General features: G+C 63.0%; 163 protein-coding genes and 3 pseudogenes (1 of these 166 running past the window's edge). 94 read left to right on the top strand and 72 right to left on the bottom strand.

Going from position 1 to position 182,811, the window contains the following annotated elements:
* A partial coding sequence (locus tag HG262_RS01360; RefSeq protein ID WP_169269313.1) for an FGGY family carbohydrate kinase occupies positions 1-1,202 on the bottom strand: 1,202 nt, incomplete at its 3' end.
* Positions 1,203-1,380: 178 nt separating this feature from the next.
* Here HG262_RS01360 and HG262_RS01355 point away from each other — a divergent pair.
* The 6 genes from HG262_RS01355 to HG262_RS01330 all read left to right on the top strand — a co-directional run bounded on the left by HG262_RS01355 (position 1,381) and on the right by HG262_RS01330 (position 7,701).
* Positions 1,381-2,421: a substrate-binding domain-containing protein gene (locus HG262_RS01355; RefSeq protein WP_169269312.1), complete on the top strand. Its 1,041-nt coding sequence runs from the start codon at positions 1,381-1,383 to the stop codon at positions 2,419-2,421.
* A complete protein-coding gene (locus HG262_RS01350; protein WP_169269311.1) occupies positions 2,418-3,938 on the top strand; it encodes a sugar ABC transporter ATP-binding protein in 1,521 nt (506 codons plus the stop codon). Before HG262_RS01355 ends, HG262_RS01350 begins: the two co-directional genes overlap by 4 nt.
* Positions 3,938-4,975 carry an ABC transporter permease gene (locus HG262_RS01345; protein ID WP_169269310.1) on the top strand — a complete coding sequence of 346 codons (1,038 nt, stop codon included), beginning with the start codon at positions 3,938-3,940 and terminating at the stop codon, positions 4,973-4,975. The genes HG262_RS01350 and HG262_RS01345 overlap by 1 nt, the downstream gene beginning before the upstream one ends.
* On the top strand, positions 4,975-5,955 hold the full coding sequence (locus HG262_RS01340) for an aldo/keto reductase (RefSeq protein WP_169269309.1): 981 nt from the start codon (positions 4,975-4,977) through the stop codon (positions 5,953-5,955). Before HG262_RS01345 ends, HG262_RS01340 begins: the two co-directional genes overlap by 1 nt.
* Before the next feature lie 19 nt (positions 5,956-5,974).
* Positions 5,975-6,829, top strand: a complete 855-nt coding sequence (locus HG262_RS01335; RefSeq protein WP_169269308.1) for an aldolase — start codon at positions 5,975-5,977, stop codon at positions 6,827-6,829.
* Between the two features lie 71 nt (positions 6,830-6,900).
* On the top strand, positions 6,901-7,701 hold the full coding sequence (locus HG262_RS01330; RefSeq protein WP_169269307.1) for an APH(3')-II family aminoglycoside O-phosphotransferase: 801 nt from the start codon (positions 6,901-6,903) through the stop codon (positions 7,699-7,701).
* Here the strand turns inward: HG262_RS01330 and HG262_RS01325 are convergent.
* Entirely contained in the window at positions 7,698-8,384 is a 687-nt protein-coding gene (locus HG262_RS01325; protein WP_169269306.1) for a response regulator, read from the bottom strand. The two genes, HG262_RS01330 and HG262_RS01325, sit on opposite strands and share 4 nt — an antisense overlap.
* A gap of 606 nt (positions 8,385-8,990) precedes the next feature.
* On the opposite strand from HG262_RS01325, the gene HG262_RS01320 reads away from it, so the two are divergent.
* Together HG262_RS01320 and HG262_RS01315 are read left to right on the top strand one after the other, a co-directional pair.
* On the top strand, positions 8,991-10,625 hold the full coding sequence (locus tag HG262_RS01320) for a ShlB/FhaC/HecB family hemolysin secretion/activation protein (RefSeq protein WP_348984353.1): 1,635 nt from the start codon (positions 8,991-8,993) through the stop codon (positions 10,623-10,625).
* Positions 10,626-10,697: 72 nt separating this feature from the next.
* Complete coding sequence (locus tag HG262_RS01315) at positions 10,698-13,928, top strand: GLUG motif-containing protein (protein ID WP_169269305.1); 3,231 nt, start codon at positions 10,698-10,700, stop codon at positions 13,926-13,928.
* 111 nt (positions 13,929-14,039) lie between these two features.
* Here the strand turns inward: HG262_RS01315 and HG262_RS31165 are convergent, their stop codons facing one another.
* The 5 genes from HG262_RS31165 to HG262_RS01290 form a co-directional block, all read right to left on the bottom strand.
* Positions 14,040-15,035, bottom strand: a complete 996-nt coding sequence (locus tag HG262_RS31165; protein ID WP_169269304.1) for a fimbrial protein — start codon at positions 15,033-15,035, stop codon at positions 14,040-14,042.
* Positions 15,036-15,357: 322 nt separating this feature from the next.
* Positions 15,358-16,125, bottom strand: coding sequence for a molecular chaperone (locus HG262_RS01305; protein WP_169269303.1), 768 nt, complete (start codon positions 16,123-16,125; stop codon positions 15,358-15,360).
* Positions 16,122-18,650, bottom strand: a complete 2,529-nt coding sequence (locus HG262_RS01300; RefSeq protein WP_248293185.1) for a fimbria/pilus outer membrane usher protein — start codon at positions 18,648-18,650, stop codon at positions 16,122-16,124. The genes HG262_RS01305 and HG262_RS01300 overlap by 4 nt, the downstream gene beginning before the upstream one ends.
* Before the next feature lie 207 nt (positions 18,651-18,857).
* A complete protein-coding gene (locus tag HG262_RS01295) occupies positions 18,858-19,598 on the bottom strand; it encodes a fimbria/pilus periplasmic chaperone (protein ID WP_169269302.1) in 741 nt (246 codons plus the stop codon).
* 30 nt (positions 19,599-19,628) lie between these two features.
* Entirely contained in the window at positions 19,629-20,207 is a 579-nt protein-coding gene (locus HG262_RS01290) for a fimbrial protein (RefSeq protein WP_169269301.1), read from the bottom strand.
* Positions 20,208-20,565: 358 nt separating this feature from the next.
* On the opposite strand from HG262_RS01290, the gene HG262_RS01285 reads away from it, so the two are divergent.
* Positions 20,566-22,179 (top strand): NAD(P)/FAD-dependent oxidoreductase, encoded by a 1,614-nt coding sequence (locus HG262_RS01285; RefSeq protein ID WP_169269300.1) that lies wholly within the window; start codon positions 20,566-20,568, stop codon positions 22,177-22,179.
* A gap of 47 nt (positions 22,180-22,226) precedes the next feature.
* Here HG262_RS01285 and HG262_RS01280 read toward each other — a convergent pair whose 3' ends face one another.
* Positions 22,227-22,844 (bottom strand): TetR/AcrR family transcriptional regulator, encoded by a 618-nt coding sequence (locus tag HG262_RS01280; RefSeq protein ID WP_169269299.1) that lies wholly within the window; start codon positions 22,842-22,844, stop codon positions 22,227-22,229.
* Between the two features lie 153 nt (positions 22,845-22,997).
* On the opposite strand from HG262_RS01280, the gene HG262_RS01275 reads away from it, so the two are divergent.
* Positions 22,998-24,077 (top strand): MBL fold metallo-hydrolase, encoded by a 1,080-nt coding sequence (locus tag HG262_RS01275; protein WP_348984352.1) that lies wholly within the window; start codon positions 22,998-23,000, stop codon positions 24,075-24,077.
* Between the two features lie 7 nt (positions 24,078-24,084).
* Here HG262_RS01275 and HG262_RS01270 read toward each other — a convergent pair whose 3' ends face one another.
* Positions 24,085-24,318, bottom strand: a complete 234-nt coding sequence (locus tag HG262_RS01270; protein ID WP_169269297.1) for a 4-oxalocrotonate tautomerase family protein — start codon at positions 24,316-24,318, stop codon at positions 24,085-24,087.
* A gap of 49 nt (positions 24,319-24,367) precedes the next feature.
* On the bottom strand, positions 24,368-25,078 hold the full coding sequence (locus tag HG262_RS01265; protein WP_169269296.1) for an SDR family NAD(P)-dependent oxidoreductase: 711 nt from the start codon (positions 25,076-25,078) through the stop codon (positions 24,368-24,370).
* Positions 25,079-25,160: 82 nt separating this feature from the next.
* On the opposite strand from HG262_RS01265, the gene HG262_RS01260 reads away from it, so the two are divergent.
* Both HG262_RS01260 and HG262_RS01255 read left to right on the top strand, forming a co-directional pair.
* A complete protein-coding gene (locus tag HG262_RS01260; RefSeq protein WP_169269295.1) occupies positions 25,161-26,048 on the top strand; it encodes a LysR family transcriptional regulator in 888 nt (295 codons plus the stop codon).
* 40 nt (positions 26,049-26,088) lie between these two features.
* On the top strand, positions 26,089-27,186 hold the full coding sequence (locus HG262_RS01255; protein ID WP_169269294.1) for a crosslink repair DNA glycosylase YcaQ family protein: 1,098 nt from the start codon (positions 26,089-26,091) through the stop codon (positions 27,184-27,186).
* Between the two features lie 12 nt (positions 27,187-27,198).
* On the opposite strand, the gene HG262_RS01250 is transcribed toward HG262_RS01255, so the two are convergent.
* The 3 genes from HG262_RS01250 to HG262_RS01240 are packed head-to-tail and all read right to left on the bottom strand — an operon-like array spanning position 27,199 to position 30,301.
* Complete coding sequence (locus HG262_RS01250) at positions 27,199-28,392, bottom strand: hypothetical protein (protein ID WP_248293184.1); 1,194 nt, start codon at positions 28,390-28,392, stop codon at positions 27,199-27,201.
* Positions 28,393-28,426: 34 nt separating this feature from the next.
* Positions 28,427-29,323 carry a methylenetetrahydrofolate reductase gene (locus tag HG262_RS01245; RefSeq protein ID WP_169269293.1) on the bottom strand — a complete coding sequence of 299 codons (897 nt, stop codon included), beginning with the start codon at positions 29,321-29,323 and terminating at the stop codon, positions 28,427-28,429.
* Between the two features lie 54 nt (positions 29,324-29,377).
* The gene (locus HG262_RS01240; protein ID WP_169269292.1) at positions 29,378-30,301 is read right to left on the bottom strand and encodes a LysR family transcriptional regulator; all 924 of its coding nucleotides are present in this window, start codon (positions 30,299-30,301) and stop codon (positions 29,378-29,380) included.
* A gap of 145 nt (positions 30,302-30,446) precedes the next feature.
* Between HG262_RS01240 and msuE the strand changes: the two genes are divergently transcribed.
* The 3 genes from msuE (at position 30,447) to HG262_RS01225 (ending at position 33,167) form a co-directional block, all read left to right on the top strand.
* Positions 30,447-31,028: an FMN reductase gene (gene msuE, locus HG262_RS01235; RefSeq protein WP_169269291.1), complete on the top strand. Its 582-nt coding sequence runs from the start codon at positions 30,447-30,449 to the stop codon at positions 31,026-31,028.
* Positions 31,029-31,126: 98 nt separating this feature from the next.
* Positions 31,127-32,110, top strand: coding sequence for a DUF1852 domain-containing protein (locus HG262_RS01230; protein ID WP_169269290.1), 984 nt, complete (start codon positions 31,127-31,129; stop codon positions 32,108-32,110).
* A 28-nt stretch (positions 32,111-32,138) separates the two neighbouring features.
* A complete protein-coding gene (locus HG262_RS01225) occupies positions 32,139-33,167 on the top strand; it encodes a methionine synthase (RefSeq protein WP_169269289.1) in 1,029 nt (342 codons plus the stop codon).
* 45 nt (positions 33,168-33,212) lie between these two features.
* On the opposite strand, the gene HG262_RS01220 is transcribed toward HG262_RS01225, so the two are convergent.
* From HG262_RS01220 to HG262_RS01205, 4 genes and pseudogenes are all read right to left on the bottom strand, one after another.
* Complete coding sequence (locus tag HG262_RS01220; RefSeq protein ID WP_169269288.1) at positions 33,213-34,196, bottom strand: tripartite tricarboxylate transporter substrate-binding protein; 984 nt, start codon at positions 34,194-34,196, stop codon at positions 33,213-33,215.
* Between the two features lie 375 nt (positions 34,197-34,571).
* Positions 34,572-34,724 (bottom strand): annotated as a pseudogene (locus HG262_RS01215) (LysR family transcriptional regulator); the annotation flags it as partial.
* Positions 34,725-34,731: 7 nt separating this feature from the next.
* Positions 34,732-35,913 carry an MFS transporter gene (locus tag HG262_RS01210; protein WP_248293183.1) on the bottom strand — a complete coding sequence of 394 codons (1,182 nt, stop codon included), beginning with the start codon at positions 35,911-35,913 and terminating at the stop codon, positions 34,732-34,734.
* A 15-nt stretch (positions 35,914-35,928) separates the two neighbouring features.
* Complete coding sequence (locus tag HG262_RS01205) at positions 35,929-36,633, bottom strand: type 1 glutamine amidotransferase domain-containing protein (RefSeq protein WP_169269286.1); 705 nt, start codon at positions 36,631-36,633, stop codon at positions 35,929-35,931.
* Positions 36,634-36,787: 154 nt separating this feature from the next.
* Between HG262_RS01205 and HG262_RS01200 the strand changes: the two genes are divergently transcribed.
* Complete coding sequence (locus HG262_RS01200) at positions 36,788-37,696, top strand: LysR family transcriptional regulator (RefSeq protein WP_169269285.1); 909 nt, start codon at positions 36,788-36,790, stop codon at positions 37,694-37,696.
* Positions 37,697-37,741: 45 nt separating this feature from the next.
* Here HG262_RS01200 and HG262_RS01195 read toward each other — a convergent pair whose 3' ends face one another.
* From HG262_RS01195 to HG262_RS01185, 3 genes are read right to left on the bottom strand one after another with little or no spacing between them, the layout of a single operon-like run.
* Positions 37,742-38,581 carry an MBL fold metallo-hydrolase gene (locus HG262_RS01195; protein WP_169269284.1) on the bottom strand — a complete coding sequence of 280 codons (840 nt, stop codon included), beginning with the start codon at positions 38,579-38,581 and terminating at the stop codon, positions 37,742-37,744.
* 21 nt (positions 38,582-38,602) lie between these two features.
* Complete coding sequence (locus tag HG262_RS01190; protein ID WP_169269283.1) at positions 38,603-38,929, bottom strand: hypothetical protein; 327 nt, start codon at positions 38,927-38,929, stop codon at positions 38,603-38,605.
* Complete coding sequence (locus HG262_RS01185) at positions 38,922-39,482, bottom strand: sugar ABC transporter (protein WP_169269282.1); 561 nt, start codon at positions 39,480-39,482, stop codon at positions 38,922-38,924. Before HG262_RS01185 ends, HG262_RS01190 begins: the two co-directional genes overlap by 8 nt.
* Before the next feature lie 158 nt (positions 39,483-39,640).
* Here HG262_RS01185 and HG262_RS01180 point away from each other — a divergent pair, with 158 nt between their 5' ends.
* A complete protein-coding gene (locus tag HG262_RS01180; RefSeq protein WP_169269281.1) occupies positions 39,641-40,525 on the top strand; it encodes a LysR substrate-binding domain-containing protein in 885 nt (294 codons plus the stop codon).
* 162 nt (positions 40,526-40,687) lie between these two features.
* Here HG262_RS01180 and guaA read toward each other — a convergent pair whose 3' ends face one another.
* A complete protein-coding gene (guaA, locus tag HG262_RS01175; protein WP_169269280.1) occupies positions 40,688-42,280 on the bottom strand; it encodes a glutamine-hydrolyzing GMP synthase in 1,593 nt (530 codons plus the stop codon).
* Between the two features lie 105 nt (positions 42,281-42,385).
* Positions 42,386-43,846 carry an IMP dehydrogenase gene (guaB, locus tag HG262_RS01170; protein WP_006224233.1) on the bottom strand — a complete coding sequence of 487 codons (1,461 nt, stop codon included), beginning with the start codon at positions 43,844-43,846 and terminating at the stop codon, positions 42,386-42,388.
* A gap of 249 nt (positions 43,847-44,095) precedes the next feature.
* Here guaB and HG262_RS01165 point away from each other — a divergent pair, with 249 nt between their 5' ends.
* The 3 genes from HG262_RS01165 to HG262_RS01155 all read left to right on the top strand — a co-directional run bounded on the left by HG262_RS01165 (position 44,096) and on the right by HG262_RS01155 (position 46,756).
* Positions 44,096-44,710 (top strand): DUF2239 family protein, encoded by a 615-nt coding sequence (locus HG262_RS01165; protein ID WP_169269279.1) that lies wholly within the window; start codon positions 44,096-44,098, stop codon positions 44,708-44,710.
* A gap of 163 nt (positions 44,711-44,873) precedes the next feature.
* Positions 44,874-46,277 (top strand): DUF308 domain-containing protein, encoded by a 1,404-nt coding sequence (locus tag HG262_RS01160; protein ID WP_169269278.1) that lies wholly within the window; start codon positions 44,874-44,876, stop codon positions 46,275-46,277.
* 98 nt (positions 46,278-46,375) lie between these two features.
* Positions 46,376-46,756 (top strand): DCC1-like thiol-disulfide oxidoreductase family protein, encoded by a 381-nt coding sequence (locus tag HG262_RS01155; protein ID WP_169269277.1) that lies wholly within the window; start codon positions 46,376-46,378, stop codon positions 46,754-46,756.
* 28 nt (positions 46,757-46,784) lie between these two features.
* On the opposite strand, the gene HG262_RS01150 is transcribed toward HG262_RS01155, so the two are convergent.
* Entirely contained in the window at positions 46,785-47,669 is an 885-nt protein-coding gene (locus tag HG262_RS01150; RefSeq protein WP_169269276.1) for a LysR family transcriptional regulator, read from the bottom strand.
* 177 nt (positions 47,670-47,846) lie between these two features.
* On the opposite strand from HG262_RS01150, the gene HG262_RS01145 reads away from it, so the two are divergent.
* Positions 47,847-48,842: a tripartite tricarboxylate transporter substrate binding protein gene (locus HG262_RS01145; protein ID WP_169269275.1), complete on the top strand. Its 996-nt coding sequence runs from the start codon at positions 47,847-47,849 to the stop codon at positions 48,840-48,842.
* Between the two features lie 44 nt (positions 48,843-48,886).
* Complete coding sequence (locus HG262_RS01140; RefSeq protein WP_169269274.1) at positions 48,887-49,852, top strand: 2-hydroxyacid dehydrogenase; 966 nt, start codon at positions 48,887-48,889, stop codon at positions 49,850-49,852.
* A gap of 18 nt (positions 49,853-49,870) precedes the next feature.
* On the opposite strand, the gene HG262_RS01135 is transcribed toward HG262_RS01140, so the two are convergent.
* Complete coding sequence (locus HG262_RS01135) at positions 49,871-50,275, bottom strand: Imm1 family immunity protein (protein WP_169269273.1); 405 nt, start codon at positions 50,273-50,275, stop codon at positions 49,871-49,873.
* Between the two features lie 705 nt (positions 50,276-50,980).
* Here HG262_RS01135 and HG262_RS01130 point away from each other — a divergent pair.
* Both HG262_RS01130 and HG262_RS01125 read left to right on the top strand, forming a co-directional pair.
* A complete protein-coding gene (locus HG262_RS01130) occupies positions 50,981-51,478 on the top strand; it encodes a hypothetical protein (protein WP_348984351.1) in 498 nt (165 codons plus the stop codon).
* A 3-nt stretch (positions 51,479-51,481) separates the two neighbouring features.
* The gene (locus HG262_RS01125; RefSeq protein ID WP_169269272.1) at positions 51,482-52,084 is read left to right on the top strand and encodes an OmpA family protein; all 603 of its coding nucleotides are present in this window, start codon (positions 51,482-51,484) and stop codon (positions 52,082-52,084) included.
* A 67-nt stretch (positions 52,085-52,151) separates the two neighbouring features.
* Here HG262_RS01125 and HG262_RS01120 read toward each other — a convergent pair whose 3' ends face one another.
* Positions 52,152-52,361, bottom strand: a complete 210-nt coding sequence (locus HG262_RS01120) for a hypothetical protein (RefSeq protein ID WP_169269271.1) — start codon at positions 52,359-52,361, stop codon at positions 52,152-52,154.
* Between the two features lie 287 nt (positions 52,362-52,648).
* Between HG262_RS01120 and HG262_RS01115 the strand changes: the two genes are divergently transcribed.
* From HG262_RS01115 to HG262_RS01070, 10 genes are all read left to right on the top strand, one after another.
* A complete protein-coding gene (locus HG262_RS01115; protein ID WP_169269270.1) occupies positions 52,649-53,626 on the top strand; it encodes a LysR family transcriptional regulator in 978 nt (325 codons plus the stop codon).
* Complete coding sequence (locus HG262_RS01110; protein WP_169269269.1) at positions 53,623-55,098, top strand: NAD(P)/FAD-dependent oxidoreductase; 1,476 nt, start codon at positions 53,623-53,625, stop codon at positions 55,096-55,098. The genes HG262_RS01115 and HG262_RS01110 overlap by 4 nt, the downstream gene beginning before the upstream one ends.
* Positions 55,095-56,069, top strand: a complete 975-nt coding sequence (locus HG262_RS01105) for an ABC transporter permease (protein WP_169269268.1) — start codon at positions 55,095-55,097, stop codon at positions 56,067-56,069. Before HG262_RS01110 ends, HG262_RS01105 begins: the two co-directional genes overlap by 4 nt.
* On the top strand, positions 56,066-56,980 hold the full coding sequence (locus HG262_RS01100) for an ABC transporter permease (RefSeq protein ID WP_169269267.1): 915 nt from the start codon (positions 56,066-56,068) through the stop codon (positions 56,978-56,980). The genes HG262_RS01105 and HG262_RS01100 overlap by 4 nt, the downstream gene beginning before the upstream one ends.
* A complete protein-coding gene (locus tag HG262_RS01095; protein WP_169269266.1) occupies positions 56,977-57,987 on the top strand; it encodes an ABC transporter ATP-binding protein in 1,011 nt (336 codons plus the stop codon). Before HG262_RS01100 ends, HG262_RS01095 begins: the two co-directional genes overlap by 4 nt.
* Positions 57,984-59,000: an oligopeptide/dipeptide ABC transporter ATP-binding protein gene (locus HG262_RS01090; RefSeq protein ID WP_169269265.1), complete on the top strand. Its 1,017-nt coding sequence runs from the start codon at positions 57,984-57,986 to the stop codon at positions 58,998-59,000. The genes HG262_RS01095 and HG262_RS01090 overlap by 4 nt, the downstream gene beginning before the upstream one ends.
* A gap of 84 nt (positions 59,001-59,084) precedes the next feature.
* Positions 59,085-60,656 carry an ABC transporter substrate-binding protein gene (locus HG262_RS01085; RefSeq protein ID WP_169269264.1) on the top strand — a complete coding sequence of 524 codons (1,572 nt, stop codon included), beginning with the start codon at positions 59,085-59,087 and terminating at the stop codon, positions 60,654-60,656.
* Between the two features lie 4 nt (positions 60,657-60,660).
* Positions 60,661-62,016: an acyl-CoA thioesterase/bile acid-CoA:amino acid N-acyltransferase family protein gene (locus HG262_RS01080; RefSeq protein WP_169269263.1), complete on the top strand. Its 1,356-nt coding sequence runs from the start codon at positions 60,661-60,663 to the stop codon at positions 62,014-62,016.
* Positions 62,017-62,040: 24 nt separating this feature from the next.
* On the top strand, positions 62,041-63,216 hold the full coding sequence (locus tag HG262_RS01075) for a CMD domain protein (RefSeq protein WP_169269262.1): 1,176 nt from the start codon (positions 62,041-62,043) through the stop codon (positions 63,214-63,216).
* A 105-nt stretch (positions 63,217-63,321) separates the two neighbouring features.
* The gene (locus HG262_RS01070) at positions 63,322-64,185 is read left to right on the top strand and encodes an SAM-dependent methyltransferase (RefSeq protein ID WP_169269261.1); all 864 of its coding nucleotides are present in this window, start codon (positions 63,322-63,324) and stop codon (positions 64,183-64,185) included.
* Between the two features lie 641 nt (positions 64,186-64,826).
* On the opposite strand, the gene HG262_RS01065 is transcribed toward HG262_RS01070, so the two are convergent.
* From HG262_RS01065 to HG262_RS01050, 4 genes are all read right to left on the bottom strand, one after another.
* The gene (locus HG262_RS01065) at positions 64,827-65,651 is read right to left on the bottom strand and encodes a hypothetical protein (protein WP_169269260.1); all 825 of its coding nucleotides are present in this window, start codon (positions 65,649-65,651) and stop codon (positions 64,827-64,829) included.
* 209 nt (positions 65,652-65,860) lie between these two features.
* Entirely contained in the window at positions 65,861-66,703 is an 843-nt protein-coding gene (locus HG262_RS01060) for a DUF4062 domain-containing protein (RefSeq protein ID WP_169269259.1), read from the bottom strand.
* 98 nt (positions 66,704-66,801) lie between these two features.
* Positions 66,802-69,240, bottom strand: a complete 2,439-nt coding sequence (locus tag HG262_RS01055; RefSeq protein ID WP_169269258.1) for an AAA family ATPase — start codon at positions 69,238-69,240, stop codon at positions 66,802-66,804.
* A 299-nt stretch (positions 69,241-69,539) separates the two neighbouring features.
* Positions 69,540-69,968 (bottom strand): VOC family protein, encoded by a 429-nt coding sequence (locus tag HG262_RS01050; protein ID WP_169269257.1) that lies wholly within the window; start codon positions 69,966-69,968, stop codon positions 69,540-69,542.
* Positions 69,969-70,104: 136 nt separating this feature from the next.
* Here HG262_RS01050 and HG262_RS01045 point away from each other — a divergent pair, with 136 nt between their 5' ends.
* Entirely contained in the window at positions 70,105-71,031 is a 927-nt protein-coding gene (locus HG262_RS01045) for an alpha/beta hydrolase (protein ID WP_169269325.1), read from the top strand.
* Here the strand turns inward: HG262_RS01045 and HG262_RS01040 are convergent.
* The 6 genes and pseudogenes from HG262_RS01040 to HG262_RS01015 form a co-directional block, all read right to left on the bottom strand.
* Positions 70,988-71,947 carry a DMT family transporter gene (locus HG262_RS01040; protein ID WP_169269256.1) on the bottom strand — a complete coding sequence of 320 codons (960 nt, stop codon included), beginning with the start codon at positions 71,945-71,947 and terminating at the stop codon, positions 70,988-70,990. The genes HG262_RS01045 and HG262_RS01040 overlap by 44 nt on opposite strands.
* Before the next feature lie 368 nt (positions 71,948-72,315).
* The gene (locus HG262_RS01035) at positions 72,316-73,017 is read right to left on the bottom strand and encodes a DUF1643 domain-containing protein (protein ID WP_169269255.1); all 702 of its coding nucleotides are present in this window, start codon (positions 73,015-73,017) and stop codon (positions 72,316-72,318) included.
* A 485-nt stretch (positions 73,018-73,502) separates the two neighbouring features.
* Positions 73,503-74,657 carry a hypothetical protein gene (locus HG262_RS01030; RefSeq protein WP_169269254.1) on the bottom strand — a complete coding sequence of 385 codons (1,155 nt, stop codon included), beginning with the start codon at positions 74,655-74,657 and terminating at the stop codon, positions 73,503-73,505.
* A 268-nt stretch (positions 74,658-74,925) separates the two neighbouring features.
* A complete protein-coding gene (locus HG262_RS01025; protein WP_169269253.1) occupies positions 74,926-76,827 on the bottom strand; it encodes a retron Ec67 family RNA-directed DNA polymerase/endonuclease in 1,902 nt (633 codons plus the stop codon).
* A gap of 233 nt (positions 76,828-77,060) precedes the next feature.
* Positions 77,061-77,867 carry an IclR family transcriptional regulator gene (locus HG262_RS01020; RefSeq protein WP_169269252.1) on the bottom strand — a complete coding sequence of 269 codons (807 nt, stop codon included), beginning with the start codon at positions 77,865-77,867 and terminating at the stop codon, positions 77,061-77,063.
* A pseudogene (locus tag HG262_RS01015) lies at positions 77,864-78,226 on the bottom strand (flavin reductase family protein); the annotation flags it as partial. The pseudogene HG262_RS01015 and the gene HG262_RS01020, both read right to left, overlap by 4 nt.
* A gap of 130 nt (positions 78,227-78,356) precedes the next feature.
* Here HG262_RS01015 and HG262_RS01010 point away from each other — a divergent pair.
* Positions 78,357-78,524 carry a hypothetical protein gene (locus HG262_RS01010; protein WP_248293182.1) on the top strand — a complete coding sequence of 56 codons (168 nt, stop codon included), beginning with the start codon at positions 78,357-78,359 and terminating at the stop codon, positions 78,522-78,524.
* Between the two features lie 81 nt (positions 78,525-78,605).
* Here the strand turns inward: HG262_RS01010 and HG262_RS01005 are convergent.
* Positions 78,606-79,354: pseudogene (locus HG262_RS01005) on the bottom strand (SDR family oxidoreductase).
* A gap of 179 nt (positions 79,355-79,533) precedes the next feature.
* On the opposite strand from HG262_RS01005, the gene HG262_RS01000 reads away from it, so the two are divergent.
* Complete coding sequence (locus HG262_RS01000; protein WP_169269251.1) at positions 79,534-79,860, top strand: YciI family protein; 327 nt, start codon at positions 79,534-79,536, stop codon at positions 79,858-79,860.
* Positions 79,861-79,943: 83 nt separating this feature from the next.
* Here HG262_RS01000 and HG262_RS00995 read toward each other — a convergent pair whose 3' ends face one another.
* Both HG262_RS00995 and HG262_RS00990 read right to left on the bottom strand, forming a co-directional pair.
* Positions 79,944-80,744: a hypothetical protein gene (locus HG262_RS00995; protein ID WP_169269250.1), complete on the bottom strand. Its 801-nt coding sequence runs from the start codon at positions 80,742-80,744 to the stop codon at positions 79,944-79,946.
* Between the two features lie 163 nt (positions 80,745-80,907).
* Positions 80,908-81,879: a LysR family transcriptional regulator gene (locus HG262_RS00990; protein WP_169269249.1), complete on the bottom strand. Its 972-nt coding sequence runs from the start codon at positions 81,877-81,879 to the stop codon at positions 80,908-80,910.
* 285 nt (positions 81,880-82,164) lie between these two features.
* Here HG262_RS00990 and HG262_RS00985 point away from each other — a divergent pair, with 285 nt between their 5' ends.
* The 5 genes from HG262_RS00985 (at position 82,165) to HG262_RS00965 (ending at position 88,338) form a co-directional block, all read left to right on the top strand.
* Positions 82,165-83,493: an MFS transporter gene (locus tag HG262_RS00985; protein ID WP_169269248.1), complete on the top strand. Its 1,329-nt coding sequence runs from the start codon at positions 82,165-82,167 to the stop codon at positions 83,491-83,493.
* Positions 83,490-84,269 (top strand): SDR family oxidoreductase, encoded by a 780-nt coding sequence (locus HG262_RS00980; protein ID WP_169269247.1) that lies wholly within the window; start codon positions 83,490-83,492, stop codon positions 84,267-84,269. The genes HG262_RS00985 and HG262_RS00980 overlap by 4 nt, the downstream gene beginning before the upstream one ends.
* A gap of 27 nt (positions 84,270-84,296) precedes the next feature.
* Positions 84,297-86,039, top strand: a complete 1,743-nt coding sequence (gene ilvD / locus HG262_RS00975) for a dihydroxy-acid dehydratase (RefSeq protein ID WP_169269246.1) — start codon at positions 84,297-84,299, stop codon at positions 86,037-86,039.
* Entirely contained in the window at positions 86,036-86,929 is an 894-nt protein-coding gene (locus HG262_RS00970; RefSeq protein WP_169269245.1) for an NAD(P)-dependent oxidoreductase, read from the top strand. The genes ilvD and HG262_RS00970 overlap by 4 nt, the downstream gene beginning before the upstream one ends.
* A 158-nt stretch (positions 86,930-87,087) precedes the next feature.
* Positions 87,088-88,338, top strand: coding sequence for an IS256 family transposase (locus HG262_RS00965; protein WP_169269244.1), 1,251 nt, complete (start codon positions 87,088-87,090; stop codon positions 88,336-88,338).
* Positions 88,339-88,604: 266 nt separating this feature from the next.
* Here the strand turns inward: HG262_RS00965 and HG262_RS00960 are convergent, their stop codons facing one another.
* Complete coding sequence (locus tag HG262_RS00960) at positions 88,605-89,396, bottom strand: IclR family transcriptional regulator (protein WP_169269243.1); 792 nt, start codon at positions 89,394-89,396, stop codon at positions 88,605-88,607.
* Positions 89,393-90,025, bottom strand: a complete 633-nt coding sequence (locus HG262_RS00955; protein ID WP_169269242.1) for a flavin reductase family protein — start codon at positions 90,023-90,025, stop codon at positions 89,393-89,395. Before HG262_RS00955 ends, HG262_RS00960 begins: the two co-directional genes overlap by 4 nt.
* Before the next feature lie 248 nt (positions 90,026-90,273).
* On the opposite strand from HG262_RS00955, the gene HG262_RS00950 reads away from it, so the two are divergent.
* The 8 genes from HG262_RS00950 to HG262_RS00915 all read left to right on the top strand — a co-directional run bounded on the left by HG262_RS00950 (position 90,274) and on the right by HG262_RS00915 (position 97,107).
* Entirely contained in the window at positions 90,274-91,242 is a 969-nt protein-coding gene (locus HG262_RS00950) for a tripartite tricarboxylate transporter substrate binding protein (protein ID WP_169269241.1), read from the top strand.
* Positions 91,243-91,362: 120 nt separating this feature from the next.
* Positions 91,363-91,743 (top strand): RidA family protein, encoded by a 381-nt coding sequence (locus HG262_RS00945; RefSeq protein ID WP_169269240.1) that lies wholly within the window; start codon positions 91,363-91,365, stop codon positions 91,741-91,743.
* A gap of 12 nt (positions 91,744-91,755) precedes the next feature.
* Entirely contained in the window at positions 91,756-92,658 is a 903-nt protein-coding gene (locus HG262_RS00940; protein WP_169269239.1) for an amidohydrolase family protein, read from the top strand.
* Positions 92,655-93,530, top strand: coding sequence for a fumarylacetoacetate hydrolase family protein (locus HG262_RS00935; RefSeq protein ID WP_169269238.1), 876 nt, complete (start codon positions 92,655-92,657; stop codon positions 93,528-93,530). The genes HG262_RS00940 and HG262_RS00935 overlap by 4 nt, the downstream gene beginning before the upstream one ends.
* A gap of 13 nt (positions 93,531-93,543) precedes the next feature.
* Positions 93,544-94,326 carry a 2-oxo-hept-4-ene-1,7-dioate hydratase gene (gene hpaH, locus HG262_RS00930; RefSeq protein WP_169269237.1) on the top strand — a complete coding sequence of 261 codons (783 nt, stop codon included), beginning with the start codon at positions 93,544-93,546 and terminating at the stop codon, positions 94,324-94,326.
* Positions 94,327-94,337: 11 nt separating this feature from the next.
* A complete protein-coding gene (locus tag HG262_RS00925) occupies positions 94,338-95,105 on the top strand; it encodes an aldolase/citrate lyase family protein (RefSeq protein WP_169269236.1) in 768 nt (255 codons plus the stop codon).
* A 327-nt stretch (positions 95,106-95,432) separates the two neighbouring features.
* The gene (locus HG262_RS00920; protein ID WP_169269235.1) at positions 95,433-96,182 is read left to right on the top strand and encodes a hypothetical protein; all 750 of its coding nucleotides are present in this window, start codon (positions 95,433-95,435) and stop codon (positions 96,180-96,182) included.
* Positions 96,183-96,231: 49 nt separating this feature from the next.
* Positions 96,232-97,107 carry a M15 family metallopeptidase gene (locus tag HG262_RS00915; RefSeq protein ID WP_169269234.1) on the top strand — a complete coding sequence of 292 codons (876 nt, stop codon included), beginning with the start codon at positions 96,232-96,234 and terminating at the stop codon, positions 97,105-97,107.
* A 142-nt stretch (positions 97,108-97,249) separates the two neighbouring features.
* Here the strand turns inward: HG262_RS00915 and HG262_RS00910 are convergent, their stop codons facing one another.
* Positions 97,250-97,459, bottom strand: coding sequence for a hypothetical protein (locus HG262_RS00910; protein ID WP_169269233.1), 210 nt, complete (start codon positions 97,457-97,459; stop codon positions 97,250-97,252).
* 145 nt (positions 97,460-97,604) lie between these two features.
* Between HG262_RS00910 and HG262_RS00905 the strand changes: the two genes are divergently transcribed.
* The 3 genes from HG262_RS00905 to HG262_RS00895 all read left to right on the top strand — a co-directional run bounded on the left by HG262_RS00905 (position 97,605) and on the right by HG262_RS00895 (position 100,262).
* Positions 97,605-98,261 carry a hypothetical protein gene (locus HG262_RS00905; RefSeq protein ID WP_169269232.1) on the top strand — a complete coding sequence of 219 codons (657 nt, stop codon included), beginning with the start codon at positions 97,605-97,607 and terminating at the stop codon, positions 98,259-98,261.
* A 270-nt stretch (positions 98,262-98,531) separates the two neighbouring features.
* Complete coding sequence (locus HG262_RS00900; RefSeq protein WP_169269231.1) at positions 98,532-99,368, top strand: hypothetical protein; 837 nt, start codon at positions 98,532-98,534, stop codon at positions 99,366-99,368.
* Between the two features lie 93 nt (positions 99,369-99,461).
* The gene (locus tag HG262_RS00895) at positions 99,462-100,262 is read left to right on the top strand and encodes a DUF899 domain-containing protein (RefSeq protein WP_169269230.1); all 801 of its coding nucleotides are present in this window, start codon (positions 99,462-99,464) and stop codon (positions 100,260-100,262) included.
* Between the two features lie 33 nt (positions 100,263-100,295).
* On the opposite strand, the gene HG262_RS00890 is transcribed toward HG262_RS00895, so the two are convergent.
* Positions 100,296-100,679, bottom strand: coding sequence for a hypothetical protein (locus tag HG262_RS00890; RefSeq protein WP_169269229.1), 384 nt, complete (start codon positions 100,677-100,679; stop codon positions 100,296-100,298).
* A gap of 231 nt (positions 100,680-100,910) precedes the next feature.
* Here HG262_RS00890 and HG262_RS00885 point away from each other — a divergent pair, with 231 nt between their 5' ends.
* Entirely contained in the window at positions 100,911-101,777 is an 867-nt protein-coding gene (locus HG262_RS00885) for a hypothetical protein (protein WP_169269228.1), read from the top strand.
* Between the two features lie 75 nt (positions 101,778-101,852).
* On the opposite strand, the gene HG262_RS00880 is transcribed toward HG262_RS00885, so the two are convergent.
* A complete protein-coding gene (locus HG262_RS00880; protein ID WP_211186905.1) occupies positions 101,853-103,766 on the bottom strand; it encodes a radical SAM protein in 1,914 nt (637 codons plus the stop codon).
* 225 nt (positions 103,767-103,991) lie between these two features.
* Between HG262_RS00880 and HG262_RS00875 the strand changes: the two genes are divergently transcribed.
* Together HG262_RS00875 and HG262_RS00870 are read left to right on the top strand one after the other, a co-directional pair.
* The gene (locus HG262_RS00875) at positions 103,992-104,852 is read left to right on the top strand and encodes a hypothetical protein (protein ID WP_169269227.1); all 861 of its coding nucleotides are present in this window, start codon (positions 103,992-103,994) and stop codon (positions 104,850-104,852) included.
* 62 nt (positions 104,853-104,914) lie between these two features.
* Positions 104,915-105,337, top strand: coding sequence for a hypothetical protein (locus HG262_RS00870; RefSeq protein WP_169269226.1), 423 nt, complete (start codon positions 104,915-104,917; stop codon positions 105,335-105,337).
* A 14-nt stretch (positions 105,338-105,351) separates the two neighbouring features.
* Here HG262_RS00870 and HG262_RS00865 read toward each other — a convergent pair whose 3' ends face one another.
* On the bottom strand, positions 105,352-106,380 hold the full coding sequence (locus HG262_RS00865; protein ID WP_169269225.1) for an NADP-dependent oxidoreductase: 1,029 nt from the start codon (positions 106,378-106,380) through the stop codon (positions 105,352-105,354).
* A 111-nt stretch (positions 106,381-106,491) separates the two neighbouring features.
* On the opposite strand from HG262_RS00865, the gene HG262_RS00860 reads away from it, so the two are divergent.
* Together HG262_RS00860 and HG262_RS00855 are read left to right on the top strand one after the other, a co-directional pair.
* Positions 106,492-107,391, top strand: coding sequence for a LysR family transcriptional regulator (locus HG262_RS00860; protein WP_169269224.1), 900 nt, complete (start codon positions 106,492-106,494; stop codon positions 107,389-107,391).
* Between the two features lie 109 nt (positions 107,392-107,500).
* Positions 107,501-108,433, top strand: a complete 933-nt coding sequence (locus tag HG262_RS00855) for a 2-hydroxyacid dehydrogenase (RefSeq protein WP_169269223.1) — start codon at positions 107,501-107,503, stop codon at positions 108,431-108,433.
* Between the two features lie 66 nt (positions 108,434-108,499).
* On the opposite strand, the gene HG262_RS00850 is transcribed toward HG262_RS00855, so the two are convergent.
* From HG262_RS00850 to HG262_RS00840, 3 genes are all read right to left on the bottom strand, one after another.
* On the bottom strand, positions 108,500-109,645 hold the full coding sequence (locus HG262_RS00850) for an alpha-hydroxy acid oxidase (RefSeq protein ID WP_169269222.1): 1,146 nt from the start codon (positions 109,643-109,645) through the stop codon (positions 108,500-108,502).
* A 95-nt stretch (positions 109,646-109,740) separates the two neighbouring features.
* Positions 109,741-110,496, bottom strand: a complete 756-nt coding sequence (locus HG262_RS00845; protein WP_169269221.1) for an SDR family NAD(P)-dependent oxidoreductase — start codon at positions 110,494-110,496, stop codon at positions 109,741-109,743.
* A 196-nt stretch (positions 110,497-110,692) separates the two neighbouring features.
* The gene (locus HG262_RS00840; RefSeq protein WP_169269220.1) at positions 110,693-111,496 is read right to left on the bottom strand and encodes a hypothetical protein; all 804 of its coding nucleotides are present in this window, start codon (positions 111,494-111,496) and stop codon (positions 110,693-110,695) included.
* 143 nt (positions 111,497-111,639) lie between these two features.
* Here HG262_RS00840 and HG262_RS00835 point away from each other — a divergent pair, with 143 nt between their 5' ends.
* Positions 111,640-112,233 carry a YSC84-related protein gene (locus HG262_RS00835; protein ID WP_169269219.1) on the top strand — a complete coding sequence of 198 codons (594 nt, stop codon included), beginning with the start codon at positions 111,640-111,642 and terminating at the stop codon, positions 112,231-112,233.
* Between the two features lie 63 nt (positions 112,234-112,296).
* Here HG262_RS00835 and HG262_RS00830 read toward each other — a convergent pair whose 3' ends face one another.
* Positions 112,297-112,938, bottom strand: a complete 642-nt coding sequence (locus tag HG262_RS00830) for a glutathione S-transferase (RefSeq protein WP_169269218.1) — start codon at positions 112,936-112,938, stop codon at positions 112,297-112,299.
* Positions 112,939-113,060: 122 nt separating this feature from the next.
* Between HG262_RS00830 and HG262_RS00825 the strand changes: the two genes are divergently transcribed.
* From HG262_RS00825 to HG262_RS00815, 3 genes are all read left to right on the top strand, one after another.
* Positions 113,061-113,549, top strand: a complete 489-nt coding sequence (locus HG262_RS00825) for a nucleoside deaminase (protein ID WP_169269217.1) — start codon at positions 113,061-113,063, stop codon at positions 113,547-113,549.
* A gap of 191 nt (positions 113,550-113,740) precedes the next feature.
* Positions 113,741-114,319, top strand: coding sequence for a hypothetical protein (locus HG262_RS00820; protein ID WP_169269216.1), 579 nt, complete (start codon positions 113,741-113,743; stop codon positions 114,317-114,319).
* 29 nt (positions 114,320-114,348) lie between these two features.
* Positions 114,349-114,855, top strand: a complete 507-nt coding sequence (locus tag HG262_RS00815; protein WP_169269215.1) for a hypothetical protein — start codon at positions 114,349-114,351, stop codon at positions 114,853-114,855.
* 6 nt (positions 114,856-114,861) lie between these two features.
* Here the strand turns inward: HG262_RS00815 and HG262_RS00810 are convergent, their stop codons facing one another.
* Positions 114,862-115,473, bottom strand: coding sequence for a cysteine hydrolase family protein (locus HG262_RS00810; RefSeq protein WP_169269214.1), 612 nt, complete (start codon positions 115,471-115,473; stop codon positions 114,862-114,864).
* 153 nt (positions 115,474-115,626) lie between these two features.
* On the opposite strand from HG262_RS00810, the gene HG262_RS00805 reads away from it, so the two are divergent.
* A complete protein-coding gene (locus HG262_RS00805; RefSeq protein WP_211186904.1) occupies positions 115,627-116,583 on the top strand; it encodes a helix-turn-helix domain-containing protein in 957 nt (318 codons plus the stop codon).
* Between the two features lie 40 nt (positions 116,584-116,623).
* Here the strand turns inward: HG262_RS00805 and HG262_RS00800 are convergent, their stop codons facing one another.
* On the bottom strand, positions 116,624-117,490 hold the full coding sequence (locus HG262_RS00800; protein WP_169269212.1) for an AraC family transcriptional regulator: 867 nt from the start codon (positions 117,488-117,490) through the stop codon (positions 116,624-116,626).
* 122 nt (positions 117,491-117,612) lie between these two features.
* On the opposite strand from HG262_RS00800, the gene HG262_RS00795 reads away from it, so the two are divergent.
* Entirely contained in the window at positions 117,613-118,158 is a 546-nt protein-coding gene (locus HG262_RS00795; RefSeq protein WP_169269211.1) for a carboxymuconolactone decarboxylase family protein, read from the top strand.
* Between the two features lie 65 nt (positions 118,159-118,223).
* Here HG262_RS00795 and HG262_RS00790 read toward each other — a convergent pair whose 3' ends face one another.
* Positions 118,224-118,841, bottom strand: a complete 618-nt coding sequence (locus HG262_RS00790; RefSeq protein ID WP_169269210.1) for a TetR/AcrR family transcriptional regulator — start codon at positions 118,839-118,841, stop codon at positions 118,224-118,226.
* A 250-nt stretch (positions 118,842-119,091) separates the two neighbouring features.
* Between HG262_RS00790 and HG262_RS00785 the strand changes: the two genes are divergently transcribed.
* The 5 genes from HG262_RS00785 (at position 119,092) to HG262_RS00765 (ending at position 125,671) form a co-directional block, all read left to right on the top strand.
* Positions 119,092-120,237, top strand: coding sequence for an MFS transporter (locus HG262_RS00785; RefSeq protein ID WP_211186912.1), 1,146 nt, complete (start codon positions 119,092-119,094; stop codon positions 120,235-120,237).
* A 135-nt stretch (positions 120,238-120,372) separates the two neighbouring features.
* Positions 120,373-121,674, top strand: coding sequence for a UDP-N-acetylglucosamine 1-carboxyvinyltransferase (locus tag HG262_RS00780; protein WP_169269208.1), 1,302 nt, complete (start codon positions 120,373-120,375; stop codon positions 121,672-121,674).
* A 154-nt stretch (positions 121,675-121,828) separates the two neighbouring features.
* A complete protein-coding gene (locus HG262_RS00775) occupies positions 121,829-122,773 on the top strand; it encodes a hypothetical protein (protein WP_169269207.1) in 945 nt (314 codons plus the stop codon).
* Between the two features lie 110 nt (positions 122,774-122,883).
* Positions 122,884-124,623: a hypothetical protein gene (locus tag HG262_RS00770; protein ID WP_169269206.1), complete on the top strand. Its 1,740-nt coding sequence runs from the start codon at positions 122,884-122,886 to the stop codon at positions 124,621-124,623.
* A gap of 55 nt (positions 124,624-124,678) precedes the next feature.
* Positions 124,679-125,671 (top strand): hypothetical protein, encoded by a 993-nt coding sequence (locus tag HG262_RS00765; protein WP_169269205.1) that lies wholly within the window; start codon positions 124,679-124,681, stop codon positions 125,669-125,671.
* 43 nt (positions 125,672-125,714) lie between these two features.
* On the opposite strand, the gene HG262_RS00760 is transcribed toward HG262_RS00765, so the two are convergent.
* From HG262_RS00760 to HG262_RS00725, 8 genes are all read right to left on the bottom strand, one after another.
* The gene (locus HG262_RS00760) at positions 125,715-127,004 is read right to left on the bottom strand and encodes an acyl-CoA thioester hydrolase/BAAT C-terminal domain-containing protein (protein WP_169269204.1); all 1,290 of its coding nucleotides are present in this window, start codon (positions 127,002-127,004) and stop codon (positions 125,715-125,717) included.
* 9 nt (positions 127,005-127,013) lie between these two features.
* Complete coding sequence (locus HG262_RS00755; protein ID WP_169269203.1) at positions 127,014-128,000, bottom strand: tripartite tricarboxylate transporter substrate binding protein; 987 nt, start codon at positions 127,998-128,000, stop codon at positions 127,014-127,016.
* A 127-nt stretch (positions 128,001-128,127) separates the two neighbouring features.
* The gene (locus HG262_RS00750; protein ID WP_169269202.1) at positions 128,128-129,789 is read right to left on the bottom strand and encodes a TRAP transporter large permease subunit; all 1,662 of its coding nucleotides are present in this window, start codon (positions 129,787-129,789) and stop codon (positions 128,128-128,130) included.
* 2 nt (positions 129,790-129,791) lie between these two features.
* Positions 129,792-130,454, bottom strand: coding sequence for a TRAP transporter small permease subunit (locus HG262_RS00745; RefSeq protein WP_169269201.1), 663 nt, complete (start codon positions 130,452-130,454; stop codon positions 129,792-129,794).
* Between the two features lie 124 nt (positions 130,455-130,578).
* Positions 130,579-131,670 carry a TRAP transporter substrate-binding protein gene (locus tag HG262_RS00740; RefSeq protein WP_169269200.1) on the bottom strand — a complete coding sequence of 364 codons (1,092 nt, stop codon included), beginning with the start codon at positions 131,668-131,670 and terminating at the stop codon, positions 130,579-130,581.
* A gap of 356 nt (positions 131,671-132,026) precedes the next feature.
* Positions 132,027-132,584, bottom strand: coding sequence for a DUF1415 domain-containing protein (locus HG262_RS00735; RefSeq protein WP_169269199.1), 558 nt, complete (start codon positions 132,582-132,584; stop codon positions 132,027-132,029).
* Positions 132,581-134,050: a M20 family metallopeptidase gene (locus tag HG262_RS00730; RefSeq protein WP_169269198.1), complete on the bottom strand. Its 1,470-nt coding sequence runs from the start codon at positions 134,048-134,050 to the stop codon at positions 132,581-132,583. Before HG262_RS00730 ends, HG262_RS00735 begins: the two co-directional genes overlap by 4 nt.
* A 122-nt stretch (positions 134,051-134,172) precedes the next feature.
* Positions 134,173-135,090: a LysR substrate-binding domain-containing protein gene (locus tag HG262_RS00725; protein WP_169269197.1), complete on the bottom strand. Its 918-nt coding sequence runs from the start codon at positions 135,088-135,090 to the stop codon at positions 134,173-134,175.
* A gap of 138 nt (positions 135,091-135,228) precedes the next feature.
* Here HG262_RS00725 and HG262_RS00720 point away from each other — a divergent pair, with 138 nt between their 5' ends.
* Positions 135,229-136,185: an alpha/beta fold hydrolase gene (locus HG262_RS00720; protein ID WP_169269196.1), complete on the top strand. Its 957-nt coding sequence runs from the start codon at positions 135,229-135,231 to the stop codon at positions 136,183-136,185.
* Positions 136,186-136,204: 19 nt separating this feature from the next.
* Positions 136,205-137,194, top strand: coding sequence for a tripartite tricarboxylate transporter substrate binding protein BugE (locus tag HG262_RS00715; protein ID WP_169269195.1), 990 nt, complete (start codon positions 136,205-136,207; stop codon positions 137,192-137,194).
* A 124-nt stretch (positions 137,195-137,318) separates the two neighbouring features.
* Here the strand turns inward: HG262_RS00715 and HG262_RS00710 are convergent, their stop codons facing one another.
* Positions 137,319-138,947, bottom strand: coding sequence for a methyl-accepting chemotaxis protein (locus HG262_RS00710; RefSeq protein WP_169269194.1), 1,629 nt, complete (start codon positions 138,945-138,947; stop codon positions 137,319-137,321).
* Positions 138,948-139,168: 221 nt separating this feature from the next.
* Here HG262_RS00710 and HG262_RS00705 point away from each other — a divergent pair, with 221 nt between their 5' ends.
* Complete coding sequence (locus tag HG262_RS00705) at positions 139,169-140,077, top strand: LysR substrate-binding domain-containing protein (protein WP_169269193.1); 909 nt, start codon at positions 139,169-139,171, stop codon at positions 140,075-140,077.
* 97 nt (positions 140,078-140,174) lie between these two features.
* Here the strand turns inward: HG262_RS00705 and purL are convergent, their stop codons facing one another.
* A complete protein-coding gene (purL, locus tag HG262_RS00700; RefSeq protein WP_169269192.1) occupies positions 140,175-144,224 on the bottom strand; it encodes a phosphoribosylformylglycinamidine synthase in 4,050 nt (1,349 codons plus the stop codon).
* Positions 144,225-144,577: 353 nt separating this feature from the next.
* On the opposite strand from purL, the gene HG262_RS00695 reads away from it, so the two are divergent.
* The 3 genes from HG262_RS00695 to HG262_RS00685 all read left to right on the top strand — a co-directional run bounded on the left by HG262_RS00695 (position 144,578) and on the right by HG262_RS00685 (position 147,509).
* Complete coding sequence (locus HG262_RS00695) at positions 144,578-145,117, top strand: TRAP transporter small permease (protein WP_169269191.1); 540 nt, start codon at positions 144,578-144,580, stop codon at positions 145,115-145,117.
* Complete coding sequence (locus tag HG262_RS00690) at positions 145,114-146,412, top strand: TRAP transporter large permease (protein ID WP_169269190.1); 1,299 nt, start codon at positions 145,114-145,116, stop codon at positions 146,410-146,412. The genes HG262_RS00695 and HG262_RS00690 overlap by 4 nt, the downstream gene beginning before the upstream one ends.
* Before the next feature lie 68 nt (positions 146,413-146,480).
* Positions 146,481-147,509: a DctP family TRAP transporter solute-binding subunit gene (locus HG262_RS00685; RefSeq protein ID WP_169269189.1), complete on the top strand. Its 1,029-nt coding sequence runs from the start codon at positions 146,481-146,483 to the stop codon at positions 147,507-147,509.
* 142 nt (positions 147,510-147,651) lie between these two features.
* Here the strand turns inward: HG262_RS00685 and greB are convergent, their stop codons facing one another.
* From greB to HG262_RS00670, 3 genes are all read right to left on the bottom strand, one after another.
* Positions 147,652-148,200: a transcription elongation factor GreB gene (greB, locus tag HG262_RS00680; RefSeq protein ID WP_169269188.1), complete on the bottom strand. Its 549-nt coding sequence runs from the start codon at positions 148,198-148,200 to the stop codon at positions 147,652-147,654.
* Positions 148,201-148,269: 69 nt separating this feature from the next.
* Positions 148,270-149,115, bottom strand: coding sequence for a 3',5'-nucleoside bisphosphate phosphatase (locus tag HG262_RS00675; RefSeq protein ID WP_169269187.1), 846 nt, complete (start codon positions 149,113-149,115; stop codon positions 148,270-148,272).
* A 70-nt stretch (positions 149,116-149,185) separates the two neighbouring features.
* Positions 149,186-150,121, bottom strand: coding sequence for an alpha/beta hydrolase (locus HG262_RS00670; RefSeq protein ID WP_169269186.1), 936 nt, complete (start codon positions 150,119-150,121; stop codon positions 149,186-149,188).
* Between the two features lie 320 nt (positions 150,122-150,441).
* Between HG262_RS00670 and cfa the strand changes: the two genes are divergently transcribed.
* A complete protein-coding gene (gene cfa, locus HG262_RS00665; protein WP_169269185.1) occupies positions 150,442-151,632 on the top strand; it encodes a cyclopropane fatty acyl phospholipid synthase in 1,191 nt (396 codons plus the stop codon).
* An 84-nt stretch (positions 151,633-151,716) separates the two neighbouring features.
* On the opposite strand, the gene HG262_RS00660 is transcribed toward cfa, so the two are convergent.
* Entirely contained in the window at positions 151,717-153,336 is a 1,620-nt protein-coding gene (locus tag HG262_RS00660) for a GMC family oxidoreductase N-terminal domain-containing protein (protein ID WP_169269184.1), read from the bottom strand.
* Positions 153,337-153,527: 191 nt separating this feature from the next.
* On the opposite strand from HG262_RS00660, the gene HG262_RS00655 reads away from it, so the two are divergent.
* The 9 genes from HG262_RS00655 to HG262_RS00615 all read left to right on the top strand — a co-directional run bounded on the left by HG262_RS00655 (position 153,528) and on the right by HG262_RS00615 (position 163,647).
* Positions 153,528-154,415 carry a LysR family transcriptional regulator gene (locus HG262_RS00655; protein WP_169269183.1) on the top strand — a complete coding sequence of 296 codons (888 nt, stop codon included), beginning with the start codon at positions 153,528-153,530 and terminating at the stop codon, positions 154,413-154,415.
* 113 nt (positions 154,416-154,528) lie between these two features.
* Positions 154,529-155,128, top strand: coding sequence for a DUF4304 domain-containing protein (locus HG262_RS00650; RefSeq protein ID WP_169269182.1), 600 nt, complete (start codon positions 154,529-154,531; stop codon positions 155,126-155,128).
* A gap of 74 nt (positions 155,129-155,202) precedes the next feature.
* Positions 155,203-155,682, top strand: a complete 480-nt coding sequence (locus HG262_RS00645; RefSeq protein ID WP_169269181.1) for a VOC family protein — start codon at positions 155,203-155,205, stop codon at positions 155,680-155,682.
* A 327-nt stretch (positions 155,683-156,009) separates the two neighbouring features.
* Positions 156,010-158,571 (top strand): nitrite reductase large subunit NirB, encoded by a 2,562-nt coding sequence (gene nirB, locus HG262_RS00640; RefSeq protein WP_169269180.1) that lies wholly within the window; start codon positions 156,010-156,012, stop codon positions 158,569-158,571.
* The gene (gene nirD, locus HG262_RS00635; RefSeq protein WP_169269179.1) at positions 158,571-158,918 is read left to right on the top strand and encodes a nitrite reductase small subunit NirD; all 348 of its coding nucleotides are present in this window, start codon (positions 158,571-158,573) and stop codon (positions 158,916-158,918) included. The genes nirB and nirD overlap by 1 nt, the downstream gene beginning before the upstream one ends.
* A 50-nt stretch (positions 158,919-158,968) precedes the next feature.
* A complete protein-coding gene (locus HG262_RS00630) occupies positions 158,969-159,781 on the top strand; it encodes a formate/nitrite transporter family protein (RefSeq protein WP_169269178.1) in 813 nt (270 codons plus the stop codon).
* A gap of 12 nt (positions 159,782-159,793) precedes the next feature.
* The gene (locus HG262_RS00625) at positions 159,794-161,557 is read left to right on the top strand and encodes a bifunctional protein-serine/threonine kinase/phosphatase (RefSeq protein WP_169269177.1); all 1,764 of its coding nucleotides are present in this window, start codon (positions 159,794-159,796) and stop codon (positions 161,555-161,557) included.
* Positions 161,558-161,573: 16 nt separating this feature from the next.
* Complete coding sequence (gene cobA / locus HG262_RS00620; protein WP_211186902.1) at positions 161,574-162,359, top strand: uroporphyrinogen-III C-methyltransferase; 786 nt, start codon at positions 161,574-161,576, stop codon at positions 162,357-162,359.
* A 13-nt stretch (positions 162,360-162,372) separates the two neighbouring features.
* A complete protein-coding gene (locus HG262_RS00615; RefSeq protein WP_169269176.1) occupies positions 162,373-163,647 on the top strand; it encodes a nitrate regulatory protein in 1,275 nt (424 codons plus the stop codon).
* 9 nt (positions 163,648-163,656) lie between these two features.
* Here HG262_RS00615 and HG262_RS00610 read toward each other — a convergent pair whose 3' ends face one another.
* The 3 genes from HG262_RS00610 to HG262_RS00600 all read right to left on the bottom strand — a co-directional run bounded on the left by HG262_RS00610 (position 163,657) and on the right by HG262_RS00600 (position 166,955).
* Positions 163,657-165,210: an MFS transporter gene (locus HG262_RS00610; RefSeq protein WP_169269175.1), complete on the bottom strand. Its 1,554-nt coding sequence runs from the start codon at positions 165,208-165,210 to the stop codon at positions 163,657-163,659.
* 89 nt (positions 165,211-165,299) lie between these two features.
* Complete coding sequence (locus tag HG262_RS00605) at positions 165,300-165,755, bottom strand: MarR family transcriptional regulator (protein ID WP_169269174.1); 456 nt, start codon at positions 165,753-165,755, stop codon at positions 165,300-165,302.
* A 144-nt stretch (positions 165,756-165,899) separates the two neighbouring features.
* Positions 165,900-166,955: a LacI family DNA-binding transcriptional regulator gene (locus HG262_RS00600; RefSeq protein ID WP_169269173.1), complete on the bottom strand. Its 1,056-nt coding sequence runs from the start codon at positions 166,953-166,955 to the stop codon at positions 165,900-165,902.
* Between the two features lie 112 nt (positions 166,956-167,067).
* Here HG262_RS00600 and HG262_RS00595 point away from each other — a divergent pair, with 112 nt between their 5' ends.
* From HG262_RS00595 to HG262_RS00570, 6 genes are all read left to right on the top strand, one after another.
* Complete coding sequence (locus HG262_RS00595) at positions 167,068-168,087, top strand: TRAP transporter substrate-binding protein (RefSeq protein ID WP_169269172.1); 1,020 nt, start codon at positions 167,068-167,070, stop codon at positions 168,085-168,087.
* Positions 168,088-168,096: 9 nt separating this feature from the next.
* On the top strand, positions 168,097-169,977 hold the full coding sequence (locus HG262_RS00590) for a TRAP transporter large permease subunit (RefSeq protein ID WP_169269171.1): 1,881 nt from the start codon (positions 168,097-168,099) through the stop codon (positions 169,975-169,977).
* 71 nt (positions 169,978-170,048) lie between these two features.
* The gene (locus HG262_RS00585) at positions 170,049-170,588 is read left to right on the top strand and encodes a VOC family protein (RefSeq protein ID WP_088591170.1); all 540 of its coding nucleotides are present in this window, start codon (positions 170,049-170,051) and stop codon (positions 170,586-170,588) included.
* 37 nt (positions 170,589-170,625) lie between these two features.
* The gene (locus HG262_RS00580; RefSeq protein WP_169269170.1) at positions 170,626-171,903 is read left to right on the top strand and encodes a ribulose-bisphosphate carboxylase large subunit family protein; all 1,278 of its coding nucleotides are present in this window, start codon (positions 170,626-170,628) and stop codon (positions 171,901-171,903) included.
* Complete coding sequence (locus HG262_RS00575; protein WP_169269169.1) at positions 171,900-173,249, top strand: four-carbon acid sugar kinase family protein; 1,350 nt, start codon at positions 171,900-171,902, stop codon at positions 173,247-173,249. The genes HG262_RS00580 and HG262_RS00575 overlap by 4 nt, the downstream gene beginning before the upstream one ends.
* A 78-nt stretch (positions 173,250-173,327) precedes the next feature.
* The gene (locus HG262_RS00570) at positions 173,328-173,765 is read left to right on the top strand and encodes a TonB family protein (RefSeq protein WP_169269168.1); all 438 of its coding nucleotides are present in this window, start codon (positions 173,328-173,330) and stop codon (positions 173,763-173,765) included.
* 54 nt (positions 173,766-173,819) lie between these two features.
* Here the strand turns inward: HG262_RS00570 and HG262_RS00565 are convergent, their stop codons facing one another.
* The 4 genes from HG262_RS00565 to HG262_RS00550 all read right to left on the bottom strand — a co-directional run bounded on the left by HG262_RS00565 (position 173,820) and on the right by HG262_RS00550 (position 179,424).
* The gene (locus tag HG262_RS00565) at positions 173,820-176,234 is read right to left on the bottom strand and encodes a DNA internalization-related competence protein ComEC/Rec2 (RefSeq protein WP_348984350.1); all 2,415 of its coding nucleotides are present in this window, start codon (positions 176,232-176,234) and stop codon (positions 173,820-173,822) included.
* Between the two features lie 241 nt (positions 176,235-176,475).
* Positions 176,476-177,177 (bottom strand): RraA family protein, encoded by a 702-nt coding sequence (locus HG262_RS00560; RefSeq protein ID WP_169269166.1) that lies wholly within the window; start codon positions 177,175-177,177, stop codon positions 176,476-176,478.
* Positions 177,178-177,208: 31 nt separating this feature from the next.
* Positions 177,209-178,189: a tripartite tricarboxylate transporter substrate binding protein gene (locus HG262_RS00555; RefSeq protein WP_169269165.1), complete on the bottom strand. Its 981-nt coding sequence runs from the start codon at positions 178,187-178,189 to the stop codon at positions 177,209-177,211.
* Positions 178,190-178,224: 35 nt separating this feature from the next.
* Positions 178,225-179,424: a pyridoxal phosphate-dependent aminotransferase gene (locus HG262_RS00550; RefSeq protein WP_169269164.1), complete on the bottom strand. Its 1,200-nt coding sequence runs from the start codon at positions 179,422-179,424 to the stop codon at positions 178,225-178,227.
* A 138-nt stretch (positions 179,425-179,562) separates the two neighbouring features.
* Between HG262_RS00550 and HG262_RS00545 the strand changes: the two genes are divergently transcribed.
* The 3 genes from HG262_RS00545 to HG262_RS00535 all read left to right on the top strand — a co-directional run.
* Entirely contained in the window at positions 179,563-180,492 is a 930-nt protein-coding gene (locus tag HG262_RS00545; RefSeq protein WP_169269163.1) for a LysR family transcriptional regulator, read from the top strand.
* A gap of 307 nt (positions 180,493-180,799) precedes the next feature.
* Entirely contained in the window at positions 180,800-181,666 is an 867-nt protein-coding gene (locus tag HG262_RS00540; protein WP_169269162.1) for an RNA ligase family protein, read from the top strand.
* A 10-nt stretch (positions 181,667-181,676) separates the two neighbouring features.
* Positions 181,677-182,811, top strand: partial view of an AAA family ATPase gene (locus HG262_RS00535; RefSeq protein WP_169269161.1) — the 5' portion only. 2 nt of this gene lie beyond the right edge of the window; only the first 1,135 of its 1,137 coding nucleotides appear in the window; its start codon is at positions 181,677-181,679; the stop codon is cut by the window's right edge — 1 of its three bases falls inside, at position 182,811.

The following is a 182,811-nucleotide window of genomic DNA, read 5'->3' as shown; positions in this document are numbered from 1 at the left end:
GCCACCCGGCCCGGCACGCCCAGGCCGCGCGCGGCCAGACGCCTCAGGTGCCAGGCATGCAATGCGGCCACCCCGTCGATCACTGCCCGCGCCATGTGCGCGCGGCCGTGATGCCCCTTCAACCCCACGAATCCCGCCGCAGCGCCGGCCGCCACGCCGCCCCCGTTGATGAACGGCAGAAAGCGCAGGCCCTCGGCCCCCAGCGGCACCGACATCGCGCACTCCACCGCAGCCGTCGCATCTTCGAACTGCAACGTGCGCGCCAGCCAGGCCACATTCGCCATGGACGACGGGCTGTTCTCAAGATAGAGCCGCGACGCCTGCGGGCCGTGGCGCACGATCGCGCCGACCTCGGGTTTGGGCTCGCGCGCGGCCGCCACCACCGCATTCACGCACCAGGTCCCGAACACGGCGACCGCATGGCCGCTTTTCACGGCCCCCACTGCGGACAGCGACGCCAGCAGGTCAATCGCGCCCATGGCGATCGGCAGGCCCGCAGGCAATCCGCAGGCCGCCGCGCGCGCCGCCAGCAGGTGCCCGATCACCGTGCCCGTGGGCACGATCGGCGGCAAGGCGCGCGGCATCAATGCCGCCAGGCCCGCCGCCTCGAACGCTAGCGCCGACCACGTCCCGGTTTCCAGGTTCAACAGGCCTGCGGTGCTGACGTCGCTGGCATCAGTCGCGATGGCTCCGCTGAGCAAGAACCCCAAATAGTCCTTGGCGAACAACAAGTGCCGTATCGCCTGGTGCCCGCCGCTCTCCGCATCAAACAGTTCCGCCGCCACCAGGCTGGGCTGCCCCGCCCAGGGGCGGCAGCCCACTTCCTGATACAGGGCGTCCCCGTGCCGCGTTCCCAGCCGGCGCGCGCGCCCCGCGGCCCGCTGGTCAGTCGACGCCACGGCGCGTTCGCCCAGCAAACGGCCTTGCTCGTCCAGCGCATACAACCCCGCGCCATGTCCCGTGCAGCAGAGTGCGCGCACCTCGGCCGCACGCGGCCCCAACTGCTCGGCCACGCCGCGCAATGCCTGCATCAACGCAGCCTCGATGGCGTCCGACCACAACTCGCAGCCGCCGCCCGGCAGATGCCGATAGGGCATCGCACCGCCCGAAGTGGCCAGCGTGGCCCCCGTCCCGGCCTCGAAGGCGACGGCCTTCAGGCCCGTGGACCCCATGTCAATACCCAGGAATATGTCTGCTTTCATGTTATGACATTGTCTACAGATATTTTCCGCAGAATAGCAGTGTTTCCCCTAGTAAAAGAAATAATTCGACTGCCATATAGTTCAGTTGATGTCATAACAACTAGTTGAGCCAATCAGGCCCACCACCGGGTATCCAAGCCAACAGGCAATGGATCAATGCGAGGAAAAGGAGCGCAACATGAGAAGAGAATTCTTGAAGACCGTAGCCGCTGCGGGCGCCAGCCTGGCAGGGGCCAATGCCTTTGCGCAACACGCGCCGGCCTCGCCGGGCACGGGCCTGAAAGGCGCCGCCAGCGACGTCTATGTCATGAACGTGATGGTGTCCGGGGTGGAGTACTGGTTCCCGGTGTATGAAATGATGAAACAGCTGGGCCACACGCTGGGCGTCAAGACGCGCTATTCGGGCACGCCCGAGTACGACGTAAACAAGCAGTTGGCCTCGTTCGAACAAGAGCTCGCCCGCAAGCCCGCCGGCATTCTGCTGCACCCCATGAACCCCGATCCGTTCATCGAACCCATCAACCGCGCCGCGGCGATGGGTATTCCCGTGGTCACCTTCGCGGCCGACTCGCCCAACTCCAAGCGGGTATCGTTCGTCACCTCTGACAACGACCGCGAAGGCGCCCAGGCCGCCGACGCGATCGCCGCGGCGCTGAACGGCAAAGGCGATTACGCCGTGCTGGAGAACCCCGGCCAGGACAACCACGACCGTCGCATCGCCGCCTTCATCAACCGCATGAAGACCCAGCACCCCGGCATGAAACTCGTGGGCCGCGCCGCCAGCAACCAGGACCCCAACAAGGCCTACCAGGCCACCTTGAGCCTGGCGCAGGCCAATCCCGGCCTGGCCGCGCTGTTCATGCCCGAAGCCAATTCCGCGCTGGGCGCGGCGCAAGCCAGCATCGAAACCAAGAAGAACATCAAGGTGCTGTGCTGCGACGTGAACGCCAAGATCCTGGACATGATCAAGTCGGGCGAAGTCTACGGGTCCGTCAATCCGAACCAGGGCGTGCAGGGCTATATGGGCATGATGCTGCTGTTCCTGGCGCGCAACCAGCAACTGATCGACCCGATGAACGACGCCAAGCGCAACGGCACCAACCCGATGGCCGTGCCCTTCCTGGACAACGGCCTGTCCATCGTCAGCAAAGCCAACGCCGACGACTTCTACTGGGACAAGTACCTGGCGCGCCGCGGCACCAAGGGCATCAACGAATGACCGCGCAACCGCCCCTGCTGGAACTGCACGGCATCGCCAAGCGTTTCGGGGCGTCGCGGGCGCTGGCTGGCGTGCATTTCTCGCTGCTGCGGGGCGAAATCCACGCCCTGTGCGGCGAGAACGGCGCTGGCAAGTCAACGCTGATGAAAATCATCGACGGCATCCACGCGCCCGACGAAGGCGAAATCCGCTTGAACGGCGAACGCGTCGTCATCGACGGGCCGGCCCACGCCATGCGGCTGGGCATCGGGCTCGTGCACCAGGAAATCGCGCTATGCGGCGACGCCACGGTGGCCGAGAACATCTTCATGCCCGAGATCACCACCCGGCCGCGCGCCTGGATGGACTTCGCCAGCCTGAACACACGCGCAGCCCGGGTGTTGGCGCAGTTGGGGCAACAGATCGACCCTGGCCTGCGCGTTGACGCCCTTGGCATTTCCAGCCAGCAACTGGTCGAAATCGCCAAGGCGCTCACGCTGGACTGCAAAGTCCTGATCCTGGACGAACCCACCGCAGCGCTGACCGAAGTCGAATCGGCCGCCCTCTTTCGCGTGCTGCACGACCTGAAAGCGCAAGGCATCGGCATCATCTACATCAGCCACCGCATGGCCGAAATCTTCCAGCATTGCGACCGCGTCACCGTCCTGCGCGACGGTCGCGACGTGCTCTGCGCCCCATTGTCCGACCTGACACCGGACGCGCTGGTGCGCAGCATGGTCGGACGCGACCTGGGCTGCTACTACCCGCCCAAGCAGACGGCGGGCGAAGATGCCATGCCCTTGCTGGAAGTCGAGGGCATCGCCGACGGCCTGTGCGTGCACGACATCTCGTTCACGCTCAAGCGCGGCGAGATCCTGGGCATTTCGGGCCTGATGGGCGCGGGCCGCAGCGAACTGGCCGAGACCTTGTGCGGCTTGCGGCGCGCCCGCCGAGGCGTGGTGCGGCTGCGCGGAAAGCCCTTGCGCATACGGCGCTACGGCGACGCTCTGCACCATGGCATCGCCTACCTCAGCGAAGACCGCAAGGCCACCGGCCTGTTCCTGGACCTGCCCATCGAACAGAACATATCGTCAATGGCGCTGGCCCGCATCAGTTCGCGCTTCGGCCTGCTGCGCCGGCGCGCGGAACGGCGCCTGGCCACGGAACTGGGCGCGCAGCTCAGGCTCAAGTCCAACGGCGTGGCCATCGACGCCGCCAGCCTGTCCGGGGGCAACCAGCAGAAGGTGGCGATCGCCAAGCTGCTGGCGACCCATCCCGCCGTACTGCTGATGGACGAACCCACGCGCGGCGTGGACGTCGGCGCCAAATCCGAGATCCACCACATCCTGCGCGACCTGGCCAGCCAGGGCGTTGGCGTGGTCGTGATCTCGTCCGAATTGCCGGAAATCATCGGCTTGTGCGACCGCGCGCTGGTGATCCGCGATGGCCGTCTGGCCGGAGAACTGGCCGCCAGCGAAATGACCGAAGAACGGCTGCTGAGGCTGGCCTCGGGCCTCAGCGCCCAGGAGACGATCTGATGTCAGAACTCAAACCTTCCCCCGCGGCCGACGCCGTTCTGCTGCATGACGCCGGACTGACGCCCGTGCGCCCCGCGACCGGGGTCCCGCTGCGGCACCGGCTGGCAAGCATGCGCGAAGCCGGCCTGTTATTGATCATTGCGCTCCTTGCCATCGGCATGAGCTTCGCGTCGCCGCACTTCCTGACCTGGGAGAACATACGCGCGATGCTGTTGTCGTTCTCCATCGAAGGCATCGTCGTGGTCGGCATGACCCTGCTGGTGATCGTGGGCGGCATCGACCTGTCGGTGGGCTCCGTCGTCTGCATGGCCATGGTGATCACCGGCAAGCTGTTCCTGATGGGTGTCGACCCCTGGACCGCCAGCCTGGCGGCCATCGCGGCAAGCGGCGTCGTAGGCGCGCTGATCGGCCTGTGCGTAACGCGCATCGGACTCAGCCATTTCATTGCGTCGCTGGCCTTCATGGTGATCGTGCGCGGCTTGTCGCTGGCCATCACCCAGGGCACGCCACAGTCGCTGTTCTCGCTGCCCGCGCAGTTCAAGTTCATCGGCCAGGGCGTCATCGGGGGAATCCCCGCCGTCATCCTGATCTTCGCCGCCATCGTCATCGTCAGCGACTTCGCTTTGCGCCGGGCCGCGCTGCTGCGCAAGGTGTTCTACACGGGCAGCAATGAGAAAGCCGCGCTGTATTCCGGCATCCGCACGGGCCGCGTGAAGTTCTGGGTCACCGTACTGTGCTCAACGCTGGCGGGGCTGGCGGGCGTGGTCTACACCGCCCGCTTCGGTGCCGCCACACCCACTTTCGGCATGGGCATGGAACTGAACGTGATCGCCGCCGTGGTGATCGGCGGCGCCAGCCTGAAAGGCGGCTCCGGCACGGTCCTGGGCGCGGTGCTGGGCCTGGCCCTGCTGTCGGTCGTCACCAGTTCCCTGATCCTGCTGGATGTCTCGCCGTACTGGCAAGACGTCGTCAAGGGCCTGATCCTGCTGGCCGCCGTCACCGTCGACCACCTTATGAACGTCAAGAAAGGACACTGATGAACATCACCACACTGGGCGCGTCCGGCATCGAATGCGAAACCGTCGGACTGGGCACCTGGGCGATGGGCGGATGGATGTGGGGCGGCGGCGATGACGCCGCGGCCGTCGACGCCATCCGCGCGTCCGTGGACGCGGGCGTCCGTCTGATCGATACCGCGCCCGCCTACGGCCTCGGACATGCTGAACAATTGGTCGGCACCGCCCTGAAAGGACGCCGGCACGATGCCGTCATCGCTACCAAATGCGGATTGGTCTGGCACACTCGACAGGGCGCGCACTTCTTCGACGAAGACGGCAAACCCGTGCATCGCCACTTGGGCCGCGCGTCCATCTTCCATGAAGTGGAACAAAGCCTGGCCCGCCTGCAAACGGATTACATAGACCTCTACATCACCCATTGGCAGGACAGCGGCACACCCGTCGCGGAAACCATGGGCGCCCTGCTGGACCTGAAGCGCCAGGGCAAGATCCGCGCCATCGGCATCAGCAACGCCACGCCCGAGACATTGGCCGAATACCTGAAGCATGGTCCCGTGGACGCCATCCAGGAACGCTACAGCCTGATCGACCGCGACATCGAATCCACGCTGCTGCCGCCATGCCGGGACCACGGCGTCGCCTCGCTGGGCTATTCGTCGCTGGCGCTGGGCCTCTTGGCGGGCCCGATCGACCCCGGTCGGCAATTCACGGGCGACGACCAGCGCGCCGGCAATCCCCGCTTCTCGGCCGCCAACCGCGTGCGGCTGCATGCCTTCTTCGAAGCGTTGGCGCCGGTGCGGCAGCAACTTGATTGCTCATACGCGCAACTGATGATCGCCTGGACCACCCGCAACGGCGGCGTCAGCACCGCCCTGTGCGGCGCCCGCACGCCCGCGCAGGCGATCCAGAACGCGGGCGCCGCCCGCATCACGCTGGACCCGGCCGCCCTCGCCGCCATCGACACGGCGGCCGCCCGCCATCTTGCAACACTGGACTGACGGACAAGGAAACCTCCTCATGACGCACAACAAAGAAGCGCGCCTGAACCGCCTGCTGACCGCCGGGCGCTGCCTGGACATCGCCGTCGACCACGGCGTCTGCAACGAACCCGGTTTCCTGGACGGCCTGGAGGACATGCCCGCCGTCGTGGATCAATTGGCTGCGGCGCGCCCCGACGCCATCCAGCTCAACTACGGCCAGGCCGGACTGCTGCAGCAGCGCCCGGGGCGCGACAAGCCCGCGCTGGTTATGCGTCTGGACATGGGCAACCCCTACAACGCCACCACGCACCGCGTGATGTGGGCCGTCCTGCAAAACACGCAAGACCCCGTGCTACCCGCCGTGCAGATGGACGCGGCCTGCGTCGTCGTCAACCTTTTCATGCTGCCCGACGAGCCGGACCTGTTCCGCCAATGCGTCTCCAACATCGCGCGCGTACGCGCCGACTGCGACCGTTACGGCATGCCGCTGATGATCGAACCGCTAGTCATGGCGCCCCACTCCGGGCGCGGCGGTTACATGGTGGATGGCGACACCGAGAAAATCGTGACGCTCGTGCGCCTGGCCCGCGAAATGGGCGCCGACATCGTCAAGGCGGACCCCACCGCCGAAACCCGCGACTTCCATCGCGTGGTCCAGGCGGCGCGCTGCCCCGTGCTGGTGCGGGGCGGCGGCCGCGAAGACCTGCAACGCGTATTCGGCCGGTCCTGGGAACTGCTGGACCAGGGCGCAATGGGCCTGGTGTACGGACGCAACGTCTACCAACACGCCGATCCGTCGGCGGTGGTGCGCGCCTTGATGGCGATGATCCACCAGGGAGCCAGCGCGCGCGAGGCATGGCAACAATATGAAGGCGAATCCCGCCAGGGATAGGGCACGCGTTGGCAGAATCTGATTATCATGTCGAAGCTCTCGTCCGAGCGACCTGGTGAATCGGTATGCCAATGGAATCTTTCAACGCAACGGAAAGCAACAGCATCGCCCTCCCCGCCAAATGGCGCGAAGGCTTCACCCATGCCTCGATAGAACAGCAATCCATCGGCGAGTCGCGCGCGGACGTGTTCCGCGTGCGGCGCCCCAATCAGCCAGACCTGTTTCTGAAGTCGGAACGTGCCGGCGCCGTGGACGAACTGCCGGACGAGATCGACCGGCTGCGCTGGCTGCGACAGGTCGGCCAGCCAGCCCCGCACGTTCTGGACACGGCGATGGAAGGCGGCCGCCACTGGCTGCTGATGACTGCACTTCTCGGCCGCGACCTGGCCACCGCCGCGCTGCCTCCCGCGCAAGTCATTGGCGCCTTGGCCATGGCGTTGCGCAACTTGCACCGCCTGCCGATTGCAAGCTGCCCGTTCGACCACCGGCTGGAAGCACGCATCCCACAGGCCAAGCGCCACGTCGACGCCGGCCTTGTCGACGAAACGGATTTCGACGATGAACGGCTAGGGCAATCGGCCAGGCAGGTGCTGGCTGAACTGCTGTCAAGCCGCCCCACGGCGCACGATCTGGTCGTGACGCACGGCGACGCCTGTCTTCCCAACTTCATGGTCGACGGCCACCAATTCACGGGTTTCATCGACTGCGGCCGCCTGGGCATCGCCGACCGTTTTCAAGACTTGGCGCTGGCTGCGCGAAGCATCGCCCGCAATATGGGCAAGGAATGGGTTACGCCCTTCTTCCACGAATATGGCATCGCCCCCGACGCGCAACGAATCAGGTTCTACTGCCTGCTGGACGAATTCTTCTAACCCGGCGGCCGCACGCCCCTGGCGCTTGCCATGTCTATCGGCGTGTTCATTCCATTGCCCAGCACATGGCGGATCAAATCGGCATCCGTCGTCACGCCCAGCTTCCTCATCGCGCTTCGCTTCTGGGTGCTGATCGTCTGCACGCTCCGGTGGACCATTCCAGCAATATTGGTGATGGTTCCACCCGCGCAAAATAGTCGAACGACCTCCGCCTCGCGCGGGGTCAGTCTGCCCTCGCCCCCCATCTGCATGTTACTCAGCAGCAGTTCTTTTATCACCGGCGAGTAATACTGCCGTCCGGCATGGACCGACCGCACGGCATTAATCAAATGGCCCGGGGAATCGCATTTACTGACGATCCCCATGACATTCTGCCGCACCATCGCCCAGACCAATATCGGGCTATCGAACATGGTGTAGATGACGGTGCGCAACTTCGGATAGCACCGTTCCAGGTAGGCCACAAGCGCCAGCCCATCACCGTACTTTCCTCCCGGCATCGAGAAGTCGGAAATCAGCACATCGCAGGGATTTTCATTCAGCAAGTCCACCAAGCCCGTCGAATCCGCCGCTTGCCCCACCACCACGAACTCGGCTTTCTCGCTCAGCACCGACACCACACCCAGCGACACCGCAGGATGATCATCAGCAAGCACGACATATATATCGGTTTCAGACGCCAATGCACTCTTCCATATCAAGGGAGGAACCAATTGCTTTGAATTTATTGTAGACGAGCACCGTGCTCTCAGAATATTGGAATCTACCGCAAAAGCCGCCCATTACGCATAAAAAATAGGACAAATCCTGCACGCAAAATTTCCCTGAAATTTAACCCCCATTGAACACCACATAACGAGAAAACGGCTGCCGCGGTTTATTTTAAAAATACTTCCAACCGACCCAACAATTAAACGATATTAATTTCAAATAAATATCCCATCAATTTCGTATATATCCTATCTCTCTTGGTCCTACAAAAACCTATAGTCATCCCACGTGACAACCGAATCAATATAAACACGACGCCCGATCAATAACTCGCGCGGCGTGTTTTTTCTTATGCATTCAACCGGTATCGCAGGCGCTGAACAAACCCTTTCCCTATCGGGCTCACGGCAATGACAAGAAATCAATAAAAGGCCGCTGCAAACAGCGGGTAGAACCAAGTGATATTCCACAATGCATTGGCGGCCGTGCGCCGGCAGGTCTTTTTTTGCCGTCCGGCGTCCCACCTTCCTTCGTCCTCGACGGCGCGATGGCACTGGCGACTGGCGGTTGGCCTGCTGGTGACGCTGGCTCCGCAAGCGGCCCACGCCCAAATTCCCGATGCCGGCCGGGCGCTCAGAGAGCTTGAATCGACACTGCCCGCGTTCACACCTCCGGCTTCACAGCCCAGCCTGGACATCACCGCCCCCTCCTCCCAGCCCGCTGCCACTGGCCAATCGGAAGGCCCCAAGGTATCCATCAGCGGCTTTCACCTGCAAGGCAATCAAGTATTTGCGGATGCAGATCTGCTGGCCCTTCTATCGGATCTGATCGGTACGCAGCAAGACCTTGATGGCCTGCGCGCCGCCGCCGACCGCATCACCGCGTTCTATCAAAACGACGGCTATCTACTAGCCCGGGCCTATCTCCCACCGCAAGAAATCATCGACGGCCTCGTCCAGATCGCCATTCAGGAAGGCGTCTATGGCGGCGTCACGCTCAACAATCAAACTCGCGTTCGCGACTCGGTCTTGCGTCGGGCGCTTTCCCCGCTGCGCCAAGGCGACGTCGTGCACCTCGAAGCGCTGGACAATCGCCTGGTGCTCGTCAATGACATTCCCGGCGTCCGGGTCCAAGGCACCCTGCGCCCGGGGCAAGCCCCCGGTTCGACAGAACTGTTCATTGATGCCGAACCCGGCCCCCTGATCGCGGGCGGCCTCGACGCCGACAACTTCGGGGGCTATTACACCGGCGAGTTTCGCCTGGCCGGCAACCTGGACGTGAACAGTCCCCTGCGCCTGGGCGACCAGCTTAACCTGCGCATGCTGACCAGCGACAAGAAGCAGCGCTATTACCGCATGGCCTATCAAGTGCCGGCCGGACCCGGCCTGACCCGTCTGGGTGCCAGCGTCTCGAACATGAGCTATCGCCTAGGCAGGGATTTCGACCTGCTGCAAGCGCACGGCACCGCCTCCATCGCCAGCGTCTTCGTCCAGCAACCAGTCTTGCGCGGCCGCAGCATCAATCTGCAGGCGCAACTGCAGTACGACGACAAGCGCATGCGCGACGCCATGGATCTGTTCGACGTCGTCAGCCGCAAGCATATCGGGCTGTGGACGGCATCTGTCAGCGGTAACCGCGAAGATGCCTTACTGGGCGGTGGCCGCACTGCGATGTACCTGTCTTACGGCATCGGCTCGCTGCAACTGCGCGACGCCACCAGCCGCCAGGGAGACCGCCTTTACAACCGCGCGGCCGGCCGGTTCGGCAAGGCCAACCTCACCTTGCTGCGGCTGCAGAACCTGCCCGGCCCTTTCATGCTGTCCACGCAGTTCAGCGCGCAACTGGCGTCGAAGAACCTGGACAGCTCAGAAAAGTTCAGCCTGGGCGGCCCGTTCGGCGTACGCGCCTTTGCCAACGGCACCGGCAGCGGAGACGAAGGCTGGCAAGGCAGCCTGGACCTGCGCTACCTGCCATTGCCCGGCCTGCAACTGGCCGCCTTTGTGGACAAGGGCGCCGTGCGCCTCAACAAGCGCCCATGGGTGGGCGGCCGCAACGACCAGCATCTGTCCGCCACGGGCGTGAGCCTGATCCAGACCGGCCGCCAGCACCAGATCACGCTGACCGCCGCATGGCCGCTTGAACAGAACAACGCCCGGCAAGACGGCCCCAAGCGCGAGCCGCGCTTGTGGTTCCAGGCGACCCGTCTTTTCTGACCTCGACGCGTTTACGCGTTGTTCAACCCTGCACGGAAATTCTCCCGTGCATCACTTGCAAGAAAGGAAGACATGAACAAGTCCTATACCGTGGTATGGAACGAATCCAAGGGATGCTGGAGCGTCGCTGGCGAATCCGCCAAACAACGCGGCAAGTCCAGCTGCTCCGGCGTACGCGCCGGCGCCATGGCGGCAGTGGTACTTGGCCTGGCCCCACTGATGCCGGCAGCGCACGCGCTGCCCACCGGCGGCGTCGTGACCCATGGCACGGCCAACATCCAGACCATCGGCCAGGATATGGTCGTCGGCCAGACCACGCCCAAGGCCGTCATCAAATGGGACAGCTTTGGTGTCGGCCACGGCGAACGGCTCACCTTCAGCCAGCGCGCTAGCGACATGGCCCTGAACTATGTATCCGGCAGCAACCGCTCCATCATCAATGGCAGCATCAATGCGGGCGGAAAAGTATTCATCGTCAATCCCCAAGGCATCGTCTTCAACGGCGGCGCTCAGGTGAACGTGGGCGGGTTGGTGGCCTCCACACGACCGCTCGATCCCGATCTTTTCTACAACAACACCAACGGCGAATTCATTTTCGAAGGCGGTGGGACGAACTTCGTTGAGAACAACGGCGCGCGGATCACCGCCCAGGGCGGTGACGTGGTATTTCTGGGCGCGCGCGCGATCAACAGCGGCATGATCCGCGCCAATGGCGGCACGGTCGCCCTGGGCGCGGGAGACCGCTTCACCGTCAGCATGGGAAGCGGCCTGCTCAAGCTGGAAGTCAATGCCGGGTCCACCCAGGCCCTGGCGCAAAATGCGGGGATGATCCAGGCCAGCGACGGGCAAGTGCTGCTGAAAGCCGTGCACACAAATGCCTCGCCCTTGACGACGGTCGTAAACAACAGCGGCATCATCGAAGCCAACATGCTGAACAACGCATCGGGCAAGATCGTGTTGGACGGGGGCTCTCGGGGCGTCGTGGACGTGGCCGGCCGGCTTACCGCGAATGCGTTCACCGGCCCCGGCGATGGCGGCGCCATCGAAGCCGCCGGTCAGCGCGTACGTGTCCGCCTGGGCACCACCTTCGATACCCGCGCCATCAATGGCTACACCGGCAACGTCAAGATCGCCGCTAGCGAAGTCAAGGTGGAGAAAGACACCCCCGCCATCGTCGACGCGACGATTCACGCCAACACACTGAACCGCAACCTGGCCGATACCAACATCGAACTGGCCAGCACTGCCGGCGACGTGGTGGTCAACGCGCCCGTCGACTGGAGCAGCGGCAACAGCCTGACGCTGAACGCGCAACACGGCGCCTCGGGCAAGACGGTTCTGAACAGCACCCTGGCAACGAACGGCACGGGAAGCGCGCTGCACCTCAAGGCGGACGATCGCATCCAGATCAACGGCCAGATCCAGCTAAGCGGCACTGGCAACCGCCTTGCGCTGAACACCACGACCCCCGCTAACGGCACCGGTCCAAGCGCCGCAAACCCGGCATCCGCCAATTATTTCTTGGGCGGATCCCAGGCCAACATCACCTTGAACGGGGACGGCACCGCTTTCCTGTCGAACGACATCCCTCACAACATCATCCAGAATCAGCAAGATCTACAAGCCGTCAACCGCAACCTTAACGGTCGCTACGTGTTGGGCGTGGATCTGCATGGCACGGAAATATTCCAATCGATCGGTGGCGCCTACGCCACCTTCAACGGTTCCTTCGACGGCCTGGGCCACACGCTGACCGGCTTCAATGTGGTCAATGGTGGCGGCAACGTCGGATTATTTTCGTCCTCGGCCGGCATTATCCGCAATCTGACCCTGACCTCCATGGCCGTCAGTTCCTCCAACGCCGGCGCCATGCCCCTGTCCGTGGGTACCCTGGCCGGCCGCAACGCCGGCCTGATCGACAACGTGCGCGTCTCCGCCACCACCGTCTATGGCGACAATTATCGCTTCAACGTCACGGGCGGCCTGGTCGGCACCAACGACGGCGGCACCATCAGTCATTCCACGTTCGCGGGGGATGTCTACAGTGGTTCGGCAACCCACACCCTGGGCGGATTGGTCGGCATCAACCAGGCAAGCTTGTCCTCCCTGGCCACCATCCTCGACAGCCATACGTCCGGCACGGTCAGCGGAAACCTGCTGACTAACGACCGGGGCGGAATGGGGGGACTGGTTGGCGTCAACAACGGCGGCGTCATCCGAAATTCGGGCAGTACGTCGTTGGTCGCTTCTTACAGCGCCAAGCGCAATATCGGCGGGCTGGTGGGGCTGAACCACAACAGCGGTCTTCTCGACAACGTCAGCAGTTCGGGAATGGTGTCCGCGTCGCACGCCAACAACGCCGGTGGCCTGGTCGGCATCAACAGCGGCGTTATCACCCAAAGCCATAGCAGCGGCCAAGTCGCGGGCACGACAGACAGCACCATCGGCGGATTGATTGGCCTGAATACCGGTGGCACCGTTTCAGACTCCACCGCCTCCGGCAAGGTCGACAACTACGAGGGCGCAAACACAGGCGGGCTGGTCGGTGCCAACCACAACGGCACGTTGCGCAATGTTCAGGCCAGTGGCGACGGCGTCGAAGATAACCGGAATGCCGGCAACATCGGCGGCCTGGTGGGCTACAACGGCGAGGGTGGCCTCATCCAGAACGGCGTGGCCAGCAGCGCCACGGTCAACGCCTATTACCCCAACTCGGGCACCCGCATCGGGGGCCTTGTAGGGGCCAACGCCGGCACTATTGAGTACGGCATGTCTAGCATCGCCGACGTCCGCGCTGGCGAGTACGCCACGATAGGCGGTCTGGTAGGAGAGAACCGCGGACGCATTTCGGACTCAAGCTCGGCCAGCGCGGTGCAAGCCGGCAGTTACAGCGTGGCAGGTGGATTGGCGGGGCAAAACTCGGGAACGATAACGGCCGGATACGCCAGCGGCATCGTGGCAGGCGACTATTACGCCACGGTCGGGGGCCTGGTGGGCCACAATCTGCTGCAAGGCACGATTGATTACTCCTCCGCCACCGGCCGCGTCACAGGCGTGCAATCGGGCTGGTCTTCTTACTGGGGGTATGGCATGACGTTGGGCGGGCTGGTCGGCTTGAACGAAGGCAAAGTCACCTATTCCCAAACATCCACCCAGGTAGACTTCGCCCCCGGCCAAAGCCAAACCTTCGGGGCGTTGGTGGGGGTCAACGCTGGCGCAATGCTGGGCAACACCGTGTCTGCATCCGCTGGCCAGGTACCGCTGGCGGGTGCCAACTACGGCGTGATCGATATGTCTTGGTGATAAAGGGGAGTTGACAGGCCGGCGCGGTTGCGCCGGCATGAACGCTTTGGCCGCCGCGACAACGCGGCGGCCAAGATGCCCCTTACCGCTCAGCCGGTATGCGTTCAGTCTTCAATCATAGAAAATCTTGAAATTGACTTGGCTATTGGCGGCGCCAGCCTCGACACCGCGCGCGCCGGACTGATCCACCCGCTTGTACCGGGCTTCCAACGCAATTTCGGCCATGGCATTGGCGGCAACACCCGAGCCGGGGATATTGTCAAAGCCGTACTCAGTGCCGACGGTGCCCGGGCCATCACCAATGCTTAACGCCGAACTTTGACCGGCCCGGGTCAGAATAATGCCAAGATTCTTCGCGGTGCCCGACTGGCCCGCGTCCTTAAGTTGAAGGACGTTGCCGGGCGTACCCGGCACCAGGCCGTACTGCGCATTGAAGGCAATCCGGGGTTTGGCCCCGGCCACGCAACGGTTTACCGACACACTGAAAGGCACCGCCCGGCCCACATCGCCATCACTGGGGAATTCCCTGACGTGGTGGGTACTCATCGGCAGCGTAAAACCTGTGCCTGTAAATTTGGCGTCCACTGTGCACGTGGCCTCGACAACCGGTCCCCCACCGTCCAGCGTCAACATATCCGAGACGTCGAATTCCAGGCGCTGGTAGCACTGGACGGTCCCTCCCGGCGGCACGGGCCCATCGTCAAGGGGAGCAACCAGATGTGAACCCACGCCCGGCGCCGATGCCTCGGGCCGCTGCAGCGTCACCGCTTCAAACACAGTACTGCTCCACCCGGGATCCAGACCCGTCACGGTGTGTTTGCCTGGCGCCACATCCCCTATCACCACCAGCTCTATCTCGATCGACGTGCCAAATTGCTCTTTGCGGCCCACTATTTCCAACGGCGGGCGTGTGGACATAATCCTGGCGGTATACAGCGTCAAGAAATCATCCATTCGCTCCGCCTTGACCACGGCGGTGCCTTTCTTGACGCGAATGCCCAACCCTTTCACGTTGGTCGGAATAAGGGAACCCGCATACGGAGGCCCTCCCGCCCACCTTCCACCGATGAGCATTACGGGCTTGGCCCCCGTGTCGTCTTGACGCACGAAAGCCCCCTCGGAGCTCAGGCTCAACGTGCGCGTGGCGATCACATTGTCAACGGTAGACGTATCCAGGCCGGTCTTGACCCAAGGGGTCGCCCCCCCGACCGGGCTGGAGGAAAACTGGAATAGCGAGCAAGAGCGTAGGTAGTAATCGCGGGTTTGAGCCTGCGCCGCCCCTATCGAAGCCGCAATAAGCACGGCCCCCAAGCCCAGTTGTCGGCCGTGCCGTCCAAGGCGAGGAAGCATTGAGACAGATTTCATCGCTGATGTACTCCAAGAGGTGGCGTCCGCCCCCATCCTGGTGGGCCGGCACGCATAGAAATCGTTAGGGGCGGGATGCCGCGCGCAGCGTTGCCGTGCCGGGCACGACGAGGCCCAGGTCATCGACTGCCTCAAAATCCAGCTTGTCGCCCGCCGGGGACGGCGCGGTCGTGTCCATGGGAAGCAAAAACTGTTCAACGGATTTCGGCATGAGGGTCAGGCCCTTCAATTCACTGGCCCCCTGTCTGCCGCCAACGCGGACGGTCGCCAGGGATACGCTGTACGGGGTGGGGTTCTCGGCCCGCCAGTAGGGCGCGTCCTGCGCCGTCCCTGGGTGGAAGGTCCATCTCACTTGCGCAGGCGCATCCTGGGGAGTGCCCGGAAGGCCTTTGGGGCGGTACAAGACCTTCATCACATAGCTCAACACCACCTGCAGCCGGTTCTCCGACTGGCGGGTGGATGGCGTATGCCGCAGGTTGATCCGCAAGACCGTCTCCCGATCTTTGGGTAGCGGCTCACCCGTGTAACGCAATTGCATCGCTTTCCGTTCGCCGGGGTCTATTCTGAACAGCGTGGGCATCAGCACGAATGGCACCTGCAAACGGCTCAGGTCCGCTTCCGCCCCACCGTGGTCCAGCCAGGCCTGCACCAGGATGGGGGCCTTACCCGTGTTGCTCAGAGGAATGACGACGTGTTTTGCGCCCTCGGTGTAGACGAAGCGTGTGCCGGTGACGGCCAAGTCAGCCCATGCCGTCGCCATCGGCAGACACAGAAACAACAGCGACCATCCTATCCGCCACCCCGTAGGCAAGCTGCGATTGCCCGTGTTCATCGGCGCGCCAGCGGAGTCATCGGCCGCGCTTGCACAGGCACCGGGTGGCAGGTCTGCTGCAGCGTGTCGAAGCCGTCTTGTTTGACGCCTTTGGCACGTTGCGGCAATTCATAGTCGATCTGGCATTGCTGCTCAGGTTTGCTGCCCCACTCCACGCGAATGGAACCTTGATCTTGCGCCGCCCGCATGACGATGCGGCTGCCTTGGCCCACCCCTCCGATGGGCTCGCCACTGGCAATATCAAACACTTCCGCTCCAAACGGGAGCGTGGTGCCATCGGGCCGCGTACTGTCGATCAGTACGGGCCGCGCACGCCGGGTAGGATACGAAAGCAGTACCACCGCCCCCGCTCGCGGCGCCACGGTGCGGGAGCTGTTCATCAGTTCCACGTCATCGGACATGTCCCCCGGATTCAGTTCCACGGTGTTGATCTGGTAGGGGGACAGGCTTGAAATCAGGCCATAGCCACGGCTGTCGATCCTGCTTTGCCCGTATCCGACTCGGGCGTCCTCGGCATCCGGCGCATACAGCAGCCCCACGGTTTCGCCCATCATGGGCGCAAAGGTCAGCCCACCTTGGTGCGCCAGGACGCTTCCGTTGGCCCTTAAGGTGCCCTGCCGGTAGCCGGTTCCGCGGGAAACGCTAACACCCAGGTTCGCCACCGACGCCCGGTAGTCCAGGTTGCCGTTGGCCGAGTTGTTGCCGCCACGCGTGTCTCGGGAAGCGGACAAGGAATACGAAAGATCACCGGCCTGATCCAGGGTTCCTCCGACGCCCGTGGTCACGTCGGTGCCCGCGCGGCTATCACGGCTGACGAACGTATTCATGACAGGCGCACGCGCAGAGCGGCCCAATGGAATAGAAATGTTGAATGCCAGCAAGGTGCTCTTTTCGCGCCCCGCGGCGTACACCGAGCTGCCTGGCAATAAGCTCTGCGTTCGCTGCACGCTAAGCGAATAGGACACATCGCGCCACCGGTTCGAATACCCCATGCTGTAGCTCGCCGCGTTACCAGAGCGCTTCCAGTACTGCGTCGCGCTTCCGTTGGCGTACACCGTTCCACCGGACGGTCCCAGGTTTTGGCTGATATTGAGGTCGAAGCGATTGCGTGGCCGGCCCAGGTCGCCATAGTGTCTGCCTCGACCCGCATCGCGCAAGGCGATTGCCTCGTTGAAACCCACGTAGCCGCTGGTGGAATACCGGTAGGCCGCCAACGAAAAGTTGGTTCCGCTGTTGGGCAGGTTCTTGCTATAGGCAATGCGATAGCTGGAACCCGAAATGGTGCCGCTATCTGGCAGATTGGCGCTGGCCACCGTCACATCGCCGCCAAATGCACCAAGCGAAGTATTGAGCGCTAAACCGCCCATGGCCGAGCCGTAATAGTCGCTGGCCGCCAGGCCAGCGTAGCCGGTCACCATATTGCTGAGACCTCGCCGGATCACCCCTTCGAATATGTTTTGACCGCTACTGCGGTTCACTGACGACATCGCGCGCCCGGCGGAAATCGAATAGCGCGTCGTACCCGGACGCAAGAGCTCCACGCCCGTTGCGAATGGCACGATGAAACGGCGCTCCTCGCCATTGGCTTCGACGACCTTGACCTCGAGATCCCCGCCATAGCCCGCCGCCTGCAGAGAGTCGATGGCAAACGGCCCTGGCGGTACCGTGACCTCGTAGATGAGGAACCCGCGCTGATAAACCGATACCGACGCGTTGGTGGTCGCGGTGCCGCGGATCACCGGCGCGTAATTGCGAAGGCTACGTGGCAGCATGCGCTCATCACTGCTCACATTCACGCCCCGAAACGATACGGCATCGAAATAATCGCCGTTCGTGGAGGTCTCGCCGATGCGCAGTTGCGAACGCCACGCCGGAATGTCGGTACTAAGATAGGTCTGCCCACGCTGATAGTCCGCGCCAGCCCCCCCCGACCCCCACGTCAACGACCCAACGTGACGCAAGCGCCAAGCGCCCACGTTCAGCCCGGCATTCAAGCCTGCATAGGCCCGTGTGTAACGATTCCCGCGACTTTCCACGGTATTGGCATTGGCGTTGTAGTTCAACCTGCCCGACGTGATACCGCTGTCCCAATAACTTGGGTCCACGTAGTTGTCAGCCAATTCCGAGCGCAGATAATAGGTCGGCACAGTCAAATACAGCCGCTGCTCACCTAAGTCGGTCTTGACCAGAACGCCGGGCACGAATTGGGCTAGTTCCTCGCAAACCGGGTTGTCACCTAGCGGCACCCGGCCCTGCTCGGCGGCATAGCGGGCGCTGCGCTGAACATCCAGGCCCGCGCGCTGCAAAAAGCCCACGTCGTAACAGGGCTGCGCGCCAAGCGCCTGCGAACCACGGTATTCGATATCCTGCGTGCCTCGCCACTTGCCGTTGACAAAGAGTTCCAGCCGGTATTGCCCCGGCGCAATAAAGCCACTGCGCTCAAAGCGGGACAGGTCTATGGTGTCGCCACCGACGCCAGGCATAAGAACCTGGACGTCGAACTGGACGTGCCGCGTGGGTTCCATGGCTTGCGCTCCAGAACTGAAAGCCAGGGCCAACGCTACGATCAACCGCCTGGGCTTGAGTCGCGATGCCGCATTACCGCAACAATGTTCGTCCCCGCACCGGGCAATCGCCAGACGTGTTTTTCCCCGCAGTGAAGCGTGCATTCCAACCATCCTGATACAAGTGCTTTAGTGATCTGGCCGCTGAAGCGTCGCGGCCAGCTGCGTCTAGCGCGACAACTCGCGCGTCAACGTGTGACGGCCGCCGAAATCATTGATCGCCTCGTAGTCGACGCGAATCTTGGCGGAGCTGGTGGCGGTGCCCTGAGGCAGCTTGAAGCGCTGAACGCCATAAGGTTCCACCATGCCGTTACCGATGCTGGTGCGCTTTGCGCCGATCACCGATTCGATGGAAGACATTGAAACGTGAAATGGCGTCGGATTTTTGACCTCTAGCGCCGCGCCTGCGCCCGACCTAACCAGCTTCCATTCGAGCTTGGCTGGCGCGTCCTCCACGCCATCACGCAGGGCCGCCGGTCGGAAAAAAAGCTTGATACGGGTTCTGAAGGTAAAAATCGCGGACGACGTGGAGTCGCCGCGTGGCGGCGCTTCAAGCACGTTCAGATAGAACAAGGACTCCCGGTCATCCGGAAGTTGGCCGTTGGTGTAGGTCAACCGGATAAGAGCACTGGAGTTCGGGTCAATTCGGGTCAGGACCGGTGACACCGTGAAGGGGACCGCCATATTTGCCGGCGCGATGCCCGCGCGGCCATCGTCCACCCAAACCTGCGCAAGCATCGGTTCAGAACCTTCGTTGCGCGCCCGGATTGACACATCCTTGGCATCCGACGGGTACACGACCCGGGTTCCCATCAGCACCAAGGCTGCTTGCGCCGAACCTGCACAAGCAGCCCAGGCCATGACGCCAGCCACCACAGCAGAAAACACCTTACGTACCACTAGCGCCATGATTACCACTCCTACTGACTTAGCTGCCGATTATTCGTACGCGACCATGAACGGAATAATCGAATTTGCCGAGCCACCCGTTACGCTCGCTGCGGTAGAGACGTAATTGGCCGTATAGGACAGGATGCCACCCGAAGCGCCGAGCGTGACTTGCTGAGGGGTCGGCTGCGCCACGCCAAGAGAGATCTTGCCTGTACTGCTGTTACCGTTATCATTGATCTCGATCTGCACGCCCTGGGCGGGCGCCGTGCTGGTGATCTTCAAGTTACCAGATGCCTTATCAACGTGGAGAGAATCGTTATCAAAGGCGACACGGGCGATAGTGCCGGCGGCGCATGCCTCGCCGCTGCCCTCAGTCAAGCTGATATCGAACGGGACGGGCGTGGTTCTCACGCCAATGCCGGTAAAGTAGGTGGGCAGGTGATCGCCCATGGGCACTTCCAGAATATTGTTCATGCCAGGCGCCTGGCCGTTAATCAAGCAAGTCGTGGCGCTGATCTTGCCCACGAATTTGACCTGACCATCCCATTGGGCGTGCGATACGCCCGGTGCCAACGCCACCACCAATGCGCCGGCTGCCGACAAGGATGCGAAAGTGCTGCGTTTCATTTTTTGATTCCTGATACTGAGGGATTGACTGCCGCCACCGTGAAGGCATGCAGTGAACAAGCATCCACCATGCGTGCACTGTTTATTCGGTGCACGCATCGTTTTGCCATCGGTTTTTTTGCCGCCACAACATATGCGATCGACAGGCATTACTTTAGTGATATGGCAGCGCTAGATCTCTAGGAATGACAGCAAAATCGACTCGAATTACTTCGAATGCTCTCGAGTCCTCAGCACGGGCAGACCGACCGGCCGTGCCCGGCAGGAAGCGCCCGGTGAATCCCCAGCGTTCCGCTTGCCGTCCAGTACAATTCCCGGTTTGGCGACGTTGTGATCGCCCATTCATCTGGACCAAAGCATGTTGCGACTGTCTGAAATCAAGCTGCCGTTGAACCACACCCCCGAGGAATTGCCCGCGGCGATTCTGAAAAAACTGGGCGTTCCGGCCAGCGACCTGCATGGCTTCACGATCTTCCTGCGCAGCTACGACGCGCGCAAAAAACACAATATCCTGCTGACGTACACGCTGGATATCGACATCGAAAATGAAGCGGCGCTGCTCAAGCGGTTTCACGATGATCGTCATGTGAAACCCACGCCCGACACCGAATACAAGTTCGTTGCCCAAGCGCCCGCTGGCCTGAACAAGCGCCCCATCGTCATCGGCACCGGCCCCTGTGGCCTGTTTGCCGGACTGGTGCTGGCGCAGATGGGCTTCAAACCCATCATCCTGGAGCGCGGCAAGGCGGTGCGCGAGCGCACCAAAGATACGTGGGGCCTGTGGCGCAAGCGCGTGCTGAATCCAGAGTCGAACGTGCAATTCGGCGAAGGCGGCGCGGGCACGTTTTCGGACGGCAAGCTGTACAGCCAGATCAAGGACCCCAAGCATTACGGCGAAAAGGTGCTGAAGGAATTCGTGCTGGCCGGCGCGCCGGAAGAAATCCTGTACGTGAGCAAACCGCACATCGGCACGTTCCGTCTGGTGGGCATGGTGGAAGTCATGCGCGACACCATCACTAAACTGGGCGGCGAAGTCCGGTTCTCCAGCAAAGTGGAAACGCTGCAGCGAGAGAACGGCCAGGTCACCGGGGTAACGCTGGCCAGTGGCGAACATATCGAGGCCGACCACGTCGTGCTGGCCATCGGCCACAGCGCGCGCGATACCTTCCAGATGCTGCACGACCAGGGCGTGTTCATGGAAGCCAAGCCGTTCTCGGTCGGCTTCCGGATAGAGCACCCGCAGTCGCTGATCGACAAGGCGCGGTTCGGGCCGAACGCCGGCCATCCGATCCTGGGCGCAGCGGACTACAAGCTGGTGCACCACGCCAGCAATGGGCGTTCGGTATATAGCTTCTGCATGTGCCCCGGCGGCACGGTGGTGGCGGCCACCTCCGAACCCAATCGCGTTGTCACCAACGGCATGAGCCAGTACTCGCGCAACGAACGCAACGCCAACGCGGGCATCGTGGTGGGAATTTCGCCCGAGGTGGATTACCCGGAGCACGTGCTGGCCGGCGTGGATTTCCAACGCGCCCTGGAATCGCGGGCGTTTGAGCTGGGCGGCGGTGATTACAGCGCACCGGGCCAGTTGGTGGGAGATTTCCTCGCGGGCAAGGCGTCCACGGAGTTCGGCTCGGTACAACCGTCCTACACGCCGGGCGTGCACCTGACCGACTTGGCAACCGCCCTGCCTGACTTTGCCATTTCCGCCATCCGCGAGGCGCTGCCCGCATTCGACAAGACCATCAAAGGTTATGGCATGCACGACGCCGTGCTGACCGGCGTCGAGACACGGACTTCATCGCCGATCCGCATCAAGCGCGACAACGAGACGCTGCAAAGCATCAACACCACCGGTTTGTTCCCGGCAGGCGAAGGCGCCGGTTATGCGGGGGGGATTCTGTCGGCAGGCGTGGACGGCATCAAGATTGCTGAGGCCGTGGCGTTAAGCATCATGGGCCGGCAGGCCTGACCTGATTTGGTTCACGGTGCGCGGGCGGTGCAACGCCGCCCGCGCCTTCAGCTGCGGCGCTGGTAGCAACCCAGGAACATCGCCACCGCGGAATCCGCCACCCGCTGACGCTCGGCCGGGTTCAACGGCGCTTGCCCCAAGGTCACCTGGGGCCAGAACGCAAAACTCTTCACCAGCCCCTGCAACTGATGGCCCGCAAAGTCCGGGTCGACCTCAGCCAAGCGGCCATCCGCGATCGCGGCCTGGATCCAGGCGGTGACGCCGCTTTCCTTTTCTCCCATCCGGCACACGATGCCCTGCGCCCGCTCGGGGGAATGGATGATCTCGGCCAGCGCCACGCGCGCCAGATCGATGAAACTGGGATCGCCCAGCAATTCAAGCTTTTGCATCAACAGCTGCTTAAGCTGCTGATCCAGCGGCAGATCGGAGCGGTAGGCCAGATCCACGCTGGAGGCGCTGCTGTCCCACAGTTGCTCAAGCATCTGTCCGAACAGTTCCTCCTTGCTGGGGAAATGGTTGTAGACCGTACGCTTGGAAACGCCGGCGGCGGCGGCAATGCGATCCATGCTGGTGGCCTCGTATCCCGCCGTGCGGAACTCGTCCACCGCCGCACGCATGATGGCTTCACGTTTGCGGTCGGTCAGACGTTTGGGCGAATTGGGCATGGAACGGCCTGAGGCGGGAGACACCTTATTTTACACCGGGCAGTGTACTTTTATAAAAAACAAAACTACACTGTGCAGTCTACATTTAAGATGCCTTCCATGAAGCGTCTCTCCGTCTTCGCCCTTGCCCTCTTTTTGCTTGGAACTCTTGCCGTGACCGCCAATACTGCCTATGTCCATTGCACTCAGCCAAGCTATCCCGACTCGCCCCAACACCGCGATGGCCGCTTCGGGAACGTGTCGCCCCGCCCGCCCATGGGCTTCTGGAATGGCCTGAAACTGACCTGGGCGTTTCTGTTCGACAAGCCCACCGGCACGGTTCCCGACCAACCGATTCCGGTGCACACCCTGGACCGCGCTCAGCTAGAAGCCGCCCCCGACCGCAGCCTGTACCGTCTTGGCCATTCCACCGTGCTCTTGAAGCTGCGCGGCAAATACTGGCTGACCGACCCGGTGTTCTCCGAACGCGCCTCACCGGTTCAATGGTTCGGCCCGGCTCGCTTTCATGCGCCCCCCATCGCCATCAAAGACTTGCCTCCCATCGCCGGGATCATCCTGTCCCACAACCACTACGACCATCTTGACCACGCGGCGGTCATGCAATTGGCCGGCAAGACGGGCCGCTTCATCACCCCGCTTGGCGTGGGCGACCAACTGATCGCGTGGGGCATCGATCCGACGCAAGTCGAACAACTGGACTGGTGGCAGTCGACGGAAGTCGATGGCCTGCGCTTGACGGCCACGCCGGCCCAGCACTTTTCGGGCCGTGGCTTGACCGACAGCGACCGCAGCCTGTGGGCCTCATGGGTGATACAAGATGCGGACCTGCGCGTTTTCTTCAGCGGCGATACCGGTTATTTCGACGGATTCAAGGCCATCGGCGACGCCTTCGGCCCGTTTGACCTGACGCTGATGGAAACCGGCGCTTACGACAAGCGCTGGGCCTACGTGCATATGCAGCCGGAACAGACGTTACAGGCGCATTTGGACCTGCGCGGCCGGTGGTTGCTGCCGATCCATAACGGCACGTTCGACTTGGCGATGCATGCCTGGCAGGAACCGTTTGAACGCGTCGCGGAGCTGGCATCGTCGAAAAGCGTGGCGTTGGCGACGCCCCAAATGGGCGAACGCGTGGACTTGAACGCCCCCCACGCGGGTGAAGCATGGTGGCGGAAATCGCAGCCTGAAACGACTTCCGCGATTTCCGCAATTGCCGCGACGGCGGCCCGGTGAACGGCGCCTAGTCGGTCTTGGCGTGCTTCGCCCGATACTCGGGCACGGTCACGCCGCCGACGCCCCAGTTCTCCATGTCGACCTCGTCAATGACGACGAAGGTCGACGCATGCGGCTTTCCCAGGATGTCAAACAACAGGTCGCTGACGCCTTTGATAAGCGCCCGCTTCTGTTCGGGCGTGGTCGCCGTCGCGCCGGGTTCGGTTCCTTCGCGGGTAACTTTGATGTTCACGTAAGGCATATCAATGCTCCATGTTGGACTGCGGCATAGGGACTGACTGACGGGACAGTCAGGCGCCTGCCACTTGCCCGCCGTCCACATGCAGGATCTCGCCAGTCACGAAACCGGCATCCTCCAGATAGAGTACCGCCTGCGTTACATCGGTGACCTCGCCCATGCGCTTCATGGGATGCAATGCGGCCAGCGCGCCGTGCGTTTCCGGGGCGTGCATGGGCGTCTTGATGATGCCCGGCGACACCGCATTCACGCGTATATTGCGCGAGGCGTATTCGATTGCAAGGCTACGCGTTGCCGCGGCCAAGCCGCCCTTGGTCAACGACGCCAGCACCGACGGGACCTTGGAATTTGCCTGGTCGACCAGCGTTGTGGTGATTTGCACGATGTGGCCGCTGCCCTGCTTGAGCATCGCCTCCACGGCATGCTGCGTGGTATAGAAAAAGCCATTCAAGTTGGTCGACAGCATGTCCCGGTACTGCGGTTCGGTATATGCCGTGAATTCGCTGGCGACGAAGATGCCGGCGTTGTTGATCAGCGTATCAACCCGCCCAAAACGAGCCAGCGCCTGCGCGACAACCTGCTTGCCCGTCGCCGGATCGCCGATGTCGCCGGCGATGGTCAGGTAGTTCGGATTGTCTGACGGCTTAATGGACCGGGACGTGCCGACGACGCGGTAGCCACGGCTGAGAAATGCGCGGGCGATAGCCTCGCCCAGACCCTGCGATGCACCGGTAACGATGGCGACTTTGTGTTCGTTGCTCATGCTGATTCCTTCTGTATTGGGGTTGGCATGACCCGTACATTAGGCGCCTCGCACCTGTTCGAAAATCCGCTATTCTTGCTCAATGGCTGATAAAAAACGCACAGAGCCCGACTGGCAAGACATCCGCGTATTCCTCGCGCTAGGGCGGTACGGCAGCCTGTCCGCGGCCGCGCGGGCACTGTCGACCAACCATTCGACGATCTCGCGCCGCCTTCAGTCCCTGGAGGCGACGCTAGGGGAAAAGCTGGTCGAACGCCGGCCCGAGGGCTATGTACTGACTCCTGCAGGAACGCACGCGCTGGCGGCCGCCAGCGACATGGAGGCTGCCGTCCACACGCTGGGCAGAGGCAGCGCGGATGGCGCGCCGCGCGGCCTCGTCCGAGTCAACGCCCCCCCTGCCCTGTCCCAGGGGTTTCTGGTGGGCAGACTGGCCAGACTGCCGCTGCAGCACCCCGGCATCGATATCGACCTTGCCACGGATCTGCGCTCGGTCAGCCTGGAGCGGCATGTCACCGATATCGCCGTCCGCCTGGGCCGCCCCCAAGACGGCGACTTCATCGCAAGGCCGCTGGGCCTGATGGCATTCGGTTTCTACGGGGCGCCGCCGCTTTGTGAACGGATCGAACGCGGCGCGGAACCTGTCTTTGTCGGGTTCGATGAGGCGAATGCCTATCTGCCCGAGGCGATTTGGCTCGCCCGCCATTTTCCACAGGCGCGCATGGTCTTCAGGGCGAACAATCAGGTGGCGCAGGCGGCGGCCGCCAGATCAGGCGTGGGAATTGCGCTGTTGCCGCACTACATCGGACGGACGACGCCAGGTCTTGTCCCTTGCCAGCTGGACGAGATGCCGCCGCCGCGCGAGATCATGCTGCTGACTCGAAGGCAGGACCGCAAAGATCTGCCGATTCGGACGGTTGTCGACTATCTGGTCTTGGTGTTTGACGATGAGCGAGCGTTGTTCGCAGCGTGAACTTCGACCGATTCCGCTGGCTCTGTGATTCAATTCCCAAATGCCTACTGAACCCCGCATTGAAGACCTGCGACGTTACGCGGTCGTGCGCAGCCTGTTCACGCCCGTCACCCTGCCCGCGGCAATCCGTCGCCTGGGCTTCGTGCAAGCCGACCCCATCCGCGCCCCCGCCCGAGCACAGGACCTGACGCTGCGCCATCGCGTCAAGGACTACCGCGCCGGCGACCTGGAGCGCCGCTACACACGGCTGGCGATCGACGAGGATTGCCTGGTCAACTACGGTTTCCTGCCAAGCGAGCACCTGACGCTGATGCATCCCCGCCAGGCCAGGAAAGCCTGGGATGCCGAGACCCAGCGCAAAGCCGCGGACGTGCTGGCTTTCGTGCGTGAACACGGCGCGGTCCATCCGCGCCAAGTCGATCAGCACTTCCAACACGGCCGCGTGAAAAACTATTGGGGCGGGTCAAGCAACGCCAGCACGCAACTGCTGGACGGCATGCACTATCGCGGTCTGCTGCGCGTGAAACGGCGCGACAGTGGCACGCGTATCTACGAGGCGGCCACGCACCCGCCGGCGGACGACAGCCCCGCCGGCGGTATTCGGCGCGCCGCCACCTTGATCGACCTGGTGGTCCGCAAATACGCGCCGCTGCCCGCCGCCAGCCTGACCTATCTGCTGCGGTTGCTCGGCTATGGCGCTCCGCATCTGACCGCGCAAATCCAGGCGGCGCTGCGCTTGGCGCGCGAGCATCTGGCCAGTTGCCGCATCGATGGAACCACCTGGTACTGGCCTGCCGACGAAAACCCGCGCTCGCGCCGTTACGCGGTCGATGACCGGCTAAGGTTGTTGGCCCCGTTCGACCCCGTGGTCTGGGACCGGCGCCGCTTCACGCAGCTTTGGGGCTGGACCTACAAGTTCGAGGCCTACACGCCGCCCGCGCAGCGCCAGTTTGGCTACTACGCGCTACCGATGCTATGGCGTGACGAGGTGATCGGCTGGGCCAACGTGTCGGCAAGCGAGGGGCGGATGACGCCCGCATTCGGCTATGTCGCGGGCACCGCCCCCAAAGGCGCTGCCTTCCGCGGTGCGCTGGATGAGGAAATACAGCATATGACGCACTTCCTCACTCCGCGCTGAGCTATCCGGCAATCAGCGCGACGCGCCGATCTGCAGCACCCTGAAGTCGCGTTGCATATAGCGGTTCATCACCTGCGACAGAATCGGGTTTCCCGCATTCTCTGCTTTGGGTGAAGTCATGCTGACGACTGCGGCACACAGGCTACCGGCCTGGACGGTACGACCGGCGACCGTGGCCTCTACCGCCCCAGCCATGCTTTCCTTCCACGCGGCGTCAATGCCGTCAACGGCCTGCTTGGCGGAGGCGCAATCTGCGTAAGCCAGCGAAATCACCACGGCGGGGACATTGTGGATCTGGACGTCTGCGAGGATGCCGGAGAAGTAAGGCGGGATACCGCGTGCGCTAGCTGCCGCAGCCGCTTGAAGATTGCGCTTTGCCGCTTCAAAGTCTGCGGGTGTAGCGGGCAATACCTTCGCCGGATCGACGCCTTCCAGGCCCAAGACGGGTGAAATCACCGCAGCCTGCACAATCTGGCCGCGGTCGGAAGAGACGGCTTCCTTCAGCCCGGCAACCGAGGCGGCAACGACTGCACTGTCGGCCACCGATGGCGTGGGCTTGGCCAGTAATTTCATGCCCGTTGCGGCGGACGCTTGAACCAAGGCGGTATCCAGAGGCAAAACAAAGCTTGCCTTGCCCATCGTGCCCCTCCACGGGTCTTTGGGATTGGCCTTTTTCATGTCCATCTTATTGGCCTCGCCATTGGCGAGAACGCCTGGGACGTCACCACCAACCGGCGAAAAATCGGCCTGCTTGAGGCGATCCACCAGCCCCGCGACGGATTTCCGGTCCTTCATTCCCCAATAGGTGATATTGCCCGGTGCTTGTCCAAATGTGGCGAAATAAGAGAGTTCATCGAACGGGATTTTCGCGTTGGCCGACCATTGGTCCAGCCCATATCCCATGGATTGAAGCGGACTGATCCATTGCGCCATGGTCAGCCTGCGCATGCCATCCGCGGATGGCCCGGCTTTCTCCAACCCTCGCCAAGCTTGCGTGTCCACGAAGAATATCTGCATCGCTTCAGGCGCGGTGAGCACGCCCTGCGGTATCTGCTTCAAGGCCTGATTCAAGGATTGGGTGCTGTCTTGTGCGGCGGCCGAAGCGGAAAATCCGGCCATCAAGCAGAGGGCAAGAGCCTTTAAGCGCATCAGATTATTTTCCTTTTTCTTGAGTCGTTTCGTGTGGGTGCGATACCTGTGTGGCAAGTGGATCGCTGCGGAACGATGGTACCTCAAGGCGTCATGACAGGGCTCTACTGGCGTCACGCAGTTGCCCGGCGCGAGAGCGGTACTGCTCTATCCACCTCACGGACTGTGCGATGCCTCCGAATGGAAAGAAATGCAGGCTCACCGTTCCATGTTCTTCTGTGAGTCCCGCAGCCAAGCGATCCACAAACACATCCGGTCCAGCCGTGCCGAACAGCTTGCCCAGAGAAATGCCGTATTTGGACCACATTGATGCGCAGGCGCTGACGCCACACAAGGCGGCATAACGCGCCAGCACCGCGATACCTGCGGGCCCCGGCACGCCCACGCGCACGGGATGCTCAATGCCACGCTCGCGCAGCGTTTTCAACCACGCCAACACGATATCGGCATCGAATCCAAATTGCGTGACGATCAAGGGTTTCATGCCGCGCATGCTGATGCTGTGGCACTTGCGTTCAAGCACCTCCCACCGATCGGCCGGGTTCATCACCGGATGGCCTTCAGGATGCCCGCCTACACCGACAACTTGAATGCCCGCGCGCTCGAAAACGCCTGTCTCGATCAGCGAGGAACTGTCGGCAAACGGCCCCAACGGCGTTGACGGATCTCCTGCGATTACGAAGCAACGATCAACGCCGGCTTCAGCAACCGCGCGCTTGACGAAGACGTCAAGCTCGGCAAGCGAGGCGATACGGCGTGCAGAAAGGTGCGGCATGGGCACGAAACCCAGGCCGCGCACGGCCCGCGCCGCAGCCAGCCGCGCGTCGTTGTCCTGGCCTGGTAGATAGGGAATGGAAATGGTCGACCCCGGCAGTATCCGTGGTGCCGCTGCAGTCAGCGCTGGAATGTCCTTCGCGCTGACTTCCAACGAATAGGCATCGGTGATGTTGCTGGGCGACTTGAGGGGACTGGGATGAATCAAGGGCATCAATGACAGGCACGCCGATCGGCTCGGCACACGATTTGCGTTCAACGGCAGGATTCAGCCAGCGGCGTCTTGCGCACTGGTCGAGGCGGTGCCGGCGGCTGGCTGGCGGGCCAGTTCGATGAAGGCCCGCACGTAATCAATAGTGGTTTCTGCCTCGCGTGCGCCCAGGAAGATCTGCTTGGCAATGCCGCGCACGCCCAGCCGCACGGGCACCACGTCCATCCTGGCCGCGTATTCCTCGACCAGCCAGCGCGGCAAGGCGGCCACGCCGCGTCCACTGGCCACCATCTGCACCATGATGTCGGTGGTTTCAATGGCTTTGTGGCGTTTAGGTGTCACACCGGCCGGCAACAGGAACTGGTTGTAGATGTCCAGGCGCTCGATATCCACGGGGTAGCTGATCAGCACTTCCTGGGTCAGCTGCTGGGGCTTCACATAGGTTAACGAAGCCAGGGGATGGCCCTTGGCCACGACCAAAACCTGCTCGTAGTCGAACACGGGTTCGAACTTCAGCCCCGGCTTGAACAGCGGGTCGGGCGTGACCAGCAGGTCGATCTCGTAACCGAACAGCGCGCCGATCCCGCCGAACTGGAACTTCTGCTTGACGTCCACATCGACGTCGGGCCATGCGGCCAGATAAGGGGAAACCACCTTGAGCAGCCACTGGTAGCAAGGATGGCATTCCATGCCAATGCGCAGCGCCCCGCGCTCGCCCTGCGCGAACTGGCCCAGGCGCTCTTCGGCCAGATCCAGTTGCGGCAGCACGCGGTTGGCCACCGCCAGCAGGTACTGGCCGGCTTGCGTCAGTCGCAGGCTTCGACCTTCGCGCAGCCAGACGTCGGTGCCCAGCTGCTGCTCCAGCTTCTTCATGCTGTGGCTCAGGGCCGACTGCGTCAGGTTCAGCACGCCCGCGGCAGCCGTCAAGGAGCCTTGCTTTTCGACCTGCTGGACGATGCTGAGGTGGATGCGCTCAAGCATTCAGATGATTTCCGCTCATGGATTCGTGAAATAAAACCATTTTACTTCATCACTACCGTCCCCTAGTATGCGAACCCAGGCTGTTGCTGCACCTGCACAAAAAAGCAGATGCGGCGTCGCGTAGAACCACTCATGTGAAGCAAAGATGACACGTCCACTCCGTCTAGTAGCAGTTTCCGGCGGACTGCAACGCCCCTCCAAATCGGCAGCCCTGGCCGAGCACCTGCTGGACCTGATCGCCGACGCGGTCCCCTGCGAACAACATCTGGTCGAACTGGGTCAGCTCGCCCCGCAACTGGCTGGCGCCGTTTGGCGTTCCCAACTGCCCGACACGGCGGAGCGGGAACTTGGCGTGGTCGAGCAGGCCGACATCCTGGTGGTGACAACCCCGGTCTACCGTGGCTCGTACACGGGACTGTTCAAACACTTTTTCGACTTCATTCATCAGGACGCCTTGATCGACAAGCCCGTCCTGTTGGCGGCAACCGGCGGCAGCGAACGCCATGCCTTGATGATCGACCATCAATTGCGGCCGCTGTTCAGCTTCTTCCAGGCACGCACACTGCCGCTGGGCGTCTACGCGACCGACAAGGATTTCGCCGGTTACCAGCTGCAGGACGAGGCCCTGATCGAGCGGGCCCGACTGGCGGTCCAACGGGCATTGCCCTTGATCGGATTGATGCGCCATCCCCTATCTGCCGCCGCAGAAGAGGCGATGGCAGCCTGACGCCAAGCTAATCCGGCTGCCGCGCTGCGCGGCGACAGCGTCCGCCGACCCGCGGCAGACCGACTCAACTTTCGCAAAAATAAACACACCCCATCGCAATGAGCCAAGCCTTCACCTTCAGCATCAAGAGACTCTCTTTTGATGAGAATTACCAGCCATCCGACAGCACGCGCATCACGACCAACTTTGCCAACCTGGCCCGGGGCGCGAGTCGCCAAGAGAATTTGCGCAACACCCTGCGGATGATTGACCGGCGTTTCAACAACTTGGCCCACTGGGACAATCCCAAGGGCGATCGCTACGCGGTCGAACTTGAAATCATTTCCGTTGAAATGCACATGGGCGCGGAAGGCGGCAGCGACGCTTTTCCGTTGATTGAGATATTGAAAACCAATATCGTCGACCGGAAAAATAACGAACGCATTGAAGGCATTACCGGGAACAACTTCTCGTCCTACGTGCGCGACTACGACTTCAGCGTGCTGCTGTCCGAACACAACAACAATACATCCACCTTCAGCACGCCCGACAATTTCGGCGAGTTGCATGGCAAGCTGTTCAAGCACTTTGTCAATTCAAGCACCTACAAAGCGCACTTCAGCAAGCCGCCGGTCATCTGCATCAGCGCGTCCAGCAGCAAGACGTACCATCGCACTGAAAACCAGCACCCCATCCTGGGCGTTGAATATCAGCAAAATGAATTCTCCCCGACGGATCAGTACTTCGAAAAAATGGGCCTGCAAGTCCGCTATTTCATGCCCCCGGGAAGCGCCGCGCCCTTGGCCTTTTATTTCCAAGGTGATCTGCTTGGCCACTACACCAATCTTGAGCTGATCAGCATCATCAGCACGATGGAAACGTTCCAGAAGATCTACCGCCCCGAGATCTACAACGCCAATTCCGCAGCCGGCAATCTCTATCAACCGAGCCTGAAGAACCAGGACTACTCGTTGACGCAGATTGTCTATGACCGCGAAGAACGCAGCCAGCTAGCCGTCAAGCAAGGGAAGTTCACGGAAGAGCACTTCATCAAGCCGTACGCAAAGACGCTCGAAAGCTGGGCCGCCAACTGCACCCTCTAATCACTCAAAACACACAAGACCATAGATCATGAAAAAACTACTGCCCACCTCGACTGCCGGCAGCCTGCCCAAGCCTTCCTGGCTTGCCCAGCCTGAAAAGCTGTGGTCGCCGTGGAAACTGGAAGACGAGGAACTGATCGAAGGCAAGCAAGACGCCCTGCGCCTGGCGCTGCAAGAACAGCAACAGGCCGGCATTGATATCGTCAGCGACGGCGAACAAACCCGTCAGCACTTCGTCACCACCTTCATCGAGCACCTGAGCGGCGTGGATTTCGAAAAGCGCGAAACCGTCCGCATTCGTGATCGCTATGACGCGAGCGTGCCCACCGTCGTGGGCGACGTCAGCCGCCAGAAGCCCGTTTTCGTCGAAGACGCCAAGTTCCTGCGCCAGCAAACCAAGCAGCCCATCAAGTGGGCCCTGCCGGGTCCCATGACGATGATCGACACGCTGTACGACGGCCACTACAAGAGCCGCGAAAAGCTGGCCTGGGAATTCGCCAAGATCCTGAACCAGGAAGCCCGGGAACTGGAAGCCGCAGGCGTCGACATCATCCAATTCGATGAGCCGGCCTTCAACGTCTTCTTCGACGAAGTCAATGACTGGGGCATCGCCACCCTGGAACGCGCCATCGAAGGCCTGAAGTGCGAAACCGCCGTGCACATCTGCTACGGCTATGGCATCAAGGCCAACACCGACTGGAAGAAGACGCTGGGTTCGGAATGGCGTCAGTACGAAGAGTCGTTCCCCAAGCTGCAGCAATCCAATATCGATATCATCTCGCTGGAATGCCACAACTCGCACGTGCCGATCGATCTGCTCGAACTGATTCGTGGCAAGAAGGTCATGGTCGGCGCCATCGACGTGGCCAGCGACAAGATTGAAACGCCGGAAGAAGTCGCCAATACGCTGCGCAAGGCGCTTAAGTTCGTGGACGCCGACAAGCTGTATCCGTGCACGAACTGCGGCATGGCGCCGTTGTCGCGCGCCATTGCGAAAGGCAAGCTGCTGGCGCTGAGCGAAGGCGCGGAGATTGTTCGCAAGGAACTGCTCGGCTGATGCTGAGGTAAAGCGGTAAGGGGCGCGAAGGGATCGTTGTTCTATCTACTGTTCCTTCAGCCCCAATGACTTCATCAACGGGGCGAACAATTTCTTCTCGTCCTGCACGCGCGCGGCATAGTCGGCTACGCTCAGCGGTAGCGCCTCGGCGCCGGCGTCCAGGAAGCGCGCCTGGATCTCCGGCCGTGCCAGCACCTTGTTGATCTCACCGTTCATGCGATCGACCACATCATCGCGGGTGCCGGCGGCGGCGTACACGCCGAACAGGCTGTCGGCGAAAACGCCGTCAATGCCCACCTCAGAAAACGTTCGTATGTCGGGCGCCACGGCAGCCCGTTGCCGACTTGCCACCGCCAGCACCTTCAGCTTGCCCGCTTGCACCATGGGAAAGACCGTGGCCGGTCCAAACGCAAAGTCGATCTGGCCCGCGGCCAGGTCTTGTATCGCCGGCGCCACGCCGCGATATGGCGCATGGGTGGCCTGCATGCCGGTAGCCTGCTTGAGCAGCTCGCCAGCCAAGTGCGGCGTCGTGCCGTTGCCGGCCGAACCGTAGTTGAGCGGATTGGGCTGTTTGCGCGCGTATTCGACGAACGCTTCAAGCGTATCGACGCCCAGCGAGGACCGGACGAACAGGAACAACTGGCTGTTGGCCAACAAGGCCACCGGCCGCAGGTCCCGCTGCGGATCGAACGGCATGCTGGCGAACATCACCGGGTTGACCGATTCGGTCGTCGACGGATTGAGCAAGAAGGTGTGATTGTCTCCGCCGTTGCGCACGACCTCGGCGCCCGCCAGGTTGCCGCCCGCGCCGCCCCGATTCTCAACGATGACGGTCTGCTTCAAGGCCTCGGCCAAATGCGGCTGTACCGTGCGCGCCAGCACGTCGACCAGCCCGCCAGGGGCCAGCCCCACGACCAGGCGCACCGGCTTGGCGGGCCAGGCCTGAGACGGCGTTTGCGCATGGCTGCCCGTCGCCCAGCCCGTCAGCGCCAGCATCATCAAGGCCAGGCAATGTCTACGCAGCAACATGCGATTCTCCTATGGGGCGCCACCGCGCGATCCTGCGTACGGTGCGTCAGGTGCCGCACCCCGGTGAACCGCCTTGATGCCTCATCGCGGCGGCAGCCCTGCATCTGCCGCTTATTCTTCACAAAACTTTAAGCATAAAGAATCCCGGATAACCCTAGTTTGCGGGTGCCAAGCCAGCGCGGCTTAGCGAGACCGCTTGAGTTCAAATAGAAAACGGGAGGACTCGAATTCGAGCCTCCCGTTCTTATTGCAAGATTTACCGCCCAGCAGCCTGGCTGATCAACAGCAGCCGCTGACCGTCGATCTGACGACCTTATTTAAAATCAATACGTTATTGCCATTTTCGGTCGCTAGCGGTAGCCCTTGGCAAAGCACATGTCGGCCGTTGGCTGCGGCCTTCACGCTGTCGCGCGCTTGCTGCCAGGCCGAGAAGACGCTCGGCACATGCTCAAAGAACAGCTTGCCCGCACGGGTCAAATGGAGTGCTTCGGCGACGTTCAGGAAGCAGCGAAGATGCCGAAGTTCCATCATTCACCTATCCATGAAGTCTTGCGCCCACGAACGCGGGACGTCGCCTCTGCCAGAGCATCCAGGCAATTCCCAGCCCCACGGCCACCGCACCGACCCAGGCGGTACTGGTCAGGCCCATCATCCCCAGACTGGCCCCCCCCAGCAGCGAACCCAGCGCGATACCACCATTGAAGCCGGCGATGTTCAGACCTGCGGCCACTGCTGGCGCTTGCGGCGCGTGAATATGCGACAGTCCGATCACCCGTGCTTGTAAGGCTGGCACCGCCGCATAGGTCAACGCACCCAGCAGACCCGTCAGCAATACCATCAACGGCAACGACGGCGCCGATGCCCAGATCGCCAGCAGCACCACGGCCAGGCCGGCCAGTACGATCATCACGGCGAAGTCCGCCCCCTTGCGGTCGGTCAGGCGTCCGCCCCAGATGTTGCCAATGGCGGCCATCACGCCATAGCCCAGCATCAACAGGCTGGCTGTGCTTTCGCTGACGTCCGTCACTTGCAACAGGATCGGCGAAATGTAGGTGTAAAGCGCGAACGACCCGGCATACGCCAACACGGTGATGCCGGCTCCAGCCAGCAGGCGCGGATTGAACATCGCTTTCAGGCCATCCATCGCGTTGGCCTGCACTGAGACGTCGTCCCGATCGGTCGGCATCAGGACCAGTAAGCCGAGGAAGCCAATCGCGCCGCTCGCGGCTACTGCCATGAAGATGACCTGCCAGCTCAACACGCTGCCCAGGTAGGTGCCGAGCGGAACGCCCAGCGCCAGGGCCAGAGTCAAACCGCCAAATACCACGGCCACCGCCGCACCGGCCCGATGCCGGCCCGCCAGTTGGGTTGCCACGCTGGAGGCCACGGCAAGAAATACCCCATGTCCCAGGCCCGACGCGAAACGGGCCACCAACATGGGCGTCAGTGCATCGGACAGGCTGACCACCGCATTGCCCAACGTGAACAGCCCCATCGCCACCAGCAGCAGCCGCTTGCGCGGCCAGCGCGTGGCGAGCGCCGTCAGGCCCGGTGCCCCGATGACAGCGCCCAGCGCATAGGCTGTGACCGCCGTGCCGACCTGCGCGACGCTGGCATGCAGGTGAGCGGAAATGGTGGACACCAGCCCGATGGTGACGAACTCGGTAAAGCCCAGGGCAAACGCGCAAAGCGCGAAGACGTAGATAACGAAAGGCATGCGCGCTCTCATGGCTTAGGCCCGATCCACGGATGCTGCCACCAGCAGCGGCAGCATCGCTTCGCCTACACCCTTGGCCGAAGCCGGGTTCTGGCCCGTCACCAGCCGCTCGCTCACGACCACCTGCGCCTGAAAGTTCGGCGCCGGCACATGCCGGGCACCGCGTTCCTGCAGCGCATCGGCCAGCAGGAACGGCACGGTGTCGTACAGGCCGACCGCGCGCTCCTCCTCGTTGGTGAAGGCCGACACGTCCTTGCCCGCGACCAGATATCGGCCATCGGAGAGCGTGAGGTTCACCAGCCCGGCCGGGCCGTGGCAGACCGCGGCGACCACCCCGCCACGCTCGTAGATACGCGCCGCGATGGCCGACAGTTCAGCGTTGTCGGGGAAGTCCCACATCGTCGCGTGGCCGCCAGCGTAGAAGATCGCGGCATAGGCATCGGGATCGACCTGCGCGGGTGCCAAGGTGTTCTCGGTGGCACCGCGCAGCGCCGCATCGTTCCAGAACGCGGCATTGATCGGATCGTCCAGGTCGAGTCCATCGACGTGCGCCTTGCCGCCCTTGGGGCTGACGAAATCGACCGCATGGCCGGCGTCGGCCAGCACCCGATGCGGATGCGTGACTTCGGACAGATAGAAACCGCTAGGCGCGGCGTCGGCGGCACCGGCCGGTCCCTTGCGGTCGTGGCTGGTCAAGACGAAAAGAATGCGTTGGGTCATCGGAGGCTCCTGCAAGCGAGTCAGGCACACCACCGAGCGCCTCCGGCGGAGGCGTGCGCGTTGCGGCATGCGAAGTAAGGAACCTCATTCTGGTGAATTCGGTATATCCTTTAAATGACCAAAATAGACAAACACTTTCGCCAAAACTACCCAAATGGCATTGCGCAACCTCGATGATCTGGCGGTGTTCGTGCATGTGGTGGAGCGCCAGAGCTTTTCCGCCGCCGCACGCGACCTGCACCTCGCGCCCAAGACGGTCAGCAAGCAGATCGCCCGGCTGGAACAGGCCCTGGGCACCACGCTGTTCGAGCGCAACACCCGCAATCTGCGTATCACCGGCGAAGGCCGTGCCATTGCCGAACGGGCGCGAGTGGCCCTGGCGGTGCTGGAAGAAGTACAGGAACTGGCGACCGGTGGCAGCCAGGAACTGAGCGGTACCATCCGCCTGACCGCGCCCACGCCGTTCGGGCGCAAGTTCGTGGCCCCGGCCATCCACGATTTCTGCCGCCTGCATCCCAGGGTCGGTTTCGACCTGCGCCTGTCCGATCAGGTGCAGGATCTGTATAGCGGCGACCTCGACCTGGCGATTCGCATGGGCGAGTTGGCCGATTCGCGTTTGGTGGCGCGGCGCGTGGCCGACAACCGGCGCATCCTGGCGGCGTCTCCCGCCTACCTGAAAGCGCATGGCCACCCCACGCAGCCGGAAGAACTGGAGCGGCATAACTGTCTGGTGTTCGCCTATCCGGGGCTGCTGCAAAGCATCTGGCCGCTGCGCAGGGGCCGCCGGGAGAAGCCTGTCGCGGTCAGCGGTACGCTGTGCAGCGACAACGGCGACGTGCTACATGCGTGGTGCGTGGCCGGGCTGGGCATCTCGCTGCGCGAGACCTGGGACATTCACGAGGAACTGCGCGACGGACGGCTGGTGCGCGTGTTGCCGGACTGGGAAGCCACGCCCTCGAAGATCAGCATCGTGCGGGCACGGCGCGAACCTGTGCCGCGCCGGCTGACGGCGTTCAGTGATTTTTTGTTTGATCGCTGGCAGCAAGCACCATGGGATCATTGATCTCATTTTCCGCTGCTGGCTGATCCCAGACATCGCTACCGCCCCCTAAGCTTCATAGAAGATCTCGTAGCACGTACCTTTGCGCTTGATGTGGCCGAATCCAAGCTCGCCAAGGTGCATGCCAGCAATAAGCACTTTGTCGGAGCTAACAATATCCAACAGTTTTGATCGTGTTCCGGCGGAGAGAATCGGATCTTGATCGAATGCAATGGATACGTCGGGACGAGCAATCTGGATCTGGGGGAAATGAACGATATCCCCCCAAACCAGCAGACTACGATCATCGGATTCGATACGATAACCGGAATGCCCTGCGGTATGTCCTAGAAGGGGCATGGCACTAATGCCAGGGAGAACTTCGCTATCGGTAAAAGTGCGCATCTTCTCCCGATACTGATCGAACACCTTCCGAGCAAACAGAAAGTTGCCACGAGCGCGCTCACTCGCTCGACTGAGGTTGCCATCATCCTTCCAAAAAGAAACCTCGCGCTGATGAATGACTAACTCTGCATCGGGAAAGGCAGTTTCCCCTGACGAATCAAGCAGCCCCCCAACATGGTCGGGATGTGCATGGGTCAGAAGAATGGTGTCAATGTCAGAGGGCTGCACCCCCGCAAGTGCGAGATTCGCTATCAACTTTCCACCCCATTGCTTGAACCCACCAGCTCCCGCGTCGATGAGGATCGTGCGCCCTCTTCCCTGCACCAGGTAACAGTTGATGTGGATCGAGGTTGGGTCGCTCACGCCTGCGTCCTGCTGCAACTTGGACGCCTCCATAGGATCGATATTGGAGAGCAAATCCAGACTTGCAAAAAGGTATCCGTCACTGATGGCCGTGATCGAAAATTCGCCGATCTGCTGGCCTGGAAATTTCATCTTGTTCATTGCGGCGCTCCTTGCGCGTAATCAGTTCCGCGCGTAGATGGCGGGGTCCGGATAGCCGAAGCAACGGATGCGCGCCGTTAGCCCCGTATGGCACTTTATGGCCTCATCCAGTCGCGCCATGAAGGCGTCCATGACTGATGGCGTTCTGCGCGGTTCGAGGCGGTACTTGATTTCCGCGTAAGCAGCATGCCCGCGTCCCTGGCGAACCGCGACATAGATGACATGCACGTTGTCCAGCGCAGCCTGGAGGACGTCCGTGCAAAGCCGAGTGCATCGTTCGGTGAGTTCCGCCAGATTCGCTTCGGGCGGCATCTTTTCCGCCTGGATGAAGATCGTCAGGTTAGGCATGTCGGTTCTGTCCCTGCGTCTGGGGCACTGCGTCATTGCCACTCGTCAATTGCGCGGTCATCGGGGCATAGAGGTGCACGTCCTTCGGAAGGGTTTCCACACTGAGACTGATGGCGCTATCCAGCTTCGCCAGCCACCTGCTCTCAGGAAATTTCTCCAATGCGACGACCCTCATCAGATCAGGCTTGAGCCCCATCTCGACAAGCGGCTCGGGACCGACTGCGCTCACGATCAGATGGTCTCCTTCACCGATCGCAGGCGCGCGTTCAAGGCCGGCATATAGATTGCGGTGCCAATCGGTGATGTGCTGCTGCCAGCGTGCGAAGTTGCCGCCCCCTTTCTGGCGGTATTCATCGCCCTCAAGCACAGCCAGACCGTCGATTGAGTGCACGGCAAGGTAGACGGGGCAACCAGCGCTCAACGCCTTGAATCGCTGCGAGGTATGGAACCCGCTTACTGAAATAAGCGCGGGCAGCTTTTCCAGGCTGTAGAAATCATTCCACTCTGCTTCGCTGGCTAGGTCGGCAAAGCTGCACTCGACGGTATAGATCATGGAATCACTCGCTACCGAACCGCTTGTGCGGTCGGTCCTCTTTGTTGATGTTTCATCATGGTATTACCTGGAAATCGACGTTAAAAACGATTTTTCGGTATGCTTCATTGACAAAACATCAAGCTGAACCAATCACCCGCTTTAAGTTAGGAAGGCTCATGCGAAGGAAGATCCCCAGCAGCACGGCACTGATGGCATTCGAAGTGGCTGCGCGCCACGGCAGCTTCGCGCGCGCGGCAGAGGAACTGTCGCTGACTGAAGGAGCCATCAGTCGCCAGATTGGCAGGCTGGAAGCCTTCCTCGGGGTCACGCTGTTCGAGCGGGTCGGCAATCGTGTGCGCCTCCTGCCCAACGGAGAGCGTTACGCGGTCCAGGTTCGCGAATCGCTAGACCGCCTGGATCGGGACAGCCAGTACTTGATGGGGCAGCCTGACGATGGCGCAAGCCTGGACATCGCCACCATCCCGACGTTCGCGATGCGATGGCTCATTCCTCGCTTGTCAAGATTCCAGCAGAAGCATCCGAACATCACTGTGCATCTTGCCGAGCGCATGGACCCCTTCGTCCTGGCCGGAAGCGGATTTGATGCCGCCATCCATTTCGAGCACCCAGCGTGGACGGGAATGCGGACTCACCCGCTTTTGCATGAAGTGCTGATTCCGGTTTGCCATCCTGAACTTCTGAAAGGACGCAAACGACAAACCGCACTGGACGAATTACCGCGCTTGCACCGACGACAGAACCCGGAAGCTTGGCTTCAGTACTCCCAGGAGACGGGAACTCCGCTGACCAATCCTGCAATTGGCGCACGCTATGATCTCCATGGAATGTTGATAGAAGCCGCATTGGCCGGCCTCGGTGTTGCGCTGGTACCGCGCCTCTACGTTGAAACCGAACTTGCGCTAGGAAATCTGGTGGCCCCGTGGCCAGAGGGGAAAACCATTTCCAAAACCTTCTGCCTCGTCCTCCCCGAGCCCATCGGACTGAGCAGCGAGCCAATACAAGCGTTTGCTCAATGGCTGCTCGACGAAGCGAAGGAATGAACGGCGGTTACAGAGCCGATGGTGTCTACATTTATCACCCGTGCGAGGGCAGATACCGGCCGCCAAATCAGGCTCGCTCCCAAACCACACAATCGACAGTGCTAACCGCAATGAAAAGGGCGCCGAAGCGCCCTTTTCATTTATCTCAATCGACCTGCGGGATCACTCCCACTCGATTGTCGCCGGCGGCTTGCTCGACACGTCATAAACCACGCGATTAATCCCGCGCACTTCATTAATAATCCGCGACGAAACCCGAGCCAGCAACGGGTGCGGCAACGGCGCCCAATCAGCCGTCATGAAGTCGAACGTCTGCACGGCACGCAGCGCCACCACGTACTCGTAAGTACGCCCATCGCCCATCACCCCCACCGACTTCACCGGCAGGAATACGGCAAACGCTTGCGACGTCAGCTCATACCAAGTCAAACCACTAGCTTCATCCTTGGTATTGCGCAGTTCTTCAATAAAGATCGCATCGGCGCGGCGCAGCAGTTCTGCATATTCATGCTTCACTTCGCCCAGGATCCGCACGCCCAGGCCGGGGCCGGGGAACGGGTGGCGGTAGACCATTTGCGGGGGCAGGCCCAGGGCCACACCCAGTTCGCGGACTTCGTCCTTGAACAGTTCGCGCAAGGGCTCCAGCAGTTGCAGGTTCAGCGTGTCCGGCAGGCCGCCCACGTTGTGGTGCGACTTGATGGAGGTGGCCTTGCCCGTCTTGGCGCCGGCGGATTCGATGACGTCGGGGTAGATCGTGCCCTGGGCCAGCCACTTGGCGCTTTGCTGCTTGCCGGCTTGTTCCTGGAACACTTCGACGAATTCGCGGCCGATGATCTTGCGCTTGGCTTCCGGGTCGGCGACGCCGGCCAGCTTGCCCATGAATTGCGCGGTGGCATCGACGTGAATGATCTTCACGCCCATGTTTTCGGCGAAGGTCTGCATGACCTGCTTGCCTTCGTCCAGGCGCAGCAGGCCGTGGTCAACGAACACGCAGGTGAGCTGGTCGCCGATGGCCTTGTGGATCAGCGCCGCGGCAACGGACGAATCCACGCCGCCGGACAGGCCCAGGATGACTTCGTCGGTGCCAACTTGCTCGCGGATGCGGGCAACGGCTTCAGCGACGTAGTCGGGCATGTTCCAGTCGCCCTGGCATTCGCAGATCTCGTTCACGAAGCGGGCCAGCATGGCCTTGCCTTGGACGGTGTGCGTGACTTCGGGGTGGAACTGGACAGCGTAGAAACGGCGGTCTTCGTCGGCCATGCCGGCGATGGGGCATGACGGCGTGGAGGCCATCAGCTTGAAACCCGGGGGCAGCTCGGTGACTTTGTCGCCGTGGCTCATCCAGACCTTCAGCATGCCTTGGCCTTCAGGCGTGGTGAAGTCGGCCAGGCCGTCCAGCAGCTTGGTGTGGCCGTGGGCGCGGACTTCGGCGTAGCCGAATTCGCGGTGGTCCGAGAAGCTGACCACGCCGCCCAGTTGCTGCGCCATGGACTGCATGCCGTAGCAGATACCCAGGACAGGCACGCCCAGCTCGAACACGGCGTGCGGCACGCGCATGGAGCCTTCTTCGTAGGCGGAAGCGTGGCTGCCCGACAGGATGATGCCCTTCAGGCCTTGCGCCATCTGTTCGCGCACGAAGGCGTCGTCGACGTCGCCCGGGTGGACTTCAGAATAGACGCCGGCTTCGCGCACGCGGCGGGCGATCAGCTGGGTGACTTGCGAACCGTAGTCAAGAATGAGGATGCGCTGGTGCATGGAGACTCTACCCGTTGTAAATAAAACCGCACCGGCAGAACCGCTACAAGATTTTGCGATTCTGCCGGTGCGTAATGCATGACATTGTAGTTGACTGTACGGAGATCAGTCGGCGCGGTAGTTAGGCGCTTCCTTGGTGATCTGTACGTCGTGCACGTGGGACTCGCGGACACCCGCAGAGGTGATTTCCACGAATTCGGCCTTGGTGCGCATGTCGTCAATGGTTGCGGCGCCGCAGTAGCCCATCGAGGCGCGGATACCACCGACCAGTTGGAAGATGATGGCCAGCACGCTGCCCTTGTAGGGGACGCGGCCTTCGATGCCTTCCGGAACCAGCTTGTCGGCGTTGTTCGACGGGTCTTGGAAGTAGCGGTCGGCGGAGCCGTCCGTCATGGCGCCCAGGCTGCCCATGCCGCGGTACGACTTGTACGAGCGACCTTGGAACAGCACGACTTCGCCCGGGGCTTCTTCCGTACCGGCGAACATGCCGCCCATCATGCAGGCGAATGCGCCGGCGGCCAGCGCCTTGGCGACGTCGCCCGAGTAGCGGATGCCGCCGTCAGCGATCAGCGGAACGCCCGTGCCTTCCAGCGCCTTGGCGACTTCGGAAATGGCATGGATCTGCGGCACGCCCACGCCGGCCACGATACGCGTGGTGCAGATGGAGCCGGGGCCGATACCGACCTTGACGCCGTCGGCGCCGTACTCGACCAGCGCGCGTGCAGCGGCGGCGGTGGCGATGTTGCCGCCAATGACTTCAACCTTGGGGTAGTTCTGCTTGACCCAGCGCACGCCTTCCAGCACGCCCTTGGAGTGGCCGTGGGCCGTGTCGACGATCAGGACGTCGACGCCTGCCGCAACCAGCTTTTCCACGCGCTCTTCGGTGCCGGCGCCCACGCCCACCGCTGCGCCAACGCGCAACTGGCCTTGGCCGTCTTTGCTGGCCATCGGGTGTTCGGTGTTCTTGACGATGTCCTTGACGGTGGCCAGGCCACGCAGTTCAAAGCCGTCGTTCACGATCAGCACGCGTTCCAGACGGTGCTTGTGCATCAGGGCCTGCGCTTCATCCAGCGTGGCGCCTTCCTTCATGGTGACCAGGCGTTCCTGCGGCGTCATGATGTTGCGCAGGGGCTGATCCAGGTTTTCTTCAAAACGCAGATCGCGGTTGGTCACGATGCCGACCAGCTTGCGGCCTTCGACCACCGGCAGGCCCGAGATGCCATGCTGGCGCTGCAACGCAATGGCGTCGCGCACTTTCATCTGGGGGGTGACGGTGACCGGATCGATCACGATGCCGAATTCATGGCGCTTGACGCGAGCCACTTCACGGGCTTGGGCATCGGCGGACAAATTCTTGTGAATGATCCCGATGCCGCCCTCTTGCGCCATGGCGATGGCCAGACGCGATTCGGTGACGGTGTCCATGGCGGCGGACACAAGGGGGATATTCAGGCTGATATTGCGAGTCAGGCGCGTGGCCAGGGAGGTGTCGCGCGGCAACACCTCGGAATACGCAGGCACCAACAACACATCGTCGAAGGTGAGCGCTTTTTGAACGAGACGCATGGGTAACTCCGGGCGCAAAGCAAGATTATACGCCGCCTGCATGTTTTGACTAGGTGTTGACCCTAGGTTTGTACGGAATTTTTGCAGTCTGGCAAGTCAGGGAATGCAACGAATAATCCGACCCTATTTAAGTGGTTGATGGCGCGTTACCTTGAAATATTTTTACCCGGGCAATATTGACGAATATTTTTACCCGGGTCATAATGAAAAGCTGCTTAAGCCCACGTCGGGCACAGGAACCTTATCGCCATGACCCGCACTGCCTCCCCCCTTTCATATACCGCCTTCGAAGGCCACCACATCCTGGCCGCGGGGCCCCTGGCCGAGGTCGCGCTGGCCGTCAAACGGGCCATGAATGCGCCCGACCGCGAGGCGGTGCTGGTCTTTCAGGACGGCACGGGCCAACAGACGGATCTGGACTTACGCGGCGACGACGCGCAAATCGTCGCGCGCCATACGCCGCCGGCCGCCGACTTGCCCCCCGTGGAGCCCGACGCCATGGATACCGCGGATGCGCAGCCCCGCGGCCGCGGCCGGCCGAAGCTGGGCGTCGTGCCCCGTGAAGTCACCTTGCTGCCGCGGCACTGGGACTGGCTGGGCGCGCAGCCCGGCGGCGCTTCGGTGGCGCTGCGCAAGCTGGTCGAGCAGGCGCGCCGCGATAACGAGGCGCGGGACGAGCAGCGCCTGCGGCAGGAAGCCGCCTACCGATTCATGTCCAGCATGGCCGGCAACTTGACGGGTTTCGAGGACGCGACGCGAGCGCTCTATGCAGACGACCGCGAGCACTTTGCGCAGTGCATTGCAACGTGGCCGCAGGACGTGCGCGCCTACGCGATGGGGCTGGCCTGGACAGCGCCCGATTAAAACGAATCGTTGCCGGGCAAGCTACCCGGCGGCGTTGCAGTCAGCGGAATCGGCGGTGAAACCGGTGCATTAAAGGGTGCATTAACGTGTTCAGGATCGGTTGGGTTTCGGTACCATGCAGTTCTGAGCTTGAATCCGCCTTCCCCTTTTCCGGACCGCTGGTATGCCACAACTTGTACTGCTGCTATTGGGAGTTCCCTATCTGCGCAACCGCTGGCGCGCCTTGACCGTCGTCGGGACAATCTTCCTGGTGGCTGGCATATTCGTCTTTATCGACGCGCTGGATAACGCCCTCTACTTCCCGCTGAATGCCTTTGCCGTCCTTATCATCATTGAAGGGCTGGCCACGCTGCTGATTGCCTCTTCCGGCGTGGGCGGCCAGCGTGTCTTGCGCTACACCAAGGGCGTCTTCGTGCTGCTGGCGGGCGCCCTGATCCTGATCGGGCACCATCACGGCCACTTCGTGCTGTCGATGATCTTCGGCGCGTTGTTCCTGATGGACGGGGTACTGCAATGCCTGGCCGCCTATGTTGTGCGCTACGACCGCTGGCGCTACGCCTTCGCCGGCGGTGTGGCCGAAATCCTGCTGGCCATTTTCTTCTTCCAGCCCTACCCCACGAATTACGTCGGCACGGTGCCCTATTGCCTGGGCCTGTTCCTGGCCATCGCGGGCCTGAAGCTGCTGTGGCTGGCGCGTCGCGTCAAGCATCTGGCCTCGAATCCGGCCTTCGCCGTCAACGACTCTTCGGATTTCATGCCGGCTTCGCCTGCCGCCGCGTCCCCTGTCTGGGACGGCCCGCCCGCCGACTCCGAGCGCGCGCTGACTGTCCATGTCTGGACACCGTCCGGGTCGGCCAAGGCGCAAACGCGCAACTATCCCGTCGTCGACCGCTACATCGCGGCCGTCGATGTAAACGGCGTGATCTCCACCGGCCACGCCGCATTGGAGTCCCCGGAAGGCATCTATATCAGCCTGTATCCCAAGGAAGAAATCGACCGGTCGCCCGACGAGTTCGGCAATCTACTGCGCGCGACGCCCGACAACGACATTCCCGGCGTGTACCAACCCGATTACGCGACCGAGTCCAAGGCCTGGTGCCCGTCCACCATGCGCGTGCGCATCCGGAATTACGACCCCGACAAGCTGGCCGCGTTCTGGAACGAGTACCGGCAGAACAGCACCTACAACCTGACCCATCGCAATTGTTCAAGCTCGGTGGCGCGCGCGCTTGATGCCGCGCTGGACGGCGTGGTGGGCCGTCTGCATGGCAGCCGCGCCGGATGGCGCGTGCTGATCCGGTTGCTGCTGACACCCGAGCTTTGGGTGGCCTCGCAAGTCCGCAAGCGCGCCATGACCATGGCCTGGACGCCCGGGCTGACGTTGGACTATGCCCGCGCCATGAGCATGTTGGCCGATCCGCGCCCGTTCGGCTGGTGGAAGGTATCGCAGCAGGCGTTGCGCCAAATCGCCGGATTGCGCGCGCGCTGGCGGGCGCAGGACCGCGGCGCCGCGCAGCGCGGCCAACAGGAATCGGCTGGACTGCCCGGTGCGGGACCTGACGCGTGAAGGGCTAGCCGCGATCACTTTTTCATCATGGATGAAATGCGCTTTAATCAGTACAGGCGGGCGGGATTCTCGCGCCCGCGCAAACGATAGGGTGCGCCATGGCCATCGCCAAGAACTTCCTGCTGTATGACGGAGACTGCCCCTTTTGCTCGAACTACGTGCGGATGCTGCAACTGCAGAAAGCCGTGGGCCCGATCGACCTGCTTAATATGCGCGACCACCCGGATCTGGCGGTGGCCTACAAAGCGCAAGGGTATGACCTGAACCAGGGCATGCTGCTGCATCTGGACGGCCAGGATTATTGGGGCGCCGACTGCATTAACCGGCTGGCGCTGATCAGCACGGGCAACGATTTCTTCAATAGCGTCAACGCCGCCGTCTTCCGCAACCCATGCCTGTCGACGGCGATCTACCCCTTCATGCGTACGGGAAGAAGCCTGGCGCTGACCTTGCTGGGCAAGAAGAAAATGCAGATGTGACGGCCGCCGTCGCGGCCGCCTGATCCAATCACTTGGCCGTGACGCCCGCCACCCGCTGCAGGAACGCGTCCAGCGCCGGGTTGTCATGCTGCGCGTGCCAGGCCAGATACATGTCCGCGTATAAATCGCGTTGGCCGATCGGGCGGAACTCCACCCCTTCAAACCGCAGTTCCCGCGCCGAATCCGGCACGATGCCCACGCCCAAGCCGGCCCGCACCAGCGCCAGCAAGGTGTGCGTTTGCCCCGCGCGCTGCACATAGTCCGGCTGCACGTCGGCCAAGCCGAACGCCCCCACGATGCGGTCATAGAAGTATTTGCCTTCCCGGGGCGAATACAGCACGAAAGGCTGGCCTTGCAACAGGCGCAACGGCACGGTGTCGTGTTCGCACAAAGGGGAACCAGTGGGCAACGCCAGCACCAGGGGCTCGCGTTCGATCAACCGCGATTCGATGCCGGCCTGCTGCGGCACGCTGCGCGCCAGAATGGCGTCTAGTTCGCGCGCCAGCAGCAGGCGCGCCAGATCGGTACTGACCGTTTCGCGAAGCTGGATCTCGACGCCGGCCAGCAGCTTGCGCGCCTGCATGATCATCGACGGCATCAGCCGATAGGATGCGACTGCGGTGAAACCCAGCGTGATATGGCCGGCGTCGCCCCCGGAGGTGCGCCTGGCGGTCGCGGCGGCGCGCGCCGAGAACTCCAGCAGATGCCGGGCGTCGCGCAGGAATCGCCTGCCCGCCGCGCTAAGCAGCACCTGCCGGCTATTGCGTTCAAACAGCGTCACGCCCAGATCCTGCTCCAGTAACTGGATCTGCCGGGACAGGGGCGGCTGCGTCATGCACAGCCGCTCGGCTGCCCGGCCAAAGTGCAGCTCCTCGGCCACCGCGATGAAACACTCCAGCTGACGAAATTCCATCGATTCAATTCTTGAATTGATCAATGCTATTTATAGCTCGAACGGCTATCTATCGACAGCCGTTTCTATACTCGGCGACAAGGCCGCCAAGCCGGCCCGCAGGATCAAAAGGAGCCTTTCGCAGCACGTTTCATCCGCGGCAGATGCCGCCCCCACGCCTAAAAAGAGAAGAGAGACATGGAGACAACCCCCATCGCCCGACAACGCGTCCGGCTCATCGCCGCGGCGTTGGCCCTGGCCGCCACCGCCGCGTTGCCCTGGAACGCCAACGCCGCCGGGTATCCGGAGCGCCCAATCAACCTGATCGTCCCGTTTTCACCGGGCGGCGGCACCGACATCTCGGCCCGCCTGTTAGCCGCGGCCCTGGGCGACAAGCTGGCGTCTTCCGTCGTGGTGGACAACCGCCCGGGCGCGGGCGGGCAGATCGCCGCCGATCTGGTGGCCCGGTCGCCGGCCGACGGCTATACGCTGCTGTTCGCCAATTCCGGCATGCTGGCCATCAATCCGTGGATCTACAAACTGCACTCGGATCCCGCCACCGCCTTCGCGCCCGTCTCGCTGTTTTCGGACCTGCCCTTCGTATTGGTCGTGCCCACCAGCCTTCCGGCCAAGAACGTGGGCGAACTGGTGACGCTGGCGCGCACGGAACCCGGCAAACACACATTTGCCAGTTCCGGCACCGGCGGCGCGCCGCACCTGTCCGCCGAGATCTTCCAGCAAGCCACGGGCGTGGACCTGATGCATGTGCCTTACAAGGGCGGCGGTCCGGCCATGACGGACCTGATGGCGGGCCGGGTGGACATGCTGTTCGCCTCGGTCCTGGAGACCATGCCCTACGTGACCGGCGGCAAGCTGCGCGCGCTGGCGGTGACCGGGGCCGCGCGTTCGCCCGCCATGCCGGAGGTGCCGACGATCGACGAGGCCGGCGTGAAGAACGCGCAATCCGGCTCCTGGACCGCCGTGCTGGCGCCCGCCGGCACGCCGCCTGCCGTCATCGACAAGCTGTCGCAGGCAATCCGCGATATCGCCGCCGACCCCGCCATGAAGGCCAAGCTGGAGTCCCAGGGCGCGGTGGCGCACGGTTCCACCCCGCAGCAGCTGCAGGAGCTGGCCGCCAGCGAACGCGCCCGCTACGGGCAGATCATCAAGACCCGCAACATCCAGACGAACTGACCTCCACGCGGCCCGGTCACCGGGCCATTTTTAAAGCCGTATCCATGACAGATCCCCTACCCGCTTCCGCCGCCCATTTACTGATGGTGGGCCCCCTGCTGCCCGAACTAGTGGCCGACCTGGCGTCCCGCTACCACGTCCATCGCTTATGGGAATCTGCCGATCCCGCCGCGCTGCTCCATGAACACGGACCGTCCATCCGCGGCATCGCGACGAGCGGCCGTTTCGGCGCCACCCGCGAACTCATCGGCGCGCTGCCTGCGCTGGAAGGCATTTTCAGTTTTGGAGTGGGTTACGACACCATTGACCTGGCGGCTGCGCAGGAACGCGGCGTGGTCGTCACCAACACGCCCGGCGTTCTGGACGCGTGCGTGGCCGACACGGCATTGGCGTTGATGCTGGCCGCGCCGCGCCGCATCGCGCAAGCCGACCGCTTCGTGCGCGCCGGACGCTGGCCGAATGAAGGTTTCCCGCTGGGCACGCGCATGACCGGCAAGCGCTGCGGTATTGCCGGGCTGGGCAATATCGGCTTGCAGATCGCGCGCCGCGCCGCTGCCTTCGACATGGAAATCCTTTATACCAGCCGCAAACCGCGCGCCGATGCGCCCGCCGGCTACCGCTATTGCCCCGATATCACGTCGCTGGCCGCCGCCTGCGATTTCCTGGTGCTGGCAGTGCCGGGCGGCAACGCGACGCGCCACATGGTGAACGCGCAAGTGCTGGATGCGCTGGGCCCCCAGGGCTGGCTGATCAACATCGCGCGCGGCACGGTCGTGGACGAAGCCGCGCTGGTCAGCGCCTTGCAGGCCAAGCGCATCGCCGGTGCGGGCCTGGACGTGTTCGAACACGAACCGGCCACGCCGGCCGCGCTGAACGCGATGGACAATGTGGTGTTGCTGCCGCATATCGCCAGCGGCACGCACGAAACCCGCCGCGCCATGGCCGACCTGATGGTGGCGAACTTGGACGGCTGGTTCCGGGATGAAAAGGTGCTGACCCGGGTGGTGTGATCCGAGAGCTGGCCGCGCCTATTCGCTGACCCATTGCAGGTCGGGCGACGGCGCGCCCTGCTGCTGGAAGTGCAGGATGGCCGCCTTGGCCAGTTCGCGGCACACGCACTGATACTGCTGATAGCTGCCGGACTGGCCGCCCACCACCACGTCCTGGTCGTGGTCTTCGGATTTGGACCGGTCAACCAGCGTATAAATGCGCGCATCGTCATCCAGCGTGATGGACACCACGTATCCCCCGTCGCCGCCACCGCCCACTGCCATGACGGTTTCATCTTCCGTCACGAACGCGGTGGAGCTGAATTCGGCGCCATCCAGGCGGTCCAGCGCGGCAAGCAAATCGGCATCCGAAGGATCGGCGCGTTCGCTGACCGCGGCACGTTCGCCTTGGCGTCGTTCTTCGATGAGTTTTCTTATTTTCATGGATCCGGATCCCCCGATTATGGTTGGCAAGCCCACCGCGGACATCGTCGCCGGGCGGGCGCGTGGAAAAACCACGCGCAAGCGCCTGCCAGTCTAACCGGCCTACTTCAAACCCGAGAGCCCCGTGCGGCATGCAGTTGTTGCAATTGACCGCTGGAATCCGCGACAAGCCGGGCGTAACGTGGTTGGACGGCATATGCCGCGTCGCCTGAAAAGGTACGCACCATGACGTTCCACACTCCCCGCTCTTCCCACTCGCCTGCCGCACCGTCCGCACCCGACGCGGCGGCGTCCCCGCACGCAGAGAAAGACCGCGCCAAAGCGGACCACTTGCAAGAAGAGGCCCGGCGCAAGGCGCTGGCTAATACCCAGCACAAGGACAGCCCGCGGAATTTGTCCGCGCCACGCTATCACGGCGGCCATCGCGGCGGTTGATGGCCGATAGCCACAGATAATCAGCCGCACTGCGGCAATACGGCGGCAATACGGCGAAAGAATACAACCACTTGTTTCTTTCGCCGGTGGCGATCTGCGCCCTTTATACGGGCCAAAGACCCTGCACTTCCTTCCTGAGCGCGATTGCCGAATGGCGGCCGCGTATCGCTTAGCACGGTAACGATTTGGAAAATAATCGCATTGAAATATGCGACACGAAAGCCGACCATCGCCCATTGGATTAGACCGGGCGAATCAAGGAGACTTATCGTGAATTTGATCAGACCCGCAGTAGCGGCCTGTGCGCTGGGCGCCATGCTGACGCTAGCCCCTTTCGGCCATCCGGCCCACGCCCAGGCCGCGGCCGATACGACGGCCGCCAAACCGTTAGCGACGGGTCTGACCGAGACCGGCAGTGCCGAAGGCCAGGTCGTCGAAGCTGTGCGCAGCGGCGATATCCTGACCCTTAAAGTCCGGTTCAAACCCATCGTGCCCGGCAAGACCGAGATGGTCTATTCGCAGATCACCCAAAACGATTACGAAGACAGCTTCTACGTCATCGCCGGCAATAAAAAGCACCTGTTGCTGAAAGACAGCAACGACAAGCCGCTGACCAATCCCAAACTGGTGCTCAAGACCTCCAAAGACGCCCCCATCGCCGGCGCCTGGCAGGGCAAATTCCCCGCGCCGCCTAAAGATATTACGGAAGTGTCCTTGACGATACCGGGTGTCGAAACCTTCGATGCCATCAAGATCACCGACCGATAGCCCATGACCGCCGCCCGGAACATTTCGGCCGCCGTCGCCGCGCTGCTGCTCGCGGCCAGCGGCGCCCACGCGCAAGAGCCGCCCTACAAAGCCGAAGTGCTGGACCTGCGCGCGACGATATTGGACCTGAAAGGGTTTCCGTCCGACACGGGTGGCGGCGTTTCTGACTTGTCTGCGCAGATCGATGACCTGGCCAGCCGCCACGAAGGTTTATCCGTGCGCCAGGACAAGGACGCCGTCACGGTATCGATGCTGGGCGACGTGCTGTTCGATTTCGACAAAGCCAATATCCGCCCGGCTGCCGAACCCGCCCTGCGGGATATTGCGCACGCAATCCAGGCGGCGCCGGCTGGCCCAGCCCGGGTGGCCATTGAAGGCCATACCGATTCCAAGGGCACCGCGTCGTATAACCAGACGCTGTCGTTAAAGCGGGCAAATGCCGTATTGCAGTGGCTGACGAATCACGGCGTGGATAAGGCGCGTTTAACCGCCAAGGGCTACGGCGATGCCCGGCCCGTACAGCCCAACACACTGGCAAATGGCGCCGACAATCCGAAAGGACGCGCGCAAAACCGGCGGGTGGAGTTCGTGTTGCCCAAGCGCTAGCCCTGCGTTGCGCAGGGCCCCTGGCGGGCTTTTTCCACCCAACCAGGTCAAATAACCAAAGCGAACCCTAGCGGTTCCGCTCTTCTTCGTCCTCTTCCTCTTTCGTCTTCACCTCTTCCAGCTTGACCTTTTGCGTGCTGCCATGCGTTGCCGCGCACGTGTCAGGCTGTTGCGAGCTTTTGACGCACGCGGCGAACGCCAGGGCATCATCCACGGTAGCGAAGTGGTACGAATAGCCGTCCGTAAAAGCGACCTTTCCTTCAACAGAGCAATCCATAAAGCCTCCGGGGTTGTGGGTGGTTCATGGTATCGGACGGGAGACTACCCTGGCTACCGTTGCCTCCTGCCCGTGGTCTGGTCCCCTCCTGCCGGGATTTCCAACTTTGGCTGGGGCAAGTCCATGGCCCAGGGCTTAGCCCGGAAGCCCCTAAACCCTTGAAATAACTAGAAGTAATGAAAAGGCATAAGGAAATCCCCAATTAGGGAATTTACTTATGCCTTTTAACTATTTGCAGCGCGCATACTTGCCGGGCAAGAATTCGTCCTGAGCATAAAGCAACACAGATGGAATTACGTCAACTCGAGGCCTTCGCGGCCGTCATGTCTACAGGCAGCGTTACCGCCGCCGGGCGTTTGCTCGGGCGTTCGCAGCCGGCCATCAGCCGCTTGTTGCAAGAACTGGAAGCCGAGATCGGCTATGCGCTGTTCAGCCGGAGCGGCCCCCGGGTCACGCCCACCGAGCAGGGCTTCCTGCTGTATGACGATGTGGAACGCGCGTTGGCCAGCCTGCAGCAGATCCGTGGCCGCGCCGAAGAAATCGCCCGTGGGCAAGCCAAACCCCTACTGTTGGCCGCCACGTCTGCGCTGGCGGCCGGGCTGCTGCCTGACGCGCTCAAGCGCATCGAATCCCAGACCGGCGCCACGCGCATCCAAGTGCGCAGCGCATCCCCCGAACGCGTGGTGCATGCGGTGCTGACCGGCGCCGCGCAACTGGGTGCGACCAGCCTGCCGCTGGAGCATCGCGGGTTGAACGTGCATTGGATCGGGCAGGCGCCCTGTGTGGTCGCGTTGCCGGAAGACGATGCGCTGGCTGCCCGCGACATCGTGCCTGTCAAGGCTTTGGCCGGACGCCGCCTGATCACCATGGCCAATCCCTACCGCCTGCGCCGCCGGCTGGATGCCGCACTGGCGCCCGACGGCAACGCACCAGGCACCATCGAAACCAATTCGTCCGTCAACGCCCTGGCCGCCGTGCGCGCCGGGCTGGGCGTGTCGGTGCTGGAACCGATCACCGCTTACGGCGTCCCCATGCCGGGCGTGGCGATCCGGCCTATCGACCTGGACATCCCCTTTTTCTTTGGGGTCATCACCCCGCAGTCGCAACCCCTGACGCCGGCCTGCCAGGCCATGGCCGACGCGCTGGCCGATGCCGCCGCCGCCCTGCTGCCCGGCTTTGTGCTGCACGACGCCTGCGAGCACTCGGCGCTGTTGCAGTCGATCTACGGTGATGACGCCCCTGTTATGGAACCCCCCGCACTATGAATCTGCCCGTCGCCACCCCGCCGCAAGGCTTGGATGCGCTTGAAGCGCGTCTGCGGCAAGACCTGTCCTGGCTGGAAATTCCCGCCAAGAACTGGGTCGCGCCCCGTCTGGTTGACGGTCAGCCGGTGCTGGACGTCGTCGTCATCGGCGGCGGAATGGCCGGATTGGCCGCCGCCGCATCCTTGACGCACCTGGGCATCACCGCGCCCATCTTCGATCAGGCGCCCGAAGGCTATGAAGGCCCCTGGGCCACCACCGCGCGCATGGAAACGCTGCGCTCGCCCAAGCAGCTGACCGGCCCCGCGCTGGGCCTGCCGGCGCTGACGTTCCGCGCCTGGTTCGAAGCGCAGTTCGGCGCGGCGGAATGGGAAGCGCTGGATAAGATCCCGCGCCTGCAATGGATGGATTACCTGCGCTGGTATCGCCGCGTGCTGAACCTGGACGTGCGCAACGAACACCGCGTGTTGTCGGTGCAACCGCGCGCCGACCGCCTGGTGCAGCTGGACATCGAATCCCCCGCTGGCCGCAGCACGGTGCTGGCCCGCCGTGTCGTGCTGGCCACCGGCCGCGACGGTCTGGGCGGCGCGTACGTGCCTGACTTTGCAAAGCAATTGCCGCGTGACCGTTGGGCGCATTCGTCCGACGTGATGGACTACGCCACGCTGGCCGGCAAGCGCGTCGGCGTCGTGGGCGCAGGCGCATCCGCCATGGACAGCGCAGGCACGGCGCTGGAAGCCGGCGCCACCAGCGTCGATCTGCTGATCCGCCGCAACGACATTCCGCGCGTGAACAAGGGCAAAGGCGCGGGCAACCCCGGCCTGACCCACGGCCACCTGACCTTGCCCGACGAATGGAAGTGGAAGATCCGCCACTACATCAACGCCGCCCAGGTGCCGCCCCCGCGCGGCAGCACCTTGCGCGTGTCGCGGCATCCGAACGCCCGCTTCAACCTGGGCTGTGGCGTGCAGGCCCTGGCGATGGTCGGCGACGAGATCCACGTGACCACGCCCAAGGGCTTGTTCGTGCTGGACTTCCTGATCTTTTCCACGGGCTTTCGCATCGACTGGACCGTGCGCCCCGAATTCGCGCCGCTGGCGCCCCACGTGCGCAACTGGGGCGACCGGTTCACCCCGCCCGCAGGCGAAGAAGACCAGGAACTGCACGACTCGCCCGACCTGGGCGCCGTCTTCGAATTGCAGGAAAAGGTCCCGGGCGCCTGCCCGGGCCTGGACCGCGTGCACTGCTTCTCGTACCCGGCCGCGCTGACGCAAGGCACGATCTCGGGCGACATCCCCGCCATCAGCGAGGGCGCCAAGCGCCTGGCGCAAGGCATCGCCGGCCTGTTCTACCGCGAGGACGTGGAAACGTACTACGCCAATATGGAAGCATTCTCTGAACCCGAGGTGTTCGGCGACGAGTGGGTGGCAGCCCCTCCCCCGGCCCGGGCCACGCAGGCGGAGACCGCGCAATGACCGGCTGGTTGCTACGCCGCGTGGCGCAAGCCGTCGTGGTTGTTTTCTTGATGACGCTGATCGTCTTCGTGGGCCTGCACGCCATCGGCAACCCCGTGGACATCCTGATCGGCCAGGACGTGGACCAGGTGGACCGCGCCCGCATCATCGCGGAACTGGGCCTGGACAAACCGTTGTGGCAACAGTACCTGGGCTTTTTGAACGGGGCGCTGCACGGCAACCTGGGCAATAGTTTCGTCTACAACATCCCCGCCATCGAACTGGTGATCCAGCGCCTGCCCGCCACGCTGGAACTGGCGATCAGCGCCCTGGGCCTGGCCGTCATCGTCGGCCTGCCGCTGGGTTTGATCGCTGGCCTGTACCCCGACAGCCGCTTTTCCAAGATGATCATGGCCGGCAGCATCGTCGGCTTTTCCTTGCCCACCTTCTGGGTGGCGCTGATGCTGATCATGACGTTCAGCGTGTCGCTGGGCTGGCTGCCCGCCAGCGGCCGCGGCCAGACGGTGGAATTCCTGGGATTCCAGTGGTCGTGGCTGACAGCCGATGGCTGGCGCCACCTGATCCTGCCCGCGCTGAACCTGTCGCTGTTCAAGATCTCTTTGGTGATCCGCCTGACGCGTGCCGGCGTGCGCGACGTGATTCCGCTGGACTTCGTGAAGTTCGCCCGCGCCAAGGGCCTGTCGCCGTTCCGCGTGGTCTGTGTGCACGTGTTGCGCAACACGATGATCCCACTGGTCACCGTGCTGGGCCTGGAGCTGGGTTCGACCATTGCGTTTGCCGTCATCACGGAAAGCATCTTTTCCTGGCCCGGCGCCGGCAAGCTGATCCTGGACAGCCTGAACGCGCTGGACCGCCCCGTCATCGTGGCCTATCTGATCGTGGTCGTGTGCCTGTTCGTGACGCTGAACCTGATCGTGGACATTCTTTATAAAGTGCTGGACCCCCGGGTACGGCTGGAGGGCTCGGCATGAGCACCGCTTCGACTTCCCAAGCGCCCGCCCTGCGCCGCGAATCGCCCTGGCGCCGTAACCTGACCGAATTCCTGTCGTCCAAGACGGCGGTGTTCGGGCTGGTCATCGCCACCCTGCTGATCCTGGCCGCCATCTTCGCGCCCTGGATCTCGCCGCAGAACCCGTATGACCTCTTGCAGATAGACGTGCTGGATTCCCGCATGCCGCCCGGGTCCATGAATGGGCTGGACACCTTCCATTACTGGCTGGGCACCGACGGCCAGGGCCGCGACCTGCTGTCGGGCATTCTGTACGGCCTGCGCATCAGCCTGATGGTGGGCGTGGGTTCGGCCGTGATCGCCGGCATCGTCGGCACGCTGCTGGGCCTGCTGGCCGCCTACGCAGGCGGCAAGGTCGATGCCATCATCATGCGCCTGGTCGACCTGATCCTGTCGTTCCCGTCGATCCTGGTGGCCATGATGATCCTGGCCTATCTGGGCAAGGGCGTCGGCAACGTGGTGCTGACGCTGGTGATCCTGGAATGGGCCTACTACGCCCGCACCGCGCGCGGCCAGGCCCTGGTGGAACGCCGCCGCGAATACGTGGAAGCCGCCCGCTGCCTGGACATTCCCAACTGGCGGATCATGTTGAAGCACATCCTGCCCAACTGCCTGCCGCCGCTGATCGTGATCGGCACCCTGCAGATCGCCCGCGCCATCACCTTGGAAGCCACCTTGAGCTTCCTGGGCCTGGGCGTACCCGTGACGGAACCGTCGCTGGGCCTGCTGATTTCCAACGGCTTTCAATACATGCTGTCCGGCGAATACTGGATCAGCTTCTACCCCGGCATCGCGCTGCTGATCACCATCGTCGCCATCAACCTGGTGGGCGACCGCCTGCGCGACGTGCTGAACCCGAGGACCCACAAATGACCGACCGCACCGCCACCGGCGCGCCGGCCACGCTTGAGGTGCGCAACCTGCGCACCCACTTCCATACCCGCGCGGGCGTGCTGCCCGCCGTGGACGACGTGTCGTTCACGCTGGAGCGCGGCAAGATCCTGGGCCTGGTCGGCGAATCCGGCTCGGGCAAATCCGTCACCGGCTTTTCCATCATGGGCCTGGTGGACGCGCCCGGCCGCATCGTCGGCGGCGAAGTCCTGTTCCAGGGCCGCGACCTGACCAAGCTGTCGCCCCGCGAACTGCGCAAGTTGCAGGGCAACCGCATCGCCATGATCTTCCAGGATCCGATGATGACGCTGAACCCCGTCTTGCGGGTGGACGTGCAAATGATCGAAACGGTGCGCGCCCACAACAAGATGAGCAAGGCTCAAGCCCGCACGCTGGCCCGCGACACGCTGGGCATGATGGGCATTCCCAGCCCGGAAGAGCGCCTGTTGGCCTACCCGCACCAGTTGTCGGGCGGCATGCGCCAGCGCGTGGCGATTGCCATTGCCATGCTGCACCGCCCCGACCTGATCATCGCGGATGAGCCGACGACCGCCCTGGACGTCACCATCCAGGCGCAAATCCTGTCCGAAGTGCAGAAGCTGGCGCAGCAACACGGCACCAGCCTGATCTGGATCACGCATGATCTGTCCGTGGTGGCGGGTCTGGCCGACGACGTGGCCGTGATGTACGCCGGCCGCATCGTCGAACACGGCAAGGTCGACGACGTGCTGGACCGTCCGCAGCATCCCTACACGGTGGGCCTGATCGACAGCTTGCCGAGCAACAACCAGCGCGGGCAGCGCCTGCGCCAGATTCCCGGCATGACGCCCAACCTGCTGCACCTGCCCGCCGGCTGTGCGTTTTCCGCGCGCTGCGCGCGCGCGACCGCCGCCTGTGGCCAGCAACCCGGCATCACACAAGCCTTGCCCGAACACGACGTGCGCTGTTTCCATCCGACCATCCAGATCCACAACGAGGTGACGGCATGACTGTATCCGCCGCCCCCACCCCGCTCATTGACCTGGCGCAAGTCAGCAAGCGCTTTGGCGAAAGAAAGGTCGGCCCCGCCGGCCGTGCCATGCAAAAGCTGGGCCTGTCCAAGCCGCCCGCCATCACGCGCGCCGTCGATCACGTGGACCTGATCGTGAACCCCGGCGAAGTCGTCGGCCTGGTCGGGGAATCCGGCTGCGGCAAGTCCACGCTGGGCCGTATCGCCGCAGGCTTGTTGACGCCGTCGGGCGGTGAAGTCCGCATCAACGGCGTGCGCCGTGAAGACATGACGTCCACCGCCGCCCACGCCGCCCGCCTGTCCGTGCAGATGATTTTCCAGGACCCGTACGCCAGCCTCAACCCGCGCCTGCGCGTGGACGAGATCGTCGGCGAAGCGGCCCGCATCCACGGCCTGGTCGACAACGCGGGCTTTGACGACTACGTCAGCGCCCAACTGGAACGCGCCGGTCTGGACCCCGCGCTGCGCCAACGCTATCCGCACCAGTTCAGCGGCGGCCAACGCCAGCGCATCGGCATCGCCCGCGCGTTGGCCGTGCAGCCGTCCATGCTGGTCTGCGACGAAGCCGTGGCCGCGCTGGACGTGTCGATCCAGGCGCAGATCCTGAATCTTTTCATGGACCTGCGCGAAGAACTGAACCTGACGTACCTGTTCATCAGCCATGACCTGGGCGTGGTGGAGCACCTGTCCGACCGCGTCGTCATCATGTACCTGGGCCGCGTCGTGGAAACGGCCACCGTGGACGAAGTGTTCCAGCGCCCCAACCACCCGTACACGCAAGCCCTGCTGGCGGAAATTCCCAGCCTGAAATCGCGCCACAAGATCTTTACCGCGATCAAGGGCGAGATCCCCAGCCCGCTGAACCCGCCCGGCGGCTGCCATTTCCATCCGCGATGTCCGCATGCGATGCCGCGCTGCAAGACCGAGGTTCCCACCTTGAAGGGAATCGCCATCAACCATTTAAGCGCCTGTCATTTGAACGACATGGCCTGAACCGGATCGGCGGCGTTGTCATTGAACACAACGCCGTCTTCGAAACACTTACCCCTCGTTCCCTCCCTACCAAGGACCCCGAACATGAAACGCCTGATTCTCTCGACCCTGACCGCCGCCATCCTGGGCGCCTCTGCCGCCGCGTCCGCCGACAACCTGTCGATCGGTTTCGCCGACCCGTTGTCGTCCCTGGACCCGCAGTTGAACAACCACGCCGGCGACCGCTCGGTGGCCCTGCACTTCTGGGACCTGCTGATCGAGAACAAGTGGAACAAGCTGCAACCGGGCCTGGCCGTCAGCTGGAAACCGCTGGACTCCACCACCTGGGAATTCAAGCTGCGTGAAGGCGTCAAGTGGCAAGACGGCACGCCGTTCACCGCCGACGACCTGATCTATTCCTACACCCGCGCGCGCGCCGTGCCGGGCAGCGTGGCTACTTATGCCGGCTACCTGCGCACCATCGACACGATGACCGCCAAGGACCCGCTGACGCTGATCGTCAAGACCAAGGCCCCCAACCCCGACCTGCCGCTGAACCTGGCGTCGGTGCACGTCGTCAGCAAGCACGTCGGTGAAAAGTCCACCACCGAAGACTACAACTCGGGCAAAGCCATGGTCGGCACCGGCCCCTACAAGTTCGTGTCCTACACGCCGGGCGACCGCGTCATCATGGAACGCAACGACGGCTACTGGGGCGACAAAGCCACCTGGGACAAGGTCAACTACCGCTACATCAACAACGCCGCCTCCCGCACCGCCGCCCTGTTGGCGGGCGATGTGGACGTGATCGACAAGGTGTCCGTGTCGGACCTGGCCAAGCTGCAAAAGGCCCCGAACATCTCGGTGTACCCGTACGACGGCCTGCGCGTCATGATCCTGCAACCCAGCTTCAACCCCGCGCCCAACCAGTACATCACCGACAACAACGGCAAGCCGCTGGACAAGAACCCGCTGCTGGACCTGCGCGTGCGCCAAGCGCTGAACCTGGCCATCAACCGCAAGGCGATTTCTGACCGCATCCTGCAAGGCGCGGCGACCGAAGCCAACCAGTGGATGCCCAAGGGCACCTTCGGCTACAACCCCGACGTCAAAGACATCCCCAACGACGTCGCGCAAGCCAAGAAGCTGTTGGCCGAAGCGGGCTTTCCCGACGGCTTCAAGCTGACCATGCACGTGCCCAACGACCGCTACCCGCAAGGCCCGGAAACCGCCCAGGCGGTTGCGCAGTTCTGGACCCGCGTCGGCGTGAAGACCCAAGTGGAAGTCGTGCCGTGGGCCGTGTATTCGGGCCGCGCCAACAAGAACGAATTCGCCGTCAGCATGCTGGCATGGGGCAACGGCACGGGTGAAGCCAGCTACGCGCTGGTCAACATCCTGGCCACCGTCGACGCCAAGAAGGGCCTGGGCGCTTCCAACTGGGGCCACTACACCAACCCCAAGGTGGATGCCGCGCTGGAACAATCCACCTCGGAATTCGATGTGGCCAAGCGTGAAGCCATCCTGCGCGACTCGGTCAAGCTGGTGTCGGACGACGTCGGCATCATCCCGCTGTTCCACTACAAGAACATCTGGGCCACCAAGAAGGGCCTGAAGGTGACGCCGATGACCAGCGACCGCACGGCCGCCATGATGGTCACCAAGGACGCGGGCAAGTAAAGCCATGGTGCCGACCTTAACCATCACCCCCGCGGACGCCCTGATCGACGTGCCGCGCCAGATCCGGGTTGAACACGTCGAACCCGGCCAGACGGTGGAGATCACCGCCCTGACCCGCCGCAACGGCGTGCTCTGGCAAGCCCAGGCCGCCTACACGGCAGGCGACGACGGCGTCGTCGACCTGACCCGCGACGCGCCCGTCTCGGGCGACTACACCGGTCTGGCCCCCATGGGCCTGATCTGGTCGCAGTCGCCCGTGGACTCGCCCAGCCGCGAACACTTCAACCACCCGGTGACGGACGCCTTGGTGACCGACGTGGTCGCCCGCGTGGCCGGCGCACAAGCGCAAGCCAGCTTCACGCAACGGCTGGCGCTGGACGGCGTCACCCGCCACGAAGTCCGCGAAGAAGGCCTGGTCGGCACGCTGTACCTGCCGGCAGGCAGCAAGCCCGGTTCGCACCCCGCCGTCATGATCCTGAACGGGTCCGGCGGCGGCATCAACGAACCGCGCGCGGCGCTGTATGCATCGCGCGGCTACGCCGCCTTTGCGCTGGCCTACTTCAAAGCGCCGGGTCTGTCGGATTACATCTCGAACACCCCGCTGGAATACTTCCAGACCGGCCTGCGCTGGCTGCGGTCCAAGGTTCAGCCGAAACACGACTTCGTCGCCATCAGCGGCCAATCGCGCGGCGGTGAACTGGTGCTGCTGCTGGGCGCCACATTCCCCAAGGAAGTGTCCGCCGTCGTCGCCTACGTACCTGGCGCCGTCGTCCACAGCGGCCAGAACGCCTGCGACCCCAAGATCGGCCGCGAAGGCCCGACGTGGTTGCTGGGCGGCAAGCCCATCCCCCACGTCTGGGAAAACAACCGTACGGCCACCTGGGCGCCGTTTGACGAAGGCCCATCGCCCCATCGTCACGAGAAAGCCATCCTGACCGCGCTGCAAGACCCCAACGCCGTCGCCCGCGCCCGCATTCGCGTGGAAGACATCGAAGGCCCGGTCATGCTGCTGTCCGGCACCGACGACGGGTCCTGGCCGTCAAGCCTGTACTCGAAGATGGTGCAGGACAAGCTGGTCGAAGTGAAACACCCGTACCCTGTCGAATGGCTGGACTACGAGAACGGCGGCCACTCGATCCTGTTCCCGTACGTGCCCACCACCCAGCTCGTCTACGCCCACCCCGTGTCGGGCAAGATCAGCACCAGCGGCGGCAACCCCAAAGACAACGCGCGCGCCGACCAGGAATCGTGGGAAGGCGTGAAGAAATTTTTGGACGCGGCGGTGAAGGCCCGGGCGGCTTCGGCTGGCGCGGATTCGGGTCGTGCACATTCAGCAAGCACTTCCGGCAACGCCGGCTGATCAGACACCAAGGAGAACATCCCCATGGCACAACAACCCATCGTCTATGACGCCGTCAATGATCTGGTCGACAAGCTCGTCGGCCTGACCCCCGGCAGCAAAACTTTTGAGGTCCGCCACCAACGCGAAAAAGTCGCCGCCGCCACGCAAGGCAGCTACGACGCCCTGTTCGACCCGGCCCTGCCCGGCTTGTCGCTAGCCGAACGCCTGCTGGTCGCGCTGTACGCCACCCGCATCAGTCCATCGCCGCTGTTGGCCTCGCACTACCGCGCCCGCCTGGCGGAAACGGATGCCGCGCCCGCCGACATCGCCGTCGCAGAATCCGGCAAACCGGCAGACGCTGCGAACCCGCGTCTGGCTGCCGTGTTGGAATTCACGCGCAAGCTGATCGAAAACCCCGTCGAAGGCGACGAAGCCGCCCTGAAGACCCTGCCGGCGGCAGGCGTCTCCACGCCGGCCGTGGTCACCCTGTCGCAACTGATCGCCTTCCTGTCGTACCAAACGCGCTTGGTCGCGGGCTTGATGGCGTTGCAAGCGGCCGAAGGCCAGACGGTACCCGCCAATGCGGCTGAAGCCGGTGCGGTCGCCGCCAAACCCGGCACCACGGCCCCCGGCGCTGTTCTCAAGGCCCACGGCTTCACCAACGAAGTGCTGGAGTGGAAAGCCTGGCTGGACGTCGTCAACGTCGACACCGCCACCCCGGAACAAATCGCCGTCCTGGAAGAAAGCCACCCCAAGGCCAAGGTCTCGGACTACTACCTGTTCCTGGTCCACCAACCGGAAATCCTGCGCCAACGCTCGGCGGCGTTCAACGCCATCATGTACGCGCCGGGTGGTCTGTCGCGTGCGGAACGCGAGCTGGGCTCGACGGTCGTGTCGCGCGTGAATGGATGCGTGTACTGCGCATCGGTCCATGCGCAGCGCTTTGAGCAGCTGGCTAAGCGCAATGATGTGATTGCTCAGGTGTTCGAAGACCCGGCCACCGCTGGGACGAATGCGCGTGAACAGGCGATTGGCAAGTTCTCGATTCAGATCACGGAAGCGCAGGCGAACGTGAACGCGAATAGTGTTCAGGAATTGAAGGACGTGGGGTTGAGTGAGGGAGAGATTTTGGATCTGCTGCACTCGGATGCGATCTTTGCTTGGGCGAATCGTTTGATGTTGAATCTGGGCGAGCCGGTTTTTGCCACCGTAGGCTAAGACCCGCTTTTCCGCCGCCCTGCGGCCGCGTCAGCGTTTTCGTTAAACTGACGCTTTTCGCGCCTCTACGCGCCCCGCCCCACGCGGGGCGCTTTGCCTTTCCCCATGTCAGAAAAAACCCACGACATCCGCCCCGGCCAGTCCGTCGAACTGCTAAAAGCCCTGCACATCCTGACCCGCGACGGCAAGATGAACCAGGACAGCCGCCGGAAACTCAAACAGGTCTATCACCTGTTCCAGTTCATCGAGCCGTTGCTGAAAGACGTCCAACAAGAACGCGGCGCGGTGACGCTTGCGGATCATGGGGCTGGGAAGTCTTATCTCGGGTTCATTCTGTATGACCTGTTCTTCAAGGAACAGAAGGACGCGGTCGGGAATGGGTCCCACATTTATGGGATCGAGACCCGCGAAGAACTGGTGAAGTCGTCAGAGGAACTGGCGAAGCGGCTAGGCTTTGAGGGGATGTCGTTCCTGAATCTCTCTGTGGCGGAGTCGATCACGTCGGATAAGTTGCCGGCCACGATTGATGTGGTGACCGCCCTGCACGCTTGCAATACCGCCACCGATGACGCGATTCACTTTGCGTTGGAGAAGAAGGCGAAGTACATCGTGGTTGTGCCTTGCTGCCAGGCTGAAGTGGCGTCGGTGCTAAGGAAGAATAAAGGCAAGGCGCTGGCTGATCCGCTGGCTGAGATTTGGCGGCATCCGCTGCATACGCGGGAGTTTGGAAGCCAGATCACCAATGTGCTGCGGTGCTTGCAGCTGGAAGCGCATGGGTATCAGGTTAGCGTGACGGAGCTGGTCGGGTGGGAGCATTCTATGAAGAATGAGCTGATCGTAGCGCAGTATAAGAATCTGCCGACTCGGAAGCCTGCGGAGAGGCTGACGGAGATTTTGGAGAGGATTGGGTTGCAGGAGTTGAAGGATCGGTTTTTTGTGCCGGTGGCTGGGGCGGCTTTAGCTGAGTAGGTATCTGCTTGGCTGATTGGCATGAACCAGAGATAACTTTCGCTGGAGGTGGACTGCTGATACATCCCTAATCCACAGTCTGCGATTGCGCTTTCGTTAGAGAAAGCGTGATCAATTTGGCACGGAACCGCATCGCTTCCGTCGCCTAACGGGGCATACTCGCCCCGTGGTCCAAACGATCGCCCGGGTTGACAGCCGGAAAGACAGAACAAGTGGCCGCTGCAATGGCGGCCTCCTTTCTTTCATCGCGTCGATTGCACTGGAGCGTCGAGATGAGCGGCCACCCTTTTAACTATGACCGTTGGGCCACGCCGGATGATCCGGAGTTTGGGGTTGTGCGGGTTGGTGATTTGCGGAAGATCGAGCGGGCTTGCCTGGGGATTTGGGCTATTGCGAGGGTGATGGACAACCGAGCAAGCGACTCCGGGGCTACAGAAGAGCAGCTATTTGATGCTTGGATAGTGTCGAACTTGGTGGGCGGCGTGGAGAGTCTCTGCGATCGCATGGCCGGGCTCTCGGACGCGGCGATTGACCTCTCGAGCTCGGACGCGGTGGCTGAGGTGGCGATGCCCCACCCTTGCCAATGCCGCAAACCAACTGAATTTGTCAACAGCAGCAGGCTCCCCCGCCTGAATAAGGTATTAAATCTCATCCTGCGCGTACGAGTCGAAATGTCGCCCTGCATATTGCTCTAATGCCTTTTCATGACGCTCGAGAAGTTCCTGCAACACGTGCGTGGACGAAACGACGTCGTTCAATTTGCGACTGGGCCTGTATTGAGCGAACACTTGTGGAGGGTTAGGTTTCGTAAGAATATTGATACAGCAAGCGCTGAAAAGGTGAGCCTCATTAGCAATCAAAAGGCACAGGGAGGGAAAATGAGCGCTCAGTGCACCGATAGCTCCAATTGACAACACGCCAGGCTGCGACAGTAATGGAACCACTCCGGTTCTAAATGCCGACCAGCGAGCAATGTGAACGTGGCCTGACAGTGCTCCTTTGACAGCACGGTGACGACTGACCTGATACTCGGCCTCTTTAGCAGATCCGCAGCCCCTCGAAATAAAGCGCTCGACACGTGGATATATGCGACCAAACGCGATATGTTTCCTCCAAAACTCCTCCTCGCTTTCCGACGTGTCGTAGGCTTCGGCGAATTCCGGATCTTCTGCAATAGCCATAGCAAGCTCAATGCAGTCAAAGAAGGACCGTGCCAGTGCATGTGCCGCAGCTTCTTGACCCAGCGTAATGAGTTCGCGGATGCTCAAAGCATCGCTTCTCAGCCTTGACAGTTGGAATGCAAATGCATTCACTCCTGGCCCCAGTCCTAGACTGAACTGGTGTCGCTCTAAGAACATGAACAGCCTTACAGCCTCATCCATCAATACCATGAACGGCTGCATAGCTTTATCAATTTCGGCCTTAAGATCCGCTCTCAGACCAGTAGTCAGGCGATCGATGTCCACTCGAGCAGATCGCCTAGTGGCAAATTTCGGTGCGGACTGGAGAATGGATGAAATTTCTGTGCGGGTAATGCGAATCATAAGACCCAATGTTTGAAATTCGAGAGATAGTTAAATTGTAGTCTGACTACCATTATTTTTTTAGTCTGAAGCCAATTTTTAAATCTATTCTTGGAGAATTCGCGTGAATCACTAATCGCTTGTTTTCCTACTCACAGCGCGATCATGTCTGCAACCTGAAAGCCAAGGTTCGTGATCTCGAAAACCTCCCCCTTTTGGCCTCTTGCAATCACGAGTCCGGCGGACTGAAGTTGCTCAAGAGCATCTTCCCACTTGGCGACCTCGCGTCTTTCATCCAAGGAGATAAGATTCTTTCCATTTGTCTGAATTGCAGTGCCATTAATATAGCGAGAATGGATGATCGTCCCCCCTGCGTCCTGGCTCGCTTCTTTTAGTAGGACGCGCGCTTCTGCCGAAAGAGACGGAAGCTGTGTACGGGATCCGACTATCTCGTTCGAAAGTTCATCATCGACTTGCGTGCGGAATAAAGGATGCTCATTAACTTTTAGCTGAAGGTGACGATAAAATTTGTCTTTGAAATCACTGTGACTGTCATAGCTCTGATACAAACCACGGCTTTGACAAGAATCCTTGAACTTCTTTAGCCTTTGAACTTGATCGATGTCCACCGTATCTAGGGCGACTGGCTGGCTTGAAAAATAGAGCATCGCAGGCTTCTCAGCAGCTAAGTGCTTATCAATCTCCTCAACCGTACCGCTCAAATGCCCATCGGTTGGAGTTCCTATCCTGGTCCAAAAAACCCCTACCAAAAGATCACACTTCGAAAGGACTTGCTTATTGATGATTGCCTGTGCCGGCTCACCCATCTCAGGAGATGAATGGCTTTCCCAACCGATGGGTAGGAGCACAAGTCTACGAGAAGCTGAGTGCACTGCATTCCACTCGTAGATCACATCACGAACAATTGCCCGCTCGGATGCGACGTCGCCCGGCGAGGCGATCATGACATTAAAGGTCGTAGCTTGATAACTCAACGCGGTCCTCCAGTGCAAAAAATTTTCAAACTACAATTCCGCTGCCCAGATTGGGCGAGAATTGTAGTCTGACACCTTTATTTTCAAGATCAATCAACTCAGAATGGCATATCCGACTCAGAATCCGCCGCCCCTGCCGAGGATGACGTTGGCGCCTGCGCGACCACAGGCATAACCGCAGATGTAGGAGTGCCCCATGGTCTGACCGCATCGCCAGTACCCGCCGCACCTGCAATAATGACTAACGCATCTGCTCCGATTGCAGCATCACCAACATTGCGTACCAGATCTTCATCTTCAGGCTCATCCTCATCTGGGTCTAAATCGACAAAGTTTCGGCCCATCATCATTTTATAATGAGGCATGTGACCCATAGCTTTGAAGACCTTGAAGAAGATCCTCATGTAATTGAGCGCTATGCCATCGCTTATGGCCACATACAGCTCATCTGGTGAATAGTGAGACCCGTCGTTCACCCAGCTAATCAAGGATTGGCACTGAACTTTTTCCTGTCCTTCGAATTTTGCGAGAATGATGCTCGTATCTATATTCCCCAGAATTTTGAAGTAATTCTCGAGAATTCTGCGCATGGTGTTTTGAATAGTGAGCGCAGGCAGTGGATTCTTCGCCAGCTCTGCCCATAAAAGCTGATAGGAAGTTTTAACTGGATTGGTCTCAAACCCTTCAACTCTCGAAAAGTAGTCGGGCTTTCGCACTATCCAAAATGTCTCATCTTTAATAGGATCGTCGCCAGCCCTCTGAGGGTTAAAGGTGATTTCTTTATGAAAGTGTACGTTATGGGTCAGGACAAAGACCTGTTTTATATTGTTTGACCTTTGACGAACCTCGTGAAAAAGTTTTTTGATCAAGCTACTCACGATGAACAGTACATCGCTGTCCAAGCTTGATACCGGGTCATCAATGACGACAATTCGATCAGTGTTTATGCCCGAGGCCGTGATGCTTCCCCTCAGCAAATGATAGAAGTACAGGAAGGTAACGAAGGTCTTCTCGCCTTCACTGAGTGTTGCCTTCGCATCAGTTCCATCGCTTCTAATCAGGCGATATGAATTGTCGGTGCACGCAGTGTCAAGGGAGAAGCTTCGAAATCCAAAGTCTTTAAGAATTTTATTGATTGCGATGACAGTGGGCTTCACACTTGTCAATGAAGTTTCAATTCTTGCAATTTCTGCGTCAGCCATGGATATGTCTAGGCTTGCCTTTTCCAGGCTTGCGCTGATGCCAGCAATTGCTTTGCTGATACGACCTATATCATTGGTGTAATCCGCAAGAGTATCTTTAAGCTCGAAATCAAGAAGATACCGCCACACCGCACCTGTTAACTTCTTCTGTTCAGCAGAGAAATCCGAAACAAGACGATTGTGCTCAGAGACCTTGACGTTGGCTGAATTGATCAGCTCCGAAATTCTCGTCGAAATCTCAGTAAGACCTTCCAGCGCCATAGTGGTACTGGGGCTCGCCACCTTTTGATCAATGCGCTGCCTGTTCACCAATATGATTGCATTCACGGCCTGCAATTCAGCTTCAAGGTTCTCTATATCCAAATGAGCGTAGTTTGGGGTCAGCAGTGCCTGAGCTTCCGCTAAAATGCCATCTGCTACCGAATTATAATTATCGCGGAACTGCAGTAGCGCCCTAGTGTCAGCCTCGAAAGTCTCGTCGAAGTAATCTTCAAGGCTTTTCTCGAAATCATGCGGCAATTTCTGTTGGCAAAAAGGGCAGTCACCATCGGTATGGCCCAAGTACTTCGTACCTTGCCTAACCCAGTCACTGCTCCCCAAGTGCTGGATCATCGCAGATACGCTCACATCCTCTTTGCCGACTACCTTCTTGCTCAGCACGGCACTTTTCTCAAGCGCGACCAAGCGAGCAAGGTTAAGGGTAGGAACAGCACTCATGGGTGACGGTGCGTCACCATAAAGAACATGTGCGCGCTTGCGCAGATCTTCGATATCAAACAACTGCGAAATATTTTCTTTGCTTTCTTGCAAGACCCTATTCTTGAATGCCTCCTTGTTATTTCTAAAGCCTGTAAAGGCTATATGAAACTCCTTGTCATACTTTTGTTTTTGCTCCCAACACCGTGTTAGCAGTTTTGCTTCCAGTGCATTTTTTTCTCCAATTTTCCCACTCTCGCCATCGGCGCCTTTCAAATTTTCCTGCGCTCTAGTTCTGATCTGTTCGTACCCGCGTCTTTCTCTCTGAAGCTCTTCCAAACGATCACGCTGGTCCTTCTCGGTTTGTCCTAGCGTGAACACACCCTTGAACTGCTTCGAATCAGTGAAATTCGCAGCGATGAAGTCGTTGTTGTAGACCATGGCGGAGATCGGATTACCCTTTGCCCAAACAACCCTTGAGTCAGCGGACAATGCTGGATCTTTAATCAGCCGGCTAATTGTTGTCTTGCCTGCTCCGTTTGCACCGTAGAAATAGTTCACAGCCTTCAGGTTGTTAATTATTTCAGGGGCTTTGGAACTGTAGGTAGCTATGCCTGAAAGGGTGATCGATTCAATCATGTCTCGCATCCGAATAAAGGTGTCAGACTACAATTTGGCCAGTTAAATTGTAATCTGACACCTTTTTTTGAAGGGCGCGTACGCGGTTGGCGTGTCCTTCGAGGCCACGCCAACGCATTACGCCGCGATCACAGTGGGCGCCATCGCCTCCCGGCTGAACGAAGGGCGCCGGGCCGAGGTCGCGCGGATCATGAACGCTGCGCTGCGCAAGAGCAGGTTCACGCCCTTTTTCTAGGGCCGCATGAGATCGGCATCCCGCAGGCCACGCACGGGCTGCGCATGAGCACGTGGGCTATTCCCTACTCAGGGCCTGCGGGTGGTATTGCAGGCCCTTTCAGCTCGATTTGATTTCCGTCGGGGTCGAAACAGTAAATCGACAGCCCCTCGCCTTCCGCGCCGTATCGCATCACGGCCTTGTCCGCGGCAACGCCGAAAGCCTGCAGATGCTCAATGATGGCGGTTTCATCGAAAGGGTAGACCCGCAGACAAAAGTGGTCGAGATTGTGCCGATCCTTCCCTGGAGCTGCGCCTCCGGCGGCGCCTAACGGCCCTTGCACATCGACCAGATCGATCATGGATGCGCCTGCGCTCAGATGAATCATGGCGAGCTTATCGTTCCTTTTCTTGACGGAACAACCCAGTACCTTCGTGTAAAAGTCCACGCTGCGCGCCAGGTCCTGAACTCTGAGAACGACATGGTCCAAGTGCTTAATCTGAAATACCGGCATGCTTATTCTCCTGAAATGGGACGGATTCCGGGCAGAACACCGGACCATTTGGCTGAAACCAAATATCTTCCCCGAAAAGCGCGGCAAAGCCTCAAAATATTCCGTGCAGATCCGATCCCCAATATTGGAGACTGACATGAAAAGTCGCTTTGCAATAGTACTGGCGCTATTGGTCGGCGCGCTATGCATCACCAATTCGTCCGCACAGCCAACGTTCCCGAGCAGCTTCAAGAGCCAGACCGTCACCATGGCCGACGGCGCGAAGATTTTCGTCCGCTCCGCGGGAAGCGGCCCGGCCGTCGTGCTCATCCATGGCTTCGGCGACACGGGCGACATGTGGGCGCCGCTGGCGAAAGCGCTCGCGAAGTCCCACTTGGTGATCGTGCCGGACCTGCGCGGCATGGGAAAATCGTCCAAGCCCGCCAGCGGCTACGACAAGAAATCGCAGGCTGTCGATATACGCACGGTCGTGACGGCGTTCAAGCAGGACAAGACCGCCGTCGTTGGCCATGATATCGGCACGATGGTGGCCTATGCGTATGCGGCAAGCTACCCCGACAAAGTCGACAAGCTCGTGGTGATGGACGCGCCCGTGCCCGGCGTCGCGCCGTGGGACGAGATCATTCTGTGGCCCGCGCTGTGGCACTTCAACGCCGGCGGCCCTGATTTCGAGCGGCTCGTCGCCGGCAGGGAACGCATTTATCTCGACCGTTTCTGGAACGAATTCGCGGGCACGCCTTCGAAGATCGATGAAGCGACGCGGCGCCACTACGCCAAGCTGTACTCCCAACCCGGCGCCATGCGCGCCGCCTTCGCGCAGTTCAACACCATTGCCAAGCGCGATGTCGCCGACAACATCGCATTTTCCAAAACCAAGCTGGCCATGCCAGTCCTCGCCATCGGCGGAGAGAAGTCTTTCGGCGACAACATGGCAGTCGTCATGCGCAACGCGGCGACCAATGTGCGCGGAGAAGTCGTGCCAGGAGCTGGGCACTGGCTAATGGAAGAAAGCACCAGCGCTACGGTCGGGTTGATCGAAGGGTTTTTGGCGTCTTCGCCGTAGCCTGTTCGGCGCGGCGCCGGCCGACGTGCATCATCGCCATGCCCGAGATCGCGAGAGCGGCCCCGATGAACAGATTCGCGGGGGTGGCTTCGCCCAGCCAGAGGCTGGAGAACAGGACGCCGAAGACGGGCACGAGCGTAATGTAGCCGGAGGCCGCGCCGGCGCCCAGCGCCTTCACGCCTTCGAAGTACCAGGCATAGGCGATCGCGGTTGCGCCGAACGCCAGGGCCAACAGGCTTCCCCAGGCACTGGCCGGCGCCTGCGCCAGCTTCTGCCAGGCGGGAACGCCCTCCACAATCAGGCTGGTCAGCAGCAGCATCAGCGCGCCGATCACGGTAGTGACCGTGGTGGTGGTCAGGGCGTCCACGCCCTTGAGCACCAGCCGGCCGATCAAGGTGTAAGCCACCCAGCAAGCCACGCAGCCAAGCAACAGCAATCCACCGAAGCCCACGCTGGCTCCGTCGCTGGCCTGCGAGCTACCGCCGCCGATAGCGATATACGCGCCGATGGCCGACAGGACCATGCCGGCCAGGATGGCGGGATTGAGGTGCTCGCGGAACAGGATCGCCGCCAGCAGCAGGGTCACGCCGGGATTCAGCGTCACCACGATCGCGGCCTTCCCGGCCGGCACCAGTTGCAGGCTCAGCATGAAGAAGCTGGAGTAGCCGAAGACACCCGCCAGCGCGGCGGCGGCCAGGCCGAGCCATTGATTGCGCGACAGCGACTTCAGGCCCCGCAGCGCCGACGCGCGCTGCATCCACAGCACCAGCACCACACTGGCAAACAGGAATCGCAGGCTGGCCGCAGCCAACGGGGCCATCGACTGGGCGACGACCTTGCCCCAGGACCACGATGCGCCCCAGAGTGCCGCCATGCCGACCAGGCGCAGGTGCGTGGCCATCAACGTATTTTTCATGAGTGCTTCAAAGGTGAGTGCGGTGGCCGCACGAGGGATCGGGATCCGGCAGGCTCTGTTTGCGCTCTGGAGGCCCCGTCCCCGCATCGCGTCCTGCAAGCGGCCCAATAAAGGTGCCAGACTGCAATTTCATCAGGCCCACTACGGTATTGCCGCCTGACACTTTTATTTCTTTTTCAACACTTTTAAAATGATGTCAGATCAAAATTTATAGAGAGAAATTGTAGTCTGACACCATTATTTTTCGAGTTTTTAATCAAAATCGCCGGAGGTTGCAGTTCAGCATCATTTAAAGAATTTTTAAATAACCGGATTCCGCAGTTTTTTTCTAAAGGCCAGCGGCATAAAACGTGCAAAACGCCTTTGTGTCAGCTTGAACACAAAGTTCGGCACTCAAGCTTCCTCAAAATTTGCGTTACCCATTCTTCCTTTTGACGCTGGAGCGAAGGAAGTGGATGGAAATATTTCCACACTCCTGGTGATTTGGATAGACCAGTGACCTGCTGCTCCAATTCCAGTACTTGTCGTGCCCGTTCAATCAAAGGATTTAAGTCGTCACTGACTCCCCATGCGCAGACAATCGGGGCGCCTCGTTTTCGAATCATATGCTGTTTCAGTTGCGCAGAGCGACGTGGTGAAAAGATCGAATGATCTTTTGCGCCAAACTCATTTTCAAGTTGGGCATACCGTTGTGCAAAGGAGCCACTCTTGGGGTCTCGAAGATCCGAGAGATTGATAACCCGAACATGTTGCCAGCCCATGTAATGCATTACACGCATGACTTGATATTGCGTCATATCGGGAACGGTCCTGACAAGCTGCGCTGGCATCCCAGCAACCTGATTGACGGTAACAGTAGTGTTCAACTCTTCAAGGGGTCGAGAAGAGCCGGGGTTCATCATCACGAAAATCGCGTCTGCTGCTGAATTGCTAGCCGTCCCTAAAGCTGATATTTCTAGAACACTTCGACATTTCTGTGGTTCCTCCGCCCGCAACTTGAGGTTGTAGAAATGCCCGAGTACTTGATATCGAGGTTTCAGATCACGGGCAGGGATAAAGGTAATATTCATCTATATAATAAGAGCTTAATCCGAATTAGAGAATTCGAAAAGACCGGTGAGGGCTATTCACGACTTTGAAGGTGCGGTCATCGGAGGAATTTCGAGAGTATGTTCACGGCCGTAAGCAGATCCGCGTGGACGCCCGCTTCTTACCCAAAGCGGAACAAGCGAAATTTAGAACTCGTACCGTCAAAAACATCTAAATCCGCAAGGGCGGTCTTTAACGACGACCAATGGATTGATGGGTCACCTATCGGCTCGCCCCTCAAAATATAGGTGTCAGGCTGCACTTTCTTAGTCGCCTCATGCGAGATTGCAGCCTGATACCTGATTTTTTGCTTTCATTTTAGAGAGTTTTGAAAAGGCGACTATCGCGATTGCTCTCTAGCACCGACCTACGGGTTCGGCCCATTTTTACAAACCAACAGAGTCTGAGATACAAGGTGTCAGACTGCAATTTCACCAGGTCCACTGCGGTATGGCAGTCCGACACCTTAATTCCGGGGTTGCACTGGCTCGATTTTGCCATACTCTTCGGAATTCTTAAGCCTCGCACCTACCGACGACCATCCCAGGACATCCCGCTTATCCACCACAATGCGTAGCCCTTCGATGGTGTCGCAAGCGCCACCTCTATCATCATTGGTGCACAATTGCAGATAATACTGGCTTCCAATTCGAGAGAGGATTGTTATATTCCGGTATGCATAGGCTTTAACCTCACCCATTATTATTTTTTGAGGCGCGCAACCAACTGGTGGCGAATCACCTTGGCAGGCTGCGCTCAGCACCGCGGCGCCTGAGTCGTTAACTGTCAGCAAAACACCGCGCACGTCGCCAAGGCTTAGCATTCGCACGGCAGCTCCGTGCACGTAGCCCAAGTTTTGGGTCATCAATATCAGAGTAAAAAGAAGGTATGCCGTCACGCCTAACACTGCCCGCAACGTGGGACGACCCTCTTTCCAGAGCACCGTATTCGCAATAGTGACCAGCAGACACCAAAGAACAAGAAATAGCCACTGAAGCCAATTCGATCCCTGGGAGATGCTGGACTGCGGCGCGGGATGAAAGAGAAACGCAGCGACCAGACAAACGACGCCTTGTATTCCGGCTATTAGTACATATCCGGCAGCCAATCGCGTTTTGCGGAAAATTGCCAAAACCAACGCAACTAACAACACCGCAGGCAGACCGAATATGAACCACTTTTCGTTGGCAACTGCGCCGCGCCAAAACGCGATTAACCACAAGACAGTGCTTATATACACAGTCAGCAGCCGCTTGTAATCCTTACCGCTTTCTGGTTTGACTATATTTCCGGCGCCAATTATGGCCGGCAGAACGAGGGTGGCACCGAGCCAGAATATTTGCACCGCTCCGAGAAATGCTGCGATTAGAAGTATGCCTGTAACACTGGCCAAATCGAAGTCGGGAATGAATCCGAGAGGTAGATAGTATGTAAGTAGCGTTAGAGCCCCGAGTGCAATAGTCGCGGTGCCCACAATACCAGGATGCTCACAGACGAAAGCCCAAATTCGTATGAGCGCGCTAATAGAATCGTTAAGCAGCGGGTCTGGAGGCTTCACCTTCGCTTCCGATACGGTCGCGGAAGCAGACGACGGCATGATTTTTTTTGAAATAGCGTCCATTTTTAACAACCATAGAAATCACAGTCTTATATAGACAACGGCACCCGGATTGATGAGTTGCCAATCGAAATTGCAGTCTGACACTATTTTCGGTGCAGAAGATGTTAGGAGTTAGCGGCATAAATATGTCGCGCTTGGGCTCCCAAGGCCCCTCCGAAGTTATAGTTCTGAGCATCTAGGAAATTCAGCTTTATGACCGGATTGTCGGTCGTCGGCCATGACATTCCTGGTGGCGCATGAACGATCGTCCAATGACAGTGGGTAATAATTAGTCAGCAGCCTCTGCGATCTCCGTAAATCCTGCAATAGTTTCGCCTGTTGGGGGGATGGCCGCGCCCAAGCCCCCATTACTCAGCTGAGAAGCTGCCGCTCCCGAAACAGCCGCTTCCGTCGAAGAAGATGCGTGAGCGGTTACAACGAGATTGATTCTATCTAACAGGCGGGCGAAGCCACTGAAACTGTCGGCCCCTCGGAGATTTTCGACTATGTGTTTTGCAAAATCCATTTTTCCATAGTGCGCGACTCCCGAGCTGTCATTTTTCAATGTAAGAGTTTTTCCGTTTAGTTTTGTGCTCCGAACTTCCGAAGAAAAATACTCTTCAATGCAGCTATCTGAAGGGCGAGCCCCCTTTTGAGCCATTTTTTTTTGGCCTCCGTCCACGACGGCCGTGGGGTGTGTTGCGATCAGGTAGAGATTTCCGAATACGTGTAGGTAGGCCTGACTTCCGTCGTACGCTTTTCCTGACAGCTCTTTTGCTGCTCCCATCACCTTTCTTCCTCCTTCATCATTATCTACGATAAGGATTACAGGATTCTCTTTTCCCGCCCCCAAGAACAGTTGACATGCTTTCTTATAGGCAACCATAAAATTCTGCAAATTACCTGCGCCGCCATCCTTTAGTTTTAGGACTGTATCGACCGCCGCGCCGCGATACTTGTAGAACTTTATTAGCAGATCACCGGGTTCTGCCTTGGGCTTTACGAGTAACGGATAGCTCTCCCTCAGAGCCCTTATGGCACATCTAAGATAGATGTTGTCAGTTATACCCTCACAGAGAATAATTGGCGCATCGTTTTTATAGAAAAACCTATAATACAGAAAATTCCTATATAGCTTTTCTGCACTGGTCTCTTCTATTGCATCACCGCGGGACAGAGCGGCTTCACGGTGAAGCCGATCAATCGAAGCGACGAAGCTCATCATGCCGTGCAACTGAGGAATAGTTCCTTGCACAGACTGCATTGGGAAATCGTTGCCTTTAGTCAATGCAACTTTGGGCACATCGAAAGCACCAGTACTAAACAGTCTATGACCCATAGCCCTTACCGCTCTTCGATATTCTGACCTCACGTTGACTCGTCTATTAACGACTAGTCCTGTGACCTCTTGCCGACTATCTTCATATTGCATTCGGGTCTTACTCAGATTGACGCGATAGCCAGTTTTTTCAATTACCGAATTCAATGCCTTTCCCACCACCCAGGAATGGTCATCGCCTTCTATTTTTTTAGCAATTTCAGGGGGAAAAATTCGGCCGTTGCAGGAGAAGCTCAAATCATCAGCGTATCGGGAATAGTTAACGCCGACTTTAGCAGCGAGGCCAGCTATTCGCGCATCAAGTATCCTCGCGACCAGATTTGAAATAATTGGAGAACACGGACTTCCTTGGGGCAACTTATTTTCAAAGCAGGCGATTGTCGCGATAACTGCCGCCACCCTGGGCTGAAGTTTAAAATTATTATCTTGTCGAAGGAGACCAAAGACTCGACCGAAATTTATCGATCCAAAAAAGTCCTCAAGATCGACGTTGAATACAAAGCGCTTCCGACGGTGCTGTCGGGCATTGGTGCTGATCGAGCGTCCGGGTAAAAAACCATGGGCGACACGGCCTTTACGGCCCGGATGCCTGCCGGAGTTTTTCCCGTCGCCAATTTCCGCCCAACATTCCTGTAGCAGGCTGGAGAGCTTCTTCTGTATGGTTTTGAGCTCGTCCGCTGGCGCGCTTATGCTGCGTGTGCCGCCTTTGCGCTTGGGAATTTCAAATGCACGATAGAGCTGATCGCGCGGCTTGTGGTACAGGATGTATGCTAAGCCCGGCGCGGTAACTCCTAGGAGTTCGGCGAGGTCACGAAGCGTCGTTGCTCGACGAAGTTGCTCTAGTTTTGTCATAGAGTTAGCCGTAGGAGCCCACCGACACTCTTACGCAGTTGAGACCACTAATGGCGTTGCTTACATTAACGTAACCGGGCAAAGCCTCGGCCATTTTGTTTCACGTGCCACGAAACATGGCACAAACTCTGTCGGTGGGCGGAAAAATAGTAGCACAATCGACACATACAGTTTCGCATTGGAATTCTTGGTTTCAATGACGTCTTGGCGGGGACAGCGCACCCCATAATTTCCTACTTCGTGTCAAGCCCAGCCCTATTAACAACCCGTCCCCACCTCCCCGCAATCCCCCCCGCCGCCGCCTTCATCCTTTCCACCACCATCCCAAACCTCTCAACCCCCAACCTCTCCGCCATCGCCGTCACCGTAATCGCCCCCAGCGCCCCCCCTCCCTCCGTCAACACCGGCACCGCCACCGCACTAGTCCCCGGCATCAATCCCATCGCCGCGTACGCAATCCCCTCCCTCCGTGCCACCTCCACCCTCCCGATCACATCCTCCACCCGCTCCCCCATCACCTCCAACCTGGCCGCATTCCCCCGCACCAACTCCACACTCTCCTCCACCCCCAAACTCGCCAACAACGCCACCCCCGACACCCCCACGCCCAACGGCCGTCTAACCCCCACCTCAATCGACAGCACCTGTATCGGATGCCTGCCCGTCCGCCTTCCAATACAGATCGAATCGTGCCCATGTCGAATACTCAAAAACACCGTATCCCCCACCTGATCGGCCAGCTCGCTCATATACGGGTCCGCCAGCGTCAGCAGCGGAAAGCGCCTTGTTCTGGCCAGCCCCAGCAAACTGATCTCTTGCCCGATCAAATACCGTCGCGTTTCTGAATCCTGTTCAACCGCGCCCTCTTGCACCAGCGTCTTCAGCAAGCGATGCACGGTGGGCCGATTCAAGCCGGACATGCGTTCCAGATCCACCAGCCGCACGCCGCGCTCTTGTCCGCAGGCAATCAGGCGCAGCAGCGCCAAGGCCCTACGCACGGTCTGTGCGCCGGCTGCGCTTTTATCTTCTGATTCGCTCACGCGGCCTCCGGTTTGATAATGGATTTTGGCGTTTGCTGAATATCGCGCTTGGTGACGATAGGGCCTAACGATGCATAGTTCGGCCCGCCGATGCGGCAGATGGGGCGTAGTAAAGCCGTATCTATCTTGCCGTCTTGCAGCAGGCCATCGCGTATATGGAACATCACCACTTCTCCCACGAAGAACTCCGCCCCGGTATCGCCAAATGGGGTGACGCTATGAAAGCGGCATTCCAGGCTGATGGGCGCGGCGGCCAGTCTTGGGGTGTCGATAACGGCGCCGGGCAGCACGCTTAAGCCCAGCACGTCGACTTCGCTGATTTCGGGCGGGTGTTCTTGGGCGCTGTCGTGCAGGGGATCAGAACGATGGTGTCAGACTGCAATTTTTTTCAGGCCCAACTGGCCATGCAGTCTGACAAATTTATGCGGCAGTCTGACACATTTATGCCTTTCTGAGGCGGGCTGAACGCAATCAGACCTGGCGGAATGCTTGGGTATCTTCTACCAGGCCGTTAACGCGCTGGAAACCGAAAAGCATGCACCCTTGCTGGATTTTGCATTTCGGATCAGCACTCTTTTCAAGCGGCGTGTGGAGGATGTTTTTGAAAATCCCTGCCAGAGTACGCAGGCGGGAAGAAAGACGGATGCCGAGCGCTGAGATGTCACCGATTCTGGCGCGGCACCGCGATCCGCTCACGGCGGAGTTTGCGGTTGCCGCGCCGACATCGCATGCAAGCCGTCACTTCACCGCCGCATTTCCCCCGTCCGCGAACAAGGCAGCGCCCGTGACAAAACTTGCCATCGAACTCGCCAGGAACAAGGCGGCGGAAGCGATCTCCTCCGGCCGGGCGATTCGTTTCATCGCATGCAATCCTGCGGCCCATTCCTTCTGCGCGCCGTCGCCGGCCATGGGCGTGTCGACTCCGCCGGGCAGAAGCGCGTTGGCCCTGATGCCTTGGTCGCCATAGTCCGCAGTAATCCCTTTGACCAGCCCCATCAGCCCCGCCTTGGCGGCGGCATACGCCGCCATGCCGGGTAGCCCCACGCTGGTGCCGACAAAGCTGGACGTGAAAATGATCGCCCCACCCTTGCGCTTGAGCATGGCGGGGATTTGATGGACGCTGCCCAGAAACGCCGAATGCAGATTGGCCGCTATTGTTGTCTGCCAATCGGCAAAGGAGATGTCGGTCAGCGGCGCGATGGGACCCGTAGCGCCGGCGTTGTTGAACGCGACATCCAGGCCGCCGAATTCCCCGACCGCCTCCGCAATCAAGCGCCTGTGGGTCTCGGGCTGGCTGGCGTCGCCAGCTACCGTCCTCGCCGTTCCACCCAGATCACGAATACGCGACGCCACGTCTTCCAGCGCCGATTCCCCCTGGCATTCAAGACGACGGCGGCCCCCTCCGCACTGAACAAGAGCGCGGCGGCGCGCCCGATTCCCGACGATGCGCCCGTGATGATGACGACTTTATCCTGCAGCAAACCCATGGCGAAGCTCCGGTATGAATGGCGTGCCGACATTCTCCAGAGCGTTGGAATGGGTGGATATCCGATTCTTGCGGCCCGGTCCTGCCTCGCAAATGGCGCCGAAAAATGGTGTCAGACTACAATTCTCTCGGCAGATTGCAGCCAGCCACCGTCTCTCCCACGCGCAATGGGGACAACCCATGCCAAAGTTCGTGACCATCGGATATGGCGATCAAGAAGGCTACGATCGTACGCCCGCCATCCGAAGTGCAGCGCATGCGCACGACGCAAAACTGCGGAACAACAGTGTATTGATGGGCATTGCAGGCAAGCCAGTGCAAGTGCGTAATCCTGAAGCCACCGGGATCGAAACAACCTCCGGCCCATTCATGAAATCCCCCTTGCCAGTAGCCGGCTTCGCCATCATCGAGGCCGCCGACATGGCCGAAGCGATAGCGCTGGTGTCGCAAATGCCCTGCGCCGTCGCGCACGGCGTCGTCGAGGTATGGCCGCTGGAACAGCCATAGCGGCACCTCTCATTTGCACACTAGGTTTCTGTCTTGCAAGAACAAGGGAATGGCAGCCCAGTTGCCTATCCCCTACCCTGCATTCACAAATGCCGATGGCTGCAAACCATGACCTGCCCGGTCAGCCCCTCGATCAGCCTAGCCAGCCCCCTCGCACTACCGTCATCCAACCATTCCGTCCGCACCATGCGAAACCCCATCGCCAGGCTGTATTGCCAGTCCAACTCCAGTATGCGGTAATCGCAGCCATTCTCCGCGCAATGCCACTGCGCCGCCGGATCCTCGTAAGCCGCCCCAATGAAATCAACATGCGAGTCAAACGGCGGCATGGATTCCAGCAATTCATCTGAACCCGGCAAGCTCGGCTCGGAGAGGTTTTCCCCTACCGCCACATGCGGCTCCGGGCCGTCGTAGGCCAGTAGCATCAACGGAAAATTTCTGGAATCCGCGTCATAGGAAGCTTGGGTGTCAGGGGTGAGATAAGGTCTTGCCGCAGGCCCCAGGCAGTATTGCGGGCTGTTCCAATCGCTGCTCTCATTATCCGCATACAGCTCTCCGGGCGTGATGCCGTGGCTGGCCAGCAGCTCCAGAGTTTCGGCCATGGTGTCGTTATGGCGAATGGGAATATCCGCAGGCAGATACCCTGCCCGCACGTACATCGCGATCAGGTCGCCTGTTGTGCGCAACGGTTCCTGATGCTGGTACGAGCCATCGTTCAAGGTGGCCAGACCGAAGCTCAGGTTCAGCAAGGCGCGGTACGGGATATTGTCGCCGCGCGGTTCGAGTACGTATCCGCCTTCCAGCAGCTTGGTTTCCAGCGCCCGCCAGTCGGGCGGCGGCAAATGCAGGTCGCGGGGGCACAGGAACTGGTGGTGTTCGGACATTGATGGGACTCGCTCGGTTGAAGTGTCTTAGGTCGGCCAAGGCGACGGCGGGCAGTCTTGTCATCCGCGGTAGCCATAATCAAAACGTCAAGGGTATACGGAGATAGCGCGATCCATTTAGGACGGACCGAGCCCACGCCAAAACCAGGCGATCAGCGGCTCGCTACGCGCCACCAGCATCGATCAATTCCGCCGACGACTCCCGCAAACATTCGGCGAACAGCTCCGTGGTGGACGTCATCGTATCTTCGCGCCAATACAGAATCGCCTCGCCCAGTGGCCCCAGGGGCGGCAGCGGCAGCATGCGCATGGTTCCACGCTGGACGTAGCGCCGTGCGAGCGACAGCGGCAGGATGGAGACATATCCTCCGTCGCGCAGCAAGGACAGGTTCAACGCCAAGGAACTGGACTCGATGGTCGGACGCAACAGGGTCACGCCATGTTCGGCCAGGATCTCGACCATGGTGGAAAAAGCGGGCGAACCCTGCATAGGCGTGATCCAGCGGACGTCCTGCAGGTCGCTCCAAGCCACGGGAGTGTCGGGGCCGCCCAATGCATGCCGCGTGCCCACCACGAACACGAACGGCTCGTGATGCAGTGACTCGTGGCGCATTACCGGCAGATACCCGGTCACGCGGTTGCGGCCCAGGGCCAGGTCGAGGTTGCCTTCGTCCATCATCTTGAGCAGGCGGTCGAGCGTGGCTTCCACGAACGAGAACGAGGCGTTCGGCGCGCGCCGCGTGAACAGCTCGACGGCATGTGCGATCAAGGGTTGGGGAATCGTCACCACGGCGCCGAATCTGACGTGGCCCGCCGTGCCAGCGGCCAGCGCGGTGACGTCGCGTCGCGCCAGTTCGATCTGGCGCAGGATCTCGCGCCCGCGTTCGACCAGCACGCGTCCTATGCGCGTCAATTCAATGGCGTTGCCCACGCGGCGCACAACCGGCGTGGCCAGCGCCTCCTCGATCTCCGCGATCTGCTTCGAGATGGCCGGCTGCGTGACGTGGAACGCCGCGGCCACCCGCGTCACCTGACCCAATTCGCCGAGCGTCACCAGGATGCGCAGATGCCCTAGCTTCAGGCCGCTGCGGAAAAAGCGTTCTATCGAATTGTCGGACGGCGTGCTGGCGGACATGTCGGGAATGGGAAGACAGGGGTATCGGTCGCCATGGCGTCATGGCGCAAGTCGCTAATCATAACCAAATGGTAATGCCAGATGCGCAAAGTGTGATTTGCCGCCGAGTAAGAGCAACTCGTACCCTTCGAACGGACAGCACTGTAGCGCAGGCCTTTCGTGAAGCATCGACGATTAAACGGGAACAACGATTGATCCCATGCCGATGCCACACGCATAACCGAACTCACAGTCTGCCAAATAACTCGATGTGCCCCATGGCACACACCCACGGAGACAACACTCATGAGCACGTCCCTTTCCGGCGGCGCGCAGCCGTACGCTGGCGCGCAGGCCGCGCAGAATCCTGCGCAGCTAGATGCGCTGTACCGCAAGCTGGCCTGGCGCATCATGCCGTTCCTGTTCCTGTCGTTCATCGTCGCGTACATCGACCGCGTGAACGTAAGCTTTGCCAAGCTGCAAATGCTGGCCGACCTGTCGATGTCGGAAACGGTCTATGGTTTGGGGGCCGGCATCTTCTTTCTGGGCTACTTCATCTTCGAAGTGCCCAGCAATCTGATCCTGCATCGCGTGGGCGCGCGCATCTGGATCGCGCGCATCATGGTCACGTGGTCGATCATTTCGTCGCTGACGATGTTCGCGCAGGGACCGCTGTCTTTCTATTTGCTGCGTTTCCTGCTGGGGGTGGCTGAAGCCGGCTTCTTTCCGGGCATTGTGTTGTATCTGTCGACCTGGTTTCCGTCGAGCCGCCGCTCGCAGATCATCGCCTTGTTCATGGTCGCCATTCCGGTGTCGGGCGCCATCGGCGGTCCGCTGTCCGGCTGGATCATGGAGCGGTTCGGCGGCCTGCATGATCTGGCCGGTTGGCAGTGGCTGTTCCTGGTCGAAGGTATTGGGTCGCTGCTGGTCGGGATTGCCGCCTTCTTCATGCTGCAGGACCGGATCGAGACGGTGAAGTGGCTGAACGCGGACGAGAAGCGCCTGCTGGCGCAGGATCTTGCAGCCGACGACAGCACCCGCGCCCGCCATAGCGTGCGGCAGGTGTTCGGCGACCGCAAAGTGTGGCTGCTCGGCCTGCTCTATTTCTGCATCGCCATGGGAAATTATGGCTTGGTGTTCTGGCTGCCGACGATGATACGGGCCGCTGGCGTCGCCAACCTGGGCAATATCGGCCTGCTGTCGGCGGTGCCGTCGCTGGTCAGCGCGGTGGCGATGATTCTCATCGCGCGCCATGCGGACCGCACGAACGAACGCCGCATCCACGTTGCCGTGTGCTGTGTGCTGGGCGCCGTCGGCATGCTGGTTTCGGTGCTGCTTGCCGAGCACCTGTGGTGGTCGATGGCCGCCCTTATCGTCGCCGCCATCGGCATCAATTCGATCGCGCCGGTCTTCTGGGGCATTCCCACGGCGATGATGAGCGGCGCGGGCGCCGCGGCGGCCATCGCGCTGATCAATTCGGTCGGCAATCTGGCCGGCTTCGTCAGCCCCTATGTCATCGGCTTTCTCAAGGACACCACGGGGCAGTTGCTTCCCGGCATGATCCTGCTGGCCTGCGCACTGGTCGGCGGGGCCTTCATCGCGCTGTCGCTGCGTACGAAGCGGGAGCAAGCATGAGCGCGCCCGTCTGCCTGGTGACCGGTGCGGCCAGTGGCATCGGGGCCGCCACGGCGCTGCATTTCGCGCGTGAGGGCTGGGCGGTGGCCATCAACAATTTTGACGACAGCACCCGGGCGGGGGCCGAGGCGGTGGCCGCGCAATGCGGCGAGGCCGGCGCCCAGACCCTCATCGTGGATGCCGACGTGGGCGACGACGCTGCCTGCCGCGGCATGATCGATGCGGTCGCGACCCAGTGGGGACGGTTGGACGCTGTCGTCAACAGCGCGGGCACGACGCGCGTGATTCCGCACGGGGACCTCGAAGCGATCGACGCCAGCGAGTTCGAGCGCGTCTACCGCGTGAACCTCATCGGCATGTTCCAGATGACGCGCGCCGCGGCTCCCCTGTTGCGCGAGCGTCCGGCAGGCGCGGCGTCGGGCTGCGTCATCAATATTTCTTCGCTCGCGTCCCTGAATGGCACAGGATCGTCCATCGCCTATGCGGCCTCGAAGGGCGCGGTCAATTCGCTGACGCTGTCGCTCGCGCGCAATCTCGCCCCGCAGGTCCGCGTGAATGCTATCGCCCCGGGCATGGTCGACGACGGCCTGCTGCGGCGCGTGCTCGGCGACAAGGCCTACGCCCGCGTGGTCGAGGGCATGCGCGAGAACGCGCCGCTCAAGCGGGTGTCCCAGCCGTCGGAAGTGGCGGAACTGGCCTGGTTCGTCGTCGCCCGCGCGCCAGCGATGACCGGCCAGGTGCTGGCCATCGAAAACGGTCTGATGCTCAACACTTGAGCCTTCCCGATACTAGGAACTCCATCCATGAAAGATCTGCACAAACACCGCTCCCGCACGGTCACCGAGGGCGTGACGCGCGCGCCGCACCGCGCTTTCCTGCGCGCCACGGGCCTGGACGACGAAGCCATCGACAAGCCGTTCGTCGCCATCGTCGACACGTACGGCGAGAACACGCCCTGTTCCATGTCGCTGAACCAGATCTCGGACAACGTCCGTCTCGGGATCGCGGCGGGCGGCGGCGTGCCGATACGCGGCTCGGCGATCTCGGTCTCCGACGGCACGTCGATGAATCACTCGGGCATGCGGTTCTCGCTGGTGTCGCGCGAGACCATCGCCGACAGCGTCGAGTTGTTCGTGCGCGCCCATTGCTACGACGCGCTGGTCGGCGTGGCCGGTTGCGACAAGACCCTGCCCGGCATCCTGATGGGCATGGTGCGCGTGAACGTCCCCGGCGTGTTCCTGTTCGGCGGCGCGATGCTGCCGGGCGTGGCCCCGGACGGCTCGCAGGCCACGATCCTGACGGCCATTGAGGCCGTAGGCGCGGCGCAGCGCGGCGATATGTCGGCCGAAACGCTGCGCGGCATAGAAAAGCGCTGCACGCCGACCGCCGGTTCCTGCCCAGGGCAATTCACGGCCAACACCATGGCGATGGTCGCCGAAGTGCTGGGATTGGCTCCGCTGGGCTCGGCGATGGTTCCGGCCGTCTACAGCGAACGCATCGCGATTGCCCGCCGCGCCGGCGAAAACGTCATGCGCGCGCTGCGCAACGGCGGGCCGCTGCCACGCGACCTGGTGACCCGCAAGAGCCTGGAGAACGCCTGCGCGGCCGTCGCCGCCACCGGCGGGTCGACCAATGCCATGCTGCACATCCCGGCCATCGCCCACGAGGCAGGCATCGCCTTCACGCTCGATGACGTCTCAGAAGTGCTGGCGCGCACGCCGCTGATCGGCGACATGCAGCCGGGCGGACGCTATCTTGCCGTGGACCTGCATCATGTTGGCGGCGTGCCGGCGGTGCTCAACGCCCTGCTCGCGGGCGGGCATATACACGGCGACACGCTCACGCAAAGCGGCGAAACGCTGGAAACGGCACTGCGCGCCTTCCCCGGCCCCGACGGCCGCGTCGTCAAGCCGCATGACGAACCGCTCTCGCCCAACGCAGGGCTGGTGGTCCTGCGCGGCAATCTGGCCCCGGACGGCGCCGCGCTGAAGACCGCCGGCCTCAAGCAGCTGGTGTTCTCGGGCACGGCGCGGGTCTTCGAGACAGAAGAGGACTGCATGGCGGTGGTTGCCGCCAGCGCCTATCGGGAGGGCGACGTCCTCGTGATTCGCAACGAAGGGCCCAAGGGCGGCCCGGGCATGCGTGAAATGCTGAGCGTCACCGCGGCAATCTACGGGCAAGGCATGGGTGAAAAGGTCGCGCTGCTTACCGATGGCCGGTTCTCGGGCGCCACGCGCGGCATGTGCATCGGCTATGTCGGCCCCGAAGCGGCGGCGGGCGGCCCAATACGCTTGCTGCGCGACGGCGACCGCATACATATCGACGCGATCAAAGGAAGCCTGGACGTCGAACTCTCGGACGAGGAACTCGCGCAACGGGCGGCAGCCAGCCAGCCGTTCGCGCGCGGCAGGCTGGGCGGCGTGCTTGAGAAATATGAAGCGCTGGTGCGTCCGGCCAAGCTGGGCGCCGTGACCCATTCCGGGGCCGTGAGCTGGCCTTACGAAGCGGCTCTCGGGGAGACGCCAGCGCAGGGAGGCCAACAATGACGAGGACGCCGCGTGTCGGCTTTTGCGGCATCGGCCGCATGGGTGAACCCATGACCCGGCGGCTGATGGCCGCCGGGTATGAGGTCGCTGTCTGGAACCGTTCCAGCGCGAAGCTCGGCTCCCTTGCCGCTGCCGGGGCCGTGGCGAAGGCCACGCCTCAAGCGCTGGGCGAGAGCGTGGACATCGCCCTGCTTTGCCTGGGCGACGGCCAAGCCGTGGAGGACGTGGTGTTCGGTGCACATGGGCTGGCGCAAGCCGCCACACCGCCCGCTTGCCTCATCGACCATTCGACCTTGTCGCCCGCGTTCACCCGCGTCCTGGCTGGGCGCTGGACGGCGGCAACCGGCGGCGTGTGGATTGATGCGCCTGTCTCGGGCGGCACAGACGGCGCGGCGCACGGCAAGCTGGCCATCATGGCGGGCGGACCAGCGGACACGATCGAAGCCGTGACGCCCGTGCTGCGCGCATACGCCTCACGCGTCACGCGCATGGGCGACGTCGGCGCGGGCCAGACCACCAAGCTCGCCAATCAGGCCATCGTCGCGACCACGCTCGCCGGCTTGGCCGAAGCCTTCGTGCTGGCCAAGCGCAGCGGCATCGATACCGCGGCCCTGCCGTCGGCCCTGCAAGGCGGTTGGGCCGACTCCGTGCTGCTGCAAACGTTGTGGCCGCGCATGGTGACCCCGCCCGAGCATGCCACCGGCACGGTACGCGTACTGCTCAAGGATCTTGACGCGATTGCCGAACTGGCCGAAGCGAGCGCCACCGTCCAACGCGTGCTGCCGGAAGTGCGCCGGCTGCTGCAGGATGCCGTGCGGCGCGGCATGGGGGGCTGGGATCTATCTCAAGTCTTCCGGATAGGCGAGGCGGAGAGTCAGGCCGGCGCGTAACGGACGGCGTGTAGTGGTCAAGTTTTAGTGGACACCTGCATAGGTAGTTTTCGCGAATTTATGGTGTCAGACTGCAATTTGGCGCTAGCAGCGTCATGCGCTCCGGGAGTGTCATAAATTTTGTGTTTGGGGCCTAACATGTCGCTCAAGGAGCATGTATGGCTACCAAGAAAAAGACCCCCTTACGGGAACTGCCGGCGATACCGGCCGATCTGGTGGATCAATTTGTTAAAGGCCCGATGACCGCCGAGGCGGTGCAGGACCTGTCGATGGCGTTCAAGAAGGCGCTGATCGAGCGGGCGCTCGGCGCGGAGTTGGGGCATCACCTGGGCTATCCCGCAGGCGGTGAACGCCCCGAGGAAGCCACCAACCAGCGCAACGGCAAGAGTCGCAAGACGGTACTGACCGATGACGGGCCGCTGCGGGTGGAGATCCCGCGCGACCGCGACGGCAGCTTCGCCCCGATCCTGATCCCCAAGCACGAGCGGCGCTTTACCGGGTTCGACGACAAGATCATCGCGATGTACGCCCATGGCATGACGGTACGCGAGATCCAGGGGTTTCTGGCCGAGCAATACGGGACAGACGTCTCGCCGGAGTTCATCAGCTCGGTGACCGACGCGGTCATGGACGAGGTCACGGCCTGGCAGACCCGTCCCTTAGAGACCATGTATCCGGTGGTGTTCTTCGACGCGCTGCGGGTCAAGATCCGCGAGGACGGCGTGGTGCGCAACAAGGCGGTGTACCTGGCGCTGGCGGTGCTACCCGACGGCACGCGCGACATCCTGGGTCTGTGGATCGAGCAGACCGAGGGCGCCAAGTTCTGGATGAAGGTGTTCAACGAGCTCAAGACCCGCGGCACGCAGGACATCCTGATCGCCGTTACCGATGGCCTGAAGGGCATGGAGCAGTCGCTGAACGCGGTGTTCCCGTCCACGACGTTGCAGACCTGCATCGTGCACCTGATCCGCTCCAGCCTGGACTACGCCAGCTGGAAGGAGCGCCGGACGGTGGCTGCGGCCTTGAAGCCGATCTACACGGCGGCGACGGTCGAGGCGGCGTTGGCTGCGCTAACGACGTTCGAGCAAGGCCCTTGGGGCCAGCGCTACGCGCCGATCGCTGACGCATGGCGCCGGGCCTGGGATCGCGTGATCCCGTTCTTTACGTTCCCGCCGGCGATCCGCAAGGTGATTTACACCACCAATGCCATCGAGAGCATCAACGCACAGCTGCGCCGGGCGGTGAAAACGCGGGGGCACTTCCCGAGCGACCAGGCCGCCACCAAGCTGCTGTGGTTGGTCCTGCGCAACATCACTGGGGCCTGGGGCAGCGCTACGCACGACTGGAAGGCCGCTATGAACCAGTTCGCTGTGATTTATGCAGAGCGCTTCACTGACCCGTACCGCTGAGATAGCATCAACAAGCTTGATCCAAACAACGGTCAGGCTATTAACGCCTTAAACACAAAAATACTGACACTCCCTGCGCTCCTGGCGTTCACGTCGAAATTGCAGTCTGACAGCGAATTTCCAACTTTGATCTACGACAGCGCTAAAGCTCCCCACAAGCGGCCATATATAAGACAGCAACCGCTTGGTCTCAGCGGTAAATTGTTCGCAGATCTTGATCCATACAAGCCTAGAACACTGAATTTCTCACAACCCAGGTCAGAGATTTACATCTGACCCAACACCTGGGCGTACCTCCCCGCAATCCCCCCCGCCGCTGCCTTCATCTTCTCCACCACCATCCCAAACCTCTCCACCCCCAACCTCTCCGCCATCGCCGTCACCGTAATCGCCCCCAACGCCTGCCCCTTCTCCGTCAACACCGGCACCGCCACCGCACTAGTCCCCGGCATCAACCCTATTGCCGCATACGCAATCCCCTCCCTCCTTGCCACCTCCACCCTCCCAATCACCTCCTCCACCCGCTCCCCCATCACCTCCAGCCTGGCCGCATTCCCCCCCACCAACTCCACACTCTCCTCCACCCCCAAACTCGCCAACAACGCCACCCCCGACACGCCCACCCCCAACGGCCGTCTCACCCCCACTTCAATCGACAGCACCTGTATCGGATGCCTACCCGTGCGCCGTCCAATACAAATCGAATCGTGCCCATGTCGAATACTCAAAAACACCGTATCCCCCACTTGATCGGCCAGCTCGCTCATATACGGGTCCGCCAGCGTCAGCAGCGGAAAGCGCCTTGTCCTGGCCAGCCCCAGCAAACTGATCTCTTGCCCGATCAAATACCGTCGCGTTTCTGAATCCTGTTCAACCGCGCCCTCTTGCACCAGCGTCTTCAGCAAGCGATGCACGGTGGGCCGATTCAAGCCGGACATGCGTTCCAGATCCACCAGCCGTACGCCGCGTTCTTGTCCGCAGGCAATCAGGCGCAGCAGCGCCAAGGCCCTGCGCACGGTCTGCGCGCCCGCCGCGCTTTTATCTTCGGATTCGCTCACGTGGCCTCCGGTTTGATAATGGATTTGGGCGTCTGCTGAATACCGCGCTTGGTGACGATGGGGCCTAGCGATGCGTAGTTGGGGCCGCCGATGCGGCAGATAGGACGCAGCAACGCCGTATCGATCTTGCCGTCTTGCAGCAGCCCATCCCGAATATGGAACATCACCACTTCTCCCACGAAGAACTCCGCCCCGGTATCGCCAAATGGGGTGACGCTATGAAAGCGGCATTCCAGGCTGATGGGCGCGGCGGCCAGTCTTGGGGTGTCGATAACGGCGCCGGGCAGCACGCTTAAGCCCAGCACGTCGACTTCGCTGATTTCGGGCGGGTGTTCTTGGGCGCTGTCGTGCAGGGGATCAAGCAGGGTTTCGTCGCCGACGTTGACGACGAAGTGGCGGTTGGCCAGGATGTTCTGGGCCGTGTCTTTCCTCACACCCGCCTTGCGGCCGATGTTCACGCCGATCATGGGCGGTTTGTTTGAGACGAAGGTGTAGCAGCTGAATGGCGCCAGGTTGACGCCGCCGTGGGCGTTGACGCTGCTGATCCAGGCGATGGGCCGGGGCACGACGATGCCGCTCATCAGGCGGTAGGTTTGCTCGGGGTTCAGGTCGCTGGCGGGAAGGTGCATGGTGGGTCTGGCTCCGTAGTCCGGATATTGAACATTCAACAATGAATAAAACCGCGCGCGCAATAGGCGCCCAGGCTAATTCTCCGGTGAAATGAAGCCGCGCCAAGAGCCCGCCGCAAAGCAACCTGCAAAAAGAGTCCAATATCCGGAACTTTTCTTGAAATTCGGATTGTTCAGCGGCGCGGGAATTTCTAGAGTGTCGTCAAACACAACAAACACATCGTGATGACACGACCAGGAGACAAACCATGCATCGCAACGCCCTTCGCGCCTGCGCCACGGTGGCGCTGACCGTTCTGACTTCCATGGCGCACGCCGCGTGGCCCGAGAAACCCGTGAAGATCGTGGTGCCCTACCCGCCGGGCGGCAATGTGGATGTGGCGGCGCGGCTGATTGCTCCGGGTTTGCAGACGGCGTTTGGGCAGCCCTTCATCGTTGAAAACAAGCCGGGCGCGGGCGGGATGATTGCCGGCGAGCAGGTGGCGCGGTCCGAGCCGGATGGCTACACCTTGTTCATGGCAGCGAACGGGCCGCTGTTGTTTTCGCCGCTGATTTTCAAGCGCGACGCGTACAAGTGGGATCGGGACTTTGCGCCGATCAGTTCGGTGTCGTACACGCCGCTGGTGTTGCAGGTGAAGCCGGGCTTGCCGGCCAAGACGCTGGCCGAGTTGCTGGAGCTGGCGAAGAAAGAGCCGGGCAAGCTGAACATGGCGTCGCCCGGTGCGGGGACCACGAATCATCTGGTCAGCGAGCTGTTGCAGTCGTTGACGGGCGCGCGTTGGACGACGGCGCAATACAAGGGCAACGCGCCGGCCACGACGGATCTGTTGGGCGGCCAGGTGGATTTCAACTTTGATCAGATTTCGGTGGCGCTGCCGTATGTGAAGGATGGGCGCTTGCGCGCGCTGGCGGTAACGACGGCCAAGCGCGTGCCGTCGATGCCGGACGTGCCGACGTTTGCGGAAGCGGGTGTGCAGGGTATGGAGGCGGCTACGTTTACCGGGCTGCTTGCGCCCAAGGGCACGCCGCCGGATGTGCAGAAGCGCTTGAGCGAGGCGCTGACCAAGATTCTGGCGCAGCCGACGATCATTCAGCGTTTTGATGAGCTGGGCGCCGAGGCGCGTGGCAGTACGCCCGAGGAATTCACGCGCTATCTGGCGTCGGAGGACGCACGCTGGACGCCGATCATCAAGCGGGCGGGCATCACCGCGAACTGAGGCCGACGACTGCCTGACCCGCCGCACCAGGGGCTACGCCCTGACAACCGGACGCATCGCGGCTCTGTTTGGCCATGACAGCGATGCCGCCCTACCCCCATTCTCCACACGGAACCCGCCATGAGCAGACGCAGCATTTACGCCGAAGGCTTCAGCCACAAGAATCCCATTCCGGCCGCGTGCCGGATTGGGCCCATGCTGTATTCGGGCAGCATCCAAGGCACCGACCCCGCCACGGGCGCATACGGCGCGACGTTGGAGCGCCAGTGCGAACTGATGTTCGACCATGTGCGCCGCATTGTGGAAGCGGGCGGCGGCACGCTGGATCACATCGCCAAGATGACGGTGTGGATGCGCGACCGCAGCCAGCGGGCAGCGCTCAACGCCGTGTGGCTGCAAGCGTTTCCGGATACGAATAACCGCCCGGCGCGTCACACGATGCAGGCCGATCTGGATGGCGACAAGCTGATCGAGTGTGATTTTGTGGCCGTGATCGGGTAAGGGAGACAGACGATGAAGCAAAGCCAACCTCCCCAGTACCCGCCCTCGCAGTACCAACCTTTCAATCCCCGTCCGACCGCCCCCGCCACCCGCCTGCCGCCTAACGCCTGCGATAGCCAATTTCATGTGTTTGGCTCCGCCGACCGCTATCCCGTGCGGCCCGGCGCGGCGTATGAGATGCCCAGCGCCACCATCGAGACCGCGCTGGGCCTGCATCGTCTGCTGGGCATCGAGCGCGGCGTGATCGTGCAGGCCACCACCTATGGCGCGGATCACCAGGTGGTGCTGGACGGCCTGGCCGCTGCCGGACCGTCGTATCGCGGTTGCGCGAATGCGGTGGTGCTGGCCGAGTGTGACGATGCCTATATTCAAAAGCTGCATGATGCGGGTGTGCGCGGGGCGCGGTTTACGCGTCAGGGCTTGGGCATCAGCATGGCGCCCGCCGTGTTTGACCGCGCCATCGCCCGCATCCGCGAGCTGGGCTGGTACGCCAAGTTTCAGCCCGAACCCGACGGCATGATGGCGCAGGCGGCGCAGTTTGAACGGCTGGATATTCCGGTGCTGCTGGACCACATGGGGCGTGCCGATCCCACTGCGGGCGCGGCAGACCCGACTCGACAGTTGTTGGAGTCGTTGCTGCCGCGCGGCAACTTCTGGGTGATGTTGTCGTTGACGGAAAAAATCTCACGCAGCGGCCCCCCTTGGAACGACGTGACGCCGCTTGCGCAAGCGCTGATCGCCGCCAACCCCGACCGCGTGGTGTGGGGCAGCGACTGGCCGCATCCCGTCTCCACCAAGCCCACGCCTGACGAGGGCCAGTTGGTGGACCAGTTGGCGCGCTATGCGGGCGACGCCGCGACGCTTAAGAAAATCCTGGTGGACAACCCCGCTCGATTGTTTGGATTCGACGAATGAAACTCCTTAGCTATACGCATCAAGGCCGCACGCACTTTGGCGCATTGCGCGGACAGGACCAGATCGTTGCACTGGACGGCCACGGCCCTGGCCAAGGCTTTGCCACCCTGCGCGACGCGCTGGAAGCCAACGCCCTGCCCGCGCTGGCCGAATTGGCGGACACGCTTACCCCCACGCATAAGCTGAACGCGGTGCGGCTGTTGCCGCCAATCCCCTCGCCTGAAAAAATCATCTGCGTCGGCGTGAACTACGGCAAACGCAACGAGGAATACCAGGACGGCAGCGCGCCGCCCGCCTACCCCAGCGTGTTCCCGCGCTTTCCGGGATCGTTCGTGGGGCATGGCGAACCCCTGCTGCGCCCGCCGGAATCCGAGCAGCTGGATTACGAAGGCGAGATCGCCATCATCATCGGCAAGGCCGGACGCCGCATTGCTGCCGAAGACGCTTGGAGCCACATCGCGGGCCTGACCTGCCTGAACGAAGGCACGGTGCGCGACTGGATCAAGCACGGCAAGTTCAACGTGACGCAGGGCAAGAACTTTGACGCCAGCGGTTCGATGGGGCCATGGATGGTGACGGCCGATGAATTCGACCCGGCCGCGCCGTTGACGGTGAACACGCGCGTCAACGGCGAACTGCGCCAGCAAGACGCCACCGACAACCTGATGTTCCCGTTCGCGGAACTGATCCGCTACATCTCCATCTGGACCACGCTGCAACCCGGCGACGTGATCTCCACCGGCACGCCGATTGGCGCGGGCGTGCGCTTTACGCCGCCGCGCTTCTTGAAGCCGGGCGACGTCGTCGAAGTGGAAGTGGGCGGCATTGGTGTGTTGTCCAACCCCGTGGCCGACGAGTTCGCAGCGCACTGATCAGGAGCTTTCCATGCTTAACAACGAAGACCGCGCCCGGGCGGCCAGCCTGCTGCTTGAAGCCGAGCGCAGCGGCGTGCCCACCACGCAGTTGGACCAGGCGTTTCCCGGCATTGAGATTGCCGATGCGTATGCCATCCAGCAGCGCAATATCGACCAGAAGATTGCCGACGGCGCCAAGCTGCGTGGTCACAAGATCGGCCTGACGTCCAAAGCCATGCAAAGCACGGTCGGCATTGATGAGCCCGACTATGGTCATTTGCTGGACACGATGTTCTTTCAAGACGGGCAGACCATTCCCACCGACAAGCTGATCGTGCCGCGCGTGGAGGTGGAGCTGGCCTTTGTGCTGGGCAAACCCCTGCGCGGCCCGGATGTGAGCCTGTTCGACGTGCTGGACGCCACCGATTACGTGGTGCCTGCGCTGGAGCTGATTGACGGCCGCAGCAAGTATCCGCGCCGCATCGTGGACAACATCGCCGACAACGCCGCGTGCGCGGGCATCGTGCTGGGCGGGCGGCCGGTGCGGCCGTTGGATATCGACCTGCGCTGGGTCGGCGCTTTGCTGTTGAAGAATGGCGTGATCGAAGAATCCGGCGTCTCGGCCGCGGTGCTGGGGCATCCCGCGCTGGGTATCGCCTGGCTGGCCAACAAGCTGGCCCAGCACGACGCCGGGCTGGAAGCCGGACACATCGTACTGGCCGGTTCCTTCACCCGTACCGTTGCTGTCAAGCGTGGCGATACGCTGCATGCCGACTACGGCAAGCTGGGCAGCATCTCGGTGCATTTCTCTTAAGGACGCCGCGCATGGAACTCCCCATTAATACGTTTAAGCGCGCGCTGCGTGAACAGCGTCATCAGACTGGGCTGTGGGTGACGCTTGGTCATCCCAACAGCACCGAACTGGTGGCGGCCAGCGGCTTTGATTGGCTGCTGCTGGATACCGAGCACACGCCCGTGGTGCTGCCCACCGTCATGGCGCAGTTGCAGGCGGCAAGCGCTTACCGCAGCCATCCGGTGGTACGGCCGTCGTGGAATGACAAGGTGCAGATCAAGCAGTATCTGGATATCGGCGCGCAGACCTTGCTGTTGCCGTATGTGCAGAACGCGGATGAGGCGCAAAGCGCGGTGGCCGGCATGCGCTATGCGCCGCGCGGCGTGCGGGGCGTCAGCGGGACGATGCGGGCGACCCGATACGGACGCGTGCCGGACTATATGCGCCGTTGCGAAGAGGAACTGTGCTTGCTGGTGCAGGCCGAAACCGGCGAGGCGCTGGAGAATCTGGACGCCATGATTGCGGTGGACGGGGTCGATGGCGTGTTCATTGGCCCTGCGGATCTTGCTGCCAGCCTGGGTTACCCGGGCGAACCGCAGCATCCGAAGGTGGTGGCCGAGGTGGAAAGCGCCATCCGGCGCGTGCGCGCGGCGGGTAAAGCGCCAGGGGTGCTGACCACGGATGAGACGCTGGCGCGTCGGTATATCGAAGCCGGCAGTCTGTTTACGGCGGTGGGTGTGGATGCGGCGATTCTGGTTCGGTATTGCGATCAGTTGGCGCAGCGCTTTGCGGGAGCCTGACCGCATTGTGCGGAAAATGCAGTCTGAGCTAGCCCGGGTTTTCTAGGCGCTGGCGACGCCCGGATTGGCTCTTCGGACCTCCGGCATCATGCTTTTGGACGGCTAGGCGCATCGGATCCTCGTTGCTACGCTACCAGCATTCGCCAGAGATGCTCGGTCCAATTATCGCCATCCAAGAATATGTGCAAGCGCCTGATGGGTAATGCCCCTTTTGCTCGGCTATTGCGGCTGTCGGCGCAAGGAACGGCGAGCCGCCCTTGGCTGCCCTTATTCTTGGTCTCGGTCTTATTCGCCGGCTGTGCCGCCCGTCCTCCGGGCGCCTATCCGATGTACACGCCCGCACCGCTCAAGCCTTTCGCCACCGTCCCCGAGGGCAATGACCGCCTTGTCGCCGAACGGACGGCGTATCAAGACCGCGCGGACCGGGCGCAGCTCGCCTTGTACGAACAGAGCGACTGGACGTTGGCAGGTGTGATCGTCGGAGTCACGGGCGGCTTGATTGGAAACGTGGCGACCACGGCTACCGGCGCCGGCATTGCGGCGGGTGCGAGTCAATTGGGTGCGCGGTATCACCTGGAGGCTCAGCGCGGCTTTTTCGATGCCGCGGCGAAGAAGGCGGGCTGTGTGGTCACGGTGACGTACGCCTTGCAGAACAGCGCCCCACCGTCGTTGATCGACGTGCTCAACAAGCTGCCCATGCTGGTGCGGTCCATGAATTTCGCATCGATGGAGATTCAATCGCAACTCCGCCAGAATCTCAATACGCTGACGCCGGCCCCCATCGATGCCGCGGCGGTACTGGCGGCGTACAACAGTTACTACAAGATGCAGAGCACACCGCTACAGGGTCCAGGGACGAAGGTCGAAGGCGTCGCCAATCAAAATTATCGGGCGGCTGAACTACTCGCCAAGGAGGTAAAGCTGGCCCTCCTGGATATAGAGTCGTGTGTAAAAACGGGGTCTCCGGTAGCCCCTTCCATACCGGCAGCCACCCCGTCTTCAGCCGATACTGCGCCGCCCTTGACGCAAGCCGATCCAGTCTTCGGTTGGTTGTTGAACGCCCCTGCAACGCAATGACACTCCGCCCCTGCACATAAACGACGCACCAAAAACACTGGAGACAATCATGCCTAGATTCAACCGGGGTGATTCACGACTGCTGGTCGAGCGTTGGAATCAGTTTCTGCAGGACCACAACTTCGCGCATGGGGAAAAGCAGTTCGATGGAGAAAGCGAAAAGGGAACCCGCAGTTTCCAGGCCGCGTTCAACAAGAAGGCGAACGCGAGCATCCTCACTGTCGATGGGATCGTGGGGAACATGACCTTGGGTTGCGGCCTGGCCTTCGACACCAAAGACGATTTCGATGCTCGTCTGGCGGCCAAGCTTTGGGGTTATTCCTATCCCGAAATCGCCGCGCAAACCAAAAGCCCGCTTAGCCAGGAACAGATGCACGACGTGTTTGGACGCATCGAGGCCAAGCCGGCGGGCGAGCCGGGCAATATGGAACGCCTGATCATTACCAACGGGTGGGAAGCGGAGCACTTGCGGTCGGTGGCCCTGCCGCAGTTGAAGGGCATTGCTGGCGGGCAGCCCAAGGTGCCGTTTCATAAAGAGCTGACGTATCAGCTGACTGCGCTATGGAGCGCCTGGGAAAAGGCAGGCCTGCTGCCGGAAGTGAAATCCTTCGAAGGCACTTTCAGCCGGCGCTACAAGCGCGGCAGCACGCATGAGTTGAGCAACCATTGCTGGGCAACCGCGTTCGATATCAATTACAGCGCGAACAAGTTGAATGCCTTCCCCGCGACTCCCGACGAGATCGGCTGTGTCTACCGGCTGGTTCCGGTGGCGCAGGAGTTTGGCGCTTACTGGGGTGGTTTTTATATAGGCCGGCTGGATGGCATGCACTTTGAATTCACCCGGATAATGGATTCCGACGAAGTGAACGCGGCTCTGGAGCGAGTGCTCGAAGCGGCCGGGACCCGGATGCACAGACGGCGCTGACCAAAAGCGGCATCGACCTGCAATTTCGGCAGAGACGATAGCGGACGGGAGCTATCGCCTGCCGGATAACGCCGGTCCATGGGGGAATTTATGGTGTCAGTCCGACTCCGTGTTAGCAAGCGGACCAGGCGTGGCCCCGGAATCAATTGCTTCGACGCAGCTGATCCGTCGACTGCTTGTTCAAGCGCTTCGCTTCCGCTTCCGCATAGTCTTCCTCGCCCTGCTCGTATTGGCCCTCATACATGCAGCTGCTGCGAACCAGTCCGCATTCGCCAATGACTGAAGAACACCCTGAACTCAGCGCAGCAAGAAACAGCACCATCCCGTAACGGCCCAACGTTTGCATCGACATATCGCTCCTTGATGATGGGAATAGTGTACGGGTGGGAACACGGAGGCGACCGCGTGACTCCGTAAAAAATGGTGTCAGACTGCGGACCCGGGTTAGCGAAATCGTGATCTGGCATCATTCGTTTCTTTCGACTGATAGTCTTTTCATGGCCAAGCTTTTAAGCCTACTCGACAGTATCGAAGCGATCGCCGCCTGTCACGACGACGGCGATGTGTGGGACCGCTACTCCTGGGTCTACACGACCGACGGCGTCCCACTGCTTGAGGCGCAGGTCTATTTGTCTTCCAGTGAAGACGAAATGGAACTCGTATCCGACAGCGATGGCGAGGAACATCCCGCATTCGCCGTCGAACATGGGCTGGTCAGTTATCTCGAGGCCTCCACCTTCGCTGACGTGCTGAGCGTGCAGAAGCGGCAACAACCGCTTTCGCAGCTTGAAGACTATGCCGTCGCGCTTGAACACTATGCCGAGCAGGACGCTTTTCTGGATCGCGGGGAGTTCTATAGCGGAGGCAGCGAACCGGAGCCATTGCCCGGACTGTCGCGTGACCTGTACGCTGAATACGACCTTCAATTGATGACGTGCCCAGCAGACCGCATCGCTGCCGCAGCACGTGCGACAGCTGAACTGCTCCAGATTGGCGTAGCCGATGCGCTCACCCGTTGCCGACGGCTGCCATTGGTACTTGGGGAACGCATCGATGCGCGGGAGCGCGATCGCATCGAAGCGCGATTCGCCGGTATTTCTTTGCCGTTGGAGCGAACGACCCACGTATCGTTCGTTTGGCAAATGGGCGGTTAGCGACGCGCCACCCAACTGGGGCGCAGGCTCCAAGAGCGCCCTCCACAACGGTAGTCTGAGCTAACCCGGGTTTTCCGGACACCCTTACCGCGGTGGCCGGTATGCGCTATGCACCGGTCGGGGTACCGGGCGTCGGCGGGACGATGGCGGTTTGCGTAGCTCGGAATTTACATTTGCCAGTTATTTGTCATATTTGCATTGTTTTATGTGCCTGGCCAATTTGGGATATCGCCGAGAATGCGTTCGAAGACAACTTAGGTCCCACTCCCCATGGCCAATCGTTCCTATCTCTACAGCTTGAGCAACCGTCCCAGTTCTTACTCGGACCGACCGGAGACGATTTCCGGTCTATCCGAATGGCCTTACGACGTGCCATTCATGTACCGCCTGCTCATGTCGGGAGATCCGCAGCTTTGCGCATCGCTTGTCGCCGACGGATTCGATAGCGACGAGTCCGAGGAAAAGACGCGGCTCTACGCGATCAGCAGCCGCTTCGATGCCGGCTTCGAACGAGTCAAGCGTTTCGCTGAGATCGTGCGGGCTACGGCGCACCCCACGAAAGATGTGCCGCAACCTGCCGTCGCGCCGCAATCATCGTCCTGGATCAGCCGGCTGATGCAGATATTTACGCTAGCCCAAGACTTATCAATAGACACGGCGAAGGCGACGACGCCTGCTCCGGTGAACGACGAACTGCTCTCGAGTCTCGACGAGACGATCTCGTTTCTAGACGCCCACCGCGACACGTATCTGCTATTGGAGACCGTCGAACTGGACACAATGTCCGAATCTGAAGAGGCCCCATTGAAGGCGTGCGTGGAACAGGAAATCATGCGATGCATACAGGCAGGGGCTGCCCTGGATGCGCTTCCGGCCGACGCCCAACAGGCCGCGCAACAACTGATGTTGGCGACCCGGCAAACCGGCATGCCCCCGCAGGATGCCTTTTTCGGCTTGCGTTTGGACAATGAATTCGACAGTACGCACACAGGCGCAACGGAGCACCCGGTGGGGCTGGAGTGGTCCGACACGTTGTACTTCGATCTGTTCAACCGCAGCGAATTCGACGCGCAGAACAACGAGCAGGCGCCCCCTCCGTCAGCCTAAGGCCTTGAAATAGCGCCACATTTGTTACTCCCCGGCGTGCCTCCGATGGTGCAAAACTGTCTTTACATCACCGCACCTCGGAGGGTTTCAATCATGACCACGCCTACCCCAGCCACCCGCCAATCCAGCCAGCCCGCTCTACAGACGCCCCCTATCGTCACCCCCGACGAATGGGAATCCGCCCGCCAGCAATTGCTGCTGAAAGAAAAAGCCCAAACCCGCGCCCGTGACGCCTTGGCGGCCGAACGTCGTCGCATGCCTTGGACGCCTGTCGACAAGGAATATGTCTTCGAAGGCCCAAATGGCAAGCTCACCCTGCCCGACCTGTTCGACAACCGCCGCCAGCTCATTGTCTACCGCGCTTTCTTCGAGCCCGGTGTCTACGGCTGGCCGGAACATGCGTGTCGGGGCTGTTCGATGGTGGCGGATCAGGTCGCGCATCTGGCCCACTTGAACGCCCGCGACACGACGCTGGTCTTCGTGTCACGCGCCCCGCAAGCCGACATCGCCCGTTTGAAGGCCAGCATGGGCTGGACGATGCCGTGGTTCACGCTGACCGACAGTTTCGACGCCGACTTCGGGGTAGACGAATGGCATGGGACGAACGTGTTCTTCCGCGACGGCAATCGCGTGTTCCGCACGTACTTTCTGAATAACCGGGGAGACGAGCAGATGGGCGGGACGTGGAACTATCTGGACATCACGCCGCTGGGCCGGCAAGAGGTCTGGGAGGATTCACCCCCGGGGTATCCGCAGACGCAGACCTATAAATGGTGGAACTGGCACGACAGCTATGTCGCGGACGCCCCGCCGGATCAGAAGTGGGTAGAAATCTCTGATGCGGGCGAGAAGGCGTTCAGGAACCATTGCGACGGGGCGAAGCCGTCGACGTAGCCGCCGGCCTCTGCCGAACGCACGACGCCCAGGCTATTTTTCCGGTGCAAAAATGATCTTGACCGGATTATCCGCCTTGTATGAAGCCGACGCAGGCCCGAACTTGGGATCAAAGCCGGGATGCCAGGCTCTAAGTTCCGCGTCCGAAATCCATTCCAACTGCAGTTGGTCGTCCGGTGAATAAGAATTGAATTGCGCCAGCGCATTCACGGCGGACTGGCAGTTTTCTGACGTACCGGACTTCAAGACCGAGACCTGGGTTTGCTCGGTCCGTGTCAGGGAGCCAGGTTGAGGGCATTTGCGGACCTCAACGTGGTACTGGCCTTGGGGCGAAGGCAAATCCACAATGATCTTGTTAGGGCCGCATCCGGCCAAAAGCGCGGTCGACAGCGCCAGCAGGGTGAGTCTATTTTGCATCGAGCTACCTCGTGACTGCCGGGCAGTCGGCCCGCGAACACGTCGATCGCCATAATACTCGGCGCTGCGTTTCTAGGCGAAAGGGAGTTTCTCGCGGTGCGCAAGACGACCCATTCCAAGGTCGAACGCACGGGCCGAAACGTGGAGTCGCTTTCATGTATCAAAACGTCTCCGATTCAGGTTAAATAGCGCTCCTGAAAACCCTCGATAACCTACTGACGGATCGGCGACATGCGGCTGTTTCACCCTTTGGTTTTGACATTGGCAGTTTTGGCGAGCGGTTGCGCTCCCGCACTCAAGACAACCACCCCGCCCGTTATGCCGCCGGGAACGCCGGCGGAAGTTTCCGTCTCGCCCAACCTGCCCGACAAAAAGCACATGCCCTTGCAGGCGGGCATCGTTGAAGGCACGCACTACATCTTCATGCAGACTGGCGGCGGCAGCATTTTCCTGGGGCCGATTCTGGGCAGCATGAACATTTCGCGCCTCTCGAGCGAAATGGCCCAACGGTACAAGGACTCGATCATCCAGATCGATCCGCTGCCAATGGCGACCAGCGCGCTGGAAGCGGCAGGCATCAAATCGTCTGACACCGCCGCAGCCTTCAATCTCAAGACATTCGTGTTCGTCCAGCATGGCAGCGACGAAAAGTTCAGGCTGGCTTTGGTCTTCCACGTCGACAACGCGCAAACCCAATGGGTCGGGCGATACACGTTCCATCTTCCGACGGTCTACGCAGACGCAGAGCTTGCAAAACTGTCCGAAGCGCAGATTGCCCAATATAAAAAAGAGCTAAATAATGGCGCCGTCGCGCTTGCCGACTTGGTCAAGCGGGATCTGAAAGGCGAACTGCCTGCGACAGGCAAGCGCGTCAATTTCGGCAGCCTGAATCTGATCGGAAGCAAAATGGGCGGTCTGGGTATGTACACGATGCCTGAAGAGCTCGTCTTCCGCGAATCCCAGGTGGTGGAAGAAACGGACGAATACGTGACGGTCCGAGTTCGCGGCGTCATGGACTCCACCGTTTTCGGCGGTGCCACTGCGTACGGCGTGCAGCGCATGGCAAAAAGCCAGGTTCATACGATGACCCCGTATTGATCTCGTCTTTTTTCTGCTTTTTGCGCCAGTCTTTATGACTGCCCGGGCGGCGCCAAGCCGCCCGGCACGCACGCCCTACCCCTGCTGACTCAACGCCCTGGCAATCTTGTTCCGCGACACCGTCGTCTTCGGCACCTTGAACGGGAACCACGTCCGCACGTCTTCTTCCAGCCCGATGCCGTGCATGTAGTTATAAATCGCCTTCTTCAGCGCACGACCCAAGGCATCATGATCCACACCCGTCGGGTCATGAAAACCGATATCGTTCTTGGCGAACGTCACATCGGGCAGCGGTTTGAGCGTCACCCCGTATTCCTCGGGGTTCTTCCCCACCGGGGAATGCACCGTACAGGCGAAGCGGTGGAAGAACCCGCTTTGAATACAACCGTTTTCAAATAGCTGCCGCACGTATTCCAACGCGTCCACGGTGTCTTGCACCGTTTGCGTGGGAAAGCCGTACATCAAATACGCGTGCACCAGGATGCCGGCGTCGGTGAAGGCGCGCGTGACGCGGGCCACTTGGTCCACCGATACGCCTTTCTTCATCAGGTTCAGCAGCCGGTCTGAGGCGACTTCCAAGCCGCCGGACACCGCGATGCAGCCGCTGTCGGCCAGCAGCTCGCACAATTCCGGGCTGAAGGTCTTTTCGAATCGGATGTTGCCCCACCAGGAAATTCCGGCGTTGCGGTCGATCAGTTCAGTGGCCAGCGCTTTCAGCGATTTGGGTGGTGCGGCTTCGTCGACGAAGTGGAAACCGGTTTGGCCGGTTTCGCGGACGATGGCTTCGATGCGGTCGGCCAGCACGGAGGCCGATGCGCCTTCGTAGCGGCCGATGTAGTCCAGGCTGACGTCGCAGAAACTGCATTTCTTCCAGTAGCAGCCGTGCGCCACGGTCAGCTTGTTCCAGCGGCCGTCGCTCCACAGGCGGTTCATGGGGTTCAGCATGTCCAGCAGCGACAGGTAGCGGTCCAGCGGCAGGCCGTCCCAGGTGGGTGTGCCCACTTCGGCAAACGCCACATCCGGTTCGACCAGGTTCACGTACTGGACGGCGCCCGAGTCCTTGTCGCGCAGGAAGGTGCGGACCAGGCGCTGGCGCGAGCGTTTGCCTTGCACATGTTCCAACAGGGCCAGCAAGGGGCGTTCGCCGGCGTCCAGACAGACGAAGTCGAAGTAGTCGAAGACGCGCGGGTCTTTCAGTTCGCGCAGTTCGGTGTTGACGAAGCCGCCGCCCAGCACGGTGATGATGCTGGGGTCCTGCGCCTTGATGGTCTGGGCGATGCGAAAGGCGGCGTAGACGGCGCCGGGGAACGGCACCGACAGCAGCACCATCGTGGGCGTGTGGCGGGCCAGGGCGTCAATGGTCAGTTCGCGCAGCGTGTCGTCGACCAGCGTCGGCGGGGACGCCAGGGCGTCGGCTAGCGGGTCGAAGGTGGGCTGGCTGCCCGCCAGCGATTCGGCGTAGCGCACGAATTCGAAACGCGGGTCGATGGCGTCGCGCAGCACGTCGGCCAGGTCGTTCAGGTACAGGGTGGCCAGGTGCTTGGCGCGGTCGTGCAGGCCCAGCGCGCCGAATGCCCAACCCAGGGGGTCGCCGCCCTCTTCGTCCAGGTAGACGTCCAGCGAACTGAATCGCGGGCCTTCGGGCAGGAAATGGCGGCCGACGATGCGGTGCGCCAGCGTGGAGTCACGGCCTTGCAGGAAGGCGATGGTGGGGCCGATGGTGGACAGGTAACGCGATTGCATGGCCACGAACGCCTGGATGGGCGGCGTGTGCTTGGCGATCGGCATCGCCTCGATGCGCTCCGCCACGGCGCGCAGGCCGTCGGGGGACAACAGGCGCAGCACCAGCGCCAACGCCAGGTCTTCCTGGAAGGCTGTGACATCGCGCGAGCGCAAGAAGCCCGTCAGGTAGGCGGTGGACGGGTATGGGGTGTTCAGCTGCGTCATCGGCGGGATGACCGACAGCACGCGTACAGGCGAGGTGGACATGAGGCACGGCAGGGCTGCCGTCAAAAAGCGGGGATTAGGGGAATTATAGGCAGTGCGGGCTCAAAGACGTCTGATGCAGGCCGCGAGTAGCCGATGTGACCCGTTAGCAGTCGAGTTCCTTTGGATCCATCGAGGAACGGGCACCATCACAGTCGTCCCTTCATTTCCAGCCATAGTGGCCGTAGATAAGGGAAACGATATAGCAAAAGACGATAGGAGTCGGATGTGCCAAGAAGGTTTTCATTAAGTGGGTTCGTCGTCGGCCTATCCACGACGGTCGTTTTAGCCGCTGTCGCGCTGTCGCTGTTGGGGTATGGCGCCGCCACCGCGATTGAGACGATCTTTGGAATACCGACGGAGCTGACGTATGACACGCCCCTGGACCTTCTTCATCTTTCCAACCATGCAATTTCCGGCTGGATGGAGATCATCGATAAATTGCACGAGACTGCACATTTTAGACTGGCTGCTTACGCCACAGCAGGCCTTGGTCTTGCCTTGACGGTGCTATTTATAGGAGCTCGCACACCCACTGTCCGAGAGCCTATTAAAAGAACCAGCAAGAGAGCCTTATCGGCGTTATCAAGGATCCCTGGCAAAAAACTCATTCAATCGGGCTGTGGGTGGCTTCGCAAACAAGCACTGAGCTTCATTCCGTTCGCAGTGGGGGGGGCCACCCCGTGGCTGCTAATTCCGTTATTGAAGATTGTCATTCTTATTTTTGCGCTCTTGCCTCTTATCGGATATGTCGGCGCGAAGGAAAATCTCAAAACTTGGATTGTGTCTGCCGAGTACTGCTCACCGATCAGCGGCCGAAACGAACGAATGACTATGCAGAAAAGCCAGATCGACGAGCGCACTCAAGGCAATGTTCTCAAGATCACTCCCTGCCTGTCTCTGTGGAAAAATGGCTCATTGGTTGCAGAGGGTCGACATATTGCATCTACAGAAAGAGCCATAATCCTATTTGATCCGGTGACTGGAAACGTCACGCTAGAACCCACCGAGGGGATCTCGATACGTGTGAGCGGCTATTCAGCCTCCACATTACGGACCTTGATCGAGATGCATACCACCGACAATTGATGCCGACCTCGCCGTCTAATTGCACTTTGGCAGCAAGCTCCGTGCTATCAACGTAATCCTCAATGCGCAACGCACCCGATCCTTTTGCCCCGCCCAGAAAGCAGCGCGCCGTTCGCCAGAACTCGCTGCTGTGGATCCTTGATCCCCTGGAGCAGGATGCCAACTACGTCCGCCGCAAGATGTTCGGCTGCGACGCCGCGTACCTGGACGACATGCTGTACCTGGTGGTGGCCGACCGGGACGAGCCCTGGAACGGCGTCATGGTGTGCACGTCGCATGAACGCCAAGCGGCGCTGATGGCGGATATTCCCAACCTGAACCCGCATCCGGAGCTAGGAAAGTGGCTGTATCTGCCCCAGACCGACGAATCGTTTGAGACCATCGCGGCGCAGCTTGTGGATCTGGCGCTGGCGCGCGACCCGCGCTTGGGCGTAGTGCCTAAACCGAAGGCGCGACGCCGCAAGCCGTGGCGGACTGAAGCGTAAATAGCCGGAAGCCGTTACTGCCCCACCCTCACCACCAGTTTCCCGAAGTTCTTCCCTTCCAGCAGGCCGATGAACGCCTGGGGCGCTTGCTCCAGCCCCTCGACCACGTCCTCCCGCCAGCGCAGCTTACCTTCTTTGATCCACTGCCCCGCCTGGCGCAGGAAGTCGTCCTGCTGCGCGTCCGCGAACTCATACACGATGAAACCGCGCAGCGTGACGCTCTTGGCCAGGATCTCGCGCATCGTGCCAGGCAGGCGGTCCGGGCCGCTTAGCGTGGACGGGCCGTCGTTGTAGTTAGCGATCAGCCCGCACACCGGCACGCGGGCGAAATTGTTCAGCAGCGGCATCACCGCGTCCCACACATGGCCACTGACGTTCTCGAAGTAGACGTCGATGCCGTCCGGGCAGGCCTTGGCCAATTGCTCTGCAAAATCAGGTGCTTGGTGGTCGACGACGGCGTCAAAGCCCAGTTCATTTTTCACAAAGGCGCATTTTTCCGGGCCGCCGGCAATGCCGACGACGCGCGCGCCCTGGATGCGGGCGATCTGGCCCACGACCGAACCGACCGCCCCGCTGGCGGCGGCAACGACGACGGTTTCGCCGGGTTTGGGTTGGCCGATGTTGCGCAGGCCGACGTACGCCGTCAGGCCCGGCATGCCCAGGACGCCGAGCGCCGTGGAGGGCGGCGCGATGGCCGGGTCCAGCCGGCGCAGGCCGCTGCCGTCGGACAGCGCGTACTGTTGCCAGCCGGATTCCGCCAGAACGATATCGCCTTCACGCCAATCAGGATGACGCGACGTTTTCACCCGCGCGACCGTGCCGCCCACGATCACGTCCCCAATTTCGATGGGCGGCGCGTAGGACTTGGCTGCACTGATGCGCCAGCGCATGTAGGGATCCAGGGATAGATACTGGGTCTCCAGCAAGACCTGGCCGTCGCCGGGTTGCGGAATGGGCGCATGTTCAAAGCGGAAATCGCTAGGTTTGGGGCGGCCGACGGGTCGGGCAGCCAGGACGACGCGCAGGTTTTGGGGTTTAGACATGGGGAAAATCTCCGTGGATGGGGTCAGCCGGATAGCGACAGCTCGATCCTAGGCATCCGCAAGAGATAAAGGTAGACTGAACTCTGATAATGCAGACTTAATGGATTGATAATGTCAGGTGATTTCGACCCTGCCCTGCTGCGCACCTTTGTGGCCGTTTGCCGCTACGGCAGCCTGAGCCGCGCCGCCGACCAGGCGGGGCGTGCGCAGTCGGCGCTAAGCACGCAGATCCGGCGGCTGGAAGAAATGGTGGGCAAGCGGCTGCTGCATCGCACCGGCCGCGGCATGTCGCCCACGACCGAAGGCGAACTGCTGCTGAGCTACGCCAACCGCATCCTGGCGCTGGGCGAAGCGGCGTCGGCCCGGCTGCGCGAGCGCGCCGTCGCCGGTAGCGTGCGTATCGGGCTGTCGGAAGACGTTGCCGTGGCGGCGCTGCCTGCCGCCCTGGGCCGGTTGAAGCGTTCGTGCCCGCAACTGCATCTGGAAGTGGTGGTCGACGACGGCGAACGGCTGGCCGCGCGCTGGCAGGAAGGCACGCTGGATGTGGCGATAGGCGTCTGCGCGGCGTTTGTGGATGAGCCCGTCGAGACCTGGTCGGTGGATCTGCACTGGGTGTGCGGCATTGACGACATGCCGCGCCCCGACCAGCCGCTGGACCTGATCGTGTACGCCGAGCCCTGCTCATGGCGCCGGCTGGTGTTCGACGCGTTGACCGCGGCGGGGCGCGACTTCCGTGTATCGCTGACCAGCCATAACGTGGGCGCCACCATCGCGGCCGTGGAAAACGGGTTGGGCGTGGCCGTCCTGACGACCGAATGCTTGCGGCCCGACACCATGCGCGTGATCTCGCTGGGACCTGACGGCCCATCACCTCTGAGCGCGCAGTTCGGCATGTATGCGTCGACGCGGCTGAGCGAAAGCGGACGGGCCGCCGTGTCGCTGCTGCGCGACAGCCTGCAGGGCTGGACGGCGTCCAGGCAATCGCGTCATACGGAGCTGCTCGCGACCTGAGGCCGACGGACAGTCAGGCGGACAGGCCTTGCGAAAAGGCATATAGTTTTTTCCCTTGCCGAACCTTCCGCCGGGCACCGCCCGGCCTTGCCTTTTTTGCAGACCGGAAATGAAGACATCCCTGCTTGTCCTATGCCCCGTGGTGGCCGCCAACCTGGAAAGCCTGAAGCAGCGCTACGACGTCACCTATGCACCCACGCCTGAAGAACGGCAAACCGCCATCGCCGCGCACGCGTCGCGCTTTCAGGCCGTGCTGACCATCGGCACCATCGGGCTGACCGCCGCCGAAATCGCCGCGATGCCGGCGCTTGAACTGGTGTCGTGCATGGGGGTCGGCCACGAGACCGTGGACGTGGATGCCGCGCGGGCGCGCGGGATCGTCGTCACCAATGGCCGCGGCGCCAACGACGAATGCGTCGCCGACCATGCGATGGGCCTGGTGATTGCCTGCATGCGCAATTTCCGCAAGCTGGACCAGCTTTGCCGTGACGGGGTGTGGCGCACGGCAATCACGCCGCCTCCGAATGTCTCGGGCAAGCGGCTGGGCATCTACGGCATGGGCGCCATCGGCGAAAAGCTGGCCACGCGCGCCAGCGCGTTCCGCATGCCGATCGGCTACCACAACCGCAATCCCAAGGCCGGTTCGCCTTACCAATATTTCGACAGCCTGCTGGCGTTGGCCGAATGGAGCGATGTGCTGGTCTGCGCCGCGCCCGGCGGCGCCTCCACCCACCATGTGATCAATGCGGCGGCATTGCAGGCATTGGGCGCCGAGGGTTTCCTGGTCAACGTGGGCCGCGGCAGCATTGTGGACACGCCGGCGCTGGCATCAGCCTTGGCAACAGGAGTCATTGCGGGCGCAGGCATCGATGTCTACGAAAGCGAACCCAAGCCGCCCACCGAACTGATCGGGTTGGATAATCTGATTCTGACGCCGCACCTGGCGGGCTGGTCGCCCGAATCCATCGACGCGCAATTCACGATCTTCCTGGAGAACATCGAAGGCCATTTCTCTGGCCGCGGCGCCGTCACGCCCATATAGATTCACTGCCTCTTGTCGCGGCAAGCCCGCCGCCGCGCATGCGGCGGCGGCGGGCAACGCAACCGTTCAACGGAACCGTAAATGCCGCCGCTGAAGTTCAGCGACGGTCTTGCACCCCATCAGCTTCATGGCGCGCTCGATTTCTATCCGCATCAAATCCAGCGCCCGCTCCACGCCGGGTTGACCGGCGGCCCCCAACGGGAACAGGTAGTAGCGGCCCAGCCCCACCGCCTTGGCGCCCAGCGCCAGCGCCTTGAGCACATGCGTGCCGCGCTGCACGCCGCCGTCCATCATCACGTCGATCCGATCACCCACCGCGTCGACGATTTCGGCCAGTTGGTCGAAAGCGCTGCGCGAGCCGTCCAGTTGCCGCCCGCCGTGGTTCGACAGCACGATGCCGGTGCAGCCGATGTCGACGGCCCGCTTGGCGTCTTCCACCGACATGATGCCTTTCAGGCAGAACTGGCCGCCCCATTGCCGCACCATATCGGCGACGTCGTCCCATGACATGGCGGGGTCCAGCATGTCGGTGAAATAGCGGCTGATCGACATGGCGCCGCCGCCCATGTAGACGTGGCCGTCCAACTGCGGCAGCCGGAAGCGTTCGTGGGTGACATAGTTCAGCGCCCAGGCCGGCTTGGCGGCGAATTGGGCGATGCCGGCCAGGTTAAGCCGGAACGGAATGGCAAAGCCCGTGCGCTTGTCGCGTTCACGGTTGCCGCCCGTGATGCTATCCACGGTCAGCATCATGACCTGGACGCCGGCCGCTTTGGCGCGCACCATCATGTCGCGGTTCAGGCCGCGGTCTTTGTGGAAGTAGAACTGGTAGACCTGGGGGCCGCCGCTGATCTTGCGGGCTTCCTCCAGGCTGACCGTGCCCAGCGACGACACGCCGAACATCGTGCCGAACTTGCCGGCTGCCGCCGCAACGGCCCGTTCGCCGTCGTGATGGAACAGGCGCTGCAGGGCCGTCGGCGAACAATAGACGGGCATCGCCAGCTTCTGACCCATTACCGTCACGGACATGTCGACCTGAGCCACGCCGCGCAGCACATCCGGCACCAGGTCGCAGGCTTCGAACGCCTCGGTGTTGCGCCGGTAGGTGGTTTCATCGTCGGCGGCGCCGTCGATATAGTTGAAGATCGGGCCGGGCAATCGCTGGCGCGCCATGCGGCGAAAGTCGTGGAAGTTCTGGCACTGGTTCAGACGCATCGGAAGGCCTTTATCAACGCTGCACGGATAGACGGGCGCGCGGACGACGCCACAACGCCGCCGTCATCATATCGTCAAACAACCTACCTGCTGAATCAACCGGGGTTCATCGCCGCGAACGTGGCCGCGTATCGCCCGTCGCGCTCGGCCCAGCGCCGCGCCCGGTCGCGTTCGACCAGCACTTCACCGTTGGGATGGTCGCCCGAGAACAGCAATTGCATCACCTCGGCCACATATGCCGTCAGCGGCATCGCACGGGGATCCACAGCCTGGCTGTCGCCCGTCAGCGCCGTCTGCACATAGGGCGGCGCCAGCTCCAGCACTTCCACCGGCACCTGGCGCAGTTGATGGCGCAATGATTGCAGCCAGGAATGCAGGAACGCTTTGCTGGCGCAGTACGCCGGGTAGTCGGCGCGGGGGATGAAGGCCAGGTTGGAGCTGGTCGCCATCAGGGCGGCGTGCGGGTTCCGTTTCAGCAACGGCAGGAATGCAGCCGTGACGCGCAACACGCCCATGATGTTCGTATCGACGATGGCTTGGGCGGTCGAGGCGTCCCAGCCATCCGCGCTCATGTCCTCTGCCCGCGAGATGCCAGCATTGGCGATCAGCACGTTCAGGCCGGGGAAACGCGTGTGGACGTCGGCCGCAACGCGCGGCAGCGATGCCGGATCGTCCAGATCCAGCGCGATGCCGGTCAGGCCCGGTCGGCCGGCGGTGACGTCGTCCAGCAAGCGTTGCCGCCGCCCCGTGACGATGACGCGGTTGCCTTGGTCGTGGAACGCTTCAGCCAGCGCACGGCCGATGCCGCTTGTGCCGCCGGTGACGAGGATGGTGTTGCCAGTCTGTTTCATGATTCGCGACTCCTGGAATGCAAGAAGCATCCGTAAGGGTGGCGTGCTGGCGATGAAGCGGAGGGAATTGGAAAAACGACGTCATGCCAGTGCGCCTTTGTACCGTCAAGACACTCCCAGCTGGGATCCTCTCGACAAAGGACGCGTTGGATGACGGTAACGCCTACGGCCGCGCATTGCGCGCTGCGAAGCGAATTTAGCGCGGTGGCATTGCCGCCGTCAATACGTTTGCCGCATCGCTATCGACGGATGCGATCAGGCCTTCAAGCCACGCCCGATGCGCGGCGAAGGTTCCCAGTTGCGCTTCGGCCGCATGCCGTTCGTTCAGATACTGGTCCAGGTACCGGAAGCCGACCACCTGCGCGGCTTGCCGGAGCGTGTCATCCGGCAGGTCGCGTTCGTACAGGAAATCAAAGCGATGCAGCCAGAAACCTTGCTCGCTGCGGGCGATCACGGCGATATCGCGCGGGCGTTCGATGCTGTAGCGGTTGAACTCCAAACCGCCCTCGTCTTCCAGGACGGCGTAGACCATGCTGTCCTGGTCCCAAAGCGCGATCCAGGCCGGCCCATCGGACGCGCCGGGCCGAGGGTAGGCACGCGCCGGCGGCCCGACGCAGATGCCCCGGAACGCCTCGTGCAGGCAACTGCCGGATGAGAGCTGCACCAATGGCTCGGACACGCCAAGCCGCCGCAGCGCCGCGATCCGTTCTGCTTCGCTGCGGTCGGCCATCTGGGCCACCGTGCCGCCGCAATGGCGGCACACCCGAGCGTCCCGCAGGATGCGCTGGCCGCATCCCGGGCAATCGATATGCGTCGCGACAACAGGCTGCCTGGCGCGCGGCGAGCGGTCGTCGATAGTCATCAGGAAGATGCCGGCCACGACCGGACTGATCAGACAGGCAAGAATCGTCCAACCGACCGCCTTGCGCCCCCGCCGGGCCGCCAACAGGCCGACCACCAGGGCCAGCGCGATCCAAAGAAGGATAAGGGAAATAAGCATGGCGCGATGTTAAACCGATGCCGGAAGCGGTTTTCTTGCGCGCGGTAATCGAAACCGCGCGCGCAGGCGCCGGGCGGGAGTAATCTTCACCCTGGCGTCACCCCTGACGCAGCCGGGTCGCTTGCAACCAAAAGGAAATCCACATGCTCAACTCTTTTTCGACATTGCGTAAAACTGGCGTGGCCGCGTTGACGCTAGGGCTGGCCAGCGTGTTCCTTGCCGGTTGCACCATGAACGGCCCGCAGGCGTCGCCCACGGCGGCAGAAAAGCGCCAGGAACTGAATACCGCTACCACCGCCACCTTGTCCAAGCTGTACGAGGCCGCGCCGCAGTCCAAGCAATTGGTCGCGCAAGCCCGTGGCGTGCTGGTGTTCCCGGCGGTGCTGAGCGCCAGCTTCATCGTGGGCGCACAGCATGGAACGGGCGAGCTTCGGGTCAACGGCCAAGATAGCGGCTACTACAGCATCACGGGCGGCTCTATCGGCTTGCAGGCGGGCGCCCAGTCCAAAGCCATGGTGGTGCTGTTCATGACGGATGACGCGCTGGCCAAGTTCCGCGCCAGCAGCGGGTGGACGATCGGAGCCGACGCGACGGTTGCCGTGGCGAACCTGGGCGCAAACGGCAATATCGATTCCAATACCGTGCAACAGCCCATCGTGGGGTTTGTCATGAACAACGGCGGCCTGATGGCCGGCGTGTCGGTGGACGGCAGCAAGATTTCCCCGCTGCTGCTGTAACGCTATCCGTCAATGACAGGGGCCCGCCGATCGGCGGGCCCCAAGTATGTTGCAAGTGCGGCTTCAAGCCAGCATCGGTGCCATGTCCGGGTCGCCCTTCTTCATAGCGCGACGGTATGCATCACGCGCGCCGATACGCTGCAGATAGGCCAGGATATTCGGATACGGCGACAGGTCGAACGGATAGAACAGCCGCATCGTCGTCAACGAGAACACCGCAATGATGTCCGCCGCGGTCAGCGCGTTGCCCGCCAGATAATCGTTCGCCCCCAACCGGGTATCGATGAGGCTCAGCGCCTGCTTGCGCCGGGCGTCGGCAAACTGCACAACCGGCTTGTCTGCCGGCACCTCGGCCCGGGCCAGGACCATGCACCGCATCAGAGCGGGCTGCAGCGAGCCGTTGGCGAAATGGAACCAATAAAGATAGTCCGCGAAATTCGCATCCGCCGGCGCCGCCGCCAGGCGGCCATTGCCGAACCTGGCCAGCAGGTACTCGACGATGGCGGTAGATTCGGCCAGGACGGTGTCGCCGTCGGTAATGATGGGCGCGGTGCCCAGCGGATGCAGCGCCTTGTATTCGGGCGGCGCCAGCCGGGTGACCGGGTCGCGGTCATAGACCTTCAATTCGTAGGGGATGGCGAGTTCTTCGCACAGCCACACGATGCGTTCGGATTGCGATTTTCCCAGATGATGGACGGTCAGCATGAAGATTTCCCGGTTCGGATACGCCAGCGCGTTAACCCCGCCACTCTACCCTGCTTGCGCAACCCCGCGATATCCTTGGGCTATTCCCGGCAGACGCCGCTTTCCATTACAAGGAGCCCCCCGTGATCAACGAACAGGACAAGAAGCACCTTGCGCGCTGCGTGGCGCTGGCCGGGCAAGCCCTGGCGTCGGGCGACGAACCCTTCGGTTCCATCCTGGTATCCGCCGACGGCAAGGTGCTGTTTGAAGACCACAACCACGTGGCGGGCGGCGACCACACGCAGCATCCGGAATTCGAGATTGCCCGCTGGGCCGCCAGCCATGTGCCGGCATCCGAGCGCGCCGCGTGCGTCGTCTATACCTCGGGTGAACACTGCCCGATGTGTTCGGCCGCGCATGGCTGGGTGGGGCTGGGCCGCATCGTCTACGCCAGTTCATCGGCCCAGTATTCGGCGTGGATGCGCGAATGGGGCGTCCCGCCATCGCGGGTGCGGCCACTGGCCATTGCCGAGGTGGTGGACGGCATCGAAGTCGACGGGCCGGTCGCGGAGTTTGCCGAACAAGTCCGTCTGCTGCATCAGCAGAACGTCCAAAAGCGGGCTGGGGCATAAGACGCCCCATCGGTTAACCGATAGATACATTACGCTGAAATCCGGCAACGCTTTGACGCAATCTGCATGCTAATTTAGGCGCCCGTAACCGCCTTCGCCTGAGGGCGGCATTTTCCCCTCTATTCCTGACCATGCACACGACGCCTGATCGCGATACGACTACCGCCCATAAGCCGAAGCGGATTTCCCGGATGATTCCCCTGGCGTTCGGCCTTGCGCTTGCCGTGGCTTCGCCCATGATTGCGGCGCAGAATACAGGCGCGGTGCGGGCCCACGGCCCCGCCCAACCAACTGGCGCCGCTACCCAGCAGAACGCCGCCCCCGTCCAGCAGAGCGGCGCTGCCCCCCAACAAAGCGTCGCCCCGGCCCAGCAGAATGGCGCCGCGCTTGCGCCGGTGGCCAAGACCGAAATCAGGAATCAGGCTGCCTACGAACGCCTGCTGAACAACAGCGGCGTCAGCGTGCAATGGCTCTGGTCCGCGGATCGCGGCCACCTGACCGCAAAAGATGAGAACGACGTCGTCCGCATCGATGGCACGCAAGCCAACTTTGAAGGCACCTTGAAAATCAAGGGTGAAATCGTCTCGATCGACAGCGACCGCTTTGTCTTCCGCGGCACCATCCTGATCCTGGACGCGCCAGATAAAGGCCGTCGCTGCGAACGCACGGGCGACTACGAGTTCCGCGCCACCGGCAAACGCAAATACTGGCGCTTGCAGCAGATGGAAAGCTGCGGCCGCCTGACCGACTACGTCGATATCTATTACTAAGCCGCAACCGCCTCGACCCGGACGCCCCGATGCCCCCTACCGCGATCAAATGGCTTGCCAGCATTGCATTTGGCCTGTTGGTCGGCAGAGCCGCCTACGGCATGGTCAATCCGCTGTTGATCATCGCGTTCGGGCTGAACGGGCCGGCGGCGGGCGCCGACGTGGCTGCCGAAGCCGCCACCGTGGACAAACTGCAATTGGCGGGCGGCATCATCACGTTGCTGCTGACGATTGCGGTCGTGGCGGCGCTGGTCCGCATTCCCAATATGCGCCGCCTGATCGGCTGGGGCTGCGCGCTGCTGGGGATGTCGCTGTTGCTGACGGTCCCCATGAGTCTGCTGACGATGGACTTCGCGGCGCATGATGCGGCGGCCGTGGGCACACGCGCCGCCAACGACGCCAACACCGCGCTCTTTTTCTGGGCGCTTATCTTTGGTCTGCCTTATGTCGGCGGCGGATTGGCGCTGACCATCCTCGGCATCGTCCTGATCCGTAAAAACCCCGGCCAGGCCGCGCCCAACCTCGCGCGGCCCTGAGCGCCCTCACACGACGGGCAGCTTCAACACCTGTTCCGTCGTCAAGACATCCCCGAACGTATCGTCAATGCTGGCCAGCGCGGCGCGGTGCAGGCTGTCGTGCCCGACGACGCTGCCGTCGGCGCGATCCAGGTCGCGCGTGGCGCAAGCATCTTCGGCCACGATGACGCCGTAACCCAAAGGCACGGCGTCGCGCGCGGCGCCGGCCACGCAAGCGTGCGTCATCAGGCCCGTGATCACCAGCGTCTTCACGCCGGCGGCCTTCAACTGTTGGTCCAGGTCGGTCGTGGGAAACACGCTGACCGAGGATTTGCGCACGACGTGGTGTTTGGCCCCCGGCTGCAGCTCGGCATGGAACTCGCCGGTGGGGCTTTGATCGGCAAAGACCGGGCTGCCCGCAGGCGTGACGTGCTGGACGTGGTAGACGGGGATGCCCGCCTTGTCGGCGTGCGCGATCAAGCGCTGCGCATTGCCCAAGGCCGTCTTGCCGGCGGGAATGGGCAGCTTGCCACTGAAGTATTCGTTCTGGAAATCGATCACCAGCAAGGCGGTACTGGACGCGTCGATGGAGGCCGGGGCGGCGGCGCCGGCCAGCGTGCGGAGGGTGGGATGGTTCACGGCTTGCCTCTTGGAATGAAGTGAAAGAAGCCCCAGTGTCCCGCTAACGCCAGGTTGGCGATAGTGGCCCGATGGACAACAATTGCTAGAATCGGGCCAAAGCCAGCCTGCCCCCGCGCCAGCCCCCCTGCACCCGCCCACCCCACGCCCGCCATGCATACCGTCGCCGTCATCGCCTTCGAAGGCATCAGCCCGTTCCATCTGTCCGTCCCTTGCATGGTGTTCGGCGACGATCTGGCCCGGTTGGGCGTGCCGCGGTATCAGCTGCTGATCTGCGGGGAACGAACCGGACTGATCCCCACCCTGTCCGGATTCAAGATCGAGGTCGAACACGACCTGTCGGCGCTGGCCCGGGCAGACACCATCATCATGCCCGCGTGGCGCGACCCCGAGGAATCCGCGCCCCCCGCCCTGCTTGACGCGTTGCGGGCCGGCCATGCCCGCGGCGCCCGCATCGCCGGGCTTTGCCTGGGCACCTTCGTGCTGGCCGAAGCCGGTTTGCTGGACGGGCGCACGGCGGCCACGCACTGGGTTTGGGGCGACGATTTCGAGCGCCGGTATCCGAAAGTCCGCTTGGACCGGAAATCCCTGTACATCGATGACGGCGATATCCTGACGTCCGCGGGCACGGCCGCCGCCATCGATTGCTGCCTGCACCTGCTGCGCCGCGATCATGGGGCCGAGATCGCCAACCGCGTCGCCCGCCGCATGGTCGTCGCCCCCCACCGGCATGGCGGCCAAGCCCAATACATCGAGCAGCCGCTGCCCGAACGCAAGGGCTCGGACATGCTCAGCGCCACCTTGGACTGGGCCATCGAAAACCTGCAACAGCGCCTGACGCTGGACCTGCTGGCCGACAAGGCGGGCATGAGCCGCCGCAACTTCACGCGGCGTTTCAAGGCGAAGACGGGCGCCACGGTGTCCGACTGGGTGCTGAACCACCGTCTGGCCGCCGCGCAACGCCTGCTTGAGACCAGCGGACACGCCGTGGACTTGATCGGCGAAACCGTCGGCTTCGGGTCGTCGGTGTCGTTTCGGCAGCACTTCACGCACGCGTTCGCGATTTCGCCTTCGGCCTACCGCAAGCAGTTCCGGGCAGGCGTCGCGTGACCCTGCCGCGTCGCGGGCATCGCCTGACCATTGAGGCGGCCTAGCGGTTCGCCATCAGCCAATCCCGCGGCGAGGCCCCCATCCGTTGCCGGAAAGCCTTGGACAAGGACGACGCGCTGGCAAAGCCCAGCTCGTCCGCAACGAGTTTCACGGGGCGGCCGGATCGCATCATCGACGCGGCCAGGCTCAAGCGCCAATCGGTCAGGTATGCCGCCGGGGTGGTGCCCGTGGCGTCCTTGAACGCTGCGGCGAACGCACTGCGCGACATGCCGGCAATTGCCGCCATCTTCTCCAGCGACCAATCGTCCCGCGGCGCCTGATGCAAGGCGACCAGCGCCCGAGCCAGCTTGGGATCGGCCAGCCCCGTCACCAGACCGCTGCTGATGCCGGCCTGTGCGGGGTGATCAAGTATCCAGCGGAGCAACTGGATCAGCACTACTTCAAATAGCCGATCGGCCAAGAGGCGCGCACCGCAACGCACGTTGTCGGCTTCGGCGAACAACAGGTCCAGCGCGGGCCGCAACCCTTCCACCTCATTCAACGGCACCCGCAGCACGGCAGGCAGGGATTGGACGATGGGGTTGCGTTCGCCCCCATCGAAGTCCAGTGCCGCACAGGTGAAATCCGACCCGCCGACGGGCGGATTGATGAACTCGTGCTGCATGGCGCGGGGATAGAACAGCAACGTCGGCTCAGTCAGCACCATGCGCGCCGGGCCCGCCGCGCCAGGCAGGTGTCGGACTTCCATTTCGCCCTGGCGCAGCACATGCAGAAAGCCCCGGCCCGGCTGCGCCTCGAAGGTCTGGATACCGCAAAGCGCCCCCGTGTGGAACAAACTGGCGCGCACGCGGAAGCGGTCCAGCAGGGCCGACAGACGATCAACGGGGGGAAGTATCGGGGCATTCATGGATTGGACTATAGGACATGTTTTATGGATTTAACAGACCCATTCATCCATGGATTGTACGTACGATTCCCTTAACCCGCCACGACCCGGCGGCGTCCCCTACCCAGACAGGAGCCATATCCATGACCCGCATATCCCTCATCGATTCCAGCAACACCACCGCCGACCGCGCCGCGCTGCTGACCCAGATCCACGGCGCCTTTGGCGCAACGCCCAACATGTTCAAGGCCGTGGCCAATTCGCCCGCCGCGCTGCAAAGCATGTGGGGCGCGTTCGGCGCCTTGAGCAGCGGCGTCATCCCGGCCAAGCTGGGCGAACAGATTGCCGTGGCGGTGGCGGACCGCAACGCCTGCGAATATTGCCTGGCCGCCCACACGGCGCTGGGCCGCAAGGCTGGCGCCAGCGCGGAAGAGATGGCCGCGGCCCAGGCCGGCCAAGCGACCGATCCCAAGACGGCCGCCGCCTTGCGCTTTGCGTTGCAGTTGGTGGAAGCACGCGGCCAGGTCAGCCAGGCGGATGTGCAAGCCGTGCGCGCGGCGGGCTTCAACGACGAAGCAATCGTCGAGATCCTGGCGCATGTGGCGCTGAACCTGTTCACGAACTATGTGAACGTGGCGTTTGCGATGCCGGTGGACTTTCCCGGCGTGAAGCTGCGCCGCGCAGCGTAAGCGCATGGCGGGACGCGGGCGGGGTCCGCCGGCTTGCCGGCAGCCAGCCGCGGCCCCGCCGGCGCTTATTCCTGGTTGCGCGAGGCGTCCCAGATCGTCATCAGCTGCGTGATCGCGGCGTCGAAGGTCGGATAGCGGACGCCATCGCGCGCCAGCGTGGACACCCCCACCAGGAACGCGTCAAACACGCACGCCAGCGACCGGGCGTCCGTCGCGGCGGACAGCTCGCCACTGGCCATGCCGCGTTCCACGCAATGGACGAAGCCCGCGCGGGTGCGTTGGCGTGACGCCGTAAGGGGTTTAGTCACGTCCGCATGCTCGGGCGTCGGCGCGCTCATGACACCCAGCGCCACCATGCAGCCTTTGGGGTGCCCCCGCTCGCACTGCATCTTCGACGATTGGCGCAACGCCAGTTCGACCGCACCGCGGGGAGGCATGGCGTCGTCCCACAGGCATTCGGTGACCTGCGCATAGGTTTCCAGATAGCGCTGCACGGTCTCTTGGAACAAGGCCTCTTTCGATCCGAAGGCTGCATAGAAGCTTGGCGCGGAGATGCCGCCGCCAATGCCGGCTTTCAACTGGCTCAACGACGTGGATTCGTAGCCCTGTTCCCAGAACAAGTGCAAGGCCTGGTCGATCGCCTGGTGACGATCAAACGCACGCGGCCGGCCCATCTGCGCCATATCAGGCTCCTTTGATCACGACATCCATACTACTCGATACAAAAGTCGTTGACAACGCGAAGGCCCACGCCCTACATTTGTACCGATCGATATATATATTGGACAACGTCGCCGGCGGTCAGCCGTCGAGCCGTCTGGCCGATCGATCCCGATTCATCTTCAAAAGGATTTTTGTGTGAGCCACTCTTCCACTCAGGCCGGACAGCCCGCCTCCGACCGCCTGCCCGTCTCTGCCCTGCTGGCGCTGGCGATGACCGGCTTTATCTGTATCGTCACCGAGACCTTGCCCGCCGGGCTGCTGCCGCAGATCAGCGACGGGCTGGATGTCAGCGCGTCGCTGGCCGGCCAGATGGTCACCGCCTATGCGCTGGGTTCGCTGCTGGCGGCCATTCCGCTGACGATCGCCACCCGTGGCTGGCGTCGGCGCAACGTCCTGCTGCTGACCATCGTCGGCTTTCTGGTTTTCAATTCGGCCACGGCCCTGTCATCCCATTACGGGGTGACCCTGGTGGCGCGGTTCTTTGCCGGCATGGCGGCGGGGCTGGCCTGGAGCCTGCTGGCCGGCTATGCGCGGCGCATGGTCGCCCCCTACCAGCAAGGCCAGGCCATGGCGCTTGCCATGGTGGGCACGCCCATCGCCTTGTCCCTGGGCGTGCCGCTGGGCACCTTGCTGGGGTCGGCGGTGGGCTGGCGCGCGGCGTTCTGGATCATGTCCGGATTGACGCTGGGGCTGATCGCGTGGGTGCTGGCCAGGGTGCCCGACTACCCCGGCCAGTCCGCCCATGAACGGATGCCGCTGCGCCGCGTCTTCACCACGCCTGGCGTGCGGCGCGTGCTGGCCGTCGTTATCGCGTGGATGCTGGCCCACAACATCCTCTACACCTACATCGCGCCCTTTGTCGCGCCTGCCGGGCTGGGCGCGCGGGTGGACCTGGTGCTGTTCATCTTCGGCGCGTCGGCGCTTGCCGGCATCTGGATCACGGGCAAGTTGGTTGACCGCCATTTGCGCGTAACGGTGCTGGCCAGCCTGGCCGCGTTTGGCGCCACCGCGCTGGCGTTTGGCCTGGTGCCGGCAAATCCGGCCGTGGTCTACGTGGGGGTCGCGGTGTGGGGAATCAGCTTTGGCGGCGCGGCCACGCTGCTGCAGACGGCGCTGGCCGACGCGGCCGGCCGCGGCGCCGACGTGGCGCTGTCCATGAATGTCGTCGCCTGGAATGGGGCGATTGCCGGCGCGGGCGTGGTGGGCGGCATGTTGCTGGACGTGTGGGGCGCCGGCGCTTTCCCGTGGGCCCTGGTAATCCTGGCGGGTATTGCGTTCATGATTGCGTCGTCGGGCCACGCTTACGCGTTCCGGCCTGGGCTGCGCAGTTCGGGGGCGGTCGTCGTCGGGCATTGAGAAAGGTCGGCCTGGGCGGGCATTCAATTGCAGTTTGAAACGTTTTGCAGCCCGGGAAGCGGACCCCGCGCAGGCGACGCCAGTACAATTCCCCGCGCTCTCCTCTCTTTTTTCACTCCGGCCGCCTTTCTCCCCATGTCCAACCTCATCGTCCACGGTGGCACGCCCTTGCGCGGCCGCGTCATTCCTTCGGCCAACAAAAACGCCGTGCTTCCCATCCTGTGCGCCACGCTGCTGACCGATCAGCCGTTGAAGCTGCATGGGGTCCCGGACATCACGGACGTGCGCAAGATCCTGGATATCTTCCGCACGCTGGGCAGCGAAGTCCGCCTGGATGAAACCACCCGCACGCTGGACCTGCACCACAAGCACACCCAGTTCGACGCCACCGCCCACCGCCTGCCCGAAGAAATGCGGTCGTCCATCATGCTGGTGCCGCCGCTTCTGGCCCGCTTTGGCGTGGCGCGGCTGGAAGACAATGTGAAGGGCTGCACGCTGGGCGTGCGAGAGATCGACCCGCACGTGGAGATCTTCCGTTCGTTCGGCGGCGAGGTCGAGCGCGCCAGCGGTTCCCTGCTGGTGCGCAGCAGCGGCGCGCTCAGGCCCACCCATCATTGGCTGGACTACGCGTCGGTGACGACGACCGAGAACTTCGTGCTGTGCGCCGCGGCCGCCGACGGCGAGTCGTCGCTGACCAATGCCGCATCCGAGCCGCACGTGCAGGAATTCTGCCGTTTCATGGCGATGATGGGCGCCGATATCGACGGCATCGGCACGTCCCGCCTGACGGTGCGGGGTGGCAAGCCTTTGCGCGGCGGCGAGTTCACGTTTGAAGAAGATTTTCACGAAATCACGACGTTCCTGGCGCTGGGTGCGATCACGGGCGGCGACGTCGTGGTGCGCAACCGCACGCCGGGCAATTTCCCGCTGATCGACCGCACGTTCGCCAAGTTCGGCGTGCAGATCGAGCACAAGGACGGCTGGTCGCGCGCGCTGCGCGCCGGGCCCCTGAAGGTGCAGACGCCCTTCACCAGCAATGTGCTCACCAAGGTCGAAGCGGCGCCCTGGCCGTACTTTCCCGTCGACCTGTTGCCGATCTTCATCGCGTTGGGGGTATGCGCGGAAGGCAACGCGATGTTCTGGAACAAGGTCTATGACGGCGCGCTGGGCTGGACGGGCGAATTGTCGAAATTCGGCGCGCATGTGTTTTCGTCGGACCCGCATCGGGTCGTGACCTTTGGCGGCAATCCGCTGACGCCGGCCGTGGTGGAAAGCCCCTACATCATCCGCGTCGCCATCGCCTTGTTCATGGTGGCCAGCAGCATCAAGGGCCGCTCTGAAATCCGCAACGCCACGCCGATCCGCCGCGCGCATCCGCAGTTCGTCGAGAACCTGCGCAGCCTGGGCGTGCAAGTGGAATGGACTAGCGAAGAGTAAGGACGCCGCCGCAGGGCCGTCGCGCGCTTCGGCCATTTCACAAGCGGTCTTGGAAAAACCCCCAATTCCAGTGATGTTCAGCTTCCTCCCGGAAGAATAGTCTGCAACCCATCAGACGACGCCCCTCTTGAACAGGGGCATTCCGGGAGTCGGCATGCAAAACCAGTTCAACGGGGACGGCGGTCACCATCCGGATATCGGCGTGCGCGCGATCCAACGGGATTACGAGGCGCTGATCGGGCACCTGAAAGCCAACGATGTGGGCGCGGCGCATGCGACGATCGCCGCGCTCAAGCACAACATCGAGTCCATGAAGGCACTGAGTGGCTTCGCCAAGGAAGCCTCGTTAGCCGTGCAGAGCGCGATCGTCTACGTGATCAAGGGCCTGGTCGATCTCATGACAGAGACCGAATCCAGCATTCGATCCGTGGCGGCCCAGCACCGCGATGTTCAAGCCAATCAAGAGACCATCAGGCAAGCCCTGGTGGACAAGGAGCGGGCGCTCGGGGCCATCAGAGCAAAGATCGAACAGGCGCGGCGGGATCTCGCAGAGCAGGAACGCAAAAAGGCGGCCAAGCGAAGTTCCAATATTCCCATCTGGAAATGGCTCAAAAGAGCCTTCTACGCCGCGCTGGACGTCATCAACGCCGCCATTGAAAAGCTGCAAAACCTTCTGCATCTTGCCCGCGACGACGAAAACGCGCTTGAACGAGAGATGGCCCACCTTGCGCAGGACGCCGCCCGGTTAAAGACGGTGCTGGCCAATATTGAAGCGAAGCGCCGCGCGTTGCAGGCCGAACTGGATCAGCTTGGCAAGACCAAGAAGTCGCTGGTCGACATCAAGCAGTACATGGAAGTTCAGCTTGTTTTCTTCAACAACGTTGCGAACTTCTACGCTCAGGCCGCTGGCCGTTGCGATAGCGTTCAATACGACATCGCAGATTTCAGCGAAACCATGCTGCTGCTCGCCGACGACAATCCGGCCATAGACTACTTTGTAGATACCCAGATCGAACGGCTCTCCCTGATGGATGCCGTCACCCGATTCGACCAGATGGTCTATTCGGCATACCAGGCGCTTGAGGGCAGCCCGGCCTGATCCCTCCCCCCCACGTATTTCACTCCGGCGCCGTGCCGCCAGTCCGGTGGGCGGCGCTACGCACGCGCTCATATTTCTTGACCCACCAGTGTTAATCACGGAGAACCAACATGGCTGCCGAATATGAAATTCTCATCGTTGAAGACCGCCAGTACGTTTTGAACGAACGCCCATCTGCCGCCGACGTATTGGTGCAGCAAAAGCAGAAGGAAATCCTGGGCAATCTGCGCCTGGACACCGTCATCAATAATCTGGACCTGTGCGTGGACATGTATCGCCTGGCGTATATCGGCGCCACCGCGGCAAACGCCGGCGCGGTCAAGTCCAAGGTCATCGATCTGCAAAGCGAGTTCGGGAAATTATGCGTCCTGGCCAACGAAACGATGCTCACGCTGAAAGACAGCTGCCAGCAGACCCTGAAGCTGCTTGACGCCGCGTATGCCTACCTGATCCAGGGCAGCGATGGCGTGGCGCTTGCCAAGCTGACGCGGTGCGCCGACCAGGCCAAGCGAATGTCGGAGGCGGCGGAAAAGCTCTCCGATCAGTTTCTCGATTTGCAAAGCAAATCCTCCGACGCCAAAAGCGAGGCCGCATTGGCCCACGCATCCGAAGAAGAGAAGCGACGCCACGCCCGCGAAGAGATGACAAAACTAAATGCCGAGCTCGAAGGCTGCCAAACCACGATCGGCTCACTGGTCAAGGAACTCGAAGCCGCCAATGCCGACCAGGCCAAGGCCGAAAAAGAACTGTCCGAGGACAAGAAGCGGGGCTTTGTCCTTGGCATCATTTCACTGGTCAGCGGTGTGGCGGCAGCCGGCCTGCAGACGTATGCGCAAACTCGCAACCCGCTGTCGGTGCTCGTCGCGCAAAATCAGACTGGCACCCTGGACAACGCGGAGCTCAAGCAGATCACCGAAAAGTGGGAAGCGGCGGAGAAAAAGCGAGAGGAGTTCAACCAGAGCCTGAAAGCGCTGAACCGCAAACTTGCGTCCGCCAAAGAGACGATCGCCCTGAGCGAAAAGGAAATCGCCGAATTGAAAGCGCAGACGGAAGACAAGGCGGCTGCAGCCAAGGACGGCGCGGCAAAGATCGGCAGCGACAAGCTCATCGCGGACAAAGAAGCCATCATCAAAGCCGAGGCCAAGACCGTTGCGCAGTTAGAAGCCGAGATCAAGGATCTGAAAGCAGATTCCGTCGAGATGGCCAATACCTGCAACGCGCTGAGCGCGTCCGCGCGCAAGATGTCCGAGGGCGCCGACAACATGGCCAAACAAGCGTTCAGCGCGGCGGACCAATCGCAATCAAAACTCGAAAAAATCATCGACATCAAGCGGCAGGTCAATCAGCAGCGCAACGACCTGCAAATCAAAATGGGCGGCCTGGTCGGACAATTGGCCGCCACCCAGATCGTTGAGCGCAATACCGACGTTGCGGTCAAGGCTTTGCAAGTGGCCATGTTTGCGATCAGCCAAGTCATCGTGGCATTGAATGACGCGGCCATGTTCTGGCGGCAAATCGCGACTGCTTGCGAGAGCCTGCGCCAGAACAGCATGGACAAGCAGGTGATCGACATGGAGTCGCTGTCCAAAGACGAGCGCATCGCCGAATACAAGTCGCAGATGTTCATGCTGTCTTATCTGGAGCATATTTGCTCTTGGGCGGCGCTGTACGAGATATCGCACCAATACACCGTCAGCGTGGAACAGTCCCGCACGCTGAACAACCAGCATATCAGCCACTCGATCGATGACCCCGAGCAGGCCGCCAAGATTGTCTCGACGCTGGCGAAATCGATCAATCAAAAGATCATGCAACAGGCCACGCAGGGGCTGACCGCGTTGGCGGCCTGACGCTTCGGCACGCTAATCGTCTATTGCCGATACCCTCTTACCAAGGATGCCCCGCATGCCCTCCAAATACAAAACCGTGCAGTTCATCGGGCACAGTCTGTGCACGGCGCCTGAGCAGGATGCCCAGGGAAACATGACGTACCTGGGACACCCCAGCGACGCGCAGGATTACGCCCATCGATGCGACGTCGTGGATCAAGCCATCCAGACCGCCTTGCAGCACGCCAGCAGCGATCCGGCCTGCCTGAAGCTCTACATGATGCCGGAGTTCTTCTTCCGCGGCGTGAACGGCGCATACACGGTCGATCGCACGTCCAATGTCATATTGGAACTCCAGAATCTGGTCAGAAAAGAGGAGTTCGAAGACTGGATCTTTGTGTTCGGCACCATTCTTTCGCAAAGCGTCGATACGGAAATCAACCGATATCAAGCCTATAACCACTGCCTGGTTCAGAAAGGCGGCGCGGCCCCAGCCACGGACGAAGGCCGTCTTGTCATCAAGGAATTCAAATCCACCATCGACTTCATCACGTGGCAGCGGCTTTCCGCCCGGAATGGCCACTTTCCCTTGTCGGATGAATGGACGGGACATCTGGCGCGGCTAGCGCCGTCCATCCCGAACATGCCCAGCAGCGAATGGCAGTTGCGCCATGACGACGGTCACTGCATTTTTACGCTGGACGGTCTGACGATCGGAGTCGAAATCTGCCTGGATCATCTGATGCAGAGAATCGGGAACTCCATGGAGCCGCCCTCCCTCGACATCCAGCTCGTGACCTCGTGCGGAATGCAGTTGATAGACCCGGCATTGAATCTGCGGGACGGCGGTTTGGCCTTCTGCACCGATGGCGCCGCGCTGGACGGCAACGCGAACGCGGGGCGCCCGTACAAGACAGAGCTCAAGACCCTCAGGAACGGCCAGATTCAAGCCATGACTGCCACAAATGGCGGCCCGGTCTTGCGGGTACCTCTGGCCATTCCCGCCGCCGCCGCGTTATTCTGCGGCGGCGCAGGCAGCCTTGAAATCTATCCTGCCCTATCGCTGTAACCGTAGGACCGGCCACGAACGGCAGGTGTCGGGCAGCGGCGGCCTACCCCGCCGCCCTGTTCAGAAACTCCAGTACGGCCATGTAAGACCCCTCGTTGCCCGCCGCGTTCGCGGCCGGCGTGCCCCCGGCGTCGAGCAGCAACCCCGACATCGCATGGGGCTTGCTGATCAGCGTTGCCGGCAGGTAGGGATAGTGCACATGGTGCCCCGCCCCCATGCAGACGTGATGGAACGTGGGCAGGCCGTGCGCCTGGCGCTGCCGCATCACGATTTCCGAATACGCGGTGCTGGGCCAGAAACCGTCGTCCGACGCGCTGACCAGCATGACCGGGCCGGGATAGTTTTCGACCGGGATGCGGGCGCGGTCGAACGCGGCGCTGTCGCGGGTAGCGCTTAAGAAGGCATGGGTCTGGCGGTAAGGCGGTTCGGACGCGTAGGCCGCTTCCCAGTCGGCGCTGGCATTGTCCTGCCATAGGTGCGGCAATGGTTGGCCGCCTTGCGTCCAGACCTGCGCGTTGCGGCCGGTGCCGGGCGCGCCGGCGCTGACCACGCCATGCGTCACCGGCGACGGCACATAGGCCACCACAGCACTGACCAGTTCGGGATAGTGCGAGGCCACCAGCAGCGAAGTCTCGCCGCCCCGACTGATGCCTGACAGGGCCACAAAGCCGTCGCGTGGCGCCAGTTCAGCGCGCGCCCACTGCAGCACGTGTTCGAAGTACTCCAGCGGCATATCGTTCAGGTATTTTGGCCGCCCTTCGTAGTTGAAGATCGCCAAGGCCAGGCACTGGAATCCCCGGGCGGCGAAGAGCGCGGCGCGCGGCGCGTTGACGCCGCCCGACGAACCGTTCATGTAGATGACCAGCGGATGCGGTCCGGGGCCTGCCGGCGTGTAGAGCTCGCCCGACACCGTCATGCCCCCGACCTGTTCGCGCACCGCGCGATGGCTCACGCCCTCTTGCACGAATTCCTGCACCAGCCGGGCCGAGGCGCTGCGAACGCCGTCGGTCGCTTCGATCTGGATGACCAGCGGTTCGGTGCGATCGGGCGGAAACACCACGCGGCTCATGTCTTCGCACACCATGGACCACACAATGCCCATGGCCGAGGGTTCGGCGTAGCTGCCAGAAACGGGGCTGTCGCGGCCCAGGTCGAGGCTGCCATCGTGGCCCGCCACGAAGACGGCTTGCGAGCGCCAGGGGGCGCCGCACATCTGCATGGCGGCCGTGACGGTGATGAAGGCATAGGCCGGAAAGCCGTCGATGCGGATGTCGCGCGAGACGTCGATCAGGGCAAATTCAGGCGTAACGGTGATGCGGGCTTGTTCGATCACAGCGGTTCCTCAGGCTTTCAGGTCGGTCTTGGGCACGCCGTTGGCCTTGATGACCTGGGCCCACATGGCGGATTCGTCGGCGATCACTTTGTCCAGGTCGGCGGAAGACGTGAACTCCACCGCCACGCCCTGCTCGGCGAACTGCTGGATCAGCCCGGGGTCTCGCGTGCCTTCGCGCACCGCGTTCTCAAGCACTTTCACCACATCCGCCGGCATGGCGGCGGGGCCGGAGATCATCATGCGCGTGTACAGCTCGAAGCCGTCTACGCCCGCCTCCTTCATGGTCGGTACGTCGGGCAGGCTGGACAAGCGCTTGTCGGCCGTGACCGCCAGCACCTGCAGTTTGCCGGACTTGATGTTGGGCAACGCCGACGTGGGGAAGTCGAACGTGCTTTGCACCGTGCCCGCCATCAGGTCCAGCAGCGCGGGGCCGCTGCCCTTATAGGGCACGTCCTGGAACTCGGTGCCGGTCTTGGACTGGAAATGCAGCAGCGCCAGGTGGTTGATGACGCCCCGCCCCGCATGGGCGCAAGTGATATCGCCTGGCTTCTTCTTGGCCAGCGCGATGAATTCCTGCACGTTCTTCACGCCTAGCGCGGGGTGCACGATCAACAACATGGGTGACTTGCCCATCGATCCCAGTTGCTTGAAATCCGACTGCTGATACGGCAGGTTGTTGTACAGCAAGGGGTTCAGGATCATGCCGTTGGTGCCGGCGAACCCCAGCGTATAGCCGTCGGGCTCGGCCCGCGCGACTGCCACGGTGGCAATGATGGCCTGGCCGCCCGGCCGGTTCTCGACGACCACGTTCTGCTTCAACGTCTTGCCCATGCGCTCGGCCAGCGCGCGGGCAGCGATATCGGTCAAGCCGCCGGGCGCGAAGCCCACCAGCAACCGCACAGGCCGCGTCGGGAAGGCGCTTTGGGCCCAGACGGGACGGGACATCAGGGGCAACGCGGCAAGCGCGCCCAGGGCATGGCGGCGATTCATTCGCATAAGGGTCTCCTGGCAGGGAAACGGTATGTTGTATGCAATTTCGTTCGCCCGCCATTTAGGGATATCCCGCGCAAAAAAAATGCCGGCAGTGCCGGCATTCCTTTGACGTGCTTTCTGGCGGAACGTGCTACTTGAACCCGGCCGCCGGGTCGTCGCTGCCATAGGTACTGGTGCCGTACGACGTATCCACCTCGATCTTCACCTTGCTGGCGTCGACTTCGGCCGCATCGCTCTTGTAGTGCATGACCAGGCCCGGGAACGCCATCACCGCCACGACCATCGCCAGTTGGATCACGATGAAAGGGATCGAGCCGCGATAGATCTGGCCCGTGGTCACGGGTTCGATCATCCTGCCGGTCACCTTGTCCTTGTACCGATCCTTGGGCGCCACCGACCGCAAGTAGAACAGCGCGAAGCCGAATGGCGGATGCATGAACGATGTCTGCATGTTCACCGCCAGCAGGACGCCGAACCAGATCAGGTCGATGCCAAGCTTGTCCGCTACCGGGCCCAGCAGCGGCACGATGATGAAGGCCAGTTCGAAGAAGTCCAGGAAGAACGCCAGCACGAACGTCAGGATGCTGACGGCGATCAGGAAGCCCATCTCGCCGCCCGGCAGGCTGACCAACAGGTGTTCAACCCACAAATCGCCGTTGACGCCGCGGAAGGTCAGGCCGAACACCGTGGAACCCACCAGGATGAACACCACGAAGGTGGACAGCTTGGTCGTCGTGTCCATGGCCTGTTTCATCAGGTTCAGCGTCAGGCGGCCACGTATCATGGCCATGACGATGGCGCCCACGGCCCCCATTGCGCCGCCTTCGGTCGGGGTGGCCACGCCGATGAAGATCGTGCCCAGCACCAGGAAGATCAGGAACAGCGGTGGAATCATCACGAACGTGACACGCTCCGCCAAGGCCGAGAGCATGCCGATCTTGAAGACCTTGTTGACGCCGGCGATGATGAAGGCGGTCAGCCCCCAGATCAGCAACGACAGCACGATCTGCTCGTCCACCGGCGCCGTGTCGGCTTCGATGTACTGGCCGACGAAATACGCCGACAGCGCCGAGATCACCATCAGCACCAGCAGCGATCGCCCGCCGCGCGTGCCGTTGCTCTCCTGGAACGAGCGCGCTTCCTCGGGTAAGGCGGGCGCCGAATCCGGTTTCAGGTACGACTTGATGATGACGAACACCACATACGTGCCCGCCAGCAGGAAACCCGGCAGAATCGCGCCACGGTACATGTCGCCGATGGAACGGCCCAGCTGGTCGGCCAGGATGATCAGGACCAGCGACGGCGGGATGATCTGCGACAAGGTGCCCGACGCCGCGATGATGCCGCTGGCCAGCCTGCGGTCATAGCCGTAGCGCAGCATGATGGGCAGCGAGATCAGGCCCATCGAGATCACCGAGGCCGACACGACGCCCGTGGTCGCGGCCAGCATCGCACCCACAAACACCACGGCGATCGCCAGGCCGCCGCGCACGGTGCCGAACAGTTGGCCGATGGTTTCCAGCAGGTCCTCGGCCATGCCTGATCGTTCAAGCACCAGCCCCATCAAGGTAAAGAATGGCACCGCCAACAGCGTGTCGTTGGAGATGATGCCGAAAATACGTTGCGGCAAAGCCTGGAACAAGGCAGCGTTCAACAGCCCCAGTTCGATGCCGACCAGCGCGAAAAGAATGCCGTTGGCCGCGAGCGCGAACGCCACGGGAAAGCCCATCAGCAGGAACACCACAAGCGTGGCGAACATGATGGGGGCCATGTTTGCAGTCAGAAATTCCATGGTCAGCGTCCGTCCTGTCCGTTGTGGTCGCGGGCACCGCCTGCACCCTTTCCGCCTTGCGCCGCCAGGGCGCGCGCTTCGCGCAGCCGCGCCTCTTCCGCAATTTCCTGGGCCAGCGCTTCCTCGGCAGAAATATCGCTAGCGCGGGCGCCTGGATCAGGGCATTTACCCATCAGGAATCCGACGCACTTGATCAGGTGGGACACCCCCGCCAGCACCAGCAACGCGAAGCCGACCGGGATCAGCAATTTCACCGGCCAGCGCACCAGGCCGCCGGTGTTGGACGACTGTTCGTTGCTCAGGAACGAATCGACGAACATCGGCCACGACAGATACGTGATCAACAGGCAGGCGGGCATCAGGAAGAAGATGACGCCGAAGATGTCGATATAGATCTGCTTGCGGCGCGGCAGGCGCGAAGAAAGCACGTCCACGCGCACGTGCTCGTTCTTCAGCAGCGTGTACCCGGCGGCCAGGAGGAAGATGGCGCCGAACAGGTACCACTGCAGTTCAAGCCACGCATTGGAACTGATCTGGAAGGTCTTGCGGACGACGGCATTGCCGGCGCTGACCAGGACGACGACCAGCGTCAACCACGTCACGCACCGGCCGACCACCGTGTTGATCGCATCGATCAACCGGGATAGGGCTAATAGGGCATTCATGTCGGATATCCGGACCCGCGCAAGGGCATGGCGCGCGGTCAATGTGCAAATCAAGAGAGGAGAAACCAGCAGGCGCGCGCGGATGCGGCACATCCGCGCGCGCCGGCACAATCAGGTCCGCCGCTTACTTGCGGTTGATCGTGCCCATGTAGCTGTCGTAGCTGCCTTCGGCGACGCGGAACCAGGGCAGTTCGTTGTCACGGAAATTCTTCATGCTTTCATAGACTTTCTTGAACACCGGGTTCTTGGCGCCCATTTCGTCGTACAACTTGACCGATTCCGCGAAGCACGCGTCCATGACGGGCTTGGGGAACGATTGCAGCTTGGCGCCCTGGGCGATCAGGCGGCGCAGTGCGGCCGGGTTCTCGGCGTCGTACTTGGCGATCATGTCGTTGGTCGCCGCCGCCGAGGCCTGCGCCAGGATGGCCTGGTAGTGCTTGGGCAGCTTGTTGTAGGCGTCCTGATTGACGTAGAGCGACACTTGCAGCGTGCCTTCCCACCAGCCCGGGTAGTAGTAGTGCGGGGCGACCTTGTTGAAGCCCAGCTTTTCGTCGTCATACGGACCGATCCATTCGGCCGCATCAATGGTGCCCTTTTCCAGCGCCGGGTAGATGTCGCCGCCAGCGATCTGCTGCGGCACGACGCCCAGGCGCGACAGCACGGCGCCCGCAAAGGCGCTGACTCGGAACTTCAAGCCCTTCAGGTCGTCGACGGTCTTGATTTCCTTGCGGAACCAGCCGCCCATTTGCGTGCCGGTGTAGCCGCAGGGGAAGTTGACGATGTTGTAGGTCTTGAAGACTTCCCGCAGCAACGACAGGCCGTCGCCATGGCGCATCCACGAATTCATCTGACGCGTATTCAGGCCGAACGGCACGGCGGCGTCGAAGCTCAGGACGGGGTCCTTGCCATAGTAGTAGTACGACGCGCTATGGCCGCATTCGATCGTGCCATTCTGAACGCCGTCCAGCACCTGCAGGGCCGGGACGATTTCGCCAGCCGGGAACACGCGGATGGAAAACTTGCCGCCCGTCGCTTCAGACACGTATTTGGCGACACTTTCGCCGCCCGAAAAAATGGCATCGGCGCTACGCGGGAAGCTGGACGCCAGGCGCCAGTTCAGGGTGGGGGCCTCCTGGGCGATGGCGGGCGCCGCCAGGGTGGCGCCGCCTGCTGCGGCCCCCAAGGTGGCTTTCTTCAAAAACGAACGGCGTTGCATGCAAGTCTCCCAACTTTGGATAAAGTTTTGCTGGTCCCGGGGCGATTTGGTGGAGCCCCTGGCGCGATCCAGTGGGTAACAAATGGTCGCGCTTTATGATTTTGGGGGCGATGCTATCGGCAAATTTATGCCAGGACGTAGCGGGAAAACCCTTGCCGTAAGTTTCGTGAAATCTTTCTCGTGGGCAACGCTGGTATGACCAGCGCATGCCAGAAGCACCATCTGCTCTGCTTGAGAGACCCTATCAGCTGGCGTTCTGGGGGCCAGGCGGCCTGAATAAGCGGCCACTTCTATATAACTAGAAAATATTTAGTGCTGGGCAGCCGACGCCAAGGCAGGCGGCCCCCTGCCCGGCCTCAGGCCTTGGCCATCAGCTTCTTCCAGCCTTCCAGACCCAGCTTGTTCATCGTGTCGATGTTCTTTTCATAGATCTCGGCTGCGTCCGGGAAAGACTCCACCGCGCGGTCGATGCTGTCTTCGCGCAGCAGGTGCAAGATGGGGTACGGCGACCGGTTCGTGTAGTTCTCGATATCGTCCGGCCGCGTCTCCGCGAACTGGAACTGCGGGTGGAAAGTCGCCACTTGCAGCTCGCCCACCAGCCGCATCCGCTTGAGCAAGCGGTCGGACAGTTCCTCGAAATCGTTGAAATCCAGGAAGTCGTCCAGCGCGTCGGGGATGATCAGCAAAGTCGTGTCGACCTTTTCCGGATCGGTGTCGGCCAGCAGTGCCAGTTCGTCCTGCAGGTCGGTCAGCACGCCCTCGGCATCGGTGGCGTCGCTGACGGCAAAGCGGATCTGGTCCTTGACCTGAACCGCTTTGGCGAACGGACAGAGGTTCAGGCCGATCACGGCCTTGGTCAGCCAATCGCGGGTTTCGGCAACCACGTTGGCGTAGGCGTCGGAAGTGGAAATCATGCCGGCATCGCCGCCATGGTTTGGGCGACCGCTGCGGTCAATTTCTTGCCGTAAGGCACGTGCAGGAATTCATTGGGGCCGTGGGCGTTGGACTTGGGGCCCAACACGCCGCAGACCATGAACTGGGCCTTGGGGAAGCCCTTTTGCAGGATGCTCATCAGCGGGATGGTACCGCCCTGGCCGATGTAGCCGCAGGGCTGGCCGTAGTACTGCTGGGACGCGGCATCCAGGGCCTGGGTCAGCCATGGCACGGAGGCCGGCGCGTTCCAGCCGGTGGCGGCGCCTTCGTTGGCCTTGAAGATGACCTTGGCGTTGTAGGGGGCGTCGGCTTCCAGCAATGCCTTGATTTCCTGCGACGCAGCCACGGCGTCCACCAGCGGCGGCAGGCGCAGCGACAGCTTGAACGCGGTGCGCGGGCGCAGCACGTTGCCCGCGCTGGACAGCGGCGGCAGGCCTTCGGCGCCCGTCACCGACAAGGTCGGGCGCCAGGTGCGGTTCAGCAGGGCTTGTTCGGGTTCGGTCGTCATCGGCAGCACGAAGCCGCCGTCGGCGCCGCAGCTCCAGGGGAAACGGCGCCAGACTTCGTCGCCCAGGATGCGCGCGGTGGCGGATACCTGCTCCACGCGGTCCGCGGGAATCTCGCAATGCAGGCTTTGCGGCAGCAGACGGCCGGTGCCGCTGTCTTCCAGGCGATCCAGCAGGTGGCGCAAGATGCGGAACGACGACGGCACGACACCGCTGGAGTCGCCCGAGTGCACGCCTTCGTCCAGCACTTGCACTTCCAGCGTGCCGGACACCATGCCGCGCAGCGACGTGGTCATCCACAGCTGGTCGTAGTTACCGGCACCCGAGTCCAGGCACACCACCAGGGCGACGTTGCCCAGGCGGTCGCGCAGCGCGTCCACATAAGGCAGCAGGTCATAGCTGCCGGACTCTTCACAGGTCTCGACGATGCCCACGCAGCGCGGACGCGGAATGCCTTGCTTATCCAGCGCCATGATGGCGGTCAGCGAGGCGTACACGGCGTAGCCGTCGTCCGCGCCGCCGCGGCCGTACAGCTTGCCGTCTTCGTACTTGGGCGTCCACGGGCCCAGGCCCGCGCGCCAGCCCGAGAATTCCGGCTGCTTGTCCAGGTGGCCGTACAACAACACGGTGTCGCCGTTGTCGCTGCGGGTAGCGGGCGCGTCGAAGAAGATGACGGGCGTACGACCCGGCAGGCGCACCACTTCCAGCACCAGGCCCGACACTTTCTGGGCTTCTACCCATTGCGCGGCGTCGCGCACCACACGTTCGATGAACGCGTTCTTTTCCCAGTCGGCATCGAACGCCGGGCTCTTGGCGGGCACGGCAATGTAGTCGGTCAGCGCGGGGATGATCTCGTTGTCCCATTTGTCGTCGACAAACTCCTGGAGCGCTTTGGGGTCCAGGGTGGGCGGCAGTGCGTCTTCGGGGATACGTGCGTTCATGGCGCGGGATCCTGTATGTGCGTGTACGGGCGGGGATGGGGTAATCCGCTATTTTATGCCTGCGCGGGCCGGCTGGCACCTTTCGTCCCCGTTTGACGTTCCCGTTGGCGAATACGGTGTCGCTATCTGGCCGCGTAGGCTTCGATCCGGCTCCACATCTGGCGGGCCAACGGCTTGGCGTTGTCGACCGACTGGTACAGCCGGATCTCCATATGAATGTCGTTGCGGGCGCTGTCGGCGCGCACCAGCGCCCCTGACCGCAAGTCGGATTCGATCAGCGTGTGCGGCAACCAGGCCAGGCCAAAACCCTGGCGCGCCATCGCGTGCAACGCATCGGCCAGATCCGATTCATACAGGGTCTGCAACAACGGCATCATGCACAGCCCGCGCAGGCGGTCATGCAGGATGCGCCCCAGCGACATGCTGTCGGCATACGCCAGGAACGGCACGGCGGGGTCCGAGGCCAGCTTGGGCACCGCATGGCGCGGATGGCGGCTGCCTGGGTTGACGGGCGCGCTGACTGCCACCAGCTTGTCGGCGCCGACGCGCCGGCAGCGGTAGCCGGGGTTGTCGATCTTGGCATAGAGCGGCTCGTGCGCATGGCACAGTAGAAAGTCCACCTCGCCGTCCGCCAGCATGTCCACCCCATAGTTCAGGGTGGTGGTGACGACTTTCAGCTGAAACGCCGGCATGCCCTGCTGCACGCTGGCCATCACCCCCGGCAGCACCGAATGCGCCAGCGTCTTGCCCGAGGCGATGGTGATCTTGCGGTTGCGCTCCTGCTCCGGCTTCTGCAGCGCCTGGCGCGTGTCGCGCAGGATGTCCAGCACGTCGATGGCAGCGGCCAGCATGCTGCGGCCCGCCGGGTTGAGGGTGGTGGCTTGATGGCCGCGCTCGACCAGCGGCACACCCGCCCATTCCTCAAGCGCCTTGATGCGCCGCCCAAACGCCGGATGCGTCACGCTGCGCGCCTCGGCCGCCTGGAACATGTTGCGCGACTTCGATAAGGCGACGAGGTCTTCCAGCCATTTAGTGTCCATATGACTCTCCGTGCGGCGTTCGTGGGCCCTTTCCCCGCCGGGCGCCCCTGTGCCGAATCGGCACAGAGGAAGCTCATTCTGCACAACCCAGATACATCTGGCAACTAACATCCTGGCGTCCATCCCTTGGAAACGCCGATGTCCGACTCCCCTGTCCTGCTCAAATCCATCCGCAGCCATTTCCTGGGGGGCACCGAAGCCGTAGCCGGCGGCGTGCCGATGCAGCAGAAAAAGGTGGTGGACAACGCGTCGCCGCGATTGATCGACATGAACGGCGGTTACAGCGTCGGGCAGCTGTACGTGCAGGAATACCGGCTGGCCCAGCCGCTGCACCCCTACCCCGTATTGCTCTGGCACGGCGGCGGCATGACGGGCGCGCAATGGGAGAGCACGCCCGACGGCCGCCAGGGCTGGCTGTGGCGCCTGCTGCAGGCTGGCTACGACGTGTTCGTGTCCGATGCGCCCGAACGCGGCCGCGCGTCTTGGGCGATGTATCCGCAGGTCTACGACAGCGCGCCCATCTTCCGGTCCAAGGAAGAGGCCTGGCGCCTGTTCCGCATCGGCCCCGCGTCGGGCTACGCGCCTGCCGGCAAGTTGCGCCAAGCCTATCCGGCCCAGCAGTTCCCCACCGAATCCTTCGACACCTTCGCCAAACAGTTCGTGCCGCGCTGGCTGACGCATGGCGACATGGCCCTGGAGGCCTACCGGCAATTGCTGGAGCTGGCCGGCCCCTGCATCGTCTTCGGCCATAGCCAGGGCGGCGGTTTCGCCACGCTGCTGGCCCAGGAATACGCCGCCACCGTGCGCGCCGTCGTCGCGCTGGAACCCACCGGCACCCCCGCCGCCGTGCCGTGGCAGATGCCGCCGCATTTATTGGTTTGGGGCGACCACTTTCAAGGGGACGACACCTGGCTGCGCTACCGCGCCCAGACGGACGCCTATTGGCGGGCGCTGCGCGCGGCTGGCGCCCGCACCCAGGTGCTGGACCTGCCCGCCGCCGGCATCGCCGGCAATTCCCATTTCTGCATGCTGGACCGCAATAGCGACCAGATAGCCGGATTGATCGTCGACTGGCTCGACCGCAGCCTCGACTAACCTTTACCTGGAGACACAGATGAACTTCAAGAAATCCACCATCGCCGTGGCGCTGCTGACTGGCGCCACGCTGGCTGCCGGCGCCGCTTCGGCGCAACAAGCCACCGACTACCCCGCCAAGCCCGTCCGCCTGATCGTACCGTTCGCCCCCGGCGGCACCGCCGACATCATCGGCCGCGTCTTCGCCGCGCAGCTGGGCACCGAACTGGGCGCCACCGTGGTCGTGGAGAACAAGGCGGGCGCTGGCGGCTCGATCGGCACCCGCTTCGTGGCCGACTCCGCCCCCGACGGCTACATCCTGCTGCTGGCCTCGTCCAGCACGCACGGCACCAACCCGGCCGTGTACAAGTCGCTGACTTATGACGCGGTGCAGGATTTCACCGCGATCACGCAACTGGTGACCGTGCCCGGCGTGCTGAGCGTCACCAAGGATTTCCCGGCAGCCGACCTGAACGCGCTGATCGCCACCTCCAAGGCAAATCCGGATCGCTACACCTATGCCTCGTCGGGCGCCGGCGGCCTGGGTAACCTGGCGATGGAACTGATGAAGTCGATGACGGGCGCCAAGCTCATGCACATCGCCTACCGCGGCGCGGGCCCGGCGTTCACCGACGTGATCAGCGGCCAGGTCTCGATGATCTGGGAACCGCTGCCGGCGTCGCTGCCCTACATCAAGGGCGGCCAGATCCGCCCGATCGCCATCGCGGCCGATGCGCGTTCGCCCGAACTGCCCGACACCCCGACGTTCAAGGAAGCCGGCCTGCCGCGCTATGAGGCCAATGCCTGGAACGGCCTGCTGGCACCCAAGGGCCTGCCGGAAGACGTGAAGAAGAAGCTGCACGACGCGTCGGTGAAGGCGCTGAACACGCCGGAAGTGAAGGCCAAGATGGCCAGCCTGGGCGGCACGGTCGTGGCCGGCACCTCGGATGAATTCCAACAGGTGATCGCCAGCGACGTGAAGAAGTGGAAGAACGTGGCGGCTGACGCCAAGATCCAGCTGGATCAGTAATCGTCTCGGTACCGTGCTCACGAAAAATGCCCCGCAAGGGGCATTTTTCATTGCATGACGGGAGCCAGGACTGCCGCCATCAACGCCATCGGCATCTTCGGCACCATCGGCGGCTTCGGCCCTGTCAGGCGCCCAGCAGCGCCGGCTCCGCGCCGCGGCCCAACGCGGGCGCGTCCGCGTCGATCACCCGGCCGCCGGCTTGCAGCTTGAACACCGCCACGGCTTCGCGCAGGCGCTGGGCCTGGGTTTCCAGCGACGCGGCGGATGCCGCCGCTTCTTCGACCAGCGCCGCGTTCTGCTGGGTCACGCTGTCCATCTGCGACACGGCCTGGTTCACCTGCTGAATGCCTTGCGACTGTTCTTCGGACGCGCTCGAGATCTCGTTGATGATGTCCGTCACCCGGCGCACCGACACCACGATCTCTTGCATGGTGGCACCAGCCGCTTCCACCTGGTCCGACCCGATCGACACCTTCTGCACCGACTCGTCGATCAAGCCCTTGATTTCCTTGGCGGCTTGCCCGCTGCGCTGGGCCAGCGCGCGCACCTCGCTGGCCACCACCGCGAACCCCTTGCCCTGTTCACCCGCGCGCGCCGCTTCCACTGCGGCATTCAGCGCCAGGATGTTGGTCTGGAATGCAATGCCGTCGATCACGCCGACGATATCGGCGATACGTTTGGAGCTGTCGGCAATGCCGCGCATCGTCCCGACCACATCGCCCACGGCCCTGCCGCCGCGCGTGGCCACTTCAGAGGCCACCGTCGCCAATTGCGACGCATTGCGCGAACTGTCGGCGTTGTTCTTCACGGTGGACGACAGTTCGTCCATGCTGGCCGCGGTTTCCTCCAGCGAAGCCGCCTGCTGCTCGGTGCGGGATGACAGGTCGATGTTGCCGGCCGCGATCTCGCGCGAACCGGTGTGGATCTCTTCCACCCCCAACCGCACGGCCGACACCGTGCGGGCCAGGCTGTCCTGCATGCGCTTGACGGCGGCATACAGCACGCCGATCTCGTTGTCGCCGCGCTGCTCGATGCGGTTGCTGAGATCGCCCCCGGCGATACGGTCGAACAAGCGGCCGGCGTCGTGCAAGGGGCGGAAAACAGAGCGCGCGAAAATCACGTACAGGCTGACCACCAGCACAGCCACCACGGCCAGCAGACAGACAAGCAGCACGATCGCCCCATTGATGCGCGTGGACGTGTCGCGCGCGACGCGCTGGCCCACGTCGTCGGCATAGTCCACATATTTCTGGATAGCCTGCGTAAAGGCGATTCCCAGCGGCGTGACCTTTTCAAGGTTCAGCCGGCTGGCGTCCTGCGGCTTGCCGGCGCGGATGGCGGCCACCATCGGCGTGATGGCGTCTCGCTGATAGACGTCGTAGGCGGCCAGCGCAGCCTCGAACAGGGGCTTGCCTTCAGTGGACGTCTCGGGCTGCTTGCGCGCGATATCGATCAGGTCCGACGCTTTTTTGGTGTAACCGTCCAGCCGCTGCATGCTGGCAAGACTGTCGATGCTCTTGCCCTCCAGCAACGCGCTTTGCGCCGCCAGCAGGACCAGGCGCGCGCGCAACAGTTCGGCGCCCGCCCCGTCCACCGCGTTGGCGCGGACCAGATTCGTGTCCAGCAGCAATTCAATGGAAGTGCGGTTGGACGTCAGTTGCTGATAAACGGCGGCGCCGGTTACCACGAAAAGCGCAAAGAAGACGCCCAGGGCGGACGTCAGGATTGCGCGGATACTTAAATTCTTGAACATGAAAAGCCACTCCGGGGTTGCATAACGCTTGCCGGGTTAACGGCTCGATGCAATGAAAAGTTAAATATCTCATTGGGTTACATGCCCTTGACATCGGTCAACCCCCTCCCCGCCCCAAGGTTGCCGGGAACGGGTTAATGAACTACGGTCATTCGGCATATGAGAGGCGCGGTCGGCCACACCCAGAACAAAGACCCAGGTAATAACGGGGAGACATCAAGATGAAGTTGCAGCAGGTATTTGATTTCCTTGCCGTCACGCAACACGGCAGCGTGCACGCGGCGGCCCGCGCCACCGGACAAACCCAGCCCGCCATGACCAAATCCCTGCGCCGGCTGGAGGGCACGCTGGGATTGCCGCTGTTCGAACGCCACGCCAAAGGCATGCGCCCCAACGACTACGGCAAGCGCTTCCTGCCACACGCCCAGCATCTGGTGCACGAGACCAAACGCGCCCGCGATGCCATGGCCCAAATGCGCGGCGACCGCATCGGCAAGGTGCAGTACGGCATCTCCGCAGTGGCTTCCATGTTGCTGGCGCCCTCCGCCATCCACCGATTCCGTCTGATTTATCCCGACGTGGAACTCAGCAGCCGCAGCGGCCTTTGCCACACACTGACGCCGCTGCTGCTAGATGGGCTGCTGGACTTCGTCATCTGCCCGCTTGACCACGCCCCCTCGAACGCGCAGGTCAAGGCGCGCACGGTGATGAACAGCCCAATGGCCGTCGCCGCGCGCCGCGACCATCCCATGCGCCACGCGCGGTCCCTGAAGGCGTTGCTGGATGTGGTGTTCGCGGTGGCTGGCCCGCCGGGCCAACCCGGCGCGTCCGTGTATCAGGTGTTCGATCAGGCCCGGCTGGGGCCTCCCCGGGTGGACATGCATACCGACGGACTGATCGACGCGGCTGCGCTGGTCGCCAACAGCGATCGGATGGCACTGCTGCCCACAGCGCTGATCTCCACCGATTTGCTGCGCGACCAACTGGAGATCGTGCCGGTCCAAGAGCCGCTGCCCACCTACGTGGTCAGCCTGCTTCAGCGCGCCGGACAGCCGCTGACACCCGCGGCAGAAGAGCTGGCTTCGCAGTTCGTCCGCGAAGCGTCGTGGCTGCACGGCACGCAGTCCTGATCAACGCTTTGCCCTGATCAACGGCGAAAAAAAACGGGCCAAGGCCCGTTTTCTTCCTGATCCCGGTGATCGGGTCAGGGGCGATGGCTGTCCGGCCTTACTTCAACCAGACGCGCGCATTGCGGAAAATGCGCATCCACGGGCTGTAGGCGCCGCCCTTGTCGGCGTTGCCCCATTTTTCGGGCGCCCACGACATCATGACATTGCGCGTCACGCGTTCCGGGTGCGGCATCATCACGGTGAAGCGGCCGTCGGCGGTCGTGACAGAGGTCAGGCCGCCCGGGCTGCCGTTCGGGTTGAACGGGTAGGCTTCGGTGGCTTGGCCGCGGTTGTCGATATAGCGCGCGGCGGTCAGCACACGGCTGGCGTCGCCTTGTTGCGAGAAGTCGGCAAAGCCTTCGCCGTGCGCCACGGCGACCGGGATGCGGGCGCCTTCCATGCCATTGAAGAAGATGGACGGCGACTTGGCCAGTTCCACCATCGACAGGCGGGCTTCGTACTTTTCCGACTGGTTGCGCGTGAAGCGCGGCCAGTGCTCGGCGCCCGGGATCATCGGGGCCAGCGCCGCCATCATCTGGCAGCCGTTGCACACACCCAGCGCGAACGTATCCGGACGCGCGAAGTAGGCCGCGAACTGGTCGGACAGCTGGCTATTGAAGCGGATGGTGCGCGCCCAGCCTTCGCCGGCGCCCAGCACGTCGCCGTAGCTGAAACCGCCCACAGCTACCAGACCCTGCATCTGCGCCAGGTCCACGCGGCCGGCCAGCAGGTCGGTCATGTGGACGTCAATGGCTTCGAAGCCCGAGGTGTCGAATGCCCAGGCCATTTCGACCTGGCTGTTGCAGCCCTGCTCGCGCAGGATCGCCACGCGCGGACGACGGCCGGTGTTGATGAACGGCGCGGCCACGTCTTCCTGCGGGTCGAAGGCCACGTTCGGGCTCATGCCGGGGTCGGTCGTGTCGTTCCAGACGTCCAGTTCGGCTTGGGCGCACGCGGGGTTGTCGCGGCGCGCCATGATGCGGTAGGACACTTCGCTCCAGGCGCGGCCGAGTTCAGCGCGCGGCTGGCCCCAGACCTTCTTGCCGTCGCGATAGAACTCCACCTCGTCGGCGCCGTTCAAGCCGCCGATGACGTGCGAGTGGGCCGACAGGCCCGCGCCGCGCAACACTTGCATGACGGCGTCGCGCTGCGATGCCGGCACCTGGATCACGGCGCCGGCCTCTTCCGAGAACAGGGCCTTGAGCGTCAGCTCTTCGCGCTGCACCTTCACTTGATCCGGGCGGATCTTGTAGTCGCCCCAATCCGCCGACTGCGGATCGAAAGTCAGCATGTCCAGATTCACCGAGATGCCGGTACGGCCCGCAAAGGCCATTTCGGTCAGGGTGGCGAACAGGCCGCCGTCGGAACGGTCGTGGTAAGCCAGGATGGTGCCGGCTTCGGCGAGCGTGCGGATCGTGATGAAGAAGGCGCGCAGGTCTTGCGGCGAATCGATGTCCGGCACGGTTTCGCCGACCTGGTTGTAGGTCTGCGCCAGGATCGAGCCGCCCATGCGGTGGCGGCCACGGCCCAGGTCGATCAGGATCAGCACGCTGTCGCCCGCGTCGGTGCGCAGCTGCGGGGTCAGGCTGGCGCGCACGTCGGCCACCGGCGCGAACGCCGTGACGACCAGCGACACCGGCGCCACGACCTGGCGCTGTTCGCCGTCCTGTTCCCAGGACGTCTTCATGGACAGGGAATCCTTGCCCACCGGGATGGACAGGCCGGTGGCCTGGCACAGCTCGCTGACGGCGGACACGGTGTCGTACAGCGCGGCGTCCTGGCCGTCCACGCCGCAAGCCGCCATCCAGTTGGCGGACAGCTTGATGTCCTCCAGGCGGGCCACGTCGGCGGCAGCCAGGTTGGTCAGGGCTTCAGCCACGGCCATGCGGCCGGAGGCCGGGGCGTCCAGCATGGCGATGGGGGTGCGTTCGCCCATCGACATGGCTTCGCCGCGAAAGCCTTCGTAGTCGGCCAGGGTGACGGCGCAATCCGCCACCGGCACTTGCCACGGGCCGACCATCTGGTCGCGGCTGGACAGGCCTCCAACGGTGCGGTCGCCGATCGTGATCAGGAAGGACTTGTTGGCCACCGTGGGGTGGCGCAGCACGCGGTAGGCGGCTTCGGTCAGGTCGATGCCGGCAATATCCAGCGGCGCGGACACGCCGGGCAGACGGCGCACGTCGCGCGTCATGCGCGGCGGCTTGCCCAGGATCACGTCGATCGGCACATCCACGGGGCGCACTTCGGCGTCGCCTTGCGGGCGGATCGTGTCCAGGCCGGGCAGGCCCTCGCCGTCCACCACGCGCAGTTGGCGCGCTTCGGTGGCCACGCCCACGACCGCGTACGGGCAGCGTTCACGACGGGCGATGGCGTCAAAGCGTTCCAGGTCCTTCGGCAGGATCGACAGGACATAGCGTTCCTGCGATTCATTGCTCCAGATTTCGGCGGGCGACAGGCCCGACTCTTCCAGCGGCACGCGCTTCAAATCGAAGATGGCGCCACGACCGGCGTCGTTGACCAGTTCCGGGAAGGCGTTGGACAAACCGCCCGCGCCCACGTCGTGGATGGCAATGATGGGATTGTTCTCGGCCTGCTGCCAGCAGCGGTCGATGACTTCCTGCGCACGGCGCTCGATTTCCGGGTTGCCGCGTTGGACGGAATCGAAGTCCAGCTCGGCCGAGTTGCTGCCCATGCTGATGCTGGAGGCGGCGCCGCCGCCCATGCCGATACGGAAGCCCGGGCCGCCCAACTGGATCAACAGCGCGCCGGGGGGAATCACGTCTTTATGGGTCAGGCCCGCGTCGATGCTGCCCAGGCCGCCCGCGATCATGATGGGCTTGTGATAGCCCCAGCGCGTGCCGCCGGCGGTCTGCTCGAACGAACGGAAGTAGCCCAGCAGGTTGGGCCGGCCGAATTCGTTGTTGAACGCCGCGCCGCCGATGGGGCCGTCGATCATGATGGACAGCGGCGAAGCGATGCGTTCAGGCAGGCCGTGATGATCGGCTTCCCAGGGTTGCAGCGCGTCGTCGAAACGCAGGTGCGACACCGTGAAGCCGGTCAGGCCGGCCTTGGGCTTGGAGCCGCGGCCGGTCGCGCCTTCGTCGCGGATTTCGCCGCCCGCGCCCGTCGAAGCGCCGGGGAACGGGGCGATGGCGGTCGGGTGGTTGTGCGTCTCTACCTTCATCAAGGTATGCACGGTGGTGTCGCGGCGGATGTACTTGGCGCCGTCGGCGCCCTCGCCCGTGACACCGGGCACGCCCGCCTGGAAGCGCTGCGCGGGGCCGCCTTCCATGATGGCGGCGTTGTCCGAGTAGGCCACGACCGTGCCTTCCGGCTGCGCCTTGTGCGTGGCGCGGATCATGCCGAACAGCGTGTTGGGCTGTTCCTGGCCGTCAATCACCCATTCGGCGTTGAAGATCTTGTGGCGGCAGTGTTCGCTGTTGGCCTGCGCGAACATCATCAGTTCCACGTCGGTGGGGTCGCGCCCCAGGTCCGTGAACGACTTGGCCAGGTATTCGATTTCGTCTTCCGACAGGGCCAGGCCCAGCGAGACGTTCGCTTCGGCCAAAGCCTGCACGCCGTTGGCCTGAACGCCCACGGTACGCATCGGTTTGCCGGCCAGCGTCTGGAACAGGGCCTGGCCGTCGAAATTGGCATCAACCACGGTTTCGGTCATGCGGTCGTGCAGGCAGTCGGCCGCGCGCGCCAGCATGGCATCGTCGAAGCTCTTGGTGCCCAGCAGGCCGCGTTCCGGGGTAATCACGTAGCGTACGCCGCGTTCGATGCGGTGCACCGACGACAAGCCACAGTTGTGGGCGATGTCGGTGGCCTTGCTGGCCCACGGGGAAATGGTGCCCAGGCGCGGAATGACCAGCAGGGACAGGCTCTTGGCCGGCGCGTCGGCCGTGCTGGGCGTGCCGTAATCCAGCAGTTGGGTCAGGTGTTGCTGCTGTTCGGCCGTCAGGGCGGCGTCGGTGCTGACGAAGTGCTCGTAACGGGCGGAGATGTCGGCCACCGGCAGGCCGGCTTCCTTCAGTTGCGCAAGAAGGCGATCACGACGAAAGGAGGACAGGACGGAGGAACCAGGCAGATGCTGAACTAGGGACACGATGCGGGCGCCGTATAAGGATGGGTGCAAAAAGTGATTTTACCTGTTTAGGGGGTTTTCCCGGAGCGCTTGTTCAAGAAGCGTTCGAACCCTGTGTTTTGGCCAGTGTTACAAAAGAATTCCAGCCGGGTGGCACCGGAATGGTGCATAGCAATATCGGGATCAAGGCGCGTTCGGGTCGCAATTTTCTCCTCCCATCGGCGCCCGTGTTGCCGCCTTATGTTGCGGCGCAATATGTTGTTGCCGCCCCGCACCACGGGAAAACACGAACTATCGCGTCTGCGAGGCGACGGTAGGATGCAGCGACTTATTCATAGAACGCGCGTCAAGCGCCGAAGCCGTCGCCTCACCCCATGTCCCGCCCCGAAGCCCCCGCCGAGCCTGTCGAACCGATCATCCCCGTTGAAGCCGATCCCGCCGTAAAGGTGCCGCTGGCCATCGAAGAGTGGCTGGCCGTGATCCTGTTGGCCACGCTGGCCCTGATCACGTTCATGAACGTGCTGGTGCGCTATTTCACCGACCAGTCTTTCGCCTGGACGGAAGAAATCTCGGTGTTCCTGTTGATCGTGCTGACGATGGCGGGCGGCAGCGTGGCCTTTGTGCGCAACCACCATATCCGCATCGAGATCCTGGCGGACAACGGTTCGGCGCGTCGCCAGCGCACCATGGCGTTGATCGCCAACAGCTGCGTGCTGGCGTTCTTCGTGCTGCTGACCGTGCTGTCCGTGAAGCTCGTGTCGGACGAGTTCATTTATGAAGAGACCTCCCCCGCGATCGGCGTGCCGACTTGGTGGTATTCGATCTGGCTGCCCGTGATGGCGGCGGCGATCTCGCTGCGCACCCTCGGCATCCTCCGCCGCATCGCGCGTGGCGCCGGGACCGCCGCCAAATGATCGCCACCATCCTCTTCATCGTCTTCATCGTGCTGATGCTGATCGGGGTGCCCGTCGGCGTGGCGCTGGGCATCGGCGGCACCGTCGCCATCGTGCTGTCCAACCTGGACACGCCCTGGTATGGCCTGTTGACCGTGCCGCAGAACTTCTACGCCGGCCTGGCCAAGTACCCGCTGTTGGCCATCCCCATGTTCGTATTGGTCGGGTCCATTTTCGACCGGTCGGGCGTGGCCAAGCGGCTGGTGGACTTCGCCATCGCCATCGTGGGCCGCGGCCCCGGCATGCTGCCGCTGGTGTCCATCGCGGTGGCCATGTTCCTGGGCGGCATCTCGGGGTCCGGACCGGCGTGCGCGGCGGCCGTGGGCGCCGTGATGATCACTGCCATGTCGCGCGCGGGCTATCCGGGCTCGTTCTCGGCTTCGATCGTGGCGGCGGGCGCCGCTACCGACATCCTGATCCCGCCGTCGGTTGCCTTCATCATTTATTCGGTGCTGGTGCCGGGCGCCTCGGTGCCCGCGCTGTTCGCCGCCGGCATGATCCCGGGCATCCTGGCCGGCCTGGCCCTGATCGTGCCGGCCGTCTGGCTGTCGCGCAAATACAAGATGGGCGCGCTGGAATCCCATCTGCCGCGCCCGCCCTTCTGGGCCAGCCTGCGCCACGCGTCCTGGGGCCTGGCCGCCCCCGTGCTGATCCTGGGCGGCATGCGCTTGGGCTGGTTCACGCCTACCGAAGCCGCGGTCGTCGCCGTGTTCTATGGCTTGTTCGTGGGCGGTTTCATCCACCGCACGATCAAGTTGCGCGACCTGTACACCATCCTGCGCGAAGCCGCCGAACTGTCCGCCGTGATCATGCTGGTGGTAACCCTGGCGGGCATCTTCGCCTGGGCCCTGTCCACGCTGAGCGTGATCGACCCGATCACCAACGCCATCGTCAATTCCGGGCTGGGCGAATGGGGCGTGCTGTCGCTCTTGATCCTGCTGCTGATGACGGTGGGCATGTTCCTGGATGGGATCTCCATTTTCCTGATCTTCGTGCCGCTGCTGATGCCGATCGCCAACGCCTACGGCTGGGATCCGGTGTGGTTCGGCGTGATCCTGACGTTGAAGGTGGCGTTGGGCCAGTTCACCCCGCCGCTGGCCGTGAACCTGATGGTGTCGTGCCGCATTGCGCGCGTGCCGATGGAGTCCACGGTGCGCTGGGTGGTGTGGCTGCTGGGCGCCATGTTCCTGGTGCTGGTGGCGGTGCTGGTGTTCCCGCAACTGGCGCTATGGCTGCCGCACAAGTTGGGCTATTGAAGCTGGGCTATTGAAGTGCTGGATCTCAAGACAACAACAGACACACTCGCAGAGAGAGGAGACATCGCATGAACTTCCGCAACCTGATCGGCGCCGCGCTGTGCGCCGCCGCCGTGGTCGGCACCGCGCCGGCCATCGCGCAGAACTACAAGCCTGAATACAAGCTGTCCATCGTGGTGGGCACCACCTTCCCGTGGGGCCAAGGCGCCGAAATCTGGTCCAACCTGGTGCGCGAACGCACCCAGGGCCGCATCAACATCAAGGTCTACCCCGGCACCTCGCTGGTCCAGGGCGACCAGACCCGCGAATTCACCGCGATCCGCCAGGGCGTGATCGACATGGCGGTGGGCTCCACCATCAACTGGTCACCGCAGGTCAAGCAGCTGAACCTGTTCTCGCTGCCCTTCCTGATGCCTGACTACGCCGCCATCGACGCACTGGTGCAAGGCGACGTGGGCAAAGAGATGTTCAAACTGATCGAGAAGGCGGGCGTGGTGCCGCTGGCCTGGGGCGAAAACGGCTACCGCCAGCTCAGCAACTCCAAGCGCGACATCAAGAAGCCCGAAGACATGAAGGGCATGAAGCTGCGCGTGGTGGGTTCGCCGCTGTACATCGACACGTTCACGGCGCTGGGCGCCAACCCCACGCAGATGAGCTGGGCCGATGCGCAGCCGGCGCTGGCCAGCGGCGCGGTGGATGGCCAGGAGAACCCGCTGTCCATTTACACGGGCTCCAAGCTGTACACCGTGGGCCAGAAGTACCTGACCTTGTGGAACTACGTGGCCGACCCGCTGATCTTCGTGGTCAACCGCGAGGTCTGGAATTCGTGGTCGGAAAAGGACCGCGACATCGTGCGCCAGGCCGCTCTTGACGCCGGCAAGCAGCAGATCGTGATCGCACGCAAGGGCGTCACGCCGGAAGACCCGTCGCTGCTGAAGGAGATCGCAGGCCACGGCGTCACCGTGACGTCGCTGTCACAAGCCGAGCACGACGCCTTCGCCAAGGTCACTCAGCCCGTCTACGACAAGTGGAAGAAGCAGATCGGCGAAGACCTGGTCAACATGGCCGAAAAGTCGATCGCGGCGCGCAAGAAGTAAGCGGCGCGGATCAGCGGAATTGAATTAGCAGCAAGCCCCAGGGGAACGGCGGCGAAAGCCGCCACACACCGAGGCAGGGACGTCAGATCCCTCCCAACCAAACAGGCGCCGGCCACAAGCTGGCGCCTGTTTCCTTTTTGGGCTACGGGTAGCTGACTTCCAGGATATCCAACTCTTCGATCCCGCCCGGCGTGCGCAGCACGACCGTATCGCCTTCGCGGGCCTTGATCAGCGCGCGCGCCACCGGCGAAATCCAGCTGATCTTGCCGGCCAGCGGTTCCGCCTCGTCCACGCCCACGATGGTGACCGTGTGCTCTTCGCCGGCCTTGTCCGAATACGACACCGTGGCGCCGAAGAACACCTGGTCGCGGTTGGGCTGCGCGGCGGGGTCCACCACTTCGGCGATGTCCAGGCGCTTGGTCAAAAAGCGCATGCGGCGGTCGATCTCGCGCAGGCGCTTCTTACCGTAGAGGTAATCGCCGTTCTCGGAACGGTCGCCGTTGGACGCCGCCCAGGACACCACTTGCACGACGGACGGACGCTCCACATTCATCAGGTGCGTCAGTTCGCCGCGCAGGCGTTCATAGCCCTCGGGGGTCATGTAGTTCTTGGTGCCCACCGGTAACGCCTGGGCTTGCGGCAGATCGTCGTCGTCCTCGTTGTCGGACTCTTTAACAAAGGCTTTGTTCATGGCGCATGCGCCGCAAGGGCGCGCTCACAATCGATGGCTTGCAGGATGGGCGGCCGATGACCGCCCGCGTCAGAACCAGTCGTGCCAGACCGGCTTCAAGTCGGACGGCAGCGGCGGCAAACGGCCCAGGTCCATCCGGCTTTCCTTGGGGCTATGGAAATCCGACCCGCGCGAGGCCAGAAACCCGTAGCGGCGTGCGACCTCGGCGTATTGGCGGGCCTCTTCGGCGGTGTGGCTGCCGGTGTTGACCTCGATGCCCAGCCCGCCCAACTGCAGGAATTCGTCGAACAGCGCGGCGAATTGCAGCGGGGTGTACTTATAGCGGCCCGGGTGGGCGATGACAGCGATGCCGCCCGCGCTCCGGATCCAGCCCACAGCTTCGGCCAGGGTGGCCCATTGCATGGGCACGTGGCCGGGCCGGTCGTCGCCCAGGTGCTTGGTGAACACGGTCTGCACGTCGGGGCAGTAGCCGGCTTCGACCAGATAGCGTGCGAAGTGCGTGCGGCTGATCAGTTCCGGGTTGCCGGCGAACGGCAGCGCGCCTTCGTAGGCGCCGGGCATGCCCATGTCCGCCAGGCGCTCGCCGATGCGCTTGGCACGTTCGGCTCGGCCCGAGCGGGTCTTGCGCAGGCCTTCGACCAGCGCGGTGTTCTCGGGGTCGAAGCGCAAGCCCACGATGTGCACCGTCAGGCCGGCCCAGGTCACCGAAATCTCGACGCCGGTGGCAAAGCGCATGCCCAGGTCCTTGGCCGCGCTGGCGGCTTCAGCCAGGCCGCCCACTTCGTCGTGGTCGGTCAGTGCCCAGACATCCACGCCGTTGGCATGCGCGCGCTGCGCCACGTCGCGGGGCGCGAGCGCGCCGTCCGAGACGGTGGAATGGCAATGCAGATCGATGTTCAGGGTGGGCGATGTCATGGAGCTATTGTAGAGAAGGCCCGGCCACGTGGATAGCGCCGGGCTGTCCCCATAATCGCAGGGCGGACGGTCAGGCCAGCAGAAAGGCGGCGACCGGGTCCACCTGGCTGTCGGCGATCAGCGTGGGCGCATGCCCCACCCCGGGCACTTCCAGCGCCTGGGCACGCGGATTGCGCTTGAGCATTTCCTCGACGGTGGCGGGCGTCAGCAGGTCGGACAGCGCGCCGCGCACGATCAGCACCGGGCAGGTCACCGCGTCATAGGAACGCCACAGGATCTGTTCCCCGGCCGCCAGCTCTTCGGGCGTCTGGGCCGCCAGCGGCTGCGCTAGAGCCAGATCGTAGTGCTTGACCCACTTGCCGCCGAATTCCGGATACAGGTACCGGGCCAGATCCGCCCATTGCGCGTCCGTGTGCGGCCCGAAGGTCTCGGAATTGGCGCGCATGGTGGCCACGGCATCTTCGAACGAGGCGAATTCGCCCGGCTCACCCACATACTGGCCGATGCGCGACAAGGCGCCGGTTTCCAAGCGCGGGCCCACGTCGTTCAGCACCAGCTTGTCCAGCCGGATGCCTTGCCCGGGCGGCAGCATGCCCGCGTGCGGACGCATGACCTGCAGGGCGCCGGCGAACGCGGCGGCGCCCGACAACGCCAGGCCGACCAGCCCGCCCATCGATGTGCCCACCCAGGCCAGCCGGGCCGGACGCAGGCGCGCGATCAGCGTGACCATGTCGGACACGTATTGCGGCACGGTATAGAACGCGGGGTTGGCCAGCCAGTCCGACCGGCCACGGCCCACCACGTCGGGGCAGACCACTCGGTAGCGCCCGGCCAGCCGGCGCGCCAGCGCGTCGAAATCCCGGCCACTGCGCGTCAGTCCGTGGACGCAGACCAGCACCTGGTCATTGGCGGGATCGCCCCATTCCCAGTACGCCATGCGGTGCAAACCGGCCGGACTGGCGCAGGTGACGAATTCCAAACGGGGCTGCAGGCTGGCGTCCACCATCAAAACACTCCACGGATCGGCGCAAGCCCGAACGGCGGCGCACTAAGGCGGACTAGTGTAATCGCGCCGGTCGAACAATCACATGAACGGCGCCCGGATGTGGCCACCGCGCCGCCCCCCGCTGCCCGTGCTGGACACTCGGCCCGCGCCTCGCTACGATCAAGCCCATCCTCTTAAGCGCACCCGCAGCACGGTAGGGAATTGCCGTTTCCTATCGCGCCGATCCAATCATTAAATTGGAGTTGCCTGCCCGTTAGGGCGAGAGTAATGAGCTTCAGGCATTGCCAGATCAGTCATCCCAAAATTGATATGGAGTCCGTATGCAGCAAAGCAGTCCCGTCTCTCCGCTGACCACCGATCATGCCCCCCCTCCCACGGTCAGCCCCCCTCCCCCCGAACCGCCCAAAGTGCTTCAGGACGTCCTGTCCCGGGCGGATGTCCAGATCAACGGCACGCGCCCCTGGGATATCCAGGTGCACGACAAGCACATGTATGAGCGCGTCTTCGCCAGTTGGTCGCTGGGGCTGGGCGAATCCTATATGGATGGGGAATGGGATTGCGAGCAGTTGGACGAGCTCTTCACGCGCCTGCTGCGCGCGGACATGGGATCGGCCGCGCTTGGCGTCGCCCGCATCAAACTGATCGCCGAACACCTGCGGCACAAGCTGTTCAACCTGCAGTCCAAGCACCGCGCCTTTGAAGTCGGCGAACAGCACTACGATGCCGGCAACGACGTGTTCGAGGCCATGCTGGACAGCCGCATGATCTATTCCTGCGCCTACTGGGAAAACGCCCAGACGCTGGAAGAGGCCCAACTGGCCAAGCTGGACATGATCTGCCGCAAGCTGCAGTTGAAGCCGGGCGAAACGCTGCTGGACATCGGTTGCGGCTGGGGCGGGCTGGCCAAGTTCGCCGCCGAGAACTATGGCGTCACGGTCACGGGCGTGACCGTGTCGAAAGAGCAGCTGGCGCTGGCGCAGGAGCGGGTCAAGGGCCTGCCCGTGCAATTGCTGCTGCAAGACTACCGCGACCTGCAGGGTAGTTTCGACAAGGTGGTGTCGGTCGGCATGTTCGAGCACGTGGGGCCGAAGAACTACGATACCTACTTCACCAATGTGCAGCGCCTGATGGCGCCGGACGGCATCTTCCTGCTGCACACCATCGGCATCGCCGCCACCAGCCAAAGCACCGACCCCTGGATCGACCGCTACGTATTTCCGAACGGCAAGCTGCCCTCCGCCCGCGAAATCGCGAGCGCCGTCGAACACCGCTTCATCATTGAAGACTGGCACAACTTCGGCGCCGATTACGACCGCACGCTGATGGCGTGGTGGGACCGGTTCGAACGTGCGTGGCCCGCGCTGCAGGAACGCTATGGCACGCGCTTCTACCGCATGTGGAAATACTATCTGATGTGCTGCGCGGGATTCTTCCGGTCGCGCGAGGGCCAGCTGTGGCAGGTGATGCTGACGCATCCGCATCGGAAGGAAACGTACCGCTCTTTGCGTTGAACGCACGGGCTGAACCAGGACGAAAACGGGCGCCTCGCGGTTCCCGTTATTTTTGCGTCTTAATTCTTGCGTCCTATTAAGCGCTCAGGCCCTGCCCGCCTCTTCAAGAATCAGGTCTGCGGCGCGTTCGGCGATCATGATGGTCGGCGAGTTGGTGTTGCCAGACGTGATCAGCGGCATGACCGACGCGTCGGCAATGCGCAGGCCTTCCAAGCCGAAGACCCGCAGCCGCGCGTCCACCACCGCGCCACTGTCCGCGTCCTTGCCCATTGCGCAGGTGCCCACCGGGTGGAAGATCGTCGTGCCGATCTTGCCCGCCGCTTCGCGTAGTTGCTCGTCCGTCTGGTAGGCCGGGCCGGGCAGCCATTCCTGTGGTTGGTAGCGCTGCAACGCGGGCGCGGCCGTGATGCGGCGCACCAGCCGGATCGAGTCGGCCGCCACCTGGATATCCGCTTCCGTGCTGAGGTAATTGGCGGCGATGACGGGCGTGGCCGCCTCGGGCGAACCCGCCGGCCCCTGCGCATGGACGCTGCCGCGCGATGTCGGCCGCAGATTGCATACGCTGGCGGTGAAGGCGTCAAAATCATGCAGCGGTTCGCCGAAGGCGCCCAGCGACAGCGGCTGCACGTGGAATTCCACGTTGGCGCGCGCCTGGCCGGGATCGGACTTGGCGAACGCCCCCAGTTGGGACGGCGCCATGCTCATCGGGCCGCTGCGTTTCAGCAGATACTCCAGGCCGATGCCGGCCTTGCCCAGCCACGACGAAGCGATTCGGTTCAAGGTCTTGACGCCGTTGACCTTGATGATGACCCGCAATTGCAGGTGGTCTTGCAGATTCTCGCCCACGCCCGGCAAGGCATGGCGCAGCGCAATGCCGCTTTCCCGCAGCCGTGCGGGATCGCCGATGCCCGACAGTTCCAGCAGATGCGGCGTGTTGACCGCGCCTGCCGCCAGCACCACTTCGCGCGTCGCCCGCACCGTCAGGCTTTGCCCGCCGCGCCGCAGTTGCACGCCGACGCAGCGCTTGCCCTCGAACACCAGTTGCTCGGCCTGGGCGCCCGTCATCACATGGAGGTTCGGACGCTTCAGCACCGGGCGCAGGAACGCCTTGGACGTGTTCCACCGCCAGCCGCCCCGCTGGTTCACTTCGAAGTATCCGCTGCCGAAATTGTCGCCCCGGTTGAAGTCCTGCACGCGCGGAATGCCTTCCTGTTCGGCGGCGCCGGCAAAGGCTTCCAGGATGTCCCAGCGCAGCCGCTGGGACTCGACCCGCCATTCGCCGCCCGCGCCGTGGAATTCGTCGGCGCCGCGATGGTAGTCCTCGCTACGCTTGAACACGGGAAGCACCTGGTCCCAGCCCCAGGCCGGGTCGCCCGACAGCGCGGCCCAGTCTTCGTAGTCTTCGCGCTGGCCGCGCATGTAGATCATGCCGTTGATGGACGAGCATCCGCCCAGCACCCGGCCGCGCGGATAGATCAGCGAACGGCCGCCCAAGCCGGGCTCTTTGACCGTCCGGTACATCCAATCCGTGCGCGGGTTACCGATGCAATACAGGTATCCCACCGGAATGTGGATCCAGTGGTAGTTATCGCGACCGCCAGCCTCCAGCAGCAGCACCCGGGTGCTCGGGTCCCGGCTCAGGCGGTTGGCCAGCACGCAGCCGGCCGACCCTGCGCCGACGATGACGAAGTCGTAAGTCTCCATAAGCTCTTCTTATCTGGTTGGCGGCGAGTCGGGGGCTGCCACTACGGTGAGCCGACCCGGTTGCCGCGTCTGAACGCGCGCCGGGCATCTGGCATGACTCTGGCGCAGCGGCCTGAAACTGTCCAATGAAATGTTGAAAATCCCCTTATAAGCATCTTTAATAATGCTCATCCCCACTTCCGGACATCGCCATGGACCTCAAGCACATCCGGACCTTCGCCGCCGTGGCCCGAGAAGGCAATCTGACGCGCGCGGCCGAACACCTGCACCTGACCCAGCCCGCGCTCAGCCTGCAGTTGAAGAACTTCCAGGAATCGCTGGACCTGACCTTGTTCTCGCGCACGGCGCAAGGGCTGGCGCCGAACGCCGACGGGCGCGCGTTGCTGCCGTCAGCGTTACGCATCCTGGACGCGCTGGACGATTTCCAGCGCGCCATCGGCGCCCTGCGCGACACGGTGCAGGGTGAATTGCGCATCGGCACCATCCTGGACCCCGAATTCCTGCGCCTGGGGGCCACCCTGCAATACCTGGTGGAGCATTACCCGAAGATCCGCCCCACCCTGCGCCACGGCATGTCGGGATCAGTGGGCCGGCAGGTGCGGGCGGGCGATCTGGACGTGGGCTTTTCCTTGGGGCCCCCGGCATCCTCGGGCGCGCAGCCCGGCCTGGACGCGCTGCCACTGGCATCGTTCGCGTATTACGTGGTGGCCCCGAAAGGCTGGAGCGCGCAGGTGGCCGGGCGCGGCTGGGCCGAGATCGCCGTGCTGCCGTGGATCTGGACCCCGCCCGACTCCGTGCATCATCGCCTGCTGTCGGACAAGTTCAACGCGTTGGGACTGGCGCCCAACGCGGTGGCCGAAGTGGATCAGGAAGCGTCCATGCTGGACCTGGTGCGGTCGGGCGTGGGCTTGTCACTGGCACGGGATTCCATCGCGTTGCGGGAATCCCAGGCCAATGGCCTGCTGCTGGTGAAGGGGCTGGCCATCCAGGCGGAACTCTCCTTCATCACCCAGGCCGGGCGGCGCGGCGATCCGCTGGTGGCCGCGGCCTTCGACGCCGTGCAGGCGGCGTTTGCCTGACGGCCTTGCCGCATCCCCCCTTCGATTCTGGTTTCAAATGTCACGATTTTGCGCACGACCCGGGCGCGGCCACAGTTCAATAATGTCCCATTCTTGACGAGCCCCTTCGCCCTATGCCTGCCGTGACCCGCGCCGCGTTCCTCAAACTGCTGTCCAAACAGCTCTTTCCCGTGTTGAAAGAGGAAGGGTTCGATGGCACGGGCCAGACGCTGCGGCGTATCTGCGGCCCGGTCGTCCATGTCTTCAATGTCCAGGCGGCCAGCGGCGGCAAGGCCTGCTACCTGAACCTGGGCGCGCACTACGACTTCCTGCCCGGCGAAGGCGGCTCCTTCGTGCCGCCCGCCGAGATCGAAGAGTCCCATTGCGTTTTTCGCGACCGCATCGATCCACCGCCTGGCCCGGCATTCGGCTGGGCGTACGGCGCTGACATGGCGCAAGCGCAAGAGAACGTTGAATTCCTCGTCAGTGAATGGACGCGGCAGGGCCACGCGTTCTTTGCGCAGTACGACACCTATCCCGCCAGTTGCGAGCGTCTGCTGCAGCAGACGGACCCCGACCAGATCCATCCGGCCAAGACGCTGAACCTGGCGCGCATCGCCCTGCATCTGGGCGACATCGACCGTGCGCGCGTCTTCGCCCAGTCCGGCTTGTCGCGGGCGCCGCAAGCCGCCACGTCGCTGAAGGCCAAGCTGGAACAGGTACTGGCCGGCTGACGGCGGCAATCCCCAGCCGCGTCCGTCGGGCGGCAGGCCGGGCAACGGCAAGACATCCACTCAGGAGACGCACCATGCTCAGTAAAAACACGATTTGCCTCTGGTACGACGGCGCCGCCCTGGAGGCCGCGACGTTCTACGCCAACACCTTTCCGGACAGCGCCGTCAAGGCGGTCCACCGTGCGCCCGGCGACTACCCGGCGGGCAAGCAAGGTGATGTCCTGACGGTTGAATTCACGGTGATGGGCATTCCCTGCCTGGGGCTGAACGGCGGCCCTGGAATCCAGCACAACCAGGCCTTTTCGTTCCAGGTTGCCACCGACGATCAGGAAGAGACGGACCGACTGTGGAATGCGATCATCGAAAACGGCGGCAGCGCCAACGTCTGCGGCTGGTGCCAGGACAAATGGGGACTGTCATGGCAGATCACCCCGCGCATCCTGTCCGCCGCGATCATCGACCCCGACCCGGCCGCGGCCAAGCGCGCGTTCGAGGCGATGATGACGATGGGCAAGATCGACATCAGCGGGATCGAGGCGGCGCTGCGCGGCTGACGGCTTCAGTAAGTCGGCGCGGCGCGCGCGCCAAATCAGTGCGCCACGCACGACCCCCTGCACCGATTTGAAGCACCCCCAGCCCGCCACGCCGCAGGCGCGTGGCGGCTTTCCGTCGCGCTTGCCTGCCCCTCCCCCTATGAAATCCACCGCGCAGCCCGCCTTCCCGGCCGCTGCGCCATCCCCTGGCACGGACTTTGCTTAAGTGTTCATGCAGGCCGCAAGGCAAGCACCACAACTTGAGCAGTCCCGGCAAAGGCGCCCCGACCGAAAGGTCCAGGGCGCCTTTTGCCTTTTTGATTCACTTATCCAAGCCTGGGGAACTCCATGAAAGCAGCGGCCACTCCCGATTCCTTGCAGACGCTGGTCGTGATCGGCAACGGCATGGTGGGACACCATTGCGTCGAGCAACTGATCGCCCGCGGCGCACTTGCCCGCTATCGCATCCACGTCTATGGCGAAGAGTCCCGCCGCGCCTACGACCGCGTGCATCTGTCCGACTATCTGAACGGACGCGATGCCGAGTCGATGGCGATGAGCGATGCCGGGTTCTATGCGCAGGAAGGCCTGGCCTTGCATCTGGGCGAACCCGTGCTGGAGATTGACCGCCAGCACCATGAAGTCGTGACGGCCAACGGCCGCATGCCCTATGACAAGCTGGTGTTGGCGACCGGTTCGTACCCCTTCGTTCCTCCGATCGCGGGCGCAGAAGGCGCATCGCGACTGGTGTACCGCACGATCGACGACCTGGACCTGATTCGGGCAGCGGCCAGCGGCGCGCGGCGCGGCGTGGTGGTGGGCGGCGGGCTGTTGGGGCTGGAAGCCGCCAATGCGCTGAAATCGCTGGACCTGGAAGCCCATGTGGTGGAATTCGCGCCGCGCCTGATGCCCGTGCAATTGGACGAAGCCGGCGGCGACGCATTGCGCGCCCGGATCGAAGCGCTGGGCGTGGGCGTGCACCTGTCACGCGCCACGCAAGACATCAAACCGGGCACGCGCTACCGCTACCGCATGCACTTCGCCGAAGGCGAACCGCTGGAGACCGACCTGATCGTGTTTTCGGCCGGCATCCGTCCGCAAGTGACGCTGGCGCGCAAGGCCGGCCTGGCGCTGGCCGAGCGCGGCGGCGTGGCGATCGATGACCGCTGCCGCAGCAGCGACGACCGCATCTACGCCATCGGCGAATGCGCGGCCTGGAACGGCAGCGTGTTCGGCCTGGTGGCGCCCGGCTACCAAATGGCGCGCATCGTCGCGGCCGAGCTGTGCGGCGCGCAAGAACAGCCGTTCACCGGCGCCGACATGTCCACCAAGCTGAAACTGCTGGGCGTGGACGTGGGTTCCATCGGCGACGCCCACGGCGCGACGCCCGGCGCCCGCAGTTACCGCTATGTCGACGAGGCCGGCTCCAGCTACCGCAGGCTGGTGGTGTCCGCCGACGGCAAGCGCGTGCTGGGCGCGGTGCTGGTTGGCGACAACCGCTATTACGACACCCTGCTGCAGTACGTCCAGAACGGCATCGCGCCGCCCGCCGATCCCGCCAGCCTGATCCTGCCGCTGGGCAAGGCCGCGCCGGCACTCGGCGTGGATGCCCTGCCGGCCAGCGCCACCATCTGCTCCTGTCACAACGTCAGCAAAGGCGCGGTCAGCGCGGCCATCGACGGCGGGTGCGCCGATTTGGCCGGCGTGAAACGCTGCACCAAAGCGGCTTCGGGCTGCGGCGGCTGCGCCGGCTTGCTCAAGCAAGTGGTGGAACACGAGCTGGCCTGCCGCGGCGTCGCCGTGGACAAGAGCCTGTGCGAACACTTCGCCTACACCCGGCAGGAGCTGTATGCGATCGTGCGCGTGGGCGGAATCGAGACCTTCGAGGCCTTGCTGGCCAGCCATGGCAAGGGCCACGTGGGCTGCGATGTCTGCAAGCCCGCCGTGGGCTCCATCCTGGCGTCGTGCTGGAACCGTCCTATCCAGGATCCGCACCTGGTGCCGCTGCAAGACACCAACGACACCTTCATGGCCAATATGCAAAAGAACGGCACCTATTCGGTGGTGCCGCGCATTCCCGCCGGTGAGATCACCCCCGACGGCCTGATCGCCATCGGCGCGGTGGCCAAGAAGTACAAGCTGTACACCAAAATCACGGGCGGCCAGCGCATCGACCTGTTCGGCGCGCAACTGCATGAACTGCCCGACATCTGGGGCGAACTGATCGCCGCCGGCTTTGAAACCGGGCACGCCTATGGCAAGTCGACCCGCACCGTGAAGTCCTGCGTGGGCAGCACCTGGTGCCGCTACGGGGTGCAGGACAGCGTGCAGATGGCGCTGGACATCGAGCACCGGTACAAGGGCCTGCGTTCGCCGCACAAGTTGAAGTTCGCGGTGTCGGGATGCACCCGCGAATGTGCCGAAGCGCAAAGCAAGGACATCGGCGTCATCGCCACCGAAAACGGCTGGAACCTGTATGTGTGCGGCAACGGCGGCATGCGGCCGCGTCACGCCGAACTGTTCGCCACCGATCTGGACGACGCCACGCTCGTCCGCACCATCGACCGCGTGCTGATGTTCTACATCCGCACCGCCGACAAGCTGCAGCGCACCTCCGTCTGGCGCGAATCGCTGGAAGGCGGCCTGGACTATCTGAAGGACGTGGTGCTGAACGACAGCCTGGGCCTGTGCGCGGAACTGGACGCGCAGATGCAGCTGGTGGTGGATCGCTACGAATGCGAGTGGGCGAACGCGTTGAACGACCCGGAGAAACTCAAGCGCTTCCGCACTTTCGTCAACGAGCGCGGCGGCGACCCCGACATCCAGTTCGTGCAGGAACGCGGCCAGCCCCGCCCCGCCCCCGCGCGCACGCCGTCGCGCGTCATTCCCATCGCAGAGGAGATCGCCTGATGAACGCCCCCGTCCCTTCTTTCTCTTGGCGCCCGGTGTGCATGCGGCAGGACCTGGTGGCCCAGTCCGGCGTCGTCGTGCGGGTGGACGGAGAGCAGATCGCCCTGTTCTACCTGCCCGGTGCCGACGGCCCCGACCTTTACGCCCTTGAAAACCGCGATCCGAAATCGGGTGCGAACGTCATCGGCCGCGGCCTGATCGGTCATCTGGGCGGCGAACTGGTCGTGGCCTCGCCCCTTTACAAGCAGCACTTCCGGCTGGCCGACGGCAGCTGTGTCCAATACCCGGAACAGCGGCTGCGCACCTGGCAGGCACGGTTGAACGGCGACGCCGTGGAAATCGCCTGACCGCCCGGCCCCGACACTGAATTCACGATCGCAACGCAACAGGAAACATCATGTCCTATCTGGTACCTTCCGAATTCGTCACCAAAATGGTCGACGCCGGCGAGTCGAAAATCTACATGGCGACGCGCGACGTCTTGATCCGCGCCTTCATGGCGGGCGCCATCCTGGCCATCGCTGCGGTGTTCGCCGTCACGGTCACGGTGCAGACCGGCTCGCCGATTTTGGGCGCCGCGCTCTTTCCCGTCGGTTTCTGCATCCTGTACCTGATGGGTTTCGACCTGCTGACCGGCGTCTTCGTGCTGACGCCGCTGGCACTCTTCGACAAACGGCCCGGCGTCACCGTCAAGGCCATCCTGAAGCACTGGGGCCTGGTCTTCGTCGGCAATTTCCTGGGCGCGCTGACGGTCGCCCTGCTGATGGCGATCGTCTTCACCTACGGTTTTTCCGTGCCCCCCAACAAGGTCGGGCAAGTGATCTCGCATATCGGCGAGGACCGCACGCTGGGCTACAAGGAGTACGGCGCCGGCGGCATGCTGACGATCTTCATCCGCGGCGTGCTGTGCAACTGGATGGTGTCGCTGGGTGTCGTCGGTGCCATGATTTCCACATCGGTCAGCGGCAAGGTCATCGCCATGTGGATGCCGGTGATGCTGTTCTTCGCGATGGGTTTCGAGCATTCCATCGTCAACATGTTCCTGTTCCCGTCGGCGCTGATCATGGGCGGCAACTTCTCGATCATGGACTACATGATCTGGAACGAGATCCCGGTGGTGCTGGGCAACCTGATCGGCGGCATCTCGTTGACCGGCCTGACGCTCTACACCACCCATATGAAGACCGCGCCCAAGCGCCGCTTCAACTGATCCCGCGCACGGATGCCGACCCAGACGGATCGCCGCCCGACCGCTGCCTCGTTGCAGGTGGCGGTGGGCCAGCACACCGAGCGCGGCCGCAAGCCGGTCAACCAGGACTTCCACGGCCTGTGCGTACCCGGCGAACCGTTGCTGGGGGCCAAGGGCGTCGCCGTTGCGCTGGCCGACGGCATCAGCAGCAGCAACGTCAGCCACATCGCCAGCGAGACCGCCGTGGCCAGTTTCCTGGAAGACTATTACTGCACGCCAGAAACGTGGTCGGTGAAGAAATCCGCGCATAAGGTGCTGAGCGCGGCCAATGGCTGGCTGCACGCGCAGACGCGCCAGCGCCAGCATCCCGACCAGCCCCGCGACGCCGACCGCGGCTATGTCTGCACCATGACGGTGATGGTGCTGAAGGCCACGACCGCCCACATCCTGCATATCGGCGATGCGCGCATCTACCGCCTGCGCGGCGGCAAGATGGAGCAATTGACCGACGACCATCGCGTCTGGATCTCGCAAGACAAGAGCTACCTGGGGCGCGCGCTGGGCCTGACGCCGCATCTGGAGATCGACTATCACACGCAGCCTGTCGAACAGGGCGATGTATTCCTGTTGGCCACCGACGGCGTATATGAGCACATCGACGCGGCCGACGTGTCCGGTGCCTTGGATACGCATCGGGACGCGCTGGACCAGGCAGCGCACGCCTTGGTCCAGCTGGCGTATGAACGCGGCAGCGACGACAACCTGACCGTGCAGATTGTCCGGATCGAGGCGTTGCCTCCGCGCCGCGCCGACGAGATCGCCCGCTACAGCCACAACCTGCCCTGCCCGCCCCTCTTGACGGCCGGCATGGCCTTCGACGGGTTCCTCATCCAGGATGAACTGCGCGCCAGCCACCGCAGCCACGTCTATCTGGCCCGCGACATCGCCAGCGGCGAACCCGTGGTGCTGAAGATCCCCTCGCTGGACATGCGGCACGACCCCGCCTATCTGGAACGGCTGTTGACCGAGGAATGGATCGCCCGCCGCATCGACAGCCGCCATGTCGTGCGCGCCTGGCCGATGCCGCGCCCCCGCCATTACCTGTACACAGTCAGCGAACACATCGCCGGACGCACCCTGACCCGGTGGATGGCCGACCACCCCCGGCCCGCGCTGGATGAGGCGGTGGCGATCATCGAGCAGGTGGCGCGCGGGCTGCAGGCCTTCCATCGGCTGGAAATCGTGCACCAGGACCTGCGGCCCGACAACATCCTGATCACGGAAGACGGCCACGCGAAGATCATCGACCTGGGTTCCGCTCAAACGGCCGGCCTGCTGGACCGCGCCGCGCAGGACGACGATGCCGCGCCCATGCTGGGCACCGCGCAATACGCCGCGCCCGAGACCTTTCTGGGCGAAGCCGGCACCGCGCGCTCGGACTTGTACTCGCTGGCAGCGGTGCTCTACCACATGCTGTCGGGCCGACTGCCCTACGGCGCCGAGGTCGCCCGGGCCCGCAGCCGCGCCGCGCAACTGCGGCTGAAGTACGTATCGGTGCTAGACGCCGACCGCGAACTGCCGGCCTGGATCGACGGCGTGTTGAGCCCCGCCCTGCACCCCGATCCGGCCGCGCGCACGGCCGAGCTGTCCGAGTTCACCCATGCGTTGCGCCATCCTCCGGATGCTGCGCGCCGCGGCGAACGCCTGCCGCTGCTGGAACGCAATCCGCTCGCCTTCTGGAAAGGCCTGTGCCTGATCCAGTTCATCGTCATCCTCATCCTGTCCATCACCCCCTGAAGCCTGGAGCCCCCTCATGACTCCCAACGTGACCCCCACCGTGTGGCTGATCGGCGCCGGTCCCGGCGACCCCGAATTGCTGACGCTCAAAGCCGTAAAGGCGCTAGGCCGGGCCGATGTCGTCCTGATCGACGACCTGGTCAATCCGCAGGTCCTGGACTATTGCGCGCAGGCGCGTCTGGTCCACGTCGGCAAGCGCGGCGGCTGCCGCTCCACGCCGCAGGCGTTCATCCAGCGGCTGATGCTGCGCTACGCCCGCCAGGGCCTGCGGGTGGCGCGCCTGAAAGGCGGGGACCCGTGCATCTTCGGCCGCGCCGGAGAAGAGGCGCAATGGCTCAGCGACCACGGCGTGGCCTGCGAAATCGTGAACGGCATCACCGCCGGGCTGGCGGCCGCCACCGCCTGCGGCATCCCGCTGACGCAACGCGGCATGGCCCAGGGCGTTACACTGATCACCGCCCATTCCCAAGACGGCACGATGCCCGACTGGACGGGACTGGCGCGCAGCGGCACGACGCTGGTGGTCTATATGGGAGTGGCGAAACTGCACGACATGAGCAGCCAATTGCTGGCGGCCGGCATGGCCGCCGACACCCCTGTCGCGATGATCGAGCGCGCGTCCCTCATCGATCAGCGCGAATGCCGATCCACGCTTGCCGCCATGACCCACGATGCCGACGCCTTCCGCTTGCGCAGCCCCGCCGTGCTGGTCATCGGCCAGGTCGCCGCCTGCCAGGTGTTCGGCGCCGGCGACGCGCAACGGCCGGCGCGCGCCGAGCCTGCCCTGCGCCGACAGGCCTGAAGCCGAGATCCCGATGACCGAACGCCCCCTGCCGCCGCCGTTGCGCTTCCTGCTAGCCGCCCGGCGCAGCGAACTCCAGGGCCTGGAGGCCTTGTCGAGCACCTGCGAATTGGTCGTGCGCGTCAGCGCCCTGGTCCATGCGCTGCAAAAGGAACGGGGCTACTCCAACCTGACGCTGTGCAGCCCGCAAGACCGCCTGCTGCCGACGCTGGCCGGGCTAAGCCAAGACGCTGCCAGCGTCGAGGCGGAGGCGCGCCAATTCCTGGATGGCCAAGCCGCCGAATCCAGCCACAACGCAGGCCACGGCGCCGGCCGCGCGCGCCTGCTCAACTGCATCGCCTTTGCGCTGTTCCGCCTGGACGAATTGCCCGCCCTGCGCCGGCAGGTCCGCGACCAGTCCGTGACGGCCGACGACGCCGACTCGCGCTTCACCCTGGTCATCGGCAGCCTGCTGGCCGTAATCTTCGAAGCGGCCGATTCAGCCCTGGACCCCGGCGTCACCCGCATCCTGGTGGCGCTGCTGAACTTCATGCAAGGCAAGGAACTGAGCGGCCAGGAACGCGCCTGCGGCGTGACGGGGTACACGGCCGGCTTCTTCACCGACGCGCAGAAGGCCCGCATGCTGGGCCTGGCCGCCAACCAACGGCGCAGCTTCGACACCTATTCCCAATATGCGGAAGGCGCGGCGCTGCAATGCTGGGAACAGATCCAGCAGCAGGGCGAGCCTGTGCAGCGCATGCGCGAGATGGCACAGCACACTGCCAGCGCGCAACGCGTGGACGGCGCCCTGGCCGAGCTGTGGTTCGACCTGTACACGGCGCGCATCGACGCCATGCGCGAAGTGGAAAGCCTGCTGGCCCAGGCGCTGGCGCAGCAATGCGCCCGCCGCATCGCCGAGACCCGCCAAGAGCTGGACGACCGCCGCCTGCTCCTGAGCCGCTATGCCGACCATGCAACCGGCCGCACGCCCAGCATGCTGTACAGCGTGCAAAGCCGCATCGTGGACACGCCGCCCGCCGACGGCTTGGGCAGCGAATTGGAGCGGTCGATCCTGGACATGATGCGCGAACAGACGCTGCGCATGCAGCGGACCGACGACGCGTTGAACACCGTGCGCGCCGCGCTGGACGAAAAAAAACGCATCGACCGCGCCAAGCTGCTGCTGATCAGCCAGTACGGCCTGACCGAACAGGCCGCGCACGAACGCCTGCAACGCGCCGCCATGGATGGCGGCCTGTCGCTGTCGGACGTGGCGCGCCAGGTGATCGGGCAGCTGGGTGGCAACTGAGGCCGCGGCCTAACGGAACACCCGTTGCGCCAGGCTGACCAGCGCGCCGGCCACGGCCAGCATGGCCAGCACTCGGAAATGGTCCAGATTGGCCAACAACACGGATTGCTGATTCAGCAATAGCGAGATCTGCGCCATCGCCATCTGCTGCGCCTGGGCCGGGTCCGCCACCGCCGCGTACAGGCTGCTCAGGTGCGCCATGGCCGCTTCGAAGTTGGCGTTGCCCGTGGCGATACTGGTTTGCAGCACGTTGTAGTGTTCGGACGTCAACCATTGCTGGCCCACGGTGGCCACCATGATGCCCAGCGCCTGGCCGATTTGCGCCAGCATGTTCTTTACCTGCTGCGCATGGGCGAACACGGCGGGATCGTGGGTCAGACCGGTAAAGGTGTTCATGGCCGTGGTGGGCATGACGATCATGATGAACACGCCATAGCAGGCCAGCGCGGGCAACACGTCGGTCCAGGCGTTGGCCGTGGGCGACAGGCGCGACATCAGGACGCCGAACGCCGCCAACGCCAGGAACCCCGTCACGAAGAATTTGCGCGGCGAGGGCCAGCGGCCCAGCAGTTGCGACATCACCGCGAAAGTCAGCACGCCGGCGCCCAGCCCCATCGCGAAGAACACGCCCGTGTTGGCCCAGGAATGGCCCAGCGCGCGTTGCAGCATCAGGGGCACCAGATAGCCATTGGCGCCCAGCATCACATAGCAGAACATGAAAAGCGCCAGCCCGCTGACGAAGCGCGCCTCTTTCATGCCGCCCAGCTTCAGCAGCGGCGCGCCGTGGCGCGTTTCCGACCAGATGAAGTACCCCAGCGCAGCCACGCCGGCCAATGCAAACAGCACAAGCAGATGGCGATCGCTGAAGAAATCGTAATAAGAGCGCTGCAGGGCGTGCAGCACAAGGAAGCTGCCCAGGCCCAGCGCGGCGATCGGCGCCATGCGGGCCTGCCCGGCCACCGTCGCGCGCCCTTCCTTTCCGGGCATCGACAAGGCGACCGGGATCATCGCCAGTACCGACAGCACGGCGACCAGCCAGAACATCATCGGCCAGCCGTCGTGCTCGACCGCTAGCGACGCCATCCACGGCGCCAGCGCCGTTCCGGTGCACAGCCCGGTCGCCAACGCCTTGATGCCCTGAAACCGAATCGGACCCGGCGCAATCAGATTCACCGTCAACCGCGACGACGTCAGCATCGCGGCGCAACCGGTGGCCATCAGCACGCGGCCCAGCAGGAACCCCGCCTGGCCCGACGACAGCGCGCACACCACCGCGCCCGCCGCCGCCGCGCCCAGCGACGCCAGTAGGTAGCGGCGCAAGCCCAGGTGATGCACCAGCCAGCCTTGCAGCGCGATCAGCACCACGGCCACGCAAGCGTAGATGACGGCAACGGTGGTGTATTCCTCGGGGCTGGCGCCGATTTCGCCCATGATGGACGCCGCCGCGAACGTGACCATGCCGTTCTGCAGGAAATCGATAAAGGTCAGCGCGCCGATCGTCGTCAGCAACGCGGGCGGGAGGGGGGGCTGGCGGGTCTGGCGTGGGACGTGGTCGGGACTCATGGCGGCGGCAGCACGGTAGTGGTCTGTTTATGCCCAGGCTGTATATGCCTAGGCAGATAAATACGCAAAAAAAAGCGGACGGGATAACCTCAGTCCGCCGCGGCATTGACAAGCAACCGCGACAACAGCTTGTGCAGCGTGTCGGCATCGTCTTCCGAAAAGCCGGCCAGCAACCGTTGCATGGCGGTGTCGACCGCAGCAAGCACCTGGGGCAACGCGGCTTGCCCCTGTTCGGTCAGTTCGATCAGGTAGCTGCGCCGGTCGGACTCGTTTTCCACCCGGCGGATGAACCCCTTGGCCGCGATGCGGTCCAGCAGCCGGGTCATGGCGCCCGAGTCGTAAGCCAGCACCCGGCAAAAGTCGCTAAGCGTGCGGCCCCAGCCCTTTGCCAGGCAGTTCAGCACGACATACTGCGGCGTGGTGAGGTCGAACGGGGCCAACTCGCGCTCCAGGGCGTCATGGATGCTGTTGCGCACGGACGTCACCATGAAGCCAAGTTCGCCGGTGTGAAAACGGTTCAGCACGGTGGGGGTGACGGGGGGCATAGTGGCCTTGCGGCGAAGCGTGAGGTCGATGATTGAATTTTATCTGCCTAGGCAGTTAAAAGACAAGCGATAAATAAAAAAGTGCCGCGCAACGGACCGCAGAACGGCGGCCGGCTACCCCTGGACCCGGCGGACCCCGGCGCATTACGGCAGGTTTTCGCGAAAGATCACCTGGCTGCGCGCCAATTCCACGCCATTCATGGCGCTGCGCTTGTCACGCAGGTTGCAGAAGATGCGTACACAGCTCATCAACGCTTCCATCGGGCTTTGCGTGATGACGGCGTCCATCGTGCCGTCGATCAGCAACGACCGCGTATCGGGGGTCAGGCCGTGGCCGATAAACACCACCCGGTGCTGTTGGCCCGCCTCTTTCAGCGCACGCGCCACGCCGTCGGACGCCCCGCCGATGTTGTAGATACCCGCCAGATTGGGATATTGCTCCAGCAGATGGCGCGTCTGCTCGTAGTTGCGCTGCGCGTCGTCATAGCCTTCGCGCAGGTCCACGACCTGCATCGCCTGGAACTGCTCGGCATACAGCTGCAAGAACCCGCTTTCCCGCTCTTCGTGGGCACGGTAATGGCGCGAACCGGCGATCAGCGCCACATGCGCGGCCCGCGAACCGATGAAGCGCGCGATCAGATAGCCGGCGGTGCGTCCCGCCGCGCGGTTGTCCAGTCCCACATACGCCGCGCGCGCGCTGTTGGCCAGGTCGGAAATCAGCGTCACCGCGGGCACGCCTTGCTGCGCCAACGTGTTGACGGCTTCACGCACCACCGGGTGTTCCAGCGCCATGAACGCGATGCCGTCCGCCCGCTTGCCGTGCTTGGCCAGCGCCTGCGCCAGGGCGTCGGGGTTGAAGCTCTCGACATACTCGATCTGGCACTTGGCGTTCAGCGGCGCGAAGTGCTCGTGCGCATAGCTGACCGTGTCGCCCAGCATGCGCAGGTAGCGATTGCTGCCGCGCGGCAGCAGGAACACCAGCCGCATCGGCTCGGCCGGGGCCGCCAGCTCCTGTTCCGGCAGATAGTCCAGTTCGATGGCGGCCTTGAAGACCTTTTGCGCGGTATTGGCGCGCACGCCGGGCCGGCGGTTCAGCACGCGGTCGGCCGTTGCGGTGGACACGCCGGCGCGCGCGGCCACATCGGCCAAGCGGGCGAGCTTACGTTCGGGTAGGGCTTTATTCACATCAAAAACCATCATGAATAAGGTTTGACGATGATACCGCCTATTCACTATTGTCCACACTGCCGCATGGGTTTGGCGTTTTTGTGGCACATCAAAAAACATCATAACTACGATTATGGAGACAACCATGAAGCTGCTGACACGCCGCAGTGCCCTGCGCCGCCTTTGCGCCGTTCCCGCCGTGGCCCTGGCAGGCGGGTTCCCGCTGATCGCCCGCGCGGCCGACTACACGCTCAAGTACGGCAACAACCTGCCGGTGACCCACCCGCTGAACATCCGCGCCCAGGAAGCCGCCGAACGCATCCTGAAGGAAAGCAACGGCCGCGTGGACATCAAGATCTTCCCGAACAACCAACTGGGCGGCGACACCGACATGCTGGCGCAAGTGCGCTCGGGCGGCATCGACTTCTTCACGCCGTCGGCCCTGGTGATCGCCACGCTGGTACCGGTGGCCGCCATCAACGCCGTCGGCTTCGCGTTCAAGGACTACAACCAGGTCTGGGGCGCCATGGACGGCGCGCTGGGCGCGCACGTGCGCACCGCGATCGCGCAGCGCAAGCTCTACGCGTTCGAGAAAATGTGGGACAACGGCTTTCGCCAAACCACCAGCAGCAAGGGGCCTGTCGCGTCCGCCGCCGACATGAACGGCTTGAAGATCCGCGTGCCGGTCAGCTCGCTGCCGATCTCCATGTTCAAGGGCCTGGGCGCCGCGCCCGCCAGCTTGCAGTTCAGCGAGGTGTATTCGTCCTTGCAGACCAAAGTGGTGGACGCGCAGGAAAACCCGCTGCCCATCATCCAGGTCGCCAAGCTCTACGAAGTGCAGAAGTACTGCTCGCTGACCAACCACATCTGGGACGGCTACTGGTTCATCGCCAACGGCCGCATGTGGGAAGGCCTGCCCGAAGACCTGAAGACCATCGTCGCGCGCGGCATCAACGAAGCGGGTCTGGCGCAACGCGAAGACATCAAGAAGCTCAACGCCTCGGTGCAGTCCGACCTGGAGGCCCGTGGCCTGCTCTTCAACCAGCCGGCCGCCGACAGCTTCCGCGAACAGTTGCGCACCGCCGGCTTCTACAAGGAATGGCAAGGCCGTTTCGGCAACGAAGCCTGGTCGCTGCTGGAACAAAGCGTCGGCAAGCTGGCCTGAGGTCGCGCCATGTCCTCCCTGTCCGCCCCCCACGCCGCGGCCCCGGTGCTGCCGGCCAATCCCTTGCGCCGGGCCGCCGGCGCGCTGGACAGCGCGCTGGGCTGCGTGGTCGAGCACGCCGCCGCCGCCATCGTGCTGATCGAGATCTTCGTGCTGTTCGCCGGCGTGGTCGCACGCTACGCGTTCCATAGCCCGCTGGTCTGGTCCGACGAGCTCGCCTCCATCCTGTTCCTGTGGCTGTCGATGCTGGGCGCCGTCGTGGCCCTGCGGCGCGGCGAGCACATGCGCATGACGGCGCTGGTCAACAACGTCAGCCCCGCGCGGCGCGCGCAGCTGGAAACCGTGGCGCTGGCCGCGTCGCTGGCGTTCCTGATCCTGATCCTGGCGCCCGCGATCGAGTACGCCCACGAAGAGCACTTCATCACCACCCCGGCCCTGGAACTCAGCAATGCGTGGCGCGCCGCCGCCATTCCGGTCGGCATGGGCCTGATGGCCGTGGTGGCCGTGCTGCGCCTGCTGCGCACCCAACCCTTGCCGCAAGTGCTGATGGCGCTGGTGGGTGTGGCGGTGGTCGTGGCCGTGTTCTGGCTGGCGCAACCCCTCTTCAAGGGGCTGGGCAAGATCAACCTGGTGATCTTCTTCGTCGGCATCGTGGCCGCCACCGTGTTCTCCGGCGTGCCGATCGCGTTCTCTTTCGCGCTGGCGACGTTTTCCTATCTGGCGCTGACCACCAACACGCCGATGGAAGTCATGGTCGGGCGGCTGGACGAGGGCATGTCGCACCTGATGCTGCTGGCGGTGCCGCTGTTCATTTTCCTGGGCTCGCTGATCGAGATGACCGGCATGGCGCGCGCCATGATCCAGTTCCTGGCCAGCCTGCTGGGCCACGTGCGCGGCGGCCTGTCCTATGTGTTGATCGGCGCCATGTACCTGGTGTCGGGCATCTCGGGCTCAAAGATCGCCGACATGGCGGCCATCGCGCCCGTGCTGTTCCCGGAAATGCAGAAGCGCGGCGCCAAACCTGGCGACCTGGTGGCGCTGCTGTCGGCCACCGGCGCCCAGACCGAAACCATCCCGCCGTCCATCGTGCTGATCACGATCGGATCGGTCACCGGGGTGTCCATCGCCGCCCTCTTCACGGGCGGCCTCTTGCCCGCCGTGGTGCTGGGCCTGGCGCTGTGTTCGGTGGTGTGGTGGCGCTACCGCAAGGAAGACCTGAGCCTGGCGCAACGTTTCAGCGCAAAGGAAATTGGCCGCTTCTTCGTGATCGCCCTGCCCGCCGTCGCCCTGCCCTTCGTGATCCGCGCGGCGGTGGTTGAAGGCGTGGCCACGGCCACTGAGGTGTCGACCATCGGCATCGTGTATTCCGCGGTGATCGGCATCCTGATCTACCGGCGTTTCGACTGGGCGCGCTTGCGGCCCATGCTGATCGAAACGGCCTCGTTGTCGGGGGCCATCATGCTGATCGTGGGCTGCGCCACCGCCATGGCCTGGGCGCTGACGCAATCGGGCTTCTCGGGCGACCTGGCCCGCCTGATGGCCGGCATGCCGGGCGGCAGCTACGGCTTCCTGGCGGTCTCCATCGTGGCCTTCATCATCCTGGGCAGCGTGCTGGAGGGCATTCCCGCCATCGTGCTGTTCGGGCCGCTGCTGTTCCCGATCGCCGTGCAGGCCGGCGTGCATGAGGTCCATTACGCGATGGTCGTGATCTTCGCCATGGGCATCGGCCTGTTCGCGCCGCCCTTCGGCGTGGGCTACTACGGCGCCTGCGCCATCAGCCGTGTCGATCCCAACGAGGGCATCGGCCCGATCTGGGGCTACATCGCCGCGCTGCTGGTCGGGCTGATCGTCGTCGCCGCCTTTCCCTGGTTCTCGATCGGTTTCCTGTGACGCGATGCGGCGGGCGCCCGACGCCTGCCGCGCGCCTCGCCTATTCAGCCACCTTTTCATAAAGATCCATCATGAGTCGTTTCCTGGGCGAAATCCGCCAACTCGGTTATGTGGTGCACGACATCGAAGCCGCCATGGACTACTGGAGCACCACGCTGGGCGTGGGCCCCTGGTACTACAACCCGCGCGTGCCGATCGTGAATTACCAGTACGACGGCGTCAGCCACGAGCCGCACAACTCGGTGGCGCTGGCCAACTCGGGCTTTGTTCAGGTCGAACTGATCCAGACCCGCAACGACGTGCCGTCCATGTACCGCGACTTCCTGCAGGCCGGCCGCACCGGCCTGCAACACGTGGCGTACTGGACCGAAAGCTACGACGCCGATCTGGAGCGCCTGCTGGCCCAGGGCTTCAAGCCCAAGATGAGCGGCGAAGTCGGCGAAAAGGGCCGCTTCATCTATTTCGACACCGAATACCACCCCGGCACCGTGATCGAACTGTCCGAAGTGGCCGGCCCCAAAGGCCGCCTGTTCGACCTGATCCGTAACAGCGCCACCGACTGGGACGGCAAGGATCCGGTCCGCCCGTTCCCCGATCTGAGTCGTCTGTAACCGTCCCCCGCCCCGACACCGCTTGCCGCCCGCCACCATGAATTCCCAATTGTTTAGCGCTACCTACCTGATCGAAACGCCGATGGACCCCGCCCGGGTCGCCGAGGTGATGGCGGGCGAGCAGTCCTGCGGCACCTTCACCCGCGTGCAGGGAGAAACCGACGAACTGCGCGCCCGGGCCCGCGCGCGGATCGAATCCGTCGAACTGCTGGACACCGTAGCCACGCCCAGCCTGCCCAACGCCTGGCTGGCGCGCCAGCCGGGCGGCATGCCCGGCAAGTACCAGCGGGCCCGCATCCGCATCGCCTTTCCGGTCGCCAACGTCGGCGCCAACCTTGCCACGCTTGCGGCCACGGTCGGCGGCAACCTGTACGACCTGGGCGAAGTCACCGGCTTGCGCCTGGAAAGCATGGAGCTTCCCGCCAACTACCGCGCCCAGTTCGACATGCCGCAGGTCGGCATCGCCGGCACGCGGCAATTGACCGGCGTGGCCGCCGGGCCGCTGGTGGGCACCATCATCAAGCCCAATGTCGGGCTGTCGCCCGAACAGACCGCGCATCTGGTGGCGCAGCTGTGCGCGGCGGGCGTGGACTTCATCAAGGACGACGAGGTCTGCGCCAACCCCGCGCACGCCCCGCTGGCGCAGCGCGTCGCCGCCGTCATGGCGGTAGTGCGGGCGCACCGCGAACGCACGGGCCGGCAAGTCATGGTGGCCTTCAACATCAGCGACGAGACCGACGCCATGCGCCGCCATGCGGACCTGATCGAACGCGAAGAAGGCACCTGCGTCATGGCCAGCCTGAACTGGTGCGGATTCTCGGCCATTCAGACCCTGCGCCGCAGCACGCCGCTGGCCTTGCACGGCCACCGCAACGGCTATGGAGCGCTGTCGCGCGCGCCGCTGTTGGGCATGGACTTCCAGGCGTATCAGACGCTGTGGCGACTGGCCGGCGTGGATCACATGCATGTGCATGGATTGCAAGGCAAGTTCGCGCAAGAGGACAAAGAGGTCGTCGATTCCGCCCGCGATTGCCTGGCGTCGCTGACGCTGGGCATCGATGACGCGGTCATGCCCGCGTTCTCGTCTGGGCAATGGGCCGGCACCGTGTCGGCCACCTGGGCCGCCGTGCGCACCGACGATTTGATGTTCATGTCCGGCGGCGGCATTCTTGCGCACCCGGACGGCCCCGCCGCCGGCGTGCAGAGCATCCGCCAGGCCTGGCATGCCGTGCGCGAAGGGCAGTCGCTGGAGGACTTCGCGCGGCACGCACCGGAACTGCAACGCGCCCTGGCCTTCTTCGGAAACCGCGCATGACTGGCGCCGAAGGCGGCTCGTCCGCGCCGCGCGTGTGCTGGTACGGCGATGACTTCACGGGCGCCACCGACACGCTGGCCGAAGTGGCCCGCGCCGGCCTGCGCAGCCTGTTGTTCCTGGGCGTGCCCACGCCCGAACAACTGCGCCGCGCCGGTCCGCTGGACGCCCTGGGCATCGCGGGCGCCGCGCGCGCCATGTCGCCCGATCAGATGGAAACGGAGCTGCACGCCGTCGGCCACTTCATGGCGGGCACCGGCGCACGCGTGCTGCACTACAAATGCTGTTCCACCTTCGACAGCGCGCCGCACGTCGGCAGTATCGGCGTGGCCATCCGCGAATTGCGCCGCCACATGCCGAACCCGCTGGTGCCCATCGTCGGCGGACAGCCCGGCATCGGGCGCTATTGCAGCTTCGCGCAGTTATTCGCCCGCGCGGGCAGCGCGCCGGAAATCCACCGCATCGACCGTCATCCGGTCATGAGCCAGCACCCCGTCACGCCCATGCACGAGGCCGACCTGCGCCGGCATCTGGCGGCCCAAGGGGTGGCCGACATCCGTTCGGTGCCGCACACCGCCTACCCCCGCCTGCGGCAGGCTGCCGACGCCCCCGGCGTGGAGGACTGGATCGACAGCATCATCGACACGTCGGACGGCCCCGTGTTGTTCGACGTGATCGACGATGAGCAATTACCCATCATCGGCCGGCTGATCTGGCGCGCGGCCGCCTGCGTGCCGCTGCTGGCGGTCGGACCCAGCAGCGTGCAGCAAGCGCTGGCCTGCGCCCACGCGCCCGGCCGCGCAAGCGCCCCCACCGCCCCCTTGGCGGCTGCGACCGGCCCCGTCCTGATCGTGGCCGGCAGCCTGTCGCCCGTCACGGCCCGGCAGATCGCCGCGTGTCAGCAATACACGCGCCAGCCACTGCAGGTGCAGCGCCTGCTGGACGACCCGGGCTATGCCGCGCAACAGGTGCGGCAGGCCGCCTCGTTGCTGGCCGCGGGGCGCAACGTGCTGGTCCACACCGACCGCCCCGCGCAAGCCGTCACCGCCCAACAGGCGGGCGCCACGGCAAGCGGCACCGCGCAACTTGCCGCATCGATCGTCGCGGCCAGCGCGCAAGCGGGCAAGCGGCTGTCGCGCATCGGCATCGCCGGCGGCGACACATCCAGCCAGGCCACGCTGGCGCTGGGATTGTGGGGGCTGGCATTCCATAGCGTGTTGGCCCCGGGCGTCACCGTCAGCGTCGCCCGCAGCGACGATCCGGTCATCGACGGCGTCGAACTGATGCTCAAGGGCGGCCAGATGGGCGGCGACCACCTGTTCGACGACCTGGCCACGGGCACGGCGTAACGCGCGTGTGGTGGTCGGTTATGCTGGCCGGGATTTGTCCGGCGAATACCGAACAGCCCCAACCCAGGAGACCCACTCATGTACTGGCGGTTCCGCGCATCTCTTATCGCCGCCCTCGCCCTGTGCCTGCCCTTGCCTTTGCTCGCCAGCACCTTGACCACGCAGGCAGAATGGCACACCGCCATCCGCCAGCAGCTGCAACGCAAGATCGAAGCGCCCCCCCAGATCCACGAGGCGAACGCGGACCTGAACGTCCAGGTGCGCATCGTCATCCTGCCCAGCGGCGTCATCGACACCGTGACCCTGGCTCGATCCTCGGGCAACGTCGCGGTAGACAATGCGACGCTGGCCATGATCCGGCGCGGCGGCAAACTGCCCGCCTTCACCCCTGACATGGCGCCCGACAAGCAAATCGTCATGCTGCCCGTGCGTTACGTTGTGGAGAAAAGCGACATCGCTCCCCCGCCGTCGCCCCCGCCTCTCGTGAAGCAAACCCGCAAGAACGCGCCGGACTGATCCAAGGCCTCTTATGCCCATGCGGGACGTGAGCGGCGTCGCGCCCGGTTCCTCCTAGCGCCCGTGCCAATACCGCCGCCCGCGATCCCGCTGCGACCCCACGTCCAACCCTTGCGCGGTAGATTCCGCCATCACCGCCCCGTCCCAATCGCTGCGCCAGAACGCCGCCCCCGCGCGCTGCCAGCGCCGCGCGACCGCCGGCGCAGGATGACGAAAGCGATTCAGATGCCCCGCCTGCGCCACCGCGTGACTGGCCTGTGTCGCCACCACCCAGTCCCGCCCCGACGATGATGCCGAACCGTGATGCGCCGCCATCACCACGTCAGTCGCCGGCACACCGCGCGCCACCAGGTCGCGCTCCTGCGCCACCCCGATGTCGCCGGTCAACAGCAGCGAATGGCTGGCCCCCTCCACGCGAAGCACGCAACTGTCGGCGTTGCGGTCCGCAACGGCCCCGCTGCCGCCTCCGGCCGGATGCAAGAACGTGAACGTCACGCCGTCGACCTCCCAGGCGTCGTCCCGTTGGCATCGCAACATCTCTTGGGGCAAGGCGAGAGTCGCGCCGGGCGCGGCTGCGGCGCCGCCGGCATCCGGCCACAGCCGCGCGTCCCGCCGCACAAACGCCGCCACATCAAACGACGCATAACTGCGCCGGACCGGCACCGCCGCAAGCACCGCCCGCGTGCCGCCCACGTGATCCTGATCGGCGTGCGACAGCACCAGCACGTCCAGCGCCCCGATGCCGCGCGCCAGCAAGAACGGCGCCACCACGCGCTCGCCGGCGTCGCTGCCGCCGTAATGGCGGGGACCGGCATCGAACAGCAACGTCTGGCTAGCCGTTTCCACCAGGATCGCGCTGCCCTGTCCCACATCCAACGCGCTCATCCGCCAATAGCCGGGGTCTGGCCGGTCAGGCCGCCAGCACAACAGCGGCAACATGCACACCCACCCGGCGTGCCGCGCCGGCCAACCGCGTACCTGCAATGCCCAGGCCATCCCAGCCACCGCCAGCAGCAGCCAAGGCCAGGGTGCTGCCGCCACCGCAAAGCTGGCCCACCCCGCATTGCCCACCCACGCCACCGGCACCATGGTGTAGTCGAACGCCGCCAGCCCCCACTGCCCTACCCAGGCCGCAATGCCCTGGCCACCCGGCAACACCGACAGGGCTGCGCACAACAACGCCAGCGGCGTTACCACAAACGTCACCGACGGAATCGCCACCGCATTGGCCAGCGGAGAACCGACCGACACCTGATACACCAGGAACGCCAGCAAGGGCGTCAGCCCCAAGGTCACCAGCAACTGCAGGCGCGTCGCCTGCGCCAGCCTGGCCAACAACCGTTTGCGCCAGCTTGCCTCCACATCGAACGGCGCATCCGCGATGCGCAGCAGAATCGCCACCGCCCCGAACGACAGCCAGAATCCCGGCGATAACGGCGCCCATGGGTCCAACGCCACCACACCCGCCGCCGCGCAAGCCAGCACCCGGCCCGCCGTCAAGGGCAACCGCGACATCGCCGCGGCCAGCACCACCGACAACATGAAAAATGTGCGCCGCGCCGGCACGCCCCACCCTGCCAGCAAGCAATACAGCAAGGCCACCACGGCCGCCGCCGCCCCGCCCGCGACCCGAGACGGTGCAAGCTCCGCCAGCCCCACACCACGCCAGCGCGCCCGCCGCCACAGCGCCGCTACCAGCACGCCCGCAATCCCGGCAATCGACGTGACGTGCATGCCGCTGATCGACACCAGATGCGTGATGCCGCTGCGGTTGAAGATGCGCCAGTCGTCGCGCGCCACGCCCGCCTGATCCCCGATGGCCAACGCAATCAGCACCGGCGCATAGCGATGGTCTCCCAAGGCCTTGCGCAAGCCCTCGCGCACGCGATGCCTGGCGCGTTCAATCACGATGCCGGCCGACGCCCAGGGCTGATCGTCCAGCAGCCTGGGCTGCCCGCGAACGGTGCCCACGGCGCGCAAGCCGCGCGCGAACATCCGCGCCTCCGCGTCAGGCCCCGCCGGATTCAGCAGGCCATGCGGACGTCTCAACACCAACGCCATGCGCCACACCTGGCCAGGCAGCAACTGCGGTATGTCTTGCAATGTTCCGCGTTTTGCCCCGGGCGGCGCTTGCCACGTCACCTGGATGCGCGATGGAATGCCGGGCCGGGCAGGTTCCGCCAGCTCGGCCACGAAGCGTTGATGCCGGCCGTCTCCGTCCGGCAGTTCAGCCACCCGCACGATCAAGCGCGACACCTGGTCCTGGTGCGCATCCGCCAGGGCATCGTCCAGCCGATACCCGGCTTGCAGGCTGGCGTTAAGCGTGCCGGCGCACAGACCCGACACCAGGGCCGCAGCAATACGAGCCGCGTCCTGGCGGCAGCGTGCCCAGCACAATGAAGCCAGGACGCCCAAGCCCGCGGCCAGCAACAACAGCATCCGCCCCGGCAGTGCAGGCAGGCATTGCACCCACGCCGCGCCCGCCACGAACGCCAAGCAGAATGAACGACCGGTGATGTCCCTCTCCCAAAGCCTGGAGCGTAGGACGTGGCGGCATGGAACAGACCAGCGGATGAACGAATTGGTCCACCTCGGGAAACCGCAAGTACGGTTTATCGATAGCGATCAGCAAAGTACAGACGGCAATAGTGCAGTCCGACACCGTCATCCTCGGCGGCACTTCGACGCCCGAGCATTCCGTCACCAGGGCTTAAACAGCCAGGCCCTTCGCCCGCAGCAGGGAATCAAACCGCTCCGGGTCAGACGTCCCCGAACGATTTTCTTCACGAATCCTTGCCTCTTTGTCCAGATGGCGGCGCGTGCGCTGCAGCACATCCTTGGCATGCACGGCGGGAATGGCGATCACGCCATCCGCGTCACCCACGATCACGTCGCCCGGCGCCACGTGCAGGCCAGCGCAGGCAATCGGGACGTTGATCTCCCCTGGACCGTCCTTGGTTGGGCCGCGATGGGTATGGCCTTTGGCAAAGAGCGGCATGCCGCCTTCGGCCCACTCGACCACATCGCGCACGGCGCCGTCGATGACCAGGCCGGCCAGCCCTTGTGCGATGCAGGTGGTGCGCATCAGCCCGCCAACCAGCGCCTGGGTCAGGTCACCACCGCCGTCAATGACAAGCACGTCGCCTGGCCGCACCATGGTAAGGGCCTTATGAATCATCAGGTTGTCGCCTGGCCGCACGCGCACGGTAAAGGCGTTACCACAGAGCACGGTGTTGAGGTCCGTGTGATATTGGCGCAATCCGATCGCGCCGATATGACGGCTCATCGCGTCGCCGATGGCGGCGACCGGTAGTGAGGACAGGGCGGCGATGGTGTCGGCATCCGCGCCCTGCTGGCGCGGATGGATGCCGTAGCCCGCCGGCCACGCGACAGCGGAGGAAGAAGCGCTCATGTTTGAATATTCCCAATGCAGGTCTGGAAGATCACAGTTGAACGTCCGCGTTTTTGACCAGGCCGCCCCACTTGGCCCGGTCCGCCTTCAGGAATGCCGCGAATTGTTCCGGCGTGCTTCCGACCGGCTCGATGCCATCGCGCTGAAAGCGTTCGCGTATCTCGGGATCCGCCAATACCTGCGCGGTGGCCTGCTGCAGCGTTCTCACGGCCTCGGGCGGAATGCCCGGGCCCGCGCACAAGCCGGTCCAGGGCGTGGGATTGAAATTCTTCAAGCCGGCCTCGTCGGTCGTGGGAAGGTCTGGCAAGCCACGCAGCCGATGATCGTTCGCAACGGCCAGCGCTTTCAATGCGCCGGATTGGAGGTATGGCAGCGAACTGACGGCCTGGTCGAACATCAGCGATACCCGACCGCTGTTCAAGTCGACCATCGCCTGGCCCGCCCCCTTGTACGGCACGTGCACGATATCGATCTTGGCGTTGGAACGCAGCATCTCGCCCGCCAGGTGCGCGGTGGTGCCGTTGCCCGATGACGCGTAGTTGACCTTGCCGGGATTCTCGCGTGCGTACTTCAAGAATTCACCTACCGTGGCTACCGGCAGGTCCTTGCTGACCAGCATCAGATATGGCGTGTTGCCAATCTGCGTAATGGGAGTGATCGTCTCCACATCAAACGGCATGCGTTGGGGCAGGAACGGTTGAATGGACAGCGTGCCCGTGGTGCACATGAACACCGTGTGCCCGTCGGCGGCCGCTTTGATGGCCGCGTCCGCGGCAATGTTGCCCGCGGCGCCGGGCCGGTTCTCGACCACGACGGACTGCTTCAACACCGCTTCCAGCTTAGGAGCCAGCAGCCGCGCAATGATGTCGTTAGATCCGCCCGGGGCAAAACCCACGATCAAACGCACGGGCTTGTTCGGATAATCCGCGGCGTGCGCGAGCGGTGCGCACGCAATCAAGACGGCCGCGACGGTCTGCGTGACGCTTAGCGTCAGTGCTTGTTTTTTGTTCATGGTTTCCCCTTGTGATTTTTAAACAGTGCGACAGGTCAGGCCAGTTGCGCCCGTGCCTGCGCGATACGACGGCAACCTTCCTCCAGCACGGCGTCGCTGGCGGCAAATGAAATTCGGAAATGCGTGTCAACGCCATAAGCCGAGCCTTGCAGCACCGCCAGGTTCTGCGCATTCAGCAGATGCAGCACCCATTGCTCGCTGTTTTGCAGCTTGCTGCCATCGGGCAAGGTCAAGCCGTACAGGTCGGCACACTTCGGAAAGACGTAGAACGCGCCCTCGGGGCTGGCGCAATCAATACCGTCAATGGCATTCAGGGCCTGGACGATACGGTCCCGCCGCGCCTGAAAACGCTCACGGCTCTGCGTGACGAAATCCTGCGGGCCGGTCAACGCCGCCAATGCCGCCGCCTGGCTCACGGAGCTTGGATTGGATGTGCTTTGCGATTGCAGCTTGGTCATCGCCTTGATCAACGCCGCCGGCGCCCCGGCATAGCCGATTCGCCATCCGGTCATCGCATAAGCCTTGGATACGCCATTCAGCGTCAGCGTGCGATCTTTCAGGTCTGGCGCCACTTGCGCCAGCGTGTAGAACCGCCGGCCGTCATAAAGCAGATGTTCATAGATGTCGTCCGTCAGAATCCAGACGTGCGGGTGCTTGCGCAAGACCTCCGCCAAGGCCCGCAAATCGGCTTGAGTGAAATTGGCGCCACTGGGGTTGTTCGGGCCGTTCAGGATCAGCCAACGCGTCTTCGGCGTGATCGCGCGTTCAAGTTCTTCCGCCTGCAAACGGAATCCGTTTTCCGCGCGCGTGTCGACGATCACCGGTGTGCCGTTGGCCAGCAAGGTGATATCGGGGTAAGACACCCAATACGGCGCGGGCACGATCACTTCGTCGCCGGTATCGACGGTGGCCATGATGGCGTTGAAAATGATCTGCTTGGCGCCCGTGCTGACGATGATTTCGTCCAGCCCGTAATCCAGTCCGTTTTCACGCGCAAACTTGGCGCGGACGGCTTCACGCAACGCCGCCGTGCCGCCCACGTCGGTGTAGCGCGTGTGGCCGTCGTTCATGGCACGATAGGCGGCCTCTCGAATGTGTGCCGGCGTATCAAAATCCGGTTCGCCCGACGTCAGGCCGACGATGTCCCTGCCTTGTGCGCGCAGCATGCGGGCATGCTGGCCCGCCATCGAACTGGGTGAAGGCTTGATACGCTGAAGTCTTGCGGCGGTTTGCATGGTCCATCCGGAGTCTATTGAACAGTGGACACATTATGGATACGATCACTTTCCAGGCGGTAGCGACTAATCCGCATACCCCGCCATTCCAGATTGGCATGGGTTCCTGGATCTTCACGCCCCCCGCTTTCCCTCCCCATGAATCCAACCTTCAAACAACTCGAGGCGTTCTATCACAGCGCCAAGCTGGGCAGCCTGAGCGCCGCCGCGACGACGCTGCACACGACCCAGTCCGCGATATCCAAGCGAGTCAGCGACCTGGAAGCCGAATTGGGCAAGCGCCTGCTCCATCGCGGCGCCACCGGTATTGTGCTGACCCCCGACGGCGAACGCCTTTTGCCCATGGCCGAAGAGGCGCTGCGGCTGCGGTTGCGCATGGCTGAAGCGGCGGGCGGCTCGGCGCCGCTGGAAGGCAAGGTCCGCATCGGCGTCACCGAACTGACGGCGCTTAGCTGGCTGGGCCTGTTGATCAGCACCGTGGTGAAAGAGTGTCCCGGTCTGACCTTGGAGCCCAGCGTGGCGCCCGGCCTGCAGTTGATTGATCAACTACGCCAACATGAACTGGATCTGGCCATCGTGCCAGGCACGTACTGGGGCGAGGACTTTCAGCTGATGCCGGTGGGCGTCGTGGAAAACGTCTGGATGGCCAGCCCCGCGCTAGGCGTGCCGGAAGGCCCGTTGAAGCCCATGGATTTTGCGCTGTACCCGTTTCTTGAGCAATCCCACGATTCCAGCAAAAGCCTGTTCTATCGGCCCTGGCTGGAGGAACACGGATTCCGATTCAACCGCGTCTTTGCCAGCAACAGCCTGGCCGTGCTGGGGGAACTGACCATCGACGGTTTCGGCATCAGCCAGCTGTGCCCGGCGTATTTCCGGCCGGAACTGGAAGCCGGCCTGCTGAAGATCGTTCACAGCGTTCCCATGCCGCCGCCAATGATCTACAACGCGGTCTTTCACCAGGGCTCGCTCGATACGCGCGCCGAATACATCGCGCGGCGGGCCGCCGAGGTCTGCGACTTTTCGCGCCGTCGCAATGTGCCCGCCAGCGGCTTTTCCGGCCGACCATAAGGGCTTATTCACCCGCGTCATGCCGCGCATTGACAAAACCCTTGCCGGTGTCTTAGGATTTCGCCTCTTCTTCACCCCCCTTTTCATTTGAGTGCAACCGTGTCTGCCATCCGTCACTACGCCTAAACGCCGACGACTACCGCCCTGGTAATCGCGGTCTGCCTGCGCGCCCCGTGCTGCTCGACGCCTGAGTCTTGAGCGCACACCATGGGGTCCAGGCGCGGTTCCAGGAAGCACACACCCCACTCGCTTTCCTTTCCCGTCCAGACTGCGTCGTCGGCTTTTCCATCACACTGGAGAAGATCCCATGACGCAAGATTTCTGCGCTTACGCGCAATCGCTGGACCTGTTTCGCTATCCCCGCACCCCCCACCTGGAAGGCTCGCGCCTGCAAGACGGCGACGAAGGCCACGACCACGTGCCGTACCGCCAATTAGCCGGCCTGCACCTGGTCGTCGAGGAAAAACTCGACGGCGCGAACACCGGCATCAGCTTCAGCCCATCGGGCGAACTGCTGCTGCAATCGCGCGGCCACTACCTGGTGGGCGGCGGCCGCGAACGGCAATTCAGTTTCGTAAAAGCCTGGGCCGCGGCGCACACCGACTGGCTGCTTGACCGCCTGGAGGATCGCTACGTGATGTATGGCGAAACGCTATCGAAGAAACATTCGGTTTTCTACGACGCCTTGCCGCATCATTTTTTTGAGTTCGATGTCCTGGATCGTCACAGCGGCGACTTCCTGTCCACCCCGGCGCGGCGCGCCTTGCTGGCGGACGGCGCCGTGCTGTCCGTGCCCGTCCTGTATGAAGGCGTGGCGCCGCCCAGGCTTAACACGCTCAAGGCCCTGCTGCGGCCATCGCTGGCCAAGACACCAGACTGGCGCAAGGCTTTCGAAGCCACCGTGCAGCGAGAAGGCTTGGACCTGGAGCGCGCCTGGAAACAATGCGACAAATCGGACCTGTCGGAAGGCCTGTACGTCAAAGTGGAAGCCGACGGCAGGACGATCGCCCGCTACAAGTGGGTACGACGAGATTTCGTTCAAGCCATCCTGGATTCGGACAAACACCATTCCGAGCAGCCCTACGTGCCCAACCAGTTGGCGCCCGGCGTTGATCTCTACGCGCCGCGTCTCGCGGTGGACTGGGACACGCTGCGCAGCGCCGCCGGACGATAAGGAATAGATCATGCAATACGAAGCACTGCGGGCACTTACGCCTGCTCCGGGAAAGGCGCCGGATTTCAACGCCTGCCTGGCGGCATTTCCCGCGCTGGAGCTGGCCAAGACCACGCCGCAAGACCCGCGCTATCACGGCGAGGGCGATGTGTGGACGCATACGAAAATGGTGATCGAAGCGCTGCTGGCATTGCCGCAATACCAGGCGGCCGATCGGGCCGACCAGGAAATCGTATTTCTTGCCGCGCTGCTGCACGACATCGCCAAGCACAGCACGACCGTCATCGACCCGGTCACCGGTGCCATCGGCCAGCCCGGCCACTCCCGCAAGGGCGCCATCGACGCGCGGATTGCGCTGTGGGATGCGGGCGTGCCCTTTGCCGTGCGCGAGGCCGTGTGCAGGTTGATCGCGGTCCATCAGGTGCCGTTTTTCGCACTGGAAGGCTCGCGCCGCGGCAAGACGCCCGAGTTCATCGTGCGTGAACTGTCCTGGCAGGTCGACATTCCATTGCTGGCCATGCTTGCCGAAGCCGACATGCGTGGACGCATCTGCCCGGACGGGCCGCGCGTGCTGGACAACATCGCGCTGTTCTGCGAGCTGGCGCGCGACGAACGGTGCTTTGGCCAGCCGCGGGCCTTCGCCGATGTCCACACCGCGGTCAGCTATTTTCGCGGCGCCGACGTGCATCCCGATTACCCGTTGTTTCAGGAACCTGGATCGCGGGTGATTGTGATGTCGGGCCTGCCCGCATCGGGCAAGAACACCTGGGTCGCCCGGCATCATCCCGAGCTGCCGGTGATTTCGTTCGACGATGCGCGAGAGGAGCTGGGCCTGCGCCACGGCAAGAACGAAGGCATGGTGGCGCACCTGGCCATCGACCGGGCCCGCGAGCTGCTGCGGCGCAAGGCGCCCTTCGTCTGGAACGCCACCCACCTGAGCGAGCTGATGCGCAAGAAAACGCTGGATCTGCTGTATTCCTATCACGCGCAGGTCGAACTGGTCTATCTGGAGCAGCCGCGCGCCGAACTGCTGCGGCGAAACAGTCGGCGCGATACGTCCCTGTCGAACAAGACGCTGACCGGCATGCTGCATCGCTGGGACCTGCCGCTGCCGACCGAGGCGCATCGGGTGACGTATGCCGTGT

Origin of the sequence: Achromobacter sp. Bel, from assembly GCF_012928505.1 — a bacterium.
Classification (GTDB): domain Bacteria; phylum Pseudomonadota; class Gammaproteobacteria; order Burkholderiales; family Burkholderiaceae_B; genus Achromobacter.
This window is presented reverse-complemented; position numbering and strand designations above follow the sequence as displayed.

Bases quoted from the DNA above. Each gene is read 5' to 3' on its own strand.
- HG262_RS01355 (WP_169269312.1), top strand. From the start codon at position 1,381: ATGAGAAGAGAATTCTTGAAGACCGTAGCCGCTGCGGGCGCCAGCCTG.
- HG262_RS01350 (WP_169269311.1), top strand. From the start codon at position 2,418: ATGACCGCGCAACCGCCCCTGCTGGAACTGCACGGCATCGCCAAGCGT.
- HG262_RS01345 (WP_169269310.1), top strand. From the start codon at position 3,938: ATGTCAGAACTCAAACCTTCCCCCGCGGCCGACGCCGTTCTGCTGCAT.
- HG262_RS01340 (WP_169269309.1), top strand. From the start codon at position 4,975: ATGAACATCACCACACTGGGCGCGTCCGGCATCGAATGCGAAACCGTC.
- HG262_RS01335 (WP_169269308.1), top strand. From the start codon at position 5,975: ATGACGCACAACAAAGAAGCGCGCCTGAACCGCCTGCTGACCGCCGGG.
- HG262_RS01330 (WP_169269307.1), top strand. From the start codon at position 6,901: ATGGAATCTTTCAACGCAACGGAAAGCAACAGCATCGCCCTCCCCGCC.
- HG262_RS01315 (WP_169269305.1), top strand. From the start codon at position 10,698: ATGAACAAGTCCTATACCGTGGTATGGAACGAATCCAAGGGATGCTGG.
- HG262_RS01305 (WP_169269303.1), bottom strand. From the start codon at position 16,125: ATGAACACGGGCAATCGCAGCTTGCCTACGGGGTGGCGGATAGGATGG.
- HG262_RS01300 (WP_248293185.1), bottom strand. From the start codon at position 18,650: ATGGAACCCACGCGGCACGTCCAGTTCGACGTCCAGGTTCTTATGCCT.
- HG262_RS01295 (WP_169269302.1), bottom strand. From the start codon at position 19,598: ATGGCGCTAGTGGTACGTAAGGTGTTTTCTGCTGTGGTGGCTGGCGTC.
- HG262_RS01290 (WP_169269301.1), bottom strand. From the start codon at position 20,207: ATGAAACGCAGCACTTTCGCATCCTTGTCGGCAGCCGGCGCATTGGTG.
- HG262_RS01285 (WP_169269300.1), top strand. From the start codon at position 20,566: ATGTTGCGACTGTCTGAAATCAAGCTGCCGTTGAACCACACCCCCGAG.
- HG262_RS01280 (WP_169269299.1), bottom strand. From the start codon at position 22,844: ATGCCCAATTCGCCCAAACGTCTGACCGACCGCAAACGTGAAGCCATC.
- HG262_RS01270 (WP_169269297.1), bottom strand. From the start codon at position 24,318: ATGCCTTACGTGAACATCAAAGTTACCCGCGAAGGAACCGAACCCGGC.
- HG262_RS01265 (WP_169269296.1), bottom strand. From the start codon at position 25,078: ATGAGCAACGAACACAAAGTCGCCATCGTTACCGGTGCATCGCAGGGT.
- HG262_RS01260 (WP_169269295.1), top strand. From the start codon at position 25,161: ATGGCTGATAAAAAACGCACAGAGCCCGACTGGCAAGACATCCGCGTA.
- HG262_RS01255 (WP_169269294.1), top strand. From the start codon at position 26,089: ATGCCTACTGAACCCCGCATTGAAGACCTGCGACGTTACGCGGTCGTG.
- HG262_RS01245 (WP_169269293.1), bottom strand. From the start codon at position 29,323: ATGCCCTTGATTCATCCCAGTCCCCTCAAGTCGCCCAGCAACATCACC.
- HG262_RS01240 (WP_169269292.1), bottom strand. From the start codon at position 30,301: ATGCTTGAGCGCATCCACCTCAGCATCGTCCAGCAGGTCGAAAAGCAA.
- msuE (WP_169269291.1), top strand. From the start codon at position 30,447: ATGACACGTCCACTCCGTCTAGTAGCAGTTTCCGGCGGACTGCAACGC.
- HG262_RS01230 (WP_169269290.1), top strand. From the start codon at position 31,127: ATGAGCCAAGCCTTCACCTTCAGCATCAAGAGACTCTCTTTTGATGAG.
- HG262_RS01225 (WP_169269289.1), top strand. From the start codon at position 32,139: ATGAAAAAACTACTGCCCACCTCGACTGCCGGCAGCCTGCCCAAGCCT.
- HG262_RS01220 (WP_169269288.1), bottom strand. From the start codon at position 34,196: ATGTTGCTGCGTAGACATTGCCTGGCCTTGATGATGCTGGCGCTGACG.
- HG262_RS01210 (WP_248293183.1), bottom strand. From the start codon at position 35,913: ATGCCTTTCGTTATCTACGTCTTCGCGCTTTGCGCGTTTGCCCTGGGC.
- HG262_RS01205 (WP_169269286.1), bottom strand. From the start codon at position 36,633: ATGACCCAACGCATTCTTTTCGTCTTGACCAGCCACGACCGCAAGGGA.
- HG262_RS01200 (WP_169269285.1), top strand. From the start codon at position 36,788: ATGGCATTGCGCAACCTCGATGATCTGGCGGTGTTCGTGCATGTGGTG.
- HG262_RS01195 (WP_169269284.1), bottom strand. From the start codon at position 38,581: ATGAACAAGATGAAATTTCCAGGCCAGCAGATCGGCGAATTTTCGATC.
- HG262_RS01190 (WP_169269283.1), bottom strand. From the start codon at position 38,929: ATGCCTAACCTGACGATCTTCATCCAGGCGGAAAAGATGCCGCCCGAA.
- HG262_RS01185 (WP_169269282.1), bottom strand. From the start codon at position 39,482: ATGATCTATACCGTCGAGTGCAGCTTTGCCGACCTAGCCAGCGAAGCA.
- HG262_RS01180 (WP_169269281.1), top strand. From the start codon at position 39,641: ATGCGAAGGAAGATCCCCAGCAGCACGGCACTGATGGCATTCGAAGTG.
- guaA (WP_169269280.1), bottom strand. From the start codon at position 42,280: ATGCACCAGCGCATCCTCATTCTTGACTACGGTTCGCAAGTCACCCAG.
- guaB (WP_006224233.1), bottom strand. From the start codon at position 43,846: ATGCGTCTCGTTCAAAAAGCGCTCACCTTCGACGATGTGTTGTTGGTG.
- HG262_RS01165 (WP_169269279.1), top strand. From the start codon at position 44,096: ATGACCCGCACTGCCTCCCCCCTTTCATATACCGCCTTCGAAGGCCAC.
- HG262_RS01160 (WP_169269278.1), top strand. From the start codon at position 44,874: ATGCCACAACTTGTACTGCTGCTATTGGGAGTTCCCTATCTGCGCAAC.
- HG262_RS01155 (WP_169269277.1), top strand. From the start codon at position 46,376: ATGGCCATCGCCAAGAACTTCCTGCTGTATGACGGAGACTGCCCCTTT.
- HG262_RS01150 (WP_169269276.1), bottom strand. From the start codon at position 47,669: ATGGAATTTCGTCAGCTGGAGTGTTTCATCGCGGTGGCCGAGGAGCTG.
- HG262_RS01145 (WP_169269275.1), top strand. From the start codon at position 47,847: ATGGAGACAACCCCCATCGCCCGACAACGCGTCCGGCTCATCGCCGCG.
- HG262_RS01140 (WP_169269274.1), top strand. From the start codon at position 48,887: ATGACAGATCCCCTACCCGCTTCCGCCGCCCATTTACTGATGGTGGGC.
- HG262_RS01135 (WP_169269273.1), bottom strand. From the start codon at position 50,275: ATGAAAATAAGAAAACTCATCGAAGAACGACGCCAAGGCGAACGTGCC.
- HG262_RS01125 (WP_169269272.1), top strand. From the start codon at position 51,482: ATGACCGCCGCCCGGAACATTTCGGCCGCCGTCGCCGCGCTGCTGCTC.
- HG262_RS01120 (WP_169269271.1), bottom strand. From the start codon at position 52,361: ATGGATTGCTCTGTTGAAGGAAAGGTCGCTTTTACGGACGGCTATTCG.
- HG262_RS01115 (WP_169269270.1), top strand. From the start codon at position 52,649: ATGGAATTACGTCAACTCGAGGCCTTCGCGGCCGTCATGTCTACAGGC.
- HG262_RS01110 (WP_169269269.1), top strand. From the start codon at position 53,623: ATGAATCTGCCCGTCGCCACCCCGCCGCAAGGCTTGGATGCGCTTGAA.
- HG262_RS01105 (WP_169269268.1), top strand. From the start codon at position 55,095: ATGACCGGCTGGTTGCTACGCCGCGTGGCGCAAGCCGTCGTGGTTGTT.
- HG262_RS01100 (WP_169269267.1), top strand. From the start codon at position 56,066: ATGAGCACCGCTTCGACTTCCCAAGCGCCCGCCCTGCGCCGCGAATCG.
- HG262_RS01095 (WP_169269266.1), top strand. From the start codon at position 56,977: ATGACCGACCGCACCGCCACCGGCGCGCCGGCCACGCTTGAGGTGCGC.
- HG262_RS01090 (WP_169269265.1), top strand. From the start codon at position 57,984: ATGACTGTATCCGCCGCCCCCACCCCGCTCATTGACCTGGCGCAAGTC.
- HG262_RS01085 (WP_169269264.1), top strand. From the start codon at position 59,085: ATGAAACGCCTGATTCTCTCGACCCTGACCGCCGCCATCCTGGGCGCC.
- HG262_RS01080 (WP_169269263.1), top strand. From the start codon at position 60,661: ATGGTGCCGACCTTAACCATCACCCCCGCGGACGCCCTGATCGACGTG.
- HG262_RS01075 (WP_169269262.1), top strand. From the start codon at position 62,041: ATGGCACAACAACCCATCGTCTATGACGCCGTCAATGATCTGGTCGAC.
- HG262_RS01070 (WP_169269261.1), top strand. From the start codon at position 63,322: ATGTCAGAAAAAACCCACGACATCCGCCCCGGCCAGTCCGTCGAACTG.
- HG262_RS01055 (WP_169269258.1), bottom strand. From the start codon at position 69,240: ATGATTGAATCGATCACCCTTTCAGGCATAGCTACCTACAGTTCCAAA.
- HG262_RS01050 (WP_169269257.1), bottom strand. From the start codon at position 69,968: ATGCCGGTATTTCAGATTAAGCACTTGGACCATGTCGTTCTCAGAGTT.
- HG262_RS01045 (WP_169269325.1), top strand. From the start codon at position 70,105: ATGAAAAGTCGCTTTGCAATAGTACTGGCGCTATTGGTCGGCGCGCTA.
- HG262_RS01040 (WP_169269256.1), bottom strand. From the start codon at position 71,947: ATGAAAAATACGTTGATGGCCACGCACCTGCGCCTGGTCGGCATGGCG.
- HG262_RS01035 (WP_169269255.1), bottom strand. From the start codon at position 73,017: ATGAATATTACCTTTATCCCTGCCCGTGATCTGAAACCTCGATATCAA.
- HG262_RS01030 (WP_169269254.1), bottom strand. From the start codon at position 74,657: ATGGACGCTATTTCAAAAAAAATCATGCCGTCGTCTGCTTCCGCGACC.
- HG262_RS01025 (WP_169269253.1), bottom strand. From the start codon at position 76,827: ATGACAAAACTAGAGCAACTTCGTCGAGCAACGACGCTTCGTGACCTC.
- HG262_RS01000 (WP_169269251.1), top strand. From the start codon at position 79,534: ATGCCAAAGTTCGTGACCATCGGATATGGCGATCAAGAAGGCTACGAT.
- HG262_RS00995 (WP_169269250.1), bottom strand. From the start codon at position 80,744: ATGTCCGAACACCACCAGTTCCTGTGCCCCCGCGACCTGCATTTGCCG.
- HG262_RS00990 (WP_169269249.1), bottom strand. From the start codon at position 81,879: ATGTCCGCCAGCACGCCGTCCGACAATTCGATAGAACGCTTTTTCCGC.
- HG262_RS00985 (WP_169269248.1), top strand. From the start codon at position 82,165: ATGAGCACGTCCCTTTCCGGCGGCGCGCAGCCGTACGCTGGCGCGCAG.
- HG262_RS00980 (WP_169269247.1), top strand. From the start codon at position 83,490: ATGAGCGCGCCCGTCTGCCTGGTGACCGGTGCGGCCAGTGGCATCGGG.
- ilvD (WP_169269246.1), top strand. From the start codon at position 84,297: ATGAAAGATCTGCACAAACACCGCTCCCGCACGGTCACCGAGGGCGTG.
- HG262_RS00970 (WP_169269245.1), top strand. From the start codon at position 86,036: ATGACGAGGACGCCGCGTGTCGGCTTTTGCGGCATCGGCCGCATGGGT.
- HG262_RS00965 (WP_169269244.1), top strand. From the start codon at position 87,088: ATGGCTACCAAGAAAAAGACCCCCTTACGGGAACTGCCGGCGATACCG.
- HG262_RS00955 (WP_169269242.1), bottom strand. From the start codon at position 90,025: ATGCACCTTCCCGCCAGCGACCTGAACCCCGAGCAAACCTACCGCCTG.
- HG262_RS00950 (WP_169269241.1), top strand. From the start codon at position 90,274: ATGCATCGCAACGCCCTTCGCGCCTGCGCCACGGTGGCGCTGACCGTT.
- HG262_RS00945 (WP_169269240.1), top strand. From the start codon at position 91,363: ATGAGCAGACGCAGCATTTACGCCGAAGGCTTCAGCCACAAGAATCCC.
- HG262_RS00940 (WP_169269239.1), top strand. From the start codon at position 91,756: ATGAAGCAAAGCCAACCTCCCCAGTACCCGCCCTCGCAGTACCAACCT.
- HG262_RS00935 (WP_169269238.1), top strand. From the start codon at position 92,655: ATGAAACTCCTTAGCTATACGCATCAAGGCCGCACGCACTTTGGCGCA.
- hpaH (WP_169269237.1), top strand. From the start codon at position 93,544: ATGCTTAACAACGAAGACCGCGCCCGGGCGGCCAGCCTGCTGCTTGAA.
- HG262_RS00925 (WP_169269236.1), top strand. From the start codon at position 94,338: ATGGAACTCCCCATTAATACGTTTAAGCGCGCGCTGCGTGAACAGCGT.
- HG262_RS00920 (WP_169269235.1), top strand. From the start codon at position 95,433: ATGTACACGCCCGCACCGCTCAAGCCTTTCGCCACCGTCCCCGAGGGC.
- HG262_RS00915 (WP_169269234.1), top strand. From the start codon at position 96,232: ATGCCTAGATTCAACCGGGGTGATTCACGACTGCTGGTCGAGCGTTGG.
- HG262_RS00910 (WP_169269233.1), bottom strand. From the start codon at position 97,459: ATGTCGATGCAAACGTTGGGCCGTTACGGGATGGTGCTGTTTCTTGCT.
- HG262_RS00905 (WP_169269232.1), top strand. From the start codon at position 97,605: ATGGCCAAGCTTTTAAGCCTACTCGACAGTATCGAAGCGATCGCCGCC.
- HG262_RS00900 (WP_169269231.1), top strand. From the start codon at position 98,532: ATGGCCAATCGTTCCTATCTCTACAGCTTGAGCAACCGTCCCAGTTCT.
- HG262_RS00895 (WP_169269230.1), top strand. From the start codon at position 99,462: ATGACCACGCCTACCCCAGCCACCCGCCAATCCAGCCAGCCCGCTCTA.
- HG262_RS00890 (WP_169269229.1), bottom strand. From the start codon at position 100,679: ATGCAAAATAGACTCACCCTGCTGGCGCTGTCGACCGCGCTTTTGGCC.
- HG262_RS00885 (WP_169269228.1), top strand. From the start codon at position 100,911: ATGCGGCTGTTTCACCCTTTGGTTTTGACATTGGCAGTTTTGGCGAGC.
- HG262_RS00880 (WP_211186905.1), bottom strand. From the start codon at position 103,766: ATGTCCACCTCGCCTGTACGCGTGCTGTCGGTCATCCCGCCGATGACG.
- HG262_RS00870 (WP_169269226.1), top strand. From the start codon at position 104,915: ATGCGCAACGCACCCGATCCTTTTGCCCCGCCCAGAAAGCAGCGCGCC.
- HG262_RS00865 (WP_169269225.1), bottom strand. From the start codon at position 106,380: ATGTCTAAACCCCAAAACCTGCGCGTCGTCCTGGCTGCCCGACCCGTC.
- HG262_RS00860 (WP_169269224.1), top strand. From the start codon at position 106,492: ATGTCAGGTGATTTCGACCCTGCCCTGCTGCGCACCTTTGTGGCCGTT.
- HG262_RS00855 (WP_169269223.1), top strand. From the start codon at position 107,501: ATGAAGACATCCCTGCTTGTCCTATGCCCCGTGGTGGCCGCCAACCTG.
- HG262_RS00850 (WP_169269222.1), bottom strand. From the start codon at position 109,645: ATGCGTCTGAACCAGTGCCAGAACTTCCACGACTTTCGCCGCATGGCG.
- HG262_RS00845 (WP_169269221.1), bottom strand. From the start codon at position 110,496: ATGAAACAGACTGGCAACACCATCCTCGTCACCGGCGGCACAAGCGGC.
- HG262_RS00840 (WP_169269220.1), bottom strand. From the start codon at position 111,496: ATGCTTATTTCCCTTATCCTTCTTTGGATCGCGCTGGCCCTGGTGGTC.
- HG262_RS00835 (WP_169269219.1), top strand. From the start codon at position 111,640: ATGCTCAACTCTTTTTCGACATTGCGTAAAACTGGCGTGGCCGCGTTG.
- HG262_RS00830 (WP_169269218.1), bottom strand. From the start codon at position 112,938: ATGCTGACCGTCCATCATCTGGGAAAATCGCAATCCGAACGCATCGTG.
- HG262_RS00820 (WP_169269216.1), top strand. From the start codon at position 113,741: ATGATTCCCCTGGCGTTCGGCCTTGCGCTTGCCGTGGCTTCGCCCATG.
- HG262_RS00815 (WP_169269215.1), top strand. From the start codon at position 114,349: ATGCCCCCTACCGCGATCAAATGGCTTGCCAGCATTGCATTTGGCCTG.
- HG262_RS00805 (WP_211186904.1), top strand. From the start codon at position 115,627: ATGCATACCGTCGCCGTCATCGCCTTCGAAGGCATCAGCCCGTTCCAT.
- HG262_RS00800 (WP_169269212.1), bottom strand. From the start codon at position 117,490: ATGAATGCCCCGATACTTCCCCCCGTTGATCGTCTGTCGGCCCTGCTG.
- HG262_RS00795 (WP_169269211.1), top strand. From the start codon at position 117,613: ATGACCCGCATATCCCTCATCGATTCCAGCAACACCACCGCCGACCGC.
- HG262_RS00790 (WP_169269210.1), bottom strand. From the start codon at position 118,841: ATGGCGCAGATGGGCCGGCCGCGTGCGTTTGATCGTCACCAGGCGATC.
- HG262_RS00785 (WP_211186912.1), top strand. From the start codon at position 119,092: ATGACCGGCTTTATCTGTATCGTCACCGAGACCTTGCCCGCCGGGCTG.
- HG262_RS00780 (WP_169269208.1), top strand. From the start codon at position 120,373: ATGTCCAACCTCATCGTCCACGGTGGCACGCCCTTGCGCGGCCGCGTC.
- HG262_RS00775 (WP_169269207.1), top strand. From the start codon at position 121,829: ATGCAAAACCAGTTCAACGGGGACGGCGGTCACCATCCGGATATCGGC.
- HG262_RS00770 (WP_169269206.1), top strand. From the start codon at position 122,884: ATGGCTGCCGAATATGAAATTCTCATCGTTGAAGACCGCCAGTACGTT.
- HG262_RS00765 (WP_169269205.1), top strand. From the start codon at position 124,679: ATGCCCTCCAAATACAAAACCGTGCAGTTCATCGGGCACAGTCTGTGC.
- HG262_RS00755 (WP_169269203.1), bottom strand. From the start codon at position 128,000: ATGCGAATGAATCGCCGCCATGCCCTGGGCGCGCTTGCCGCGTTGCCC.
- HG262_RS00750 (WP_169269202.1), bottom strand. From the start codon at position 129,789: ATGGAATTTCTGACTGCAAACATGGCCCCCATCATGTTCGCCACGCTT.
- HG262_RS00745 (WP_169269201.1), bottom strand. From the start codon at position 130,454: ATGAATGCCCTATTAGCCCTATCCCGGTTGATCGATGCGATCAACACG.
- HG262_RS00740 (WP_169269200.1), bottom strand. From the start codon at position 131,670: ATGCAACGCCGTTCGTTTTTGAAGAAAGCCACCTTGGGGGCCGCAGCA.
- HG262_RS00735 (WP_169269199.1), bottom strand. From the start codon at position 132,584: ATGATTTCCACTTCCGACGCCTACGCCAACGTGGTTGCCGAAACCCGC.
- HG262_RS00730 (WP_169269198.1), bottom strand. From the start codon at position 134,050: ATGAACGCACGTATCCCCGAAGACGCACTGCCGCCCACCCTGGACCCC.
- HG262_RS00725 (WP_169269197.1), bottom strand. From the start codon at position 135,090: ATGGACACTAAATGGCTGGAAGACCTCGTCGCCTTATCGAAGTCGCGC.
- HG262_RS00720 (WP_169269196.1), top strand. From the start codon at position 135,229: ATGTCCGACTCCCCTGTCCTGCTCAAATCCATCCGCAGCCATTTCCTG.
- HG262_RS00715 (WP_169269195.1), top strand. From the start codon at position 136,205: ATGAACTTCAAGAAATCCACCATCGCCGTGGCGCTGCTGACTGGCGCC.
- HG262_RS00710 (WP_169269194.1), bottom strand. From the start codon at position 138,947: ATGTTCAAGAATTTAAGTATCCGCGCAATCCTGACGTCCGCCCTGGGC.
- HG262_RS00705 (WP_169269193.1), top strand. From the start codon at position 139,169: ATGAAGTTGCAGCAGGTATTTGATTTCCTTGCCGTCACGCAACACGGC.
- HG262_RS00695 (WP_169269191.1), top strand. From the start codon at position 144,578: ATGTCCCGCCCCGAAGCCCCCGCCGAGCCTGTCGAACCGATCATCCCC.
- HG262_RS00690 (WP_169269190.1), top strand. From the start codon at position 145,114: ATGATCGCCACCATCCTCTTCATCGTCTTCATCGTGCTGATGCTGATC.
- HG262_RS00685 (WP_169269189.1), top strand. From the start codon at position 146,481: ATGAACTTCCGCAACCTGATCGGCGCCGCGCTGTGCGCCGCCGCCGTG.
- greB (WP_169269188.1), bottom strand. From the start codon at position 148,200: ATGAACAAAGCCTTTGTTAAAGAGTCCGACAACGAGGACGACGACGAT.
- HG262_RS00675 (WP_169269187.1), bottom strand. From the start codon at position 149,115: ATGACATCGCCCACCCTGAACATCGATCTGCATTGCCATTCCACCGTC.
- HG262_RS00670 (WP_169269186.1), bottom strand. From the start codon at position 150,121: ATGGTGGACGCCAGCCTGCAGCCCCGTTTGGAATTCGTCACCTGCGCC.
- cfa (WP_169269185.1), top strand. From the start codon at position 150,442: ATGCAGCAAAGCAGTCCCGTCTCTCCGCTGACCACCGATCATGCCCCC.
- HG262_RS00660 (WP_169269184.1), bottom strand. From the start codon at position 153,336: ATGGAGACTTACGACTTCGTCATCGTCGGCGCAGGGTCGGCCGGCTGC.
- HG262_RS00655 (WP_169269183.1), top strand. From the start codon at position 153,528: ATGGACCTCAAGCACATCCGGACCTTCGCCGCCGTGGCCCGAGAAGGC.
- HG262_RS00650 (WP_169269182.1), top strand. From the start codon at position 154,529: ATGCCTGCCGTGACCCGCGCCGCGTTCCTCAAACTGCTGTCCAAACAG.
- HG262_RS00645 (WP_169269181.1), top strand. From the start codon at position 155,203: ATGCTCAGTAAAAACACGATTTGCCTCTGGTACGACGGCGCCGCCCTG.
- nirB (WP_169269180.1), top strand. From the start codon at position 156,010: ATGAAAGCAGCGGCCACTCCCGATTCCTTGCAGACGCTGGTCGTGATC.
- nirD (WP_169269179.1), top strand. From the start codon at position 158,571: ATGAACGCCCCCGTCCCTTCTTTCTCTTGGCGCCCGGTGTGCATGCGG.
- HG262_RS00630 (WP_169269178.1), top strand. From the start codon at position 158,969: ATGTCCTATCTGGTACCTTCCGAATTCGTCACCAAAATGGTCGACGCC.
- HG262_RS00625 (WP_169269177.1), top strand. From the start codon at position 159,794: ATGCCGACCCAGACGGATCGCCGCCCGACCGCTGCCTCGTTGCAGGTG.
- cobA (WP_211186902.1), top strand. From the start codon at position 161,574: ATGACTCCCAACGTGACCCCCACCGTGTGGCTGATCGGCGCCGGTCCC.
- HG262_RS00615 (WP_169269176.1), top strand. From the start codon at position 162,373: ATGACCGAACGCCCCCTGCCGCCGCCGTTGCGCTTCCTGCTAGCCGCC.
- HG262_RS00610 (WP_169269175.1), bottom strand. From the start codon at position 165,210: ATGAGTCCCGACCACGTCCCACGCCAGACCCGCCAGCCCCCCCTCCCG.
- HG262_RS00605 (WP_169269174.1), bottom strand. From the start codon at position 165,755: ATGCCCCCCGTCACCCCCACCGTGCTGAACCGTTTTCACACCGGCGAA.
- HG262_RS00600 (WP_169269173.1), bottom strand. From the start codon at position 166,955: ATGATGGTTTTTGATGTGAATAAAGCCCTACCCGAACGTAAGCTCGCC.
- HG262_RS00595 (WP_169269172.1), top strand. From the start codon at position 167,068: ATGAAGCTGCTGACACGCCGCAGTGCCCTGCGCCGCCTTTGCGCCGTT.
- HG262_RS00590 (WP_169269171.1), top strand. From the start codon at position 168,097: ATGTCCTCCCTGTCCGCCCCCCACGCCGCGGCCCCGGTGCTGCCGGCC.
- HG262_RS00585 (WP_088591170.1), top strand. From the start codon at position 170,049: ATGAGTCGTTTCCTGGGCGAAATCCGCCAACTCGGTTATGTGGTGCAC.
- HG262_RS00580 (WP_169269170.1), top strand. From the start codon at position 170,626: ATGAATTCCCAATTGTTTAGCGCTACCTACCTGATCGAAACGCCGATG.
- HG262_RS00575 (WP_169269169.1), top strand. From the start codon at position 171,900: ATGACTGGCGCCGAAGGCGGCTCGTCCGCGCCGCGCGTGTGCTGGTAC.
- HG262_RS00570 (WP_169269168.1), top strand. From the start codon at position 173,328: ATGTACTGGCGGTTCCGCGCATCTCTTATCGCCGCCCTCGCCCTGTGC.
- HG262_RS00560 (WP_169269166.1), bottom strand. From the start codon at position 177,177: ATGAGCGCTTCTTCCTCCGCTGTCGCGTGGCCGGCGGGCTACGGCATC.
- HG262_RS00555 (WP_169269165.1), bottom strand. From the start codon at position 178,189: ATGAACAAAAAACAAGCACTGACGCTAAGCGTCACGCAGACCGTCGCG.
- HG262_RS00550 (WP_169269164.1), bottom strand. From the start codon at position 179,424: ATGCAAACCGCCGCAAGACTTCAGCGTATCAAGCCTTCACCCAGTTCG.
- HG262_RS00545 (WP_169269163.1), top strand. From the start codon at position 179,563: ATGAATCCAACCTTCAAACAACTCGAGGCGTTCTATCACAGCGCCAAG.
- HG262_RS00540 (WP_169269162.1), top strand. From the start codon at position 180,800: ATGACGCAAGATTTCTGCGCTTACGCGCAATCGCTGGACCTGTTTCGC.